Source organism: Alphaproteobacteria bacterium (assembly GCA_033344895.1).
Lineage (GTDB): Bacteria > Pseudomonadota > Alphaproteobacteria > UBA8366 > Aestuariispiraceae > Pacificispira.
Genome location: JAWPMN010000001.1, coordinates 4,012,552 through 4,243,237, shown reverse-complemented (window position 1 = coordinate 4,243,237; position 230,686 = coordinate 4,012,552). Strand labels below are relative to the sequence as shown.

193 protein-coding genes, 4 tRNA genes and 1 pseudogene (2 of these 198 running past the window's edge) are annotated in these 230,686 nt (G+C 61.3%); 113 read left to right on the top strand and 85 right to left on the bottom strand.

Annotated elements, in window-relative coordinates:
• Window positions 1-1,048, top strand: the 3' portion of a protein-coding gene (locus R8L07_20070; protein ID MDW3207838.1) for a metal-dependent hydrolase. Its footprint begins 47 nt before the window's first position; the window shows 1,048 of its 1,095 coding nt (coding positions 48-1,095); its start codon lies beyond the left edge, outside the window; the stop codon is at window positions 1,046-1,048.
• Between the two features lie 73 nt (window positions 1,049-1,121).
• Here R8L07_20070 and glnA read toward each other — a convergent pair whose 3' ends face one another.
• Both glnA and R8L07_20060 read right to left on the bottom strand, forming a co-directional pair.
• Window positions 1,122-2,534 (bottom strand): type I glutamate--ammonia ligase, encoded by a 1,413-nt coding sequence (glnA, locus tag R8L07_20065; GenBank protein ID MDW3207837.1) that lies wholly within the window; start codon window positions 2,532-2,534, stop codon window positions 1,122-1,124.
• Between the two features lie 77 nt (window positions 2,535-2,611).
• Complete coding sequence (locus R8L07_20060) at window positions 2,612-2,950, bottom strand: P-II family nitrogen regulator (GenBank protein ID MDW3207836.1); 339 nt, start codon at window positions 2,948-2,950, stop codon at window positions 2,612-2,614.
• 395 nt (window positions 2,951-3,345) lie between these two features.
• On the opposite strand from R8L07_20060, the gene ilvD reads away from it, so the two are divergent.
• From ilvD to R8L07_20045, 3 genes are read left to right on the top strand one after another with little or no spacing between them, the layout of a single operon-like run.
• Window positions 3,346-5,061, top strand: a complete 1,716-nt coding sequence (ilvD, locus tag R8L07_20055) for a dihydroxy-acid dehydratase (protein MDW3207835.1) — start codon at window positions 3,346-3,348, stop codon at window positions 5,059-5,061.
• Between the two features lie 12 nt (window positions 5,062-5,073).
• A complete protein-coding gene (locus R8L07_20050; protein MDW3207834.1) occupies window positions 5,074-6,036 on the top strand; it encodes an agmatinase in 963 nt (320 codons plus the stop codon).
• Complete coding sequence (locus R8L07_20045; GenBank protein MDW3207833.1) at window positions 6,033-6,536, top strand: N-acetyltransferase; 504 nt, start codon at window positions 6,033-6,035, stop codon at window positions 6,534-6,536. Before R8L07_20050 ends, R8L07_20045 begins: the two co-directional genes overlap by 4 nt.
• On the opposite strand, the gene R8L07_20040 is transcribed toward R8L07_20045, so the two are convergent.
• The 3 genes from R8L07_20040 to R8L07_20030 are packed head-to-tail and all read right to left on the bottom strand — an operon-like array spanning window position 6,533 to window position 9,653.
• A complete protein-coding gene (locus R8L07_20040; protein MDW3207832.1) occupies window positions 6,533-7,336 on the bottom strand; it encodes a class I SAM-dependent methyltransferase in 804 nt (267 codons plus the stop codon). The genes R8L07_20045 and R8L07_20040 overlap by 4 nt on opposite strands.
• A 2-nt stretch (window positions 7,337-7,338) precedes the next feature.
• A complete protein-coding gene (locus R8L07_20035; GenBank protein ID MDW3207831.1) occupies window positions 7,339-8,847 on the bottom strand; it encodes an aromatic amino acid ammonia-lyase in 1,509 nt (502 codons plus the stop codon).
• Window positions 8,826-9,653, bottom strand: a complete 828-nt coding sequence (locus R8L07_20030; GenBank protein MDW3207830.1) for a hypothetical protein — start codon at window positions 9,651-9,653, stop codon at window positions 8,826-8,828. The genes R8L07_20035 and R8L07_20030 overlap by 22 nt, the downstream gene beginning before the upstream one ends.
• Before the next feature lie 88 nt (window positions 9,654-9,741).
• On the opposite strand from R8L07_20030, the gene R8L07_20025 reads away from it, so the two are divergent.
• Window positions 9,742-11,259, top strand: a complete 1,518-nt coding sequence (locus R8L07_20025) for a M81 family metallopeptidase (protein ID MDW3207829.1) — start codon at window positions 9,742-9,744, stop codon at window positions 11,257-11,259.
• A 1-nt stretch (window position 11,260) separates the two neighbouring features.
• On the opposite strand, the gene R8L07_20020 is transcribed toward R8L07_20025, so the two are convergent.
• From R8L07_20020 to erpA, 4 genes are all read right to left on the bottom strand, one after another.
• Window positions 11,261-12,238 (bottom strand): hypothetical protein, encoded by a 978-nt coding sequence (locus tag R8L07_20020; protein ID MDW3207828.1) that lies wholly within the window; start codon window positions 12,236-12,238, stop codon window positions 11,261-11,263.
• Window positions 12,239-12,259: 21 nt separating this feature from the next.
• Window positions 12,260-13,030 (bottom strand): hypothetical protein, encoded by a 771-nt coding sequence (locus R8L07_20015; GenBank protein ID MDW3207827.1) that lies wholly within the window; start codon window positions 13,028-13,030, stop codon window positions 12,260-12,262.
• Window positions 13,031-13,032: 2 nt separating this feature from the next.
• Window positions 13,033-13,812: an exodeoxyribonuclease III gene (xth, locus tag R8L07_20010; GenBank protein MDW3207826.1), complete on the bottom strand. Its 780-nt coding sequence runs from the start codon at window positions 13,810-13,812 to the stop codon at window positions 13,033-13,035.
• Window positions 13,813-13,883: 71 nt separating this feature from the next.
• Window positions 13,884-14,249 (bottom strand): iron-sulfur cluster insertion protein ErpA, encoded by a 366-nt coding sequence (gene erpA, locus R8L07_20005; protein MDW3207825.1) that lies wholly within the window; start codon window positions 14,247-14,249, stop codon window positions 13,884-13,886.
• 163 nt (window positions 14,250-14,412) lie between these two features.
• On the opposite strand from erpA, the gene R8L07_20000 reads away from it, so the two are divergent.
• The 14 genes from R8L07_20000 to R8L07_19935 all read left to right on the top strand — a co-directional run bounded on the left by R8L07_20000 (window position 14,413) and on the right by R8L07_19935 (window position 28,248).
• A complete protein-coding gene (locus R8L07_20000) occupies window positions 14,413-15,567 on the top strand; it encodes a deoxyguanosinetriphosphate triphosphohydrolase (protein MDW3207824.1) in 1,155 nt (384 codons plus the stop codon).
• A 32-nt stretch (window positions 15,568-15,599) separates the two neighbouring features.
• Window positions 15,600-17,426 carry an arginine--tRNA ligase gene (gene argS / locus R8L07_19995; protein ID MDW3207823.1) on the top strand — a complete coding sequence of 609 codons (1,827 nt, stop codon included), beginning with the start codon at window positions 15,600-15,602 and terminating at the stop codon, window positions 17,424-17,426.
• Window positions 17,427-17,522: 96 nt separating this feature from the next.
• Complete coding sequence (locus R8L07_19990; GenBank protein MDW3207822.1) at window positions 17,523-18,461, top strand: SPOR domain-containing protein; 939 nt, start codon at window positions 17,523-17,525, stop codon at window positions 18,459-18,461.
• Window positions 18,462-18,464: 3 nt separating this feature from the next.
• Complete coding sequence (nagZ, locus tag R8L07_19985) at window positions 18,465-19,478, top strand: beta-N-acetylhexosaminidase (protein ID MDW3207821.1); 1,014 nt, start codon at window positions 18,465-18,467, stop codon at window positions 19,476-19,478.
• Window positions 19,479-19,550: 72 nt separating this feature from the next.
• Window positions 19,551-20,456: a ScpA family protein gene (locus R8L07_19980; protein MDW3207820.1), complete on the top strand. Its 906-nt coding sequence runs from the start codon at window positions 19,551-19,553 to the stop codon at window positions 20,454-20,456.
• Window positions 20,457-20,483: 27 nt separating this feature from the next.
• Window positions 20,484-21,158 carry an SMC-Scp complex subunit ScpB gene (gene scpB, locus R8L07_19975; GenBank protein MDW3207819.1) on the top strand — a complete coding sequence of 225 codons (675 nt, stop codon included), beginning with the start codon at window positions 20,484-20,486 and terminating at the stop codon, window positions 21,156-21,158.
• A 77-nt stretch (window positions 21,159-21,235) separates the two neighbouring features.
• Window positions 21,236-22,312 carry an ABC transporter ATP-binding protein gene (locus R8L07_19970; GenBank protein ID MDW3207818.1) on the top strand — a complete coding sequence of 359 codons (1,077 nt, stop codon included), beginning with the start codon at window positions 21,236-21,238 and terminating at the stop codon, window positions 22,310-22,312.
• A 73-nt stretch (window positions 22,313-22,385) separates the two neighbouring features.
• The gene (locus R8L07_19965; protein ID MDW3207817.1) at window positions 22,386-22,628 is read left to right on the top strand and encodes a twin-arginine translocase TatA/TatE family subunit; all 243 of its coding nucleotides are present in this window, start codon (window positions 22,386-22,388) and stop codon (window positions 22,626-22,628) included.
• A gap of 86 nt (window positions 22,629-22,714) precedes the next feature.
• The gene (gene tatB, locus R8L07_19960) at window positions 22,715-23,326 is read left to right on the top strand and encodes a Sec-independent protein translocase protein TatB (GenBank protein ID MDW3207816.1); all 612 of its coding nucleotides are present in this window, start codon (window positions 22,715-22,717) and stop codon (window positions 23,324-23,326) included.
• 11 nt (window positions 23,327-23,337) lie between these two features.
• Entirely contained in the window at window positions 23,338-24,177 is an 840-nt protein-coding gene (gene tatC, locus R8L07_19955; GenBank protein MDW3207815.1) for a twin-arginine translocase subunit TatC, read from the top strand.
• Between the two features lie 157 nt (window positions 24,178-24,334).
• The gene (gene serS, locus R8L07_19950) at window positions 24,335-25,612 is read left to right on the top strand and encodes a serine--tRNA ligase (protein MDW3207814.1); all 1,278 of its coding nucleotides are present in this window, start codon (window positions 24,335-24,337) and stop codon (window positions 25,610-25,612) included.
• The gene (locus tag R8L07_19945) at window positions 25,612-26,400 is read left to right on the top strand and encodes a 5'/3'-nucleotidase SurE (protein MDW3207813.1); all 789 of its coding nucleotides are present in this window, start codon (window positions 25,612-25,614) and stop codon (window positions 26,398-26,400) included. The genes serS and R8L07_19945 overlap by 1 nt, the downstream gene beginning before the upstream one ends.
• Window positions 26,401-26,447: 47 nt before the next feature.
• Complete coding sequence (locus R8L07_19940; protein ID MDW3207812.1) at window positions 26,448-27,092, top strand: protein-L-isoaspartate(D-aspartate) O-methyltransferase; 645 nt, start codon at window positions 26,448-26,450, stop codon at window positions 27,090-27,092.
• Window positions 27,085-28,248 carry a LysM peptidoglycan-binding domain-containing M23 family metallopeptidase gene (locus tag R8L07_19935; GenBank protein ID MDW3207811.1) on the top strand — a complete coding sequence of 388 codons (1,164 nt, stop codon included), beginning with the start codon at window positions 27,085-27,087 and terminating at the stop codon, window positions 28,246-28,248. Before R8L07_19940 ends, R8L07_19935 begins: the two co-directional genes overlap by 8 nt.
• 6 nt (window positions 28,249-28,254) lie before the next feature.
• On the opposite strand, the gene R8L07_19930 is transcribed toward R8L07_19935, so the two are convergent.
• Complete coding sequence (locus tag R8L07_19930) at window positions 28,255-29,139, bottom strand: MurR/RpiR family transcriptional regulator (GenBank protein MDW3207810.1); 885 nt, start codon at window positions 29,137-29,139, stop codon at window positions 28,255-28,257.
• A 194-nt stretch (window positions 29,140-29,333) separates the two neighbouring features.
• On the opposite strand from R8L07_19930, the gene R8L07_19925 reads away from it, so the two are divergent.
• From R8L07_19925 to R8L07_19895, 7 genes are all read left to right on the top strand, one after another.
• A complete protein-coding gene (locus tag R8L07_19925; GenBank protein MDW3207809.1) occupies window positions 29,334-30,143 on the top strand; it encodes an N-formylglutamate amidohydrolase in 810 nt (269 codons plus the stop codon).
• A gap of 8 nt (window positions 30,144-30,151) precedes the next feature.
• On the top strand, window positions 30,152-30,754 hold the full coding sequence (locus R8L07_19920; GenBank protein MDW3207808.1) for a TRAP transporter small permease subunit: 603 nt from the start codon (window positions 30,152-30,154) through the stop codon (window positions 30,752-30,754).
• A complete protein-coding gene (locus R8L07_19915) occupies window positions 30,754-32,076 on the top strand; it encodes a TRAP transporter large permease subunit (protein ID MDW3207807.1) in 1,323 nt (440 codons plus the stop codon). The genes R8L07_19920 and R8L07_19915 overlap by 1 nt, the downstream gene beginning before the upstream one ends.
• 79 nt (window positions 32,077-32,155) lie before the next feature.
• Entirely contained in the window at window positions 32,156-33,190 is a 1,035-nt protein-coding gene (locus R8L07_19910; GenBank protein ID MDW3207806.1) for a TRAP transporter substrate-binding protein, read from the top strand.
• An 83-nt stretch (window positions 33,191-33,273) separates the two neighbouring features.
• A complete protein-coding gene (locus tag R8L07_19905; protein MDW3207805.1) occupies window positions 33,274-34,635 on the top strand; it encodes a glutamine synthetase family protein in 1,362 nt (453 codons plus the stop codon).
• 37 nt (window positions 34,636-34,672) lie between these two features.
• Window positions 34,673-36,055, top strand: coding sequence for an aldehyde dehydrogenase family protein (locus R8L07_19900; GenBank protein ID MDW3207804.1), 1,383 nt, complete (start codon window positions 34,673-34,675; stop codon window positions 36,053-36,055).
• Window positions 36,056-36,095: 40 nt separating this feature from the next.
• Window positions 36,096-37,253 (top strand): iron-containing alcohol dehydrogenase, encoded by a 1,158-nt coding sequence (locus tag R8L07_19895; protein MDW3207803.1) that lies wholly within the window; start codon window positions 36,096-36,098, stop codon window positions 37,251-37,253.
• 57 nt (window positions 37,254-37,310) lie between these two features.
• Here the strand turns inward: R8L07_19895 and R8L07_19890 are convergent, their stop codons facing one another.
• Window positions 37,311-38,264, bottom strand: a complete 954-nt coding sequence (locus R8L07_19890) for a dihydrodipicolinate synthase family protein (protein MDW3207802.1) — start codon at window positions 38,262-38,264, stop codon at window positions 37,311-37,313.
• A 3-nt stretch (window positions 38,265-38,267) separates the two neighbouring features.
• Complete coding sequence (locus R8L07_19885) at window positions 38,268-40,418, bottom strand: xanthine dehydrogenase family protein molybdopterin-binding subunit (GenBank protein ID MDW3207801.1); 2,151 nt, start codon at window positions 40,416-40,418, stop codon at window positions 38,268-38,270.
• Window positions 40,419-40,581: 163 nt separating this feature from the next.
• On the opposite strand from R8L07_19885, the gene R8L07_19880 reads away from it, so the two are divergent.
• A complete protein-coding gene (locus R8L07_19880; GenBank protein MDW3207800.1) occupies window positions 40,582-41,379 on the top strand; it encodes an aspartate dehydrogenase in 798 nt (265 codons plus the stop codon).
• Here R8L07_19880 and R8L07_19875 read toward each other — a convergent pair.
• Entirely contained in the window at window positions 41,360-42,334 is a 975-nt protein-coding gene (locus R8L07_19875) for a LysR family transcriptional regulator (GenBank protein ID MDW3207799.1), read from the bottom strand. The genes R8L07_19880 and R8L07_19875 overlap by 20 nt on opposite strands.
• A gap of 120 nt (window positions 42,335-42,454) precedes the next feature.
• Between R8L07_19875 and R8L07_19870 the strand changes: the two genes are divergently transcribed.
• From R8L07_19870 to R8L07_19855, 4 genes are all read left to right on the top strand, one after another.
• Window positions 42,455-43,009, top strand: coding sequence for a 3-hydroxyanthranilate 3,4-dioxygenase (locus tag R8L07_19870; protein ID MDW3207798.1), 555 nt, complete (start codon window positions 42,455-42,457; stop codon window positions 43,007-43,009).
• 25 nt (window positions 43,010-43,034) lie between these two features.
• The gene (locus R8L07_19865) at window positions 43,035-44,009 is read left to right on the top strand and encodes a TRAP transporter substrate-binding protein (GenBank protein ID MDW3207797.1); all 975 of its coding nucleotides are present in this window, start codon (window positions 43,035-43,037) and stop codon (window positions 44,007-44,009) included.
• An 85-nt stretch (window positions 44,010-44,094) separates the two neighbouring features.
• Window positions 44,095-44,655: a TRAP transporter small permease subunit gene (locus tag R8L07_19860; protein MDW3207796.1), complete on the top strand. Its 561-nt coding sequence runs from the start codon at window positions 44,095-44,097 to the stop codon at window positions 44,653-44,655.
• Window positions 44,656-44,658: 3 nt separating this feature from the next.
• Window positions 44,659-45,921 carry a TRAP transporter large permease gene (locus R8L07_19855; GenBank protein MDW3207795.1) on the top strand — a complete coding sequence of 421 codons (1,263 nt, stop codon included), beginning with the start codon at window positions 44,659-44,661 and terminating at the stop codon, window positions 45,919-45,921.
• On the opposite strand, the gene R8L07_19850 is transcribed toward R8L07_19855, so the two are convergent.
• Together R8L07_19850 and R8L07_19845 are read right to left on the bottom strand one after the other, a co-directional pair.
• A complete protein-coding gene (locus R8L07_19850; GenBank protein MDW3207794.1) occupies window positions 45,918-47,795 on the bottom strand; it encodes a PAS domain S-box protein in 1,878 nt (625 codons plus the stop codon). The genes R8L07_19855 and R8L07_19850 overlap by 4 nt on opposite strands.
• Window positions 47,796-48,030: 235 nt before the next feature.
• Window positions 48,031-49,470, bottom strand: coding sequence for a catalase (locus R8L07_19845; protein MDW3207793.1), 1,440 nt, complete (start codon window positions 49,468-49,470; stop codon window positions 48,031-48,033).
• Between the two features lie 168 nt (window positions 49,471-49,638).
• On the opposite strand from R8L07_19845, the gene R8L07_19840 reads away from it, so the two are divergent.
• Both R8L07_19840 and R8L07_19835 read left to right on the top strand, forming a co-directional pair.
• The gene (locus R8L07_19840; GenBank protein MDW3207792.1) at window positions 49,639-50,571 is read left to right on the top strand and encodes a LysR substrate-binding domain-containing protein; all 933 of its coding nucleotides are present in this window, start codon (window positions 49,639-49,641) and stop codon (window positions 50,569-50,571) included.
• A gap of 75 nt (window positions 50,572-50,646) precedes the next feature.
• Window positions 50,647-52,017 carry a hypothetical protein gene (locus tag R8L07_19835; GenBank protein MDW3207791.1) on the top strand — a complete coding sequence of 457 codons (1,371 nt, stop codon included), beginning with the start codon at window positions 50,647-50,649 and terminating at the stop codon, window positions 52,015-52,017.
• On the opposite strand, the gene R8L07_19830 is transcribed toward R8L07_19835, so the two are convergent.
• Both R8L07_19830 and R8L07_19825 read right to left on the bottom strand, forming a co-directional pair.
• Window positions 52,002-53,225, bottom strand: a complete 1,224-nt coding sequence (locus tag R8L07_19830; protein MDW3207790.1) for a diaminopropionate ammonia-lyase — start codon at window positions 53,223-53,225, stop codon at window positions 52,002-52,004. The genes R8L07_19835 and R8L07_19830 overlap by 16 nt on opposite strands.
• A gap of 101 nt (window positions 53,226-53,326) precedes the next feature.
• Window positions 53,327-53,400, bottom strand: a tRNA-Cys gene (locus R8L07_19825).
• A gap of 186 nt (window positions 53,401-53,586) precedes the next feature.
• Here R8L07_19825 and R8L07_19820 point away from each other — a divergent pair.
• The 4 genes from R8L07_19820 (at window position 53,587) to R8L07_19805 (ending at window position 59,409) form a co-directional block, all read left to right on the top strand.
• Entirely contained in the window at window positions 53,587-54,240 is a 654-nt protein-coding gene (locus R8L07_19820; protein ID MDW3207789.1) for a protein-L-isoaspartate O-methyltransferase, read from the top strand.
• A 114-nt stretch (window positions 54,241-54,354) separates the two neighbouring features.
• Window positions 54,355-55,779, top strand: coding sequence for a TolC family outer membrane protein (locus R8L07_19815; protein ID MDW3207788.1), 1,425 nt, complete (start codon window positions 54,355-54,357; stop codon window positions 55,777-55,779).
• Between the two features lie 169 nt (window positions 55,780-55,948).
• Complete coding sequence (locus R8L07_19810; protein MDW3207787.1) at window positions 55,949-56,605, top strand: DUF2497 domain-containing protein; 657 nt, start codon at window positions 55,949-55,951, stop codon at window positions 56,603-56,605.
• A 146-nt stretch (window positions 56,606-56,751) separates the two neighbouring features.
• Window positions 56,752-59,409, top strand: coding sequence for a valine--tRNA ligase (locus R8L07_19805; GenBank protein MDW3207786.1), 2,658 nt, complete (start codon window positions 56,752-56,754; stop codon window positions 59,407-59,409).
• A 38-nt stretch (window positions 59,410-59,447) separates the two neighbouring features.
• Here the strand turns inward: R8L07_19805 and R8L07_19800 are convergent, their stop codons facing one another.
• A complete protein-coding gene (locus R8L07_19800) occupies window positions 59,448-60,938 on the bottom strand; it encodes an ABC transporter substrate-binding protein (protein ID MDW3207785.1) in 1,491 nt (496 codons plus the stop codon).
• Between the two features lie 321 nt (window positions 60,939-61,259).
• Here R8L07_19800 and R8L07_19795 point away from each other — a divergent pair, with 321 nt between their 5' ends.
• Window positions 61,260-62,039 (top strand): SDR family oxidoreductase, encoded by a 780-nt coding sequence (locus R8L07_19795; GenBank protein MDW3207784.1) that lies wholly within the window; start codon window positions 61,260-61,262, stop codon window positions 62,037-62,039.
• 3 nt (window positions 62,040-62,042) lie between these two features.
• Here the strand turns inward: R8L07_19795 and R8L07_19790 are convergent, their stop codons facing one another.
• The gene (locus R8L07_19790) at window positions 62,043-62,813 is read right to left on the bottom strand and encodes an SDR family NAD(P)-dependent oxidoreductase (GenBank protein ID MDW3207783.1); all 771 of its coding nucleotides are present in this window, start codon (window positions 62,811-62,813) and stop codon (window positions 62,043-62,045) included.
• Between the two features lie 51 nt (window positions 62,814-62,864).
• Here R8L07_19790 and R8L07_19785 point away from each other — a divergent pair, with 51 nt between their 5' ends.
• Complete coding sequence (locus tag R8L07_19785) at window positions 62,865-63,017, top strand: DUF2256 domain-containing protein (GenBank protein MDW3207782.1); 153 nt, start codon at window positions 62,865-62,867, stop codon at window positions 63,015-63,017.
• Here R8L07_19785 and R8L07_19780 read toward each other — a convergent pair.
• Window positions 63,005-64,432 (bottom strand): mannose-1-phosphate guanylyltransferase/mannose-6-phosphate isomerase, encoded by a 1,428-nt coding sequence (locus tag R8L07_19780; protein MDW3207781.1) that lies wholly within the window; start codon window positions 64,430-64,432, stop codon window positions 63,005-63,007. The genes R8L07_19785 and R8L07_19780 overlap by 13 nt on opposite strands.
• 75 nt (window positions 64,433-64,507) lie before the next feature.
• Window positions 64,508-65,476 (bottom strand): GlxA family transcriptional regulator, encoded by a 969-nt coding sequence (locus tag R8L07_19775; protein ID MDW3207780.1) that lies wholly within the window; start codon window positions 65,474-65,476, stop codon window positions 64,508-64,510.
• A 110-nt stretch (window positions 65,477-65,586) separates the two neighbouring features.
• On the opposite strand from R8L07_19775, the gene R8L07_19770 reads away from it, so the two are divergent.
• From R8L07_19770 to R8L07_19740, 7 genes are all read left to right on the top strand, one after another.
• Window positions 65,587-66,477 (top strand): 3-keto-5-aminohexanoate cleavage protein, encoded by an 891-nt coding sequence (locus R8L07_19770; protein MDW3207779.1) that lies wholly within the window; start codon window positions 65,587-65,589, stop codon window positions 66,475-66,477.
• Window positions 66,478-66,490: 13 nt separating this feature from the next.
• Window positions 66,491-67,465: an L-carnitine dehydrogenase gene (locus tag R8L07_19765; GenBank protein MDW3207778.1), complete on the top strand. Its 975-nt coding sequence runs from the start codon at window positions 66,491-66,493 to the stop codon at window positions 67,463-67,465.
• 10 nt (window positions 67,466-67,475) lie between these two features.
• Window positions 67,476-68,636, top strand: coding sequence for an acyl-CoA dehydrogenase family protein (locus R8L07_19760; GenBank protein ID MDW3207777.1), 1,161 nt, complete (start codon window positions 67,476-67,478; stop codon window positions 68,634-68,636).
• Window positions 68,637-68,640: 4 nt separating this feature from the next.
• Window positions 68,641-70,701 carry an acetate--CoA ligase family protein gene (locus tag R8L07_19755; protein ID MDW3207776.1) on the top strand — a complete coding sequence of 687 codons (2,061 nt, stop codon included), beginning with the start codon at window positions 68,641-68,643 and terminating at the stop codon, window positions 70,699-70,701.
• Window positions 70,702-70,725: 24 nt separating this feature from the next.
• Window positions 70,726-71,511: a carnitinyl-CoA dehydratase gene (locus tag R8L07_19750; protein MDW3207775.1), complete on the top strand. Its 786-nt coding sequence runs from the start codon at window positions 70,726-70,728 to the stop codon at window positions 71,509-71,511.
• Window positions 71,512-71,541: 30 nt separating this feature from the next.
• Complete coding sequence (locus R8L07_19745; protein ID MDW3207774.1) at window positions 71,542-72,987, top strand: D-aminoacylase; 1,446 nt, start codon at window positions 71,542-71,544, stop codon at window positions 72,985-72,987.
• Window positions 72,988-73,141: 154 nt separating this feature from the next.
• Complete coding sequence (locus R8L07_19740; GenBank protein MDW3207773.1) at window positions 73,142-73,885, top strand: 1-(5-phosphoribosyl)-5-[(5-phosphoribosylamino)methylideneamino] imidazole-4-carboxamide isomerase; 744 nt, start codon at window positions 73,142-73,144, stop codon at window positions 73,883-73,885.
• A gap of 32 nt (window positions 73,886-73,917) precedes the next feature.
• Here R8L07_19740 and R8L07_19735 read toward each other — a convergent pair whose 3' ends face one another.
• Window positions 73,918-74,679, bottom strand: coding sequence for an SDR family oxidoreductase (locus R8L07_19735; GenBank protein ID MDW3207772.1), 762 nt, complete (start codon window positions 74,677-74,679; stop codon window positions 73,918-73,920).
• Between the two features lie 38 nt (window positions 74,680-74,717).
• On the opposite strand from R8L07_19735, the gene R8L07_19730 reads away from it, so the two are divergent.
• The gene (locus R8L07_19730) at window positions 74,718-75,092 is read left to right on the top strand and encodes a cereblon family protein (GenBank protein ID MDW3207771.1); all 375 of its coding nucleotides are present in this window, start codon (window positions 74,718-74,720) and stop codon (window positions 75,090-75,092) included.
• 10 nt (window positions 75,093-75,102) lie between these two features.
• Here the strand turns inward: R8L07_19730 and R8L07_19725 are convergent.
• From R8L07_19725 to R8L07_19700, 6 genes and pseudogenes are all read right to left on the bottom strand, one after another.
• A pseudogene (locus R8L07_19725) lies at window positions 75,103-76,117 on the bottom strand (ATP-binding cassette domain-containing protein).
• Entirely contained in the window at window positions 76,114-77,121 is a 1,008-nt protein-coding gene (locus tag R8L07_19720) for an ABC transporter ATP-binding protein (protein MDW3207770.1), read from the bottom strand. The pseudogene R8L07_19725 and the gene R8L07_19720 overlap by 4 nt, the downstream one beginning before the upstream one ends.
• 5 nt (window positions 77,122-77,126) lie before the next feature.
• Window positions 77,127-78,032 carry an ABC transporter permease gene (locus R8L07_19715; protein ID MDW3207769.1) on the bottom strand — a complete coding sequence of 302 codons (906 nt, stop codon included), beginning with the start codon at window positions 78,030-78,032 and terminating at the stop codon, window positions 77,127-77,129.
• 71 nt (window positions 78,033-78,103) lie between these two features.
• Entirely contained in the window at window positions 78,104-79,090 is a 987-nt protein-coding gene (locus tag R8L07_19710) for an ABC transporter permease (GenBank protein ID MDW3207768.1), read from the bottom strand.
• A 73-nt stretch (window positions 79,091-79,163) separates the two neighbouring features.
• Entirely contained in the window at window positions 79,164-80,750 is a 1,587-nt protein-coding gene (locus tag R8L07_19705) for an ABC transporter substrate-binding protein (GenBank protein ID MDW3207767.1), read from the bottom strand.
• A 265-nt stretch (window positions 80,751-81,015) separates the two neighbouring features.
• Window positions 81,016-81,762, bottom strand: coding sequence for a DUF1194 domain-containing protein (locus tag R8L07_19700; protein ID MDW3207766.1), 747 nt, complete (start codon window positions 81,760-81,762; stop codon window positions 81,016-81,018).
• Between the two features lie 61 nt (window positions 81,763-81,823).
• Here R8L07_19700 and R8L07_19695 point away from each other — a divergent pair, with 61 nt between their 5' ends.
• Window positions 81,824-82,666 (top strand): fumarylacetoacetate hydrolase family protein, encoded by an 843-nt coding sequence (locus R8L07_19695; GenBank protein ID MDW3207765.1) that lies wholly within the window; start codon window positions 81,824-81,826, stop codon window positions 82,664-82,666.
• Window positions 82,667-82,686: 20 nt separating this feature from the next.
• Here the strand turns inward: R8L07_19695 and R8L07_19690 are convergent, their stop codons facing one another.
• The gene (locus tag R8L07_19690) at window positions 82,687-83,850 is read right to left on the bottom strand and encodes a hypothetical protein (protein MDW3207764.1); all 1,164 of its coding nucleotides are present in this window, start codon (window positions 83,848-83,850) and stop codon (window positions 82,687-82,689) included.
• Window positions 83,851-83,942: 92 nt separating this feature from the next.
• Window positions 83,943-84,755: an enoyl-CoA hydratase-related protein gene (locus R8L07_19685; protein MDW3207763.1), complete on the bottom strand. Its 813-nt coding sequence runs from the start codon at window positions 84,753-84,755 to the stop codon at window positions 83,943-83,945.
• A gap of 318 nt (window positions 84,756-85,073) precedes the next feature.
• Here R8L07_19685 and R8L07_19680 point away from each other — a divergent pair, with 318 nt between their 5' ends.
• The 6 genes from R8L07_19680 to R8L07_19655 all read left to right on the top strand — a co-directional run bounded on the left by R8L07_19680 (window position 85,074) and on the right by R8L07_19655 (window position 92,403).
• Window positions 85,074-86,312 carry an amino acid ABC transporter substrate-binding protein gene (locus R8L07_19680; GenBank protein ID MDW3207762.1) on the top strand — a complete coding sequence of 413 codons (1,239 nt, stop codon included), beginning with the start codon at window positions 85,074-85,076 and terminating at the stop codon, window positions 86,310-86,312.
• Window positions 86,313-86,444: 132 nt separating this feature from the next.
• Window positions 86,445-87,350: a branched-chain amino acid ABC transporter permease gene (locus R8L07_19675; protein ID MDW3207761.1), complete on the top strand. Its 906-nt coding sequence runs from the start codon at window positions 86,445-86,447 to the stop codon at window positions 87,348-87,350.
• 25 nt (window positions 87,351-87,375) lie between these two features.
• Window positions 87,376-88,455 (top strand): branched-chain amino acid ABC transporter permease, encoded by a 1,080-nt coding sequence (locus R8L07_19670; protein MDW3207760.1) that lies wholly within the window; start codon window positions 87,376-87,378, stop codon window positions 88,453-88,455.
• Window positions 88,455-89,198: an ABC transporter ATP-binding protein gene (locus R8L07_19665; GenBank protein ID MDW3207759.1), complete on the top strand. Its 744-nt coding sequence runs from the start codon at window positions 88,455-88,457 to the stop codon at window positions 89,196-89,198. The genes R8L07_19670 and R8L07_19665 overlap by 1 nt, the downstream gene beginning before the upstream one ends.
• 13 nt (window positions 89,199-89,211) lie before the next feature.
• Entirely contained in the window at window positions 89,212-90,096 is an 885-nt protein-coding gene (locus R8L07_19660; GenBank protein MDW3207758.1) for an ABC transporter ATP-binding protein, read from the top strand.
• Window positions 90,097-90,189: 93 nt separating this feature from the next.
• Window positions 90,190-92,403: a tetratricopeptide repeat protein gene (locus tag R8L07_19655; GenBank protein ID MDW3207757.1), complete on the top strand. Its 2,214-nt coding sequence runs from the start codon at window positions 90,190-90,192 to the stop codon at window positions 92,401-92,403.
• 42 nt (window positions 92,404-92,445) lie between these two features.
• Here the strand turns inward: R8L07_19655 and R8L07_19650 are convergent, their stop codons facing one another.
• Both R8L07_19650 and R8L07_19645 read right to left on the bottom strand, forming a co-directional pair.
• Window positions 92,446-94,836, bottom strand: coding sequence for an adenylate/guanylate cyclase domain-containing protein (locus R8L07_19650; GenBank protein ID MDW3207756.1), 2,391 nt, complete (start codon window positions 94,834-94,836; stop codon window positions 92,446-92,448).
• 87 nt (window positions 94,837-94,923) lie between these two features.
• Window positions 94,924-111,921, bottom strand: a complete 16,998-nt coding sequence (locus R8L07_19645) for a FecR domain-containing protein (protein MDW3207755.1) — start codon at window positions 111,919-111,921, stop codon at window positions 94,924-94,926.
• 421 nt (window positions 111,922-112,342) lie between these two features.
• Between R8L07_19645 and R8L07_19640 the strand changes: the two genes are divergently transcribed.
• The 4 genes from R8L07_19640 (at window position 112,343) to R8L07_19625 (ending at window position 119,128) form a co-directional block, all read left to right on the top strand.
• Window positions 112,343-114,109 (top strand): peptidase domain-containing ABC transporter, encoded by a 1,767-nt coding sequence (locus R8L07_19640; protein ID MDW3207754.1) that lies wholly within the window; start codon window positions 112,343-112,345, stop codon window positions 114,107-114,109.
• A gap of 21 nt (window positions 114,110-114,130) precedes the next feature.
• Entirely contained in the window at window positions 114,131-115,447 is a 1,317-nt protein-coding gene (locus tag R8L07_19635) for an HlyD family type I secretion periplasmic adaptor subunit (protein MDW3207753.1), read from the top strand.
• Between the two features lie 117 nt (window positions 115,448-115,564).
• Complete coding sequence (locus R8L07_19630) at window positions 115,565-117,901, top strand: TolC family outer membrane protein (GenBank protein MDW3207752.1); 2,337 nt, start codon at window positions 115,565-115,567, stop codon at window positions 117,899-117,901.
• Between the two features lie 15 nt (window positions 117,902-117,916).
• Window positions 117,917-119,128, top strand: coding sequence for an SPOR domain-containing protein (locus R8L07_19625; protein ID MDW3207751.1), 1,212 nt, complete (start codon window positions 117,917-117,919; stop codon window positions 119,126-119,128).
• A gap of 96 nt (window positions 119,129-119,224) precedes the next feature.
• On the opposite strand, the gene rpmG is transcribed toward R8L07_19625, so the two are convergent.
• From rpmG to dprA, 7 genes are all read right to left on the bottom strand, one after another.
• A complete protein-coding gene (rpmG, locus tag R8L07_19620; GenBank protein ID MDW3207750.1) occupies window positions 119,225-119,392 on the bottom strand; it encodes a 50S ribosomal protein L33 in 168 nt (55 codons plus the stop codon).
• Between the two features lie 103 nt (window positions 119,393-119,495).
• Window positions 119,496-120,161 carry an NUDIX domain-containing protein gene (locus tag R8L07_19615; GenBank protein ID MDW3207749.1) on the bottom strand — a complete coding sequence of 222 codons (666 nt, stop codon included), beginning with the start codon at window positions 120,159-120,161 and terminating at the stop codon, window positions 119,496-119,498.
• Window positions 120,154-121,599 carry a S41 family peptidase gene (locus tag R8L07_19610; protein ID MDW3207748.1) on the bottom strand — a complete coding sequence of 482 codons (1,446 nt, stop codon included), beginning with the start codon at window positions 121,597-121,599 and terminating at the stop codon, window positions 120,154-120,156. Before R8L07_19610 ends, R8L07_19615 begins: the two co-directional genes overlap by 8 nt.
• A gap of 192 nt (window positions 121,600-121,791) precedes the next feature.
• The gene (gene rnr, locus R8L07_19605; protein ID MDW3207747.1) at window positions 121,792-124,110 is read right to left on the bottom strand and encodes a ribonuclease R; all 2,319 of its coding nucleotides are present in this window, start codon (window positions 124,108-124,110) and stop codon (window positions 121,792-121,794) included.
• A gap of 1 nt (window position 124,111) precedes the next feature.
• On the bottom strand, window positions 124,112-126,802 hold the full coding sequence (topA, locus tag R8L07_19600) for a type I DNA topoisomerase (GenBank protein MDW3207746.1): 2,691 nt from the start codon (window positions 126,800-126,802) through the stop codon (window positions 124,112-124,114).
• A 132-nt stretch (window positions 126,803-126,934) separates the two neighbouring features.
• Window positions 126,935-128,008 (bottom strand): DUF2336 domain-containing protein, encoded by a 1,074-nt coding sequence (locus R8L07_19595; GenBank protein ID MDW3207745.1) that lies wholly within the window; start codon window positions 128,006-128,008, stop codon window positions 126,935-126,937.
• 273 nt (window positions 128,009-128,281) lie between these two features.
• Window positions 128,282-129,319: a DNA-processing protein DprA gene (dprA, locus tag R8L07_19590; GenBank protein MDW3207744.1), complete on the bottom strand. Its 1,038-nt coding sequence runs from the start codon at window positions 129,317-129,319 to the stop codon at window positions 128,282-128,284.
• Between the two features lie 247 nt (window positions 129,320-129,566).
• On the opposite strand from dprA, the gene R8L07_19585 reads away from it, so the two are divergent.
• Window positions 129,567-129,950 (top strand): TerB family tellurite resistance protein, encoded by a 384-nt coding sequence (locus tag R8L07_19585; protein ID MDW3207743.1) that lies wholly within the window; start codon window positions 129,567-129,569, stop codon window positions 129,948-129,950.
• Window positions 129,951-129,971: 21 nt separating this feature from the next.
• On the opposite strand, the gene plsY is transcribed toward R8L07_19585, so the two are convergent.
• From plsY to R8L07_19570, 3 genes are read right to left on the bottom strand one after another with little or no spacing between them, the layout of a single operon-like run.
• Window positions 129,972-130,595, bottom strand: a complete 624-nt coding sequence (plsY, locus tag R8L07_19580; GenBank protein ID MDW3207742.1) for a glycerol-3-phosphate 1-O-acyltransferase PlsY — start codon at window positions 130,593-130,595, stop codon at window positions 129,972-129,974.
• A gap of 12 nt (window positions 130,596-130,607) precedes the next feature.
• Window positions 130,608-131,912 carry a dihydroorotase gene (gene pyrC, locus R8L07_19575; GenBank protein MDW3207741.1) on the bottom strand — a complete coding sequence of 435 codons (1,305 nt, stop codon included), beginning with the start codon at window positions 131,910-131,912 and terminating at the stop codon, window positions 130,608-130,610.
• Entirely contained in the window at window positions 131,909-132,868 is a 960-nt protein-coding gene (locus R8L07_19570) for an aspartate carbamoyltransferase catalytic subunit (protein MDW3207740.1), read from the bottom strand. The genes pyrC and R8L07_19570 overlap by 4 nt, the downstream gene beginning before the upstream one ends.
• A 151-nt stretch (window positions 132,869-133,019) precedes the next feature.
• Here R8L07_19570 and R8L07_19565 point away from each other — a divergent pair, with 151 nt between their 5' ends.
• The 10 genes from R8L07_19565 to R8L07_19520 all read left to right on the top strand — a co-directional run bounded on the left by R8L07_19565 (window position 133,020) and on the right by R8L07_19520 (window position 141,026).
• Complete coding sequence (locus R8L07_19565; GenBank protein MDW3207739.1) at window positions 133,020-134,696, top strand: PAS domain-containing sensor histidine kinase; 1,677 nt, start codon at window positions 133,020-133,022, stop codon at window positions 134,694-134,696.
• 37 nt (window positions 134,697-134,733) lie between these two features.
• A complete protein-coding gene (locus R8L07_19560) occupies window positions 134,734-134,979 on the top strand; it encodes a hypothetical protein (GenBank protein ID MDW3207738.1) in 246 nt (81 codons plus the stop codon).
• 7 nt (window positions 134,980-134,986) lie between these two features.
• Window positions 134,987-135,490, top strand: a complete 504-nt coding sequence (locus tag R8L07_19555; GenBank protein ID MDW3207737.1) for a GNAT family N-acetyltransferase — start codon at window positions 134,987-134,989, stop codon at window positions 135,488-135,490.
• Window positions 135,487-135,999 (top strand): DinB family protein, encoded by a 513-nt coding sequence (locus tag R8L07_19550; GenBank protein ID MDW3207736.1) that lies wholly within the window; start codon window positions 135,487-135,489, stop codon window positions 135,997-135,999. Before R8L07_19555 ends, R8L07_19550 begins: the two co-directional genes overlap by 4 nt.
• Before the next feature lie 76 nt (window positions 136,000-136,075).
• Complete coding sequence (locus R8L07_19545; protein MDW3207735.1) at window positions 136,076-136,282, top strand: DUF2061 domain-containing protein; 207 nt, start codon at window positions 136,076-136,078, stop codon at window positions 136,280-136,282.
• Between the two features lie 124 nt (window positions 136,283-136,406).
• The gene (locus R8L07_19540) at window positions 136,407-137,513 is read left to right on the top strand and encodes a YjgN family protein (protein MDW3207734.1); all 1,107 of its coding nucleotides are present in this window, start codon (window positions 136,407-136,409) and stop codon (window positions 137,511-137,513) included.
• Window positions 137,491-138,555, top strand: a complete 1,065-nt coding sequence (locus R8L07_19535) for a M48 family metallopeptidase (GenBank protein MDW3207733.1) — start codon at window positions 137,491-137,493, stop codon at window positions 138,553-138,555. The genes R8L07_19540 and R8L07_19535 overlap by 23 nt, the downstream gene beginning before the upstream one ends.
• A gap of 85 nt (window positions 138,556-138,640) precedes the next feature.
• On the top strand, window positions 138,641-139,609 hold the full coding sequence (argC, locus tag R8L07_19530) for an N-acetyl-gamma-glutamyl-phosphate reductase (GenBank protein MDW3207732.1): 969 nt from the start codon (window positions 138,641-138,643) through the stop codon (window positions 139,607-139,609).
• Window positions 139,606-140,502, top strand: a complete 897-nt coding sequence (locus R8L07_19525) for an aspartate/glutamate racemase family protein (protein MDW3207731.1) — start codon at window positions 139,606-139,608, stop codon at window positions 140,500-140,502. Before argC ends, R8L07_19525 begins: the two co-directional genes overlap by 4 nt.
• Entirely contained in the window at window positions 140,499-141,026 is a 528-nt protein-coding gene (locus tag R8L07_19520; protein ID MDW3207730.1) for a gamma carbonic anhydrase family protein, read from the top strand. The genes R8L07_19525 and R8L07_19520 overlap by 4 nt, the downstream gene beginning before the upstream one ends.
• Here R8L07_19520 and gcvA read toward each other — a convergent pair.
• On the bottom strand, window positions 141,016-141,924 hold the full coding sequence (gene gcvA, locus R8L07_19515; GenBank protein ID MDW3207729.1) for a transcriptional regulator GcvA: 909 nt from the start codon (window positions 141,922-141,924) through the stop codon (window positions 141,016-141,018). The genes R8L07_19520 and gcvA overlap by 11 nt on opposite strands.
• Window positions 141,925-142,057: 133 nt before the next feature.
• Here gcvA and R8L07_19510 point away from each other — a divergent pair, with 133 nt between their 5' ends.
• Window positions 142,058-142,867 carry a CmcJ/NvfI family oxidoreductase gene (locus R8L07_19510; GenBank protein MDW3207728.1) on the top strand — a complete coding sequence of 270 codons (810 nt, stop codon included), beginning with the start codon at window positions 142,058-142,060 and terminating at the stop codon, window positions 142,865-142,867.
• A 24-nt stretch (window positions 142,868-142,891) separates the two neighbouring features.
• Window positions 142,892-143,263, top strand: a complete 372-nt coding sequence (locus R8L07_19505; GenBank protein ID MDW3207727.1) for a GFA family protein — start codon at window positions 142,892-142,894, stop codon at window positions 143,261-143,263.
• A gap of 168 nt (window positions 143,264-143,431) precedes the next feature.
• Here the strand turns inward: R8L07_19505 and R8L07_19500 are convergent, their stop codons facing one another.
• The 4 genes from R8L07_19500 to R8L07_19485 all read right to left on the bottom strand — a co-directional run bounded on the left by R8L07_19500 (window position 143,432) and on the right by R8L07_19485 (window position 145,910).
• Entirely contained in the window at window positions 143,432-143,992 is a 561-nt protein-coding gene (locus tag R8L07_19500; protein ID MDW3207726.1) for a cold-shock protein, read from the bottom strand.
• Window positions 143,993-144,277: 285 nt separating this feature from the next.
• Window positions 144,278-144,505, bottom strand: a complete 228-nt coding sequence (locus tag R8L07_19495; protein MDW3207725.1) for a DUF1127 domain-containing protein — start codon at window positions 144,503-144,505, stop codon at window positions 144,278-144,280.
• A gap of 295 nt (window positions 144,506-144,800) precedes the next feature.
• Window positions 144,801-145,016: a DUF1127 domain-containing protein gene (locus tag R8L07_19490; GenBank protein MDW3207724.1), complete on the bottom strand. Its 216-nt coding sequence runs from the start codon at window positions 145,014-145,016 to the stop codon at window positions 144,801-144,803.
• 195 nt (window positions 145,017-145,211) lie between these two features.
• Window positions 145,212-145,910: a glutathione S-transferase family protein gene (locus R8L07_19485; protein MDW3207723.1), complete on the bottom strand. Its 699-nt coding sequence runs from the start codon at window positions 145,908-145,910 to the stop codon at window positions 145,212-145,214.
• A 197-nt stretch (window positions 145,911-146,107) separates the two neighbouring features.
• Here R8L07_19485 and R8L07_19480 point away from each other — a divergent pair.
• The 8 genes from R8L07_19480 (at window position 146,108) to guaA (ending at window position 154,127) form a co-directional block, all read left to right on the top strand.
• Window positions 146,108-146,181: transfer RNA gene (locus R8L07_19480), tRNA-Gln, on the top strand.
• Window positions 146,182-146,230: 49 nt separating this feature from the next.
• Window positions 146,231-146,953: an RlmE family RNA methyltransferase gene (locus R8L07_19475; GenBank protein MDW3207722.1), complete on the top strand. Its 723-nt coding sequence runs from the start codon at window positions 146,231-146,233 to the stop codon at window positions 146,951-146,953.
• A gap of 55 nt (window positions 146,954-147,008) precedes the next feature.
• Window positions 147,009-148,751 (top strand): patatin-like phospholipase family protein, encoded by a 1,743-nt coding sequence (locus R8L07_19470; GenBank protein MDW3207721.1) that lies wholly within the window; start codon window positions 147,009-147,011, stop codon window positions 148,749-148,751.
• Between the two features lie 196 nt (window positions 148,752-148,947).
• Complete coding sequence (gene guaB, locus R8L07_19465; protein MDW3207720.1) at window positions 148,948-150,411, top strand: IMP dehydrogenase; 1,464 nt, start codon at window positions 148,948-148,950, stop codon at window positions 150,409-150,411.
• Window positions 150,412-150,421: 10 nt separating this feature from the next.
• The gene (locus R8L07_19460) at window positions 150,422-150,670 is read left to right on the top strand and encodes a SemiSWEET transporter (GenBank protein ID MDW3207719.1); all 249 of its coding nucleotides are present in this window, start codon (window positions 150,422-150,424) and stop codon (window positions 150,668-150,670) included.
• Window positions 150,667-152,004, top strand: coding sequence for an RsmB/NOP family class I SAM-dependent RNA methyltransferase (locus R8L07_19455; protein ID MDW3207718.1), 1,338 nt, complete (start codon window positions 150,667-150,669; stop codon window positions 152,002-152,004). Before R8L07_19460 ends, R8L07_19455 begins: the two co-directional genes overlap by 4 nt.
• An 87-nt stretch (window positions 152,005-152,091) precedes the next feature.
• Window positions 152,092-152,487, top strand: a complete 396-nt coding sequence (locus tag R8L07_19450) for a RidA family protein (protein ID MDW3207717.1) — start codon at window positions 152,092-152,094, stop codon at window positions 152,485-152,487.
• A 71-nt stretch (window positions 152,488-152,558) separates the two neighbouring features.
• Window positions 152,559-154,127, top strand: a complete 1,569-nt coding sequence (guaA, locus tag R8L07_19445; GenBank protein ID MDW3207716.1) for a glutamine-hydrolyzing GMP synthase — start codon at window positions 152,559-152,561, stop codon at window positions 154,125-154,127.
• A gap of 49 nt (window positions 154,128-154,176) precedes the next feature.
• Here the strand turns inward: guaA and R8L07_19440 are convergent, their stop codons facing one another.
• Together R8L07_19440 and R8L07_19435 are read right to left on the bottom strand one after the other, a co-directional pair.
• Window positions 154,177-154,809 carry a glutamine cyclotransferase gene (locus tag R8L07_19440; GenBank protein MDW3207715.1) on the bottom strand — a complete coding sequence of 211 codons (633 nt, stop codon included), beginning with the start codon at window positions 154,807-154,809 and terminating at the stop codon, window positions 154,177-154,179.
• 9 nt (window positions 154,810-154,818) lie between these two features.
• Window positions 154,819-156,039, bottom strand: a complete 1,221-nt coding sequence (locus R8L07_19435; protein MDW3207714.1) for a helix-turn-helix domain-containing protein — start codon at window positions 156,037-156,039, stop codon at window positions 154,819-154,821.
• Window positions 156,040-156,147: 108 nt separating this feature from the next.
• On the opposite strand from R8L07_19435, the gene R8L07_19430 reads away from it, so the two are divergent.
• The 3 genes from R8L07_19430 (at window position 156,148) to R8L07_19420 (ending at window position 158,595) form a co-directional block, all read left to right on the top strand.
• Entirely contained in the window at window positions 156,148-156,414 is a 267-nt protein-coding gene (locus tag R8L07_19430; protein ID MDW3207713.1) for a hypothetical protein, read from the top strand.
• 2 nt (window positions 156,415-156,416) lie between these two features.
• A complete protein-coding gene (locus R8L07_19425) occupies window positions 156,417-157,121 on the top strand; it encodes a thioredoxin family protein (protein ID MDW3207712.1) in 705 nt (234 codons plus the stop codon).
• Between the two features lie 124 nt (window positions 157,122-157,245).
• Window positions 157,246-158,595: a mechanosensitive ion channel gene (locus R8L07_19420; protein ID MDW3207711.1), complete on the top strand. Its 1,350-nt coding sequence runs from the start codon at window positions 157,246-157,248 to the stop codon at window positions 158,593-158,595.
• A 45-nt stretch (window positions 158,596-158,640) separates the two neighbouring features.
• On the opposite strand, the gene R8L07_19415 is transcribed toward R8L07_19420, so the two are convergent.
• Together R8L07_19415 and R8L07_19410 are read right to left on the bottom strand one after the other, a co-directional pair.
• Window positions 158,641-158,964, bottom strand: coding sequence for a metalloregulator ArsR/SmtB family transcription factor (locus R8L07_19415; protein MDW3207710.1), 324 nt, complete (start codon window positions 158,962-158,964; stop codon window positions 158,641-158,643).
• A gap of 348 nt (window positions 158,965-159,312) precedes the next feature.
• Window positions 159,313-159,389, bottom strand: a tRNA-Pro gene (locus R8L07_19410).
• 124 nt (window positions 159,390-159,513) lie between these two features.
• Between R8L07_19410 and R8L07_19405 the strand changes: the two genes are divergently transcribed.
• From R8L07_19405 to R8L07_19385, 5 genes are read left to right on the top strand one after another with little or no spacing between them, the layout of a single operon-like run.
• Window positions 159,514-160,104, top strand: coding sequence for a helix-turn-helix domain-containing protein (locus R8L07_19405; protein ID MDW3207709.1), 591 nt, complete (start codon window positions 159,514-159,516; stop codon window positions 160,102-160,104).
• Complete coding sequence (locus R8L07_19400; protein ID MDW3207708.1) at window positions 160,101-160,883, top strand: enoyl-CoA hydratase/isomerase family protein; 783 nt, start codon at window positions 160,101-160,103, stop codon at window positions 160,881-160,883. Before R8L07_19405 ends, R8L07_19400 begins: the two co-directional genes overlap by 4 nt.
• Window positions 160,876-162,366: an AMP-binding protein gene (locus R8L07_19395; GenBank protein ID MDW3207707.1), complete on the top strand. Its 1,491-nt coding sequence runs from the start codon at window positions 160,876-160,878 to the stop codon at window positions 162,364-162,366. Before R8L07_19400 ends, R8L07_19395 begins: the two co-directional genes overlap by 8 nt.
• Window positions 162,359-162,715: a MaoC/PaaZ C-terminal domain-containing protein gene (locus R8L07_19390; GenBank protein MDW3207706.1), complete on the top strand. Its 357-nt coding sequence runs from the start codon at window positions 162,359-162,361 to the stop codon at window positions 162,713-162,715. Before R8L07_19395 ends, R8L07_19390 begins: the two co-directional genes overlap by 8 nt.
• Window positions 162,709-163,074, top strand: coding sequence for a phosphate acetyltransferase (locus R8L07_19385; protein ID MDW3207705.1), 366 nt, complete (start codon window positions 162,709-162,711; stop codon window positions 163,072-163,074). The genes R8L07_19390 and R8L07_19385 overlap by 7 nt, the downstream gene beginning before the upstream one ends.
• A 33-nt stretch (window positions 163,075-163,107) precedes the next feature.
• On the opposite strand, the gene R8L07_19380 is transcribed toward R8L07_19385, so the two are convergent.
• The 7 genes from R8L07_19380 to R8L07_19350 form a co-directional block, all read right to left on the bottom strand.
• Window positions 163,108-163,863 carry an alpha/beta fold hydrolase gene (locus R8L07_19380; protein ID MDW3207704.1) on the bottom strand — a complete coding sequence of 252 codons (756 nt, stop codon included), beginning with the start codon at window positions 163,861-163,863 and terminating at the stop codon, window positions 163,108-163,110.
• A 2-nt stretch (window positions 163,864-163,865) separates the two neighbouring features.
• Window positions 163,866-164,918: a branched-chain amino acid ABC transporter permease gene (locus R8L07_19375; protein ID MDW3207703.1), complete on the bottom strand. Its 1,053-nt coding sequence runs from the start codon at window positions 164,916-164,918 to the stop codon at window positions 163,866-163,868.
• 1 nt (window position 164,919) lies between these two features.
• Window positions 164,920-165,951, bottom strand: coding sequence for a branched-chain amino acid ABC transporter permease (locus R8L07_19370; GenBank protein MDW3207702.1), 1,032 nt, complete (start codon window positions 165,949-165,951; stop codon window positions 164,920-164,922).
• 1 nt (window position 165,952) lies between these two features.
• A complete protein-coding gene (locus R8L07_19365; protein MDW3207701.1) occupies window positions 165,953-166,675 on the bottom strand; it encodes an ABC transporter ATP-binding protein in 723 nt (240 codons plus the stop codon).
• Window positions 166,668-167,432, bottom strand: coding sequence for an ABC transporter ATP-binding protein (locus R8L07_19360; protein ID MDW3207700.1), 765 nt, complete (start codon window positions 167,430-167,432; stop codon window positions 166,668-166,670). The genes R8L07_19365 and R8L07_19360 overlap by 8 nt, the downstream gene beginning before the upstream one ends.
• Before the next feature lie 85 nt (window positions 167,433-167,517).
• On the bottom strand, window positions 167,518-168,699 hold the full coding sequence (locus R8L07_19355; protein ID MDW3207699.1) for a substrate-binding domain-containing protein: 1,182 nt from the start codon (window positions 168,697-168,699) through the stop codon (window positions 167,518-167,520).
• Between the two features lie 300 nt (window positions 168,700-168,999).
• Window positions 169,000-169,461: a response regulator gene (locus tag R8L07_19350; protein ID MDW3207698.1), complete on the bottom strand. Its 462-nt coding sequence runs from the start codon at window positions 169,459-169,461 to the stop codon at window positions 169,000-169,002.
• A gap of 256 nt (window positions 169,462-169,717) precedes the next feature.
• Between R8L07_19350 and R8L07_19345 the strand changes: the two genes are divergently transcribed.
• From R8L07_19345 to R8L07_19335, 3 genes are all read left to right on the top strand, one after another.
• Complete coding sequence (locus R8L07_19345; GenBank protein ID MDW3207697.1) at window positions 169,718-170,023, top strand: ETC complex I subunit; 306 nt, start codon at window positions 169,718-169,720, stop codon at window positions 170,021-170,023.
• A gap of 49 nt (window positions 170,024-170,072) precedes the next feature.
• A tRNA-Arg gene (locus R8L07_19340) sits at window positions 170,073-170,149 on the top strand.
• Window positions 170,150-170,372: 223 nt separating this feature from the next.
• Window positions 170,373-170,744 carry a Nif11-like leader peptide family RiPP precursor gene (locus R8L07_19335; protein MDW3207696.1) on the top strand — a complete coding sequence of 124 codons (372 nt, stop codon included), beginning with the start codon at window positions 170,373-170,375 and terminating at the stop codon, window positions 170,742-170,744.
• A 126-nt stretch (window positions 170,745-170,870) separates the two neighbouring features.
• Here R8L07_19335 and R8L07_19330 read toward each other — a convergent pair whose 3' ends face one another.
• Window positions 170,871-171,446: a septation protein IspZ gene (locus tag R8L07_19330; protein MDW3207695.1), complete on the bottom strand. Its 576-nt coding sequence runs from the start codon at window positions 171,444-171,446 to the stop codon at window positions 170,871-170,873.
• A gap of 14 nt (window positions 171,447-171,460) precedes the next feature.
• Here R8L07_19330 and R8L07_19325 point away from each other — a divergent pair, with 14 nt between their 5' ends.
• From R8L07_19325 to R8L07_19315, 3 genes are read left to right on the top strand one after another with little or no spacing between them, the layout of a single operon-like run.
• On the top strand, window positions 171,461-175,909 hold the full coding sequence (locus R8L07_19325) for an ATP-binding cassette domain-containing protein (GenBank protein ID MDW3207694.1): 4,449 nt from the start codon (window positions 171,461-171,463) through the stop codon (window positions 175,907-175,909).
• Complete coding sequence (locus tag R8L07_19320) at window positions 175,897-176,136, top strand: hypothetical protein (protein ID MDW3207693.1); 240 nt, start codon at window positions 175,897-175,899, stop codon at window positions 176,134-176,136. The genes R8L07_19325 and R8L07_19320 overlap by 13 nt, the downstream gene beginning before the upstream one ends.
• Complete coding sequence (locus R8L07_19315) at window positions 176,120-177,049, top strand: GNAT family N-acetyltransferase (protein ID MDW3207692.1); 930 nt, start codon at window positions 176,120-176,122, stop codon at window positions 177,047-177,049. Before R8L07_19320 ends, R8L07_19315 begins: the two co-directional genes overlap by 17 nt.
• 68 nt (window positions 177,050-177,117) lie before the next feature.
• Here the strand turns inward: R8L07_19315 and R8L07_19310 are convergent, their stop codons facing one another.
• The 4 genes from R8L07_19310 to R8L07_19295 all read right to left on the bottom strand — a co-directional run bounded on the left by R8L07_19310 (window position 177,118) and on the right by R8L07_19295 (window position 179,555).
• Window positions 177,118-177,324, bottom strand: coding sequence for a hypothetical protein (locus R8L07_19310; GenBank protein MDW3207691.1), 207 nt, complete (start codon window positions 177,322-177,324; stop codon window positions 177,118-177,120).
• Between the two features lie 283 nt (window positions 177,325-177,607).
• A complete protein-coding gene (locus R8L07_19305; GenBank protein ID MDW3207690.1) occupies window positions 177,608-177,877 on the bottom strand; it encodes a hypothetical protein in 270 nt (89 codons plus the stop codon).
• A 222-nt stretch (window positions 177,878-178,099) separates the two neighbouring features.
• Window positions 178,100-178,372, bottom strand: coding sequence for a Nif11-like leader peptide family RiPP precursor (locus R8L07_19300; protein ID MDW3207689.1), 273 nt, complete (start codon window positions 178,370-178,372; stop codon window positions 178,100-178,102).
• A gap of 130 nt (window positions 178,373-178,502) precedes the next feature.
• Window positions 178,503-179,555, bottom strand: a complete 1,053-nt coding sequence (locus R8L07_19295) for a helix-turn-helix domain-containing protein (protein MDW3207688.1) — start codon at window positions 179,553-179,555, stop codon at window positions 178,503-178,505.
• 255 nt (window positions 179,556-179,810) lie between these two features.
• On the opposite strand from R8L07_19295, the gene R8L07_19290 reads away from it, so the two are divergent.
• From R8L07_19290 to R8L07_19250, 9 genes are all read left to right on the top strand, one after another.
• Window positions 179,811-181,088, top strand: coding sequence for an NHLP bacteriocin system secretion protein (locus R8L07_19290; protein MDW3207687.1), 1,278 nt, complete (start codon window positions 179,811-179,813; stop codon window positions 181,086-181,088).
• A gap of 3 nt (window positions 181,089-181,091) precedes the next feature.
• The gene (locus R8L07_19285; GenBank protein MDW3207686.1) at window positions 181,092-183,284 is read left to right on the top strand and encodes an NHLP family bacteriocin export ABC transporter peptidase/permease/ATPase subunit; all 2,193 of its coding nucleotides are present in this window, start codon (window positions 181,092-181,094) and stop codon (window positions 183,282-183,284) included.
• A 6-nt stretch (window positions 183,285-183,290) separates the two neighbouring features.
• A complete protein-coding gene (locus R8L07_19280) occupies window positions 183,291-186,284 on the top strand; it encodes an NHLP bacteriocin export ABC transporter permease/ATPase subunit (protein MDW3207685.1) in 2,994 nt (997 codons plus the stop codon).
• A 21-nt stretch (window positions 186,285-186,305) separates the two neighbouring features.
• On the top strand, window positions 186,306-186,854 hold the full coding sequence (locus R8L07_19275) for a cyclic nucleotide-binding domain-containing protein (GenBank protein ID MDW3207684.1): 549 nt from the start codon (window positions 186,306-186,308) through the stop codon (window positions 186,852-186,854).
• Between the two features lie 323 nt (window positions 186,855-187,177).
• Window positions 187,178-190,465: a Vps62-related protein gene (locus R8L07_19270; GenBank protein MDW3207683.1), complete on the top strand. Its 3,288-nt coding sequence runs from the start codon at window positions 187,178-187,180 to the stop codon at window positions 190,463-190,465.
• On the top strand, window positions 190,449-191,552 hold the full coding sequence (locus R8L07_19265) for a TAXI family TRAP transporter solute-binding subunit (protein ID MDW3207682.1): 1,104 nt from the start codon (window positions 190,449-190,451) through the stop codon (window positions 191,550-191,552). Before R8L07_19270 ends, R8L07_19265 begins: the two co-directional genes overlap by 17 nt.
• Window positions 191,553-191,644: 92 nt before the next feature.
• Window positions 191,645-193,444 carry a hypothetical protein gene (locus tag R8L07_19260; protein ID MDW3207681.1) on the top strand — a complete coding sequence of 600 codons (1,800 nt, stop codon included), beginning with the start codon at window positions 191,645-191,647 and terminating at the stop codon, window positions 193,442-193,444.
• A gap of 8 nt (window positions 193,445-193,452) precedes the next feature.
• Window positions 193,453-195,369, top strand: coding sequence for a hypothetical protein (locus tag R8L07_19255; GenBank protein ID MDW3207680.1), 1,917 nt, complete (start codon window positions 193,453-193,455; stop codon window positions 195,367-195,369).
• A 40-nt stretch (window positions 195,370-195,409) separates the two neighbouring features.
• Window positions 195,410-196,312 (top strand): pentapeptide repeat-containing protein, encoded by a 903-nt coding sequence (locus R8L07_19250; protein ID MDW3207679.1) that lies wholly within the window; start codon window positions 195,410-195,412, stop codon window positions 196,310-196,312.
• Between the two features lie 28 nt (window positions 196,313-196,340).
• Here the strand turns inward: R8L07_19250 and R8L07_19245 are convergent, their stop codons facing one another.
• Window positions 196,341-196,880 carry an N-acetyltransferase family protein gene (locus tag R8L07_19245; protein MDW3207678.1) on the bottom strand — a complete coding sequence of 180 codons (540 nt, stop codon included), beginning with the start codon at window positions 196,878-196,880 and terminating at the stop codon, window positions 196,341-196,343.
• Window positions 196,881-196,966: 86 nt separating this feature from the next.
• Window positions 196,967-197,893 carry a LysR family transcriptional regulator gene (locus tag R8L07_19240; GenBank protein MDW3207677.1) on the bottom strand — a complete coding sequence of 309 codons (927 nt, stop codon included), beginning with the start codon at window positions 197,891-197,893 and terminating at the stop codon, window positions 196,967-196,969.
• A 240-nt stretch (window positions 197,894-198,133) separates the two neighbouring features.
• Here R8L07_19240 and R8L07_19235 point away from each other — a divergent pair, with 240 nt between their 5' ends.
• Window positions 198,134-199,567 (top strand): sulfotransferase, encoded by a 1,434-nt coding sequence (locus tag R8L07_19235; GenBank protein MDW3207676.1) that lies wholly within the window; start codon window positions 198,134-198,136, stop codon window positions 199,565-199,567.
• A gap of 21 nt (window positions 199,568-199,588) precedes the next feature.
• On the opposite strand, the gene R8L07_19230 is transcribed toward R8L07_19235, so the two are convergent.
• From R8L07_19230 to metC, 5 genes are read right to left on the bottom strand one after another with little or no spacing between them, the layout of a single operon-like run.
• Window positions 199,589-200,830 carry an adenylate/guanylate cyclase domain-containing protein gene (locus R8L07_19230; protein ID MDW3207675.1) on the bottom strand — a complete coding sequence of 414 codons (1,242 nt, stop codon included), beginning with the start codon at window positions 200,828-200,830 and terminating at the stop codon, window positions 199,589-199,591.
• Window positions 200,831-200,882: 52 nt separating this feature from the next.
• Window positions 200,883-201,980, bottom strand: a complete 1,098-nt coding sequence (gene modC, locus R8L07_19225) for a molybdenum ABC transporter ATP-binding protein (protein MDW3207674.1) — start codon at window positions 201,978-201,980, stop codon at window positions 200,883-200,885.
• Entirely contained in the window at window positions 201,977-202,681 is a 705-nt protein-coding gene (gene modB, locus R8L07_19220) for a molybdate ABC transporter permease subunit (GenBank protein MDW3207673.1), read from the bottom strand. Before modB ends, modC begins: the two co-directional genes overlap by 4 nt.
• Before the next feature lie 3 nt (window positions 202,682-202,684).
• The gene (modA, locus tag R8L07_19215) at window positions 202,685-203,443 is read right to left on the bottom strand and encodes a molybdate ABC transporter substrate-binding protein (GenBank protein ID MDW3207672.1); all 759 of its coding nucleotides are present in this window, start codon (window positions 203,441-203,443) and stop codon (window positions 202,685-202,687) included.
• The gene (gene metC, locus R8L07_19210; protein ID MDW3207671.1) at window positions 203,440-204,639 is read right to left on the bottom strand and encodes a cystathionine beta-lyase; all 1,200 of its coding nucleotides are present in this window, start codon (window positions 204,637-204,639) and stop codon (window positions 203,440-203,442) included. The genes modA and metC overlap by 4 nt, the downstream gene beginning before the upstream one ends.
• A gap of 100 nt (window positions 204,640-204,739) precedes the next feature.
• Between metC and R8L07_19205 the strand changes: the two genes are divergently transcribed.
• Window positions 204,740-205,864 (top strand): NAD(P)/FAD-dependent oxidoreductase, encoded by a 1,125-nt coding sequence (locus R8L07_19205; protein ID MDW3207670.1) that lies wholly within the window; start codon window positions 204,740-204,742, stop codon window positions 205,862-205,864.
• On the opposite strand, the gene R8L07_19200 is transcribed toward R8L07_19205, so the two are convergent.
• Window positions 205,861-206,025 carry a hypothetical protein gene (locus R8L07_19200; GenBank protein ID MDW3207669.1) on the bottom strand — a complete coding sequence of 55 codons (165 nt, stop codon included), beginning with the start codon at window positions 206,023-206,025 and terminating at the stop codon, window positions 205,861-205,863. The two genes, R8L07_19205 and R8L07_19200, sit on opposite strands and share 4 nt — an antisense overlap.
• Before the next feature lie 169 nt (window positions 206,026-206,194).
• Here R8L07_19200 and ccoN point away from each other — a divergent pair, with 169 nt between their 5' ends.
• From ccoN to ccoP, 4 genes are read left to right on the top strand one after another with little or no spacing between them, the layout of a single operon-like run.
• Window positions 206,195-207,661 carry a cytochrome-c oxidase, cbb3-type subunit I gene (gene ccoN, locus R8L07_19195; protein ID MDW3207668.1) on the top strand — a complete coding sequence of 489 codons (1,467 nt, stop codon included), beginning with the start codon at window positions 206,195-206,197 and terminating at the stop codon, window positions 207,659-207,661.
• 18 nt (window positions 207,662-207,679) lie between these two features.
• Complete coding sequence (gene ccoO / locus R8L07_19190) at window positions 207,680-208,408, top strand: cytochrome-c oxidase, cbb3-type subunit II (protein ID MDW3207667.1); 729 nt, start codon at window positions 207,680-207,682, stop codon at window positions 208,406-208,408.
• A gap of 14 nt (window positions 208,409-208,422) precedes the next feature.
• Window positions 208,423-208,629, top strand: a complete 207-nt coding sequence (locus R8L07_19185; protein MDW3207666.1) for a cbb3-type cytochrome c oxidase subunit 3 — start codon at window positions 208,423-208,425, stop codon at window positions 208,627-208,629.
• An 11-nt stretch (window positions 208,630-208,640) separates the two neighbouring features.
• Window positions 208,641-209,510, top strand: a complete 870-nt coding sequence (ccoP, locus tag R8L07_19180) for a cytochrome-c oxidase, cbb3-type subunit III (protein ID MDW3207665.1) — start codon at window positions 208,641-208,643, stop codon at window positions 209,508-209,510.
• A 65-nt stretch (window positions 209,511-209,575) separates the two neighbouring features.
• Here ccoP and R8L07_19175 read toward each other — a convergent pair whose 3' ends face one another.
• From R8L07_19175 to R8L07_19155, 5 genes are all read right to left on the bottom strand, one after another.
• A complete protein-coding gene (locus R8L07_19175; GenBank protein ID MDW3207664.1) occupies window positions 209,576-210,595 on the bottom strand; it encodes a GNAT family acetyltransferase in 1,020 nt (339 codons plus the stop codon).
• Between the two features lie 43 nt (window positions 210,596-210,638).
• The gene (sseA, locus tag R8L07_19170; GenBank protein ID MDW3207663.1) at window positions 210,639-211,496 is read right to left on the bottom strand and encodes a 3-mercaptopyruvate sulfurtransferase; all 858 of its coding nucleotides are present in this window, start codon (window positions 211,494-211,496) and stop codon (window positions 210,639-210,641) included.
• 24 nt (window positions 211,497-211,520) lie between these two features.
• Window positions 211,521-212,237 carry an alanyl-tRNA editing protein gene (locus R8L07_19165; GenBank protein MDW3207662.1) on the bottom strand — a complete coding sequence of 239 codons (717 nt, stop codon included), beginning with the start codon at window positions 212,235-212,237 and terminating at the stop codon, window positions 211,521-211,523.
• An 87-nt stretch (window positions 212,238-212,324) separates the two neighbouring features.
• A complete protein-coding gene (locus tag R8L07_19160) occupies window positions 212,325-213,326 on the bottom strand; it encodes a cysteine synthase A (GenBank protein ID MDW3207661.1) in 1,002 nt (333 codons plus the stop codon).
• 55 nt (window positions 213,327-213,381) lie between these two features.
• A complete protein-coding gene (locus R8L07_19155) occupies window positions 213,382-213,987 on the bottom strand; it encodes an NUDIX domain-containing protein (protein MDW3207660.1) in 606 nt (201 codons plus the stop codon).
• 87 nt (window positions 213,988-214,074) lie between these two features.
• Between R8L07_19155 and R8L07_19150 the strand changes: the two genes are divergently transcribed.
• Window positions 214,075-215,076, top strand: coding sequence for an ornithine cyclodeaminase family protein (locus R8L07_19150; GenBank protein ID MDW3207659.1), 1,002 nt, complete (start codon window positions 214,075-214,077; stop codon window positions 215,074-215,076).
• 28 nt (window positions 215,077-215,104) lie between these two features.
• Here R8L07_19150 and R8L07_19145 read toward each other — a convergent pair whose 3' ends face one another.
• Window positions 215,105-216,043 carry a fatty acid desaturase gene (locus R8L07_19145; protein MDW3207658.1) on the bottom strand — a complete coding sequence of 313 codons (939 nt, stop codon included), beginning with the start codon at window positions 216,041-216,043 and terminating at the stop codon, window positions 215,105-215,107.
• Between the two features lie 135 nt (window positions 216,044-216,178).
• On the opposite strand from R8L07_19145, the gene R8L07_19140 reads away from it, so the two are divergent.
• Together R8L07_19140 and dnaE are read left to right on the top strand one after the other, a co-directional pair.
• Window positions 216,179-217,072, top strand: a complete 894-nt coding sequence (locus R8L07_19140; protein ID MDW3207657.1) for a helix-turn-helix transcriptional regulator — start codon at window positions 216,179-216,181, stop codon at window positions 217,070-217,072.
• A gap of 98 nt (window positions 217,073-217,170) precedes the next feature.
• The gene (gene dnaE / locus R8L07_19135; GenBank protein MDW3207656.1) at window positions 217,171-220,671 is read left to right on the top strand and encodes a DNA polymerase III subunit alpha; all 3,501 of its coding nucleotides are present in this window, start codon (window positions 217,171-217,173) and stop codon (window positions 220,669-220,671) included.
• Between the two features lie 5 nt (window positions 220,672-220,676).
• Here dnaE and R8L07_19130 read toward each other — a convergent pair whose 3' ends face one another.
• The gene (locus R8L07_19130) at window positions 220,677-220,961 is read right to left on the bottom strand and encodes a coiled coil domain-containing protein (protein MDW3207655.1); all 285 of its coding nucleotides are present in this window, start codon (window positions 220,959-220,961) and stop codon (window positions 220,677-220,679) included.
• Window positions 220,962-221,339: 378 nt separating this feature from the next.
• Between R8L07_19130 and R8L07_19125 the strand changes: the two genes are divergently transcribed.
• Window positions 221,340-221,657 carry a hypothetical protein gene (locus tag R8L07_19125; GenBank protein MDW3207654.1) on the top strand — a complete coding sequence of 106 codons (318 nt, stop codon included), beginning with the start codon at window positions 221,340-221,342 and terminating at the stop codon, window positions 221,655-221,657.
• Window positions 221,658-221,762: 105 nt separating this feature from the next.
• Window positions 221,763-222,371, top strand: a complete 609-nt coding sequence (locus tag R8L07_19120) for an exopolysaccharide biosynthesis protein (GenBank protein ID MDW3207653.1) — start codon at window positions 221,763-221,765, stop codon at window positions 222,369-222,371.
• A gap of 457 nt (window positions 222,372-222,828) precedes the next feature.
• Here the strand turns inward: R8L07_19120 and R8L07_19115 are convergent, their stop codons facing one another.
• From R8L07_19115 to R8L07_19085, 7 genes are all read right to left on the bottom strand, one after another.
• A complete protein-coding gene (locus R8L07_19115; protein ID MDW3207652.1) occupies window positions 222,829-224,133 on the bottom strand; it encodes an FAD-dependent oxidoreductase in 1,305 nt (434 codons plus the stop codon).
• Window positions 224,134-224,204: 71 nt separating this feature from the next.
• Entirely contained in the window at window positions 224,205-225,830 is a 1,626-nt protein-coding gene (locus R8L07_19110) for a molybdopterin-binding/glycosyltransferase family 2 protein (protein ID MDW3207651.1), read from the bottom strand.
• The gene (locus tag R8L07_19105) at window positions 225,831-226,526 is read right to left on the bottom strand and encodes an XdhC family protein (GenBank protein MDW3207650.1); all 696 of its coding nucleotides are present in this window, start codon (window positions 226,524-226,526) and stop codon (window positions 225,831-225,833) included.
• A 1-nt stretch (window position 226,527) separates the two neighbouring features.
• On the bottom strand, window positions 226,528-226,854 hold the full coding sequence (locus R8L07_19100; GenBank protein MDW3207649.1) for an XdhC family protein: 327 nt from the start codon (window positions 226,852-226,854) through the stop codon (window positions 226,528-226,530).
• On the bottom strand, window positions 226,851-228,104 hold the full coding sequence (locus R8L07_19095) for a VWA domain-containing protein (GenBank protein MDW3207648.1): 1,254 nt from the start codon (window positions 228,102-228,104) through the stop codon (window positions 226,851-226,853). The genes R8L07_19100 and R8L07_19095 overlap by 4 nt, the downstream gene beginning before the upstream one ends.
• A complete protein-coding gene (locus tag R8L07_19090) occupies window positions 228,101-229,027 on the bottom strand; it encodes a MoxR family ATPase (GenBank protein ID MDW3207647.1) in 927 nt (308 codons plus the stop codon). The genes R8L07_19095 and R8L07_19090 overlap by 4 nt, the downstream gene beginning before the upstream one ends.
• Before the next feature lie 81 nt (window positions 229,028-229,108).
• On the bottom strand, window positions 229,109-230,686 hold the 3' portion of the coding sequence (locus tag R8L07_19085) for a cyclic nucleotide-binding domain-containing protein (GenBank protein ID MDW3207646.1). Its footprint extends 378 nt past the window's final position; the window shows 1,578 of its 1,956 coding nt (coding positions 379-1,956); its start codon lies beyond the right edge, outside the window — the gene reads right to left on this strand; the stop codon is at window positions 229,109-229,111.

Genomic DNA, 230,686 nt, shown 5'->3' with positions numbered 1-230,686 from the left:
GGCGCTGGGGCCTGGCATCGGGCCCAGGAAAGCGGTCATTGTCGGTGGATTGCTGGGCACGGTCCCGGATCTGGATGTCTTTTTCCCATATGACGGCCCCGTCGACAGCTTTGTCCTGCATCGCGGAGCGACCCATTCCCTGGTAGTTCATCTCCTAGCGACGCCTCTTTTCGGAGAGGCGATCCTGAGGTTGTTCAGAGCGTTCGGAAAGGCGGAGCAACCCCTGAGCCGATGGCGGGTCTATGCCGCCGTCTATCTTTGTTTCGCGACGCATGCCCTGCTGGATGCCATGACGGTATACGGCACGCAGCTGTTCTGGCCGATATCGGCGGAGCCGTTCGGGCTCGGCTCAATCTTCATTATCGACCCGCTATATACGCTGCCGCTCCTTGTGCTCACGATCTGGGCCCTGTTCCTGTCCCGCTGGCAGGACCGGTTTCGACGTGGCCTCATGGCAGCCTTCATGTTGTCGACCGGGTATCTGGCGTGGTCCGCAGGGGCACAGCAGGTCGCGCTTGCCAGGGCGGCGGACGCGGTCGGTGAGCGGCTGCCGGCGGATCGGTTCCTGGCAACACCGGTGCCCTTCAACACCCTGTTCTGGAAGGTCGTCCTGCTGCGTGACGACGATTACGTGAACCTCTACGTGCCTTTGCTGGGGGGAACGGAGGAGGTGCTGGCCTATGCCCATCACCGCAATGTAGAGGCGCTGTCCTGTGCCTCATCTCTGACGGAACTGAATAGGATTGCGGAGTTCAGCGAAGGATTCGTCCGCCTGGAGCGGGAGGGCGAAATTGTCCGTGTTGCCGACCTTCGAATGGGCCTGACCCCCGATTACGTCTTCCGTTTTGAGATTGGGCAACTGACCCCGAACGGGATACTGCCCATCGTGGCCGAACGTTTGCGGCCGGTACGGGAACTGTCACGGGATCTGGACTGGCTGATCAACGGTGTCATGGGGAAGGGAACGGTAAGAGAGGCCGAGCGGGTCAATCGCGTTGACCTGCCGCTCGACGCGGATGTGCTGCCGCCCCTCGATCTGGGTTGCTGAGCGTACGTGGGAAAGCGAAAGCCCCGCCTCGGGAGAGAGGCGGGGCTTCCAAAGTCGATACGCGTCGTCGTGATTACGACGAGTAGTACATCGAGAACTCCATCGGGTGGGTGGTGTGCTCGACGTTGTAGACTTCTTCCCACTTCAGTTCGAGATAGGCATCGATCTGGTCGTCGGTGAAGACGTCGCCCTTCTTCAGGAAGTCGCGGTCGGCATCCAGGCTTTCCAGTGCTTCACGCAGCGAACCGCAGACCGTCGGAATGTCTTTCAGTTCTTCCGGCGGCAGGTCGTACAGATCCTTGTCCATCGGGTCGCCCGGGTGGATCTTGTTCTGGATACCGTCCAGACCGGCCATCAGCATGGCGGTGTAGGCCAGATATGGGTTGGCCATGGCATCCGGGAAGCGGGCTTCCAGACGCTTGCCCTTCGGGTTGGCGTCATACGGAATGCGGATCGACGCGGACCGGTTGCGGGCAGAATAAGCCAGCAGGACCGGCGCTTCGAAGCCCGGGATCAGTCGCTTGTAGCTGTTCGTCGACGGGTTTGTGAAGGCGTTCAGGGCCTTGGCGTGTTTGATGATGCCGCCGATGTAGAACAGGCAGGATTCCGACAGATCCGCATAGCCGTTGCCGGCAAACATGTTCTTGCCGTCTTTCCAGATCGACTGGTGCGTGTGCATGCCCGAGCCGTTGTCGCCGACGATCGGCTTCGGCATGAAGGTCGCCGTCTTGCCGTACTGATGGGCAACCATGTGCACGACGTATTTGTAGATCTGCATGGTGTCGGCGGTACGCACCAGGGTGTCGAAGCGCATGCCTAGCTCATGCTGAGACGGGGCGACTTCGTGGTGGTGCTTTTCCATCTGCAGGCCCATGCCCATCATGGTCGAAACCATTTCAGCGCGCAGGTCCTGTTCGCTGTCGACCGGCGGTACCGGGAAGTAGCCGCCCTTGACGCCCGGGCGGTGACCCGGGTTGCCGCCTTCGAATTCGGCGAAGGTGTTGTAGGGGCCTTCCGCCGAGTCGATCTGGTAGGACATGTTGTTCATCGACGTCGACCAGCGGACATCGTCGAAGACGAAGAATTCGGCTTCTGGACCGAAATACGCCGTGTCGCCGATGCCCAGGCTCGCCATGTAGGCCAGGCCTTTCTTGGCCGTGGAGCGCGGGTCGCGGTCATAGGGCTGCCCGGTCGACGGTTCCAGGATGTCGCAGAACAGGATCATCAGCGGCTGTACCGCGAACGGGTCCATGCAGGCGGATTCCGGATCCGGCATCAGGATCATGTCGGATTCGTTGATTGCCTTCCAACCGGCGATCGACGAACCGTCGAACATGATGCCGTCCTTGAAGATGTCTTCGTTGATCGTGCAGACGTGCTGGGCCGTGTGCTGCCATTTTCCGCGCGGATCGGTGAATCGGAAATCGACGTACTGAACGTCGTTTTCCTTGATCATCTCCATTACCTTTTTCACTGCATCGGCCATGATCGTTCCTCTCGATATCTGACTTTGTGTTACCGATTGCTGCCCCCGGGGCGGTCTTCGCTCCGGTCAGGCTGTTCCTAGATCGCGTCCGCGCCGGTTTCGCCGGTGCGGATGCGGATGACCTCTTCGATCGTGGAGACAAAGATCTTGCCGTCCCCGATACGGCCGGTCTTGGCCGCGTTCTGGATCGCTTCGACGGCCCGCTCACACAGCGAGTCCTCGACGACGATTTCAAGTTTCACCTTGGGCAGGAAGTCCACGACGTATTCCGCGCCGCGATAGAGTTCCGTATGACCCTTCTGACGGCCGAAGCCCTTCGCTTCCGTGACGGTGATTCCCTGGATGCCCACTTCATGCAGGGCCTCCTTCACTTCGTCGAGTTTGAAAGGTTTGATGACCGCTTCGATCTTTTTCATTTGGCGTATCCTTAAACTCTGGTCGGCGGTTTCGATCAGCCCAATTGCCCGCCCCGCGCAGGGCCGTCGGTCGGGTTTCGAACCGCCTAAGAGCACGTGTCATGCCATTTCGATCGCTGTTTTTAAGTTATTGATTGTAAAAGGAGTTGGGTGGCTGATTCCCATCAATTGATCAGCGGATGTGGTCATGAATTGTGCAAATGGTGAAATTATGTGCAGTGAGGCGCGCGTGGCCGGGAGATCGCCAATTCATCCGGTTCCGCAATGTGTTAGGCGTAACGGGCTGGGTGCCCTGAAACCCAAGTCCTGTGCCGCCGTTTCCGTTTTCCAAGACGGTCACCGATGATAGAAACTCCCGAAACACCATTCGTCAGTACATCTAGGGGGATCCGTCCATGACGATCGACAAGTCCAAACTGCCCAGTCGGCATGTCTCCGTCGGTCCGGCCAGTGCGCCGCACCGTTCCTACTATTATGCCATGGGCATGACCGAGGAGGAGATCGCACAGCCTTTCGTCGGTGTCGCCACCTGCTGGAACGAAGCCGCGCCCTGCAACATCTCCCTGTCACGCCAGGCGCAGGCGGTGAAGAAGGGCGTCAAGGCGGCCAACGGCACGCCCCGGGAATTTTGTACGATTACCGTTACGGACGGCATCGCGATGGGACATGCGGGCATGTATTCGTCGCTGCCAAGCCGTGATTTGATCGCAGATTCGGTGGAACTGACGATGCGCGGTCACTGCTATGACGCTCTGGTCGGTCTGGCCGGCTGCGACAAGTCGCTGCCGGGCATGATGATGTCCATGGTCCGCCTGAACGTGCCGTCGATCTTCATCTACGGCGGCTCGATCCTGCCGGGTCGTTTCAAGGGGCGAGACCTGACGGTTCAGGATGTTTTCGAAGCGGTCGGGAAGTTCTCCGGTGGTCAGATCGACGCCGAGGAACTGCACGGCATCGAATGTGCCGCCTGTCCGTCGGCAGGGTCCTGTGGGGGTCAGTTCACGGCGAACACCATGGCCTGTGTTTCCGAAGCCATCGGCCTGGCGCTGCCCGGCTCCGCCGGTGCACCCGCACCTTACGAGAGCCGTGATGCGTTCTGCGAAGCCTCCGGCCGTGCGATCATGGAATGCCTGAAGAAGGGCATTCGTCCGCGCGACATCGTCACCCGCAAGTCGCTGGAAAATGCGGCGCGCGTGGTCGCGGCCTCCGGCGGATCGACCAATGCCGGTCTGCACCTGCCTGCCATTGCCCATGAATGCGGGATCGATTTCGACCTGAACGACGTGACCGAGATCTTCAAGTCGACGCCGTATATCGCCGACCTGAAGCCAGGCGGGCGCTATGTTGCGAAGGACCTCTACGAAATCGGCGGCGTCGAAGTCATCATGAAGGCGCTGCTGGACGGTGGTTACCTGCATGCGGACTGCCTCACCGTCACCGGCAAGACCATCGGTGAAAATCTGGCCGATGTTGTCTTCCCGACCGATCAGGATGTCGTTCGTCCGACCTCCAACCCGATCACGCCGACCGGAGGTGTCGTGGGCCTGCGCGGCAATCTGGCGCCGGAAGGAGCCATTGTGAAGGTTGCGGGCATGCAGAACCTGAAGTTCACCGGCAAGGCGCGCTGCTTTGATTGTGAGGAAGACGCATACAAGGCGGTTGAGGCCCGGAACTATAAGGAAGGCGAAGTGCTGGTCATCCGCTACGAAGGGCCGAAAGGCGGTCCGGGCATGCGCGAGATGCTGGCCACCACGGCGGCGATCTACGGTCAGGGCATGGGCGACAAGGTTGCCCTGATTACCGACGGCCGCTTCTCCGGCGCGACGCGCGGATTCTGCGTCGGGCATGTCGGACCGGAAGCCGCGGTCGGCGGGCCGATCGGCCTTCTGAAGGACGGCGACGTGATCACGTTGGATGCCGTCGAGGGCACGATCGATGTCGATCTGTCCGAAGAGGAATTGGAGGAGCGCCGCAAGGAATGGGCCCCGCGCGCGCATCACCATCAGTCCGGCGCATTGTGGCGTTATGCCCAGACCGTCGGGTCGGCCGTATCCGGTGCCGTGACCCATCCTGGCGCGAAGGCGGAAACCCACACCTACGCCGATATCTGAGGAGAACCCGGGATGAGCGATATCCTGACCAAGGAACCGTCGGGTCCTTGCCGGACCTTCCTGGATTTTCCCTTCGCGGGAGATCTGGACGATCTGCAGGCGGATATCGCCATTCTGGGCATCCCCTACGGCATGCCCTACCGCCCGGGGGAAATGGCCAACGATCAGAGCCGTGCCCCCGACGCCCTGCGCCAATCGAGTGAAATCGCGGCATATACCAAGTCTCACTATGACTGGGACCTGGGCGGTACGCTGCTGGACGATCAGAATGTGCGCGTCGTCGATTGCGGCAATGTTACCGCCGATATGACGGACCACAGTGTGCATTATCGGCGCGCCGAGGAGGCGGCACGGAAAATCTTCAGGGCTGGTGCCCTGCCGATCGTTCTGGGGGGCGATCACGGTATTCCCATTCCGGTGCTTCGAGCCCTTGAGGAGACCGGACAGTCGGGGATCACCCTGGTGCATGTCGACGCGCATATCGATTGGCGCGACGAGGTGAACGGCGAAAGGAACGGATATTCCAGTCCGATCCGTCGGGCATCCGAATTGCCCTGGATTGATCATATCGTGCAGATCGGAATCCGGGGTATCGGAAGTGCCCGCAGTCAGGAAGTGGCGGATGCCCGTGCCTATGGCGCAGATATCGTCACCGCCTATGAGCTGCATGAAGTCGGGATGCAGGCCATTCTGGATCGGATACCGAATGGCGGGCCGTATTACCTGACAATCGATGCCGACGGGATCGATCCCACGATCATGCCTGCGGTCATGGCCCAGACACCCGGCGGGCTGACTTGGCTCCAGACGCGGCAACTGGTGCAGGGGCTTGTCAGCAAGGGTCGGGTGCTCGGCATGGATCTGGTCGAAATCGCGCCCTCTCGGGATGTGGGACGGATTACCATGATCCACGCGGAACGGCTGATCTGCAATTTCATCGGCGCCGCGGTTCGCGCGGGCTACTTCAGCAGATGACGTCCCCTCGGGCCGGATATGAAATCCGACCCGAAATCCCTTCGGATATCGATGCCATACGTGCATTGCACCTTTCCGCCTTTCCGACCCCGGCGGAAGCCGATCTGGTGGATCGGTTGCGGCGGGAAGGGGACCTGACGATCTCTCTGGTGGCGGAAACCGAAGACGGCACCTTGGGGCATATCGGATTTTCGGCAATGAAGGCGCCATTTCGGGCGCTCGGGCTCGCGCCATTGGCGGTCGCGACTGATGCGGCCGGACAGGGAATCGGATCCGCCCTTGTGCGCCTGGGTCTGGAAAGCGCGACCGACCGAGCGTTTCGGGCAGTCTTTGTCCTGGGTGATCCCGGATTCTACGGACGCTTCGGCTTTTCGGTGGAACGGGCTCATGGATACCTTAGCCCCTATGCCGGCCCTTACCTGATGATGCGGGTGCTGGGGCCGGACAATCTGCCCAAGGACGGACATATCGAGTATGCCCGTGCCTTCTCGGACCTTTAGAGCTTGCTGGCTGACAGGGTGAAGGCCAGGGGCGGTGAGGCCTTGCCCTCTGGCATGCGGAACATCCTGTCGTCCCCTTGTGTCATGGATGACACGGCGGGCCAGGGCAGGCTGTCATGTTCACGGTAGGACGTCAGTTGCATGCCGTTGTCCAACAGTGCCGTGATCAGACTGGACGTCGAATGGATCCACTCGAAGGTGTCCCTGTTGTGCATGGGTTGCCCATCGCCCGCGTAAGTCTTCTCCTCCCGGAACCGAAGCGTCGTATCCAGGGGATAGGTCACGACCAGTTGCCCGTCGATTTCCTCCAGTTGAAGCAACGCGGGATGGCCCTCGGCCACGAATAGCCGGCCGCCTGGTTTCAGAATGGTCGATACCGTCGCCGCCCAGGCGCCGATATCCTGCAGCCAGTTAATGGCGCCCCAACTCACGTAAACCAGATCGAAGTCACCCGGTGTCAGATGCTTTGCGGCGTCATAGACATTGGCTTCCACGAATTCCGCCTGAATCCCTGCCTGCTGCGCCAGCTCTCGTGCGGCGGCGATGGCGGATGTCGAGAAATCCAGACCGGTTGCCTGAGCTCCCATGCGTGCCAGGGACAAGGTGTCGATGCCGAAATGGCATTGCAGATGGGCGACCGTCAGGCCTGCCACATCGCCGATCTCCGCAAGTTCAAGCGGCAGAAGCCCGGTCTCGCCGCGCAGAAAGGCCTCCACATTGTAGATTCCGCTGCGGTCGCCGATATGGATGCCGACACGCTCGTCCCAGTTCCGTCGGTTGGTTTCGCTTTGTTCATCCATCGTCAGATTGCCTCTGCCACTCGTTCGATATCGTCCGCGAGAGGGCGGCTCTCGCGGATGCGCGGACTGACCGCACGGATTGCCTCATGCAGGTCCGACAATCTGTGCGGTAATTTAGCACCGCGCAAGTCGCAGGCCTGCGCGGCTACCAGAGCTTCGAGCGCCGTGATGCGTCGGCTTAGGGATGCGGCTTCCATGAAGTTGCTGGCCGACAGAAGGGCGAGGGTCAGGCCGTCTTCCACCCCATCGGCGTTGATGCTGGGCCAGACCGCTGTCGGCTGGGTCAGATGCTGTATGCCGCCCAGGAGCGATTCCGCCAGCTTCAAGAGTGGCGCGAATCCGTTTGTGCCGACTTCCGGGTCAGCCAGATACTGTGGCAGGCCGGTCAGCCGTTCCGTACACAGACGGGCAAACCGGGCGGTGGAAAGCGTTGCCGTCGCGGCGAGCCCGCGTCCGGCATAGTCGCAGGCCAAGGTCAGATGCGGGGTGTGATAGTTGCCGGTCGACACGACGCGTCCTTCGTCGACCAGGACGGCCGGATTGTCGCTGGCGGCATTCAGTTCCGTTGTCGTGACGTCCGCGGCTTCCGCAAGGCTGCGTTCGGCGGAACCCAGAACCTGTACCGCATTCCGGATCGAGATCGGGTCCTGCAGGCGACGCGCGTTTGCGGGGTCTGCAAGTGGCGACCCTTCCAGCAATGTCAGGAAGCGCGCGGCGACCCGCGCATCATGGGAATGGGGCTTAAGCTTGAGGACCGACGGATCGAGCGGGGTGACATTGCCGCCAAAGGCGAAGAAGGACAAGGCGGCGACGGATGTCTGATTTTGCAGGGCGCGGCGAGCCTCTGCCACGGCCAGCCCTGCCAGTGCCGCGCTGAAACAGGCGTGATTGGCGAGTGCGAGCCCGTCCCTGGGGCCGAGTGCCGGTGGCGTCAGGCCGCCTTCCGCCAAAGCGTCGGCGGCCGGCCGCTCCGCTCCGTCCTGATCCGCCAGGTGGCCGCCAAGTCCCATCACCGCCCGTCCCATCGTTGCGCCGAGCAGCAGGTCCGCGGCACCGATGGTCCCCCAACGCCCCACAACCGGTGTCAGGCCCGCATTGAACACTAAACGAAGATGTTCGGCGACAGCCGGGGACACGCCCGCAGCGCCGATCAGGAAGGTGTTCAGTCGCACCGCCATGGCGGCGCGTACGACCGATCGCGGCAGGGCGGGGGGCAGGGCGTGGGCGCGACCGTTGAGGGTTTCCACGGAAAACCCGGATAGTGCATCGGCATTCAGGGCTTCCGTCGCACGGGAGCCGAGACCGGTCGTGACACCGTAAATCGGCACGGCATCCGCTATCGCCTTGTCGATGATCGCACGTGACCGATCCAACATGTTCCGGCCGTTGGGCGAAAAGGACAGCGTCGTCCCGTCTTTCGATACGGAGGCCAGTATTTCCGGAGAGAGTGATCTGCCGTTCAGTTCCATGTTCTGCGGTTTCCCGGCCTTCAGTCGGACGCCGAAAGCCATGCCTCCAAATTGTTCATGGGCGGTCTGAAATAGACGATGATCCTGCCGCCAGAGTCCGATGCGGCGCCGTCCGCCCAGGGTGCCATGCCGTGCAGTGCATGTCGGTGCACCAGATAGGCCTCCCCCGGTTGGGCCGGAATCGGAACCCGACGGCAGGATCGGAATGCCTCACGCCGGATGGCGGTGTATTCCTCGGTCAGATCGCATTTGCCCCAGTCGCAGGTCGGGATATCGCGCAATCGATCGCGCAGCCAGCCGCCGATCAGACGATGGGATCCTTCCCAGACCGTGAAAGGCGCTGCACCGTCATCGTGTGTCGAAACGGGAATGCCCAAAATGAAGGCATGGTGTTCGCGCAGATAGCGCCGCCGGTCCGGCCCGTCCTTCAGCAAGCCGTCGATATGGGCAGCATCCCTGTCACGCCGGAAGGCGAAGACAGCATCGGATTCTTCGTTCACCGGTCGCGGGTAGCCCGGATAGCAGACCGATACCTGTGCCCGGTCCCAGGGCAGGGTGCGATGGCCCAGCCGCTCGTGAATGAAGGAGATGGCCCGGCCTGAAAGGGGCGGTCCGTTCGGCACCGCGCCCCGGTCGTCATTGGGCAGGACATTAACCCCCGCGAACCAGGTGTCGTCATAGCGCAGCCAATGGGCATTTTCCGGATCGCGGATGCTTTGATCTATGGTCGCGCGACTGTCGTGTATCCAGCGGATGAGATCGGCATCGGCTGCAAACCGGCACCATCCAACCTCCCGCAAGCGGGTCAGTTCCGAAGTGTCTTGCTTGGCCTTTGCTGCGTCTCGCATTCGGCGAGAATAACCGCGCACGACACTTTTCCAATAGGCGTTCATCGACTAGCGTCCGAATGCGAATTTTCAGGGAGGATGATGACAGATGGCGCGGGTCGCGGTCGGTGGATTTCAGCATGAAACCAATACATTCGCGCCGGTAAAGGCGGATTTTGCAGCATTCGAACGTTCGGGGGGCTGGCCAGGACTGTCGCGCGGCGAAGCCATGTTGAAAGCTGTCGACGGGGTTCATATCCCGGTATCGGGTGCGCTGAAGACCCTGCGCGACGCGGGGGCGGAAGTCCTGCCCCTGTGCTGGTCCGCGGCGACCCCTTCGGCCCATGTGACGGAAGACGCCTTTGAGCGCATTTCCGCCATGCTGCTGGAAGATATAGAAGCTGCGGCGGTGGCCGCGCCGTTGGACGGGATTTATCTCGATCTGCATGGGGCGATGGTCTGCGACCATTTCGAAGACGGCGAAGGGGAACTGTTGCGCCGCATTCGGGACCTTGTTGGCGCGGACCTGCCGATCGCCGTCAGTCTGGATCTCCACGCCAACCTGACTGAGGCAATGGTTCGTCATGCCGATGTGCTCGACATCTATCGAACCTATCCGCATGTCGATATGGGGGAAACCGGCGCCCGGACCGCGCGCCATTTGCTGCAACTGATTGCCGGGGGTGGCAAATGGGCCAAGGCGTTCCGGCGCACTGAATTTCTGGTCCCTCTCAACTTCGGCTGTACCGACATCGACCCGCCGAAAACCCTCTATGGAGAGACCCTGCCGGGCCTGCTGAGTGGAGATCGGAACCTGAATGCACTTGCGCTCGCAATGGGATTCCCGTTGTCCGACATTGCTGAGGTTGGTCCGGGGCTTGTCGCATACGGGGACGATGCCGCGGCCGCGAACCGGGCGGCCGATGCGCTGATCGACGCGGTCAACGCCCGCGAGGCCCAGTTCGGATCGCGGATCTGGACCCCGGATGAAGCGATTCATAAGTCCAGGGACCTGCTTCGACGTGACGGGGACGGTCCTGTGGTGCTCGCCGATACCCAGGACAATCCCGGTGGCGGCGGTCCCGGCGATACGACGGGCCTGCTGCGGGCATTGCTGCAAGGAGGGGCGGGGTCGGTTCCGGGCGGTGCCGCAATCGGTGTGTTGAACGACCCGGAAAGCGCTGAAAAGGCGCATCGCTATCCTGTCGGCGCGACGGTGGAACTGGATCTCGGCGGCAAGCTGTTCCCCGGCGATTCACCCATTTCCGGGCCATTCGAAGTGATCGCGCTGGGGAATGGCAAATTCACCGGGACAGGTCCCATGTGGGGCGGCACACGCTATGAAATGGGGCCCTCGGCCCGACTGCGCCGCGATGGAGTGGACGTCGTCGTGGCATCCAAACCGCAGCAAGCGGGCGATCAGTCCATGTTCCGACATGTCGGAATCGACCCCTCGCAGGTCGGCATACTCGGCCTGAAAAGTTCCGTGCACTTTCGCGCCGATTTCGCACCGCTGGCCCGTGACGTTCTGACGGTCGCCGCCCCCGGCCCGGTCTATGCCGATCCCGCAAGCTTGGCCTTCAGGAAGGTTCGCCCTGGATGCCGGCTGCGCCCGAAGACGGGGTGATCTACATCTGGACAGGTCGTGTTCGGGCGGCGGCGTCGGTCCAGCGGCTGTAGATGTCGGATGGCACCGCCTGCTTGAGAACGCTCAGAATACGCCGGGCTTCGCGGCGAACTGCACGGTCCAGGTCGTGGCGCTCCGCCATTGTGGCCCAAAAATACAGGCGCCATCCGAAATCGCCGCGAATTTCGTTGGTGCCGATGCCGCCGCCGGTCAATTGGTTCATGCGATAGCGGGCCGATAGAATGAAGGCCGGTACATGACTGCGCTTCGCGGCGAAGTCCGAGAGTTGCAGTGCCTGCTCTTGCGACTGCAACTTCCTCAGCCCATCGAAATGCAGGATCGACAGCAGATAGGCGGCCTCCGCATTGCCGTCCCGAGTGGCGGTTTCCAGATAGCGCCCGGCCGTGACGTAATCGGGAGCCCCGGTCCATCCGGCGATATGGGCCCTGGCGACCGTGACGGCCGCGCTGGCAGAACCGTTCCCGGCTGCTTCCTCGCACAGGGCGAAGCCGCGCGGCGTATCGCGTGGTAACAGGTCGCCATCCATCAGGAGCCGCCCCAGCGCACATTGGGCCGACCATGCGCCTTGCGCCGCCGCCGCGCCGTACCAGCGTTCCAGGGCGGCGGCCCGGTCGGCGGTCAATGTGCCGTCCGCATAGCAATTGCCTGAGAGAAACTGCGCAGCCGCAAAGCCCAGTTCGGCTGCCTTCTCGAAGTATCCGCAGGCCTCCCGACGCCCCTCCGCGTCGCGGCGGGTCATGGTGGTCATGAGACCCAGTTCGGTGAGTGCCCTGGGATCGTCCTGGGACAGGGCGCGGCTGTACAGGTTCGCAACATAGGCGCTGGCCGCGTCGCCCTGAAGTTCCTTTCGGATCTCGGCCCGCGTCGTCGCAAGATAGCGATCGACCGGGTCCGCAGCCAACACCGGACCGCTGCACAACATCCATGTCGCGACGATCGCCGTAATCGTCTTTCTCATCCCGTCCTCCCGTTCCCCATCTTAGGGGAGGGCCCGGTCTTTCAGCAACCGGCGGACTACCCGCTCCAGCAACTCGTCGCTGGTCCTGTCCCCGGATAGCGAGGCGCACAGATTGGCGGCGGCAGGCATGGGCATTTTTTCCCTGCCGATCGCGGACTTCAGGGACGCCAGCGCGTCCCCGCCGCCGGCATCGATGTCCCGCAGAACCAGGGGGCTGAAGGCGGCGACGGTTTCGATTCGCCCGAACCCGGCAATGTTGTCCAGCGCGGTTAGGAGCTTCGGGCCGACCATCTGCGGAGCAATGCGATCCGCATCGGCGCGGTCGATGATCCGTTCCACGGTGTGGATCAGAAACGGCAGTACCGGATCACCTGCCTGGAAAAGACAAACCGCGTTGTGAATACTGCGCCATGTCTTCAGACGCCCGGCCGGATCAGTCCCGACCCAGAGCTCCCGACCGAAGGCGCAGGTATCCTGTACCTGATCCAGATCGAGCCTGTCCGGGGCAAAAACCAACAGGTCCGCATCGAACCATACGGCCCTGTCAAAGCCGGAGGCGAGGGCATCCCGGATCAGAATGAGCCGCGCCAGATCGGCCTGGATCGGCATGCGTCCCGAAACCTTGTCGCGGTACCAGTTCGGAATCAGGTCGAAGATTTCATCGCCCAGGAAGCGGTATTCATAACCGCTGGATTCCGACCATTCCCGAACGCTGTCGACGCAGCGCCCGATCCAGCCGCGCAGCACCTGGAAGTTATGGCTTTGGATGATGAGGGTACGGGACTCGCGCAACGCTATTCGCTCAGGCGGCACCAGACCGGTGTATGGTCGGACGGCTTTTCCTTGCCGCGTGGTGACTTGTCGATGTCGCAGGCCTCCAGCCGGTCCGCCGCGCGAGGGGACAGCAGCAAGTGATCGATGCGCAGTCCCTCGTCCTTCTGCCAGCGTCCTTTGACGTAATCCCAGTAGGAATAGCGATGTGCCTCGTTCGGGTGGAGGGATCGGTAGGCCTCGGTCAGCCCCAGATTCAGCAGGCGGCGAAATCGGTTGCGCGTTTCGGGCTTGCACAGCGCATCATCCGCCCATCCGTCGGGGTCGTAGACATCGTCATCCGTGGGGCAGACATTGTAGTCGCCGCCCAGAACGACCGGTGATTCCGCCGGCAGCAGTGTCTCTGCGACATGGGCCGCGAGGCGCTCCATCCAGCGCAGCTTGTAGCCGTATTTCGCATCGTCGGAGACCGGGTTGCCGTTCGGCAAGTAGATGGACGCGACGCGAACGCCGGAGATGGTGGCCTCAATGTAACGAGCCTGCTCGTCGGTATCGTCGCCGGGAAGTCCGCGACGGACATTCTCGATCGGCCGCTTCGACAGGATCGCGACGCCGTTATACGACTTCTGGCCGTGAACTTCGGCCTTGTAGCCCAGCCCCTCGATCTCCAGGCGCGGAAAATCGTCGTCGACGCATTTAAGTTCCTGCAGCAACGCCACGTCGGGCTGTGCCGCTTCGAGCCATTCCAGAACCCGTGGGAGGCGGGCTTTTACGGAGTTTACGTTGAATGTCGCAATCTGCATGCCGCGCAGACTAGACCGCGTCGTCGGATTTGGACAGGCCCGAAAAAGGGTGATTTCAGGGCTGATCTAGATCAGACCGCGAAGGACGTCCCGCAGCCACAGGAAGACGACGCGTTGGGATTATTGACCCGGAAATAGGCGCCGACCAGATCATCGACGAAGTCGAGTTCGGACCCGGCCAGGAGATCCATCGAAACCGTGTCCGTCACGACCCGCACGCCATTGCGTTCGAAGATCAGATCGTCCTCTCCGATCTCGGTGTCGAAATCGAATCCATACTGGAAGCCGGAACAGCCGCCGCCGGATACGGTGACCCGCAGCATCAGCCGCTCGTCGCCTTCTGCCTGGATCAGTTTCGACAACCGGGCAACCGCCGCGTCCGACAGGGTCAGTTCCCGGGCGTTATCGGTGGTTTCAAGGGCGAACGGATCGGACATGTCGACACTTTCCAAACGGGTTGCCAATTCGCAATCTGTAGCACATTGCTAAGGATAGCATAATGTTACCACGGCTCATACGTAGGCGGTCCGGCGCGATTGTCAATCGGCGACCAAGCGGGGCAATCCCGAAGTCTGGACGGGTCGAGAGGGAAGGCGGGGCATGACACCGTTTCGGGCACCTTACGCGACAGATCATACCATTTCACGCGGCCGCATGACCGAAGAGGAACCGTCCCGGACGCGTACCCCGTTTCAGCGCGACCGGGACCGCATCATTCACTGCACCGCGTTCCGTCGGCTGCAGCACAAGACACAGGTTTTCATCTCGCCGGAGGGGGATCATCTCCGGACCCGGCTGACCCATTCTCTCGAAGTCGCGCAGATCGCCCGGTCGATGGCGCGGGTGCTGCGGGCGGATGAGGATCTGACGGAAGCCATCGCCCTGGCCCATGATTTGGGGCATACGCCCTTCGGTCATGCAGGGGAGGATGCGCTGGATGCCGCCATGGCGCATGCCGGCGGGTTTGACCACAATGACCAGGCGCTGCGAGTACTTGTCCTGCTGGAGCAGCGCTATCCCAAGTTCGATGGGCTGAATCTCAGTTGGGAGACATTGGAGGGGGTCGTGAAGCACAACGGCCCGATCGACCCGAATGACGTTCAGTCCACCCTGGCCTGGTTCAACGGTCAGTACGATCTGGAGATCGAGACACACGCCGGTCTGGAAGCGCAGATTGCCGCAATTGCGGACGATATCGCCTACAATCATCACGATATGGACGACGGTCTGCGCGCGGGCCTGTTTTCCGTAGAGCAGATCTGCGATTCCGTGCCGCATGTCGCCAAGGCGATTTCCGAGGTTCGTGCGGACGAACCGGAGGCACCGGAGCCGATCATCGTGCAGGAGGCGGTACGCCGGCTGATCGGTGACATGGTCGGGGATGCCTTGGGATGCACGCGTCGTCGGCTCGACAGAATCCGCCCGGTCGATGCCACGGAACTGCGTCAATGCGGGGAGCCCGTGGTTCGGTTCACCGAGCCGATGAAGGAAAACGAACGCGCCCTGAAGACCTTCCTGTTCGAGAACATGTACCGCGCCCCCACCGTCAATCGCGAGCGGGAGGCGGGGGCGCAGATCGTCCGTGATCTGTTCACCTACTACATGGAAGTGCGCGGCGCGCTGGACATGACGTGGCTGACGGCGTATCCCCGCGCCGTCAACGAATCCTGGGAGCGGATCGTCGCCGACTATATCGCCGGCATGACCGACCGCTTCGCCAAGCGCCTGCACCGGAAGATCTTCTACGAGGAATGATCCGGCGTGGGGAACTGTGAAGAGCTGCGCCGATGAACCTGTTCCGTGACGTAAAGGCCGATCTGGATCGGACTGTCGAAACGTTGATCGCCGAGGGTGTCCTGCCCGAAGGGCTGGATCTCAGCCGGGTGACGGTGGAACCGCCGCGCGATCCTTCGCATGGCGATATGGCCACCAACGCCGCCATGCTGCTGTCGAAGCCGGCAGGCATGAAGCCGCGCGATCTGGCGGAGAAGCTGGCAAATGCGTTGACCGGCCACGACCGGATCGCGACGGCGGAAGTCGCCGGCCCCGGATTCATCAACATGAGGCTGACCGATGCGGCTTGGCATGGCGTCCTGCGATCCGTGTTGGCACTCGGTACCGCCTATGGCGACAGCGACATGGGCGCCCGGCGCAAGGTCAATGTGGAATATGTGTCGGCCAATCCGACCGGGCCGCTGCATATCGGACATGCGCGCGGTGCAGTTGTTGGCGACGCGCTGTCGGGGCTGCTGCTAAAGGCCGGTTTCGACGTCTGCAAGGAATATTGGGTCAACGACGCCGGATCGCAGATCGATTCCCTGGGCTGGGCGGTTTACTGGCGCTATCTGGAAATTCTCGATCCGAAGAGGTTCGATCTTTCCGACGAAGACGCAATCAAGTCGTTCATGGCTGCGATGGGGGCGCCGGACCGGGAACTGGAGTATCGCGGGGAGTATCTGATCCCCGTCGCCGAAGCGCTTCACGCCGAGAAGGGGGATGCCCTGGCGCTGAAGGACGGCGCCGGCTATTCCGGCCGGCCGGTAGAGGAATGGCTGCCGCCGATCCGTCTGTTTGCCGTCGACCGCATGCTGGACCTGATCAAGTCCGATCTGAAGGTATTGGGCATCGACCAGGATGTCTTCACATCCGAGCGCTGGATCATCGACAATCACGTCGATCGCATCGTCGCCTGGCTGAAGGATCGGGATCTGATCTATCGCGGCATCCTGGAACCGCCGAAGGGCCAGAAGCCGGACGATTGGGAACCGCGGGAGCAGACGCTGTTCCGGGCAACCCAGTTTGGCGACGATGTCGACCGTCCTCTGCAGAAATCGGACGGCAGCTGGACCTATTTCGCGTCGGACATTGCCTATCACTGGAACAAGCATGAGCGGGGCTTCAACCGCCAGATCAACATCTGGGGGGCGGACCACGGCGGATATGTGAAGCGGATGCAGGCGGCGGTTGCCGCGGTATCCGAAGGCAAGTCCGCCTTGACGGTGAAGCTTTGTCAGATGGTGCGCCTGATGGACAAGGGCGAACCGATGAAGATGTCCAAGAGGGCCGGCAATTTCGTCACCCTGCGCGACCTGGTCGATGCGGTCGGCAAGGATGTTGTGCGCTTCTACCTGCTGACCCGGAAGCCGGATGCGCCGCTGGATTTCGATCTGACGGCCGTCAAGGAACAGTCCCGGGACAACATGGTCTTCTATGTGCACTACGCCCATGCACGCGGCTGCTCCGTGCATCGCATGGCCACGGAACAGATGCCGGATCTGGACATCTCCGATACAGCGCTGGGCGGCGCGGATCTGTCCCGCCTGACCGAGGAATCCGAACAGGCGGTTCTTCGGCTGCTTGCGGAATGGCCGCGCCTGGTCGAAGCTGCGGCGGATGCGGAGGAGCCACATCGGATTGCCTATTACCTCTATGACCTCGCCTCGGCCTTCCACGGCTGGTGGACGAAGGGCAAGGAGGATACGGCCTTGCGCTTCATTCAGTCCGATGACCGTGACGTCACCCTGGCGCGATTGGCGCTGGTCAAGGCGGTGCGAATCGTGATCGCTTCCGGGCTGGCCGTATTCGGTGTCGAGCCAGTTGAGGAATTGACCTGAACCGGATCGACCCCACATCAGGCAAACGCTTCAAACTGAAGCTCCCTGAATGGGTCGAATGCGAACCTTCTTGCTTCCTTCGAGGAGCCGCGGCGGATGATCGCCTCTGAATACGACGAACTGGACCGGGAACTCGGCGACCTGGCGGATGAGCGCGCCGCACGCAAGCGCGCCGGCGGCGTACGCGTCCTGCCGATCATGGTGGGGGTCGTTTCGCTTTTCGCGCTCGGCGGCATCGTCTGGTACGCATACACACAGGGTGTTCGGGAGGGCAGCGAGGTCGCAGCGCCGCTTCTGCGCCCGGACAGCCCGGCAAAGGAAACGCCGGACGATCCTGGCGGCCGTCAGATCGCCGGGGCGGAACTCGGTGTCTATGATGTTGTGAACGGCGCGGACGGCACCAGCCGCCCGAATGTCGAACGCATCCTGCCGGAACCCGAGGAGCCGAAGGCGCTGCCGACGCAGCCGCCGCAGCCGCCGCAGCCCGTACCGGAGACACAGGCACCGGCTGCGCCATCCTCTGCCCAGGGAACAGGCGGGTCAACGCAGACATCTTCGGACAGCTCTGCGCAGCGTCAGCCGATCCCGCAGCCTGAACAGACCGCACCGCTGCCGGACGAGTCCCTTGCAGCGCCCACGGCGCCGCCGCCGACTGCAGGCTCGGAAACACAGGGTGTCTCCGCAACGGCGGCGCCGCCGCCCGAGCCGCCGGCTCCGCCACCTGCGCCCGAGCCCCAACCCGCGCCACAGCAATCGGCTGCCGCGCCGGCCAATGATGCCGGGACCGGATGGCGCATTCAGATCGCCGCGCTGAAGAGCGATGCGGCCGCCCGGTCGCAGTGGAACAAGATTCAGGGGGCCAATCAGGACCTGCTGGGGGCACTGGCCCTTCAGGTTCAGAAGGCAACCGTGAACGGAACCGACTACTTCCGCGTCCGGGGCGGCCCTCTGGCGAATGCCGATGCCGCCAAGGCACTGTGTGCGAAACTCAAGGCCAAGGGGGTTGCCTGTATCCCCGTCGCCCCCGGGAAGTAATCCGTGGCGATCGAGGCCGTATCCGCGGCGATCTTCGGCTGTGCCGGTCATGAGCTCAGCCGCGATGAGCAACGCTTCTTTGCCGAAGTGCGGCCCTACGGGTTCATACTCTTTGCCCGAAACATCGATACGCCGGAACAGGTTCGGGCATTGACGGCCGCTCTGCGCGACGCGTCCGGGCGCCCGGACGCCCCGATCCTGATCGACCAGGAGGGCGGCCGGGTACAGCGTCTGCGCCCGCCGCACTGGCGTCAGGCCCGCTCAGCCCGCGATTTCGGTGATCTGTACAGGCGAAATGCGGAAGCCGGGCTGGAGGCTCTGCGCCTGAATTATCGTCTGATCGCGGCGGAACTGACGGATCTGGGAATTGATGTCGACTGTGTTCCCTGCCTCGACGTGCCGGTGCCAGGGGCACACGATGTCATTGGCGACAGGGCCTTTGCCGTCGACGCCGAAACCGTTTCGGCCTGCGGCCGGGCCGCCTGCGAAGGGCTGATGCAGGGCGGCGTTTACCCCGTCATCAAACATCTGCCGGGACATGGCCGCGCGACGGCGGACAGTCACCATGACCTGCCGCGCGTCGCGACACCCAGGGCGGAACTGGCCGACAGTGACTTCATCCCCTTTCAGCAGCTTTGCGACATGCCCTTTGGCATGACGGCGCACATTGTTTTTGACGCCATTGATCCGGATCGTCCCGTGACCCAGTCCGAGGACGGCATCGCCTTCATTCGCGATGAGCTGAAATTCGACGGCCTTCTGATGACCGACGATCTGTCGATGAAGGCGCTTGGCGGCGCGTTTCATGATCGGGCGGCGCTCAGTCTGGCTGCCGGGTGTGATCTGGTCCTGCACTGCAATGGCGATATGACTGAAATGCGAGCAGTCGCGGAAGGGACGGGCCCTTTGTCGGCGGAGGCCTGGCGGCGCATCGATGCCTTGCCTCCGATTGAGGCGAACACCGGTTCAATGGATTCCGAGACCGTTTTGGCGCAACTGGAAGACCTGTTCCGGTAACCGTGCCTTGCCAAGTCCGGGACCATCCGGCAAACCGTTGCGATTGCGTAGCGCCGACAGGCAGGGGACGACGTGTCCGATACCGGATCGACTGAAAATGGCGGCTTTCAGGAGGACGCGGCCCCGCTGCGACCGATCGAGGGGCTGGACGATCTCGTCCTGGCGCTCGATGGTTTTGAAGGGCCGATCGATCTCCTGCTGACGCTTGCGCGGGATCAGAAAGTCGACCTCGCAAAAATCTCGATCTTGGCGCTCGCCGAGCAGTATCTCGCATTCGTCAATCGTGCCAGGGAGTTGCGCCTGGAACTTGCAGCCGACTATCTGGTGATGGCGGCATGGCTCGCCTATCTGAAATCGAAGCTGCTTCTGCCGCCGCCCGCCGATGAATCCGACGAGGAAAACCCCGCGGAAATGGCCGCGCGGCTGGCGTTCCAACTGCAGCGCCTGGAAGCGATGCAAAAGGCGTCGAAGGAACTTTTCGGTCGTCCGCGCCTGGGTCAGGAATTCTTCGCGCGGGGCATGCCGGAGCGACTGCGCGTCGCCAATCGTGCTGTCTATGAGGCCAATCTGCTGGACCTGATGCGGGTCTATGGCGAATTGCGGCGCAAGCAGGATGTCGGCGGACAGTTGCGAATCATGCCGACCCGACTGGTCTCCATGGAGCAGGCGGCCCGCCGCCTGCGGGCCATTCTGGGCGATATTCCCGACTGGCAGACGCTGGAACGCTTCGTTCCTTATGAAAGCGATGATCCGCTTCTGCGCCGGTCGGCGATGGCATCGACCTTTGCGGCCAGCCTGGAGTTGAGCAAGGAAGGGCTTGTCGAGATCCGTCAGACCGATGTGTTCGGAACGATCTACATGCGGGCGAAGCCGGGGGCCGATCTGCGGCGACACGATCCCAACGCCCTGGCTGCCGATGAGGACCCGCTGGACCCCGACGATCTGGACCTCTTCGAAGACAAGAATGAAGATGTATAAGAAATTGGAATCACGAGATTAATCGCGATGGATAGATTTCAGCAAATCCGACTTCTAGAGGCGATGCTGTTTGCCGCGGCGGAACCGGTGGCGGAGCCGACCCTCCTGGAGCGACTGCCGGAAGGCGTTGAACTGGCCGGCCTGATGGAGGAATTGGAAGGCATGTATGCCTCCCGTGGGGTCAATCTGGTCAAGGTCGGCAAGGGCTGGTGTTTCCGTACGGCGACCGATCTGGCGGGGTATATGGTTCTGGAACGCGAAGTCCCACGGAAACTGTCCCGTGCTGCCATCGAAACGCTGGCGATCATTGCCTATCATCAGCCGGTAACCCGTGCCGAGATCGAGGAAATCCGCGGTGTTGCGCTGTCGAAAGGGTCGATGGACGCTCTCATGGAAGCGATGTGGATCCGGCCGCGTGGCCGGCGTCGGGCGCCTGGGAAGCCGGTTACCTGGGGCACGACGGAACGGTTCCTGGCCGATTTCGGTCTGGAAGACCTGACCGATCTGCCGGGCGTTGAGGAGCTGAAGGCCGCCGGACTTCTGGACAGCCGGCCCAATCTGGGCGCGATCGCGATGCAGTCGACAGATTCGGATGACGAGGCCGAAGACGGCGAGGAAGCGGACGAGCGGGAGGCCTTCCTGGAGAACGACGAGGCATTCGAAGCGGTCGAAGGGGACGAACATATCGCCCTGGATGATTGATCCGCGCGGCGTTCCGGCGCATTCGCCGCACCGCATGGTCTGTTGATTATGAAAATCATGCTCAATAGATTGACCATATGAGCCAGTTGAGCCCCGACCATCCTGTATTGAGCCTGGAAGACGTTCACCATGCCTATGGTGACACGCCGGCCGTGCGCGGCCTGAACCTTGTAGTCGGCGCCGGAGAGGTTGTCTGTCTGCTGGGGCCGTCCGGCTGTGGCAAGACCACGGCACTTCGCATTGCGGCCGGTCTGGAGCCCATACGGTCCGGGTCGGTGGCGCTCGATGGAAAGGTCGTTTCCCGTCCCGGGCACATCGTCCCCCCGGAACGGCGAAATCTGGGGCTGGTATTTCAGGATTATGCCCTGTTTCCGCACATGACCATCGCCGGCAATGTTGCATTCGGCCTGTCAAAAGGGGCGGATACACGCAGCCGCGTCGCGGCCGTTCTCGACCAGGTTGGTTTGGGCAGCTATGCAGACTCCTATCCGCACGAATTGTCCGGTGGACAGCAGCAGCGCGTGGCGCTCGCCCGTGCCCTGGCGCCCGAGCCGCGTATCATTCTGATGGATGAGCCATTTTCCGGCCTGGATGCCCGGCTCAGGGAATCGGTTCGCGACCGGACGCTGCATATTCTGAAACAGTCTGGATCCGCGGTCCTGATGGTGACCCACGATGCCGAGGAGGCCATGCACATGGCCGACCGGATCATTGTGATGCGAGACGGCCGGGTTGAGCAGGAAGGCGCCCCGGATACGCTGTATCTGAGACCGGCGAACGGGTTTGTGGCCGAGTTCTTCGGCGATGTGAACAAGATGAAGGGCACGGTTCGGAACGGGGGCATCGACACGCCGCTCGGTCGCTTCGAGACCCGGGACGTGGATGAGGGGCGGGAGGCACAGATTGTCATTCGTCCGGAGGCCTTGAGTCTCGGTGCCCCGCATGCGGAGGACCGGGTACAGGTGAAGGTCCTTGCGTCGCGCATGCTCGGCCGGTCCAGCCTGATCCATCTGTGCACCTGCCAGACGACCGGGAAGGAACAGCATCTGCACTCGAGAATGCCCGGCTGCTATCTTCCCCGGGAAGGCGACCTTCTATCCGTCACGGTCGATCGCAGTCAGGTCTTTGTTTTTCCGGTGGAAGGCGCTACATAGCGAGGGAACGATAGTTGGCCGGCCATCCGGAATAGCGGGGTCGGGACCAAACGGGCTTAACGAGGGGTAAATTATGGGCAGTTTTTCCATCTGGCATTGGCTGATTGTTCTGGCGGTCGTGCTTGTCCTGTTCGGTGGTCGCGGCAAGATCTCCGCGCTCATGGGCGACTTCGGCAAAGGCCTGAAATCCTTTAAGAAGAATATGAAGGAAGAAGCTTCGAATTCCGCCGAAACCGACGCCGAGACCAAACGGATCGCGACGGACACGGAAGCCGGTGCTTCCGAGAAGTCGAAGGACAAGGCCGCCAACGGCTGACCTGATCGGTACACGGGCCGAATTCCGCCGCTGAACGCGGCGGGAAGCGCGGTCCGTTCCCTGTAACCCGGTTTGAACGGTGGGCCATGCTCGACTTCGGCTGGCAGGAATTCCTCGTCGTGGCTGTCGTGACCGTCCTTGTGGTCGGTCCGAAGGAACTTCCGCGCGTTTTCCGGACGATTACCGGCTTCATGCGCAAGGCACGATCCCTCGCGGGTGAGTTTCACAGCGCGATGGACGAGATGGCCAAAGAGGCCGACCTCCAGGACATAAAGAAGCAGGTCGAGGGCGTCAAAAACGGCTCTTCCAGCTGGGTGAAGGAAATCGACCCGACCGGTGAGGTTGAGAAATCCGTCCGGGACATGAAAACGGAAGTGAACGCCGCACGCGGTGAGGTCAACAAGGCGGGTCGCAGCGACCCGGCCCCTTCGCCCAGCACGACCACACCGAAACCGGATGTGAAGACCTCGGACGAAAAGGCAACGGAAGCGGCTCCGGCAAAGACCGCCGCGACCGATGCAAAGAAGCCGGAAGCGAAATCCCCCTCTGCCAAGCCCGCTGCGGCCAAGAAGGCGGCTCCGAAAAAGTCGGCGGCCAGGAAAGCCGGGGCGAAGAAAGCAGCTTCCAAAAAGGCCGCCGCCAAGAAGTCGACCGCTGTAAAGTCGGCCGCCAAGCCGGCGTCGTCTGCCTCTAGTTAAGGAATTCGAGTATGAGCGAGGTGGATGAGAGCGAACTGGAAGCCTCGAAGGCGCCGTTGCTCGAACATCTGAAGGAACTCCGGTCCCGGCTGCTGTATTCGGTAGGCGCCCTGATCGTCGGATTTTTCATCGCCTTCGCCTTCGCTGAGCCGGTCTATACCTTCCTGGCGGACCCGCTGGTCAGCGCATGGGGTGAAGACCTTGCCGGACGGCGCATGATCTTCACGGCGCCGCATGAATGGTTCTTTACGCAGATCAAGGTCGCGTTTTTTACCTCCTTCTGCTTCACCTTTCCGTTCATCGCCTGGCATATCTGGATGTTTGTGGCGCCTGGCCTGTATCGTCACGAAAAAGGAGCGTTCCTGCCGTTCCTGGTGGCGACGCCCTTCCTTTTCACGATCGGCGCTGCGTTTGTCTATTACCTGGTGATGCCGGTCGCGCTCAGCTTCTTCCTCGGGTTTGAACAGGGGGCGGCGGATGGTGTCCGGGTCGAAATGGAAGCGAAGGTCAGCGAATATCTGTCCTTCGTGATGACCCTGATCTTTGCGTTCGGTCTCTGTTTTGAACTGCCGGTGCTGCTGACCCTCCTGGTGCGGGTCGGAATGACCTCGGCGCAGGGACTGCGGGAAAAACGGCGCTATGCGATCCTGATTGCCTTTGTTGCGGCGGCGATCCTGACCCCGCCGGACCCGCTGAGTCAGATCGGACTCGCGGTGCCGATCATCCTTCTCTACGAAATCTCGATCTGGTGTGCTGTCTTCATTGAGAAGCAGCGTCGGGAGCGCGACCGTCTGCTCGGCCTCGATGACGAGGATGAGGACGACGACGACACCAAGGAAGAGAAGTCCTGACGAGGTCCCCTCGCAGGACACCGAAAAGCGACATAAGACGCGGCAAATTCGGCGTCCGGACCGTTAGGTGCTGGACGGGATGTTGCGGTGCGTCCTATAACCCGCGCGTCCGACTTCCCGGACATTTCCTATCAACCAATGCCATGAGAGGTGTGACATGCACGATCTGAGGTATATCCGCGAGAATCCGGAAACCTTTGACGCGGCTCTGCAGAGCCGTGGAGCTGCGCCGTCCTCCTCCGAAATCCTGGCATTGGATGAGGCGCGACGTGCAGCCCAGACGCGCATGCAGGAAATCCAGAGCCGTCGCAACGCGGCCTCGAAGGAAGTCGGTCAGCGAAAGGCGAAGGGCGAAGATGCCGACGATCTGATTGCCGAGGTTCAGGCCCTGAAGGACGGCCTTGCCAAGGCAGAACAGGAAGAGCGCGATCTGGCCGAAAAGCTGGATGGTCTGCTGGCCAGCCTACCGAACATTCCCTTGGCGGATGTTCCCGTCGGTGCGGATGAAGACGACAATGTCGAGGTTCGTCGTGTCGGCGAGCCGCGAAGCTTCGACTTCGAGGCGCGCGAGCATTTCGACATCGGCGAGGGGCTCGGCCTGATGGATTTCGAAACCGCCGCGACCATGTCCGGTGCCCGTTTCGTGATCCTGAAGGGGGCGTTGGCCCGGCTTGAGCGGGCCTTGGCCAGCTTCATGCTGGACACCCACACGACCCAGAACGGCTATACCGAGACCATCCCGCCCTTCCTGGTGCGTGACAATGCGATGTTCGGAACCGGACAGTTGCCGAAGTTTTCGGAAGATCTGTTCCGGACCGAAGAAGGGTTCTGGCTGATTCCGACCGCTGAGGTGCCGCTGACCAATACGGCCGCCGAGACGATCTGGGACGAGGCAAAGCTGCCGATGCGGCTGACGGCCTGGACGCCCTGTTTCCGGTCCGAGGCCGGGGCCGCCGGCAAGGACACCCGGGGCATGATCCGCCAGCACCAGTTCACGAAGGTGGAGATGGTGTCGGTGACGCATCCGGACGAGTCCGAGGCGGAGCTGGAGCGCATGACCGGCTGTGCGGAAGGCATTCTGAAGGCACTCGACCTGCCATTCCGAACGGTTGTCCTGTGCACCGGCGACATGGGCTTCGGTGCGCGCAAGACTTACGACATCGAGGTCTGGTTGCCGGGCCAGGGTCGCTATCGTGAAATCTCGAGCTGTTCGAACTGCGGAGAGTTTCAGGCCCGCCGCATGAAGGCACGGTTCCGCACGGCCGGAGAGAAGGGAACGCGCTTTGTCCATACGCTGAACGGCTCTGGCCTGGCGGTTGGCCGCACCCTGATCGCGGTTCTGGAAAACTATCAGAATGCGGACGGTTCCGTGACGGTACCGGAAGCCCTGCGTGGCTATATGGGCGGTCTGGAACGGATCGAAGCCGCTTCCTGATGTCCGGAAGCTCGGAACCGAAACCCCTCGATCTCGCCACGGCACGAGTCCTGATCAGCAACGATGACGGGATCGAGGCACGGGGCCTTCAGGTGCTGGAGGAAGCCGTTCGGCCGCTTGTCGGCGAGCTTTGGGTCAGTGCCCCGGCGGAAGGTCACAGCGGCGCCTCGGCCATGGTCTCTCTGCGCCGTGAGATCGAAATCCAACCCCGGGGCAATCGGCGTTTCGCCGTCACCGGACGGCCGGCGGACAGCCTGCTGGCGGCCTTGCGCATCACCATGGCGGAATCGCCGCCGGACCTTGTCTTGTCCGGGATCAACCACGGCCTCAATATCGGTGGCGACCTCGTCTATTCCGGGACGGTCGGCGTGGCGATCACGGCGGCGTTGAACGGCGTCCCGGCGATCGCGCTCAGCGCCGATCATCCGCCGGGCCAGCCGGTGACGGACGATACGTGGCGGAACGTCGCGGCTCATCTTCCGGGAGTCCTGGAGAAACTGTGTCGGCATGGCGTTCGCCAGGGCGGGGCTTTCGGCGTAAATTTCCCGGTTTCGATCGCCGATCCGGAACCGGTCTTCGTGCGGCAGGGGACGTCGGGGGACACGATGGTCTATCGTTCCGTTCCTGGTCGTGAAAACCGCTATATCCTGCATCATGAGGGCGGGGCGCCCGGCGACCTGGATGGTACGGATCTGGGGGCGATCACCGCCGGCCGGATCGGCGTGACCCCTCTGACGCTCGACAGAACCGACCACGCCCTCTTGCGCCGGGCAGCCGAAGCGCACTAAACCGGGGGCGTTGTAGGACCCAAACACGGGGCGTGACCGTGATCGCGATGGATCTACAGTCCGAGCGGGCTCGGCTGATTCTGACCCTGCGTCGGAACGGAGTCATGGACCAGGCGGTGCTGTCCGCACTGGAACAGACCCCCCGTGAGCTATTCATACCCGAGACCTTCCGCCGCCATGCCTATGACGATTCCGCATTGCCGATCGGCCGCGGCCAGACCATCAGTCAGCCCCTGATCGTTGCCATGATGACGGAGGCGCTGAGCCTTAATCGGCGCTGCAAGGTGCTGGAGGTCGGCACGGGGTCCGGGTATCAGGCAGCGATCCTCAGCCGGCTCTGTCGCCGCGTCTACACGGTCGAACGTCACAAACCGCTGCTGCGCGAGGCCGAATTGCTGTTCCGGCATCTCGATTTGCACAATATCGTCACCAAGTATGGAGACGGCGCGGCCGGTTGGGCGGAACAGGCACCGTTCGACCGAATCATCGTGACCGCCGCCGCCATGGACATCCCGCCGGTTCTGGTCGACCAACTGGCGATCGGCGGACGCATTGTCGTGCCGGTCGGCGATCAGGAGATGACGCAGACCCTGTTATGCGGCACGAAGACGGAAGACGGACTGGACCTGGAGGAAATGGGCGGCGTGCGTTTCGTTCCGCTATTGCCGGGGGTGGAGGCCGATCGTGACTAGGCTCACGATTTTCGTACTGGCATTGGCGCTGCTGAGTGCCTGCGCGGGTGGCGGATCGGGACCACAGGTCCGCGTCTTCGACAGTTCCAGCGTGAAAAGCGGCGGCCAGGGCAGTGCGCGTACGATCGGTGGCTCCAGCAGCGGCCCGGTCGCACCGACCCAGGGGGAGTTGCATACCGTGCGGCGGGGCGAAACGCTTTATGCCATTTCACGCGGCTACGGTGTTCCACTTCGGGCCCTGATCGTCGAAAACTCACTGGCGCCACCCTACGAGCTTTTTGTTGGGCAGAAGCTTCGCATTCCGGCCGCGCGCGCCCACACCGTGCGGGCGGGGGAAACCGTCTACGGCATCTCCCGACAGTATGGCGTGGCGATGAACGAGCTGGTTCGGGTCAATCAGATTTCGCGACCCTATACGATAACGGTCGGTCAGCGGCTCAGCATTCCGTCCTCGACGGTGCCCCGCGCGACCTACGTGTCGACCGATCCTGCAACACCGCCGGTCCGTCCCGACCCGATCCCGGGTACGGCAGGTGGATCCGAACCCTCGATCGTCATGCCACGGTCGGAGGCTGAGCCGCCGGCAGCCACATCGTCTTCCACGCCCGTAGAACGCCCAAATCCTGAACAGGAAGTGACCCCGAAGCCGAATCCTCCGCCCGATGCCAGGCCGCCGGAAGCAACGTTCGGGCCGCGTGACGTGATCTATCCGCCGGCGAAGCCCTATGAGCCGCCGCGTCTTGTTGGCCCGATACCGCGGCCGCCCCCCATGACCGGCGACGGGTTCCTGTGGCCGGTCCGTGGCAATGTCGTTTCCGGCTACGGGCCCAAGGGCCGTGGGCTGCATAATGATGGCATCAACATCGCCGCGCCCCGGGGCAGTCCCATTCGTGCCGCCGAAACGGGGGTTGTCGCCTATGCGGGGGATGGACTGCAGGGCTTTGGCAACATCGTATTGATCAAGCATTCCGACGGGTATGTGACCGCCTATGCCCACGCCGATACGCTGCTGGTCAGCCGTGGACAGGTCATTCAGCGCGGGCAGGCCATTGCCCGGGTCGGGTCCAGTGGTACGGTGGAAACCCCGCAGGTTCATTTCCAGATCCGCCGCGGCCGGGATGCGATCGATCCGCGCAGATTGCTGCTGACCAGCTGAATCCTGTCAGAATTTCTTGAACAGTTTCGTCTGGTCGAACAGGTCTTCCAGAGCCTTCATCCGGTCCCGGGTTTCATCCCAGCGGACATCCTGTACCGCCGCGATGATCGCCTCGACCACGAACATGATCGCCACGTTGGAATCCCAGGCGGAGGGTGCCTCGATCCGGCAATGGAAACTGTGGGCGGCATGCTTGGCGACGGGGGACCGCCATTGATCGGTAAAGACGATCACGCTCGCGCCCTGGGAGCGCGCCATTTCCGCCAGACGCAGAAGGTCGTATTCATAACGGCGGATGTCGAAGATCACCAGGATATCGCCCGGCTTCATGTTCAGGACATAGTGCGGCCAAGTGTTTGAGTTCGACTTGATAAGGGTCAGGCCGCCGCGGATGACCTGCATATGGGTGAAGAAGTAGTCCGCCAGGGCGCGGGTCAGGCGCCCGCCGACGACGTAAAGCTCCCGGTCCGTGCTCGACAGCAGTTCGACGGTCTGGTTGAAGCTTTCCAGTGAGATCTGCCGCAGGGTCTGATGCATGTTCTCCTGAACGGCTTCGGCGAAGCGGTTCAGGATGTGTGTGTCCGGGGCGCTGTCCGCCCAGCGATCATGCTTGGCGATCGGATTGGTGATCGTTTCTTCCAACTCCGAACGCAGCTTCTCCTTTAGCTCCGGAAACCCCTCAAAACCGAGCTTTTTTGCCATGCGGGCGACAGTCGGCATGGACACGCCGGAGGCCTCCGCCACGGCGGCGATGGAACTGAGGCCCAGAACCGGATAGTTCTCCAGCAGCGCATTCGCCAGTTGTCGTTCGGCGCGGGTAAGGTCGTGGAAGCGCGCGTGAATGCGCTCCGCTACCGTCCCGTTCTGTGCCCCGCGCGCAGATGTCGACATGGTTTTCTACCCGGTTTACCCGTACTTCGTCGGGCTGTGTCCCGCTCCCTTTTGGAAACTATCCATCAAACTTCGCAACTCTGTAAAGAAATTTTCAGAAAAGGAATTGACTGCGGCTCAAACTCTGAAAAAATGGTTTCAAGAAACGGTCATGACAGGCCGTGAAGCGGGTGTTCAGGGGGAGCATGCGGACAATGTCCGGTCCGGTCTCGACATTGAAATTGAGTCCTGCCGAAGTTGCGGAAACGCTGAATCCCGAGGGTGAGGGGGCATTCGTGCTCGTGTGCGAACATGCCTCCAACCATATTCCGGAATCCCTGTCGCGCCTTGGCCTTCGGGAAGAGGATCTGTCGAGCCATATTGCCTGGGATCCGGGCGCGCGCGCGGTTGCGAAAACCCTGTCGCGGGACCTGGATTCGCCCCTCGTGGCAGCCTGCGTTTCGCGTCTGATCTATGACTGCAACCGGCCGCCGAGTGAGCCATCCGCCATGCCGGCGCGCAGCGAATCGACCGATGTGCCCGGGAATGCCGGATTGGATCGATCGGCTCGTCTCGAGCGCACACGTTCGGTCTATGGGCCGTTCCGGGATCGGGTGGCCGATGTGCTGGATGGAGCCCTGGCGCTTGGTCGGTTGCCGATTTTGATGACGATCCATTCCTTTACGCCGGTCTATCTCGGGCAGCGCCGTGAGATGGATATCGGCATCCTGCATGACAGCGATTCGCGTTTTGCCGATGCCCTGCTTCAGGCCGCGTCGGAGGATGAAGGCGCACAGTCTCTGCGCTTTCGCCGGAACGAACCGTATGGACCGGCCGATGGAGTAACGCATACTCTGGCGCTGCACGCGGTCCCGCGCGGGCTGCCGAATGTGATGATCGAGATTCGTAACGAGTTGCTGGCTGACGCGGCGGGGCGTGATCGTATCGCTGCCGTGCTGGGCCGACTGGCAAAACGGGCGTCCGGGCTGCTTGCCGAGGGTGGCGTCATGGAAAAAGCGGGGTAGGGGGCGCAATGCCGCGTGCGCTGATGAGCTTCGTTCGAATGGTCGACCTGATGAACAAGGGGATCGGCCGCATGACCATGTACGGCATCTTCGCCATGATGGGCGTGCTGCTGTATTCGTCGATCTCGAAGAGCTTCTTCCAGCCGTCGCTCTGGACGCTGGAGGTCGCCCAGTTTCTGATGGTCGCCTATTTCATTCTGGGTGGGCCGTACTCGATTCAGCTTGGCTCCAATGTCCGGATGGACCTGTTCTATGGAAGCTGGTCGGTGCGAACGAAGGCGATGGTCGATTCCGTCTCCGTCCTGTGCCTCCTGTTCTATCTCGGCATTCTGTTTCAGGGCGCGATGGTCTCCATGGCCTATTCCCTGGGTTACTTCGGAACGGAGCCCTATGCCTTCTACTGGGATTTATTGACGGCGTTCCTGACGGGCGGTCCGGACGCGGCCGGCGAATTGCTGGGCTATCTGGAGCGCAGTTCCACCGCCTGGCGGCCTTTCCTGTGGCCGGTGAAGCTGGTTCTGATCGCCGGCGTCTTTCTGATGCTGCTGCAGGTCCTGGCGGAATTGATCCGCGATATCGATCACCTCATCAGCGGTAAGGAAGACACCTGATGTCCTACGAGTGGATCGCGATCCTGATGTTCTCGTCCATGATGCTGATGCTCATGACGGGGCAGCGCGTGTTCGGCGCAATCGGTTTCGTGGCGTCGCTGTCCGGCGTGTTGCTTTGGGGAGTCGGCGGCGTCGACATTCCCTTCGCGGCGGCGATGAAACTGATGAAATGGTATCCGCTGCTGACCTTGCCGATGTTCATTTTCATGGGCTACGTGCTGTCGGAAAGCCGCATCGCGGACGACCTCTACAAGATGTTTCACGTCTGGATGGGGCCGGTTCGCGGCGGACTTGCCATCGGGACCATTGGGTTGATGGTGCTGATTTCCGCCATGAACGGCTTGTCGGTCGCCGGCATGGCCATCGGCGCGACCATCGCCCTGCCGGAACTGCTGCGCCGCGGCTATGACAAGATCATGGTTACGGGCGTGATTCAGGCGGGATCGTCTCTGGGCATTCTCGTGCCGCCCTCGGTGGTGCTCGTGCTCTATGCGATGATCGCGCGGCAGCCGGTCGGACAGCTCTGGCTCGCGGGGGTCATCCCCGGCCTGATGATGGCGTCGATGTTCATCCTGTACATCTATGTCCGGTGCCGGATGCAGCCGGAACTGGGGCCGCCTCTCGACAAGGAGGAACGCGACATCCCCATGGCGGAGAAGCTTCGTCTGCTGCGCGCCGGGCTGCTGCCCATCGCGATCTTTGCCGCGATGATGGTGCCCTTCGTCAACGGTTGGACGTCTCTGGTTGAAAGCTCCGCCATCGGGGCGCTGACGGCGCTGCTGGCCGCGATCCTGAAACGTCGGATGACCCGCGAGGTGTTCGAAAAGAGCGTTCGCAACACGCTGGGCATATCCTGCATGTTCATGTGGATCATCCTGGCTGCCTTGGGTTTCGGGGCGATCTTCGACGGTCTGGGCGCAGTGAAGGCGATCGAAAGCCTGTTCACGGAGCAACTGGGGCTGAACCCGTGGATGATCCTGATCCTGATGCAGCTCAGCTTCATCCTGATGGGGACCTTTCTGGACGACACGGCGATGCTGGTCATCGTGGCGCCCCTGTATGTTCCGCTGGTCGGAGCCCTGGGGTTCGATCTGATCTGGTATGGCGTGCTCTATACGATCACCACACAGATCGCCTACATGACGCCGCCCTTCGGCTACAACCTGTTCCTGATGCGGGCGATGGCGCCGCCGGAGATCGGTCTGCGCGACATCTATCGTTCCATCGGTCCCTTCGTTCTGGTCATGGTCGCGGCCCTGGCCATTGTGATGACGTTCCCGCAGATCGCATTGTGGCTGCCGGAAACCGTCTACGCGAATTGAGGGTGGTCAAACCAATAACAGTGCCTCGTTCAAGAGGCCGTGAGAGTTCCAACAACTGTCTGAGCAAGGAGGCTAGGATATGACAACAAGACGTAATTTTCTGAAAGGTGCGGCGGTTGCGGCCCCGGCGGCGGCTTTGGCCACCCCGGCGATCGCGCAGTCGACGATCAAGTGGCGCATGCAGACCTATGCCGGCCCGGCGCTTGCCGAGCACGTGGTGAAGCCCGCCATCGACATGTTCAACAAGATCGCTGGCGACAAGATGCAGATCGAGCTGTTCTTCGCTGACCAGCTGGTCCCGACGGGAGAGCTGTTCCGGGCGATGCAGCGCGGCACGATCGACGCGGTTCAGTCCGACGACGACAGCATGGCCTCTCCGACGGAAGTCACGGTTTTCGGCGGCTATTTCCCGTTCGCGTCGCGCTATTCCCTGGATGTGCCGGTGCTGTTCAACCAGTATGGCCTGAACGAAATCTGGGACGCTGAGTATTCCAAGGTCGGGGTCAAGCACATCTCCGCCGGGTCCTGGGATCCGTGCCATTTCGCGACGAAGGATCCGATCCGTTCGCTGGAAGACCTGAAGGGCAAGCGCGTCTTCACCTTCCCGACGGCCGGTCGTTTCCTGGCGCAGTTCGGTGTTGTGCCGGTGACCCTGCCGTGGGAAGACATCGAAGTCGCCGTTCAGACCGGTGAGTTGGACGGGATTGCCTGGTCGGGCATCACCGAAGACTACACCGTCGGCTGGGCGGATGTGACGAACTACTTCCTGACGAACAACATTTCCGGTGCCTGGGCGGGATCTTTCTTCGCCAACATGGACCGGTGGAACGAACTGCCGGAAGACATGCAGACCCTGTTCCGCGTGTGCTGCGACCAGTCGCACTACTATCGTCAGTGGTGGTACTGGGGTGGCGAAGCCAGCCTGCGCGTCCACGGCACGAAGATGCAGCTGACGTCCATCCCCGACGCGGAATGGGATCAGGTCGAGCAGGCCGCCCAGAAATTCTGGGACGAAATCGCCGCGGAGTCGGAAACCAAGGCGAAGGTCGTCGAGATCTTCAAAAAGTACAATGCCGACATGCAGAAGGCGGGTCGGCCGTACCGTTACAGTTAAGGGCAACGGCTTCGGCGCGTTTCGGCGTGCCGAAGCCCCTCCCTCAAAATCAACCTGTCTAAACCCGGATCGGAGTTTACCAAATGCCGGAGGTTTTGAGTTTCGAGGCGCTGAAGGCGCAGGTAGCGGATGGCAAGATCGACACCGTCCTGACCTGCATCATCGACATGCAGGGCCGCCTCATGGGCAAACGTTTCCACGCGGCGCATTTCGTAAACAGTGCCTGGGAAGAAACGCATTGCTGCAACTATCTCCTGGCGACCGATCTCGAAATGGCCACCCCGGACGGCTATGCCTCGACGAGCTGGGAACGGGGCTACGGCGACTACATCATGAAGCCGGACTTGGCCACGTTGCGCCCCGTGCCGTGGCTGGAAGGCACGGTAATGGTACTGTGCGACGTGCTGGATCACCACACGCATGAGCCGGTGCCGCACGCGCCACGACAGATCCTGAAGAAGCAGATCGCCCGGCTTGAGGCGATGGGATTCACGCCGATGATGGCGACTGAACTGGAATTCTTCCTGTTCAAGAAGACCTATGCGGAGCTCCGTCAGGACGGCTATCGCACGCTCGAGCCGATCAGCGACTACAACGAGGATTACCATATTTTCCAGACCAGCAAGGAAGAGCATGTGATGCGCCCGCTGCGTAATCACCTCTATGCCGCCGGCCTGCCCATCGAGAACACGAAGGGGGAGGCGGAAGCAGGTCAGGAGGAACTGAACATCAAGTACGGCCCGGCGCTCGACGCCGCCGACTTCCACACCATTGCGAAACATGCGACCAAGGAAATCGCCTGGCAGAATGGACATTCGGCCAGCTTCCTTTCCAAATGGCATCACCAGCGGGTCGGGTCGTCCTCACATATCCACCAGTCCCTGTGGCAGGACGGGAAGCCGGTTTTCTTTGATGCCGACGACAAGCACGGCATGTCCGCGCTGATGAAGAATTATCTGGCGGGCCTTATTGCGTATGCGCCCGATATGACCTATTTCCTCGCGCCCTATATCAACAGCTACAAACGGTTCCAGAAGGGATCTTTCGCGCCGACGCGCGTGATCTGGTCGGTCGACAACCGCACCGCCGGTTTCCGGCTCTGTGGTGAGGGGACGAAAGGCGTTCGTGTCGAATGCCGCATCGGCGGATCCGATATGAATCCCTACCTTGCCATGGCGGCGCAGATCGCGGCCGGCATCAAGGGGATCGAGGACAAGCTGCCGCTGGACCCGCCGCTGAGCGGCGATGCCTATGCGGGGAAGGGCGCACAGATTCCGACCAGCCTGATCAAGGCACGCGACGCATTGCTGGGTTCGAAGATGCTGCGTGAGGCATTCGGAGATGATGTGATCGACCATTACGGCCGCGCGGCGGAGTGGGAGATCGAGGAATTCGAAAGCGTGGTGACGGATTACGAAATCGCCCGCGGATTTGAACGGGCCTAGGACCAAGCCGACAGCCCACACCGGAAAGACGGATAAGATGAGTAAGATGCTTCGTTGTATCTCCCCGATCGACGGATCGGTTTTTGCTGAACGCCCGGCGCTCACCGCCGAGGCGGCCAAAGCACGCACCGCGCAGATGCGCGCCGCCCAGAAGGATTGGGCCGCCCGCCCGATGCAGGAACGCATCGATCTGGTGATGGCCGGTGTCGCGGCGCTCGGCGAAATGAACGACCGGATCGTCCCTGATCTGGCGAAGATGATGGGCCGCCCGATCCGCTACGGCGGCGAGTTTGGTGGCGTCAACGAACGCGCCTCCCACATGGCTAAGATCGCGCAAGAGGCTCTGGCGGATATCAAGGTCGGCGAAGACGAGACTTTTACGCGCTATATCAAGCGTGTGCCGCATGGGCTCGTCCTGGTCATCGCCCCCTGGAACTACCCCTATATGACGGCGATCAACACGGTCGCCCCGGCCCTGATCGCCGGCAACACCGTGTTGTTGAAGCATGCGACCCAGACCCTGCTGGTCGGTGAGCATATGGCGGAAGCGTTCCACAGTGCGGGTGTGCCGAAGGATGTCTTCGACAACATCTTCCTGGACCACGATACGACGTCGGAACTGCTGTCTTCGCGCTCCGTGGACTTTGTCAATTTCACCGGTTCGGTCGGCGGTGGCCGCAATATCGAACGCGCCGCGGCCGGCACCTTCATCGGCGTTGCGACGGAGCTGGGCGGCAAGGACCCGGGCTATGTCATGGAGGATGCCGACATCGACGCGGCGGTGGCGACGCTGATCGATGGGGCCATGTTCAATTCAGGCCAGTGCTGCTGCGGGATTGAGCGCATCTATGTGCACGAGGCCCTGTTCGATACCTTCGTCGAAAAGGCGGTCGAGATCGTCAACGGATACGTCCTCGGCAATCCGCTGGACAAGGAGACGACCCTTGGTCCGATGGCGCATGTCCGCTTCGCCACGGAAGTCCGTGCCCAGATTGACGAGGCCATTGCCGCCGGTGCGACGGCACATATCGCCAAGTCTCCTGCCGATGATGGCGGTGCCTATCTGTCGCCGCAGATCCTGACCGATGTCACCCATGACATGCGCGTCATGCGCGACGAAAGCTTCGGCCCGGTGGTCGGTATCATGAAGGTGTCTTCCGATGAGGAAGCCATCGACCTGATGAATGACAGCGAGTTCGGCCTGACTGCCAGCCTTTGGACGCAGGATGTCGAGCGTGCTCAGAACGTTGGCGACCGGATCGAAACCGGGACGGTTTTCCTGAACCGTGCCGACTATCTCGACCCTGGCCTGTGCTGGACGGGTTGCAAGAATACCGGACGCGGCGGCGGACTGTCGGTGATCGGTTTCCATAACCTGACCCGCCCGAAATCCTATCACCTGAAACGGCGTACCGCCTGAACAAGGCCGGACGCGTGACCTACGTAAGTGGATCGCAGAAATGACGAAGACGATTACCGGTAACTGGGGCTTCCCGACCAAAGTCTGGTCCGGACCCGGTCGCATCAAGGAACTTGGCAAGGCCTGTGCCGAACTGGGCGTGAAACGCCCCCTTCTGGTGACCGACGAAGGGCTGAAGGACCTTCCCATCGTTCAGAACGCGATGGCGGTACTGGCTGAAAGCGGCTGTGCGGCGGCGCTCTATGCCGATGTGCGCGGCAACCCAGTTCAGTCCAATGTCGACAACGGCGTGGCGGCGTACAAGGCGCATGGCGCGGACGGCGTCGTTGCCTTTGGCGGCGGCAGCGGTCTGGATGTCGGCAAGGCCATTGCCTTCATGGTCGGTCAAACCCGCCCGATCTGGGATTTCGAAGATATCGGCGACTGGTGGACCCGTGCCGACGCGGATGCGATCGCCCCGATCATTGCCGTGCCGACCACGTCGGGCACCGGTTCCGAGGTGGGACGCGCCAGTGTCGTGACCCATCCGGACACGCACGAAAAGAAGATCATCTTCCACCCGCGTATGCTGCCGGGCGTCGTGGTTTCCGATCCGGAACTCACCGTCGGTCTGCCGGCGAAGGTGACGGCCGCCACCGGTATCGATGCCTATGTCCATTGCTTCGAAGCCTTCTGTGCCCCCGGCTTCCACCCGATGGCGGACGGAATCGCCCTGGAAGGCATGCGCCTGATCCAGTCGGCGTTGCCGCGGGCCTTCGATGATGGAAAGGACATTGAGGCACGGGCCGACATGCTGGCCGCCGCATCGATGGGCGCTACGGCGTTCCAGAAAGGCCTTGGCGGTGTCCATGCCATCAGCCACGCCGTGGGGGCGACATACGATACTCATCACGGCCTGACCAACGGCATCGTCCTGCCGCATGTCATGCGCAAGAACGAGGCGGTGATCGCCGATCGCATGCCGATCCTGGCCCGTACCCTGGGTCTGGCGAAGCAGGATTTCTCCGGCGTTCTGGACTGGACCCTGGAATTCCGCGAGCGCCTGGGCATTCCGGATACGCTGGGCGAAATCGGCGTTCCCGCTGACCGGGCCGACTATATCGGCGAACTGGCCGAACGCGATCCGTCCGCCGGAACGAACCCGCAAAAGCTCAGTGCCGCCGAATATGCCGAGGTGTTCCGCGCGTCAGTCGGCTGATCGGTATTGTGAAACTTGGGAAACGGGCCGGCCGCTTCGTGTGCCGGCCCGTTTTCGTTACAGTTGCAAACCGCAGCCTTCGAAGGCCGCCCTTGTTCGGTCGCGTTCATCCTGCGTCAGGCCGATCATCGGCGGACGTACGGGGCCGCCGACCTGGCCCAGCAGTTCCTGCCAGTATTTCTGGTGCGATTGCGGCTTTCCGCCCGGCCGTGTGCCTTTCAATGCCTTGCGGACAGGATCGAGGCTGGCGCTGACCTTGCGGGCTTCGTCATGTTTCCCGGCAAAGGCCAGTTCCGTGTATTCGTTCATCCGCCGGTCGTTTGCAGTCTGGATCAGATAGGGCGGGGAGGAACAGAGGTATAGCTGCCAGCCCAGATCGATTATGTTGTCCAGCCATTCGTCTTCCGATGCCGTGCTGACCAGGATCTTGTCGCCCGCCAGCTCCGTCAGTTTGGCATACATTGCGCGTTCGACGCTGTACTTGATCGCCACGATGTTCGGCAGTTCCGCGATCCGGGCACAGAGTTCCGGCGACATCAGATAGCCGGAATCCGGATGGCTCCACATCGCGATTCCGATATCCACCCGGTCGCTGATCGTCTTGTAATAGCGATACAGGATTTCGTCGCGGTCATGGACGAAATGCAGGACCGGGGCATGCACGACAATGCTGTCCGCACCGACCGCCTGCGCGTGTTCTGCCAGTTCGATCACGGTATCCATGTTCTGATCGGAGGCAGACATGATGGTACCCGCCTTGTCGCCGGTTTCCTCGACAGCGATCTCGAAGGCGCGTTTGCGTTCCGCCAGCGACATGGAAAAGAACTCGCCCTGCTTTCCGGCGATGAACAGGCCGCGAATGCCCAGATCGTCGACCCAGTGGCGGATGTTCCGGCGGAACCCGTCCTCGTCAACGCTCAGATCCGCATTGAACGGCTGCAATGCTGCAGCCCAGATGCCGCGCATGGTCTCACGGGCATAGTCCTTTGCCTGATTGCGTGTGTATTTCATGTCTCAGTCGTCCTGCTGTTCGAGGAGGCCGTTCATGGCCCGCCAGAGTTTTTCGGATGTCAGCGGCATGGACAGATGCGGAACGCTGCCGCATGCCCTTAATGCGTCATAGGCGGCATTCAGGATGGCGGCCGGGGCGCCGATTGTGCCGGCTTCCCCAACACCCTTGGCTCCCAGACGGTTGACCGGGGAGGGGGTTTCCGTCTTCTCGATCCGTACCGGCGGCATGTTGTCTGCACGGGGCATTGCGTAATCACTGAAGGATCCCGTCATCAACTGGCCGTCGGGCGAATAGACGATGCTTTCCAGCAGGGCCTCCCCGATCCCCTGTGCGATGCCGCCGCGGATCTGACCCTCGACCATCATCGGATTGATGATCGTGCCGGCATCGTCGACACAGACCAGCCGTTCCAAAGTCGGGACGCCGGTATCTGAGTCGATGGCCATTACGGCCAGATAGACGCCATACCCCCAGGCCTCGCCTTCCGCTTCGTATCTGACCTCCGCTTCGACGACCTCATCGTCCGGCACGTTGTGAAGCCGTCGGGCCACTTCCTCCGCCGCCAGCAAAAGGGCGCTTCCGCCGATCGGGGTGCTGCGGCTGGCCAATGCCCCGATGCCCTTGGGTGTCGTTTCCGTGTCGCCGAAATGTACAGTTATGGCCTTCATTGGCGCGTTCAGCCGATCCGCGAGGATCTGCGCGAAGGCGGTTTCCCGCCCGTGCCCCTGGCTCGAAGCCCCGACCTCGGCGACGATCCGTCCGTCGGGTTCGCGCCGTACCCGGGCGCTCTCCCAGCCTTGTCCGCAGGGCTCGACATAGAAGGCGATGCCCAGCCCAACCGTCTCGCCGCCGGAGCGCCGGTCGTGAATGGACCGGCACAGATCGTCATACGCCGAAGCTTCCCTCAGCCGCTCCAGTGCAGCGGGATAGTCCCCGGAATCGAGGTGTCGACCGGTGATGCCCTTATGGGGAAGCGCATCCGGACGCAGCAGATTGCGCCGCCGTATCTCGATTGGATCGATGCCACTCGCCTCCGCTGCGGCAGATGCGAGGCGTTCCATGAGCGCGGTGGCTTCAGGCCGTCCCGCGCCGCGATAGATCCCCACCGGTGCCGTCGGGCTTAGAATGGCGCGTGTTTCAATGTTGAGAACTGGGATGTCATAGGGGCCGGGCAGCATGCGTCCCGCATTCCAGGCCGGTACGGCCGCACTGGTCGGTAGCCAATGGCCCAACGGGCAGTCGATGCGTGCCTGCAGGCCCAGGAAACGGCCGTCGGCATCAACCGCCAACCGGCCCTGCGTTTGCGCACCGCGGCCATGGGTTGCCGACAGGAAGTCTTCCGAGCGGCTTGCCGTCCAACGCACAGACCGCTTCAGATGAAGCGCGGCCCATACGACAAGAACCTCTTCCGGATAGAGCGACGCCTTCATCCCGAACGCACCGCCGACATCCAGAGCGATGACCCGAATCCGGTCTTCCGAAACACCCAGAATGCGGCTGAACTCGCTGCGCGCGCGATGCGGCGTTTGCGTCGACAGCCACACGGTCACGCCGTCCGTTCCTGCATCGTAGTGGGCCGCGACTGCCCGTGGTTCCAGGGAAGCCGGTGCCAGGCGCGGATGAATTACCGTCGCTGAAACGACATGTGCCGCCTTGGCAACGGCGCCGTCGAAGTCCCCTGCTTTCCACTGCTCTCCCGTCGCCCGATTGTCGGGGCAGTGCGCAAACAAAGGACCGCCTTCGGCGTTGCCAATGTCGACGAAGACGGACTCGGCGGCGTCCTGTGCAGCAGCCCGATTTTCGCCGAGGACAGCCACCAGCGGCTGCCCCACGGCAAAACTGCGATCGCCTGCAAGAATCGGAAAATGCGTGGGGGCCGCATCCGCCAGGACGGCATTCACCGTCAGCAGGCCTGTTTTGCCCAGATCCCTGGCGGTGAAGATTGCAGTTGCCCCGATATCCCCGGGGTCATCGGGATGGTCGAGCGAGAGGATGGGGCCGATGGAATCGGCGCGAACGAAGGCAACGTGAAGGGCATCCGGCAGTCGGATATCGTCGGTATACCGTCCCTGGCCGGTCAGAAGGCGTTTGTCCTCCCGGCGAGGAACGGCCGTGCCGATCATTCTTCCGAAATTGTTGCCTGGCAGATCCACGCGGGTCGCTCTTTTGACGGTTGGGATGTTGCGATTTGGGCGAGTGTGTGGGACGCCAGATATAATGACAAATACGAAGAATGAATTGTGATATTTCATATCGGAATAGCAGGGACGAATTCTGGACGGTATTGTCCGGCCGAACCAATCAGGAGCGATTTCAATGGGACATGTCGCAATCATCGGCTTCGGCGCAGTCGGGCAATATGTTGCCCGGACCCTGCGGCAAATGAATGAAGTCGGGGCAATATCCGTCCTGTGCCGGCCGGGGCGAGAGGCGGCGGCGCGAACGGCAATGGGGCAGGGGATCGACATCGCGAACGGGATCGATCAACTGCGCCAAGCCCCGGTCTGTGTGGTCGATTGCGGCGGACATGCGGCCTTGAAAGCGCATGGCGAAACCGTTCTGCGCAGTGGCATCGATCTGATCACGGTTTCCATCGGTGCCCTGGCCGATGATGGACTGGCGGCGACATTGGAGTCGTCAGCGCGCGCGGGAAACGCACGCCTGGAACTGGTGTCAGGCGCGGTCGGAGCGATCGATGCGCTGTCTGCCGCCCGGATCGGCGGTCTGGACAGTGTTCGATATACAGGGCGCAAGCCTCCGGCAGGCTGGCTCGGGTCGGCGGCGGAAGACGTTCTGGATCTGGCGGCGCTCAAGGACGCCGCAGTTCATTTCGAGGGATCGGCCCGGGAGGCGGCCCAGCGCTATCCGAAGAACGCCAATGTGGCGGCGACGGTCGCCCTGGCGGGTCTGGGTCTGGACGCGACCCGGGCGACGCTGATCGCCGATCCAGATGCCGGGGGCAATATCCACGAAGTCGAGGCGCAGGGGGCCTTCGGCAAATTCTGCTTCCGGATTCAGGGCAATCCGCTTCCGGACAATCCGAAATCGTCGGCCCTGACGGCAATGAGCGTGATCCGGGCCGTGCGAAACCGGCTCAGTCCTCTCGCAGTGTAGGCGGCGCGGCTCCGGCCGCGGTGTCGCGCAGCACGGCCAGGAAGGCCTGCGCCGCCGGGGACAGGCCGCCTGCACGGCGATAGGTCACGCCGACCGCCCGGCCGGACAGGTCGACACGGCAGGGCAGAATTGCCAGATCGCCGCGCGCCACTTCCGGTGCCACCACATGGTAGGGGAAGACGCCCAGCATGTCCGTGCGCATCAGCAATTCGCGGTTTGTCAGAAAGGATACGGATTCGACGGCGGCGACGGGCGGGACGAGATCGCGATCGAAGAAGGCCTTCTCGAACTGACGCCGCAGGGAGGTCTCCGGCGGTTGCAGGATCCAGGAATGGTCGGTCAGATCCGCGAAATCGACGCGATCTCTCCGGGCCAGGGCATGACCGGCACGGGCGACGATGCAGGTTTCCTCCTCCAGCAATCGGATCTGTGCCAGGTCCTTGCGGTGTCGGAATTCCGGCAATCGCCCGACCACAAGATCGACGTCCCCGGCACTCAGCGCCGGCATCAGCACGTCATTTGTGCCGTCGCGCACGGCGATGGTGACATTCGGCCGGTCCTCGCACATCGTCTTGATCGCGGCGGGAAGCAGCCATGCCGACGCAGCCAGGAGGGTCCCGACGACGACGCGGCCGCCGCTGCCTTCGTTCAGATCGTCCAGTTCCTGGGCGGCGTGATAGACCTGGGCCAGGATCAGTTTGCCATGCCGGACCAGCGCTTCCCCGAAGGCGGTCGGAATGGCCCCGCGATTGGTGCGGTCGAACAGACGCACGCCGAAATCCAGTTCCAGATCCTTGATGAGCTTCGTCGCCGCGGGCTGCGAGATATTCAGGTCCTGTGCCGCGTGCAGGATGCTGGAACGTTCGGCCACGGCAACAAGCAGCCGCAGTTGCTTCAGCTTCAGGCGGGTTGAGACACGCTCTGCGATCTTGATGTGTCGGTTGGCGGCGACCATTCCGAACCTCCGGCTTTGGTATTGTAAAAACGAATAACCACTTCAAACCAATTTCATTGAAGGCAGGTTCAACGCCTCGTAGCGTTTTTCCTCGAGAAAAGAAACAGGGGATGCGTCCGCATGGGTCACCCGCGCTTCAAGCCATTCGATTTCCAGCGATGGATCGCGGAGAACGAAGATCAGCTGAAACCGCCGGTCAGCAACAAGAAGCTGTTCGATCAGGACAGCGGCCTGATCGTCATGATCATCGGCGGCCCCAACCAGCGCGTGGACTTTCATGACGACCCTGCGGAGGAGTTCTTCTATCAGCTGCGCGGCGACATGCTTCTGAAGATCCATGACGGCGGGAAGCTTTACGACGTCCCGATCCGGGAAGGGGAGGTGTTTCTGCTGCCGCCCAATGTCCGACATTCGCCGCAGCGCCCGGTACCCGGTTCGATTGGGCTGGTGGTTGAAGGGGCGCGCCTGCCCGAGGCCCATGATGGGTTCGAATGGTACTGCTTCGAATGCGGCAATCTTGTCGATCGGGTCGAAGTCAAGGTGACCGATATCGTGAAGGACCTGCCCCCGCTGTTCGATGCGTTCTATGCCGATACCAGTCGACGGACCTGCGCCAGTTGCGGCGCTGTCCATCCGGGGCGGGAACCGCCGCCTGGCTGGGCTGACCTGATTTGACGATGAGAGAAACAGGGAGAGTGAGATGAAACTACACAAGTCGATCGTCGCGGGGGCCGTGGGTCTGTCCCTTGCACTGTCTGCCGGAACCGCGATGGCAAAGGAGTTCCGCCTCGGCCTGATCACGCCGCCGCCGCATGTCTGGACGAAGGCTGCCGACGCGTTCGGTGCGGAACTGGCGGAAAAGAGCAACGGCGCCCACAGCGTCCAGGTGTTCCCGTCCCGTCAGTTGGGGAACGAGGCGGAGATGCTGCAGCAACTCCAGACCGGGGCGCTGGACATGGCCTTCCTGACGGTCGCGGAGGTCTCCAATCGCGTGACCGATCTGGGCGCCTTCTATGCCCCCTATCTGGTCAGCGACATGGACGGCGTCGCGAAGATCCTGCGCAGCGACACCGCCCGGGGTCTGCTGGATCAACTGCCGCAAAAAATCGGCGTTCTGGGGGTCGGCTATGGTACGGCGGGCCTGCGCCAGATCGCGTCGCGCGATGCGGTAAGCGGCGCTGCCGATCTGGAAGGCAAGAAGATCCGGATCACCCCCTTCGCGCCGATTCAGGATTTCTACAATCTGCTGGGCACGGCGCCGACGCCGATGCCGCTCCCGGCGGTCTATGACGCAATGGCGAACGGTCAGGTTGACGCCATCGACATGGATCTGGAGCTGATCTGGAAGCTGAAATATTGGGAGCATTCCGAAACCGTTGTCCTGTCCAATCATATGATGTTCCCGATGGTCGGACTGATTTCCGGGCGTGTCTGGGCGGAGATGTCGGAAGAGGACCGCGCAATGGTCAAGGAACTGATGGCGAAGCATGTCGATTCGACCATCGATACTTTCGTCGCCCAGGAGCCGAAATTCCTGGAGGAAACCAGGAAGACCGGCGTGCAGATCCTTGAAGTCGGCCCCGACTTCTTCGGCGACGCCATTGACCGCTGGAATGCCGATTGGGAAAAGAAAACCGATGCCGTTGCCGCCCTACGCAAGGAAGCCGGCATGTAAGCTTTCCACCTGACCCTTCGGGCCGGGTTTCGGGGCCGCTCCTCCCGTTCCAAGGAGGGGCGGCCCGTTTCATATGGTGCGTCACATGCTGTCTGTATTCAGATCGATTTCCGGGGCTGTTCTGCTGGCGGAGCGATGGGGCCTGATCCTGTTGTCCGCCGCGGTTACGGGGCTGATCCTCCTCAATGTCGTGACCCGCGCGGCCGACAACGCGATCTACTGGGTCGACGAGGCGGCGATCTACGCCATGGTCTGGCTGGTCATGATCGGTGCATCCGCGATAGTCCGCCTGCGGCGCGGCATATCGGTCACCATCCTGGAGGACGTCCTTCCCGACAGGGCAAGGCGGTTGACCGGGATCTTGGTGGACGCGGTCGTTCTGGTGCTGGCCGCGACCCTGATCTGGACCAGCATCCTCTGGTACGACCCGGCAGCGCTGATTGCCAGCGGCTTCGATTTGGCGGCATTCTCCGGCGCAACGTTCAATTTCATCTATCAGGAACCGACCAACACGCTTGGGTTTCCGAAATATCTGATCTGGCTGGTCATGCCGATCACGGCAATCACCATGACGATCCATGCATCGACCAACCTGTATGAGAGAATTGCCGGATCCATCACCGATTTCGCCGGTTGGGAGGACTGACCCATGGTTGGGGCTATCTTCCTTTTCCTGCTGTTGATCGGTCTGCCGATTGCCTTCGTGCTGGCGGCGTCGGCCCTGTTCTACATATGGTACGCCGACCAGACGGTGCTGCTGCAATCGGTCTCGCAGCAGATGTTCTCCGGCATTCAGAGCTACGGGCTTCTTGCCATTCCTCTCTTCATGCTGGCGGGGGAACTGATGAATGAAGGGGGCATCACCGCACGGCTAATCGGATTTGCCGGGGTATTCGTCGGACGCGTTCGCGGCGGTCTTGCCTACATCAACCTGCTGGTCAACATGATGATGGCTTCCATCATCGGTTCCGCCGCTGCGCAGATAGCGATCATGTCGCGCGCAATGGTGCCGGAGATGACCCGTCAGGGCTATGCGCCTTCCTTCGCCGCGGCGACAACAGCGGCAGGGGGACTGCTGTCACCGATCATTCCGCCGTCCATGCTGTTCGTGATCTATGGTGTTCTGGCCCAGATCGCGATCGGTGACATGTTCATTGCCGGGATCATTCCCGGCCTGATGATGGCCGGCGGGTTCCTGATCGTCCTGGCGCTGATCGGATGGATGACGGAACTGCCCGTCGCCGAGGTTCCTGACGGCATCGAGCGGCGAAAGGCGTTGCTGCTGGGGCTGCCGACCTTGCTGATTCCGGCGGTCATTGTCGGCGGGATACTGGCCGGGATCGCCACCCCGACGGAATCGGCGGCCATGGCCTCCGTCGTCGCTCTTCTTCTGGGACGGTTCCTGTACGGCGCCCTGAACCTGCGGAAGATGCCGACGATCCTGCTGCGCACAGGCCTGAACACGGCCATCGTCGTCTTCATCATCGCAGCGGCAAACCTGTTCGGCTGGATCGTGATCTATGAGCAGATTCCACAGCAACTGGCGGCATGGCTGTCGGCCCTGACCGACGATCCCTTCGTCTTCCTGCTGCTGGTCAATATCGCGCTGCTGTTCGTCGGCATGATTCTGGATGGAATCGCGGCGCTTATTCTGGTCGTGCCGATTCTGTTACCGATCGCCCAGAGCAATTACGGTATCGACCCGTTTCATTTCGGCGTCGTGGTCTGCATCAACCTTGTGCTGGGGCTTCTGACACCGCCTGTCGGGGCCGGGCTGTTTGTCACGACGGCGATGACCGGTGTCAGGCCGGGCGCGCTGTTCCGGGCCCTGTTGCCGTTCCTGGCTACCACGTTGGTAGTTCTCGTGATCCTGAGCTGGCAGCCTTGGCTGGTGACGATGCTGATCGACTAGGGTCGCCGGGTGGCAGGTTCCCTGGCTCGTCCGACGGCAAGTGTGGCCCGGGCGTTTAATGCCGCGCTCACCGCTTCATGACGCAAGGGTTCCGACTTCGGGATGTCGATCCGGAACTCGCTGCCCTTGCCCTTTTCACTGATGAAGGTAAGGCGCCCGCCCATCAACCGGACCAATTGGTCCGTAACCGCCAGCCCAATGCCGGCACCCTCCCGCGCCAGTTCGGGCTCTTCCGCGAAGCGCTGGAACATTCGAAAGACATAGGGATGATCTTCGGCCGCGATTCCGATCCCCGTATCGGTGACCGAAATCCGATAGAATCCGTCCTGTGTGTCTTTCCCGGAAACCACGACGGATCCATGCTCGCGATTGTACTTCACGGCGTTCGAGAGAATGTTGAAGACGCACTGCCGCAACCGGGTCGGGTCGGCGTAGACGCAAACTTTCCGCCTATCGGGAAGTGAGCTTGTAAGCTCGACCTTCTGCTTGTCGGCGGCCGGCTGCATCTGTGCCAGACAATCCATCATGATTTCAACGACATCGACCGGTCTTGGCCGGATGTCGAGACGACCGCGCTCAATCTGTGCCAGATCCAGAATTTGTCCCACCAGTTCATGCAGATGCGTGCCGGCGGTATGGATATGGGCTGTCCATTCCAGCTGGCGTTCCGAGAGGTCGCCCATTCGAAGCATTTCTGAAAAGCCGATGACCGCGTTCAGCGGCGTACGCAGTTCATGGCTCATGCTGGCCAGGAATGACGACTTTGCGTCACTGGCCGCTTCGGCTGCTTCCTTGAGGTCCCGGAGTTCGATCTCCGCCCGAAGTCTTGTCGTGATGTCGCGAAACGAGGCGACATAATTCTTTGTGCCCTCAACCTGATAGGCAGCGATGTTGATCTCGATTGGAACCGAACTCCCGTCCTTGCGGCGGCCATGGACCAATCGCGGGTAATGAATTGTTTCCGTGTTGCTGGAGGCGATTTCCCGGATCGTCTCACGATGTCCATCCTGAAGGTCATCCGGGACAAGGGCGCTGACCTCCATACCAACCGCCTCCTGGCTGGAGTACCCGAAAATCTGTTCTGCTGCGGTGTTGAAGGATTCAATGCGGCCATCCAGGGTAACGGTCAGCATCCCGTCGCTGCTGTTGTTGACGATGCTTTCAAACCGGTCGGCGTGGGCTTCCAATCGACGGACAGCGTCGCCCAGAAGCCGTTCGCGGTGTAGAATCCAAACAGCCATGGCGATCGCGAGGCCCAGAAAGAGGGCAGCAGCGATTTGAGCGCCGAGGGACCACATGCGGCCCTCGTCGACCGAACTCGATAGGATGGCCCGCCCGGAATCGTAACTGTTCCGCCAGGCGGTCCGCAGCGTTGTGAGACCGTGTATCATCTCCGTATCGCGAACACGTATCCGGCGATCGATTTCCGCCGTCGAATTGCCCGCTGCGTGCATGTTTTCCACGATGGCGATGTTGTCGCGGTACTCGTCTATTACCCGGCGAATTGCCTGGATGGCCGCATGCTCTTCGCCGGAAACGCCCAGGAGCGCGTATTGATCGAGAATGTCGGTTGCGTCCGCATGATCGCTAAGCGCCATGTTTCGGAACCCGACATCGCCGCGAATGACATAATTCTTGAAGTTATGAATCAGGCCGCTGAACCCGATCTTGTTGTTCAGTCGGCTTAGCAGGAGGCCCTTTTCAGTAGGGATGCTGCTGAATTTCAGCCAGTCCCGTTCGATCTTGTTGAAGTGATCCCCGATCAGAAAAGCAAACCCGCCGGCCACCACAGTAAGCAACAACAAGGCAGCAATAACCAGGCGGGCACCACGCGCCAGTCGGTTGGTGGAGAACGATGCCTGGTCGAGCGCCATAAGTCGAAACTCCATCGCTGCGGCCCGTCAGGTTCGGTGACCGCATCTTTCGACAGTTCCGTGACCGGTTAACGTGTATCTTTGAATCCAACATATACTAGAATGGCGAATTATTCTTCTCGCATCAATGATAAAGCCATTGATTTGGACCACTGTTGCGATTGGTCCCTTGTTGGGCCTCAGGCAAAAGTTTGCCCCGCCCGGCGCAGACGGGCGGGGCTGTTAAGGTTGAAGGTCAGGTCACGGTCGGGACGGGCAGCCCGACCCGTTTCGCGATTCCACCGGCATAGTCCGGGTGAATGCGCGCGAAATGAGCCAGTGCACGGATCAGGATTTCTTCTGGTACCCCGGCCATCGACCCGGCAATGGCATCGAATAGGCGTTCCTTTTGCCCATCGTCGAACATCAGGAACAGTGCACGCGGCTGACTATAGTCGTCATTGCCTTCCCGGTGGTCGAAACGATCCGCGTCGCCGGAGATCTTCAACGGTGGCTCCCGGAATTCCGGGGCCTGCTTCGGACCGCCCATGCTGTTCGGCTCGTAATAGGCGTCCGGTGTGGCGGAGGGCGGCATGAAGTTCATCTGGCCATCCTTGTGGTAATGATGCACCGGGCAGCGCGGCCGGTTGACCGGCAGGGCTTCGTAATGCGTCCCGAGTCTGTAGCGATGGGCATCCGCATAGGAGAAGATGCGCGCCTGCAGCACCTTGTCCGGCGAGAAGCCGATCCCTGGCACGATGTTGGACGGCGAATATGCGGCGTTTTCAACCTCCTGGAAGTAGTTCTCCGGGTTTCGGTTCAGCTCGATCTCTCCGACCTCGATAAGCGGATAGTCGCCATGGGGCCAAACCTTGGTAAGGTCGAACGGGTTGTAGGGCGTCTTGTCCGCCTCGTCTTCCGGCATGACCTGAACATGAACCGTCCACTTCGGGAACGCGCCTTTCTCGATCGCACCGAAGAGGGCTTCCTGATAGGTTTCGCGGCTGCGGCCGATCTCTTCCGCGGATTCGGCGTCGGTGAAGTGGCGGTGCCCCTGCTGGGTCTTGAAGTGGAACTTGACCCAGAACCGCTCATTCTCGGCATTGATGAAGGAATACGTGTGGCTGCCGTAGCCGTTCATGTACATCGGTGCGCGGGGAATGCCGCGGTCTGACATCAGGATCGTCACCTGATGCAGGGCTTCCGGGCTCTGTGACCAGTAATCCCACATTGCCGTGGCGGACCGCAGGTTGGTTTTCGGATGACGCTTTTGGGTGTGGATGAAATCCGGGAATTTCTGCGGGTCGCGCAGGAAGAAGACCGGCGTATTGTTGCCGACCATGTCCCAATTTCCCTCCTCGGTGTAGAACTTCAGGGCAAAGCCGCGTACATCGCGTTCCGCATCGGCCGCGCCCAGTTCGCCGGCGACCGTGGAGAAACGCGAGATAAGGTCAGTCTGCTTGCCGACCTGCGAGAAGATCTTTGCCTTGGTGTAGCGCGTGATGTCCCGGGTTACGGTGAAAGTCCCGTACGCACCCCAGCCCTTCGCGTGAACCACACGCTCCGGAATCCGCTCCCGGTTCTGATGCGCCAGTTTTTCGATCAACTGGTAGTCCTGAAGAAGCAGCGGCCCACGTGGACCGGCCGTCGCACTGTTCTGGTTGTCGGCCACAGGCGCGCCGGCCGTCGTGGTCATCACCGGGCACTTGGAGGAGGCAGGTTCCTTGGACATGGAAGCATTCCTTTCAGTCGTTTCGAAGGGACCGATGGGTCACTTTCTGAAGTCAGGCTACAAGTTGCCAATTGATATGTGAAATTGATTGATTGTATAGAATCGATAGGAATTAACGATTATGAGGGTGTCATGAATCTTCGGGACATGATCTACTTCTGTGCGGTTGCCGATATGTCTCATTTCGGCCGGGCCGCCGAGGCATGCCACGTGAGCCAGCCGACGTTATCCGCGCAAATCAAGAAGCTGGAGGAAGAGCTTGGCGTCGTGCTGTTCGAGCGCAGCAATCGGTCCGTTCGGCTGACGCCGGCCGGTGGCGACATTCTGCCCATCGCGCGCCGCATCAAGCAGGCGGCGACGGATATCAAACGAACGGCGGAATCCCATCGCGACCCGTTCTCCGGGCATGTCGCGATTGGCGTCATACCGACCGCCGCACCTGCATTGATCCCGGACATTGTCCGCGGGTTACGGGACAGTCTGCCGCAAATGAAGCACGGTTTCGTGGAGGACCTGACGGATGGTCTGATCGCACGTCTGGAAAGGGGCGCCATCGACGCGGCTATCCTGGCAACGGAGGTGCCCGGACAGGCATTCGACGAAATTCAGCTGTATGACGAGCCATTCCTGTTGGCCTGTCCCGAGCGGCATAGGCTTGCCACCGCAAGACACCTGACGCCGACTTCGATTGATCCGGACGAACTGCTGCTGCTGAGTGAAGGGCACTGTTTCCGGGTTCAGGCGTTGAGTTTCTGTCGCGTTCCTACAGGTGTGGCGGCCGGCGCCGAACTGCAGGCCACCAGCCTTGAAACGATTTTGAACATCGTATCCGCCGGTGTCGGGATCACGCTGGTTCCAGCGCGGACAGCCCATGCGACGCCCTTGATGCAGAGCGGGATTGCGGTGCGGGCCTTCGACGATGCCGGCAAGGGGGAAGCCAGCGCCCGGCGGATGCGCCTGGTGTTCCGGGCGACATCGCCGCGCCGGCGCTTGATGAAGGCGATCGCGGACACCATTCGCGGCGGTGCCCCCGATTGTGTCCGGTTGGTCAAAGAAGGGGGATAGTTCACCTGCCGGACAAGCTGATGTGTCCAAAAAGGGGCTACCCAGACCGGCCTTCCGCGGCAAGACTGCGGCTGCATGTTACGCGAGACCGTATCAACCATTCTCTTCCTGCTCATCGCGATCCTGACAGTGGCGACCTCGCTGCTGTCACTGTCATGGCTTGGTGCGATCGCGGCGGGATTGGTGGTGCTCTTCCTGCTTCTCGAGTTTTCGAGAATTCCTGGCCTTCAGCGCGGGGTTGGAACGGCCCTGCTATGCGGCGGGATTGGGGCGGCGGCACTCACACCCGATCCGATCGCAACTCTACGGCTGGGCCTCGAGAAGACCTTGCCGTTCCTCCTCCTGTTCGCCTCCGTCGCATGGCTGCAGGTACCCTCCGGACAAAGCCCGTCCCTGCTGGCGGTTCGGGAGACCGTGCTGCGTCAGCCGCCCGGTCGGCGCTTCGCCTGGGTGGCCGCGGTCGGCCATTTTCTCGGCGTGGCATTCAACCTTGCCGGTCTCTCATTGCTCACCCCGATGGTGGAGAGCGGCAAGGAGGAGCGGCTTCAAAAGCGGCTTGGCCGGGCCATGATACAGGGCTTTGGGGCCGGCACATGCTGGTCGCCGCTTTATGTCGGTACCGCGGTCATCATTGCCTCGGTACCAGGGGTCAGTTGGGTCGATGTCGGCCCGATCGGGTTTCTGATCGCCCTGCTGCTATTGGCCTGGAGTTGGTCGTTCGACCGCTTGTTCGCACGCCGCGCGACGCCGTCCGTGGCAAACCCGCCCGGCGGTGCGGGGCAGAAGGTCACGGGCATGCCGGCGGTCGTATGGGGGCGCCTTTTCCTGATTCTTTGCAGCCTGTTCGGCTGCATCATCGGATTTGTGGAAGGGCTCGGCTGGTCGATTCCGGTCGCCCTGGCGGTCACGGCACCGGTCTATGCCCTGATCTGGTCGCAACAAATCCACCGGGCCGGCGCGGGGCCGGGACCCTCCGCCGTTGTGCGAAGGGTGGTGTCCGGTCTGCCGGGACTGCGGGGAGAGGCATTGCTGTTTACCGGTGCGAATGTTCTGGGGGTAGGAGTCGCGGCCCTGATTCCGGATGCGGACGCTGCGGGGACGACCCTGCCCATCGCTCCGACGATGATGCTGGTCATGATTATGATCGGCTATGCGGTTCTGAGTGCTGCAGGCCTGCATCCGGTCGTCACGGTCGTCCTGGTAACCTCCATTCTGACTCCGGACGTCATCGGTGTTTCTCCCGCGATTCTGGCGCTCGCGCTGATGGTCATGTGGGGGCAGGGAACCAATGTTTCGCCGTTTTCGGCCACCGTTCTCTACATGGCCCGCGTAACCGGGCGCAGCGGCTGGACGGTCGCTTGGCGGTGGAACGGCCCGTTCGGAATCACGGCTACGGCATTGTTGGCGGTCATCATCGCCGGCCTGAATCTCTACGGATTTGGATAGTGCAGATCGGAGAGCCGCGCATCGTCCCGTGGATCTGATGTGTTGAGCATCGCTGAGGCCTCTTCTTCGTCATGGGGCCGCTCGCTGCCGATCGTCAGAACACGACTGTCCGTCCCCAGATCCAGCATCTCCCGCAGAGACGGATCCGATGCCGCTCCGATAATCGCGAGGAGACCCAATCCTGCGGTTTCGCCCGCGGACACCGGCACTTCCGCAGCGCCGTCAGCCAGCAATCTTGTCACCGGTCCCTCCGCGCGGCGGTCGACGGTCAGAAAGGCGTGTCCGGCGCGGGACAGGACTTCCCAGGCCAGCTGAGACATGTCCGAAGGTTCCGACCCGGTGAGGGGAGGGCCCCAGGGGGCTCGGTCGTTCGATGACCGAAAACGGTCGATCATTCGCGCGGAATCCGCTGCTTCAACGATGATAAGCTTGGGGCGCCGGCTACCCAGCACCTGCCATAACCGGGCGGCGACGGATGCGGCCAGGCCCCCGATGCCGGCCTGAACGAAAACATGGGTCGCGGGGGCCGAGCTTTGGGCAAGCGTTTCGGAGGCGACGACACTGTAGCCGGCCAGAACCTCTCCAGGGACGGTGCTTCGCCCACCATACGAACTGTCCGATACGACGGCCCAGCCCTCCGCCCTGGCCGCGTCGACGCAAACCCGGTCGGCGGCCTCAAGTCCACCATCCACAACCGTGACCGTCGCCCCCTGCGCGGCGATCCTGTCGCGTAGTGCCGGTGATGCGCTCTTCGGCAGATAGATCCGGCATTTGTAGCCGGCCAGCCGGGCACCCCATGCGACCGAAGGACCGTGATTGCCGTCCGTTGCGGCCGCAACCGTCATGGAGCCGAGGGCGTCTACATAGGCGCCGCCATGGATGGAAGACAGGGAAGGGCGGGTGCCGGTCATCCCTTCCAAATGGCCGACCGCGAGACGCAGAACTGCATACGCACCGCCAAGCGCTCGGAAACTGCCGAGGTCGAAACGCTGTCCCTCGTCCTTGTAGGTCAGTGCGCTGAGCTGAAGGGCGTGGGCCAATGAAGGCAGTTGGCGCAACGGCGTTGGGGCGTATTCGTCCCAGGACGACATTTCAGAGAAAGCCGCCTCGGCCATCGGTGCAGACAGGATGTCATTCAGAGACGGTGGATAGGGCCCCCGCTCCGGTGTACCGATCTGCCGGTCGATGACGATTTCGGACATCTTCATCAACGAATACTACCATGGCGATGGTGTCGGGCGCCATGAAGCGATCGGCGGTCTCCTGACAGGTACCGTCAGGAGTGTGCATTTCGGAACGGGGAGGGATTTGGAGGCGCGAGCCGGAATCGAACCGGCGTACACGGCTTTGCAGGCCGCTGCGTAACCACTCCGCCATCGCGCCTCACCGGATTTCGTGCCGATCCGGTGGATCGAAACTGTCCGGAGGCGCGTCTATAGCCTTACCCGGAACCTCGGTCAAGAAAGGTGTCTGCCGGCCGTAACGCCGCGCCATCGCGCGTTGCCAAGGAACGTGCGGGAACTTATAAAGCAGGGGCGTAACAACACAGTATCAGGATGGGTCAGGAACATGGATTTCGCCCTAGCGCGCCGAAACATGGTCGAATCTCAGTTGCGGACGAACAAGGTTACCGCACCCGGGGTACTCGACGCCCTGCGCAGTATTCCGCGGGAGCGTTTCCTGCCGACGTCCCGCCGGGCTCAAGCCTATGTGGACGAGCATGTCGAGATCGCCAAGGACCGGTGGATGATGCCGCCGATGCCGATGGCGCGCCTGATCCACGAAGCGTGGCCGCAGGAAAAGGACAATGCTCTCGTTGTCGGTGCCGGGATGGGCTATTCGGCCGCGGTGCTCGGTCGGCTTTGCCGCTCCGTCTTCGCCCTGGAGAGCGATGCCGATCTGGTGAAGGAAATGGGCGAGGCCCTTACGGAACTGGCTTTGGACAATGTGGTCGCGGTTGAAGGTCCGTTGAAGCAGGGATATCCGAAGGAAGGTCCCTACGATGTCATCATCCTGGCCGGCGCTGTGGATGAGGTGCCGGACACGCTGATTGACCAGTTGGCGGAGGGCGGTCGCTTGATGGCGATCGTCAATGGTGACAATGGGATCGGTCGGGCGATGCTGTATGGTAAGCGCAATGGCGTGACCACGCCGCGGACATTGTTCGATGCCACCGTCAAATCGCTGCCCGGGTTTCAGAAAGCACCAGCTTTCGTTTTTTGAGAGACTCCGGTACGCCTGATTGCGATTTCGGGTAGTAATGTCGGGCGCCGGACCATATATGAGCCGCAGTTTTGACACGATGCGGCAGAAGGGTGCCGAGAGGGGCCAGGGGCTATGAAAAAAGTTGGTTTGCGTTTCGGGCTTCTGTCGGCATCGGCTGCGGTGGCTTTTCTGGCAGTAGGCGCCGTGTCCAATGCTGTTTCCGCCCAGACCCTGGAAGAGGCCCTCGCCGAGGCCTATCTGAGCAACCCGACGCTTCAGGCCCAGCGCGCCCAGGTTCGCGCAACCGATGAAGGCGTGCCGCAGGCGAAGTCCGGCTGGCGCCCGAATGTTGAACTGGTCGCTGACGCCGGCCTATTGCGTTCTCGGGCGCGAACGCGTCTTTCGCGGACCGATTCGACCCGCACGACGCAGGGGATCGAACTGCAGATTACCCAGAACGTCTATAATGGCGGCGGCACCGAAGCGGCGGTCGAAGGGGCCAAGGCGGACGTCCTGACGAGCCGGGCGGAACTGACATCGACCGAGCAAAGCGTGCTTCTGCAGGCGGTTACGGCCTATATGGATGTGCTGCGGGACACGGCGGTGGTCGACCTGAATGAGCAGAACGTCCTGCGCCTCCAGCGGCAGCTTGAAGCGACCAGTGATCGGTATGACGCCGGCGTTGCGACCCTGACCGACGTCGCGCAGGCGGAGTCGCGCATTGCGCGGGCGCGCTCGGATCAATTGTCGGCGGAAGGCAATCTGGAGGTCAGCCGTGCGGTCTTTGAGGAAATCATCGGCCTTGCGCCTGCCAATTTGAGCCGTCCGACCCTGAATCCGGAGCTTCCAAGCGGCCGGGACGAGGCAAAGTCGCTGGCGGTTCAACGCAACCCATCGGTTCTGAGTGCGATCTACTCACGGCGGTCGGCCCTGCATGACATCGATTCGCAGTATGCGGATTTGTTGCCCAAAGTGGATATCATCGGTACCGCCTCCCGAGACTGGGAGAAGACGTCCGAAGGGTCACGCAATCGCAACTACCAGATCGCCGCGCAGTTGACGGTACCGATCTATCAGCAGGGTTTTGAGACCAGCCAGGTGCGTGGCGCCAAGATGACCGCTGCGCAGGCAAAGATGCAGATCGAAGCCGCCCGTCGCGATGCCAGTGAACAGGCGCTGAGCGCCTGGGAGACCTATCGATCGGTCGTGGCCACGATTACCGCAATTCGGGAAGAGGTCCGCGCCGCGGAAATCGCGCTGGAAGGGGTGCAGCAGGAGGAACTGGTCGGTCAGCGAACGGTTCTCGACGTTCTGGATGCCGAGCAGGAACTGCTGGATGCCCGGGTGAGTCTCGTTCAGGCGGAACGGGACGAGACGGTCGCGCGTTTCGAACTGATCGCCGCCGTCGGATCGCTGACGGCGCAGGATCTGGCGCTCGATGTGGATATCTACGATCCCAGCCGCCATTACGATGACGTGAAGGATCAATGGTGGGGTGTCGGCGGAGAGGTCGAACCTCACGACAGCGACGCTTCGGCCCGTTCGGTCCAGCCCTGACGGGCAGGGGACACGCCCCCGACTCATCAAAGTCTGCTTGCGGAGACTGACCGGAATCGGGCAGGCTCCCCATTGATCCGCTTGTGCTTTTTCGGATGACGAGCGGGGAATCGGCGTATGCTTACCGTCGGGGGTGTGCTCCGGTCTTTTCAGGAACGGTGACGAAACGATGAGCGACAACCAAGAACCTTCGATGGAGGAAATCCTCGCGTCGATCCGAAAGATCATTTCGGAAGACGGTGAGGAAGAACCCCAGAAGCAGGCCGCGCCGGAGCCGGAACCTGAACCGGAGCCCGAACCCGAGCCGGAGCCTGAGCCGGAACCAGAGCCCGAGCCTGAGCCTGAGCCGGAACCAGAGCCAGAGCCAGAGCCAGAGCCAGAGGAAGAACCGCTCGAGCTTGATGACGAGTTGGAGGACGAGGAGCCTCTGGAACTCGACGACGAGGTTGAGCCGGAGCCGCCGGATATCGAACTTGTCGACATGGAAGACGAGTTCGAGGAAGAGGAACCGCCGCCTCCGCCGCCGCCACCACCCGAGCCGGAGCCGGCCCCGGCACCGATGCCCGCGGCGCTCTCGGACGATGACGACCGGATCATTTCCGACCGGACCGAAGACTATGGCGTGCACCAGTTCGCGGCCCTCGAGCGTTCGATTCGCATGGGGCAGGCCGGCGAAACGCTGGAGGACATCGTCAAGGGGCTGCTGCGGCCGATGCTGCGGTCCTGGCTGGACGAGAATCTTCCCGGGCTCGTCGAGCGGCTGGTTCAGGAGGAAATCCAGAAGATGTCGCATCGTGCCCGCAAACGTTGGGACGACGAGGATTAGGAAAGTGGGATTCTGCCGATTGGCAGGGAGAAGGCCCCCGATTTCGGGGGCTTTTTCATGTCCGCGTCTCGGCAGGATTTGACCTGCCCGGCGCAAGCCTTATAACCGTCGCGTTCGACGGAATCTCTATCGTTTGAAGGTGTTCGATGCTGGACAAGACCTACCGGCCCGACGCGGTCGAGGGCGCGCATTATCAGCGCTGGGAAGAAGGCGGTCATTTCGAATGTGGACGGCGTCCGGACGCCGATCCTTTCACCATTGTTATCCCGCCGCCCAATGTAACCGGCAGCCTTCACATGGGGCACGCCCTGAACAACACGATTCAGGACGTCCTGATCCGTTACAACCGCATGATCGGCAAGGACGCCCTTTGGCAGCCCGGCATGGATCACGCCGGCATCGCGACCCAGATGGTTGTCGAGCGGAAACTGGCCAAGGAAGGCAATCAGTCACGCCGCGAAATGGGCCGGGACGCCTTCATCGATAAGGTCTGGGAATGGAAGGCCGAAAGTGGCGGTACGATTTCCCGCCAGTTGCGCCGCCTGGGCGCATCCTGCGACTGGCGCCGCGAGCGGTTTACAATGGACGAGGGGCTTAGCGCCGCCGTCCTGAAAGTCTTCGTCGACCTATACAAGGACGGGCTGATCTATAAGGATCAGCGCCTGGTGAACTGGGACCCGGCCCTGGAGACGGCGATTTCCGATCTGGAAGTCCAGCAGGTCGAAACCAAGGGGAATATGTGGTTCTTCCGCTATCCGGTGGAAGGCGAGGATGGAGTTTTCCTGACCGTCGGTACGACCCGCCCAGAGACCATGCTGGGCGATACCGGCGTGGCGGTCCACCCCGAGGACGAGCGTTACAAGCACCTGATCGGCAAGCATTGTGTTCTGCCCTTGGTCGGTCGTCGCATTCCGATCGTCGCCGACGAATACGCCGATCCAGAACAGGGATCCGGGGCGGTGAAGATGACGCCGGCGCATGACTTCAACGACTTCGAAGTCGGCAAGCGTCAGGGGTTGGAGATGATCAACATCCTGACCCCGCAGGCGACGCTGAACGACAATGTGCCCGAGAAATATCGGGGCATGGACCGTTTTGTGGCGCGCAAGCAGATCGTCGAAGACCTCGACGCGTTGGGGCTGCTGGAGAAGATCGAAGACCTGCAGCACACCATTCCCTACGGTGATCGCGGCGGTGTGCCGATCGAGCCGTATCTGACCGATCAATGGTATGTCGACGCCAAGACCCTGGCGAAACCGGCCATCGAGTCCGTCGAACAGGGCCGTACCAAGTTCGTCCCGGAAAACTGGACGAAGACCTATTACGAATGGATGCGCAACATCCAACCGTGGTGCATCTCGCGGCAGTTGTGGTGGGGGCATCGCATTCCGGCCTGGTACGGGCCGGATGGCAAGGTCTTCGTCGCCATGTCGGAGGAAGAGGCTCAGGCCGAGGCAAATGCCCATTATGGGGAGAGTGTCGAACTGACCCGCGACCCCGACGTTCTGGACACCTGGTTCTCGTCAGCGCTGTGGACCTTCTCGACCCTCGGCTGGCCGGAACAGACGCCGGAACTGCAGCGCTTCCACCCGACAGATGTGCTGGTCACGGGCTTTGATATCATCTTCTTCTGGGTTGCCCGAATGATGATGATGACGCTGCATTTCATGAAGACGGAGCCGTTCCACACGGTCTATGTTCATGCTCTGGTCCGGGACGAGAAGGGCCAGAAGATGTCGAAGTCCAAGGGCAATATCATCGATCCCCTGGAACTGATCGACGAATACGGTGCGGACAGTCTGCGCTTCACCCTGATCGCCCTGGCGGCGGCCGGTCGCGACATCAAACTGTCGTCTCAGCGGGTCGAGGGGTATCGCAACTTCATGACCAAGCTGTGGAATGCGGCCCGGTTCTGTGAGGCGAACGATTGCGCACTGGATCCGGCATATGACCCGAAGGCCGCGTCACATACGCTGAATCGCTGGATCCTGGGCGAATTGGGCAAGACACGCGATGCCGTGACGGCAGCCATTGAAGGATATCGCTTCAATGAAGCGGCCGGTGCGGTCTATTCCTTCGTCTGGGGAACGTTCTGCGACTGGTACATTGAGTTCGCGAAGCCGCTCTTCGCCGGCGACGATGCCGCCGTGGCCGAAGAAACGCGAAAGACGGCGGCCTACGTGCAGGAACAGATACTGCGTCTGATGCACCCGGTCGCGCCGTTCATTACCTCGGAGCTCTGGGACAATCTGAAGGGCGAAGGCGCCGATCCCTTGTGCGATTCCGCCTGGCCGTTGCTCGGCGCATCCGACCTGGTCGATCCAGCCGCGGAGAAGGAAATGGGGTGGGTTGTCCGCCTGATCTCCGAAATCCGCTCCGCCCGGTCGGAGATGAACGTGCCGCCGGGAACCAAGGTCGCTCTGGCGATCCAGGGGATGCGTGAGGAAGCGAGGGGCTGGCTTGCCAGCCACGGCGCCCTGATCGAACGCCTGGCCCGTGTCGATTCCGTGTCGCATGTCGATTCCATGCCGGAAGGGGCCATTCAGTTGATCGTGGATGAAGCCACGATCGGGATTCCGCTGGCCGGTGTCATCGACCTCGCGGCTGAACGTCAGCGCCTCGAAAAGGCCATCGCAAAGGCCGATTCCGAGATCGCCAAGACCGAGAAGAAGCTGGGCAACGAGAAGTTCGTCGCCAATGCGCCGGAGGAAGTGGTCCAGGAGAACCGCGACCGTTTGGCGGAGGAAAAGGCGCAGCGTGAGAAACTGGCGGACGCCCTGGCGCGCATTCGCGCGGCGGAGTAACGCCACGCGCTGACCCGGTTCGGCTCAAACGGACCGGGTCAGGCGAACCACCAGCGCTCAATGCAGCGACTGCCGTCCAGCGTCCAGTTGGACCCGATCGCGTCGGGAACGCCGATCTCGGAACGGCGGGCATAGACGTAATTGGCATAAAGCGGGATGACCGACCCTCCGTCGCGGCGGACGATGTCCTGCATCTCGAAATACAGCGTCCGGCGGGTCGAAACGTCGGTCTCGGCGCGGGCCTGAAGCAACAGGGCGTCGAAGCGTTCGTTGGACCAGTTCGACTCGTTCCAGGGCGCGCCAGTCTGATAAACTTCCGAGAACATGGAATCCTCGGTCGTACGGCCGCCCCAGTAACTTGCGCACCAGGCGCGCTTGCGCCAGACATTGGTCCAGTAGCCGTCGGACGGAACATGGTCGACGGAGATCTCGATACCGGCCGGCGCGGCATTCTCGCGATACAATTGCGCCGCATCGACGGCCCCGGCGAAGGCCGCATCGGCGACCGACAGTGTCAGGGAAAGCCGGTCGTAACCGGCCTTTCGCAGAAGATGTCGGGCACGGTCAGGATCATACTCCGTCATCGGCATTTCATGGTTGAAGTACCGGTTTGCCGGGGTAATCGGGGAATCGTTTCCAACCGCGCCATGGCCGCGCAGAACGCGTGCCAGCAAGTCCCGCCGATCCAGTGCGCATTTGACGGCCATCCGCACATCGGGATTGTCGAAGGGGGCAACGTTGCACTGCATCGGCAGGGTGAAATGCTGGGTGCCGGTGACTTCCATGACGTCGATCCCGGGCGTTTTCCGCACCAGTTCAACGGTATCCAGCGGTACCCGGTCAATGGCATGGACTTCGCCGGTGAAGAGGGCCGCCTGCCGTGTCGCCGGATCAAGGGCGGCACGAATCTCGGCGCTGTCGAAATGGGCGCGTGTGGAATCCCAGTAGCCCTCATGCCGGGACAGTCTGGCAACCACGCCCGGGTCGAATGCGTCCAGTCGGTAGGATCCGCATCCGATCCCGGTCGTCCAGTCGATCCGGCCCTCGCTGGCGGGCAGGATGACCAGATGCCCGTCCGCAAGCAGGTAGGGGAAATCCGCGTTTCCGTTCTGCAGGCGGATCGTGATCCCGTCGGCGTCGAACTCCAGATCGGTGATATCGGCAAGCAGGGGCTGCGCGGCCGACGCGACAGCGGGATCTCGGTGATAGTTGAGGGAGGCGGCCACGTCTTCCGCCTGGACCGGTCGTCCGTTGTGAAAAAGGATGCCTTTGCGCAGATCGAAACGCCATGTCCGGGCGCCGTCCGATGGAGCCCAGCCCGACGCGACCTCACCGATCAGATCGCCGTTTGCCGCGATTTCCGTAAGGCGGCCATGCAAAGCATTCGAGAGGCAATTGGTGAACTGGTTTTCCCAGGTAGCAGGGTTCAGGGTATCGGCCGTGTTGCCGTGACCCAGGGCCACAACGAAGTGTCCGCCGCGCTTGGGGGCAGGTGTAGCCTGCATCTCTGCCGGAAGCAGGGGCAGCATTCCCGCCGCCAGTCCGAACTTCAGGAGCCCGCGCCGTGACGGTTGCGTTCGACCCGGATTTGAAAATCCGTCAGTTCCGTTGACCATGACTTCTCACCACCTCGACTTGTACTCCCCGACGCATTCCTGTCATGAGTTCGCGTCTTCAAACAACTTGTATTCGATCCGGGAGTACAAACGTTGAGGGAAACTCAGAGAACTCCCGCGATTCCGACACGGATACCTGCTTCATTCCGAGAAGTCCCCGGAACTCAAGGATGAGACTTGTCGGCAAATGGCAATTCGGTTTCCATGCCGCCACGGCAAGCGATGGAGATGGGCATGGATATGAATCTCACGGGCAAACGGGTCCTGGTCACCGGTACCAACGGGGGGATCGGCAAGTCGATTGCTGCGGCATTCCTGCGGGAGGGCGGGCGCGTTGCCGTTCACGCCCGGAAAAGCCAGACGGCGGCGGAGGTCGCCTCTGAACTGGGACAGCGCGCCATACCGGTTTACGCAGATCTGTCCGATACCGCCGCCATTCGTGCCATGGCCGCCTCTGCCATCGATGCATTGGGGGGACTGGATGTTCTGATCAACAATGCCGGCATCTTCGAGACCGCGCCGATCGGAGAGACCACGGAGGACATGTGGGATCGCTCTTTTGCGATCAATACAAAATCCACCTTTGTCCTCAGCCAGGCCTGCATCCCGGCCATGACGGCGCAGGGAACCGGTGGGGCGATCCTGTTCATCAGTTCGACCAGCGACAAGGACGCGGCGGCGACCTATTCCGCCTATAACGCCTCAAAGCACGCGGTGCGCGGTCTGATGCGCTGCCTTGCGGTGGAAATGGCGCCACACAAAATCCGTGTGAACTGCATCGCGCCAGGCTGGGTCGAAACGCCGATGGCCGGTCGCGCGCGGCAGCAATACGAGCGGGAGGGACAGGGCGACGTCGATCAGGCGACCGCCGAGATGAAGGCGCACTCGCTACTGGGTGAGATTGTGCCGCCGGACGCGATTGCCGATATGGCCGTTTACCTGGCCTCCGATCGCGGGGCGATGATCACGGCCCAGTCGGTCAGTGTTTGTGGTGGGACAACTCACTGGGGCTGAAGGTCAGAAGGGGATTGCCTGACCGTCCCAGGCAAATACGTGTCCAGTGTCGTCCGCATCCGCCCCATCGATGACCGACAGCAAGCACCCGGCGCTGAAATCCGCTGTGAACAGTTTGTGCGCCGGCACGCCACGCTGAAAGGGGTGGGACAGTGCGGTATCGACCGTGCCGGGATGCAGACCGAGGATGCAGGCTTCGGGATGGGTTCTGGCAAGCTCGATCGAGCACGATCGGATGAACATGTTGAGCGCCGCCTTGGACGCGCGATAGCCATACCAGCCGCCCAAGCGGTTATCCTCTATGCTACCGACCCGGGCGGAAATTGCGGCAAAGACCGACTTTCCCTGCCGAGGCAACTTTGGCAGCAAATGCTTGGCAACAAGCGCGGGTCCAAACGCATTGATCCGCATCGTCTTTTCGAGCCAGTCGAGATCCATTTCCCGCCAGGACTTTTCCGGACGATGGGTGGCGTCATGCAGTATGCCGCTGGCAATCAGGACAATGCGCGGTGCGTTGATTGCCGCGGCGACCCGTTGGATTGACGCCTCGTCGGTGATGTCGACCGCCGCTGGGCGGACCTTGCCATCGTTGACTTTGCAGCGCCCGCTTCGCGAGAGTGCATGAACCGTCGAGATCGCCGGATGGCTTACCAGTCGGGTCGTAAGGGCAGCCCCGATCCCGCCGGTGGCCCCGACCACGACGGCTTCGGAGGTTTCCGGCAACCATGTGCCCAGGTCGTTGGTCCGGTCTTCATTTGCCGTCGTATCTTGCATTGAATTGCAAATAGAAGCCATGCCGTCCGCTTCAAGCGGGCCGGAGAACGGATGAAACAGACAAGTAAATCCGATCTGCCGAAAAAGGTTTGTGCGACCTGTGGCCGACCCTTCGCATGGCGGAAGAAGTGGCGCGCGGTTTGGGACGAGGTCCGATATTGTTCAAACCGATGCCGCTCGGCGCGGCCGCGTCAGCGGCCGTAGACATCCTCCAGACGCTCGATGTCGTCTTCCTCGACATAGTCGCCGACCTGTACCTCGATCATGTGCAGGGGGTCCGGCCCCCTGTTTTCCAGACGATGTGTGGTGCCGACCGAAACATAGGTGCTCATGTTGCGGGTCAGGACCTGCTCTTCGCCGTCGATGGTGACATGGGCCGTACCGCGGACCACGACCCAGTGCTCCGAGCGATGACGGTGCCGCTGCAGAGACAGGCAACCTCCAGGGCGCACGATGATGCGCTTGACCCGGAAACCGTCCTCCTTGTCGATATCCTCATAGGTGCCCCACGGACGCGCGACACGACGGTGATGGTCGGCTTCGGCAACACGGTCCTTCGACAGGGCGGCGACAACGTCCTTCACTTCTGCCGCGCGATCTTTCGGCGCGACAAGAACCGCATCGGACGTCGATACCACGACCATGTTCTCGAGCCCGATTGCCGCAAGCAGGCGGCCGTCCTCGGAGCGCAGATAGCTGCCGCTGGTATCCCGTATGGCGACCCGTCCGGTGCTGGCATTTCCATCGGGGTCGTGGCCCGCGGAGTCATAAAGCGCGCCCCAGGAACCAAGATCACTCCAACCCATATCGGCGGTGACGGTGGCTGCCCGGTCCGTCCGCTCCATCACGGCGACATCGATGGACACCGATGGTGCCGTCCCAAACAAGTCGGCGTCCAGCCGTGTGAAACCGATATCCTGCTGGGCGGAGTCAAGGGCGCGGCAAGCCGCAGCCTCCGCCTTTGGCGCGAATTTGCGCAGTTCCGCCAGCATCACCGATGCGCGGAACACGAACATGCCGCTGTTCCAGCCGTACCCGCCCTCGTCCAGATAAGCCTGCGCGGTCGCGACATCCGGCTTTTCGACGAAGGCCCCGACGGTCGCCACACCGTCCAGCTCCGCAATCGGGGTGCCTTGCCGGATGTAACCATAACCGGTTTCCGGATGTGTCGGCTCGATGGAAAAGGTGACGATCCAGCCGGCTTCCGCCGCGGCAACCGCCTTTCGCAAGGATTCTGTAAAGGCGGCCTCATCTTCAATTCGATGGTCCGATGCAAATATGCCGACCACAGGATCGTGCCCGTTCCGCATTGCCGCATGACAGGCGAGTGCGACCGCAGGCGCGGTGTTCCGACCGACTGGTTCCAGAATCAGCGCCGTTGGCGACACGCCGATCTCTTCCAGTTGCTGACGCACCAGAAACCGGTGGTCGTCATTGGCAATGATGATCGGTGCGGCAGCGTCCTGCGTCCCGGAAAGGCGTTGTACCGCCTGTTGCAGCAGCGACCCCTCACCAATCAGCGAAAGGAGCTGCTTTGGATAGGTCTTGCGGGAGAGGGGCCAAAGCCTTGTACCGGAGCCACCGGACAGAATGACGGGTTGAAACGGGATATCGCGCATGGATCGGTTCACTTCATTGCTGGGCGGGCGCGGCGCAGCTTATAGAGTGCCGCGGGCTGGGAAAAGGACTGACGGCTACGGTTTGGGCCTGCGTTCGGCGCTCGGCGGCTGGCCGAACCGACTGGAGTAGCTGCGCGTGAAATGGGCGGCCGAGCCAAAGCCGCAGCGGAAGGCGATATCAATGATCGTCAGGTCGGTCTGGCGCAGCAATTGCCGGGCGCGATCCAGGCGCAGGCCCCGATAGTAGGCGCCCGGCGTCGTCTTCAACCACTTCTTGAATTGCCGTTCCAGCTCTCGCGGCGAAACGCCGGCTGCTTCTGCAAAGGTTTCGATCCGGACGCTGTCCTCCAGATTGCCTTCCATCGCCTCGACGGCCCGGATCAGCCTGGGATTGATGCCGCGCAGGCGCTCCCGCAGTTTCAGGCGCTGTGAATCACCGCCTTCCCTGATACGGGAATAGACGAATTCGTCCGCGGCCTTGTTTGCCAGTTCTTCGCCCTGGCGCATGCGCAGCAGGCTCAGCATCATATCCAGGCCCGCTGTCCCGCCGGCCGCAGTGAACCGGTCCCTGTCTACGACGAACAGATCCTGGGTGAAGGCAACGCGTGGGAAGCTTTCGATATAGCCTTCCAGCATCTCCCAATGGGCGGTCGCGCGGTATCCGTCCAGAAGGCCTGCACTGGCCAGCACGAAGGTCCCGTTGTCCAGCGCGCCAAGGGCCGATCCGAAGCTGGACCAGCGGCGCAGGACCGCCAGAACATCCGGTGTAGCCAGTTCCTCGTGATCGTAGCTTGCCGCAACGACAAGCGTCGGCAACCGCTGTGCCGATCCAAGGGAATGATCCACGGAGACACTGATCCCGTTGGCGGCGCGAACGGAGGCGCCATCGCGCGACAACAGGACCCATTCATAGAGTGGCTTGCCGGACAGCCAGTTCGCCATGCGCAATGGATCGATCATGGCCGAAAAGGCCAGCATGGAGAACCCGGGGAGCAGCAGAAAGCCGATGCGCTCCGTGTTCGAGGTGGCGGGGCGGTGGAACATGCTCCAGCAATAAAGACGGATTCCATCATGCTCAAGTCGGAAAATGGAAAGCGTGAGGGGTGGCGGCAATTACCATCCGGCAAAACGCAAGAGCGGGAGGATTTCCAGCAATGAATTCAGACGTCGTCATCACCTGTGCGGTAACCGGATCGGGCGCGACCCAGGACAAACATCCGGACCTGCCCAAGACGCCGGCTCAGATCGCCGACAGCGCCGTTGAAGCGGCCAAGGCCGGTGCGGCGATCGTCCATATCCATGTCCGCGAAGACGATGGCACGCCCTGCCGGGATCCCAGGAAGTTCAAGGAAGTCTGCGACCGTGTCCGCGACAGCGGCGTCGACGTGGTGCTGAACCTGACCGCGGGTATGGGCGGCGACCTGACGCTGGGCCCGCCAGAGGACCCGATGGCGATCAACCAGGCGGAGACCGACATGGCGCCCTGGTCGGAGCGCCTCGATCACGTCCGGGAATGCCTGCCGGAAATCTGCACGCTGGATTGCGGGTCGATGAACTTCGGCAACGGCAACTACGTCATGACCAATACGCCGCCGATGCTGCGCGCATTGGCCCAGGGCATGAAGGACATCGGCATAAAGCCGGAGGTTGAGGTCTTTGACACCGGCCATCTGTGGCTCGCCAAGCAGCTCCATGCCGAAGGTTTGCTCGACGATCCGCCGTTGTTCCAGCTTTGTCTGGGCATCCCCTATGGCGCAGAGGCCAACACGACCGCAATGAAGGCCATGGTGGACATGATGCCGGCCAACGCAAACTGGTCGGGTTTCGGGATCAGCCGGATGCAGATGCCGATGGTCGCGCAGGCCGTCCTGTTGGGCGGCAATGTCCGCGTCGGGCTGGAAGATAACCTGTATCTCGATCGTGGTGTTTTCGCGACGAACGCCCAGCTTGTGGAACGGGCCCGCACCATCATTGAACTGATGGGGGCGAAGGTCTGCACGCCTGAGGAAGCACGTCAGAAATTCTCGCTGAAGAAGCTGGTCTGAGGAGCACCGCAGAATGTCGGAAGTGAAGACTGTCGGCCTTGTCGGCGGCGGGGTGATCGGTGGTGGCTGGGCGGCGCGCTGTTTGGCGAACGGCCTGGACGTCGTCGCCTATGACCCGGCGCCCAATGGCGAGGCGATCCTGCGTGGCAAGGTTGCCAACGCCTGGCCGGCGCTGACCCGTGTCGGGCTGCACCCGGAAGCATCCCAGGACCGACTGCGCATGGCTTCGTCCATCGAGGAGGTTGCGGCCGCATCGGACCTTGTTCAGGAATCCGTCCCGGAGCGTCTGGATCTGAAGATCCGAATTCATGCCCAGATCGACGCGGCGGCCGCCCCGGAGGTACTGATCTGCTCCTCCACCTCGGGTCTGCTGCCCAGCGATTTCCAGGCGGAATGCCGGCATCCGGAGCGGGTGCTGGTCGGCCATCCGTTCAATCCCGTCTATCTGTTGCCGCTCGTCGAGATCGTCGGCGGCAAAAAGACATCGCAGGATGCGCGGGAGCGCGCCGGGGCCTTCTACGAGAAGATCGGGATGTATGCGGTCCAGTGCAGAACCGAGGTCGAGGGATTCCTGTCGGACCGACTGCAGGAAGCGCTTTGGCGCGAAAACCTGCATATGCTGGCCGAGGGGCATGCGACCACCAAGGAAATGGACGATGTCATCGTATACGGGCCGGGGCTTCGCTGGGCCTTCATGGGGGTCAACCGAACCTTTGCGCTGGCCGGGGGCGATCAGGGCATGCGCCATTTCATGGAGCAGTTCGGCCCGGCCCTGAAACTGCCCTGGACCAAGCTGGAAGCGCCGGAGCTGACGGACGAGCTGATCGACACGGTCGTCCAGGGAACCGAGGAGCAACTGGCGGGTACGACGATCCAGGAAATGGAACAACTGCGCGACGACTGCCTGATCGAGATCATGGAAGCATTGTCGAAATACCGTGAAGGCGCCGGCGAAGTGCTGCTGCGCCTGCGGGAAAAGAACGCATAAGGCGGCAGAGATGGATTTCAGCATTACCGAAGAGCAGAAACTGATCGTCGAAACGGCGCTCCGCTTCGTTGAGGAAGAGCTCTATCCGTACGAGGAGGAGGTCGAGAAGGCCGACAAGGTCAGCCCGGAACTGGGCGAGGCGATCAAGCGCAAGTCGATCGAACTGGGTCTATACGCCGCGAACATGCCCGAAGAAGTCGGCGGCGGCGGTCTGGATACCCTTTCCATGTGCATGCTGGACCGTGCGCTGGGCCGGGCCAGCATGGCACTGAACTATATCGTCTATCGGCCGTCGAATGTGCTTCAGGCCTGTGTCGGCGATCAGCGAGAACAGTATCTGTATCCGGCCTGCAGGGGAGAGCGCGTCGATTGCTTCGCGATGACCGAGCCGGGCGCCGGATCGGATGTGCGCGGCATGAAGACCTTCGCGAAACGGGACGGCAGCGACTTTGTCATCAATGGGGTGAAGCACTTCATCAGTCACGTCGATTGGGCGGATTTCATCATCCTGATGGCGGCGACCGGCGAGGAAGACAGCCCGCGCGGCAAGCGCAAGAAGATCACCACCTTCCTGGTCGACAAGGATACGCCCGGCCTGACCGTTCGCCCGGGATACAGCAACGTTTCCCACCGTGGATATCACAATTTCATACTGGAATTCGACGATTGCCGCGTGCCGGAAACCGCGGTGCTTGGCGAGGTCGACAAGGGTTTCGATGTGGCCAATGACTGGCTGGGGGCGACCCGACTGCAGGTTGCCTCCCTGTGCCTGGGACGCTGCGACCGGGCGATGGAGCTTTCCCTCGATTGGGCCGCGAACCGGGAGCAGTTCGGTCAGAAGATCTCCAAGTTCCAGGGGGTCTCGTTCAAGCTGGCCGACATGCAGACCAAGCTAAAGGCCGCGGAGCTTCTGACCTATGAAGCGGCCTGGAAGTACGACAACGGATCCATGACCGATATGGATGCCGCCATGTCGAAGCTCTCGGCGACCGAAGCGCTGGCCTACATCGCCGATGAGGCGATTCAGATCCATGGCGGCATGGGCGTGATGTCCGAACTTCCGCTGGAGCGGATCTGGCGGGATGCGCGTATCGAGCGGATCTGGGAAGGCACCAGCGAAATTCAGCGCCACATCATTTCGCGTTCCCTGCTGCGTCCCTTGGGCGGGTGACAAAATGGCCGCGGTGGGGTTGGATCGCCTCCTTCGGCCGCGCAGCATTGCTGCGATCGGGGGCCGAGAGGCGGAAAAAGTGGTGCTGGAATGTCAGAAGGTCGGCTTCGATGGCCCGATCTATCCGATCAGCCGCTCCCGTCCGACGATGGCAGGAATTGCCAGCCTTGAATCGATAGCCGATCTTCCCGAACCGCCCGATGCTGTTTTCCTGGCCATTCCGGCGGAACCCACAATCGACGCGGTCGGCCAATTGTCTGCGATCGGGGCCGGCGGCGTGGTGATCTATGCCAGCGGTTTTGCGGAAACCGGGGAACTTGGGTTGGATCGTCAGAAGCGGCTTTTAACCGCTGCTGGCGACATGGGTATGCTGGGCCCGAACTGTTATGGGGCGGTCAACTATCTGGACGGTGTAGCGCTTTGGCCTGACGACCATGGCGGAAAGCGCGTGGACCGGGGTGTAGCCCTGATCAGTCAGAGCGGAAACGTCGCTATCAGCCTGTCGATGCAGGAGCGCGGTTTGCCGGTGGCGCAATTGGCGGCACTCGGCAATCAGGCGAAGGATGGCGTGCCATCGGTCATGCGCTCCCTGCTGCGGGATGAGCGTGTCACCGCGATCGGTCTGTTTATCGAAAGCGTCGGCGACATACCGGGTTTCTGTGAAGCGGCGCTGCAGGCCGCGCGTCAGGGCATCCCCGTGGTTGTACTGAAGACCGGGGAGTCCGATGCGGCCGCCCGGGTGGCGCTGTCGCATACCAGTTCCATGACGGGGTCTTCCGCGGGTTTTAACGCTCTCTGCGATCGTCTCGCGGTAATTCGGGCGGAAACCCTGCCGCAGTTCCTGGAGATACTGAAATTCGTACACGTCCATCCCGGGCTGAGCGGGCGGCGCATACTGACCATGAGCTGCTCAGGCGGCGAGGCGGGCATTCTTGCGGATCTGGCGGAGAAGATCGGCCTGACAATGCCCCCCTTTGCCAGGGATCGCGCCGAAGCCCTTCTGGAAGTCCTGGGGGAGAAGGTTACCATCGACAATCCCCTCGACTACCACACCTATATCTGGGGCAACGGACCGGCGATGACGGCCTGCTTCACGGAAGCTCTCAAGCAGGATGTCGATGCCGGGATTCTGGCGCTCGATACGCCGGATCGGCATGGGCTGGACCTCTTCGGCTGGCCGGAAGCGATGGATGCGATCATCGAAGCGGCGGCCGTGAGCGGCCGTCCCACGGCAGTTGCGTCCAGCCTGCCGGAGAACATGCCCGTGGCGTTGAGCGAACGCTTTCTGGCCGCCGGTGTCGTGCCGCTTCAGGGGTTTGATGACGCACTCAAGGCGGTGGATCGCGCGGCATGGTATGCCGAGGCGCGTTCCAGGGCGCTCGACAAACCGCTACCGGTCGCACCGGGACCGCGCACCGTGGGACAGTCGACCGTGCTCGACGAATGGCGGTCGAAGAAGGCGCTGCAGGCATTTGGGCTGGCGCTGCCCGAAGGGGCGCTTGTTTCTGATGCCAGCGAAGCGGTCGCGGCGGCGGAGGCCATCGGTTACCCCGTTGTCGTGAAGGCATGCTCCGCCGCGCTGGCACACAAGACCGAAGCAGGGGGCGTCGCCCTGAATCTGGCCGACTCCGATGCGGTCGCGGCCGCGGTGGAACGCATGTCGGCGCTTTCCGACCGCTTCATCGTCGAAAGGATGGCGCGCGATGCGGTCTGTGAAATCATTGTCGGTGTGAGCCGAGACGACCAGGTCGGGCCGATGCTGATGATCGGTGCTGGCGGCATCCTGGCGGAACTGCTCAGGGATACGGCCGTTCTGCTGTTTCCGGTTTCTGCCGAGGATGTCGGTCATGTATTGGACCGGTTGCTGGTCGGCCGGCAACTTGCGGGATACCGTGGCAAACCTGCAGGCGACCGGAACGCGGTGATTGACGCTGTCCTGGCCGTTGCCCGTTTCGTCGAGGCGCATGTCGACCGCCTGGAGGAATTGGATATCAATCCACTGATTGTTCTTCCCGACGGGCAGGGCGTGGTGGCGGCGGATGCGCTGATCCGCTGGTCAGACTAATCGTGCGATAGGAAAGGGAGCATCATGACCGACAATCCAGTGAAAACCGTTCGGGACGGTCACGTTCTGGAAGTGACTCTGGACCGGCCGAAGGCCAACGCGATCGATGCCGCCACCAGTCGCGAACTGGGCCGCGTATTCGCGGAGTTCCGGGACGATCCCGATCTGCGCTGTGCCATTCTGACCGGGGGCGGGGACAAGTTTTTCTGCCCGGGATGGGATTTGAAGGCGGCGGCCGACGGAGAGGCGGCCAATTCGGATTATGGCGTTGGCGGATTCGGCGGGTTGCAGGAACTCCCCAATATGAACAAGCCGGTTATTGCGGCGGTCAACGGCATTGCCTTCGGCGGCGGTTTTGAACTGATGCTGTCCTGTGACATCATCGTCGCCGCGGACCATGCGACTTTTGCGCTGCCGGAGATCAATTCGGGCGTCATCGCGGATGCCGCGACGATCAAGCTGCCGCGCCGTATTCCTTATCATATCGCCATGGAAATGCTGTTCACCGGGCGGCGTCTCGATGCCGAGGAAGCGGCCCGCTGGGGCTTCGTGAACGAGGTCGTGCCGGCCGACCGTCTGATGGAGCGGGCGCGGGAGAAGGCACGCCTTCTGGCCGAAGGCCCGCCACTGGTCTTCGCAGCCATCAAGGAGGTTCTCCGCGAGACGGAAGGCATGCGTTTTCAGGATGCGATCAGTCGGATGAACCGCGAAGAGTTTGCCACCATCCGAACTCTCTATCATTCTGAAGATCAGAAAGAGGGCGCGCGTGCCTTCGCGGAGAAGCGCAAACCGCAATGGAAGGGCCGTTAGGCACGAAACGGTCCCGGGCAGGAAGGGCCTGTGACGGAACGCTGTCACCTGATCTTCGAAGGGGCAACGGTCGTGGACGGCACGGGCGCGTCTGCCTTTGTGGCGGACGTTGCGGTGGAAGGCGACCGGATCGCGGCCGTCGGCGACCTTGCCGAATGGACAGCAGATGAGCGCATCGACGCGCGCGGGCGGGTCCTGAGCCCCGGTTTCATCGACGTTCATACCCATGACGATCTGGCGGTCTTCAAATCGCCGGATATGTGCTGCAAGGTCTCCCAGGGGGTGACCAGCGTGATTGCCGGCAATTGCGGCATCAGCGTTGCGCCCTTCGCGAGCGGGGGACCGTTTCCGGCGCCATTGACCTTGCTGGGCGGATTGCATGACTTCACCTATCCGACGGTGGCGGCCTATCGCGCGGATTGGGATCGGACCCCGTCTTCGATAAATCTGGCTCTGCTGGTTGGCCATTCCTCACTTCGGGTCACGGCAATGGGGGATGATCTGGATCGGCCGGCCTCCGATGACGAGGCCGCAGCAATGGCCGATGCACTGCGCCAGGCCTTGCTGGAGGGCGCAATCGGCTTCTCGACGGGCCTGGACTACCCGCCCGCCAGCAAGGCCCCGGAAGAGGAAATCATCGCGCTGGCACGTGTCCTGGCGGAGGTTGGCGGGCGCATCTATACCAGTCATATCCGGGACGAGGGCGACCAGGTCATCGAGGCCCTGGAGGAGGCGATCCATACCGGAGGCACGGCGCGGGTACGGACTGTCGTCTCGCACCACAAATGTTCCGGGCCGAAGAACTATGGACGCAGCGTCGAGACCTTGTCCCTCCTGAACAAGGCAATGGCGTCCGGCACCGACATCGCCCTGGATGTCTATCCCTACACCGCCAGTTCGACGTCGCTACTGCCGAAATATGTCGCCGATGCGGACCAGGTCCTGATCACCCATAGCGAGCCCCATCCGGAAGCCGCCGGGCGCCAGTTGAGCGATCTTTGCGCGGAATGGAACCTGAGCCCGGAGGCAGTCGCCGAAAAGCTTCATCCGGCCGCTGCGATCTATTTCCAGATGGACGAGGGGGATCTGGTTCGGATCATGGCCCATCCTGCGGCGATGATCGGGTCGGACGGCCTGCCCGGCATGCCCAATCCGCATCCGCGGTTGTGGGGAACCTTTCCGCGCGTGCTCGGGCGTTATGTGCGCGAAAAGAAGACGCTGGGCCTGGAGCAGGCCATTCACAAGATGACCGGGTTGTCGGCCCGCACCTTCGGGTTGGAGGAACGTGGGCAGATCGCAGCGGGAATGGCGGCCGATCTGGTTCTGTTCAATCCGGAGACGGTACTGGATGTCGCCGACTATGACGATCCGGAACGTCCTTCCCGGGGAATTGAGGCCGTTTTCGTCAACGGCAGTGCCGTATGGCGGGACGGCGCGGCATGCGGCAACCGGCCGGGCCGGTTCCTCGCGCCCTGATACCTTTCATGCCGGAAATCTGATGTGATCTGATAGACTGTCGCTCATAAGAAACGGCATGTCGCACTGGTTCGATCATGTGGACGGTCCGTGACGGATTGTCTCGTGACGCGACGCGCGATGCAGGCGTCGAGCATCCATGGAGGAAATCGCCATGATCATCTATCCGACGATTCAGGTGAAAAACGGTAAATGCGTGAACCTGGTACGCGGCGACGTCGCAGAAGTTGAAGAGTTCAGCGTATCCCCCCTGGCCGCGGCGAAGTCCTGCGTCAGCAAGGGGGCCGAATGGCTGCACCTGGTTGATATCGACGGCATCCTGCAAGGCGGCGAGCATAATGGCGAAGTTCTCTCCGAGATCATGAACTCGGTGGATGTGCCCTGCCAGGTCGGCGGGGGGATCCGGACGATGGCGTCCGCCGAATGGTGGTTCAATGCCGGGGCGGAACGGATCGTGCTGGGCACTGCCGCCGTGAAAGACCGCACCTTCGTGCGGGAGGCATGCTCGCATTGGCCGGACAAGGTTCTGGTCAGCATTGATGCCTTCGAGGGCAGGGTGGTCATCGAGGGGTGGCGCGAGAAAACCATGTTCACGCCGATCGAACTGGCGCGGGAGTTTCAGAATATCGGCGCTGCGGCGATCATCTACACCGATATCGATATGGACATCGACCTTCCGGAGGCGAGTTTCGCCCATACCACGCAATTGGCGAAGGATCTGGAAATCGACGTAATTTCCGCCGGAACGGTGCGCAGCCTGGACGATGTGGCGGTGCTGAAACACCTGCCGCGCATTTCCGGCGCGATCATTGGCCGGGCCCTGTTCAGCAACACCATATCGCTGGAGGACGCGATAGCGGTCGCCCGGCAGAAGGTTGCGGAAACACCGTTCCTCTGATCACGCAAGAGCCGTGCGGATATGGGCGACGGTCACAGCATGCTTGTGTGACCGTCCACGGGGAGTGCCTGGCCGGAAATCCGCCGCCCGGCGTCGGAACACAGGAAGAGAGCGGCTTCCGCCACATCATCGGCCGTCACGAAGCAGCGCATGCTGGTATCTTTGACATAGTCCGTGCGGATCTCGGCTTCGCTTCGGCCCGTACTCTCGGCTTCGGCAGCGATGACCCTGTCCATCCGGTCACCCTCGACCGCACCGGGGCACAGCGCGTTGACCCTCACACCGTTGGGACCGGCCTCCACCGCGGCGGTCTTGGTCAGGCCGATAATTCCCCATTTTGCCGCACAATAAGGGGAGCGTTCGGGATACCCGTATAGCCCGCCCGTGGACGAAAAGTTGACGATTGACCCGCTGCCTTGCTGCTTCATCGGTCCCAGGGCGCGGCGCATGCAGTGATAGGCGCCGGTCAGGTTGACCGTGATGCAGGCCTGCCAGGCCACCGGGTCGGTAACTTCGATCGGGCCGGTCGGGCCCTTCGTTCCGGCGGCATTGATCAGAATGTCGATCCCGCCAAGCGCATCGAGTGCCGCGTCGAAGAACTGATCAACGGAGACCGGATCGCCGACATCGACAGATGAACGGCCGATGGTTTCCGGGAGGGTGTCCAAGGCCCCGACGTCGATGTCGCCGGCATAGACCGAGGCCCCTTCGTCCAGCAGCCTCTCGGCAATGCGCCGTGCGATGCCGGCACCGGCCGCGGTGACAACTGCTCTTTTGCCAGTGAAACGCTGCAACGCTACCCTCCCTGAAGCGGCTGAACGAGGATGTCACGATGCTGGACGAACTGACGGCGGGCAAGCCGGATTCCGACGTCGAAACTGCGGAAGACGACCAGTTGTTCTGCGCGGAATGCGGGGCGTCCGTGACCCGGGAGTCGCTGGCGACCGTGCGGCGCGATTCCCATCAGCACACGGTCTTCAATCCCATGGGGCAGGTCTTCACGATCCGCTGCTTCGACGATGCCTGGGGACTATTGTCGCCCCACGAAGGACGGTCCGAGTTCACCTGGTTTCCCGGGTTCGACTGGCGCGTTGCGATATGCGGTGCCTGTGGAACGCATATCGGTTGGCGCTACGACGTCAGGGCGGGAGCGGACCGGTTTTATGGCCTGATCCGCTCCCGCCTTGTCGATAGTCGGAAATCCTGAAACGGGACCGTCAGGCCGCTTCCGGGTGACCGCGACCTTCTTCGGCTGCGTGACAGGCGACGGTTGTCCCGCCCTTGGTAAAGGGTTGGGGAATTTCCGTCTTGCAGCGTGAATTCACCAGCGGACACCGTGGGTGGAACGGACAGCCGGGCGGCGGTGTGATCGGATCGGGGATTTCCCCTTTCACCGCGTCCGCGGTCCGTCCGAAGGCGTCAACGCGGGGCGCGGCATCCATCAGCATCCGGGTATAGGGGTGCTGCGGGTGATCGAACAGGTCGTCCCGGTCCGCCGTTTCGACCAACTGTCCCAGATAAAGCACGCCGATCTGATCCGCCATGTAACGGACGACAGACAGATCGTGGCTGATGAACAGATAGGTCAGGCCGAGATCACGCTGGAGATCCTTCATCAGGTTCAGAACCTGGCTCTGGACCGAGACGTCCAGGGCGGATGTCGGTTCGTCACACACGATGAATTCGGGGTTGGAGGCTAGCGCGCGCGATGGCGATGCGCTGCCTTTGCCCGCCGGAAAATTCATGCGGGTACTTCTGGCCGTCCGTCTCCGCAAGGCCGACCTGCTCCAGTAGCTCGGTCACCCTGTTGCCGATTGCTGTATCGCCCTCCAGCAGTCGGAAGGCGCGGATCGGTTCGGCGATGATGTCGCCGACGCGCCAGCGCGGGTTAAGGCTGGCATAAGGGCTCTGGAAGATCATCTGGATCCGTCGCCGCAGGGCGCCTGTGGACTTGCTGTCCAGGGCGCCGAACAGATCCGTTCCGTCGACCGTCACCTTCCCGGAAGTCGGACGCAGCAGGCCGACCGCCATCTTGCCGATGGTGGACTTGCCGGAGCCGCTCTCACCGACCAGGGCAAAGGTCTTGCCTTTCGGTATCTCGAAATTGACGTTACGGGCTGCGGTCAGGAACTGCTTGTGCCGACGTTCCAGCACGCGGTTCAGCCAGGGCTTGGAGACATCGAAAACACAGGTCAGGTTTTCGGCGCGGATCAGCGGGGTCTGATCGCTCATGCGTTTTCCTCCGCCTTGTTCGGGTTGCCCGTCAGCGCATCGTCGAACAGCCAGCATGCCACCTCGTTCTTGCCGACCGGCTTTAGGACGGGCAGTTCAGAGGTGCAGGGGCCGAAGGCCTTCGTGCAACGGGGGTTGAAGGCGCATCCCGGCGGGATGGCGCGCAGGTTCGGCATGGCGCCCGGAATCTGGCTCAGGCGGTCCGCTTTACCGGTGGGCGAGGGGGTCGAGGCCATAAGGCCAATTGTATAGGGGTGCCTCGGGCTGCTCAGCACATCTCGAGTCGGGCCGATTTCCGCCAGGCGACCGGCATAGAGTACGGCAACCCGGTCGGTGGATTCCGCGATCACCCCCATGTCGTGGGTGATCAGCATCACCGCCGTGCCGCGATCCCGGCAAAGCCGCTTCAGCAGGGCCATGATCTGCGCCTGGACCGAAACATCGAGCGCGGTCGTCGGCTCGTCGGCGATGATCAGTTCCGGCTCGGCCGCCAGGGCGAGTGCGATGACCACACGCTGTCGCATGCCGCCTGAGAACTGGTGCGGATAGTTGTCGATACGCGAGGAAGCGGCAGGAATACCGACTTCCTCAAGGGCAGCAACGGCACGCCGGCGGGCTTCCTGTTCCGATACGGGCAGATGGGTACGGATCGTTTCCACGATCTGATCCCCGACGCGGACCAGCGGATTGAGACTGGTGAGCGGGTCCTGAAAAACCATGCCGATACGCTTGCCGCGAATTCGGCGCATCTTCTCCTGCGACAGGTTGTCGATGCGTTCGCCGGACAGACGGATTTCGCCGCCGGTGATGCGGCCGGGCCGGTCAATCAGACCGACGATCGCCGAACCGCACATGGATTTTCCGGCACCGGATTCGCCGACAACGCCGAGGATTTCACCGCGTGCGATGTCGAATCCGACACGGTCCACGGGGCGTAGAACGCCCTTTCGTGTCGGAAACTCGACGATCAGGTCGGAAATCGAAAGGACGGGTGGTTCGCTCATTTCGATCACCGTAGCTTCGGATTAAGGACGTCGCGCAGCCAGTCACCCAGCAGGTTCACCGACAGGGCAAGCGCGAGCAGCGTCAGGGAGGGGAACAGCAGGATCCACCACTCACCGCTCAGAATGAACTGACGTCCGACATTGATCAGGGTGCCCAGCGATGGTTCCGTCTTCGGGGCGCCAACGCCAAGGAAACTGAGGGTTGCTTCGGCGATGATCGCGAGCGCCAGGCTGATGGTCGCGATGACCAGGATCGGACCGGCGACATTCGGCAGGATGTGACGCAGCATGATGCTCCATTTGGACAGGCCGATCAGATGGGCTGCCTGAACATATTCCTTTTCCCGCTCCACCAGCGTTGCGCCACGCACCGTTCGCGCGAACTGCACCCATTCGGACAGGCCGATCGACACGATCAGCACCCAGATCGCCATTTCATCGCGCAGGGCGGGCGGGATCAGCCCCTTGCCGATGCCGTAGAGCAGCATTGCGACCATGATGGACGGGAAGGTCAGCTGGATATCGGCGATGCGCATGATCAGGCCGTCCAGCCAGCCGCCAATATAGCCGGCAATGAGGCCGAGGGTCACGCCCAGGGTCATGGCGAAAAGGACCGCCGTGATCCCGACGAACAGCGATATCCTGAGGCCGAACAGGATCGTCGACAGGACGTCCCGGCCCTGATCGTCCGTGCCCAGGGTGAAGAAATCGCCGGTGAACTCGTTCGCCGTCATGGGCTCGGTGAACCCGTTCATCAGGTTGAGTGTGCCCGGCTCGAACGGTGTGTAGGGTGACAGCACGGGCGCCAGAAGCGCGCCGGTCACCAGCAGCAGGAACACGGTTGTTGCAACAATGGTCACCGGCGACCGTTTGAACGAATACCAGATGTCGGAATCCAAGATCCGTTCCATGCGCGTTTTCGGTCCGGTCGAACCGGCGAAGGTCGGGCGCGGTGCCGCGCCCTTTGGCTGTGCGTCGGTCATCAGTGACCTCCTCCGCCGGTGCGGTCGGCACGCAGACGCGGATCGATGACGAAATAAAGCAGATCGACCACCAGGTTGATCGTGACGAAAATCGCCCCGACCAGCAGCAGGTAGGCCGACATGATCGGGATGTCGACGAAGTTCACCGCGTTGATGAACAACAGTCCTACCCCAGGCCATTGGAACACGGTTTCCGTGATGATCGCGAAGGCGATGATCAGCCCCAGTTGGAGCCCGGTGATGGTGATCACGGGCACCAGCGTGTTCTTCAACGCGTGACCGAAATGAACGGCGCGGTCGCTGAGGCCACGGGCGCGGGCGAACCGGATGTAATCGGTTCGAAGCACTTCGAGCATTTCCGACCGGACAAGACGCATGATCAGGGTCATCTGGTAAAGGCCGAGCGTGATGGCCGGCAGGATCATGGATTTGAACCCGTTCCAGGTCAGGATCGCCAGCTCCACGCCGAATATCGAAGCCGTCTCTCCGCGCCCGAAGGAGGGGAGCCAGCCGAGATTCACGGCGAAAGCCCAGATCAGGAAGACACCGATCAGGAAGGTCGGCAGCGAAACCCCGATGAGGGATGTCGTCATGACCGTCTGGGCGAGGAAGCCGTCACGCCGGATGGCAGTATAGATGCCGAGCACGATCCCGAGGAAGATCGCGAGGAAACCCGAGAGTGCCGCCAGTTCCAGCGTGGCCGGCAACCGGTTCAGGATCACTTCGCCGACCGGCAGTCCGACGCGGTAGGAGACACCGAAATTACCCTCAAGCGCGCGTCCGAGATACTGGACGTATTGGACGGGGATGGGGTCGTTGAGGCCAAGGCGCTCTTCCAGTTCCGCGCGATCCGCGAGGGTAGCTTCCTGACCCAGAAGGTTTTCCAGCGGGTCGCCCATGAATTTGAACATGGCGAAGGAAACGAACCCGACCGCGAGTAGTACCAGGAGCGCCTGCCCGATACGGCGGATGATGAAGGCGAGCATATCGTCTTCGCTTTCCAGAATGTGTAACGAGAAGGGGCGGCTTTTGCCAAGCCGCCCCTAACCCGTCAAGCCATTACATCTTGTACTTCAGATATTTGAAGTGCGGCTGATCTTCCGGCTGAACCGCGAAGTCGATCTTGTCCGTCATGCCCCAGTTCAGGACCTGATGGTGGATCGGCAGATAGAGGATTTCAGACTGAACCGTGTTCCAGATCTGCGCAATGGTTTCGTTGCGACGATCCAGATCGGTTTCCGACGCCAGGCTGACGATCAGCTGATCCAGGTTCGGATTGGAATAGCGCGTGCCGTTCCAGGAACCCAGTTCGTCGGTCGTGGTGTGGACCAGGAAGTTGAAGATGTATTCCGAATCGAAGGTCGGGACACCCCAGCCGAGCATGTAGAAGTCGGTTTCCTTGTTCTTGATCAGCGGGAAGTGCTGCGCCTTCGGTTTGGCGTCCAGCGCGACCTTGATGCCGATCTGGCCCAGCATGCCCACGGCCGCCTGGCAGATCGCTTCATCGTTGATGTAGCGGTCGTTCGGGCAGTTCAGCGAGACTTCGAAACCATCGGCATAGCCCGCGTCGGCCATCAGACCCTTCGCCTTGTCGATATCGGTTGCCGGATACTTATCCAGCTCTTCCGTCCAGCCATTGACGAACGGAGGCATGATGACGCCGGTCGGCTTCGACTGGCCGCGCATCACCACCTTTTGGATGGCTTCGCGGTTGATGGCGATGTTCATCGCTTCACGCACGCGGACATCGGCGAAGGGGTTCTTGCCTTCGACATTGTCGGAGGTCAGATCGGCGTCGCCGACATTAAGACCGAAGAAAATCGTCCGGTTCTGCGGGGCGGTGCTGACCACGAGGCCGGCGGTTTCCGAAACACGGCCCAGATCCTGAACCGGAACGTCCTGGATCAGGTCGACTTCACCCGACAGGAAGGCGGAAACGCGGGTCGCGCTCTCCTGAATCGGCGTGTAGATGATTTCGGTGACTTCCAGCGGGAACTGGCCGATGCCCCAGTAGTTCGGGTTCGCCTTCAGGACCGTCTTCTGGTCCTGAGCGCGGCTTTCCAGCATGTAGGCGCCGGTACCGTTGACCGAACGGACACAGGGGTTGTCGCCGCCATTGGCGATGTCCTGCGGGTCGGCGCAGCCGTTGGCCATCGTCCAGCCTTCATCCATGATGAACAGGTTGGTCAGGTTGTTCGGCATCAGCGGGTTCGGACCCTTGGTGACGATGTGAACCGTCAGGTCGTCGACCTTACGGACTTCTTCGACGGAGGACAGCAGTTCCTTCATCGCGGAGGTCGGGCGCAGCGCACGGTTCAGCGAGAAAACGACGTCGTCCGCCGTAAAGTCTTCGCCGTTGTGGAACTTCACACCTTCACGCAGCTTGAATTCCCAGATGTTCGGGTCGGCGGTCGCCTCCCAGGAGGTGGCCAGGGCCGGCACGATCTGACCCGCCATGTCGCGATGCAGCAGCGGCTCGTACATCTGGTGGGCCAGCGTATGAGTCGGCCCCTCGTTCTGTGCGTGGGGGTCGAGCGTCAGCGAATCGCCGGCTCGCGCCCATCGCAGGGTTTCGGCCTGCGCGGTTGACAGGGCCGTCGTGGCCGCCAGCCCCGCGGCGAATAGAAACGCCAGTGACTTATTCATGTGATAGTCCCTTTCCCTGTTGTCATGCCGGCATCCATGGGAGGACTAGTTCCCGCTGCGGGATGCCGAACCGGTTGGCGGTCAGGATGCAGGTTATTGTTGTGAAGACCGAAAGACCGATGCGGGCCGAATGTGGCCCTTCACACGTCTGAACGTGGTCTCCCCAGTCCCATCGCATCGTTTACCGTTGAGTGAACTTAATAGATAAGGCGCCGTTTAGGTCAATACCTCTGATCCATCAGGGCAAAGGTGCCGATCCGATTCGTCAATCAAAACTGCCTAATTTCATAGCAATTTCAAGAACTAGCTTTCGGCGAACCGCATCACTGAATCGGATCGATTCATCCACCGTCATAACGAAGGCACCGAAGCCGCCGATCACGTCTTTTCGATAATGCTGCTCCAGAGGCTCACCATTCGGCCCCGGATATCCGCCGCCGCGTGACTTCACGACAAGGGCGTTGATGGTGATTCCCTGGGAGACGGCATCGTCCCGCGCGGCCCGGACCGGACGACCTCCATTCTGCGGACCATCGCCTGAAACATCGATTATCTTTCTCAGGCCCTTGAATTCGTTGCTGTTGATCTTCTGGACGGCATAGTCGATGGCCCCACTGATGGAGTTGTAACCTTGCGCCGCGCGGGGGGCACGGATCAGGCGCTGCGCGAAGTTTTCAGCGCTTTCCGGCCCGTCGATCAGACTCCAGTCGACAATCGTGTGTTGGGAGTAGGGGCCGCCCCATTCGATATAGGCAATGGCAATCCGGCCATGCAGGCCGCCAGCAATGGTCCCTACAACATCGGGATGGGTGATCGCGGCGGCATAACCGCGACGCTGAAGCGCCAGTTCCTCATCGTCGATGGAACCCGAACCGTCGGCCGCGAGGACAATTTCGACATCGACCGTCTGCGATGCTCCGGTGGATTGCGCCGACCCCGTCGGAACCGTTGCCGGTAAAAGACCGGAACAGAATGCAATCAGGGCGAGGCCCAATACTTGTCGACGTTGCATTTCGCACCCCCTCCATGCACGATCCTAACCCATAAAGTTAGAACGAGAGGGAAGCCCGACCATGAAACTGGTACGATATGGTCAGAAAGGCGACGAGAAACCGGGCCTGATCGATGAGGATGGGGCCGTCCGGGATTTGTCGGGAATCGTATCCGATATCGATGGCGCCGCCCTCACGTCGGATGGGTTGAAGGCCATTGCCGCGCATCCCGTCAAGAAACTGCCGATTGTCGAAGGTAAGCCGCGGCTCGGTGTGCCGGTATCGGGAACAGGCAAGATAATCTGTATCGGCCTGAACTACCGCGATCATGCCAAGGAAGTCGGCGCCCAGCCGCCCAGCGAACCGGTCATTTTCATGAAGGCGACCAGCGCGCTAACAGGGCCGTCGGATGATATCAAGCTCCCCAAGGGCTCCAGCCACACCGATTGGGAAGTCGAACTGGCGGTCGTCATCGGGGAAAAGACGTCCTACGTTTCCGAAGAGGATGCCCTGAAGCATGTCGCCGGCTATGCCACCTTCATAGATCTGTCCGAGCGCGACTATCAGAACAAGCGAGGCGGACAATGGACGAAGGGTAAGAGCTGCGACACCTTCGCGCCGCTCGGGCCCTGGCTGGTCACTCGGGATGATGTGGTGGATCCTCAGCGCCTCGGCCTGTGGCTGGAAGTCGATGGCCGCCGCAAACAATTCGGTAACACCGAACTGATGATCTTCGGCGTCGCCCATATCGTCAGCTATCTCAGCCATTTCATGACCCTGCATCCCGGCGATGTCATCGCCACAGGCACGCCGCCCGGCGTCGGGCACGGCATGGATCCGCCAGAATATCTGCGCGCCGGAAACCGTCTGGAATGCGGGGTCGACGGACTGGGCAGGCAGAATCACTTCGTCGTAGCGGCCTGACGGCGGCGCCTTGCGGAGGGTCAGAAGCCGTTGGGATTGCCGTCGCGATACAGGGCTTCGCCGAGATACGTGCCATGGGCGTCGAACAGGCGGAAGGTGCCGCCATCGGTCTCACTGAGGAAGGCACATTCGCTGCTGCCGTCCATTTCAGTCAGACAGCGGCGGCCATCACTCATCACCGACCAACGCCCCTGAACCGGGCTGCCCTTTCGAAGGCCGGCAAAATCCCCGCCGGGCCGCAGATACAGCTTGTCGGCCCCGCCGTCGGGATAACGGCGCTCTTCGGTTTGACCATCGACAATCATGGCTGTTACGGCCGCAACGGTCGCATCATTACGACGCGGCGCGGTGAATCCCCCCGGATTGCCGAACTCCACACTGAAGTGGCGTAGGCCCCGACTGTCAGCCGCGCCGTTCACGATCGGAACGGCGACATGGCGCGCTTCGGTTTCGTAAACCACGAGGCATCGATATTCCGGGACCGGCGCAGTTTCGATGCAGTAGTGGCCGTCCCGATTGGTCTTCCAACTTCCCGTTTCCAGGGTCGTACCATCTTCGCGGCCACCGCCCAGTCGGCCGTTGGGAGCGTGGTAGCGTCGGTGACCATTTGTTGGGCCACCCTCGAAGGTCAGCGTTGAATCCGAAACAAGCTGGCGAACAGCGGCTTCGTCAAGTCGGCGCGCCTCGGAAGCGCCAACCGGCAGATCAATTACCGCCAGCCCCTCCGCCGCCACGAAATCCAACACGACGGTGCGGCCGGCATCGGCCGCAATGGCTGTACGAGTTGCCTCGCCCCCCGCCGAATAGGTTTCCAGGGCTGGGGCGGCCTTTTCCTTCAGAAGCGTATCGCCATCGCTCCATCCTGGCAGGACAACCGGTAGAATCGTCGTGGCAGCGGATAACAGAGCCTCGGCGTCAGCGGAGGATCCGACTTTCCGGACCAGGCGCGTCAGAACAGGGCGGTTGCGCGCGTCGAATGCGACCTGAACGGAGTGAGCGCCGGAATTCTCACCATTCGGCGCGAGTGCGTAAACGGCGCCGGAAAGACCGGCCTTCCGACCGGTTACCGACAGATCGAGGGCCGATTCCAATTGCAGAACCAGAAGCGGCTTGTCCTGAGCCTGTGCGCCGGGGGCAAGGAGGACGAGGAAGCAGAAAAGGGCGATACAGGCTGTCAGTCGCATGGCGTTCCACGGAAGATTCTGAACTGTCTCCGGCAGTCTGTCCGAAGGATGCGGCCGGAGGAGGGCCATAAAATGGCGCAATGGCGACGGCGTCAACGGCCGATGAAGCGGGGAGGGCGCTTCTCGTTGAAAGCGCGAATGCCCTCCTGGCGGTCTTCGGTGTCGACCAGCGTATTGTAGCACTCCAGTTCATAGGCGAGGCCGGTGGACAGATCCATATCCGTAGCGTTGCGCGCTGCCTTCAGCACCTGCTGCACGGAAAGCGGAGCGTTGGCGGCGATCCGTTTGGCACTTTCCAAGGCCTCGGCCTTCGTGGTTCCGGGGCGGCAAAGACGGTTCACGATGCCCCAGTCATGCGCCTGCTGAGCGTCGAACGGGGTTCCGGACAGCAGAATTTCCAGGGCCCGCGCCCGTCCGGCGACCCTCGGCAGCAACTGCGTCCCGCCGATCCCGGGTATCAGACCGAGGGTTACTTCGGTCAGGGCGAAACGTGCATTTTCGGATGCATAGACGAAGCTGCAGCCCAGCATGAGTTCGAACCCGCCTGCGAAGGCCGCTCCCTCGACCGCCGCGATGACCGGGATGGGGCACTGCATCAGGCCGTAAGACATTCTCTCGAACAGGGCGTGCTGGTGCTGCCAGGCTGCCTTGTCCATGCCGTTTCGTTCCTTCAGATCGGCGCCCGAGCAGAAAGCCTTTTCGCCGGCACCGCTGAGGACGATGCAGCGGAAATCATGGCGGTCCGTACTGGCGATTTCGTCCCAAAGCGCGACCAGTTCTTCCGCCATTCTGGTGTTGAACGCATTGCGACGGTCCGGACGGTTCAATTCGATCCGCAGGACATGATCTGCGGGCGCATCCACGGCCAGGGTGTCATGGTTCGATGCCGTCAGTCCGTCGGTCACAGGGGCCTCCATTCAGGATTCTGCTGTTTGCGCCGAAGCGGGATCGAGAGCACGACCTGCCTTGCTTCGGTATTTTTATTGCGTCGCAGCATGGTGGTGAGGTTATAGGATTTCAAAACGCGCCTTCCCAACGGGCTCACTAGCCGCTAGTCTTTGCGCCACCGGACCTTCGCACGAAAAGACGAAGGCGAAAACATGCCCTTGGGAAAACAACGCCGACAAACAGATTGGCGAGAGGGCAGAAACAGAGGGGGATGGAGCACGGACGGGACAATCCCGATCGGGCACGGATCCTCCTGAACAATGGGAGGTACATCTATGCTCTTGAGGAAGCTGGGATTAGGTGTGGCCGCTGCCGCACTTTCCATGTCCGTTACCGCGGCCCAGGCGAAAGTCGAAGGCGATACGATCATACTCGGATCGGCGATTTCCCTGACCGGCAAGTACTCCACGAACGGCATTCACACGCAGAACGGCTATGAACTGGCCGCGAAGATGATCAACGACAATGGTGGGGTCACCGTCGACGGCAAGCAGTACAAGATCAAGATCGAGTACTATGACGATGAATCGACGCCGGCGCGCGGCGCACAATTGGCCGAACGCCTGATTCAGCAGGACGGCGTGGAATTCATGCTGGGCCCGTATTCGTCCGGTCTGACCAAGGCAATTGCGCCCGTGACCGAGAAATACGGCGTGCCGATGGTTGAGGCTGAAGGGGCGTCGCGGTCACTGTTCACTCAGGGCTACCGTTACCTCTTTGCAGTTCTCTCCACGTCTGAGCAGTATCTGGCTTCGGCCATCGATCTGGCTGCGGATCAGGCCAAATCGGCCGGCAAGGATCCGGCGGAGTTGAAGCTCGCGCTGGCCTTCGAGAACGATCCGTTCTCGCAGGATGTCCGCGCCGGGGTGATGGAAGATGCGGCAAAGCATGGCATGCAAATCGTCATCGACGAGAACCTGCCGCGCGACCTCTCGGACATGACGCCGACCTTGATCAAGGTGAAGGCCCTAAAGCCGGATCTTCTGATCATTTCGGGGCATTCTAAGGGGGCTGCCACGGCTGCTCGTCAGATCGGCGAAATGGCGATCGACGTGCCGATGATCGCCATGACCCATTGCGATGCCGCCAAGGTTACCGAGAAGTTCCCGGAAGCCTCCGAAGGTTTCCTGTGCGCCACGCAATGGTCGCCGACGCTTTCCTACAGCGACGACCTGTTCGGTTCCGCGGCGGATTTCGAGAAACTGTTCAAGGAAACCTATGAAGGCTACGACGCCGGTGTGCCGTATCAGTCGGCACAGGCCGCCGCCGCCGTGATGGTATTCGCGGATGCCTTTGAACGCGCCAACAGCTTCGACAAGGACAAGGTCCGGGACGCGCTGTCGGCGACGGATATGATGACGTTCTACGGCGGGATCAAATTCTCCGAGGCCGGCAACAACATCGCGAAGCCGATGGTGCTGTGGCAGATTCAGGAGAACAAGTATCAGGTGGTCGCGCCGCCGAAATGGGCCTCTCACAAACTGGTTTGGCCGCGTCAGGCTGCGGGTAACTAACGAACCCGCTCGTTGCGAAGGTCGGGTGGGTGCGCCCCCTTTCGCCGTTCCTCATGGACGGCGTCAGGGGGCGTGTACCCGGCGCCTCGCACAAGCCGCGTCATCGGAGCTTTGCAATAGGGACAATCGACAATGTGGGGAAGTATCGAGGTTCTCCTCTCCCTGCCGGCCTATAATGTCGGCCTGATCTTGAACGGCCTCTGTGTCGGCGCCGTATTTGCGCTGGCGGCCTATGGGCTGGCCCTGGTCTGGGGGGTGATGAACGTGAAGAACCTGGCCCAGGGCGAGTTTGTCATCATGGGCGGGTATCTGGCCTGGTACATGGCCAAGACGACAGGCATGAACCCGCTGCTGACCCTGCCGATTGTCGCCGTGGTGATGTTCGGTTTCGGATGGGCCATCTACGTGCTGATGATACGGCGGGTGGTCGACAAGGATCTGTTCACCTCCCTGCTGGCGACATTTGGACTGGCAATCGTCATGCAGCAGGCCCTGAACCTAGCCTTCGGACCGGAAGTCCAGGTGGCGCAGTTCGGTCGCGGATCGGTGTCCATGCTGGGCGGTGTCGTGTCCATTCTGGAGATCAAGTTCTGGGCGTTCGGCATGTGCATCCTGCTGGCCGGCGCCGTCGTTGCTTTCATGAAGTTCAGCCGCATGGGGCAGGCGATCCGGGCCACATCCCAGGATGCGCGTGCCGCGCGGGTCATGGGCATCAATACCGATCGGGTCTATGCCTTCACCTATGCTCTCAACTCCGCCATCTGCGGTGCGGCAGGTGTGCTGGTCGCCATGATCATGGTGATCCAGCCCTATTACGGCGTCACCCATTCGGTGCGGTCCTTTGTCATCGTCACCGCTGCCGGCATCGGCAATCTGCCCGGGGTGATCATGTCCGCCCTGGGTCTCGGTGTGATCGAGCAGTATTCAGGCTTCATTCTCGGCGCGGAATTCCAGGTCGCGACCGTGGTGGTGATGCTGTTGCTGGTGCTGATCTGGCGTCAGTACCAGGCGAACCGCATCCGACAGGTCGTTCAGTGATCACCGGGATTGGGGGAGACTACAGATGATCGCCACCAACACGAATGAACGGCTGCTGCAGATTGCCGTCCTGGTTTTCGGACTGATCGCGCCGTTCCTGTTTCCTGCTTACATTCACCAGATCGCGCTTCTCTGGATCATGATCCTGTTTGCCCTGACCTGGGACACGATGGGCGGGCAGATGGGGTACAATTCCCTGGGCAACATCTTCTTCTTCGGCGCAGGCATGTATATCTGCGCCGTCGTCCAGATCATGGTCGGCGGCTACGATGTCGGCGAATACACCGCCGCTTTCGGTGCCATCAAGGTGGATATCAGCGACAGCCAGTATTTCGCCGGTCTGTTCCTCGGGCTTGGGGTCGCCGCGGTGGGCTGTGTATTGCTGTCGTTCGTCCTCGGCTTCTTCTTTTTCGGATTGCGCGGACCCTATTTTGCCATTGGCACACTTGGGATCGCGCTTGCGGCCGGCGAACTGGTCGGGGCCTGGCGTTGGATCGGCGGCGGGTCGGGGATATCCCTGCCGCTCTATCCCGGGTCGGATTTCTTTCCCGGTAGCGGGGACGAGGAAGGCCTGTTCTTCTATTTCCTGTGCATGATCTCCGCCGTCGCGACTTTCCTGTTCTTCCGCTGGCTCTACAAGACGCGCTTCGGACTGGCCCTCAATGCAATCCGCGACGATGAGGAAAAGGCGGAGGGAATGGGTATCAGGACGTTCCGATACAAATCGGTAGCCTGGGCCTGTTCGGCCTTCTTTCTGGGGATCAGCGGCGGGCTGCACGGCAATATCGTGCATTTCATCGAACCGCTGGAAGTCGCCTTTCCGACCATCACCTTCGGCATCTTCATGGTGGCGATGTCGTTGCTGGGCGGGAAGGGGACCCTATGGGGCCCGATTCTGGGGGCGGTCCTGTTCCACGTGATCAAGGAAGTCACCTGGACCCATCTGCTCGGCTGGCAGTGGGTCGCGCTGGGCCTGATCATCATCGTCAACGTTGTCTATTTCCAGCAGGGCATTGTCGGCTGGCTGATGGAGCGGTTCCCGGAGCGGTTCGGGATACGCGTCGAAACGCCTGGAACTGCGGACGGTAAGGGAGTGGCCGACTGATGGGCAGTGTCATCGAAGTACGCGGCGTCTCCAAATCCTATGGCGGTGTTGTCGCAAACAAGGATATCAATCTCGACGTTCAGGACGGGAAGATCACGGGGCTGATCGGTCCGAATGGATCGGGGAAGACGACCCTGTTCAATTCCATCGTCGGTTACCATCCGATCGACCGTGGTTCCATCCGGTTCGAGAACCAGGAAATCTCGACGATGCGGGTGCAGCAGATTGCGCGCCTGGGCCTTTTGCGAACATTCCAGCAGACGCGGATCTACAGCAAGATGAACTGCGTCCAGAACATGCTGATTTCGGTGCCGCACCGGAAGCACGGTTTCATGGACATGTTCGGGCGGAACACGGCGGAAGACCAGGACAAGGCGGAAGCCCTGCTGGAATTCGTCGGGCTCTACGGCAAGCGGATGCTGCCGGCCGGCGATCTGTCCTTCGGACAACAGAAGCTGCTGGAATTCGCGATGGCGCTGATGAACGAACCGAAGGTGCTGTTGCTGGATGAGCCGACGGCCGGGATCAATCCGACATTGATCAACGGTCTGATCGACCGACTGAAGCGGGCCAATACGGACTTCGGTATCACGCTGCTGGTGATCGAGCACAACATGCGGGTGATCATGAACATGGCGGACACCGTCTACTGTCTGGCCCATGGCGAGATCCTGGCGTCCGGCGCGCCGGAGCAGGTCCAGAACGACCAGCGCGTCATCGACGCCTATCTGGGTGCGCATTGAGGGGGGCGACGGGATGAGCGAGAACAACACCGGCAACGATCCCAAGACGTCCACCGGCTATCACCTTGGCAGTGTGGACACGGTCATTTCCGTCGAGGAGGTGAACCGGCAGGCCAAACAACTGGGGCAGAGTGTCTCCAAGCAGCGTATTGCGGACCTGGCAGGCGGCGATCCCTACGTGAAGATCGAAGGACTGACCGCCGGTTATGGCAAGATGCAGATCCTTCACGACCTTGATCTGCAGATCGCCAAGGGCCGATCCCTGTGTCTGATCGGGCCGAACGGTGCCGGAAAGTCGACCATCCTTCATTCGATTTTCGGGTTCACGAACATTTTCGGGGGCCGCATTCTGGTCGGGGAGGGCGACAGCAAAAAGGATGTCACCGCCCTGTCGTCGAACCGGAAACTCCGCGAGGCGGGAATTGCCTATATTCTGCAGGACAAGTCCGTGTTTCCCGGGATGACGGTTGAGGAAAACCTCTGGATGGGCGGCTATCTGATGGACAAGCCCGCCGAGGCAAAGGAAGCGGCGGAACGGGTCTTTGCAAAATACGAACGCCTCGCCAATCGCCGCAAGCACCAAGCCAAGGTCCTGTCGGGCGGGGAAAGGCGATTGCTGGAAATTTCGCGCGCGCTGGTGATGAATCCGGAGGTCCTGCTGGTGGACGAACCGTCAATCGGCCTGGAACCGCGCTTCATCGACATGGTGTTCGAAATTCTGGATGACCTTCAACACAATGAAGGCAAGACGATCATCATGGTCGAACAGAATGCCAAGAAGGGGCTGGAATTCGCCGATGTCGGCTACGTTCTGGTGTCCGGCGAGCTTGCCATGGCCGGTCCGGGGGATGAGTTGCTGAAGGATCCCGAAGTCGGCCGCCTCTTCCTGGGCGGATGACACGCAGCACGGGAGCCCCATTACCCGCTTTTCCCGCACTACCCCCTGAGGTAAACCGGAGGGGGGCGATAAAGCGGGGGCAAAAGACCGACAATGTCTGACGATGACGGCAATACCCGGACTGCGGACGGCGGCGATGCGGGGATCGACGAGGATTCCGGCCGCCACACAGATCCGCGCTTTCAGGAGGCCGTGGCCGCCCTGCAGCGCGGCCATCTGCAGGACGCGGAACGTCACACCCGCGCGGTCCTGAAGGACAACGACGGCGATGCGTTGGCGGTCCATCTTCTGGGGGTCATCGCGCACCAGGCCGGCAAGAATGATGCCGCGATCGAACTGGTGCGGAAGGCTATAGAACTGGATCCTGCCGCGCCGGCATTTCGGAACACGCTGGGCTTCCTGCTGCGGCTTGCCAGAAAGTTCGACGAAGCCATAGCCGCCCTGGAAGAGGCAATCGCCCTGAAACCGGACTATTCGGAGGCGCGCAACAATCTGGGCATCGCCCTGTCCGAGGCGGGGCGGGTCGACGAGGCGATCCGATCCTATGAAGAAGCCCTGGAAGCGAAGCCGGACTTTCCCGAGGTTCTGAACAACCTGGGCAACATTCTTGCCCGAAACGGGCGGCTGGAAGATGCGCTGACGCGCTACGAAGCTGCATTGGAACTCCGACCTGACTATGCGGAAGCGTGGTCCAATAGAGGCGATGCAACACTCGCGCTTGACCGGACGAAGCGGGAAGAGGCCGCCGGATACTACCGCAAGGCCGTCGAATCGAACCCACGATGGGCTGACGCCTGGGTGAAGCTCGGCACCACGAATCATGCGCTGGAACGCCTTGAGGAGGCTGAATCCGCGCTGAGAAAGGCGCTTCGCATCAATCCCAACAATGTACGGTGCCTCAACGCGATTGCCGCGACGTTGGAAAAGCGCGGAAAGCTGTCCGCCGCGGCCTCTCATCTGCGCCATGCGCTGACCGTGGCGCCCGACGATGTTGCGGCGCTCAAGGCCCTTGGGCATATCACCTTGAAACTCGGGAATGCCGTCGAGGCCAAGCATGTTCTGGCCCGGGCCCGGGAACTGGTTCCTGCCGATCCGGACACGCTCTATTCCTACGCCAATTGCCTGTTGCGCATGGAACAGCTTCAGCCGGCCATGGACCTTTATCTGAGGGTAAGGGAATTGCAGCCGAAGCAGGCCCGGGGGACCTTTGCCCCGGCCGCCGTCCTGCTGATGGACGGACAGTATGAGAAAGGCTGGGCGGCCTACGAGTCACGCTACGACATGACCGCCTTCAAGCCGAATGTGCCGAACATCCGGGAGCGTCTTTGGGACGGGTCCCCGCTGAACGGTCGGCGGCTTCTGGTGCATGTCGAGCAGGGATTCGGGGACACGATTCAATTCTGCCGCTACCTGCCGCTGTTGCAGGAACGGCTGGGCAGCGGCGGGACGGTCATCTTCCTGTGCGAGCCGGAACTCTATCGCTTGATGAAGACGCTGCCGGGCGTGGACGAGCTGTATCACATTCGCCAAAAGGACGTGCAGATCGTCTATGACGTTCAGGTGCCGCTGCTCTCTCTGCCGCACCGCTTCGGGACGACGCTCGAAAGCGTGCCCAGGAACATTCCCTATCTCGGCGTGCCGGAAGGGGCAGGGTCATCGGATCCGCTGCCGGCCTCGGGGCGGGCCCTGGTACAGGCTGGGTTCGTCTGGACCGGGCGGCCGACGCATTCCGACAATCTCTACCGTTCAATCCCGCTGGATCAGTTCGCTGACCTCTTTGACATCGACGGGGTGGATTTCCATTCATTGCAGATCGGGAACGGTGTCGCGGATCTCAGGGCGTCCTATTCGGACCGGGACAATGTCTTCGACCTTTCCGGGCGCGTGAAGGATTTCGCGGATACCGCCGCAATCCTGTCCCGGCTGGATGTGCTGATCACCGTCGATACAGCGGTCTGCCATCTAGCCGGCAGTCTGGGCAAGGATGTCTGGACGATGCTGCCCTTTGGCGGGGAATGGCGCTGGTTGCGCAATCGCGAGGACACGCCGTGGTATCCAAGCATGCGCCTCGTGCGGCAGCGTGTTCTCGGCGACTGGGGCATGGTTGTCGACCGGGTCCGGGAAGGGCTGGAAGGCGCGGTGGCCACCCGCCGTGCAGAGGGACGGGAACCCGCCCCGAAAACACTGGATCAGGCCGGCAAGTCCGGCACCGGAAAAACCGGCGCAAAGGGGACCGGAACGAACCGGAAATCCGCGAAAAAGGCTGCCGCGAAAAAGGGGCGGTCGCGCCGGAAGTCCTCCAAATAAACCGGACGGGGGCCGGGGCCGCGAATTTCGGGGGGAGGGAGCCTATTTCGTCGTTGCGACGTAGACACCGTCCCATTCGGCCGGTGGCGGGCTGTCCCGATATTCCTGAATGCGGGTCTGGTATATGCCATAGAAGCCGTCCAGGACCCCGTTCAGGCGACCAAGACAGGTTTCGATGATCCGGTTCGCCTCATCCCATTGCTGGTTGCGATAGGCGGCCAGCATGGCGGCGTGTTGCGACTGAAGGGTGGCATAGTCCGGATCGGACATCAGGTCCGGCTTGCCCAGAACCGTGAAGATCCGAACGGCTTCGCTTTTACCCTTGACCGCGATCAGATCCAGTTCGGCCATCGGGAAAACCCCGTGCAGGGCGGCCGCGGTTTCCTCACCAATGACGATGCCGACGCCATAGCTCTTGGACTGGCCTTCCAGACGCGCGGCGAGGTTCACGGCATCGCCGAGGACGGAATAGTCGAAGCGCTGTTTCGACCCCATATTGCCGACCACGCAATCGCCGGTATTCAGGCCGATACCGATGTTAAGCGGCAGGAAGGGCTTGTCTTCCTCCAGGGCCTCGCGCTTGCGTTCCTCGTTCAGTTCCTCGAGGGACTCGAACATGGCCAAAGCGGAGGCAACGCCCATCTCCTCTTGATTGGGGACATCCAGCGGGGCGTTCCAGAACGCCATGATGCAGTCGCCCATATATTTGTCGATTGTCCCCTGGCGATTGAGAATTTCCTCGGTCAGCGGCGTCAGCAATCTGTTGATCAGGACGGTCAGCCCTTGCGGGTCTTCCTTGTACTGTTCCGAAATCGTCGTGAAACCGCGCACGTCGCAGAACAGCAGCGTCATCCGTTTGGTCTCACCGCCCAGCTGCAGCTTGTCCGGGTCCTCCGCCAGCTGCTCGACCAGATCCGGCGACAGATACTGACTGAATGCCCCGCGCACCTGCCGCTTCTCCGCCGCATCACGTGCGTAGTTCGCAAATGTCAGCACCGCATAGACCGAGAAGACGAGGGCGCTTGGATAGGTGAAGTCCAACAGCATTCGCTCTGAGGTGAACAAATACCAGCTGGCCCCGACAAAGCCACCGACGCCAATCACCAACCCTACCAACGTCACAACCGGGCCGACCCTGGGAATGAAGAAAATCAACAGCAGCCCGACAACGCTCATGGCGATGAACTCGGTCAACTGCATCATTTCCGGGTATCGAATGAATTGCTGACCCAGAATGTTCTCGATGACATTTGCGTGGACTTCAACGCCCGGCAGGCGCGGGTTGATCGGGGTCGCTCGAATATCCAGCAACCCCACGGCGGAGGTCCCGATAACCGCCAGTTTTCCGGCGATCCTTTCAGGCGGCACGCGCCCTTCCATGATGTCGGAAGCCGAGATGTACATGCGCCCTTCATTGTTGGGCATGTTGAACTTGTCAGAATCCGCAAAATAAACCCAGATTCGGCCCTTGCTGTCGGTCGGGATCGGGAAGTTCCCTCGCGGAGTCTGAAGTCGCACCTCGTTGATGCCCCTCAGGTCCATAGCGGCAAATATGCTGTTGCCTTGAAGACCGACCCGGATCATTTCGATGGACAGGGCGGGTTTGACTAGATCTTCGATCTGCATCACGAGAGGTACGCGGCGAACGACGCCGTCCACCTCTTCGCCGATGGAGAAGACGCCGAGGCCTTGGGCATAGCCCTCGATTTCCGGACGATTGTAGACCAGCGTCGGAAATCGAACGGCATACTCTTTCAAGGTGGCATTGGGGTCCTGCAGGTCCTTCGATCCAATGGCGCCCTTGAAAGAACTCCATTCGGCGATATCGCTTTCCGCGAGTACCTGTGTCGATCGCGTTGCCGATTGGCCAAGGACGACCCGTACGGTCTGCATGGCCTTGGCCATGACTTCTTCATTGGTGGCGGTCTTGCTGAGTTCGCTTCGGACAGTTTCGGGCAGGTCCGGGCGAGAATTGGCCAATTGCGCGGGCGAGGTTCTATCGAGTTCCGGAAAGACCATATCGAAACCGACGACCGCGACACCATAATCGCGCAACGCGGTCAGAAGGCGCGCAATCTGGGTTCTGGGCCAGGGCCACTGCCCGACCTCGGCAAGGCTCTTTTCGTCCAGATCAACGATAATGACGGGGGATTGTGGGATCGGTTCACGGGGGGCCAGGACGTTGTAATAGTCAAAGGTCCGGAGGCGCACCACCTGAACCGGGTCCGGGTCGGCGATCCGCACCGACACGCCTGTAACAAGAACCGCAAGTGCGATGAGCGTGGGGAGCGTAGGTTTCCACCACGGCCCGCGCCGCTTGGACGCCTTCCTCCGGTCGAGTAGCCGACGAATCAAATTCGGCTTGCGCTCGGCGGTTTCGGATTTCGTTTCGGCCCGTGTTGCGGGTTCTACCTTGGCGACCGTATCAGACATGTTCCCCCGATGCGTGCCGACCCCCGGCACGCGGTACTGAACTCTCAACTTACCTTACTCCCAACCGGACACGAAGTCCGGGAAATTTTAGGACGGCGCCGCGGAGAGGTTCACCTGCATGTCTGTGTCGACATAGGCGTGCGCGCCGTTGCTGGCGGAGTAGATGGCATAGCTGCTGGACGACCCGCTGTCGTCGTGGTCGACCGAGACGGTTGTTCCCGTGGCGGTCCAGTCGTCCTGATCCAGCGCCAGGGTCTGGCCGGTATTGCCCTCGATGATCAGGGCATCATCCTTCAGCGCGTCATCGACGGCCAGGCCGGTGAGGATCGCGTTGATGTCCTCGGAAACGCCATAGATGAACTCCTGGCTCATGGAGATCGTACCGGCACCGCCGTTTCGGAAATCCAGCGCTTCGATGTTGTTGATGCGCCATGCGTCGTTACTGCCGAAACTCAAACCGTCGGTGTGGATGATGTCGCGACCGCCGATGCCGCCATCGACATAAGTGGTCTCGGCGGTGGCCGACAAGGTGAAGGTATCGTTGCCGCCGCGACCGTAGAAGCGCGACGTCCCGCTGCTGCCGGTGGTCATGACATCGTCGCCTGTCGAGCCGAGGACGGTTTCGTTTCCGGTGCCGCCGATCACGCTTCCAGCGGTTTGCAGAATGTCACTCGGGGTGAGGAACTGGAACTCCAGGTTCCCGTCGTTATTGAAATTGGGCAGGACGAGTTTGCCGGCACTGTTGAGGCCGAAATCGGTTGCGCCGGTGTCGTCCAGGATACGGATTCGGTCCGGCTCCCCGACGGCGGTGCCGGTCCGGACCGCCTCAAAGTAGTTCTGGAAGTTGAGGCCATCGTCGATGCGCAATTCAAAGGCGCCGCCATAGGTGAGCGTTCCCTGAACATTCAGGACGCCGCCGATGGAGCCCGAACCGCTTTCAATGATCGTGGTCGAGTTTTCATTGAGGGTCAGATTTCCGGTGATTGCCAGACTGCCATCGGTGCCTTGTGAACTGGTGACGTAGTCGACGACATGGATCGTGCCGCCATTTGTTCCGGAGACGACATTCCCCAGAATGCTGAAGGCATCGCTGGGGATAGTGATGTCGCGGGCCCCGATATTGGTGATCAGGCCCTCGTTGGTCAGCGTGCCGGTACCCGATGCGCCCATCTTCAGGAACGCCGCATCCGTAAAATTCGAGGATTCAAAGGAAATGGTTCCGGTGTTCACGAAGTCGCCGACGGTCATGGTTGCGGAATCGCCGGTTCCGGCGCTGCGTAACACAAGCGTTCCGGAATTGCTGAAGCTTCCCAGCCCGGTGAAGTCGGCGTTCACATCCGCAGTGCTGGCGACGACATCCAGAGTTCCGGCATTTGTGAAGGTACCGCTGCCGGTGACGGCGCCGCTGCCGATCTGGAACAGCCCGTTGTTGGTCAAGGAGCCGTCGATGGTCAGCGTTTCGCTGGAAACCTCAAGCGTGCCGTCCGTGTCGTTGACGAAATCGCTTGTGGAGATCGTCGAGGTGCCCGCATCCACGGTGGTCTTGTTGACGAAACCGGCAACATTGATGTTCATGAAGCCGAAATTGTCGATACCGCCGGTATTGGTCAGCGTTCCCGTTCCCGTGACCTGGGGCAGGGTGCCGCCTTCACTGACACTGTCCAGCGAGAATGTGCTGGCCGCCAGGGTGAAGTCCGTATCGAACGCGATGGCGCCGCCATTGGCCAGGGCGATGATGCCGGCGGATCCGGCGAAGGTCGTTCCCGCCCTAACCGAGAACGTGGTCTTGTCTTCGATCCGGATTTCCGTGGAGCTCGTTCCGAAACTTATCGTTCCGGTATTCGCGAATGTCCCGGTACCGGAGCCTGAGTTCTGGATTTCGAGAGCGGTTCCGGAACTGTCGCTGAGCGATATCAGCCCCTGGTTTTCGAACGTCGCACCATCATTCAACTGAATGGTCATCGCGTCGACGCCGATCTCGGTAAGGGTCCCGCTGGTACCATTGATCATCGACGCATCGGAGCCGGTCAGAATGATCGTGCCGCCGTCGGTGTCGTATCCCCCGTTGTTCGTGAAGGAGATCGTACCGCCGATGCTCAGCGCATCGGAGGTCATGTCCGTATTGTTGATAACGGATCCGGTGCCGGTGATCGTTCCGAAATTGAGGACGCCATCGTCCTGGTTCGTCAGAGTGGTGCCGCTCAGTTGAAGAGTGTTGCTGTTGAGGACACTGAGTGTCTCGCCATCATTGATGAGATGAGAGACCGAGACCGTGGTATCTGTGCCCAATGTCAGGTCGGATTCGACAGTGAAGGTGCCCGCACCAGTTATTGCAACGCTACTGGACGAGACCTCGCCCTCTCCGAAGGAGAGCACGATGTTGTCTCCGTCATACGTGAAGTTTTCGTTTTCCTTGATGCTCAGGACGGCGTTGTCGTCCAGGAACAGGGTGCCGTCGCCCTCAAAATCCGTATCTGATCCGACAAACAGCGTGCCATCCAGATCGATCATCTGGGACGTCGCGATTGAGATATCGCCGTCGGTCGAATCCAGAACGTCGTTGATGTTCAGTTCGGCATCGACCTTCACCAGGCCTGTGCTGACCACCGTCCCGAACACTTCATGGCTTAAGCCCGATCCGGCGCTGTCCTGCGATACCAGCGTTCCGGTGATGGTGAGACTCTGACCGGAAGCGACAGACAGTGTCGCGTCGTCATTGCCGCTGCCGACACTGTCCAGCACGACCGTGCCGCCCAGATTGCCACTTGTCACGACGCTGACGGCCCCAGCCGACGCGTTGGCATTGATCGAGAGAGTCCCGCCGTCATTGTCGAAACCGGCCGGCCGCAGTTCCAGCGTGTTGTCTTCGACAATGACCCGTCCGTCATTGTCGATGAGGGCCGCGCTGTCGATGGACGCATTGCCGACGTTCAACGTCCCGGCAATCGACATCGTACCGGACCCCGTTATGGATCCGCCGCTGGAGAAGTCCAGAATGGGCGCCGATGCGGCATAGGTGAAATCCTCGCCGTTCGTCAGGTTCAGAACGCCGGCTGTTCCGAAATTGATGGTGCCGGCACTGGACTGTCCGGATATCCCCAAATCCGTGTCGCCGCCGACGACGAGGGTCGCGTTATCAAGCGTCAGTTCGGTCGCGGCTTCGCCATCGGTGACCAGCAGCGTACCGTCCCTTGTGTTCAATACCCTGTTCGAACTCAGGACGGTGTCGCCCTGGATGTCGAACAGGCCGGTATTGGTGATGTCGATATCGACATTGAACTGTCCGGGGGTTCCGAACCCACCGACCTGAACCGATATCGTACCGCTGTTCGTCAGATGCCCGTTGGACGTGGTCCGAAGAGTGGCATCCATGCCGGAGAGCTGCCCGCCGGCATCGAGCTGCACGGAAATCAGCCCGGCATTGGTCAGGGCGGAATCCACGGTCAACGTGCTGGCATTGATTTCCGATGCGTTGAGCGCGATCGTGCCGCCGGCATTGTCGAAATTGGTGGTTTCGATGACCCCTTCGCCATTTCCGATGGAGACGCGTGCGTCATTGTCGAAATGGGACGAACCGGCGATTTCGCCCCCTGTCAGGTCGAAGGATGTATCCGTGTTGTTGAAGGTGCCGGTACCGGCAATGGTCCCGCCGGATGCGAAGCTGACCCCCTGATTGTCATTTCCGTCGTAGACGAAGGTTTCTCCGTCGGCGACGCTCAACGTCCCTGCGCTGGCAAGGTTCAGCTGGCCGTCGAGTTCCGTATCGGCGCCGACAATCACATTGCCACTGACGCTGAGGGCCTCGCCGGATCGGACGGTCAGCGTGCCGTCCGTGGTGTCCAGCACCACGTCGGAAGACAGGGCTGCGCTGTCCGACAGGATGATCGCGCCGGTATTGGCGATGTTGGCGGCGAGGGCATAGCTGCCGGCCGATGCCGATGCGGTGATCACACCCTGGTTCACCAGCGTCGACCCGTTTGCCGTCGAGATGGACCCCGCCAGTGAAAGCGTGGTGTCTGCGTTGGACAGGGCGATCGTGTGGCCTGCCGCATTGGTCGAATCGTCTGTCAGGACGATGTTGCCGGCCCCGGATTGATCGGACGCGACGTCCAGAACGCCGCTGCCCGAAAGGTTAGAGCCGTTCAGGGTCACGCTTTCACCGGCACTCACCGCCAGCGTTCCGCTGTTCAACACACCGCTGAGGCTCAATGTCACGCCGTCGATGGATTGGCTGTATCCGCTCGCAATGGCGAGGGTTCCTGCGCCGGTGATGTTGTTGTTTCCGGACAGATTGGCGGTCGTAGAGAGCCCTTGGGCCGTATGGACTTCGATATCGCCTGTGCTGTAGGCGAGGGCGTAACTGCCATTCGACAGGCCGACGATGTCACCGCTGCCCGTAAGGGTACCACTGCCGGGGACGACCGTCTCGACGTCCAGAACGGCTCCGGTACTGTCCAGATTGTAGACGATATGGGAGGTGCCGGTATTGACCAGAACGTGGGCTCCCCCGTCCGGACCGGCGGTCACATCGATATCAAACACCGAACCGGACGCTATTGTCCCCAATGCGGTTGTCGTGCCGCCATTGACGTCGAAGCCCTGCACATAGGTGTTCGTGCCGTCGTTCCACGCGGCGGCGAAATTGCCGTTCGTCAGGGCGGCGATATCAACTTCCTTGGTCTCGGTCGTCGTTCCCAGGGTGACTGTGGAAAGGGTCGAGCCGTCGGTATCAATGACCTGGGCCAGAATGGTATCACTTGCGCCTGTCTCATCCGCATACAGGATGACACCCTTGCCATCGTTCAGCCCGGCGGATTGCGGCGCGATGGAACTGTTTATCCCGGACTCCAGGGTCTGAACCGCGCCCAGTGTGTTGCCGTCGGAATCGAAGCGCCGATACTTCAGGTCCCCGTCCTCGACAAAGGTCATGAGGAAACCTTCGCTCGCCCCGGAACCGAATGCGGTCAGATCCAGACTCGTGATGGTTTTACCCGGCAGGGCCTCATAGCTGTCCGGCGTCAGCGTTGTGCTGGTACCGTTGGAGTTGAAGATCTCCAGTTCCAGAACGGATTCTTCGCCGGCGACGATATAACCGGCGACAACCTTGCCATTGCCCAGCGTTGCGATGCGGATTCCGGTCGCGTCGAAATCGCCGCCGTCATTGACCGTCAGCACCGTGCCCGTCGCTGCGCCATTGGAATCGAACATCCGGATATGATCCTGGTTGCTCAACGACCCGTCGGTGTCGTAGGCGACCCAGAAACTGCCGTCGGAAAGGGCAGCCATGTCGGGGCTTGTTTCGGTCGACCCGTTGGTCACGCTTGCGACGACGGCAGTTCCGAGATTGTACGCCTCCGGTGTGCCGATCGTAATCGTCCCGCCGCTGGCGATGTCCAGCACCGCACCGCTATTCAGGTTCAAAGTGCCTGTACCGGACAGTTCGCCCTGGCCCACCGCCAACGTTCCACCGATGGACAGGTTTTTGCCGTCCGCGACAACAATATCGCCAGAGGCACTGTCGAGACGGTCCGTGAAACTGATGTCGGCTGAGACCTGAATCTTGCCGGTGTTGACGACATGACCGGTTGCCTGGTGTTCGACGTCGGCACTGGCGTCGTCGGACGAAATCAAGGTACCGGCAATGGTCAGGGACTCGCCGGTTTGGACCGCCAGTGTTGAACGGTTGCTGCCACCGGACACCGTGTCCAGGACCACCGTACCATCCAACGTGCGCGTGGAATTGATATCCAGCACGGCGGCAGAGCTGCCGGCGGCGACTTCTACAGTGCCGTTGGTATTGTCGAAACTGGCCGTTTCGAACGTCAATGTGCCGTTTGTGACTACGATTTCGCCGTTGCTGTTGTCCACATTTGTGGTGGTCCCGAGATTCAGGGTCCCGCCCGAGCCGGTCAGGGTGCCGGTATTGTTGATGGAACTGACGTGCAGCGCCACGCCGGTCAGCTCCACATCGCCGTCGTTGTTCCAGGTGCCGGAACCGTCAATCCTACCGCCGGACTCAACCGCCAGATTGCCTGAGGAAGACAGTGCGAAGGTTTCGCCGGATGCGACTTCCAATTCGGCGCCGGACTTGATCGTCAACGTGCCGCTGCCGGAAAGATCGGTATCGTCGCCGACGGTCAGTGTGTAGCCGCTCGTGATGTTCAGGCCGCCGGAGGAGGCGATGTCGAAATCACCGTTCGTGCTGTTGATGTTGCCGGACACATCCGTGGTGTGGTCGATGTCGAAGGTTCCGGCGTTGACGATCGATCCCACAATGCTGTGGGTCGGCGCAATATTGTCCAGGCCGAGCGTGACGTTCTCGACGGATTGAAGCGTGCCGGAAATGGTCAGGCTCTCGCTGCCGGTCACGGACAGGGTGGAGCCATCAAACCCCGATTCCACGTCCAGAAGCAGCTTACCGCCGAGGGCCGCGGACTGACTGATCTGGATGACGCCCCGCTCTCCGTCCGAGACCGCACTGATCGTACCGCCGGCATTGTCGATGGCCGTCGTCGTGCCGAGATCGAATGTGCCGCTGTCGGCGACCAGCGTTCCGTCATTGTCGAGGTTCGCGATGCTGAGCGTGACGCCGCTGATTTCCAGGCTGCCGGCGTTTCGGAATGTTCCCAGGCCTGCCAGCGTCGAACCATTGGCCAGCGCGATGGCATCGACCGCGCCTTCGTTTGTCGCGGTATCGTTCTCCGCGACGCTCAGGGTGCCTTGTATGTCGATCAGACCGCTCGAGGTGCTGTTGATCGTCGACGACTGACCGAGGGCCAGTTCGCCTAGGATTGATAGCGTCCCTGCCGTGTCCAGCGAGATGGCACCGCTGCTGCTGTCCAGCGTATGGCCGGCGGTCAGGGTGGTGTTCACGTCGATGTCGAGCATGCCCTGGTTGTCGATTTCGACATCCAGGATGCGGTTCCCGGCCGTTCCCGAGGATGAGACGAGAATTGTTCCCGTACTGTTGTTGACCAGGGTTTCCGCGGCGGAATGGGTCAGAAGGGCATGGGCCAGGCTGCCGGTGCCGGTGAGTTCCAACACGCCTGCGTTCTGGAAATCTTCGTCCATAAGGACCGTGGCGGTACCCTGTGTCCCCGCGTTCAGGGACAAGGTACCGGTATTGTCCTGTGTCCCTTCGGTGGCATTGCTGAAACCGGTCGTCGCCAGGGTCAGCGTCCCGCCGCCGGCGGTCATCTGCCCATAGTTGGTGAACGTGTTCACCGCAAGCGTACCGGTGGAGGTCAGAGCCTCCCCATCGAAGACGACGGTACCGTAGTTGCTGAAGGCGCCCGAGCCTTCCAGCACACCATCGACCATTTCGATCTTCGTTGCCCCGTCATGGGTGAAGGTTTCCCCGGCGGCGATGATGAGGTGGCTTTCATCCATCACCAGGGTGCCGTTGCCGGTCAGGCTGGTATCCGCCCCCAGGGTCAGCGACCCGTCGATCTCAAGGGTCTTGCCGGTGGCGATGGCGATGTCCCCGTCACGGCTGTCCAGCGTGTCGGTGGTGCCTTCCAGTTCCGTATCGTGATCGATATCGAACATGCCATTGTTGATGAAATGGCCATAGATATCGTTGTCGTCCGCGGACAGGGAACCGCTGGATGTCGACAGCAACGTTCCGGTCACCGTCAGCGTGTTGTCGTCGGTATCGATGTCGGCATCGGAGAAGATGCCGTCGCCGGCATCCAGGCGAATATCTCCGCCCAGGGTCATGTCATTCTGAATCAGCAGATCCGCATCGGCGGAATCGCCCAGAATGGTCAGTGTGCCGTCGGTGTTGTCGAAGCTGCTGGTCGCGAGGGTTAGTGTTCCGCTCTCCGTCAACAGAAGGCCGTCATTATCGAAATGGGTCGTCGCAATCGAGACGATGTCGTTGCTTCCGATAGAAATCGTACTGCCTGAGGCGTTTACGAAATCGCTGCCATCGACAGTTACCGTGCCGTTAAACCCGAGGAATGGGCTGTTGGCAGAATCGTAAGTGAAACTTTCGCCACTTGCGACGGTGAGAGTGCTGTTGCTGTTCAGGTTCAGCGTTCCGGTGCCCGACAGGGATGTGTCAGAACCGACGATTATTCCATTATCGTACCGGACGTTGAGTTGTTGCCCGCTAGCAATCTCAATCGTGCCGTCACGCGTGTCCAGCGTGAACCCGTTTGTCCCCTCTACATATCCAAAGTCGAGTGATTGGTTGATATCGATCGTGCCAGTATTGACCACAAAGCCCCGGATCGAGAAATCAGCACTTTCGGACTCACCCGTATTGTTGACCGCAATCGTACCCTGGTTGGTCAGCGTGTTGTGGCCGCTGCCCTGGATATTGTCCGAAAGGTCAATCAGCGCGCCAAAACCCGTGCCATCATCGTCCAGCTGAATTAGGCCGCCGATGGTCGCATCCACTGCGGTGAACGAGGCGACATTGCCGCCACTTCCAGTCAGGTTGATTTCGCCGGAATTGCTGATTGTGCCTCCAGCATGGTCGAGCCTCGTGCCCGTAACGTTCAGCGTGCCTGAATTGGTGAGTTGGCCTTGATTGGTCAGTGTTCCGGACAAGACATTCAGTGTGTCGGAATTCTGCAGTGTCGCACCGTCTGTGATCCTGAAATCGTCGGAATTCAGATCGGTGTTTGTTTCATTCTCCAGAATTCCGCCGCCGGTCAATTCAACCGTGCCGGAGAAAGCCACATCGGCTTGAGCAACGCCGGCTGTTGTCTCTCCAAAGCTGCCTTTACTGTATTTTACAACACCGCTTCCGCTCTCATAAATGACGACGAAATCTCTGTCGCCCATCATGTCAATGCGGACATTGGTCTGGTCGCCGGTCGCGCCGACGGACTGACTGCCATCGCCTGCCACCGTAGCATTGATCTTGTTGCCAACGGCCTCACCGGAGGCATTGTATCGCTGTACGAAGACATCGACATCAGTGCCGGTGTTCACCGACCAGGCGACAGCGAACCCACCGTCGTTCATCGCGGTGACGTCAATGCTTTCTGCAAAAGTTCCGGAATCGAAGTCAGGCAAAGGAACGATTCCGCCGGTTTGGCCCGGTGCCTTACGAATGAAAACCTGGGCGCCACCGCTGTCACTGCTGATTGATGCCTCGACATAGGTCGAAGCATCGAGAACAGCGACCGCCTTGGGAATGTCCGGGGCTGAAGCGCCGCCACTGAGATTGTGCAGGGTTGTGGTCTGGTCGTCCGCGTCGACGAAGAGCGCCTTGCGGTTGATGGCACTGCCGTTATCTTCCGCAAAATACACAACGACATCGCCATTCGGGAAAATGGCGGCGTCGATGCCGGAATCCATGATCGATGATGTGTGGGTGACTGTTTCAGTAATACTGCCGCCACTGTCAACGTAGAGCAGTTGAATCTCATCTTCAGATCGGTTCTGGGAAACGATAACGAGGCCACCGTCACTCTTTGCCAGAACTTCAAGGTCATCAAATGCGGCCGTACTGGAGGTGTAGTCGCCGATTGAAGAACTGTCCACGAAGGTCAACTCAGAATCGAACTCATACAGACGCAATCTGTTGCGTGTCGCCTGTACGTTTTCGGTTACAAGGCGGAAGGTTCCATCCGTCAACTGTGTCAGGGCAAACTGGCTTTGTTGGCCGACGCCGACGGAATGACCATCAACAAAGGCGCCGCTGTTGGGATCTAATATAGAAATGTCCAGAAATGCGTCGCCGGAACGCACTGTGCTTGTCATCAACCGGCCATCGCTCAGTACCTCGATGGTGGGTTTGAACTTCGTTACACTGTAGGGAGTCGTCTGAGGTGATCCGACGGTGGCGGTTCCCGTCGTTCCGCCGGTGGCTTCGACCAGAGAAAACGTCTCACCATCCGCGATATTGAGTTCGGATCCATTTTGGAAGGCGAGGGTGCCCGCCCCAACAAGCTCTGAATCGTCGCCCAATGTCAGAGTCGATCGAATTTCCAACGTGCCATTGCTGTCGACGTCGATTGTGCCGTCGCGCGAATCCAGGACGTGATCGTCATCGCTTTCCGGATCGCCGAACCGGGCACGGGTATCTCCATCGACGGCAATTGTCCCGGTGTTCGAAACATCCGTTTCCAGCTTGTGAAGTACGGTGGCACTGCCCTCATTGGAGAACCGAATTGTTCCGCTATTGTTTAGGTTGGCATCGTTCAGCCCCGTGAGGGTGGCGCTGTTGTTGCTGCCGCTGGTGCTGTCGAAGGCGATTGTACCGCTGTTCGCGAAGGTTCCGCCGCCGAGGACCATTGATCCCTGGTTGTCGCCTGCATCCAGCGTAATCGTCCCGGAATTGCTCGCTGACAACGTTTCCGCAAAATACACATCGCCGTTCAGGACATTGAAGCCGCCGGTATTGGAGAATTGAGTGCCCGTGAAGGACATTCCGGTATCGTCAATATTGAATGTCGCTTCGTTTACAAATCGATTGATTGAGGCGGTCAACGTACCGTCATCAACGGCGAGCGTGCCGCCCGATACGGTAAATGTGCCGTCGCCAAACAATTCGGCGGCGCCACCCGCCGAAAGCTGGAGGTGTGCCATCGACGTGCTGTCGTAATGAAAGTCTGCATTCTCTGCGACGCCGGCCCGTGCCCCGCCGTTGATGGTCAGGGTACCGTTCGTATCGCCGAAACCGGCATCATCGCCAAATACCCAGTCGCTGCCGACGACGGAAATCCGGCCGGTGCTTTCGGTGAAGCTCAGGGTGCCGTCCTGCAGGACGTCGACGCTGGTCGAAAGGCGCAGCCCGGCGCCATCGATCGTGCCGCCGGTGATCTCCAGTGTGCCGTCGCCGTCGATGGCGGTCGCGGTGGCGGCATCGACCAGGATGTCGCCGCGGGCCGTTCCGTCGACCGTGAGTGCGGTGCCGGACCCGCTGATCTGCATGGTGCCTTCGAAGGTCAGTTCGTCGTCGATCTTCGCGCCGTTTGTCGCGAAGGTGCCCTGGTGTTCGACCGTGCCGGACCCGCTCAGGGTTCCGCCGTCGACGTTCAGAACCGCCGCCTCCCGGTTCAACAGGCGACCATTGATGATCAGCGTGTCCCCGGACCCCACCGAGATATTTCCGATACTGGAAAGGCCGGTGGCGTTATCCAGAACGGCGTTGATGGTCACGCCATCGAGACTCATTGCGTCATGATTCACCAGTGTTCCGGTGCCGCCGACAGAGGCGCCCGACTGAAGTTCGATGGTGCCGGACGACGTGCTGGTAATCCCGTGGTCGGATCCGATATCCAGCACGCTGCCGGTGCCGACTGCCAGCGTGCCCTCACTGGAATAGGTCGTGCCGCTGCCCACGGCGAGCGTGCTGCCGGTCAGTGTCAGGACGGCCCCGAGCCCGATCGACAGCGCACCGGAAGTGCTGCCGATATGGGTGCTCACGAAATTCATTCGGGCGGCACCGTTCTGACCGTCGACGGGCAGTTCAATCGCGCCGGTATTGCTGATCGAACCGAGGCGAAGGACGGCGGTTTCGGTCGTGCCGGAATAGAAACCAGACAGCGTGCCGCTGTTGATCATCGTTCCGCCGCCGTCGATCGTGCCGTCGTCATTGCTGTCGCCGGTGACAAGGGTGGCGGCGTTGTCGACCTGCAGTTTACCGGCATTGGTGAAGTCATTGTCGATCAGCAGGACGCCATTGACATTCTGATTGGGATCGACCTGAACGAAACCGTTGTTCTGGAAATCGCCGGTGATGAGCAGCGTGCCGTCTTCGCCGTTGGAACCGCCGACAACGATGGACCCGGATTCCGCAACAACCAGATTGGCGCTGATCGTGTCCTGATTGGTCGTATCGCCATTGCTGGTCAGTCGGCCGGTCAGCTCCAGCACGTCCAGCGTCGTCTGTCCCTGAATCTCGACGCCACCGCTGAGCTCGATCGAACCGGCAAGGGTCGTCGTACCGCCGGCATCCAGGGTAATGGCGGCATCGCTTGCAACGTCCAGCGTCCCACCGTCATTGTCCAACTCGCCCCGGATGGTCAGGCCGTTGGTGCCGATCGTCACGCTGCCCTCGTTCTCCAGCGTCGACAGGGAAGAGAGTGTGACACCGTCGAAGTCCAAAGTGCTTTGGTTCACCAGGGTCCCGGCGCCGGTGATCTCGGTGCCGGAATCCATGTCGATTTCAGTGCTTTGAATCTGGGTGGGGCCGCTGATCCCGCCGAAAACGAAACGTTCTCCATCTGCGAGATTCAGCTTCGACTGTGTCGTGAACTGAAGCGATCCGGCGCCGCTGATTTCGGTATCCGCTCCGACCGTGAAGGTCGATCCCTCGGACACCAGAAGTTTCGCATTGAGGCCGCTGAACGTGATGTCGCCTTCCGTGCTGTCCAGATCGAAATCGTCCAGCACGGCGTTGCTGCCGGCAACCCGAAGCACGCCATCATTCCGGAAATCGCCGCTTCCCGTCAGCTCGCCGTTATTGATGGTGAAGTTGCTGCTATTGGTAAACGTACCGTCCAGTGTCAGGGTCGCATCGTTCTCTAGTGTCGTGTCACTGTCGTTCACGATGCTGCCGGTTACCGTTACATCGTCTTCGAAAACAAGCTGGCCCTGGTTATCCAGGTTTGCCTCGAGACGGTCGCCGTCAAGCCCCAGGGCCCCGGTGTTCGTCAGTGTTCCGCTGCCGGTGATCGTGACCGAACTGGAGTCGGAGAAGGCGGTTGCGTTGCCCGATGCCGTCGCATCGCCGACGAGGTTCAGGGTCGAGCCGCCCTCGAACTGGATGCTGCTGTCGGAGCCTTCGCTGGAGTCTTCGGGCAGGGCGAAGGTTTCGCCAGACGCCACGAGAACCTGGGCGCCATTCTTGATTTGAACGGACCCGTAGCTGCCCTCGACACTGGTATCGTCGCCGACTGTCAGGGTACTGCCGCTCTCGAAGCGATAGGACGTCTCGGACAGGGAGAATGTGCCGTCCGTGGAATCGAAAGACCCGGTGATCGTGCCGGACCCTTCCGCACGTCCCAGGTTTCTGACGAATCCTGCGATTTCCCCACCGTCGCCGTCGATCGTCCCGGTGGCAGTGTTCGTCAGTGTCCCGACACCGGTGAGGTCACCCGACAGGTTTAGTCTACCGCTGTTGGTGAACCCGGCGGAATTCGACAGGGTGGCACCGGCGGCGATTTCAAGGGCTCCGGCATTGGTCAGCCCGCCGGAAAAGGCGGTTGTCATGGCGGTCCCGGTGACGGACATGACACCGGCCGTGGTGTTCTCCACATCGGTAAGAACATTGTCCCGGCTGAAAGTCAGTTCGCCGTCATTGATCAGCGTCCCCGTCCCGGAAATCGTCGTCGTGGCGGAATCGGCCAGGGCGGAGAAGGTGCCCTCGTTGGACCAGACCCCGTCCAGGTCGATGGTCGACTGGTCGTTGAAACTGAAGACCGGTGAACTGCCGTCATTCAGGGTGACGGTTCCGTCCTCGCCGATTTCCAGAACGCCCAGCGATCCAATTGTCACGGCAATGCCGTTGGGATTCTCACCGGTATAGGTGGTGTCGCCGTCGATGATCAGGCGTCCGCTGTCCGACACGGAGACATTGTTCGTGCCGAGGTTGTTTACCAGTTCCGCATCGCGCAGGTCGACGGTCGCGCTGATATCGATATCGTGCCCGTCCGCGAAGGTCACCGTTCCGGTCGAAACCAGCGTCCCCGTCCCGGTGACGGAAGAGGCAGTCTGGGCGTTTCCATTAATCAGCAGGCCGCCGGATGTGACGGTCGCACCGGTGATCTCCAGCTCTCCGCCGTTCAGGTCCAGCGTCCCGACCGAACTGTCGCCCTGCAGTATCAGTTTGCCGTCGGAAGCGCCCTGAACGGCATTGTTGATCGAAATTCCGTTGGTGACGGTCAGTTCGCCGTCGCTGATTGTCAGGGCATCCGTACCGTCGTCGGTCGATCCGACGATGGAGCCGACGGTTACCGTGGCGCCGCTGAAGGAAACCGCCAGCGTGCTGGCATTCTGCAGGACAACGAGGTCGGTCGCGGTCGGCGTGAGGTCGTCCGTGAACTCGTTGCTCCAGTTCGCGGAGTTCTGCCATGAACTGTCGCTGGTGCCGGTGAAGGTCACTGTCCCGTTCGAGGCAGCGGAAATGGCATTGGAATCCAGGATCAGTGTGGCGCTGCCGCTGGTCAGGACGACACTGCCTTCGTTGCTCAAGGACGTATCCCGCTCCCATCCGCTTCCGGGCCGGATGATGTTGCTGGTGGCTTCCGGGGCGCCGAGGATGTGGAGCGTTCCGTCGCTGGTCGCCTGCGCCACATCCTGCGCCGTCAGTTCGACGGTCAGCACCGATGTGGTCAGGGAACTCAGGTCCAGCGTTTCGACGTTCCGAATGTCGCCGTTCAGGCCGATGGAAACGGTCATCGTGCCAGCACTGTCGGCCACGACCAGCCGATCGTCACCGCCGCCGCCGTCGATGGACAGAATACCGTTCTGCGCATGGATGGTGTCGTCGAAATCGGTACCGATCAGGCTCTCGAACCCGTCATAATCTGCACCACGCGCGTTGATTCCGATGTCGCCTTCCGACTGACCCTGCGGGGTGGAGTCGAAGATATCGATCCCGGACGTGCTGATCGTGAAGGTCTGGCCGTCATCAAAATCGGCGAAGGACAGAGTGTCCGTTCCGCTGCCTCCCGACGCGGATTGAAGCAGGGTCGATACCGTGAAGGAATCGTCACCATCGCCGCCGATCACCGCCTCGACATTCGTGAAGGTCGAGGAGTTTGAATCCCGCGTCGCAATGCCGGTCTCGAACGAGAAAGTGGCATCGGACGTTATCGTACCCGACGAAAAACTGATCGTGTCGGTCCCGGCATCGCCGTCGACATTCACGCCGGCGGTGTTGACATAGATTATGTCGTTGCCGTCTCCCAGACGAACTTCCTCAATTCCGGTGATCGTATCATTGTCGATGACGGAGGCGGTGCCGTCTTCGATCGTGCTGTCTCCCAACAGCCCGTTCATTTCCATCGTCAGATCGGCGGTGAATTCCCCGGTGACGGAATCGTAGGTCAGGGTGTCGGTGCCGGTCCCGCCATCATAGTCGTCATTGCCCTGGCCATGCCCTCCAACGATTGTGTCGTTTCCGGCCCCGGCATTGACCACATCGTTGCCGGCCCCGGTCTCGATCTTATCGTTCCCTGCGCCGGAGTTAACCGTATCCGCACCACTGCCTGTCGTTACAGTATCCGCACCCGTTCCTGTAGCGATGTTGAAGTTCGAATCGGAGGACGAAAACGAGACAATCAGGTTTCGTGACGTCGTGGTGTTTGAGAAGCTTTTGACCTCTACACCGTCTACGGTGCTGGTGGTAAAGGACGAATCGGAAATGTTGATGGGGCTGGTCGTGTCGATCGGCTTGTTCAACACTGGCACGATAACCGTGTCGGGTTCAGTTGACGCGGTATTGGTGCCTGTTGGTTGCGTTATTGTGGTTTCGCCGGTATCGGATGCCTGCTCCACATTAATGTCTGTAAAACTCTGGCCGCCGGTTGTTACGTCCCCTAGGCCGGTATCGCTGCCACCGCCGGTATCGCCGCCGCCGGTATCCCCGCCGTCGCCGCCGTCGCCTTCATCACCTTTGTCCCCGCCTTTTCCGTCACCGGCAGAACCAGTGCCTGCGTCATCATCTCCTGTTTTGACATCACCTGTTCCATCGCCATCGCCATCGCCGTCTTCGTCCGCGTCGTCGTCGCTTTCGCCACCGCCTTCTTCAGTTTCATCGGAGCCGTCCTCGAGTTCGGCTAGGTCCTCTTCGGTGATGTCTCCGTCCTCGGTGCTTTCACCACCTTCTGCAGATTCCCCATCGTCACTTTCGTCGCCGGAATCACTATCGTCATTCCCACTGTTATCCGGGTCGTTGCTGTCCGGTGCATCGGGGCCTTCCTCTTCAACATCCGCCCCGGATTCCTCGGATTCCTGCTCCCGCGTCACATTGTCGACGATGCCGCGCAGATCGATGTCGACCGAGGCGCCGGTTTTGGTCTGGATCGAGGTCTCGATGGCGCGTTCGATGTTGGACAGGTCGTTGGAGGTCAGCGCACGGAACTGGTTGGAGTTCCGGGCGATGACATTCTCTGCCGTGTCGACGAAGTCGAAGACGCGCAACTGTCCGGTCGATGGGTCCGCAGTCGCGGTAACGGTCGAGAAGTTGTCGGACAGGACGATGGTCTGGTTTCCGGCGGAGACCGCGATTTCACCGTCCACCACGGTGAAGCGGAAGGTCTCGCCATCGGCGGTCTGCAGGCCTGCGACTTCCCCCGTAACGATCGTGCCGCGAATCCCGATGGTGGCGACAGGGGTCGACACCTGCATGTCGTTCGGATTGTTTTCGGCGATCTGTCCGGACACGAACAGGAACCCGCCTTTCAGGATGGAAAAGGCGGATTCACCGGACTGCGTGCCCGGGTCGTAGACCATCTCGTCCAGCGCCAGCCGGGCATCGCTGCCCAGGGTGAAGATCGTGCCGTCGATAAAGGAGATCTTCAGCGAACCGCCGTCGGCGGTCTCCACCTGGTCGCCCTGAAAGACCGGATCGCCGGCCTGCAGCAGCACACGCGTGCCGTCCGGGCGGATGGCGTAGACTTCCCCGGTCAGGGTATCGACCGTGCCGATGGAGTTGCCCTGGGCCTGGGCGACCTGTTCGTCGGTCAGCGCGGCGGTCTGGCCCGGTGCCATCGGCATGAGGAAGGAATCGACCAGTTCCGGCGACAGGCGGCGCCCGAAATCGCCGACAATGTCGGGCGGCGGGTCGGCCGCAAAATAGTTCTCGATCAGGACGGCCGATCCGTCCGGCTTGACCAGAAGCAGATCCGATCCCTGACGTACGAAAGAGCCCTCATACACGAAGGACAGGTCGGAAAGGTGAAGGTCGTCGCCGGCCAGGGCGTCGAGAGAGGAAACGATTGTCGCATCGCTGCCCGGGGCCGGGGAAGGGGCCTCCGCACCGCGCACGGCATCGTTCAGGAAATCACTGTCCAGGAATTCGAGCGTGTCCGACGCCCCATTACCGATCAGGGCATCGCCGCCCGCGATCGAGGCACCGCCTTCCTGTGCCGCCGGATCACCGGGCGCGGCCGCTTTCATGGAGGAGTCGGATTCCTTGAGGGGCGTTGTACTGGACGCCGCTTCGCCACCCGAAGGCGGCGTTGAGTCTACCCTGGCCATGTCATTCCCCGGGCGATCTCCAAGGGCGCAGGCTCAGCGGACTTCTGTCCTGTGGAACCGACGGCAGGCGGAGACAACCCCAAAAGTACTCACCCCTCTGAGGATATTGTTAGCATTTTAGTGACCTTGTGGAAAGTTTTACGTGGTAGTTATCATGGTTAAAATTGCATGCGGGAGGCGCAGTGGACCGACGCACCCAACGCCGCGCGGTGCTGGATGCGTGACGCAAGTAACTGATGTCGGTACACTCCTCCCGCTTCGGGTCGGTGGCCGGAAGCCGCAAGACCGATCCAATCCGGCTTGGTCTGCCGGGACGTATTTTTCAGGGCCGAGGGGTGGCATGGCAACGAAAGGGCGGGTTGGACGGCTGGTCGGTCACGCGCTGTCCCGCAGCAAGGGGCGGCTCTTCGAAGCGCTGTTCTCGTCGCTTTTCGTCAATGTTCTGGCGCTCGCCGTTCCCATCTTCATGCTGCAGGTCTATGACCGCGTCGTGTTCCATGCCGGCCTGACGACATTGCAGGGATTGGTTATCGGAATGGCGGCGGCGATCGTGTTCGACGGACTGCTGCGCCTTGGTCGCGCGCGTCTGTTCCAGCGGATCGGGCTTGATATTGACATCGATGTCGGGCGGTCGCTTTTCGACAAGATTGTCCGGTTGCCCATGCGGGTGCTCGAATCGCGGACATCGACATCGTGGCAGATCCTGTTCCGAGACATCGATGCGGTGCGTGCGGCGCTTTCCGGCCCGGCCATGGGACTGCTGATGGACCTGCCCTTCGCGGTTCTGTTCCTGTGCGCGATCCTCTGGCTGGCGCCGCCTCTGGCCGCCGTGATCCTGGTCGCGTTGCCGCTTTTCATCCTGCTGGCATGGCGGTCGGGGGCCACGGCCGCCAACCTCTCAGAGGACGAAAGGGCGGAAAGCTCAAAGCGTGAGGCGCTGATCAACGAGGTCGTGGCGGCCCGCGCGACGGTAAAGTCGCTCGCGCTTGCGGATCGTCTCCGTCCGGTCTGGGAAGCGCGGCATGCTGACAGTATTCGGGCGTCCCTGCGTCGGGGAACGGCGGGCGACGCGCATATGACCCTCAGCCATGTGATGAGCCTGGCGACGACCGTTTCCATGACCTGTGTCGGCGCGCTGCTGATCCTGGAGCAGAGCATGACGATCGGCGCACTGATCGCGTCGAACATGCTTGGTGCTCGCATGATCGCGCCGATTGCCGGTCTGGTCGGACAATGGAAGACGCTGCAGAACGCCCGCGATGCCGCCCGCCGCCTGGATGAGGTCCTGCATCTTGAGGAGGAAGGCCAGATCCCCGCCTTGCCGTTTGGACGGCCGAAAGGACAGTTCAAGCTGGAAGAGGTTGTCTTCCGATACGGCCAGGAGGGCGATGCGGCGATCGATAAGATCGACGGCACCATCGGACCGAACGGCCTGCACTGCATCGTCGGCAAGAATGGCAGCGGCAAGACCACCCTGTTCAAGATCCTGGCGGGGCTCTACCCCCCGGAATCGGGGCGCGTTCTCCTCGATGGCGCGGATGTCGCACAGTTTCCGCGGCGGCAACTGGCCCGCTGGATCGGCTACATGCCCCAGGATGTGGTGATGTTCACGGGATCGATCCGCGAGAACATCCTGATGGGATCGGAGGACGGCAAGGACGAGGACGCGGTGGAAGCCGCAAAGCGTGCCGGTGCGCATGAGGCGATCGCCTTGTTGCCGGAAGGTTATGAGACGGAATGCGGCGAAGCGGGAGGGCGCCTGTCCGGTGGGCAGAAGCGCCGAATTTCCGCGGCACGAACCTTGATCGGCGATCCGCCGGTGCTGCTTCTGGACGAGCCGTCCGGCGATATGGATGGCGAGGCCGAACTGGCGCTGGCGCGCAATCTGAGGGAAATGTCGAAGGATCACACCATCCTGATATCGACGCACTCGCCGACCCTGCTTTCCGTGGCGGATTCCATACTGGTCCTCGAAAAGGGACGGGTGGCCCTGGCAGGGTCGGCCAAGGACGTCATGACGAAACTCTCCGGCGGCGGGCAAGGTCAGGGGCAGGGCGCTCCGGTGCCGGCTACGGGTTCGGGAGGGGGCGCTCATGCTGCCGAGTAACGCAAGCTGGAGGGGCCGGGCATGAGTACCCTGTCCAACAGTCCCAGCCCGCTGGAAGGGTTGCGCGCCAGTGTGAAGGTTGGCGGGTCGCGATTCTGTACCTGGGGCCCGGGGCTGATGATCGTCGGATTTCTCGGCTGGTCCAGCATGGCGGAGCTCGATGAGGTCGCCGTGGCGGTCGGAGAGGTCATTCCGCAGCAGCAGCTCCAGGTGGTTCAGCATCTGGAAGGCGGCGTGATCGAGGCGATTCTGGTTGGTGAAGGCGATACGGTCGCGAAGGGGCAGCCGCTGATGCAGCTGAACCTCGGTGGCGCCGGCATCAATCAGGAGGAGGTTAGGGTGCGCCTGGACGGCATGCTGCTGGCGAAGGCACGGCTGGAAGCCGAGGCGGAAGGGGGCGACGCGGAACCCGTTTTTCCGGAAGACCTGGTCGAGCGGCGTCCCGAAATGGTCGAGGCGGAACTGCGCAGTTATATGGGGCGGAAGAGGGACTTGCTGTCCTCTCTTGCCGTGCTGGATGAGAAGGCGAGGCAGCGGAATCTGGAGATTTCGGAGTTGGAGGCACATATCGCCTCGGTTCGGCGTGACCTGAAACTGGCCGAACAGCGGCTGAGCATGTCCGCCGACCTGCTGGCAGAGGGCCTGACGCCGCGCATGGAACATGTGGCCATCGAGGGCGAGGTCGAACAGCTACGCGGCCAGATCGATGTCATGAACCAATCGATTCCCCGCGCCAGGGCCGCCCTGCAGGAGATCAATGCCGAGCGTAAACGGGAGACGGAGCGCTACAGCCGGCGCGCATTGGAAGAGCTCGTGCCCGTCGAGACGCGAATCGCTGAGTTAAAAGAGACCATGGGCACCGCCACGGACCAGGCATTGAGGTCCGAAATCAAGAGCCCGATCGACGGGATCGTGAAGAACCTGAAGACGAACACCGTCGGGGGCGTGATCCGGCCTGGTGAACCCATTGTCGAGATCGTCCCGGCATCCGAAGACCTCGAGATTCGAGCCCGGTTGAATCCGAAGGACAGGGGATTCGTGGCCGCCGGTCAGCGCGCCGTGGTAAAGATCACGACCTATGACTATGCCCGATATGGGGGGCTGGAAGGCGCGGTGGAGCGGGTTTCCGCCAGTACCAACACCGGTCAGAAGGGGGAGACCTACTACGAAGTGGTCGTGCGCACCGATCGAACCTACCTCGGCGAACGGGAAGGTGACTTTCCGATCACACCCGGCATGGAAGCCAGCGTCGATATTCATACCGGGACGCGAACGGTGCTTGATTACCTGGTGAAGCCCGTGCTCAAACTACAGCACGAAGCGTTCAGAGAGCGGTAAAGATCCATCCGCCGGAAACGCTCGCTGGCGGAGCACCGGTTGTTGTGATATTCGACGATTGAACTATCAGGATGTTGTGCGTCGCAGCATCCCGGACGGGGGTTTTTAGGGGCGCCGGTGGACAATAGCAGAACATGGACGAACGTATTCGCCCGTGGCGGGATTTTCGCCGCGGCGGTCGGGTTCGCCATGTCCATGGCCCTGCCGCAGGAAAGTCTCGCCCAGACCCTGCAGGATGAGCTTTATCACCTGGTCAAGACACACCCCCGGATCGAGGAACAGCGCGCCATTCTGCGCCGCGCGAACGAGGCGATCACCACCTCCCGCTCCGGCTATCTTCCGACGGTCTCCCTGACCGGCAGCGCCGGTGGCAACATCGTGTCGAACCCGACGACACGCGGCACGAACGATGACAACGAGCTGGTTCGTTTCAATGCCTTGGGCATCGAAGTTCGTCAGAATCTTTATGATGGGGGACTGACCCCGAACTCTGTCGATTCGGCCCGCATGGCACGGGACAGCGTAACCTACGCCCTGGAAAGCACGGTACAGACCGTCATGTTGCAGGGAATTACGTCCTATCTCAATGTCTTGCGGCTGAACGAACTGATCCGGGTTGCCCGGGCGCGGGAACGGACGATTCGCGAACAGCTGCAGCTTGAAACCGAGCGCGTCGAGCGCGGGGCGGGCATTGAAGTGGATGTGCTGCAGGCCAAGTCGCGCCTGCAGTTGGCGATTGAACAGCGCGTCGATCTGGAAGGCCAGTTGCGCCAGGCAATGTCGGAATATGTTCTGCATTTCAATCGCGAGCCGGACATCACGCAGATGCGGTTGGAGCCGTCGCCCAGCGAAGTCGTCCCCCCGACGCTGGAGGACGCGATCTTCACGGCCCGTGAGGAAAATCCACTGCTGGCGGGCCGCGAGTTTCTTGCCCGAAGCGCCCGGTTCACCGTCGAAGCACAGCGTTCCGGCTATCTGCCGGTCTTCGATCTGGTCGGCCGGGTCGATCATGAAAGCAATGTCGGCGGCACCCGCGGATTGTCCAAGGATTCCGCCGTCCTGATCGAAATGTCCTGGGAGGTCTTTTCGGGATTCCGGACCGATGCCGCCGTCACCAGCGCGCAGGAATCCCTGATTGAACAATTGTCAGCCGCGGATCGGACGAAGCGTGAGGTGGAACGCCAGGTCCGTCAGGCCTGGACCAAGTTGAAGAACACGCGCGACCGAAAGGAGCTGTTGCTCAACGCGGTGTCCATTGCGCAGGAAGTGTTCACGGCGCGCCAGAAGCTGCGCGATGCCGGCAAGGAAACCACGTTGAACGTTCTCGATGCCGAGAACGAGGTTTTTCAGGCGGAACAGAACCTGATCCGTGCCGACTACGATACCCGGGTGGCGGTGTATGAACTGGCGGTCGCCATGGGAATCATGACGCCGGCCATGCTGGGCATCGATGTCCAGATCATCGAGAATCCGGAAGAATATCTGACCGGCGCGAGCGAGATCGATGATCCGGAACCGGATCCGCGCGTTCAGCAGTATCGCGCGAATATCGAGGCCCAGACCCCAACGCCGCTCAATCGGGCTCAGCCGCCGGCGCCGGAAACGCCTCCCGCCGATGCAACGCCGACGGTGCAGGAAACGGAACAGCCGGCCGAGTCCAATGTCGAGAGTGAAGCGGATCAGGATACCGAATCGGTCATCGAACCGCCGCCGACCGACGGGACAACCGGGGCATTGGACGTGCCCCCGCCGACCGCTGAATCCGGAACCTTGACGCCAGCAGCCGGCGATGGCCTTTCGACGGATTCCATTGCTGTCGCGCAGGACGGAGCAGGGACTTCCCTTTTCTCCGGGGAGTTCGCCGTTCCGCCGCAGAACGTGGAGCCCAATCTTGTCGATGTTTCGCCGGCGTCGCAGCCGGTCGTGCCGGGGGCAGGAAGCGCTCCCACTGAACCGGTCATTTCAGAGGCGGCCGCAGCGCAACCCGTCGCGGTCCAGTCAACGGCGGTTGAGACAAGCGCGCCCAACCTGGAAACACGTGCGGGGGCTGGGGCTGATTTGCCGCTGGCCGGCGATGAACAGGCATCATCGGGCCCGAGCCTTCTGGAGCGCGTTCAGAACCTGTTCGTGACCAGGGATGAAGGCCCTGTGGAGGCGGAATCGCCTTTGGCCGCGCCGACCGTATCGGCCCCTCCGATCGCATCGGCCCCTCGAGCGGACGTCCCGACCGCCGTTGAGACGGTTCTACCGACACCGGCTGTGGCGGAGGCTGCGCCCGCAACGGGACAAGCGGTCCGGCCGGCGGTCGCAAAGCTGGAGCCTGTGACAGTGCCGGAGACGGTACGCGTCGACACGGATGCCATTGCCGTCCTGCCGCAGGGCGGGGACACGGGAACCGGCGGTTTCGAAATACCTGGAAGCTTGCTGTTCGGTGACATGCCGCCACCGCGCTAGCGGAAGCGTGAGACAATGATCAAGACGAGACTGAGTTACCCCGGATGTGCGCTCGCCGGACTGGCGGCCCTGATGCTTGCCGGTTGCGACATACTCGACCCGATGGCGGAAGAGGTACCTGGCGTTGCCACGGACCGCATGGCGGCCGTCCGTGCCGCCTCCCAGACGCCCCCGGATCTGCGACCGGGTGATACTTTCGTATTCGACAATCCGACAGTCACCTGGCAGGTCGTTTCGGTCACCGAGGATGGCAACATCGCCTGGCAGGCGGATAACGGCGAAACTCAGATCACGGCGCCGAACCCTTTGCTGCCCGCCCTGGAATGGAGCAGCGAATCCCGTGGCAGCGGCAGACGGCTGATTTCCGACATGTCCGGCTCGATGTTTCCGCTGAAGCCCGGCAATGACATTACCTTCCGCTCCACGGTTGATACCGACCGACCGCCCTATGCGTGGGAGTTCGACTGGACGTGCGAGACCGGGGATCTTCAATCCGTCGCAGTGCCGGCCGGGACTTTTCCTGCCTACAGAATATCCTGTGGCCGTCAGCAGCCGGACGAGGTCGTTTTCTATTACGCACCGGAAGTCGGCAACTATGTGCATCTGATTGCAGTCGATTCGAATGGCGGTCCGCCTCAGGAACGTCGATTGACTGGCTATTCCCGCGCCGCGATGCCGATGCAGCGGGCCGGCATGCCCGTGCCGGCGCCGGGCGCGGTGGTTCTGGAATCCGAACAACCGGACCAGATGTCGCTGTCTCAGTCAGACTCCCCTGCCGATGCGCCGCCGACGCCGCGCGCCGGTCCGACGGCGCTTGGCATGATTGCCCAGGACGGAACACCCCAGACCATGGAGCCGGCCCCATCTCAGGCGCCTCAGTCGGGTCTGGTCGGCTCCCAGACGGAATCTCAGGCGCCACAGCAGGGGCAGGAGGCGGCCATGGCGGCCACCGCTGCGGAAGAGGCTGGGGTGCCGCCCAGAACCGTCGCGGTGCACCTGGCATCATACAAGGAGCCGGGTAACGCTGAACGCGGCTGGCAGCAGATGATGGCAGCGCATCGCGATCAGCTGCAGGGCATGCGCCCGCTGATCCGGAAAGTGGACATTGCCGGAAAGGGCGTGTTTTACCGCCTGCATGCCGGACCATTGGAAAGCGATGCTCAGGGCAAGGCCATCTGCCGCGTGCTGGTCCAGCGCGGGGCCTATTGCAAGGTCGGGACGCTATAAGCGCTCGGACCGCATTTCATGATTGGAAACGCAAAAAGGCCGCCGAATTCCGGCGGCCGATTTGTGTCCGCGCCCCGATGAGGGGGCAGCAGCAGCTTACTTGATCTTGGATTCCTTGTACGCGACGTGCTTGCGCACAACCGGGTCGTACTTGCGGAATTCCAGCTTTTCCGTCTGGTTGCGCGGGTTCTTCTTGGTCACATAGAAATGACCGGTGCCAGCCGTGCTTACCAATTTGATTTGAACGGTCGCGGGCTTCGCCATCGCCTTGATCCTTCTACTTGAAGCGCGTCGCACCCAAACCGTGCGGGAGCGCCGCGTTGAAACGGTGCCGGAAAATAGCTGTCCGCCCGGCCATGTCAAGATGTTAAAGCAGGCCCGCGTCCTGCGGCTCTTTCCGGATCAATCGGGTGCCGTCAGCCCAGGTGAAGACCCGAACCGGACGACTCGGCGATTGCAGGCGGTCCGGATCCTGCCAAAGCTCCAGTGCCTGTCCCAGGACGAATTTTGTAACGCCCCGAAGCCGGTCGCTTTGCAGGGCGTGTGACGCCGGCAGCCAAAGTACTTCGGGCAGTTCCCCGACCGCATGCGCGATGCCGCTTGTGGCGCTTTCCTTCGCAAGGAAGAATCGGGTGTCGAAGCGGATTGGCGAGGGTTCCGGCGTGATGGCGCGCGCGATGTAGTGCAGCGCACCGGCCGAGGGCACACAGGCTGATTCCGACAAGGCAGCGTAGAACGGGTCGTCTGTTGGGGCGCAACTGGGCAGAGGGCCAGGCTCTGCGATCATGACACCGGTTTCTTCCCAGGTTTCCCGGATGGCGGCGGCATGAAACCGCGTTCCCGGCCAGTCCGCAGACCGTTCCATGCCCACATCGGGCGGGTCGACCGCACCGCCTGGGAATACATAGACACCCGGCATGAAACGGGCATTGTCCCGGCGTCGGCCCAGCAGGACCTCCGGCGCATCGGGGGCGCCCCTCAGAATCACAAGGCTGGCGGCGTCGGCCGGATGAACCATCGGACGGTCAGGCATCGCTCGGCGCCCTTCCCAAAGCCAACGCCCGACGAAACAGGGCAGGCGAGTCCAGAAGGAGTTCCGCGATCGACAGGTCGATATCGCCGGATGCATGGGGCAACCACGGGCAAAGTGCCAGGACGTCGCGTATGGCGTCCTCGTCATCGGTGGGGACCGAACGTCGACGCTCCAGCAGAGTCATTCCACTACCGGGGCCTGCGCCCAAGGCATCTTCCAGGGTCGTGACCGCGTCGGCGGCCCCGCTGGTGCATACGGTCGGCATTACGCCCATTGTGTGCAGGGCATAGCCGCTTGGCGCGACATACCGGGCCCAGGTGACATACAGTTCTCCGCTGTTGGGCAGGTCGACGATGGTCTGGATCGTGCCCTTTCCGAAACTGCTCATTCCGACGACCACGGCACGGCCGTGATCCTGCAGGGCCGAGGCGAGTATCTCGGCCGCGCTGGCCGACGCGCCGTTGATCAGGACAACCGTCGGCAGACCATCGGCAATATCGCCAGGTTCGGCCTTGAAGACCTGATGACTTTCCGGGTGACGGCCGTCCGCCCGGGTGATCAGGCCGGATTCCAGGAAGAGGTCCGCCGAATCGATCGCCTGGTCCAGACGTCCGCCGAGATTGCCGCGCAGGTCTATGATCAGGCCTGTGAGATTCTGCCCCAGTTCCGCACGGGCCTGGCTGATCGCCTCCGAGATTCGTTTGGACGTGCGCTGATTGAAGCCGGAAATGCGAATGATCGCATGACTACCGCTCAGCGAATAAAAGACCGTGTTGGGGACTATCCGGGTGCGCCCCACCGTAACGGTCAGGGGCTCAGGCAATCCATCCCGGACGACTGTCAGCGCGATCGGCGAATCGACGGGTCCGCGCATCAGTCTTTCGATGGCGCGAAGCGGCATTCCGTCGATCTTCTGCGCGCCGATGGCGATGATTCTGTCCCCGACCAGCAACCCCGCGGCCGCGGCCGGCTTGTCGCGTTCCACCCGATCGATCCGCGCACCGTCCGGGTGCTCCTCAAGGTCGATGCCGATGCCGCCGAACCCATCCCGCTCGGCGCGCAGATCCGCCGCGTCCTTTGGATTGGCATAACGCGAATACCGGTCGAGCGTCCGCATGGCCGAATCGAAGAAGCGATCATACAGAACTTCTTCGTCGACCTTCTCCGGCAGCATCCCCGACATGTGAACAGTCATGACCATCTGACGGGCAAACTCACTCCAGGCCTCGATCTCCGCTTCGTCGTCCGGCGCGACGCCGGCCGCGGCCAGATCGCCACTGACCTCAATTCGGAAGTCCGAATCATCGACGTCCAGGCGGTAGCCCGATCCCGTCCCGCGCAGTCCGTCCAGCCCCCCGATCGTGAACTTCCGAAGGTCGAGAGGCTCGATATGGACGGATGAGACCTCCGCATAGACCGTGTCGAACATTGACGTCATCCGGCCCTCGAGGGCCGGGTCGGGCGATACGGTTCCCGAGCAGGCGCTCAGGACAACCGGAATCGCAAATACGACTTTCCAACTGTCCGACAAATTTCTTGGGATGGCAGAACCACGCATGATGGCACCAAGGATACCCGCGTCGCGGGGGCTGTGCCATGTTAGATTTGTGATCCTTTGGGGCGAATCCGATCAGCGGCGCCCCTTGCGGCGCACCGTGCCACGGCCGCCGCCGGAACCGCCCTTGGGACCACCTTTCGGGCCACTGAACTTTCTCGGCCGTCCCTTGCCGCGCCCCGGCATGCGGGCCTTGCGATCCTTGACGATGTGGCCGCCCTCGACGATTTCAAAGATCAGGCCGCCGGTGACGGTGTTCGCTTCCGCGAGGCGGACCTGAACGGATTCGGCCAGCTGGTATGCCTGCCCGGTTTGCTCACCGACGAGGCGTTGATGAACCTCGTCGTGCCAGTAGCGGTCCCAGGGCAGGGTGCCGACCGGAACAAGGCCGTCCGCGCCGGTTTCGTCCAGGCGCACGAACAAGCCAAACCGCTTCACGCCGGTCACCCGGCCCTGGAAGGTTGCTCCGATCCGGTCCGCCATATAGGCGGTCAGATAACGGTCCGTTGCGTCTCGTTCGGCCGCGATGGCTCGTCGTTCCGTGTTTGAAATCAGTTCGCCGTACTTTTCGAACTGCTCCGCCTGAGCGTCCGGCAAACCGCCTTTCCCCAGGCCATAGGCGGAAATCAGGGCGCGATGGACGAGCAGATCGGCATATCGACGGATCGGCGACGTGAAATGGCTATAACGCTGCAGGGCGAGGCCGAAATGGCCCTCGTTCTCCGGCGCGTAGACAGCCTGACTCTGGGCCCGCAGGACCATGTCCGAGACCAGTTGTGCCTTCTCCGTGCCGGCGACCCGGTCCAGTATCTTGGTGAAGTGATGCGGCCGCAGGGCGCCGTCGGCGGCCAGCTTGATGTCGAGCACCTGCAGCGATTCACGCAGGCCTTCCAGCCGGTCGAGCTTCGGCGGCGCATGGACCCTGTACATGATGGCCCGCGCATTCTTGGCCTCGAGGAGTTCTGCCGCCGCGACATTGGCGGTAATCATGAACTCTTCGATCAGCTTGTGACTGTCGAAGCGCTTGCGCGGGGCGATGCGTTCGACCTTGCCATCCTCACCGAGCACGACCTGAAGCTCCGGCAGGTCGAGTTCCAGCGTCCCGCGAGCGGCGCGTCCCCGCTGCAGGGCCTCATAGGCGGCATAGAGCGGTTTGATGACCGGTTCCAGAAGGGTGCCCACGGTTCCGTCGACCGGCCGGCCCTCCATCGCATCCTGCACCTGGGTATAGGTCAGCCGGGCGGCGGATCGCATGATACCGCGCATGATTTTCCGTTCCAGCAGCCGGCCATCGGCTGAAATCCGCATCCGGATGGCCATGCAGGCCCGATCGACGTCGGGACGTAGCGAGCACAGATCGTTGGAGAGTGCTTCCGGCAGCATCGGCACCACCCGGTCCGGGAAGTACACGCTGTTTCCGCGTTCGCGCGCGGCCCGGTCCAGCGGGCCTTCCGGGCGGACATAATGGGCCACATCCGCAATCGCGACATGCAGGATGTGCCCACCGCCATTGCCGGGGTCCGTGTCCGGCACCGCATGGACTGCGTCGTCGAAATCCCGCGCATCCTCCCCATCGATCGTGACCAGGGGGAGGTCGCGCAAATCGGTCCGGCCCTCCGGCGTCACCGGTTGAGCCGCTTCAGCCTCCTCGATGGCCTCATCCGGAAACTCAACGGGGATGCCCTGGGCGTGAATGGCGATAAGACTGAACGCCTTGGGTTGATCGAGGCGGCCGATGAGTTCGGACACCCTGGCGGAATGGGCGCCGCGGGGCCCGCCGCGCAGCGGTTCTGCCAGAACAAGGTCTCCGGGCTCCGCGCCCTTCAATCGATCCCGCTCGATAAACCACGTCTTGTCCTGCTGCTTCTTGTCTGTCGGAACCAGCACCGCGCCGCCCTTGGCGGGTTCGAGAACGCCCAGCAGCTTTCGCAGGCCCGGCTGCAGGACGCGGATGATCGAGGCCTCATACTGATGGTCGCCCCGCCGGCGCAGCCGTGCCAGCACGCGGTCGCCGACCTTGGGGGCCGGGCCATTGCGGGTCCCGCCGCCGATAACAATGTCAGGCGCCTCACCATCCTGATCGACATCCCATGTTGCCGGTCGGGCCCATAGCTCGCCGTCGGCATCGATGGTATCGATGGAAAGGACAAGAACCTCGGGCAGGGCTCCGCGTGCGGCGACCTTCTTCTTGTGCCCCCGGTCGATCAGCCCTTCCTCAGCCATTTCCTTCAGGACATCGCGCAGCATGGCGCGTTGTGCGCCTTTCAAACCGAAGGCGCGCGCAATATCCCTCTTGTCCAGCGGTCGCTCGCTCTTCTCGATATAGGACTTGATCTCGGCCTTGTCGGGAAGCGAAGCGCGGATGCTGTCGGAAATGTCGTCGGGATCGTCCAAGTCAGGAGGCCTTGCGTGCCGGGGCTTTCTTGGCTTTCGATTTCTTTGATTTCGACTTCTTGGCGCCCGCCTTCTTCGCGGTGGACTTCTTCGCCGCGGCCTTCTTGGCCGTCGCCTTCTTGGCGCCGGACGATTTCCCCGCAGATTTCTTCGCCGCCTTGGCCGCGATCAGTTCCACAGCCTGCTCCAACGTGACGGAATCAGGCTCTGTCCCGCGCGGGATGGAGGCATAGATTTTGCCGTGCTTCACATAGGGCCCGAAGCGTCCGGACCCAAGGCTGACCGGTTTGCCGTCCGCGGGGTGCGCGCCAAGTTCCTTGGAGACACTGGCACGCCCCTTGCCCTTGGGCCCGGCCTCCGCCAGGACGGTAACGGCCCGGTTCAGGCCGATGGTCAGGACGTCGTCATCCTTGGGCAGCGAGACAAATGCGTCGCCATGCTTGAGATAAGGACCATAGCGTCCTATCCCCGCGGCAACCGGCAGCTTGCTTTCCGGATGATCGCCGAGCAATCGCGGCAGGGACAACAGCCGCAGGGCCGTCTCCAGGTCGATCGTCGCAGGCTCCATCGACTTGAGCAGGGAGGCGCGCTTCGGCTTCGTCTTCGTCTTGCCCTTGGCGTCCTTTTCCGCTTCGCCCAATTGCACGTAGTAGCCATAGGGGCCCTGTCGTACCGAGACGTCCATCCCGTTTTCCGGGTCGACGCCCAGCAAACGGGGATACTCCGTCGCGTCCGGGCTCTCGCCGTTCAGGTTGCCGACTTCGTCCAGATTTCGCGTCAGCTTGCAGTCCGGATAGTTCGAACAGGTTATGAAGGCGCCATAGCGACCGAAATTCAGGCTCAGCCGGCCATTGCCGCAGGACGGGCATTTGCGGGCCGCTTCGGTATCGCCGTTTTCGTCTGGTGGGAAGAAATGCGGTCCCAGAACGGCATCGATCTTGTCGCGAACCTCCTGACCGGTCAGTTCCATGGCCTGATCGGTAATGTCGCGAAACGCTTTCCAGAAATCCCGAAGTACGGTTTTCCAGTCGATGCGCCCACCGGAAATGTCGTCCAATTGCTCTTCAAGTCCGGCCGTAAAGGCGTAGTCGAAGTACTTGTCATAAAAGGAAGAAAGGAATGCAGTGACCAAGCGTCCACGGTCTTCGGGCTGGAACCGGCGCTTGTCCAGACGGACATATTCCCGGTCCTGCAGCACTTTCAGAATGGAGGCATAGGTCGAGGGTCTGCCGATCCCCAGCTCTTCCATGCGCTTGACCAGGCTTGCCTCGGTGAAGCGTGGCGGCGGCTGGGTGAAATGCTGATTGGCGTCTGCCTTGACCAGGGCCGGCGTATCGCCCTCCTTGAGGTCGGGCAGGCGTCCGCCTTCCTTGTCGTCCTCGTCCTTGTCGTCCTCGCTCTCGATATAGAGCGTCAGGAAGCCATCGAAACGGACCACGGAGCCGCTTGCGCGCAGCCGCGCAGTCCGGTCGGCGGTTTCGATATCGACCGCAACCTGGTCCAGGGTGGCGCTCTCCATCTGGCAGGCCACGGCGCGCTTCCAGATCAACTCGTAGAGCTTGAGCTGGTCCGGCTCCAGATAACGGGCCACGTCCTCCGGCCGCCGGCGCATGCTGGTCGGGCGGATACATTCGTGGGCTTCCTGCGCGTTCTTCGCCTTGGTGCGATACTGGCGCGGACCGGACGGCAGATAGTCGGAACCGTAGACGTCCTCGATCATGCCACGGGCGGCGGCAATCGCCTCACCGGACATGGTCGTGCTGTCCGTTCGCATATAGGTGATCAGGCCGACGGCCTCGCCGCCCAATTGAATGCCTTCATAGAGCTTCTGCGCCAGCGTCATGGTCTTCGTGGCGCCGAAATACAGCTTGCGGCTGGCTTCCTGCTGCAGGGTCGAGGTCGTGAAGGGCGGGGCAGGGTGGCGTTTGACCTGTTTGCGCTCAACCGACTGGACCTTGTGTCCGCCGCTGCGGACGGCGGTCAGGGCGGCATCGGCAGCGGTCTTGTCACCCAGATCGAACTTGTCGAGCTTCTTGCCGTTCAGATGGGTCAACCGCGCGGCGAAGGCAGTGCCGTCGGCCGTCGCCATCTGCGCGTCGATGCTCCAGTATTCGCGAGGCTTGAAGGCTTCGATTTCCGCTTCCCGCTCACAGATCAGACGTAGCGCGACCGACTGGACGCGACCGGCGGACTTTGCCCCCGGCAGCTTGCGCCACAGGACAGGCGACAGCGTGAAGCCGACCAGGTAATCCAAGGCGCGCCGTGCCAGATAGGCGTCGATCAGTTCCTTGTTCAGGTCACGCGGATTGGCCATGGCATTGGTCACGGCCGACTTGGTGATCTCGTTAAAGACGACCCGCTGCACGGAAATCGGCTTCAGGACCTTGCGCTTGGTCAGTTCCTCCTGGATGTGCCACGAAATGGCCTCTCCCTCGCGGTCGGGGTCGGTGGCGAGAAACAGGGCCTTGGCGCCCTTGCAGGCTTTAGCGATTTCGTCGATGCGCTTCTTCGCGCGCCCGTCGACTTCCCATTGCATGGCGAAATCGGCGTCAGGCTGCACCGAGCCATCCTTCGGCGGAAGGTCCCTGATATGCCCGTAGGACGCGAGAACGTAATAATCGCTGCCCAGATATTTGTTGATGGTCTTGGCCTTCGCCGGACTTTCGACGACAACGACATTCTGGCCGGTCATGAGTGGGAAAGGCCTCTAAATGAAACGGTTTGCATGGCCGACAGAATTGGCACCCGCAGTCGAAGGCGTCAACCGCTCGTTTCTAAGACGTTGAAGGACCTGTGAAAATCCGGACGGTTCAGTGCCTGGAGCCTATTCCGCGCGCGGGGGCCGCGTCTTCCAGTGACTCACGACCATGGCTGCGGTCTTCATGTCGATCCGCTCAAAATAGGCCGATAGCCGTTCGATATCCTCATCTTCCGAGATGCGCTTCATCCGGTCCAGCAGTGTCGTGTAACCGTCAACATCCATTCCGACGGACTTCACCGCCACTGCGAGGGTCTGTCCGTCGCCCCGCTCGAATACCCAGCGCGCGGTCTCCAGGGGAAGGTGCGTATGCTCGGAAAATTCGATGGCCGCGCCTTCGATTCCGTCCGACAGGAGACGACGCAACAGCCGCGCCGCCGGCCGGTGACCGCCGCGCTGTATCTGTTGCGTCCATCCGCTGCCAACGGCCGCGTCGAGCGGGTTCGGGGCGTCCAGACTGTCGAGTACCGCGTTGTCGACGGCTTCCGCGACGACGGCGCCGTCTATGTCGTAATTGTCCATGATGTGGCGCCTCAGGGCATCGCCAACCAGGGTATAGAGGCGCCGCGCGAGATCCGCACCCAGGTCCCCACGGGACGCAAGGGGAGTATGAAGGGCGGTGCGATCCACGGCGCGCTCGACAAGAGCTTCCATATCCGTGGGATCGATTGTTGCAGTCAGGTTCTTCGCCAGCGTCAGGTCGACCGCATCATCCTGCATGGCAATCAGACGGTGGCTGACGGCGCCGGTCAGGTCGTCGCGCGCGGCGACCGCCATCGCATGACCATGGCCATGATCGTCGATCAGGCGGATCAGGTCATAGTCTGTCAGCAGCGGGGAAGATCGCAGGATCGGATAGGCGACATGCACGGTATCGTTCGCCAGAAAGGCAATGAGATCCTTCGGCACGTCCGTCCGATCGCAAAGATAGTCGGAAATGTTCCGCCGCACCGCGACCTCAACCTTATCGATCAACATGCGCAGGATTTCGAAAGTCAGGGACAGTTCGCGCTCGCTGAGATCGGATCTCGAGTCGAGACAGAGCTTGGCGACCGATGCGGCCAAGCCCCCTTTTCCGTCAAGGGCACGCTGATGCGCCAGGCGCAACAGATGTTCAAAGGATACGGCGCGGTCAGTCATCGCTCACGGTCTTCTTCCATGCCCCTCCCAGGGGGCGCGACGCCAGGCGAGCCATTCTGGCTGCCCTTCGGATCGCACAATATGAATACGTCCGATCCGGCGCTATATGGAAGAACTATCGCCCGGGAATTCAATAAAAAAAGGTCAAAGGACTGAATATTATTTGAGGGCAAATTGGATCAAATTGTAACGATCCAGTCTGACCTGCACGTGGAGCGGATTCAAATTTTCGCGGTAATCCAGGATGTAGCCGGCACAAGTTGAATCAATCTGCTAAGCGATCCGCGCGATCTTTCCGCCCGAGCGTCTTTCGACCGTACCGGCAAGTTCAAGTTCCAGCAGCAGGGACGATACCGACGCGGCGTCTGTTTCTAGATCGGCGATCAGGTCGTCCACCGCGACGGCGGTCGGTCCCAACGCTGTCAGCAGCCGCTGACGCAAGGCGTTCCCGTCATCGATGGGGACTAGCTGGCGCGGGGTCGGGAAGGTCACGGCGTAATCGGAACGTGGAGCGGAAAGCTGCTGATCCAACGCGGCAATGATTTCTTCCGGAGTTTCGATCAGAGCGGCCCCTTTCCGGATAAGGTCATTGCCACCGCGGGCACGGGGATCCAGTGGGGATCCGGGAATGGCATAGACGTCCCGGCCCTGATCGGCGGCAAGCCGCGCCGTGATCAGCGAGCCGGACCGCAACGTGGCCTCCACGATCAGCACCGCACTTGCGAGGCCGGAGATAATGCGGTTTCGGCGCGGAAAGTGCCGGGCCTGACCGACAGTCCCGAAGGGCATTTCCGCAACGATTGTTCCCCGTTCCGCGAGCGCCCGATAAAGATCCTTGTTTTCGCGTGGATAAACCACGTCGATCCCGCCGGCCAGAACGGCAACAGTGCCAGTTTCGATCGACCCGTGATGGGCTGCGGTGTCTATCCCCATCGCCATGCCCGAAGCGATACAATAGCCGGTACGGCCGATTTCAGACGCGAACTGTGCCGCCATCCTTTTGCCGTTGGTCGATGCATTTCGGGAACCGACAATGGCCATCGTCGGCCGATTCAGCAGGTCGCCGCGTCCCATTATGGTGAGAACCGGCGGCGCATCTTCGGTCGCCGCCAGAAGAGAAGGGTAGTCGCGATCCCCCAGGTGAAGCATTCGCCCGCCATAGGCGTCCAATGCCTCGACTTCACCGGCGGCGTCGGAAGCGCTGGGGATGGCAAGCCGCCGTCTACGCCCGGCCCGGCCGGCCAGGGATGGAAGGGCATCGAGCGCTTCCTGCGCGGTACCAAACCGGGCCATCAATTGCCGAAAGGTCATCGGACCGACATTTTCGGTACGGATCAGACGCAGCCGCGCAAGTCGGTCCTCGTCGTCAACTGTAGGCTGAATTTGCATGCCCGTAGAGTGGGAACAAATCAGGCCCGGGTCAATTGATGTTTGCACCTATTGGCGTTGCGATGCGGGGTGAACAATCTTCGCGCGATCGTCTGACTGCGGGGTTGACGTGCAACACAGGCTGGGAATGATGGATTGAATAACGACGGTAACGGGGCAGGGTGGTTCGATGGTAAATCCGGGGAAGAACTCGACGGCGGCGTGTCTGTGGCTTCTGATGCTGACCTTGGACGCCGACGGCAAACGCAAAGATGTCGAGTTTTCTGAAATCCAGACCTGTCTGAATGAGTTGACGCCGACTTTGGCCGATGACCCGGGGCGTCAGCCGGAAGCGCTGATGGCCTCGTTGAACCGTTACTATCAAGAGCTTGAAAACGTTGGTGCAGACGCCGTCCTGGAATCGGTCCTGCACCAGATCGACGACCCGGAACTGCGGCAGCAGGTCTATGTGATGCTGATGCGCGTGGCGATTTCGGACCGGCAGTTGCACCGGCAGGAAAACTCGTTGCTGCGCCGGATCGGCACAGCCTGGGGACTGCGTTTCGACGACTGATGGACCGGCGGGGCGTCGGGCCTATTTCTGGCCGATGCGCGGCTCCGTTCCGTTCAGGATACGGCGGATATTCGTGTGGTGACGGGCCCATCCCAGAACGGCCAGGACTGCGCCGGCCCAGGAAAGCGCATGATTAGGGCCCCCGAGAAAGGGGAGGAGCGCCAATCCAGGGACCGCGGCCAACGAAATCAGGGCCGACAGTGACGATATCCGGAACAGAACCGCCACGAGAAGCCACGTCGCGCAGGCGGCGAGGCCGACCGGCCAATGGATTGCGATCAGTGTTCCAAGGGTTGTGGCCATTCCCTTGCCGCCCTTGAATCCCAGCCAGAGCGGGAAATTGTGCCCGAAGACCGCTGCAACCCCCGCTACGATCGGACCGAGATCCGATGCTATGCCGAGTTCCGGAAACAGGAAGCGCGCCACCAATACCGCGGCCGCGCCCTTGCCGCTGTCCAGGATCAGAACGGCGAGGGCAAGTGGCTTGTTGCCGGTTCTCAGGACATTGGTCGCCCCGATATTGCCCGACCCGATCTTGCGGATGTCGCCATAGCCGAACAGTCGCGCCATGACGAGGCCGAACGGAATGCTGCCCAGGATATAGCCAAGACCGGCCGCGATCAGTAACGGAAGGATTTCGGTCATGGCGGGCTCCGATCAATAGCCGTCGGCGGCAAAGAGCGGCCTGCCGTCGACCACCGTGCGAAGCACCTGCCCCTGAACAGGCCGGCCGCCGAAAGCCGAGTTCTTTGACTTGCTGTGCAGCGCATCTTCCTCGATCCGCCAGGCCTTGTCCGGGTCGAAGAGGACGAGATCCGCCGGCGCGCCTCGTTTCAGCCGTCCGCCAGGCAAACGGAACCGTTCGGCCGGTCGTATCGTGACCAGCGCCATAGCGTCGATCAGGGACATGTGATCGTTATGATACAGGCTCAGCACCATCGGCAGCAAGGTTTCCAGCCCGACCACGCCGAAAGCCGCCTCATCGAAGGGCAGGCGTTTGGAATCCTGATCATGGGGCGCGTGGTCGGAGGCCACGATATCGATCGTGCCATCGGCCAGGGCCGCGACCACGGCCTGTCGGTCTTCCTCGGATCGCAGCGGCGGAGAGACCTTGGCGAAACTCCGGTAGTCTCCGATCGCCAACTCGTTAAGGGCAAAATAGTGCGGGGCGGTGTCGCAACTTACATCCAGTCCCGCCTGCTTGGCCTTCCGAATTGCTTCGATCCCGTCGGCGGTCGTCACATGCGCGAAATGATAGCGGCCGCCGGCCCCCGCCAGCAGGCGCAGGTCGCGCTCGATGGCGATGACTTCAGCCACCGCCGGAATGCCGGACAGACCCAGCTTTGTAGCCAGCTCGCCGCTGTTCATCACGCCGCCTGCCGACAGGGATGCATCTTCCGGGTGCTGCACCAGAAGTGCATCGAAGGCGCGGGCATAACTCATGGCACGACGCAGAACCTTGGCATCCGTCAGCATGCGTTCGCCGTCGGTGAAGGCGACCGCTCCGGCCTCGGACAACAGCCCGATCTCGCTGATTTCCTTGCCTTCCAGCCCCTTTGTCAGCGCACCGTAGCAATAGACCTTTGTCTGCTTCAGTTCCCGCGACCGGCGGGCGATAAACTCCAGAACCGAGACATCGTCGATCACCGGCGTTGTATTGGGCAGTTGCACCATGGTGGTGACGCCGCCATGGGACGCGGCCTGGCTGGCGCTCGCGATTGTTTCCTTGTGCTCTTCGCCCGGTTCGCGCAGCTGCACACGCACGTCAATCAGACCCGGTGCCAGGCATTTACCGCGGCAATCCACGACCTCGTTGACCGACGGCGCGCCGGTCCGGAACAGGTGCGCCCCGAAATCGGCAATCCGCCCGTCCTCGACCAGCAGCGCGCCGCTAACATCCAAGCCGGTGGCCGGGTCCAGCAGGCGCGCATTCAGATAGGCGATGCGTCCTTCCTCGGTCACGGGGCACCCCCCTCACGCAGCGGTCGTGTCAGGATATCCAGGCAGGCCATGCGGACGGCGACACCCATTTCCACCTGATCACGGATCAGGGACCGGTCGATGTCATCCGCCAGTTCGGAATCGATTTCCACGCCCCGGTTCATCGGACCCGGGTGCATGACCAGGGCGTCGGGTCGGGCATAGGACAGCTTTTCCCTGTCGAGCCCGAAATACCGGAAATACTCACGCACCGAAGGCACGAAGGAGCCCTGCATCCGCTCGAGTTGCAGACGCAGCATCATGACGATGTCGACATCGTTCAGGCCTTCGCGCATATCGGTAAAGACCTGAACGCCGAACCGTTCGGCCTTGGGCGGAAGAAGTGTCGGGGGCGCGATCAGCCGGACCCGCGCTCCCATAATCTGCAACAACTGAATGTTGGAGCGCGCGACACGGCTGTGGGCAACATCACCGCATATGGCGACCGTCAGGCCGCTGATCTTGCCGACACGGCGGCGGATCGCCAGTGCGTCCAGTAAGGCCTGCGTCGGATGCTCGTGACGACCGTCCCCGGCATTGATCACCGCGCCGTCGACCTTGTCGGACAGAAGCTGCACCGCGCCCGAGTTGCCATGACGCACGACCAGAACGTCGGGATGCATGGCGTTCAGCGTCATGGCCGTGTCGATCAGGGTCTCGCCCTTCTTGATCGAACTGGAGGCGACAGTCATGTTGATGACGTCCGCCCCAAGACGCTTCGCCGCCGCCTCGAAAGAAGTGCGCGTTCGGGTGGAGTTCTCGAAAAACAGGTTGATGACGGTCAGCCCCTTCATCAGGTCCGACGTTTTGTCGACCCGGCGCGACTGCTCGACATAGCCGTCGGCCGCGTCCAGAACCATCGTGATGTCGAGGGGAGAAAGACCTTCGATGCCAAGAAGATGGCGGTGCGGGAAGGAGGTTTCCGGTGAGGTCTTCATCGGGCGCGCACTATAGGCAAACCGCGGTGCTTGGCAAGCCTGTCATAAAACTTCGAAACGTGTCTATTCCCACAGGCATGGAGCGGTTATTCTGCGCTGAAGCCACTGGTTCACCGGCAAGGTTGGTAAAGTGCTCAAGTCTCGTTGGTTTATGCTCAGTTCCATTGTCGTTGCCGTCCTGTCCGGTTCGTTGACGTTTTATCTTCTCGGCACCGGCGGGGCGGGTGGAGCGGTCGGCCTGTCAGGGCTCGTGGCCCTTGTTTCGTTCGTCTGTGCCGTTCGCGGTGTGATGAAGATGCCCCGCGATCAGGCGCTTTCAGAGGGCGATGCGGAACGCCTGGCGCTGCTGGAGGCCATGTTCGACCAGGCGCCCGTCGAAATGTATCTGAAGGACGATCAGGGACGCTATCTGCGCATCAACCGTAGTTTCGAACGGCTGATCGGCGTGAATCAGGCCGATCTGGTCGGGACACTGCCGAGCCAGTATGTGCCGGAAGGCAGCGTCGATCTGATCCGAGAACACGATCTGGCGGTCCTGAGCGGGCGCACGGCGATCGTGCGCGATGCAAGGGTTGAGACCGCATTGGGCGCGCGGGACCTGCGCCTCAGCAAGTTCCCGATTCTCGGAAAGGACGACGAGTTGCTTGGACTTGGTGCCGTAGTCTCGGACCAGACCGAAGTCCTGAAGATTTCAAGACGCCTGTCCAAGTCTGATCGCTGGATACGCGCCATTCTGCACCACGCGCCCGTCGGCATCTATCTGAAGGATCTCGACGGGGTCTACATTCTTGCCAATCCGGCCTTCTGCCGATCCGTCGGCGTCGAACAGGATCGGCTGCTGGGGTCTACGATACTTCAGACAACCGGATATCCGGCCCGACCCGAACAGCAGGCCGCGGACAAGCGCATCATCGAGACGAAGGAAGCGGTCGTCTTCGATTCCCAGGAAACGGTCGATGGTAAGACCAACTTTCTGGAGGTTCTGAAGTTTCCGGTTCTGGATGAAGACGGCAACGTCACCGCCATCGGCGGCATTGAAGTCGACATCACCGAGCGCAAACTAATCGAGGAAGAGCTGCTACTGGCGAAAGAGGACGCAGAACTCGCAAACCGGGCGAAGACGGATTTTCTGGCCAATATGAGCCATGAAATCCGAACGCCGTTGAATGCCATCCTCGGATTTTCGCAGGTACTGGAGGGTGAGGTGTTCGGACCGATCGGCAGTGACCGATATCGGGACTATGCCGCCGACATACGGCGCAGCGGTACGCATCTGATGGAACTGATCGGCGACATCCTCGACCTGTCGAAGATCGAGTCCGGGCGGCTGGATATCCAGGAAGAGAAGGTCGAACTGGCGGAAGTCGTGGCCGCTAGTGTCAGCGTGGTGAAGGACCAGGCAGCGGAACGATCGATTGCAGTGGCTGTGGAGACCCCGACAGATTGCCTCGTGCTGGGCGACAGTCGCGCCTTGCGGCAGGTTCTGATCAACCTGATGTCGAATGCGGTCAAGTTTACCCGCAGTGGCGGCAAGGTGACGGTATCTCTTTCAGGCACGGAGGAAGGAGGCTGTCTGATCGTCGTCTCCGACAGCGGGATCGGCATAAAAGGGGAAGACCTGAAACGAGTTCTGGAGCCGTTTACCCAGTTGCGCGCGCCCCATGTTCAGGGCGAATCCGGGTCCGGAATCGGGCTGTCGATCGTCGATCGCCTCTGCGACGCCATGAACTACGACCTGAAGATTGAAAGCGAATACGGAGTCGGTACGCAGGTTCACGTGCTGATCCCGCCGGAAAAGGTCATTCGTTCCTGCTCGACGCAGGCATAACTCGACGTGCTGCCGCAATTCCGACTAGCATCCGTTCATGAAGCAATCCCCCTTCATCTGTGCCTGTCGCCTGGACGGAAACGTTGGCGGGCAGAGCCTCTCTGTTGACGAGGCGAAGCGCGCCTGGGCCGACCGCGGGACCGGCTTCTTTCTCCCTCTGGGTTTCGTAACGGGGCTTCCGGGCATCAATGAGGATTTGGCGGCGTTCTGGATCGTCTGCGTCCTGTTGGTTGGTCTTGGAATCGGGGCATGGCTGCTCTTCCGCATCAAAAAATGGCTCTGAGGAAAAAATGGATATTCGCGACATCCGAGACGGCGATGCCGATTGGCTCCACGCCCTGAACGAAGCCTGCCTTCCGGCAGTCAATCAGCTATCGAAGGAACGCCTTTGGGCATTGGTCGGAAAGACGGCAAGAACCCGCGTCGCGGAGATCGACGGGCAGCCTGTTGGTGTGGCGATGACACTGGCCCCCGGTGTCGACCATGACAGCATGAACTACCTTTGGTTCGATTCCCGAATGGACGATTTCCTGTATCTGGACCGGATCATGGTGTCCGATGCCGCGCGCGGACGCGGCGTTGGGAAGGCATTGTACGAAGATATCTTCCGGATCGCTGCGTCACGGGAGGGAACGCGCGCCGTTACCTGTGAGGTCAACCTGAAGCCGTTCAACGGCGGGTCGTTGCGCTTTCACGCGGCCCTCGGGTTCATTACCGTGGGGGAGCAGGATACCGAGGGCGGCAAGAAGGCTGTATGCCTGCTGCGGCGCGGTGTGTCGGGGGCAGCGGAATGATCTCCAGGGCCTACCTTCGTGAGCTGAGTGCCCATAACGAGTGGCAGAACGGTGTCACTTTCGATCTGTGCGAGGAGATCGGGGAAGAGGTACGTCGCGAGGACCGCGGCATGTTCTTCGGCTCGATCCATCACACGCTGGATCATGTCCTGATGGTCGATCGCGCCATCCTGACCTACCTGAACAGCGACACGCCGCCGCCCAGTTCCTACAGCGACATGATCTGGCCGGACTGGCAGGAGTTGATGTCTGTCCGAAAGCAAACAGACGCCGATCTGAAAGGGTTCGCTGAAAATTGGGAACTGGAATGGCTGGCCGGGGAGGCGGATGTTCGCAGTCCGCGCATGCCGGGTGCGAAGTCGATTCCTCGATGGCTGCTTGTCGTACAGATGTTCAACCATCAGACCCACCATCGCAGTCAGGTGACCGCGGAACTACATCGGCTCGGACTTGATTATGGTTCTACGGATATTCCGTTTCGTCCCGGGTGCGGCTACTTTGTGGATTGATGTATATTGAAACTAATAATCGTTCGCATATATAGAATGGTTATCGGTTCCGGTAACGAACCTATGGAGCGAGCAGATGTACAGAAACGTCGTCAAAACAGCCAGTTACAGTGTGATGCACCTCCTCGTCGCCGTCTCCGTGGCTTACGCCCTGTCCGGCGACTGGAGGATTGCGTTGAGCATCGGCCTCGTCGAGCCGCTGGTCCAAACGGTGGCCTATGCGGTGCATGAGAGGGTTTGGACACGCATCGGATTTTGGCGCCGGACCGCCGAGCCTGCGTGATCGGACTGATTTGTCCCCGCCGGGCACGTCATTAATCGTTGCCTGCGTCGGCTGACCGGCTATTGTTTCCCGCACTGCGCGTACCGCGCGCCAGTAAAAGCTACACCGGCGGGAAGGGGGCCCCATGTCATTCGCAGTCTCAGCAGACGAAGCGCAGGCTTCGCTTACCCGCCATCCATTTGTTTTCAAGGGTGAAGCAGGGGCGTATTTCGCAATCTGTCTGCGAACAGTGCTGCTGGCCGTGGTGACACTCGGCATCTATGACGCCTGGGGCACGGTCGAACGCCGACGCTACAGGATGGGCAATACGGTCGTGGCCGGACATGGGTTCGATTATCATGCCAGCCCGGTTGTCATTCTGATCGGCCGGTTTATTGCGGTCGGCGTGATTGTGGCGCTTCAGATCGTCTTGAATTTCGCGCCGCCCAACGCGCTCGTCTTCATCGGACCGCTTGCCTTTGCACTGTTCTTTTTCGGTATTCCGTACATCGTGCTGCGCAGTTTTCGGTTCCATTTGCGCAACACGAGCTATCGCAATGTGCGCTTCGACTTTACCGGCACCTATGGCAGCGCGTTCTTTGTGTTGTCGATCGCGCCCTTCGTTGTCGGTCTGACCCTGGGTATTGCCTATCCCTGGTATCAGGCGAAATTTCAGGAATTTGCCCTTAAGAATGTCCGGCTCGGCCGCGCCCGGTTCGATGTGGATGTGCCGCTGGCTCCGTTGTACAAGGCGTTTGCGATCATGCTGTTGATTGCGGTCCCGGCAACGGCCGCGCTCGGCGCCGGGGTGGGATTCTGGTTCGTGAATCTCATGGAAAGCGCGCAGGCTGGTGCGCAGCCGCCTCCTGCGTTAGCGATGGTGATCTTCGGGGCCATGATCGTGTTCATGCTGTTGATGTATTTTCTGTCGTTCATCCTGAAGGCAGCGCTGCGGAATGCAGTGCTTCAGAACTTGTGGCTTCAGGGTGGGCATCGTTTCGACAGCAACGTGACGGCATTCCGGTTTGGCTGGATGGTCCTGTCGCGCGGTTTGCTGGCAACGGTCAGTCTGGGGTTGCTCATTCCCTGGGCAACGGTTCAGATTCACCGCTATCTGATGGATCACACGGCTCTTCTGGCCAACGGCGATCTGGACACATTTGTTTCCAGAGATGTTGATCCGGGAGGCGCCGCCGTCAGCGAATTCGGGGCCATGGAGGGCATTTCGGATGGAGTCTTCAGCGGCATCTGATCGCCGGGGAAGAACACATCGCATCGAAGGGCGCCTGTTTCAGGCCGGCAGCAGCAGCTACACGGAGGCTGCGTTGCTGTTCGGTGCCGGATCCGTCTGTCAGGATTACCCGGATGGAAGCACGGGTCCGATCCATTCGATGACTGAACTGCGCATCGACCGTCCGGTTACCGGGTTGCCCCGGCGCCTGACGTTTCGGAGCGGCGAAGTTTTCGAATGCGACGATCATGACGCTGTTGAGGCGGCCTTGGCGCTTGCCGAACGACGCGACCGGCGTCGTCCCGCATCCCTGGGCCTCAGTCCGGCAAAATGGGCGTTTCTGATCGTCGCGGCCGTCCTGATGCCGATTGCGCTCTGGTACCTGTATCCCCTTGCGGCGGACGGTGTGGCACAGGCGTTGCCCCGGTCGGTCGATCGGGCGATCGGACAATCCACCTTCGAACAGATGGATGGGACGCTATTCCTCGAAAGCCGGATTTCGCCCCGGCGAAAGAGCGAACTGAACGAGATATTTCATGCCATCGTCCGAGTCTCCGATCTGTCGCCGGAGGATGTCCGCCTTCGGTATCGGAAGGGCCGTTTCAAGGGACTGGACCAGAACGCCATTGCCTTGCCGGACGGCACGATCGTTCTCTTTGACGGACTGGTCGCCCTTGCCAAGCATGATGACGAACTGGCCGGGGTGCTGGCGCATGAAGTCGGGCATGTTCAACATCGCCACAGTGTCCGGAAAATCGCACGTGCGGCTGGGCTGGGGATTCTCGTCACGATTTTCCTGGGGGATTCCTCTTCGCTTCTGGAGGAACTGGCCGCAACCGGCGCTGCCGTTGCTGAACTGTCCTATTCCCGGGAGTTTGAGACCGAGGCGGATCGCGTATCGGCGGATATCATGCGCAAACTGGGGCGCGATCCCGAGGCCATGATCACGCTGCTGCGACGCGTTCTGGAAAACTGCGGCGAGGATTGTGAGGAAACCGGTCTGCTGTCGTCGCATCCCGGATTGCGCGATCGGCTGGAAAGCGTCGGCGGCGGGCGGGAATAGCCGCCGGCTGACTTGAAGCCTTCGGCAAACCATGTATCCATGGCGCCGAGTAGCTTGTTAACTCTTTACGGTATGGCGGCATCACATGGGCGCAACGATCTTCATCGACGGCGAAGCCGGAACGACGGGGCTGCAAATCAAGAGTCGGCTGATAGGCCGTCCGGGACTGGATTTCATTCGTCTGGACGATGCCCGCCGAAAGGATGCCGCGGCGCGTCGGGAAGCCCTGAACGATGCCGATCTCGTCATTCTCTGTCTTCCGGACGAGGCCGCGAAGGAAGCGGTTTCCCTGATCGACAACGACAAAACACGTGTGATCGACGCCTCTTCCGCGCACAGGACGGCATCGGGCTGGGTCTATGGCTTTCCGGAATACTCCGCGGACAGCCGGTCGGAAGTCGCTGCCGGCCGGTTGGTCAGCAATCCCGGCTGCTATGCCATCACCTCCGTCGCGATCCTGAATCCGCTGGTGGCGGCGGGACTCGTGCCATCCGACTGGCCGGTCACCATCAATGCCGTTTCCGGCTACAGCGGCGGCGGAAAGCAACTGATCGCCGCATTCGAGGATAGTGCGTCCGAGGCGTATACCGAAGAATCCTTCCGGGTCTATGGGCTGGGGCTCTCCCACAAACATGTGCCGGAGATCCAGAAATGGGGCCGCCTGGACAAGCGGCCGCTCTTCGTGCCCAGCGTCGGCCGATTTGCCCAGGGCATGCTGGTTCAGATCCCGCTGCAACTGTGGGCGATGCCGGGCCAACCGACCGTCGAACAGGTGCACAGGGCGTTGTCGGACCATTATGCGGGGCAGCGCTATGTCACCGTGACCGATCTGAAGGACAGTGTTGCAGCTACGAAGATCGATCCGGAGTCCCTGAACGGAACCAACGAATTGCGCCTGCATGTCTTCGCCAATGAGGCGGAGGGGCAGGCCGTCGTGGTCGGTCAGTTGGACAATCTGGGCAAGGGGGCGTCCGGTCAGGCTGTCCAAAATCTGAACATCATGCTCGGTCTGCCCGAGGACGAGGGTCTGGATCGGCCGGCCCATATCGAATGATCGGCGTTTTCGATTCCGGGCATGGCGGCCTGACCGTTCTTCGGGCACTTACCGCGACCCTGCCGGATGAACGCTTCCTGTATCTTGGCGACCATGCCTATGCGCCCTATGGCATGCGTTCGAACGAGGAAATCTATCAGCTGACCCGACGCCGGATCGCGGATCTCTTCGATCGGGGCTGCAATCTCGTGGTCCTGGCCTGCAATACGGCTTCGGCCGTGGCCCTTCGACGTCTGCAGACGGAATGGTTGCCTTCCGTCGCGCCGGAAAAGCGCATTCTGGGGGTATTCGTTCCGGTGGTGGAGGCGTTGACCGCGCAGGACTGGTATGTCCGCGGGCCGTCACCCTATGCCCCGCCGCGTGCCGCCCGAACCGTCGGCGTGTTTGCCACGCGCAGGACGGTCGAAAGCCGTTCCTTTCCGAATGAAATCAAGGCGCGGGCACCATCCATGTCCGTTATTCAACAGCCCTGTCCGCGCCTGGCGGAGGCGATAGAGGAAGGGCTGAACGAGGACGCCCTGAAACGCGGCGTTGAGCGTTATGCCGGTCAATTGCTGGCAAAGGCCGGGCGAACGCAGATTGACCTCGTGGTGCTGGGCTGCACCCATTTTCCTTTGGTCGGCGACTACTTTCGCGGCGCCTTGCCGAAGGAAATCCGGGTCATGGACCAACCCGATGTCGTTGCCCAGAGCCTGGTATCCTACCTGTCGCGTCACCCGGAGTTCAGGCGCGACCCCAGTGAAGCGCCGGGGCTGACGCTCTTGACGAGCGGCGATCCGGAGACCGTCTCCACAATTGCCGCGCGGTTCTATGGCGCGGAGGTCAGCTTCCACCATCTCAGTGGCGCCACCGCCGCCAAACCGGCAGCGGTCGGCGAAAGCGAGGTATCATGAACAGCGACATTCTGCCGTTCGACGGCACAATGCCCAAACTGCACGACAGTGTGTTCGTTGCGCCCGGCGCCAAGGTCATCGGGGATGTCGAAGTCGGTGCCGATACCGGTATCTGGTATGGCTGTGTGGTTCGTGGTGATGTGAACGAGATCCGCATCGGCGCCCGCGTCAATATACAGGACGGAACCGTGATCCATGTCGCGTCGAAGGGGCAGGGCACCTATATCGGCGACGACGTATCGATCGGGCATATGGCGCTGATCCATGCCTGTACGCTGGAAAGCGGGTCCTTCGTGGGCATGAAGGCGGTGGTCATGGATGGCGCCATCGTTGAAGGCGGGGCCATGGTCGCGGCCGGAGCCCTTGTGACCCCGGGAAAGATCGTGCGCCGGGGGGAGCTGTGGACCGGATCGCCGGCTTCCTGCAAACGGCCGCTTTCGGATCGGGAGGTCGAAATGATGACCTGGACGCGGACGCATTATGCCGATCTCGCAAAGCGTCACGCCGCCAGCCTCAAGGGTTGATGCGGCCGCCCTCGTCAAGGGCCCAGTCCCGAAAGGCTGTGACCTTGGGGATGCTTTCTGAAGCCTTCGGGTAGACGATGTAATGCGCGAATTCCGGGGCGATCTCATGTGACTCGCCGAACGGACGAACCAGCCTGCCGGATTCCAGATCGCCACCGACAAGGGTTGAGGGGGCCAATGCGACCCCCAGCCCGTCGATTGCCGCCTGAACCAGCATCGCCTCCATATTGAAGCGCATGCCGCGTACCGGATCGATATCGTCCAAATGTGCCGCCTTAAGCCAGAGCCGCCAGTTGGCGCCGGCTTCCCGCTCCATACGCCACTCCGCGTGCAGCAATGTCTGGCCGCGCAGGTCCTCGGGACGTTTCAACTGGGTCGCGAGGGCAGGACTGCAGACGGGGAACACTTTCTCTTCCAGGAAGGGAATGACCGTCAGTTCGGGATAGTTGCCGGTCCCGTATCGAATGGCGATATCGATGCCGCCGCGCGCAAAATCGGCAAAGTCGTCCGAAGCGTGAATGCGCAGGTCGATATCGGGATGGGCCTTTCGAAACCGTTCCAGGCGTGGAATCAACCATTTCTCGGCCAGGGTGGGATAAACGCTGACCGTCAGCATGCCGGCCTCTCGACTGGCGGAAAGCCGCGTGTGGACATCCCTGAATGACGAAAATCCGCTTCGTACGGCGGGCAGGATGGCCGCGGCGTCCGGGGTCAGTTCCAGGCGTCGCGTCGACCGGATGAATAGCTGAACGCCATAGTGATCTTCCAGCAATCGGATTTGCTGGCTGACGGCCGCCGGGGTCACGTTCAGTTCCTGCGCGGCACGGGAAAAGCTGAGATTCCGTGCAACGGATTCAAACATCCGGATCGCGGTGAGGGGCGGCAGTCGGTCAGCCATTCACATTCATTAGCACAACTTAAAAATAATACAACGAAACATCGTTTGTCCTTACCAGTTTCAGCGACAAGATAGGGGATGTGCTTGAGGGGGCGCAAAGGAACGTTTAACGCAAACTGAAAGAAGGTCTGCCATGACGCAATACCCCTTCACCCAAGCGGAAATGAACTTTGTCCCTGCCGGGATCCGTGTGCCTGAGGCGCGCTATCACGGGGCAAGCGGCGAGGCGAAACGCAACTACGAGGCGGAACGCCGCGAGGTTCAGGTTGCCGATGGCCGCCTGCTTCAGAACGATTATGGCCTGGACACTTCCGGATTTGAACTGGTTCGCGCCCCTACCCAACTGGGCCCGGTGGAAAACCCGGATCACCCCGATATCTCAAAGGTGTACTATCCGGAAGTCGAGGCGATTTTCCGGCGCGCGACAGGCGCCACCGAGGTCCTGATCTTCGATCATACGATCCGAATCACGGGCAGTGACACGGTCCGGCGGCCGGTCCAGAACGTTCACAACGACTACACCCATGAATCGGCGCCTGTCCGCCTGGCCCAGCTGGTCGGGGACGAGGCCGCCCGAGACTGGCTGAAAGGCCGGGTTGCCCAGGTCAACCTGTGGCGCCCGCTGCGGGGCCCGGTCCGGGCATTGCCGCTGGCACTGGTCGACGCCCGTTCGCTTGGCCCCCATGATTTGCGTGACACCGCCCTGATCTATGACGACCGGGTCGGCCACATCTACCATCTGAGCTACAATCCGGATCAGAAGTGGGTCTATTTCCCGGGGATGACGACCGATGAGGCGTTGCTGATCAAAGGCTACGACAGTGCGCGGGACGGCCGTGCCCGTTTCACGCCGCATTCGGCGTTCGAGCTTCGGGGCACACCGGCGGATGCGCCGCCGCGCCACAGTATCGAGGTCCGGGCCTTCCTGCGCTTCGGGTCCTGAATTGCCTTATCATAGGGGGAGAGAATGGCTGAATTTCTGACGGGCGGGTGTTACTGCGGCGGTGTGCGCTTTCGTCTGGAGCCGCCGTTGCGGGACGTGATCGGTTGCCATTGCAGCCAGTGCCGCAAGACATCAGGGCATTTCGTAGCCATGACGTCTGTGCCGGAGTCCCAGTTCGCGCTCGTTGCGGACGAGACGCTGACCTGGTTCAGGTCTTCTGAGACGGCTCGGCGGGGATTCTGCAACCGATGTGGCGGCAATCTGTTCTTCAAGCCGGAATCTGAGGCGCGGATATCCGTGGCCGCGGGCACGATCGACGGAAAGACAGGCGTGAAGATGACGCAGCATATTCATCTGGATGGGCAGGGCGACTACTACGACCTGCCCGGGGATTAGCGAAGACGCCTCTTGAAACGCAAGAGAGGGAGGGTGCCCGGTGGCAGCCTCCCTCTCTTCATGCACGCGATGTGCATTCAAATTCTGGTGCGGCAAAGCGCACATAACAATCCGATGCGGCTGGATAGGGCCGCGCCGATTCTCCGAAAACGGATCGATTGATCGGCCTTAAAGCGGCTCGATCTTCTCCGCCATCGGTCCCTTGTCCCCTTGGCGCGCCACGTAACGGACCCGTTGAGCGGTTTCCAACGTCTGCATTCCAGCACGTCCCAGGATCCGGGCGGAGACGAAAACGTCCTGGCCGCCGTTATCCGGGGTCACGAAACCGAAACCCTTGGCGTCGTTGAAGAACTTCACGGTGCCTTCGCCCGGCTCGCCGGGCGGGCCTGGCTGGTGGCGGGGGCCACGGTCCATACCGCCGCCGAAACCGCCCGGGCGCGGGCCCGGCCCCGGTCCACGGCTGGCCTGCGGCGCAGCCGTCGAGGCATCGACGGAATACACGGTGGAGACCATAAGGCCTTTCTGGCCCTGCGCGAGATCGCAGACCAGGGTCACACCTTCGGTAATGGATGCTGCGTCTTCCAACGGAAGAACCGACGCGTGCAGAAATGCATCGCTGTTGTCGTCATCTTCCGGAACGACGAAACCGAAGCCTTTGGTCGGGTTGAACCACTTCACTTGAACGGTCACCCGCTCCTGAACGACGGCGGGCGGTAAACGGCGATTCATGGGAAACTGGCGCTCCTTCGCTACTCCCTGGCCAGGGTACGGATGTCTTGCGTATCTTCCCCGAATCCCCAACCGTTACTATAGGGCGTGGTTTCTCCTGAAGCCTGCCCCGGTTTACCCTGATAGTCTTAAGCCATATCCGTTCGCGCGTCTACGGCATAAACGCGGGTCCAAATGCGTGTAATGCGGTGTTCCGGCCAGAAAGAACCCCGCCGCGGCCGGGCCGGGCGGGGTCGAACTTCAACTGGCGGTGTAGCCCGGTCTAAATCCGGGACCGCAATCTGCTCAGCGCAGGGACAGCGACGTGTCGATGCTGTCGCGCGTCAGGCCGATGTCAGACAGCATCTGGTCGGACAGGGCATGCAACTGTGCCGCGGTGGCACGGCGGGCGCGATAGTCCGCAACGGCCTGGGCCGCCGCTTCCAACTGGGCAATGACAGAGAATACGCCGCGCGCGATCAGGTCCTTAACCGTGATTTCGCGAGCGCCGGTGTCGAGCGTGGTAACAGCCATGGTTCGATCTCCAGAAACTAGCGGTTTCGATTTCGGGCTTTGGGCGCGGGCGTCCGGGGCACCGTTTCTGGCGCCTAAATGATCGCTTTTGCGACATGCGGCAATTGCAGAAAAAGCAGGGGGTCTCTGCGGTTTTGGCATGGCACGACCACGGCCAAAACTTTTCAATGTGCGTCATTTCGCGGCAGCTGGATACCAAAATGCAAAACCCCCACCGCGGTCACCCGGGGCGGGGGTTCTTACAGGTCCGGCCGGCCCTTGGGGGACGACCTGCCGGACGATGTACTCTCCGGGCTTACCGACCGGCGACAGCGCTCTCGATTTCGGTGCGCGTCAGGCCGATATCAGCCAGTTCCCGGTCCGTCAGCGACTGCAACTGCGAAACGGCCTTGCGACGTTCCAGATAGTTCGCGATGCGGTTCACGAAGCCGGACAGGGCGGCGGGAACGGTGAAGGACCCGACTTTCGTCGGCTGGGCGCTGCGGGCGGCGTCGAGTGTGGTTACGGCCATTTGGCTTACTCCAACTTCGAGTTATTGGATCCGGGCCGTGGTGTTGGGGGTAACAGCGCGTCCCGGCGACTGCGCTGGAAATGGATGTCGCCGGGACATTTAACAATTGCATAAAGGGCAGGGTCGCCGTGCAAAAACCGAATACCGCAGTGCAGCATAGGGCGGCCGGCGATCCCTGTAAGACTCTCCGCGGTATCAAGCTGCCGTTCGGCAGGTCTTTGCCGCGCGGGCATGCCCGTCATAGGCATCCAGCATGCGTTCGACCCAGTCGGCGACGGGGTCATCCTTTTCGAACAGGTCAACATCCGCGACACAGCGGAGCCATTGGATCACACCGAAAAGCATGTGGTCTGAATAAAGCGGGGCGTCGCCACCGGCAAAGGGCTGGTCGCCCAGCATGGCGCGCATCGGCCCCAGGGCCGTCCTGAAAGTGTCGAGCCTTTGGGCGATATCTCCGCAGACATCTTCAAGTTTCCTGCCCAGGCGGGCCTCGCGGGTGTCCCGAAAATAGGCTTGATCCTCTTCATCGAGGCAGTTCCAGACGGGCAGGACCGCGATCGGGGCGGCCGCACCATAGATTGTCGTGACGTAGCGACGGAAGAAGACGATGCCGGCCTTGCCCGCAGGACCGCCGAAAAGGCTGGGGCGATCCGGATAAGTGTCTTCGAGATAATTCGCGATGGCCCAGGAATCGTGGACCGATTTTCCGGCGTCGCGGATCACCGGCACCATTTTCTGGCCCGAGAAGGCGATTGCGTCCTTTTCGGTGAAGCGCCAGGGCACGGAAGTGAAAGGCAGTTGCTTGTGCACAAGCGCCATGCGCGTCGGCCAGACATTGGGGCTGAACCGGAGGTCCGGGTCCTTGCCGCGCAGTTCGAACAGTTCGATGGTCATGAGAAATGCTCCGGCTGTCGATTGTGGAATGGTCGTTCCAGTATAGACTGTCGCTTGGTCGTTGAAAACAGGAACCGGGCGCAAGACGACAGGGCGTCGGTTTTATGATACGATCTGCAAATCTTATCCGCCGGAGCGGTTGACCTCGTCGTCGGAAATCGTTATGTACCCGCCCGTCCGGCGCACCGGACCTCTGATGGGGAATAGGTTAACGGTAGACCCACGGACTCTGACTCCGTTAGTCCTGGTTCGAATCCAGGTTCCCCAGCCACTCGGAAACCGCGCTTCGGCGCGGTTTCTTCGTTTCGGGAGGCCGATGCATGGCCAGGAAAACTGGAAAGAAAGGCGGCGGCAGTCGCAATGTCACGGACTCCCGTGGCGCAAGGGTACGGGTGAAGACCGCACGCGGCCGAAAGCTGTCTTCCACGCTTTGGCTCGAACGTCAGCTCAACGACCCCTATGTGGCGGAAGCCCGTCGGCTCGGATATCGTGGTCGCGCGGCCTTCAAGCTGGCGGAGATCGACGACAAGCATAATCTGCTGAAACCCGGAAACCGTATCGTCGATCTGGGATGTGCGCCCGGCGGCTGGACCCAGGTGGCGCTTCAGCGCTGCGGTTCCAACGCGCGCGTCGTCGGAATCGATCTGCTGGAATGCGACCCGATACCCGGCGCGGTTCTGCTGGTCGGCGATTTCATGGATGACGATGCACCGGACCGCCTGAAGGCCGAACTCGGCGGTCAGGCGGACATTGTTCTGTCGGATATGGCGGCAAACACGACGGGCCATCCTCAGACCGACCATCTGCGCATCGTTGCCCTGGTTGAAACCGCCTATGCCTTCGCGCAGGAGGTGCTTGCCCCCGGTGGCGCATTTGTTGCCAAAGTCTTTTCTGGCGGCACCGAAGGATCGCTCCTGAACGTGCTGAAGAAGGACTTTGAGCGGGTTTTCCACATGAAGCCGCCCGCCAGCCGCAAGGAATCGCCCGAGATGTATGTCGTCGCCCTCGGCTTCCGTCGTGAGGATGACAACCAGAACGGTTAAACAAGTTCGCTTGACATGATATGATTGCCTTCTTTCGGGGGAAGGGGGCGTCAGGATGTATCTTCAAGACATGAGTCTGCCGGGCCGTCAGGAAGACGATACCGGATTTCATCTTTCTTTGGTCATGGCCGGGGCTGTTTCAGCGGGGGCCTATACCGCCGGCGTTCTGGACTTCCTGATCGAGGCACTGGACGCGATGGAGGCCGCCCGGACCGAAGGCGACCCGATGCTGCCCCAGGACCACAGAGTGACCGTTGACGCCGTGCTGGGCGCATCGGCCGGCGGCATCAGCGGCGCATTGCTGGCCTCCGTCGTTCGCGGTGAGGTGAAAGGCGTCTCCGGGCCGCGATACGATCCGGATGCCGACCATTCGGTGCTCTACCGTTCCTGGGTTGAGGAGGTCGACATCGCCGGCATGCTGGAGGATGACGACCTGTCGGAGGATAAGCCGTTGCTCTCGCTTCTGAATACGGAAGGGGCCGGCAGTATCGATGGCATCCGGGACCGTGCGGTTGATATTCCGAAGACACGATCAGCCTATCCGGCCTGGCTGCGCGATCCGGTGCCGATCTACCTGTCGACGACGAATTTGCGGGGTGTTCCCTACAATCTGTCATTTATAGGGGAGGCCGGGACCGAACATTCCGTCACCGCCCACAAGGACTATGCGCGGTTCGCCTATGGAACGTCGAACCCCGGCTGGGTCGGCCATTGTTTCGTCGATTTCGATACCGACGGTACCTCTGAGCCATTTAGAAAGCTGGCGGACGCCGCGATGGGAACCGCGGCCTTTCCCTTTGCCTTGCGTCCTCGGCGGATATCCACTGACCGTGACCTTTATAATGAAATGCATTGGCCGGTACCGCTCGACAGCCCGATTGACGGGAAATGCATGGCCTCCGCAAAAATTCCCCCCGACTTTCCCGGAGGGCGATCCGATGGTGAGTTTGCGTACTGGACGGTCGACGGCGGCACGATGAACAACGAGCCGATCGAGATCGGAAGGCGTCTCATTGCCGATGAAAGCGGACGCAACGAACGCGATCCCGTGAAATCCACCCGCAAACTGATCATGGTGGACCCGTTCCCGAATGTTCATCAGGAAGGGGAGCCGAAGGATGGTCACCCGACATTGGGATTTGTGCTCGGCGCGTTAATGTCGGCGCTGAAGCAGCAGGCACGCTTCAAGCCGGAAGATCTGGCGGTTCTGCGGAACGGAACCCCCAGTCGATATGTCATTGCCCCGGCACGGTACGAGTTGGATGGCGCAGGCAATGAGGTACCGGCCAGATATGCTGTCGCGGGGGGCGCCCTGCGCGCTTTCGGTGGGTTCCTGGATGTGTCCTTTCGGCATCACGACTACATTCTTGGCCGGATCAACGCCCAGCGTTTCCTGGCGAACTGGTTCACCGTGCCGGTCGAACACCGCTTGATTCAGGGCAGGTGGTCGCCGCAACAGATCGACCATTGGAAGATCACGCGACCGGACGGTTCGCAGGTTCTGCCGATCATTCCCTTGGTTCGAGGCATGAACCGACGGGACATGTTCGGGCTGGATCTCGGTTTGAAGCCCTTCACGCCGCCCTGGCCGTCCGGATTTGCCGAAAAGATGCCTGAGTTGCACGGTCGGATGAAAAGACGGATCGGTAAGGTCCTTTGCCGGCTGATTGACGAAAATCTGGACAATTTCCTGCACAGGGCAGCTGCGAAAGCGGCAGTCGGATTGCTGAATGGGGCCATAACCGGAAAGGCAATGGCGAAAATCGAAGCTGAATTGCAGGATGCGAACCTGCTGTAGTGCGTTTCAGGACATAAACTGCGCATTTTGCATTTTGTGATGGGGTGAAAGCGCGTTTTTAGGGTTCAGTTGCATCGTGTCTTTGTGGGAATAGGATTTTTGGGGCAAATTTTGCAATTTCGAAGCGCTTAAGGCTTGGAAGGCAGTGGATTCTGCGTATATTGCGGCACCGCAGACAAAACAGGAGTGCCGTCCGATGACTTTCGCCGAAGCCCTTACTTTCGATGACGTCCTCCTCCAGCCCGGACATTCCAACGTCCTGCCTGCGAAGACCAATACCGGAACCAGACTGACCAGCACCATCGAACTGGGCATGCCGCTGATTTCCGCGGCGATGGACACGGTGACGGAAGGGCGGCTGGCAATCGCCATGGCCCAGCAGGGCGGCATCGGCGTCGTGCACAAGAATCTGACGGTTGAAGAACAGGCCAACGAAGTGCGCATGGTGAAGCGCTTCGAAAGCGGCATGGTGGTCAACCCGATCACCGTCACCCCGGACCGCACCCTGGCCGACGCACTGCAAATCATGCGCAGAAACGGCATCAGCGGTATCCCGGTGGTCTCCAAGCGGTCCAAGAAGCTGGTCGGCATCCTGACCAACCGCGACGTCCGGTTCGCGGAAGAGATGGCGACGCCGATCAAGGAGCTGATGACCAAGCGCGGCCTGGTAACCGTGCCGGAAGGCGTTACGCGCGACGAGGCCATGCGGCTGCTGCACAAATATCGCATCGAAAAGCTTCTGGTCGTCGACGAGGAACGGCATTGCGTCGGCCTGATTACCGTCAAGGACATCGAAAAGGCCCAGAACTTCCCGAATGCATGCAAGGACGAGCACGGTCGCCTGCGTGTGGCCGCCGCGACCGGGACCGGCAAGGATGGCCTTGCCCGCGCCGAAGCGCTGCTCGACGCCGGGGTGGATGTCATCGTCGTAGACACCGCCCATGGTCATTCCCAGGGCGTGCTGGATCAGGTCGGCAACGTCAAGAAACTGTCGAATTATGCCCAGGTTATTGCGGGCAACGTCGCGACGGCCGACGGCGCCAAGGCCTTGATCGATAGCGGTGCGGATGCGGTCAAGATCGGGATCGGGCCCGGATCCATCTGCACCACACGGATTGTCGCCGGCGTCGGTGTGCCGCAGCTTACCGCGATCATGGAGGCATCCGAGGTCTGTCATGCGCGCGGAATCCCCGCGATCGCCGACGGCGGCATCAAGTTTTCCGGCGACCTTGCCAAGGCCATTGCCGCCGGGGCGGATGCCGTCATGGTCGGGTCGCTCCTCGCGGGAACCGAAGAGGCGCCGGGTGAAGTCTTTCTGTATCAGGGGCGTTCCTACAAATCCTATCGCGGCATGGGGTCGGCCGGCGCGATGTCGCGCGGTTCTGCTGACCGCTATTTCCAGGAGGAAGTGGCGGAAAGCCACAAATTCGTTCCCGAAGGCGTCGAAGGGCGCGTGCCCTACAAGGGCTCTGTTTCTGGTGTCGTCCACCAATTGGTCGGCGGTCTGCGAGCCGCAATGGGCTATACTGGAAGCGAGACGATCCGGGACCTTCAGACCCGTGCCACGTTCCGGCGCATCACGAATGCCGGCCTGCGTGAAAGCCATGTCCACGATATCACGGTGACCAAGGAATCCCCCAACTATCAGATCGATCGGTGAGGCCACGCCGATGATCGAGGCCGTCGGACTGATCGCCGGATTGTGCACGACAATCGCGTTTCTGCCGCAGGCGATAAAATGCTGGCGCAGTCGGTCGACCGGGGACATTTCGCTGACGATGTTCCTGATCTTTGCAACCGGTGTCTGTCTCTGGCTTGCATACGGTCTCGCCATCGGCGATTTGCCGCTCGTTCTGGCAAACGGGGTTACCCTGTTGCTGGTCCTTTCCATACTGTGGATGAAAGTGCGTTACGGATGACACCAGGTGCCCGAATTTCCGCCGCGATCGGCCTGTTGGAACGCCTGGACGGGGCGGACGCACCGCCAGCCGACAAGCTGCTGGCCGACTGGGCCCGCTCCAACCGCTATGCCGGCGCGAAGGACAAGTCGGCAATTGCTGGAATGGTCTACGGCACCCTGCGTCGGCGCGGTCAGATCGATTGGTGGCTGTCGCGTTGTCAGGGTGGCGACCCGACACCGCGGGCGCGATTGCTCATCTGGCTGCAGCTGGGACAGGGGCAGCAACTGACAGATATGGACGGCAGTTTTACCGGGGAGCGTTTCGATCCGTCGCCGCTAACCGGCGTCGAAAAGAGGGTCGCGGTCGAACTGGCGGCTCAGAAAGGGTTCGATCTGGGATGCCAGCCTTTGGCGGCTGCGGCGAACGTCCCGGATTTCCTGTCCGAGGAATTGGGCGCGCTGTATGGCGACGATGCCGAGGCGCAACTGGCGGCCCATGGCGATGAAGCGCCGGTCGACCTGCGGGTCAATCTGCTGAAGGGCACGCGTGAGGAGGCGGGAAGCCGGCTTGCCTCCGAGGGCATTGAAACTGTTCCGACGCCGTATTCTCCGACCGGGCTACGGCTGCGGGAACGGCGCCCGCTGACCGGTACGACGGTCTTCAAGGACGGTCTCATCGAGCCTCAGGACGAAGGCTCGCAGCTGGCGGCCCTGCTGGTCGAGGCCAAACCGGGCATGAAGGTTGTCGATTTCTGTGCCGGGGCAGGGGGCAAGACGCTGGCGCTTGGCGCTGCCATGCAGAATACCGGTCGGATCGTTGCCTGTGACGTTTCCGAGGCCCGGTTGAACCGCGCCGCGCAACGCCTGAAGCGGGCCGGCGTCTTCATGGTGGAACGTCGTGCCCTGTCGTCGGAACGGGACAAATGGGTGAAGCGTCGGGCGGCTCGTTTCGACGGCGGCTTCGATCGGGTGCTGGTCGACGCGCCCTGCAGCGGTTCCGGCACCTGGCGGCGCAATCCGGACCAGAAATGGAAACTGACCCGCGAAGGCCTGGACGAGGTCATCGCCAAGCAGGCCTCCGTTCTGGAGAGCGCGGCGCGGCTGGTCGCACCGGGCGGGCGCCTGATCTATGTGACCTGTTCCATCCTGCCCAGTGAAAACGAGGCTCAGATTGCGTCGTTCCTGGCTGCGAACCCGACCTTCTTCGAGCACCCGGTGGCGGATGTCTGGCGTGAAACGGTGCCGGGAACGTCCTATCCAGGCGATGCTGGGCGTCCCCATCTGCGGCTGACGCCGAAGGACCACAATACAGACGGCTTCTTTGTTGCGGTTCTCGGCAGGAAGCTGGGGTGAGGGGGGCTCACGGCAGGCCTGCCGGCGTCCTCGTCAGGGCGATCGGGGCTTGGTCCGGACCCGGATAATCAAGGGGGAAGACACACCATGTCCGACATTCTGCACCACATGATCGCCGCGGGCCCGACGCCCGTCGCACCGTTTTCGCATGCGACGGAGGTCAACGGCTTTGTCTTCCTGACCGGCCAGATGCCGACTGACCCGAATGATGACGCTGCGCCCTTGCCCGACGGGATCGTGGCCCAGACTCGCCGGGTGATGGACAATCTGACACTGATCCTGGACGGGCTCGGCCTGGGCTTGTCGGACGTCGTGCAGTGCCGGATCTATCTGACCCATTTCGACCGGGACTATGCGGCGATGAACCAGACTTATCTCGAGTATTTCGAGGCCGGAAAGCTGCCGGCCCGAACCACCATCGGCGTCACCGGGCTGGCCGTCGGCGCCCTGGTTGAAATCGATATGGTGGCGCGCCGGCCCTGACCTTGTTCGAGTAACGGATTTGCTATAGCTAGAAGCGCATTCCGCGCCTGCCAGAGGAAGATTCCAGAACCATGACAGATATTGTCGGCGACGACCGCATTCTCATTCTCGATTTCGGCAGTCAGGTTACCCAGTTGATTGCGCGTCGTGTGCGCGAGGCGGGCGTCTATTCGGAAATTCATCCGTTCAATGCCGTTTCCGACGACAAGATCCGAGCTTTCGCCCCGAAGGGTATTATTCTGAGCGGCGGCCCTGCCAGTGTGACCCATTCGGACACGCCCCGCGCGCCACAGATCGTGTACGACCTGGGAGTTCCGGTTTTCGGTATCTGCTACGGGCAGCAGACGATGTGCGCGCAGCTCGGCGGCTCGGTCGAAGGGTCGGATCATCAGGAGTTCGGCCGTGCAGAAATCGACGTCGTCGATGATTGCGGTCTGTTTGACGGGGTCTGGCAGAAAGGTGGAAAACCTCAGGTTTGGATGAGCCATGGCGACCGCGTGGACCGCCTGCCGGATGGGTTCCGGGTGGTCGGCAAAAGCGCCAACGCACCCTTCGCCGCCATCGCTGATGACGATCGTAAGTTCTATGCAGTTCAGTTCCATCCGGAAGTGGTTCATACTCCGGACGGCGCGCGCCTGATCTCGAATTTTGTGCATCTGGTCTGCGGCTGCACCGGCGACTGGACCATGGCGGCGTTCAAGCAGCAGGCGATCGAAAGCGTCCGCCGTCAGGTTGGTGAGGACGGCCGCGTGATCTGCGGTCTGTCCGGCGGCGTCGACAGTTCTGTGGTCGCGGTGCTGATCCACGAAGCCATCGGCGAACGCCTGACCTGCATCTATGTCGATCACGGGCTGATGCGCCAGGGCGAAAGCGAGCAGGTCGTGCGCCTGTTCCGCGATCATTACAACATACCGCTGGTTCATTGCGACGCGTCGGATCTGTTCCTCGGCAAGCTGGCCGGTGTCGACGATCCTGAAAAGAAGCGCAAGATCATCGGCGGCCTGTTCATCGATGTCTTCGAGGAGGAAGCGACGAAGATCGGCGGCGCAGATTTCCTGGCGCAGGGCACGCTGTATCCCGACGTGATCGAGAGTGTCAGCTTCGCAGGAGGCCCATCGGTCACCATCAAGTCGCACCACAATGTCGGTGGCCTGCCCGAGCGGATGGACATGAAGCTGGTCGAACCGCTGCGGGAACTGTTCAAGGACGAGGTCCGGGAACTGGGACGCGAGCTGGGGCTGCCGGAGAGCATGATCGGGCGTCATCCGTTCCCGGGTCCGGGACTGGCGATCCGAATTCCCGGCCCGGTCGATCGCGAGAAGGCGGATATCCTGCGCAAGGCGGATGCGATCTATCTGGAAGAAATTCGCAATGCCGGCCTGTATGACGAGATCTGGCAGGCCTTCGCGGTGCTGCTGCCGGTCAAGACGGTCGGCGTGATGGGGGATGCGCGAACCTATGATCATGTCTGCGGTCTTCGCGCGGTCACATCGACCGATGGCATGACGGCCGACAGCTATCCGTTCGATCACGCGTTTCTCAGCCGGGTCGCGACCCGCATCATCAACGAGGTGCGCGGTATCAACCGGGTTGTCTACGATGTGACGTCGAAGCCGCCCGGGACGATCGAGTGGGAGTAGGGGAGTGACCCGGGGCCGCCGCTGAAGGAGCAGCCGGGCGCGCTGTCGGCTAATCCGGCTTCCGTATGACGCGGACGGTTCCACTGTTGCCGCCGCCGCAGAAAAATCGGTTCCCGCCGTCCGCTTCCAGACCCGAGACTCCGCTGCCTGGTGGCATTTCAAGGGATTCCAGCACCGCGCCCGTCTCCGGATCGACGCGACGGATGTCGCTCATGTCGTCGTCCCATGTCCCGTGCCAGAACTCCCCCTGTGACCAGGTCACGCCGGTTACAAAACGATCAGACTGGATCGTTCGCAGAATATCGCCAGTTTCTGGATCGATCTGATGGATCTTCCGGTCCCGGTGCTGACCAACCCAGAGTGAGCCCTCCGCCCAGGCGAGACCAGAATCGCTTCCTGCGCCTGGGGATGGAATCTCCGCGACGATGGTGCCCGTCAGTGGGTCGATCTTGCGTATGACCGTCTCCGAGATCTGAAACAGGTACGTGCCGTCGAAGGCGGTTCCGGCATTGGCCGGCGTATCGACCGCACGGATGATCCTGCCGCTGTTCGGGTCGATTGCATTCAACCGATCGCCTGAGGCAAACCAGACATACTTTCCATCGAAACTGACCCCGGCGACATGATCGATGCCGGGGAAGGGACCGTACTCGCACAGGATTTCAGCGCCGGATTTCTTCATGCCCGGAGACTAGCGGGGAATGCCGGCGACGGGGAGTAACAAACTTGTCGGGAAACCCGGCACAGGCGTGGCCATCCAACGGCGGGAGCGCCCTTGGCCAATCGGCTCGACCGCGCCTTCGCCCGCGAGCAGTTTCATGGCCCGTTGCACCGTGCGTGCACTCATCCCTGTCGCTTCCGCCAGGGCGGAGCTCGACCAGGCTTCCCCGTCCGCCAGCAAGGCCAGAAACGCGCCATGCTCGCTTTCGGTCGGGGGCAGCAGCAGGACGATGTCGACATTCGTCCTGGGTCTCAGGACGAACCCTGCTTTCGTCGCCCTGATATCCGCCAGTGGTACAATGAGTTTTCTCAGACGCGCGACTTCTACCCGAAGCCTGACCCGGTGCGACTCGTCCGCCTGACGTGCCCCGAAGATCTGTTTGAGCAGTACTTCCCGGGCGGCATCCGTGGGCCAGGCCTCGGCAAGCGTGCGCAGGGCTGAGAATAGGACCGGGCGGTTCGTCATTGAAATGACGGTTGGTCCGGCCCGCAGAACGTTGCGGCAGACGTCGACAATCAGCGCGCCGGAGGAGAAGAGGGCTTCGACATCCGCGAGGGACGCCAACCGGTCATCACACTGCGTCAGGATACGCGCTTTTGGCGCCTGGAGTGACTTCGCCGTGGCTTCCACTTCCGCGGCAAGGGCAGGGATTGCGGCTTTTCGAGCCCCTCGTCTTGCCTGTTCCAACGCCGAATGTGCGGGCCGGGCTCGAACACGCCGGATCGCGATGCCCGCTTCGACGAGATTGCAGCCGACCCGAGTGGTCAGGGGGAGCCCCGATCTGTCAAAGGAAGAAAGCAGCGCCTCCGCATGGTCCAGGTGGCCGGTAAGAAGGTGACGCCGGGCGTCGAGATAGGCGGCATGGGCCCCATTCGCGAGATCGCCTGCCGCCTCAAGAACGGCGCGCGCACCTGGGAGTTCGTCCAAAGTCTTTCCGAGGTCCCGGGACACAAGGGCGACCTCGGCCTCGGCAACCACGCATCGCGCCCGGTATACGCTTTCAGTCGGGCCAAAGGCTCGAACGGCGGCCCGAAGCAATGTCCTCGCCCGTTCCAGATCGCCGAGTTGCGCCATCGCAATGCCACGCAAAGCCAGGGCCGGAGGATCGTTTCGCAGCGCGACCCGGTTCAGGGCTGCGAGCGGGTCGCCGCCGGAAAGGGCCCTGGCAGCGCTGTTGATCAGCGAGTCCATGAAAATCCCGTCACCTTTGTAACTCTCACCCGCGCGCCGGGCTGTCCTAGCGTGCCGCCATCGCAACCGCCGAGACAGGCACAATTGAACGGAGACGTGAAATTGGCAATGGCACCAGTACCGGGTACCGGCAGTGTACCGAAGGTGACGCGATGGGACCCGGCCGGATGGCTGAGCCTTGTCGTGTCTCCGATTTGTGCGGGGATGGCCTGGCTGTCGGCGGAGGCACCGGTCGACGGTTTATGCAACAGCCTGACAGGGATGCCCCTGATCAGCGACATGGCGCTCATGTATTTCCTCATGGGACTTTTTCACCTGCCGCCCTGGCTGAGGCTGACCGCCGCGACCTTCAATTCTCACTCGGAAGGAAACTGACCATGGATCGCAAGATCGCAAACCGCGATGACTGGCGCGACGCCCGCCTGGAATTGCTGAAGGCTGAAAAGGAACTGACCCGGCTGCGGGACGAAGTGACCCGAAAACGCCAGGCATTGCCCTGGCAACGCGTTGATGTGGCGTACCGGTTCGATACGACGGATGGCCAACGCACGCTGGCTGACCTGTTCGATGGCCGTTCACAGCTGTTGGTGCAGCACTTCATGTTCGTGGAGGGCTGGAAGCATGGCTGCCCAAGCTGCTCCTTCATGGCCGATCATATCGATGGCATGAACCGGCATCTGGCCCATCATGATGTCACCCTGGTGGCGGTGTCTCGCGCGACACTCGACGAGATTGAAGGGTTTCGGAAGCGTATGGGGTGGAAGTTCAATTGGGTCTCTTCGCACGGGTCGTCCTTCAACTTCGACTTCCGGGTCAGCTTCACGCCGGCGGATACGGCTGGCGGAACAATCGACTACAATTACGGCCAGTGGCGTCATCTCGGTGAGGAATGGCCAGGCATCAGTGCCTTCTTCAAGGACGATGATGGCAGTGTCTACCACACCTATTCGACCTATGGCCGGGGTGTGGAGGCGATGATGGGAACTTATGCGCTGCTCGATCTTGCGCCGCGAGGGCGCAACGAGGAAGGGCCGATGAGCTGGGTACGCCATCACGACCGCTACAATTTGCAATCCACATAAGCTGGGGGGCGTCACAGAGTAGGCAATCGGCGCCGCGCGGAACGACGGTTGGCTTGGCCCTTCCGGATTCCGCGCGGCCATTCATGCCGTAGCCAAACGAGCAGTACCGTCCTAGACTGCGCATATGCAAGAAGAAGTCGGGTTACTCGAACGCCTTTTGGACCCGGGAGAGATTCAACGACTTTCCGCGTCCGTCTGGACCTGGATCGATACGACGATCCTGGTTCCTTCCACTCTGATACAGCTTCTTACAATCCTTGCCGCATGGGCTCTGGCGCGACTGTTGTCCGGGACGACCCGCCGGGTTCTGGAGCGACAATTGGGGAAGGGCCGTTTCGCGCGGTTCACGGATCCAGCGCTCCGAACCATGGTTCCGCTCGTCCTGCCGGTCATCTGGCTGATCCTGCAATGGTTCAGCGTATTCGCCGCAAAACAGGCGGACTGGCCGCATCATCTGGTCGAAAGCGCGGTTAGCCTGCTGACGGCGTGGGTTGTCATCCGGGTCCTGTCCCAGGCAATCCGCGACCCGGGTTGGTCCAAATCTCTCGCATTTCTCGCCTGGACCCTGGCGGCGCTGAATCTGCTGGGGCTGTTGGCGCCGACCATGGCCACGCTGGACAGTATGGGGGTGACGCTGGGCGATGTCCGGGTCAGCGTATTGAGTGCGCTGAAGGCCGGGATCGTGCTCGTCGCACTGCTCTGGGCAGCCGGATTTCTCTCGCGGCTGGTCGAAGCCCGGTTCGAACATGCAAAGGGGCTTTCCCCGTCCGCAAAGGTACTGCTTGGCAAGACGGTTCGCATCTTCCTCATGGGCGTTGCCGTCGTCGCGGCTCTGGACAGTATCGGCATCGACCTGACGGCGCTTGCCGTGTTCTCCGGCGCGGTGGGGCTGGGCATCGGATTCGGCCTGCAGAAGGTCGTTTCCAACCTGATCAGCGGCCTGATCCTGTTGATGGACAAATCGGTCAAGCCGGGGGATGTGATCGCAATCGGGGATACGTTCGGTTGGATCAATTCGCTGCGGGCGCGCTACGTTTCCGTCATCACCCGTGATGGAACGGAACATCTGATTCCGAATGAGGAACTGATCTCACAGCGCGTCGAGAACTGGTCCTTCTCCAACACGCTGGTCCGACTGAAAATTCCGGTCGGAATCTCCTATGAGTCGGATGTTAAGAAGGCGATGGAACTGGCGGAGGAGTCGTCGCGGTCGGTCGCACGGGTTCGAAGCGACCCGGCGCCGGTCTGCCGCTTCATGGCATTTGGGGCGGATGCCCTGGAACTGGAACTGAGAATTTGGATCGACGATCCCCAGGCCGGGGTCGCGAATGTGCGAAGCGAGGTACTGCTGAATGTCTGGCAGATTTTCCGCGAGAACGGCATCGAATTTCCATTCTCGCAGCGGGATCTGCACATCCGTTCGTCGGTGGAAATTCCGGTACGCCTGAATCGCGACCCGCCGGATGGGGAGTGAAGGGCCCCACGAAGTTGGGCCCCAGCAATCGAGCCTCGCCGTTGTTCAGGCCGCTTCGTGGATGCAAATCAGCGCGTCTACCAGGCGTTGAGCGCGGGGGCTGGCAATGCTGTAAATCATGGATTTGCCATCGCGCCGGCAGGAAACAATGCCATCTTCGCGAAGTCTCGCGAGCTGCTGTGACATGCTCGGCTGACGAATGCCGATTGCCATTTCCAGCTCGCCCACGGTCAATTCGCCCTGCCGTAGAAGACAGAGAATCTTAAACCGATGCGGGTTGGCAAATGCACGCAACAGTGTCGTTGCCGCGTCGAAATCGACAAGTCGGTCAAACGACCGCTCGTCCGCGATGCTTGCATGCGCGGTCATAATCTATCCCACCAACTCATTGTTTAAGCGAATGCAAAGCAGTCGCCTCATGTGACCCAGCGGGATGTAATAGTCTTACCCGTATCTTTTCAAGGAGATTTTGGAAGCATTTTAGGCGAAGTGTACGATACGCGGTTTACGGGAAACTTGTGAAAGGGAACGGTTCATCTGTGGCATTCGAAAAGCGATGGGAAACCATGCAATTATGTCGGCAATCTTACATTTGTGCAGTCTAATTGAGGGTGAAGCCTCTGGAGGGGCGATTGAAGAATTTCGCGCAATCTGAAAATCAGACCCGTTCGAATATCGAACCAAACGAAGCAATTTGAACGGAGTCGAAACGGTGAGTGGTCGGGGCGGCTGGATTTGAACCAACGACCCTCTGCTCCCAAAGCAGATGCGCTACCAGGCTGCGCTACGCCCCGACATATGAAACGTTGCGTCTTCTATGGATAGTTCGGTGTCTTTGCAAGCGTCGAGCATGCAGCAAGCCATTCCGGCGATGAAATAGAGCTTGAATTTGAAACATGAATCAGTATTCATGATTTCATGGGTGTTCAAGCTGTGCCGAAAACGAAACGCGGACTGGCGCGCCGCGCAAAGATCCTGGAAGCCGCTGAGGCCGTCATCGGTGCTCAGGGCTTCGCTGCGGCATCGATCGCGGAAATCACGCAACAGGCCGAAACCGCACTTGGTACATTCTACATCTATTTTTCCAGCAAGGAGGAAATCTTCCGGGAACTCGTTCTGGAAATGGGGCGCCTGACCCGTTCGGAGGTGTCCGACGCCGTCGCGGGGGCCCCGGACAGGCTGACGGCCGAACGGCTGGGTCTGGAGGCCTTCTTGCGGTTTCTGCTGGCCAGGCCATCGCTGTACCGCATTGTCGAGGAAGCCAGGTTTACCGATCCGGAAGCCTATCGCAGCTATTTCACCGCCTTTGGCGATGCGTATGCAGCCGGTCTTCGGGAAGCGCAGCAGAAGGGCGAAATCTCCGCCGGCGATCCGGAAATCAGAGCCTGGGCGCTGATGGGCATGGCGCGGGCCTTGGGGGATCGATACATCCTCTGGGATGATGCTCCCGATATCGACCGTGTGGTTGAAGAGGCGCACCGCCTGATCCGTCGGGGACTTGAGCCGTGAACGAACTGGTAAGGCTGGATCTGCGTGATCTGCCGACCGGGGAGCGTTGTCATTTCATTCGGCTCGACGCGCCCCGTGCCAATGCTCTTGAACCTGGACTTCTCGACGCCCTCCAATCTGCGCTGGATGCGGTGATCGACAGCGGTGTCGAGCGGGTCGTTCTCTCGGGCGGCAGGAACTTCTCGACCGGCGGCGATGTCGGACGTTTTCACGATGCTGCGGAATCCGGAACGGTTCTGGAATACGCAAATGCCGTTGTGCCCCGCCTTCAGAAATGCGTCTATCGCATGATGGCGGCACCGGTGATCTTCGCCGTGGCGGCACGGGGTGCCATCACAGGCGGGTCCGCCGGCTTTCTATTCGCCGCCGACTTGTCGGTACTGTCTTCTGAGGCCTTTGTTCAACCGTACTATGGGACCGTGGGATTCGCACCCGACGGCGGCTGGACGGCGGTACTGCCTGACCTTATCGGAATTTCCGCAGCGCAGAATTGGCTCCTGACCGATCGCCGCGTTTCCGCCGGTGACGCCGTTGGGCTCGGCATTGCTACGGCAGTTGATGACGATCCGGAATCCCGATGCGTGGAGTTACTTGCGCGGATCGATGTCGACAGTGCGTTGGCTGCAAAGCGATTGCTCTGGAACGCGGAGCGCCTGCCCCGTGTCCGGGACGGTCTATCACGGGAAACAGCGGCCTTTTGCAGCTTGATTGGCTCGGACCTCGTGAAGGCCCGCATGGCGCGTTTCCTTGGCCGGGAAGAGGCCGCCGGCAATGTCTGATCTGCTCCCGGACATGGCGATGAAACGCGCGGAACTTTCGTGCGATGATCTGGCGTTTCACGATGCCATTTCCGGTCAGGACTGGAGCTTCTCCGCCATAAACGCGGCTGCCGACGCCATTGCATGTGGCTTCCGATCGATGGGGCTGGAGGAGGGGGAGCGCGTTGCCATCCTCTGCCACAATTGCGCGGAGTTCTTTCTGGCGTTGTTCGCCTGCCAGAAAACGGGCGTCATCCTGTGTCCGTTGAACTGGCGACAGCCTGCCGCCGAGCTTGTTGAGACGCTGGCCACCGTCACCCCCAGGGCCCTCATCCATGATCGGGCGATGGCTGAAACGGCCGCAGACGTCGCGCGGAGGTCGGGAGTTCCGTTGGTTGGGACGGATGGCGATCTCAAGTCTTGGATCGCCGCGGGCGGGCCGCCGCTGCGCGCCGCCATTCCCGCTGATCGTCCCTGGTACCTGCTTTTCACTTCGGGCACGACAGGGCGGCCCAAGTCGGTCATACAGACCGCAAAGATGGCCTGGGCGAATGCCGTGAATATCGGTCAGGCCATCGGCCTGACCGGGGCTGACAGGTCGATCAATTTCCTGCCCCTGTTTCATACCGCCGGTATTAATCTTTATACGCTTCCGGTTTTTCTGAATGGCGGTTTCTCCACCATCCTTCCGAAGTTTGACGCGGATCGGGTCATGGCCCTTCTCGAGGGCGGTGGCGTGACGCAGTTCTTTGGCGTCCCTGCCATCTATCAGGCCTTCTCGCTGTTGCATGACATCGATGCGGTGGACTGGGCCGGCATTCGCTGTGGCTGCGGCGGTGCACCGCTGTCGGAACCCTTGATCCGGTTCTTTTCGCAGCGCGGCGCCTATGTCCTGAACGGTTTCGGAATGACCGAAACCGGCCCGACGGTCTTTCTGATGGATGCCCGCCATGCCGCGGAGAAGATCGGCTCTGTCGGGCGGGCGCAGATGCTGACGGAGGTTCGGCTGGCCGGCGTACCGGACGGAGTGTCCGGTGAAGGCGAAATCCAACTGCGTGGGCCCAACATCACACCGGGCTATTTCCAGAATCCCGAGGCAACGGAGAAGACCTTTACCGAAGATGGCTGGCTGCAAAGCGGCGATGTCGGAAGGCGTGATGCGGATGGCTATTACTTCATCGTCGATCGTATCAAGGACATGTACATTTCCGGCGGCGAGAACGTCTATCCGGCCGAGGTCGAGCGTGTCCTGATCGCTCACCCGGCCATTCTGGAATGCGCCGTGATCGGCATTGCAGACGATAAATGGGGCGAGGTCGGTGCGGCCTTCATTACATTGCGACCCGGTGAAACCTTGTCGGCGGAGACATTGCGGCCCTGGTGCCGGGAAAGACTGGCCGCGTACAAGGTGCCCGCAATTGTCCGGATCGTAGAAGACTTCCCGCGCACCGCCGCCGGCAAGGTACGGAAACCGGAACTGAGAAAGCTGCTGGACCATGATTGACCTGTCCGCGCGTTGGGTGCCGACCCAGGCGGAATTCGATGCCTTTGCGGCGGTATCTGGCGACGACAATGCAATCCATGTGGACCCGGCATTCTCCGCCAGGACCGCATTCGGTCGTACGGTAAGTCACGGCATGCTGATCTATTCGAAACTGTGGGGGCTGTTGCAACAGGCGCGTCCGGGCGTCCGGCAGCGCATTCAGACCATGATGTTTCCCAATCCGGCCTTTGCCGAGGAGGAGATTGCCTTGTCGGTAATCGAAACAGCGCCTGGAAAGCTTGCCTTCAGGGCCATGCGTGTTGCCGACGGGGCGGAGGTTCTGGTTGGCGAGGCAGAAATCGAATGTTGAATGTCGGTCAGTCAGCGTCCGTTGCCCGCCGCTACTCCCGCACCGACCTGGAGCGTTTCTCAGCGTTGGCGGGCGCGGACCCGGGCGATCATGTCCCGGAACCGCTGATCGCCGCGTTGTTCTCCTACCTTCTGGGCGTCAAGCTGCCTGGGGCGGGCACGAACTATCTCAAGCAAGAACTGCATTTCAACCTGCCCGCACCGCTGGATACAAACTTGACCGCGAGCGTGGAAGTCACCCGCCTGCGCCCGGACAAGCACCTGGTCGACCTTTGGGCGCGTTGTGTGACGCCGGACGGGACGGTGATCTGTGAGGGGCGCTCCCTGGTCAAGGCGAAGGATGTCGCCGGAGGATTCTAGCGGTGCCTACGCCTTCGCATCCGACAGGGAGCGTCAGAGTTGGTCGGCAAAATCCAGTAGAGTATGTGCAAAGGCCGCCGGTTCTTCGAGATGAGGTGAGTGGCCGGACATTTCGAAGACCGCATGACGGCTTTGCGGTGCCTGGTCGGCGATCCAGCGTGAGGCGGCCTCCGGATAAACGCGACTGCGCTGACCGGAACATACCAGATAGGGCACGTCGATCTGCGGAATAAGCGCCCGTTCATCAAGGGCCACCAGGTCATGCCATAGCGCGCGCATTGCAGCAGGGGAGTGTCCGCGAATAATACGCAGTGCATCGGACCGGCTGAACCGGGGCGCGCCCTCCGGTGATCCGAACATGGTCGCCGCGATACTCTCGGTCGCAGAATGCCAATCCGTCTCGAACCGTGCGGTCGATGCGGCGACGGATTCCTCGGTCTGACCTATCAGGCCATGCGGCCAGTCTTTGGCCGGACTGACCCTGGGGCTCATGTCCACAGTGACCAGGCCGGTGACTTTCCCAGTTCCATGCCGGCGGATGTACCGCCACACCGCGGCCGCGCCCATCGACCAGCCAACGGGAATGACCGGATCCGGACCAAGCGCGTCGAGGGCGGACGCGAGGACATCTGCACAATCGTCCAGTGTCGGCGGTCGTGCCTTGGCGCTCCCATGTCCGGGAAGGTCGGGGGCGGCACAGATGCAGTTATCCCCCAGCCTTGAGATCAGGTCATCGAAAATACCGCCATGCATTGTCCAGCCATGCAGAAACAGGAACTGGTGCGCCACCGTCAGCGCCCCGCCCGCAATCGGCCGACGATGCCGGAGGGAAAGAAATAGACGCTCAGGATGAACAGAACACCCAGCCAAAGCAGCCAGCGATCCGGGTCCAGCAGTTGCGGCAGAAGCGGGATCATCGCCGTTGCGTCCGATGCGGCGCCCATCAGATTCTGCAGATAATTCTGCGCCAGAACAAAGATCGTCGCCCCGATGACCGCGCCGTACATCGTGCCCATGCCGCCGATCACGACCATCAAGAGGATGTCCAGCATGATCGTGAAGCTCAGCGTCGTATCCGGCCCGACATAGCGCAGCCAGATGGCAAACAGACTGCCGGCAAGTGCGGCGATTGCCGCGGAAAGACAGGTCGCGACGGTGCGATACCAGACGACCTTGTATCCGATTGCCTCGGCCCGGAAATCATTTTCCCGGATTGCCTGCAGGACGCGTCCGAAGGGTGAGTTGACGAGACGGAGAAGGATCAGGAAAAGCGCAAGCGAAGCGAAGAAGATCAGATAGTAGTTCAGAAGCTTTCCGTTGATCTTGACCCCAAAGACCTCACCCAGCCGGAAGGCAGGTGTCAGTTCGCGCGGAATGGAGTAGTTCAACCCGTCCTCTCCGCCGGTAATCCCGGAAAACTGCGAAACCAGCACCGCGACGGCCGAAGCGACGGCCAGGGTGATCATGGCAAAGAAGATCGCCCGGACGCGCAGCGAGAACAGCCCGATCAGCAAGGCCAGCAACGCCGCGCCGAGGGCGCCGAGCAGGGCGCCGATGAGCAGGGCGTCATAGCCCCGACCAAGATGCGTCGAGGCGAGGGCCACGCCATAGGCGCCCAACCCGAAAAACATGGTATGGGCGAAGCTGACAATGCCGCCGTATCCGAGCAACAGGTCGTAGCTGGCGACCAGGACGATGAAGATGCAGATCCGGGCGGCCGTCTCCAGCGAGCGGACCCCCGGGAACAGGAAGGGGGCAGCCGCCAGGCAGACCAGGATCGTGACAAGCAGTACGGTCAGGATCGTCGAGTGGGGCAGGTCGCGGGACAGGAGTGTCGAGATCATGCTACTTCGCCTTCACGATGGGCAGCATGCCTTGCGGCCGCCACATGAGGATTGCTGTCATCAGTCCGATATTGGATACCAGCGCCAGTTTTGGTTCGAGGAAGGCGACGTAGTTCTGCAAGAGCCCGACCAGCAGCGCACCAAGGAAGGCCCCTTCGACCGAACCGAGGCCGCCGATGATGACCACGATGAAGACAAGGATCATCATCTCCTCGCCCATTCCGGCGGTGATGACTTCCTGATAGAGCCCCCACATGACACCGCCCAGTCCTGCCAGGGCGGATCCGGCCACGAAGACACCGATGAAAACCATGCGCAGCCGGTAGCCCAGCGCCTGCACCATTTCGCCGTTTTCGACACCGGCCCGGACAATCAGCCCGATCTTCGTGCGCTTCAGAACAAGGCGCATGACCAGGAACAGGGCGATACCGAGTACGACGGCGAGCAACCGGTACTTTTCGACCGCGGCACCGGCAAAGGTAAAAGCCCCCTTCAGGGTCTCCGGGCGGGTCAGGTAGATTTCATCCGGTCCCCAGACGACATGGATCAACTGCTCGATCACCACCAGTCCGCCGACGGTAACCAGGATCTGCTTCAGATGGGCCCCATAGACCGGCCGTACGATGATCCGCTCGAAACCCCAGCCCATCAACCCGGTGACCGCCATGGCGGCCATGACGGCCAAGAACACGGCTGAAACATTGAGCAGTAGGGACGAGGCCCCGGTCCAGTCCCCCATCGCCAGCAGGACGGAAACTCCGACAAAGGCGCCGACCGAGATGAATGCGCCGTGACCGAAGTTGATGACATCCATCAACCCGAACACGAGGGTCAGCCCGGAGGCCATGATGAAGATCATCATCCCCATGGCGAGACCCGATACCGTCAGGGTCAACCATGAAGACGGTGCCCCGATTGCGATGAAGCCGATCAGCACGAGGGCAGGGATCAGGAGATACGGAGCCAATCGGGCAAGGCGCTCCGCAAGTGTCTCGGCAGCGAAAGTCGGTGTGTGGTCCGGTGCTGTGGTCATCTCAATGCGCTTCCATGCTGAGGCCCATCAGGCGTTCCTGCAACGCGGCGTCTTCCGCCAGTTGCGCCATGGGGCCGGCCCAAACGATGCGACCGTCATCCATTACCGCGGCTGTATCGCCCAGGGCTCTGGCTACAGCGAAGTTCTGCTCGACCAGCAGGATGGTCGCCCCCTGCGCCTTCAGTTTGCGCAGGGCGCCGGCCATGGTGGAGACAATGGCCGGGGCAAGTCCCTTAGTGGGTTCGTCGATCAGATAAAGGACCCGTTCTTCCGCCATCGCTCTGGCGATCGAGAGCATCTGCTTCTGACCGCCGGACAATGTCCCTGCCGGCGATTCCCAGAACGTTCGAAGCGGGGGAAAGACGGAGAACAGCCAGTCGCGGCGGGCAGGGTCCAGTGGGCCCGAAACCGCCGCAAGGATCATGTTCTCCTCTACCGTCAAATCGGAGAAGATTCCCATATCCTCCGGCACGAAGCCGATTCCGGCGCGGGCCCTGGCCGGTACGGTCTGACCGGTAATGTCCGTGCCGTCGAAGGTGATGCTGCCGGCCTTCGTCTGCCAGTGGCCGATAATCGTTCGAAGTGTCGTTGTCTTTCCGACCCCGTTCCGGCCGAGCAGCATGGTGACGCCGCCCCTTGGCACGGCCAGATCGACACCGTTGAGAATATGATACTGGGCGATGTCGGTATGAACGCCTGTCAGGGTGAGCACCGGTTCAGACATCTTCCAGATCCCGTCCCATATAGGCCTCCTGAACGATGTCGGACGCCATGACCTCGCCGGGCGGCCCGTCCGCCGCCAGGGCACCGTTATGCAGCACAATGATCCGGTCCGCGAGCGACCGGATGACATCCATCTTGTGTTCGACCAGCAGAATTGTGCGGTCGCTGTCCTTCTTGAGCTCAGCGATCAGATCGAGCACAACCGGCGCTTCGTCGACGCTCATGCCGGCGGTCGGTTCGTCGAACATATAGACCATTGGATCCAAGGCGATCAGCAGCGCCACTTCCAGCTTTCGCTGATTGCCGTGGCTCAGTTCGCGGACGGTCTGTCCCTTCAGGCGGTCCAGGCGGACACGCTCCAGGATTGCCATCGCGTCGGCAGTCAGTTTCGAATGGCTGTCGGCCATCGACAGTAGGCTGAATCCCTTGTTTGCCCGTGCCTGGATCACGAGGCGGACGTTTTCCAGCACGGTCAGGTTGGGGAACAGGTTGGTCAGTTGAAAGGCGCGGCCAAGTCCCTTGCGGCATCTCTCCGATACACCGTCCCGGGTGATGTCGGATCCCATGAGTTTTACCGTCCCGGCCGACGCCGGGATCTGTCCGGAAATCAGATTGAAATATGTCGTCTTGCCGGCCCCGTTCGGCCCCACGATCGCGGTCAGTTCGCCGGCGTGAAAGGAACAGGTCACCGCATCGACAGCGACGTGACCACCAAAGCGCACGGTCAGGCCGTCGGTTTCCAGGAGTGTCCGGGTCATGAAGTCACACTTTCGACGGGAAGGGCTGTGACAGCGGCAAGGGCGGAGCAGGGGCAGGCGCCGATACGGTGCCCGCCCGTGCAGATCAGTTGCGGATCGGAATGTCCATTTCGTCCATACCGATTTCACGCACCAGAACCGGAACACCATAGTCCTTTCCGTCCTGAATTTCGGTCCGGAAGTGGTACATGGTCTGCATGGCCTGGTGATCTTCCTTACGGAACCGCATGGTGCCCTTCGGGGTATCCCATTCCATGCCTTCCATGGCCGCAATCAGCGCTTCGGTATCTTCTGCGCCACCTGCCTTGCGGATCGCTTCCACGACGGCAATTCCAGCCGCCATTCCGCCCGCGGTGAAGAAGTCCGGGGGCGTGCCGAACCGATCGAGATGCTGCTCCACAAGCCAGTCATTCACCGGGTTCTTGGGGATTTCGTAATAGTAGTAGGTGGCGCCTTCCATGCCGGGCAGTTCCTTGTAGGCCGTCAGGGCCGCCAGAATGTTGCCGCCGGACGCGATTTCGATGCCGAAACGGGACGGATCCATGGCGTTGAGCTTGCCCATCGGATTGCCGCCACCGGCCCAGATGATGAAGAGCTTCTTTTCCCCCTCGATGTCGGCCATGGCCTGAAAGATGCGTTCGGCCGCGGCGGTGAAATCAGTCGTGTCTGTCGGTACATATTCTTCATGCGCCAGGGTCGCCCCCGTTGCTTCGAGGGCTTCCTTGAAGGCGGCGACACCGTCCCGGCCGAACGCGTAATCCTGCGCCAGTGTGGCAACGGTCACCCCTTCGCCGCCCAGTGCCACGGCATTCGCGATGGCATCCTGTGACGAGTTGCGCCCGGTCCGGAAGATGAAACGGTTCCAGTTTTCGCCGGTGATCGAGTCGGCCACGGCCGGTTCCACGATCAGGATGCGCTCGTATTCTTCAGCGACCGGCAGCATCGCCAGTGCGACGCCGGAGGACACAGGCCCGACGGCTATATGAGCGTCATCGTCACCGAATGCCTCCGCCAGCATTGCCTTGCCGAGGTCCGGTTTCACCTGGGTGTCCTTTTCGATGACGACGATCGGCTCGCCGTTGATTTCCATCGTGCCGCCCGTTGCGTATTCAAGCCCAAGCATCAAACCCTGGTGTGACTGTGCGGCATAGGCCTCCAGGGCCCCGGTCTTGCCATAGACATGCGCAATTCGGATTTCGGCGAGTGCCGTCGTCGCCAGCATGGCGCTTATCGAAGCGGCCAGCCCCACCATGAACGTTCTCTTCATCTGGATAGTCCTCCCTGTTTGTATGTTCTGGGCAAATTATGAAACATGAATCAATATTCATGTCAATGTGGAAGACGATTGATTTCGCCGTAAGCGGGCAGGGGATCGAACGGACCTGTGCTGAATGCACGCACCAGGGCAAATGCCGACGCGGTAACGCCCCCTGTTCATGGAGGCTGCTGGGGAGAATTACGGGGGGCGATACAATCCCACCCGGTGGACCGCCGCCGTTCCGGGGCTCTGCACCCTTACGAAAGAATGGAAACTGGGGTGACCCGGAATCGGTCACCGTCGGCCGAACTATTTCAGATCCCAGGTATCGGCGGCCTTCGACGGCCGGGCATCCTGATCCATAAGCTTCTGCGCAATGCGCAGGGCCTGGTCCAGTTTGGCACGGAGTTGTCCCGACGAGATCGGCTTCACCAGATACCCGGCGACGCCCAGGCTACGTGCCATGGCGACAAGGTCCGGATTGGCATGCGCCGTGACGAAGACGAAAGGTATCTGGCTGTTATAGATAATCTTTTCTTCCCGGACGGTTCGCATGAGCTCCATGCCGCCCATCGTCGGCATTTCCAGATCGGCGAACACGATGTCGAAAGGCCGTGCCTCCAGATGGGCGAGGGCTTCAACGCCATTCTCCGCCTCCGAAATGGACGCAACGCCTTCGTTCCGCAGCAGCTCGCGAAGCAGCATTCTCACCGGCGCGTTGTCATCGACGACCAGGACGCGGCATTTCGATTTCTGAAGCATATCAACCATTCGGACAGACCGTGCTTGTGCCATTGGGGGCGAAAAGACGCTTTCTGAATTTTTAATCATCCGTACCCCTTCGGTCCAGTTGCGTTGTCGAGAACCACAAAATGATCCGAGACGGGGGCGGCCAGGGGGATGACCCTCGATAACGTCACGCCGGTTATTAAGGTGAATTTGAACTGTGCTGCGGGCTGGAATGTTCCAGTCGAAGCGTGGTATGACCCCATCCGACACGGAAAACGGCCTCGCTAGGGAGGGGACAATGGAAGTCAGGATCTTCAAACCGGCGAAAACCGCTATGCAATCCGGGCGCGGCAAGACCCGGGATTGGATTCTGGAATTCGAACCTGCCGATCCAGGGCGTCCGGACGCATTGATGGGATGGGTTGGCTCCGCGGATACGCGCAAGCAGGTGCGTCTGAGCTTCGATACCGCCGAAGAGGCAATCGCCTATGCCGAAAAGCACGGCTACGCCTATACCGTCGAGAAGCCGAAGGACCGCCGCATCAAGCCGAAGGCCTATGCGGACAACTTCTCGAATGGCCGCAAGCGTCCCTGGACCCATTGACCGTTGACCAACCGCGGGGCCGAGACTAAGAGCTCCTGCCGCGGTATCCGGCCCCGTAGCTCAACTGGATAGAGCACCCGCCTTCTAAGCGGATGGTTGCAGGTTCGAGTCCTGCCGGGGCCGCCAAGCTTTTTTGTGCGGCTGGCGGTCAGCCAACGCTTTCAAGCCCTTCCAAGTTTGGTCATTGGATTTTGTTCCGTCATTGCCGGCAATGGCCGGAGCGAGACAAAATTGGTTTCGGCTGCAGATGCTCCGCACCAGATAAGGGAAGCAGTGAAATGATTGCCCTTTATGGGGCGGAGTTTGCGGATTTTTGGACGGTCAGACAACCGGTTGGGGGCGTCTGGACATGGCATCAATTTCCGACCGAGTGGGAACATGGTCTTTAAAGCGCGGTGGCGTCCAAGGATTGGCGCTTTCGAGCAAGAGCCTGGTGGAGGAGACTGATATGACCCGTTCGCATGGTGCACAAAAGAATGTGCTGAAATTCCGTCAACTCGTCGATTCCGATCCTAAACTTCAGCACGAAGTCGCCCGTCATGTCGGCAATGGCACCTGGGATTCTTCCGCGATTGTTGCAATCGGTAGGAGCATGGGATTCGATTTTGATGTTGAGGATATTGTAAGCGGAATGGATGAGGACGACGAACTGTCCGATTTTGAACTCGAACTCGTTGCCGCCGCCGCGCCTACTCAATGCAACGATGCTGGTTTGAATTAACCAGCGGGCGTGCCGCAACTTAATCCGGCCGCTGAATACCGTCCGGCGGGGTGCTGTCGAGGTACCGCAATCGGCCGCTGACCTGACCGCGTAAGAACCTTTCAAGCTTTGTCAGGCGTGCCTGGGTCAACCGCCAGCACGATTGTCTGTTGCCTCCTGCCAGTAGCGCGGTGCGATCACACGTGTGATTGCGATGTAGCCAACGATGGAAACCGGCGTCATGCCGGCCTTGAATGTTGCCCATATATCGACATCCAGCGTGCGCCAGATCAGTTCGTTCAATCCTGCCAGAGACAGTGCAAGCGCAATCCAGCAGATGGTCAGGATTCGCCACCCCCGGTCGCTCAGCGCCACCTGGCCGTCAAGGGCCCGGGCGAGAAAGCTGGGCCGAAAGAAGAGACCGATCCCGAGGGCGGCGGCGAACAGGCACTTTCCGACGGTTGGCTTGATCTTGATGAAGACCGCATCATCAAGGGCCAGGCTCGCACCCCCCAGCACCAGGACCAGAACAAGCGTTACGAGCGCAAGGATCGGGACACGGCGCTCCATCGCGAGCCCAACAACGACTGCGAGGGCCGTTGCCGCCATCACCGCCGCAGTCGCGGGCATCAAACCCCATGCGAAGTTCACGACCAGGAAGACAGCCGCCGGAAACAACTCCAGCAGTATGCGTCGATTGAGATAACGCTGCGCAAAGGTCACGGCAGTTCCAGTTCATGATGGCAACGCCGAGGATGTCCCTGATGGTTGCCGTCGAAAGGTCTTACCGGACCCGGGCGTCGAGGTCTATGTCCTCCAATGACTGTGGGACCGTACTTCGGTGGATCCAGGGGCCAGCCCCGTTTTGCCGGTTTTGCGGTCGACCCGAATGGGCAGACAACCGGTTTGGTACGGACGGTCATGGTTGTTCGCCGGACGTTTGCGAGAATCCACTGTCTCTTTCCAAGGTGGGATCAGGCGTCCGGGGGAGTTGGGTGAGACCGTTTCCGATCCATTTGCAAACCCAATCCACGGAATGTGGACTGGCATCCATGGGCATGATCCTCGCCCATTACGGCCGTCATGTGGATCTGGAGACGTTGCGGAGGGTTTCCGGCGTTTCACGCGACTGCGTCGACGCCAAGGATCTGCTGCGCATCGCCGACCATTTCGGCCTCGACGCGCGGGTCGTCCGGACGGAGCCGGACCGGCTTCAACGCTTCGGTTTTCCCCTGGTCGTGTTCACCAATTTCATCCATTTCACAGTGGTCGAGGGGATTGACGAACGAGACGTTCAGCTTGCCGATCCTGGATTTGGGCGCTTCGTAATGTCGCGAGAAGAGTTCGATGAGAGCTTCACGGGCGTCGCACTGTTCTTTTCTCCCTCGGAAAGATTTCGTCCCGGCGGTGTCCCGATCACGCTGTGGCGCAGGATCCGGCGGCAACTGAATCATTGCCCGCCCGGTCTGATCCTGACAGCCCTCGTGTCGCAGGCGATCTGGGCCATTCCGTTGTTGCCGGCACTGCTGGACCTGGCCCGCCAGACCGGCGCGGAAGACGCGAGTTTCATCGGTCTTGGCATTGCGGGTTTCTTGGGCTCGGGGATGGCACTGGCCGTTTCGGCCTGGGCATCGGCGCGGGTCGAAGATGAATATTGCCGGGATCGGCTTTCAGGAATGGCCCGGCATGTCCTGGCGCAGGCTCATGCCTTCTTCGTCTACCGGGTACATTCGGTTCTCGCGCAGCGCATCGGGGGCCATGATGCGCTCGCCGAGACGCTGTTTCGAGTTCTGTTGCCGGCGGCAGCGGCCGTGGTCGCAGTTCCCTTGTTGCTTTCCGCCCTCGCCGTGGTGCATTTGCCTTCCGCGGTGTTGGCTGCGTTTCTGGTCGGGCTGTTTCTCCGGCTCAATCTTGCGGCGGACAAGGCGGCCGGTCGTGAAGGGCGCGTACGACAGGACGATCGTGACGCGCACTGGATGAAACTGTCGCACAGCCTGGAGAACTTCGAATCCTTCAAGACCAGCGGCGGCGACCGGGAGTTCTTCAAGGACGCGATGGGCCTTTGTGCCCGCCGGCTCGATATCCGACAGCGCACCGGCCTGATGAAGGGGGGCGCAGAACTATCGGCCGACCTGACATACTTCCTGATGTGGCCGGGGGTGCTGATCTGCTTCTGGGTATTTCCCCCGGCATCTGATGGTGCTGTGCGAACTCTGATAGCCACATTTGCTCTGATCACCCTGTTGCTGCCGCCGTTGCGCGCCTTCGCCCGGTTGCATGGCCGCCTTGATGCTTTGCATTTCATGCTGCCACCGCTCGACGATCTGAGCGACTGCAGTAACGAGTTTGAAGCACCGCACCCGCCGATGATCTGGCCGGCGCGTGGTGCGGCACTCTGCCTCCGGGAGGTGCGTTTTGGCTTCTCGTCGGTGAAGCCGCCCTTGTTCGATGCTGTTACCGTCACCGTGCGACCCGGGGAATGGGTCGCTCTGACCGGGCCATCTGGCGGTGGAAAGTCGGCCCTGGCGGCGTTGATGATCGGATTGCACCGGCCCTGGGCCGGTATGGTGCAATTGGACGATAGACCGATCAGCGCCATCGGCACGGCTGATCTGGCCCGCCGGATCGGTTGGCTCGACAAGCATCCGTTCTTCGCGCCGGGCACCATCCGCGACAATCTGTGTCTTTGGGACAATGCCGTGTCGGAGTCGGATTTGGAGGCTGCCGTAGCGGATGCCTGCCTGGAGGACGTCATCGCTGGATTTCCGGCTGGCCTCGACACGCCGTTAGCTCCGCGTGCCGCCAATCTGAGCGGCGGGCAGAGGCAGAGGCTGGAACTGGCGCGGATCCTGACCCGTAATCCCGGCCTCGTCGTGATCGATGAGGCGACGGACGGGCTCGATCCGGAAACAGAACGGCGCGTCTTTGAGAACCTTCGCAGACGCGGCGTGACAGTATTGGTCATCAGTCATCGTGCGTCGACCCTCTCTGCCTGCGATCGAACGCTGCTGTTGTCCGAAGGGCGGGTTGCTTCTGACGCATCCATGACTGCTGTCCCCTTGTCTGAATCCAGGCCGGATCCTTACACGGGGTCAGAACAAGGGGTGACGAGCCATGCGTCGTCCATGACCCTGCGAACTGGCGATCTGACCCGGGTCTTCGAACTGGCCGCCAAGGCATCTCGTATTCCCGCCATCACCATCCCCGCTTGCTCCCAGAAGGGGACGGCGCGAAGCGTCCTGATGGACTTGGCGCGACACAATCAGTTGATTTTGCGCCCGGTGAGATTCGTCGTGGCGGAATGGTGGCGGCGTGATTGCGGTCCGCTGATCGGATTCCGCAAGCAGGACGGTCGACCGGTCGCGATCCTGCCGAATCCGTCTGGGGCCGGGTATTTTCAAGATCCCGACGGCGGCACGTTTCTGCTGTCCGATGGGGCCTCCGAACTGATGCCGACCGCCTATCGGATCTATCCGCGTTTCGCACAGAAAGTTGCGCGAGCGCGCGATTTCTTCCGGTTTCCTTTGCGACCGGTCGGGAAGGCGATGTTCGAAGGCGTTGTGTCAGATCTGTTGCTTGCCGGGTTGCTGGCTTGTGGGCCTGTCGCTGCGCTATTCCTGCTTTCAGATGGGGGCACACCGCCGGGTCATTGGGGCATCGGAATTGCCTTCTGGGCGGTCGCGATCGTTGTCCTGGGGGCGACACGCCTATCAGCGCAGCACCGGGTTGAAGGCATTCTGGAACTGTCGGCCCATTCAGCCCTCTATCAGCATCTGATGCGGATTCAGCCGCTCTTCATTCGGAACCGCGCGCCGCAGGAAGTGAACCGCAGCCTGCAGGCTATTCCGGAATTGTTGAACGTTCTGCGCAATGGCGCTTCGCGCCGCCTCGTTATGGGGGCCACTGCTATCCCGTGCCTTATTGTCGTGGCCGTCCTCACGCCTCAATCCGTCGGCCTTGCGTCGTTTCTATTGACCCCGTTTGTCGTCGTTCCAGCCTTGCTGGCCTGGTGTCGCTCGGACGCGGCTGCAGCCGTCCTGCGGTTGCGTCCTGCCGGTAGAGTGTTCCTGGCCGCAATGACCAAGAGTGCTGCCAAGCTCCGCCAGTCCGGGCGGACAGAAGCCGCACTTGGCGTCTGGGATAGATTGGTCGACACGGAGTGCGGACCCGCCCATCAGGTAAGACGATGCGAGACGGTGGCTGAAGCCGCGCTGCAATGGTTTGCGTTTGCCGTTGTCGGATGCTTCGCCCTGACACTACTGCGCAACAGCCCCGTAACGACCCAGGGGGGCGCATCGATACTGGCCTTTCTGCTCGCCGCAATCGCGGCCTGGCAGGTGTCGGGGGCACTGTGCGAGATTATACGGATCGGTCCGGCTCTGCGGCGCCTGCAAAGGCTCGCTGATGCCCCCGTTGATCCTCCATCCCCGACGGGGGTGGTGGCCGCGGTTGGAACCGACGTCGGCAGCCTTGATCTGCGACAGGTTGGTTACCGGTATCCGGGCGTCGCGCAGCGGGCGGTCGACGGCGTCTCGCTCCACATCGGGCCGGGAGAAATCGTCGCGCTTACCGGTCCATCCGGTTGCGGCAAATCCACACTGTTGCGCCTGATACTTGGTTTCCTGTCCCCGGATGAGGGGCAGATCCTGCGCGAAGGCAAGCCTCTCGTTGCGACCGATATTTCCGCCTGGAGGGAGGAGGTCGGCGCGGTGTTGCAGGACGACGAACTGGAACAAGCCATGACGATCCGGGGGCATATCGGCGGTGATGAAGATTTCACGCTTCCGGAAATTTGGGAAGCCGCCAGGCAGGCGCAGTTGGAGCCCGATCTGGATGCGATGCCGATGGGGATACAGACCATTGTCGATTCCGAACGCATCTCGACCGGTCAGAAGCAACGCATCCTGATCGCCCGTCGACTTATCCGGCGGCCAAAACTGCTGATCCTGGATGAAGCGACTAATGCCCTGCCGGATGCTCAGCAACTGGAGATCTTCGCTGCAATCCGGGCGCTTGGTATTGGCTGTCTTGTGGTCTCTCACCGTGCCAGCGCCCTTGGGCTGGCCGATCGCGTGTATCGCATGGAGGGAGGTAGCCTCGTTGCCGAAAATGGCGCGCCAACCAGCCCCGGTGCCAGTCTCGTTCCCGAAGAGACCCGCGAAAGGACGCCCGAATGGATGCCCTGAAATTTCGAAAGCGCCCGCTGTTTCGTCAGCAGGCGGTGGATCGCTTTATCGGTGTGCACGGCGATGGCCGGATGCCGGAACTCCTTCATCCCGGCCGGTGGCGCGTCCTGCGGGTTGCGCAGGCGGCCCTGATCCTTGGAGTGCTGCTATGGATCACGGGTGGAGTCCTGATGGCAGAGGACAGCGGAATAAGGTCGGGAGGCGCGATCGATGTCGGCCATGATTAGGATCGAGCCAGTTGCCGGCGCGACGGCAAGGGACTTCATCACGATGACATACCCGCGCTTCCGAGAGTTGCTCACCTCGGATCCGTCGCCTGACAATTCCGATAGCAGGGTTGAAGCATTCGGCGCCTATTTGGGGGACCGACCGGCAGGGCTCGTGCTGATGCGGCCGGAGCGGGCGTCGAAGGAATCCGAACCGGAAATGCGGATCCTGTCGATCATGGTGCAACGGGCCCAGCGGCGACAGGGCATTGGGCATGCTCTGATGGACCGGGCCCAGGAAGCGGCGGGCGCTGCGGGACTGTCATGCCTCGTTGCCTACCACTCTGACCGTATGCGAAACCCGGATGTCTTTGAGGCCTTTCTGGCGGCACACGGATGGTCGGCACCGAAACTGGTCGAATTCCGACTGGCCGGTCATGCGGACTGGACTGAGCGGGCGTGGCCGTCCTGGGCACCGATGTTGCACAGGTTCGCGAGACAGGGCTACGCCGCAACGCCGTGGGAAAGCCTGACCGACGCGGATCGCGAAAGGGCCGACAGCATCGTGTCAGACGACTGGCGTTTCGATTACCGCCGGTTCGAACCGCATTGTGACCCACGAATTTCGATCGTGCTGCGACGCCACGGAGAGATCGTCGGCTGGGTGCTCGGCGAAAACCATGCGGAGGACGGCTACTATCACTACACCAATGGCTATGTCGCGCCAGAGCTTCAACGGAAGGGGTGGCTGGTCGCCGGCGTCTACGATGTGTGCCGTTTTCAGGCCGAGGCTTACGGACCGAGGTCAGTCGCGGTTTATGAGACCTATGGGGAGAATCCGGGCATGATTGGGATCATGCAGCGTCGGCTTAAGCCATTCACCATATGGACGGATTCACGCTTTGTGGGGCGGCGGGTGCTGGACGGGCTGTAAGGGCCATAGAGGATGTTTCCCGCTGCAAACTGCCATGCCGGAGACGCCGCTCCACAGGACTCGGATTGCTAGGCCCGAATATTCTGGTCGTTGCAGTTGATTGGCACCGCTGCGGCGACAAGTTCCAGCCCGAAGTCGGAGAGTTCGTCATCCTGTTCCATCACTGCCTGGATGTCGGCCGCCGTGAAGTCCAGTCCCCGCGCATGGCCGATGCGAACGATGGCGGCGGAATCCCAACCGCCGTTTCCGACATGGCGCGCGACCTCGGATTGCAATTTTTGGCAATCGTCAATTAAGGGCCGAAATTCCAGAACGTTTGAATGCCCAACCGGGATATCAGTCATAGACTTCTCCTGTTCACACTATTCGGCTGCGGCTTCCAAACGGTCACATTCGACTGATGCCCTCCCGTGACAGAGGGATCATCGTCGTCCCGACACGTGAAAAGAATATGCCCGGTTGTCCCGATCCGTTTACATGGCGTGTCGTAGCCCGGATGGAGTTCTGAAAAAACTCCTGCCGAGATGGCGCTGAGGCTCGAGGGCCAGCTATGTGGCGTTATGCGCCGTCATTGTTGCACGAAACAGGGTTGGCGGCAGCCACGAGTTCCAGTTCGAAGTCGGAAAGCTCGTCGTCCTCGTCCAGAACATCGACAATGTCGTCGGCACTGAAATCCAGACCCTTGGTGTGCGCCAGATCGACGATGGACGCGGCGTTCCAAGTCCCGTTCCCGACATGTTGCGAAACCTCGGCCTGAAGCGCGGGATCGGAGTCCACCAGGGACCGGAATTTCAGAACATTCGCATGCCCAGCGGCGTGATCGGTCATCATTCTCTCCACAATGTAATGGCCGAAGGTTCGTCCAAGCCGGACGCGATCGGCGCACGCCCTCCCAATGGCAGGGCAATTATCGCTGTTCGGAGATGTAGCGACCATGTCCAAGCATCCAGAAGACGTTGCTTAGTCGCGCCCGGCCCGGGGCCGATTCGAACAGTCGGGGAATAGGGGCCGGCGGATCGGTTTCCGGGCCCGAACAACCACTATCCTGACTTACAAGCCGTCGTTGCCGCACTGCGTAGGGCCGCCGGCAGCAGCCACAAGCTCCAATTCGAAATCCGACAGTTCATCGTCTTGATCCATGACGGTTTCGATGTCGTTTGCTGTGAACTCCAGTCCGTGATCGCGCCCGATCTGCACGATGGCCGTGGCGTTCCAGCTTCCGTTACCGACATGCTGCTCGACATCGGCCTGAAGCGCCGGATTGGCTTCCAGCAGGGATCGGAATTTTAGGACATTCTCTTGCCCGGCAGAGTTATCGGTCATCAATTTCTCCAGTTGTTTGGCCGGGGACAGTCCATGTCGCGCGTCTCCGGGTTTTTGCCCTCCCTAGACGCCGCCACCATTGCCTCTGATCGGCGCTATGCCCATGCCCGAACATCCAGAACCGGTTATGTCAGAGTTCCCGGATCCAGGATGCGAAGCGGTGGCGATAATGCTGGCCATGGTCGCTTCCGTTTCCGCCATTGAGACAGGCTTCCAACGCGTCACGGCGGAAGGCACTTGGGTTGATCCCGAAGCGTTCCTTGAAGGAGCGGCTGAAATGCGGTTCGGTCGAGAACCCGCACTTGAACGCGATGGTTCCGATAGCGAGTTCGCTGAAAATCGGGTTCGACAGCATGCGCATGGCCTTCACCATGCGTCGTTCCCAAACATAGCGGGATACGCCCTCATAGGGCTTGAAGATACGATAGAGCTGCGATCGGGAAATCCGGAACAGACCGCATAGATGTTCAGGGGAAAGGGGTTCTTCAATGTGCGCGTCAATGTGACGGAAGATGGATTTGGCGAGACCGGACGATACCTCGGGCGACAGATCCTCGCTGAACTGTCTCTGCGACAGCCAGCATTCCATCAGCCCGATCGTACCTTTAAGCGTCGCGCCTGAATCCTGCACCGTCATATCGCCGACATTATGCCAGATTGATTGGAGGTGGCTGGCGAGAAGCCGGATGACCGGGCTGGTGCTGGGCAGACGCCTGGCATGCAGACGGGTCAGGATATCCGATAGTGCGGGATGCAATTCGCGCGGCAGAACAAGTGTCAGGTTGGAAAAATCCGACGTTACCATGCTGTGCGGCTGATCCAGGTCGATGATCAGCATGTCGCCGGCCTGAATCGTCTCACCGTCCCGCGTCCGGCCGCCGCCATGAAGAAAGACCTGGATCAGGAAGTGCTCCATCTCGTCCCGTGCGACACGCTGTTCGGAACGCTGGAACAATTGTGCGTCGGCCGTGGTTACACCGAAAACCGTACCGGCCATGCTGCAGGCGTCGATCCGCGCCCGCGCGATGCTTTCCTGACGCCCGCCATCGACTGCCGACAGATCGAAGAAGACGCCCATATTCTCACGCCAGGCATCCAGCCGATCGTTCGCACCGAAACTCTGGGTGTCGAAGCTCAGCCGTGGGATGGGAATGGGGTTGTTGTCATCAACGATCTGATTCATGCGCCCAATTCCGGGTGATGGATTCCACGGCTCATCGATAGCCTAACAGGTTCCTGGCCATGAATATTCAAGAAATGGCCGATATCGTCGGTTGGGCTGCCCGTCGAAACCTTCACGCAATGCTTTCGAGACATTCAGACAAGTGCAGCCAACCGTCTGAACCCCCTGCGATGCTAGAATCCAACCAGTTTGCAATTGGTTATCCCGGCTTTCATCACCATGGCGCGGGATGTGGCGCGAAAGGTGGCGGACCACATGGCACGGCAGATATTCCGTCAGGCAGCGTTGGACAGGCTTTCATCGCCTGAGCAGTTGGATCGGGTCGTGCCGGTATCCGATCCGTTCGGCTGGGTCACGCTGTTGACTTTGCTGATGCTGCTGACGGGGATCGTCGGATGGGGAATTTTCGGACAGATTCCGGACCAGGTCTCGGGGAAGGGCATTTTTGTGACCTCGGGCGGGCGCATTCTCGATGCCATGGCGCCATCCGGCGGAACCGTCGTCGCGCTGCTGGTCGATCAGAACGATGTGGTTGTGAAAGGCCAGGAGATAGCCGTCCTGGAACAGGATGCACTCCGTCAGGAGGCCGAGAGCGCGCGTGAGGTTCTGGCCGGGAGGCTACGCGAACGCGCGGTCCTGGAGAGGAACTACGATCAGGAAGTTGAACTGAAGTCCGGCAACTTTGAAAAGCAGAAGGCCGCGCAGGAAGGGATCATTCGGGCCGCGCAGGCGCGCGCGGAATCGCTGTCGGCCGGTTTGGACAATCTGGCGGCACTGGCGGCGAAAGGATATGCGACACGGGACCAGTTGGACACAAAGACCGCCGAATACAATGCGTCCCTGCAGGATATCAGCACCGCCCGGAATCGCATTCTGGAACTTGAATCCGAATTGCTGAGCCTTCATACGGCGCACGCCAAGAGCCTGACGGAAGTCGATTTGCGGGTCGACGAGGCCCGACACCGTGTCCGTGAACTTGACGCCCGGCTGACCCAGGAAGCGCGCATCCTGGCACCGACATCGGGGCGGGTGACCGAACTCAAGATTTTTGAAGGCGCCGTGGTCCAACGCGGCACCGCAATCGCCAGCATTGCTACGGACGGTCAAGTTCTCCAGGCGATGATGTTCGTTCCAACGAAGGACGGGAAGCGCGTCGTGCCGGGCATGACGGTGCATCTTTCACCGTCAACCGTGAAGAAGGAGGAATTTGGTGCCCTGCTGGGTCGGGTAATCGAGGTTTCGGACTATCCGGCGACGCGGGACGGCATGTTGAGCATCCTGCAGAACGAACAACTGGTCGGGGCCTATTCCGAAGAAGGTGCGCCCTATGCGGCACGGGTGGACCTGATATCCGATGTCCAGACGACCAGCGGCTACCGCTGGACATCGGGGACGGGACCGCCGGTGCCGATCACAGCCGGGACGACGCTGGAGGCGGAAATCACGGTTTCCGAGGACCCGCCGGCCAATCTGATCGTGCCATTCATCCGCAGGCATACCGGCATCGGATTCTGGTCCGGTTGGACCTTCTGATCGATGACGACAGCACTGAAAAGCATCAAAGGCCATGCACGGCGGCGGCTGTTTGGCAACCGGGCGCGGACTCCGACCGTCCTGCAGATGACCGGCGTTGAATGTGGCGTTGCGTGCCTTGCCATGGTGCTCGGCTATTACGGCCGTTGGGAATCCATTGATGCGCTGCGGGTGGCGGCGGGAGTCACCCGGGACGGGAGCAAGGCCAGCAACCTTTTGAAGGCCGCACGGCGCTTCGGTTTATCCGCCAAGGGCTTCAAGAAGGAACCGAAAGCGCTGCCGGACTTGCCGGTCCCCTCCATTATCCACTGGAACTTCAATCACTACGTGGTGTTTGAGGGGATACGGCGGGGATACGCCTATATCAATGACCCCGCGTCCGGCCCTCGCAGGCTTCCTCTGGACGAGTTCGGTGAGTATTACACGGGTGTGGTACTGGCATTCGAGCGCGGTCCGGACTTCCGGAAGCAAGGAGCGCAGTCCAGCTTGATCGGTATTCTGGCGCAGCGGCTCCGATCGTCCGGTTCGGCGCTCGCCTTCGTCGTTCTGGCCAGTCTGGCTCTCGTCATTCCCGGCATTGCGATTGCCGGTTTCTCAAAGATATTCGTCGATGAGATTCTGGTCGACGAGAAGGAAAGCTGGCTGGTTCCGCTGGTGATCGGGATCGTCGTAGCGGGAATGCTGCGTGGCGCCTTCACCTGGTTGCAGCAACGCTACCTTCTGCGGCTGGAGACCAAGCTGGCTCTGACCATGGCGTCCCGCTTCCTATGGCGGTTGATCCATTTGCCTGCTGCATTCTTCGCTCAACGGCATGCCGGCGACCTGGCCGACCGCATGGCGGCGAATGACAGGATTGCCATGCTGTTATCGGGGCAACTGGCGACAAATGTGATGAATCTGGGGATGGTCGTCTTTTACGGACTGGCCATCGCCGTCTATGACTGGATGATGTCGGCGGTCGGTTTCACCCTGGCAGCGGCAAACCTGATCCTGCTGAAAGTCCTTTCCCGCCGCCGGGTGGATATTAATCGCGCGCTGATGGCGGATAGCGGCAAGCTCGCCGCGGCAACGGTCGGCAGTATCCGTTCTTCGGAAAACCTGAAAACCAGCGGCATGGAGAACGACGCCTTCCGGACTTGGGCCGGATATCAGGCGAAGATGCTGGATTCGCAGCGGGTGATCGGTCTGACAAATGTCTTGCTGACCGCGTCACCGGTTCTGACCGGTGCGTTGACCACCGCGGCGATCCTGGGCATCGGCGGCATGCGCGTGATGGAAGGGGCTCTGTCCATCGGCTCGATCGTTGCGATCCAGTCTCTGATGCTCAGTTTTGTCACACCGATCGGCGCGCTGGTCGATCTCGGCGGGCAGTTGCAGCGTGTGCGTGGTGACATTGCGCGGCTCGACGATATCGAAGCGCATCCCATGCCGGCGCCGTCTCCGCCGGAATCCGAATGGCAGGGGCCGCCGGTTCTGAATGGGGAACTGGTCCTGACGGATGTCACTTTCGGGTATAGCCCGCTCGACCCGCCATTGCTGGACGGAATTTCCCTTTCCGTGGCGCCCGGGTCCCGTGTCGCGCTGGTCGGCGGGTCGGGCAGTGGCAAGTCGACGATCGGACGGATCGCCGCCGGGCTTCTTGAGCCGTGGAGCGGGACTGTCGCGGTGGATGGACATCCGTTGGAACGGATTCCGAGGCACGTCCATGCCGGCTCGGTCGCCTATGTCGACCAGGACATATTTCTGTTCGATGGGACTGTCCGTGAAAATCTAACGCTCTGGGACGATGACGTTTCCGCGCAGGAACTGACGCGGGCGTTGGCAGATGCCGAGATTCGCGACGAGGTCATGAGCCGGTCCGGCCAGCTCGAATGCCATGTGGAGGAAGGGGGGACGAATTTCTCCGGCGGGCAGCGCCAGCGTCTGGAAATCGCCCGTGCCCTGACACAGGACCCGCGTATCCTGATCCTGGATGAAGCGACCGCGGCACTGGATACGGTGACGGAGAAGGCGATCGACGACAATCTGCGGCGGCGTGGTTGCACCTGCCTGATCATCGCCCATCGCCTTTCGACGATCCGGGACTGCGACGAGATCATCGTGCTGTCTCGCGGCCGGATCGTCGAACGCGGCACTCATGACGCCCTGATCGGGGCCGGCGGGACCTATGCAACCCTCATCGCGGATGAGGAGTGACGCGTAATGGACCGGACCCTGTCCAAAGACCAGCGAGCGCCTTACCCCTTCGCCGCATCGGAAACGGACATTCGGGAGGTCGGTTCGAACAATCCGATCTTGTTGATCGGTACCGGGGACAGCCTTCGTGTCGTCGACGGTCATGTTGACGTCTTTGCCGTGGAGGTCGAAGGCGTGGTTGCGACCGGTATGCGGTATCCGATTTATCGTGCCAGGGCAGGGGATGTCGTTTTTGGTCTCTGCGACAATGAAATTCCGAAAGAAGGACCGGACGGGCAGACCCGACTCGCCTTGCTGGCCGTCGGCACTGTCGGGACGCGTGTCCAGGTCGGGTTCGATCTCGACGGCATGGACCCTTCGTCTCTGGGGGAGCGTCTCGATCGGTTCGTCGCCGGGCTGTTGCGTGGCATTGAACAAAACCGTCCGGCGCAGCGGGAGGTAGTTGTCGAGCCCGGCATGTCCGGCAGTTTGAAGCCGGGCGAGGCCGCCTTTGCCACCGGTCGCCGCCCGGTATGGCTTGCGGGTGGGGCCACAGCGGAATCCGGTGACCGATTGCTGCTACAGGATCGTCTCGCCGGACGGGCCGACTGCCTACCGGTTACGGCGTCTTCCTGGGTCGGGGCTTCGGAGTTCACGGATTTCAATGCCCTGGACATGGCGACGCTGATCGAACGGGGTCAATGGCGGCCGGTCCTGACCAGGTTCCTCGAAATCTATCAACGGGCCCTGTCCGACGTATTTTCTGAGCGGGACGATCTCGCCCAGCGGCGCCTTGAACGCATTGTGTCCGCGGAAGGGGCGGCGCTAGATCGTTCCATCCGGGATCTGGCAGCGATGCTCGGAAGACCGGCCTTTGATCTGTCGGACATTGATTTCGGTGGGAACGGCCTGCACGCGGCCTTTCGCGTTGTGCTGAAAGCATTGGGCGTAGGACTGGGTGATGCACCTCGCGCCGCGCCGCCGCGTCCCGGCATCGACCCGCTGGAAAATCTGTCGCTGAGCTATCGCGTCCGTACCCGCAAGGTGCTGCTGCGGGACGCGTGGTGGCGCCATGACAACGGGCCGCTACTGGGGTTCATGACCGAAGGCGGAGAGGCGGTCGCGCTGATTCCGGGTCGGGCGGGAGGGTATGTTCTGATTGCCGGTGCGACCGGTCACCCAATGCAGGTCGACCGCGCGGTGGCAGACGGTCTCTCCGCAGACGCCATGATGGTCTATCGCCCTCTGCCGGCTACTATCGCGTCGCTGAGGGACATTCTTGACTTCATACTCCCTTCGCTTAGGGCCGACTTCCGCCGCATTGCCCTGATGGGTCTATGCGGCGGCGTGATCGCGGCAATGACACCCGTCCTGACCGGGCATCTGATCGAGACCGTGTTGCCGCGTGCGGATTTCCCCGGGCATCTCCAGATCGTACTCGCCCTGGTTTTCGCCGGCTTCGGTGCTGCGTCGTTCGAAGCGGTCAAGATCGTTGCGCTGTTGCGGGTCGAGGGCAGGGCGGATCTCGTCCTGCAATCCTCACTGTTCGATCGGCTGCTGCGATTGCCGACCCATTTTCTGAAGCGCTTTACCACCGGTGATCTGACCGACCGGGTCCTCGGCATCCAGACAATTCGACAGACATTGAGCGGCACCACGGTTCAAAGCCTTTTGGGAGCAGTCTTCTCGATCTTCAGTCTCGCTTTGCTGTTCTACTACAATTGGCGCCTTGCCATTCTGGCCAGTTGCATGATCGCCCTATCCGTGGCGGTCGTCGGGTTTCTGGGGCACCGGCAATTGGTTCACGAGCGGGCTCGGATCACGCAGCAGGGCCGGGCGGAAGGCTTCGTTCTCCAGGTGCTGTCCGCGATCGGCAAGCTGCGGGTGGCCGGTGCTGAAAAGCGCGCCTACGCCAGATGGGCCGGCCTCTACGCTGCGCAGAAGCGCTGCTTCGTTCAGGCACGGGCGTTGGCCAACATGCAGACCGTCTTCCAGTCGGTCTTTCCGGTCCTGGCAACCGGGGCGATCTTCGCCGTAACCGCCGTCGTCATGGAAGATGCCGCGCAGCAGCAGCAACTCGACATCATGACCGCCGCGACAGGTGAGGAAGCCGACGAATTGATGTCGACCGGCGATTTCGTCGCCTTCAATGCGGCATTCGGTCAACTCATGCTTTCGATGACCGCACTTGTGTCAGCTCTGACCCGAGCCTTGGTCGCGGTACCGATGTTCGAACGACTTCGCCCTGTTGTCGAGGAACCGCTGGAAGAATCGGACGGCGCCCGCGCGGCGGTTCGACTGCGGGGCGCGGTCAATATCAGCAATGTCAGCTACCGGTATTCGCCGGACAGCAAGCTTGTCCTGGACGATGTCAGTCTTTCGATCGATGCGAACGAGTTCATTGCCATCGTCGGTCCTTCCGGCAGCGGAAAGTCGACCCTGGTGCGGCTGATGCTGGGGTTTGCAGAGGCCGAATCCGGGGAGGTCCTGTTCGACGGCATTCCCTTGCACAGCCTCGAGCTTTCCTCATTGCGCCGCCAGACGCAGGTGGTGTTGCAGCATGGCCGACTGTCGGGTGGCAGCATCTTCGCCAATATCGCCGGCAACGGTACGCTGACCGAAGAGGACGCCTGGCGCGCCGCTCGCATGGTCGGCCTGGCGCCGGATATCGAGGCAATGCCGATGGGCATGCACAGCGTCGTGACCGAAGGCGTAAACACACTGTCCGGTGGTCAGCGCCAGCGCCTGTTGCTTGCCCGCGCCCTGGCACAACATCCAACGATCCTGGTGCTGGATGAGCCGACAAGCGCACTCGACAACACAACTCAGGATCTGGTGATGAACAGTCTGCGGCATCTGACCGGCACCCGGATCGTGATCGCACACAGACTGTCGACCGTTCGGCATGTCGACCGGATCCTGGTGATGGATCGGGGGCGGGTGGTCCAGCAGGGGCGCTTTGAGGCTTTGCTGGCGGAGGATGGGCTGTTCGCCGAAATCGCGAAAAGACAGATGATCTAGATTGGGTGCAGGGAGACAGTCATGCGCAAGGTTCTCGTAATCCTTGGTCAATTGAAGGACACCGATGCCGAATGGATGGCGCGCGCCGGGCAACGGGTGAAATTCGAAGACGGAACCGCGCTGATCCGACAGGGCGTGCGCGGCACCAGCATTTTCTTCCTGTTGGACGGCAGACTGCGCGTCGAGGACGAGAAGATTGGATTAATTGCGCGGTTGGGGACCGGCGAGATCGTCGGGGAGATGTCGTTTGTGGACGAATCCCCGCCATCGGCGACGGTTGTGGCCGACGGCCCGGTCACCGTCCTGGAACTGACACATTCCGAAATCGAACGCCGTACCCAGGATGACCCCGCCTTCGGTATGCGGCTCTACAAGGCGCTCTGTTTCTTTCTGGCGGATCGTCTGCGCGGAACGGTGCGGCGTCTGGGGTATGGTGAAGCGGTAACTCTGGACAGCGAGGAAGTCCTGGAAGACGAGTTGGACGAAAAGCTGCTGGATCAGGTCTCCCTCGCCGGTGATCGGTTTGACCGCATGCTGAAGCTTCTGTCCGGCAGTGCCGCCCACCACTAGAGATCCGATGGACATCCGGCAGGGTTTCATTCGCCACCTTGCATCGGCGCGGTGTCGGCCGACGAAAGTTCACGCCAACCTGCGCACCGGGATGAGAGGACATCGCGCCGGGAGGCGCTGCCTCCACATGGACTGAGCATGACTATCATTTTTTGAAATGATTATATTACAAGAATAAATTTATTTGTTCGTTAGCGATCCGATAGGATTCCCAAAGGCTTGTGACCGTCACTGTCCAAGGAGCTTCAGGTCATTCTCCCGGCTCCTCACAAGGCGGGTCAAGGCGACGGGGCGCGAAGGGAATTCGGAGAGGAATGCTAACGATGTCATATTCCATACTTGGTCGCTGGACCGCAGCCGGCGCGCTTCTGGGGTTCGTGTTCAGCGCCGCCGTTCCGGCATCTGCCGCGAATATCCGCTGGGAGGGATGGGGTAAGGGCAGGGAAGTGGCCGCCGGCAAGATGGTCAAATGGAGCATCAACAAATCCGGCCAACTCTACATGAATTTCGCGCGCTCCGGCAGCGGCTGGACCGAATGTCCACGCCCCAACAACTTCTACGCCACAAAGGTAGCCGCACACGGGTCGCAGGGGTTGGCGGCGTCGGACAACCGCCGGGTCATCGTCTACGACAGAAATCTGTCGAACGGGCGCTGCGAAGCCACCAGCGAACTGGCGGAGGCGCCGGTACTGGTCCGGGATCTGGCCTATGACGGACAGACCCCATACATGCTCGGCGAAGACGGTGAGGTCTATTTCTTCGACAACAGGAACTGGCGTCTGCTTAGCGGCGGCAAGAGTTCCATGTCAGCCGTGAAGATGATGAGTTCCATGACATCCAGCGGCAAGAACAAGCGCGCCCCGGGCAAGGTGCTTTGCACGCTTCCGACGAAATCGAAATTCTACATTTTGACGGATGCCAAGCACGGGCGCGGCCTGATCGCAGGAAATCGCAGTCAGCCGGAGCACAATGCGATCAACCGGAACACCCAGCCCTATGACGATGAGGCTGTCTGGAACTTCGAGAAGGTCGAAGATGCGTGCCTGTTCCGGCTGCGCGACAGCACCAATCCGGAGAGATATCTCGTCGCCGGGGATTCCCACGACAATCAGATTTATCTGCAGCCGCATCAGGACCGCACAAATGCGATGTGGCGCCTTGTCAGCGGAGAAGATGGTCGGGTGATGCTGGTCGATTACAAGCACGGCCGGGCGCTCGTCTCCGGACAGAACTTCGACGGCAGTGTCTATCATCAGGATGTCGAGCAATCACTTGTATTGCGGAATCGGCCGGAGCAGTGGTGGACCCTGCATGTGGCGCAGCCGCTGTACTATGAGAAAATCACCAAGGGCCCGGCCTGCAAGTTCCCGCAAGACGGCATCTTCCGGCTCGACGATGCAAAGCATCGGAAATCGCTGCGCTGGAAGGATGGCAACCACGGTGATGGTTATCTTTATGAAGCGGCGGAATGGCGTATCGAACTGGCAGACCGCAAGGAATGCAGCGTCTGGCTCGTCTCGCGAGACGGCAGCCAGCTGTTCGCCGCCGGCGACGGCTATGATGGCCGCATATACGCCAAGCCCAACAATCCGGAATGGCGCGCCAAGGCAAACGCCCGATGGCGCTTTGATCTGCAGCGGGGCGGCGGGTTCACGATCACCGACGTCAAACACGGCCGGCAACTGGTCGCCGGTGACAGATATGACGGCAAGATCCATCATCAGGAATGGAACCGACGCAAGAACGGCCTCTGGACGGTCTTTCAGATCAAGGGACGTAATCCGCAGCAGGCGGTTGTCGTCATGGGTGACGGCAAGCCGGATTCGATCGCCGAACAGCCGATGCGGATTTCCGCGGATCCGGATAACAGGCGGCTTTGGTTCGCCGGGTCCGGGCATGGGGCGCTGTATGTCGATCTGAACAAGAACAGCTGGTCGGTCTTCAAGCAGGACGCCGTGGACATCCATGTATCGATGAACGGGATGCCCTGGTATCTGAGTGCCGATGGGAAGATCATGCGGCCCCGGGCTTCCGGCAGTGGCAACGGCAGTTGGAAGGATTTCGAAAGCCTGACATCCGGCATTATGCGCTTCGATGTCGACATGCTGGGGTATCCCGTCGCCATCCAGTCAGGCAACAATGACCAGATCCTGCACACCTTCCCGGGGCGGGACGACACGGTTCCGGGGGCCAGCAGCTGCAAGCCCAAGGAACCGTTTTCCTGGGTTGCGCTGCACGCAAAGGCGCAATACGGCAAGCTGGAAGAAAACATCTCGGCGACGCTGACCGCGATCAGGAACAATGATCTGAAAGGGGCAGCCGGTGCCTTGGGCAAGATTGCCTCTCAAGGCAGCCCCTATGGGCAGGTCTTTACCCTCGCCGGGGCCCTGACCCAGGAAATTCCCCAATCTCACATGAAGACGATCGGAAAGCTCGTGGAGGATTTCGGTTCCAAGGGAACAGAATCCTGGGCGCGTGCCGTTGCCGGCGACATTGAGGAAATCCACAACCTCAAGAAGGACGTTCTCACCAACCTTCTGAAGGGCGACGTAAACGCGGCTGCCAGGCGGATCTACGAAACGCCCGTGATCAAGGATTATCTCGTAGGACCGATCTTTGAGGTGGACTGGAGTCAGGATCCCTTCCGCATCTATCTGGAACTGCGTGTGAAATACATCTTGCGCGCATGGAAGCTTAAGGGCGAGTTGAGCAAGTATACCCCCGCCGGTGCTGCCAAGTATGGCGCTGGCAAGGCGGCGGAGATGGCACTGAAGGAATTTCTGGCCCAGCACGGTCCCGAATTCGCGAAAAAGGAACTCGGCCTCACCGGCAAGGAACTGGAAGCCTTCAACAAGGTCATTTTCCTCACCGTTCAGGGCTATGACGAATACATGGCGGAGCTGGACCAGGGGATCGGCAGCGAGCCGTCGGGTCTGTATACCGAGGCGCGCGTCAAACCGGCCAAGGCTGAATGGGTGTGGAGCGATCGTGGCTCGGGCGGCGACAATGACGGCTCGTTCTGGCGCCCGCGCCTGGACAACCCCAAGGATTGCATCAGCCTGGGCGACTATATTCAGAGCGGCTATGACGAACCCCGTGAACTGCGCCAGATCTGCAATGCCCGGAAGGGTAAGGGAGTCTGGTGGGAGTATCCGGAGGATTTCGACTTTGTCTGGAGTGATCGCTGTTCCGGGGCGAAGACCGACGGGTCCATCTGGATGCCGCGCTGTCCGGTTGGCTTCACCGCCGTCGGCTTCGTGACCAACAATACGTCCGATCTAAAGCCCTGGCCGGACTCCATTGCCTGCATCAAGGCAAGCCCGTCCACCGTGTCGTATGTCGATATGGAAGACATGAAATGGGTCTGGAACGATCGTGGGTCCGGCGCGACCTTCAATGTCGAAATCTTCAATCGCGACTTCGGCGGTGTGCCGCTGATGTATGCCTATCCGGATTACATGGATGCCGCCCAGGCGAAGGAACAGGCGTACTGGCGCTCCATCGCACCGGTCGGCGATGCCAAAGCCGCGCAGGCTGCAATCGATGAGCGATTGAAGGCTCATCGTCCGCCCGCCGTGGAACGCGCCGTTGTGAATGCCCTCGGCCAGTAGTGACCTCGAGACGGGGGAGGCGGCGATGAGCATCAGCGCAATGGGCCGGCCAGCGGAAGGGACAGATCTCCGGAATCTTTTTTTGGCTGGAATCTTCGCAATGACTGTTGCCGCCTCCCTGATGGGCGTCATCCCTCCCGCGGTGGCGATGGACAAGTACATCGCGCTTGGGGCGGGAATGCAGGCCGGCGTCTCGCATGAAGCGGGCCTGAACCTGTGTGACGGAATCAATTCCGGACGTCACGGACATGGTGTGAGATGCCGGACCTATGCGACGGGGGGCTCGATCTTCAACATCAATGCGCTGCGATCCGGCGAAATGGATGTGGTGATCACGCGCGCCGATCTGGCCTATGAGGCATATCGTGGGGAGGGTGCCTTTGGAGAAGACGGCCCGTTTCCGCAGATCCGGGCCATCGCAACGGTCTATGACAGCCCGATGGTGATACTGGTCCCGGCATTCTCCGACATCGAAACCCTGGAGGATTTGCGGGGTCGGCGCGTCAATGTCGGCAATCCCGGGTCGGGAGAGCGCGCATTTGCGCGTTTGGTCTTCGATCTTGCCGACTGGAACGACAGTGATTTTGAAATGGTGCACGAACTGCCCCGCGATGCAGCAGGGGATGCCTTCTGCAACGGTGCTGTTGATGCTGTATTCCAAGCGCTGCCGGTTCCATCGGAATTCTATGATCGTCTGACGCAGGAATGCGATGCACGTTTTCTGACCCTGACAGCCCAGGAACTGGTCGATGTCCTGAATTCGGGTCCGTTCTTTGAAGTCGCGACGATACCGGGCGATGTTTTTCCCTGGAATTCTGACGACATCGTGACCGTCAGTACGGAGGTCGTCCTCGTTTCCAGCACCCAGCTGCATGACGCGACCGTGTCCGTGCTCGCCCAATCCCTGCACGCATTGGAGATGGAGGAGGCCAGGACCCGTTATTCCCGGGCACGGCGCTCGGAAACAAAGGACCTTGTAGAAGCCGGGGACGTTCTGCCGCTTCATGCCGGTGCGGTGGAATATTTTCGTGCGGCCGGAATTGAGTTCGGTACCGGGCGCACTAGTGTTTCCGGCTGGTGGGAGTAGGGGGCATGATGACCACAGTCTGCCAGCTATTGCGCAATGCCCTCCTTGCGTTGGCTTGTTTCGTCCTCATGCCGTTGACGGGCGGGTGCCAGATGTTCGAGACATCGCCGGTGGGCGACCAGCCCGTGTCGCGTGCCGCAGGCGAAAACGAACCGGTTCGGTTCGCCGAAATGGGGATCGACATGGTGGAGCAGGGCCATTTCGAACATGCCTCTGCCCTCTTCAACAATGCCCTGCAGATGGATCCGACCAATTCCTATCTGCATTACCTTGCCGCACTGGCCTACCACCTGCAGGCCGATCAGGGCAATTCAGCCCACTATCCATTGGCGGTCGAGGGATATCGGTTGGCTGTGAAGTTCGATCACAGCAACTGGATGGCGCATTATCAGCTTGGCCTGATCGAGATGCGGAACAGGAATTTTCCGGCCGCCAGGGAGGCATTTTCCGAGGCAGCCCTGTATCGGGAGGACGACACTGACATCCTCTATAGTCTTGCCGTGGCATCCTATTATGCCCATGACCCTGTGGCCGCAGCCGGCTTCCTGAATCGCCTGACCTCGGTTGCGGAACCGTCACCACGGGCCCTTCGCGCGTCCGCACTCGTCATGGCCGCTGTCGGAAAGGCCGGAGAGGCGGGCAGTTACCTGACGCAGTATCGGACATTCGAAACGAATGAGGCGGTCCTGACCCGACTGACACGCCGGTTGCAGGACTGGGAGGCGTTCCATGCGCAGGGCGGCAGGGCGCCCCATCTGCATCTGACCCAGGGCTACGATCCCGCCTATGACCCGGCCTATCAGGAGGACGGCGATCAGCCGATCGACCCGGAGGAAGCAATTCGTGAAGCGACCGAATATGACCTGGACAACGACGATCGAGATTTCGACGATCCGTCCCTTGATGGCGATGAGGAGCCGATCGATTCCGTCATCGTCGATGTCGTCATCGTCCGAACGGAGGAAAACCTGACGACCTCGAAAGGGGTCAATTTGCTGAGTGGTCTGACACTTCAGTTTGGGGATGGCGACTTCAACAATGCGGGGCTTGGCTTCAAGACGGAGCGGTCTGAAACCATCGCCAGCAAGTCCGTGTCCGTGGTCAAGGCAATCAGCCTGAAGGCACTGGAATACTCGTTGAACATCGCCAATTCCAACACGCGGAGAAACGAAATTCTGGCGCGGCCAAGCCTGCTTGCGGTGGATGGTCTTGAATCCGAGTTCTTTTCCGGGAACTACATCAACGCGGCCGCCGTCGCGGCGCCTGACGCGACGTCCGGCACCGGTGCCGAAGTGGAAATGGATATCGGGGTCCGGCTGGCCGTGACACCGACCTTCCTGCCGGACGGACGGGTTAAACTGAATGTCGAGGCGGAACGGACATTCCTGACCACACCGAATACGACCTCCATTCAGTTCCAGTACCGGATCGACACGTCCAAGACCAATGTGAAGGCCAATGTCGTGATGCGATTGGGGGACACGTTGATCCTGAGCGGTTTGAGCGAGAAGGAAGTGGAGCGAGGACGGGACGGCGTGCCCTTGCTGCAGGATATTCCCGGGATTCAGTATCTCTTTTCCAAGGAAACGACGCAGGATTTTCAGAAATCGGTTCTCATCCTGCTGACGCCGCGGCGCCCGCAATACCTGTTTCGCCCGGAGGAGGGCGGGGTGCGGGAAGGAGAGGTGCAGGGATCCTCCCTTGCCGAGCTTCGCGCCCGCTACAATGACTGGTTCAAGCCCTATCCCAACTGGGCTTCCATCTTCAATCACCTGCAGGAGAACAAGCTCTACCGGGAGTTTAGAACCGGTGATGTCAGTATGGAAAAGTGGGGCGGCAGCGGAAACCTGGCGGAGCGTCTCTCCCTCGCCAGGAAGTTTCTGCATTACTGAGGTCGGTGATGGGCATCAAGCAATCGATCCTGGGATTGACCATCGCCTTGGCGCTGACCGGATGCGCCACGGCTGGTGACTTCCTTTCCGTTACGAAAACCGACGAACCCACCGAATCCGAATGGCCAAGGTCTGCGCCGCTATCTCTGGCAAAGAACGGAATGCGACTGCTGGAAGCCGGGGACTATGAAATGGCATCCCTGCGCTTCAACCAGGCGCTGAAGCTCGATGTCACCAATTCATACATCCAGTTCCTGAACGGGCTGGCCTATCACCTGCAGGCAGCGAACGGGCAGGTCTCGCTGTATCCGCTGGCAGAGGAAGGCTACAAGCTGGCGATCAAATTCGATCCCAGCAACTGGGTCGCGCGGCATCAGATGGGCTTGCTGTTGATGGAACGCCGTCGTTTCAGAGAGGCAAGGGCGCAATTCGCGGAAGCCGCACTGTTCAACAAGGATGATCCTGGAGTCCTCTACGGTCTGGCGGCGGCCTCCTACTATGTCGGCGATCCTGCGACCGCCGCCGCCGCCCTGAACCAGTTGTCACGGCGGAAAGCCTTCTCTCCCAATGAACTGCGTGCGGCCGCGGTGGTCAATGCGGCCCTCGGCAATGTGCAGGATTCCGTTCGACTTCTCGGGCGGTACCGGGATGCCGGCGTCGATTCCCTGGATTACAGGGTTGTCGAGTCACGCATATCGGGCTGGCGCCGATTTCACGAACGGCAAAATCGGCCCCACTTGATGTCTCAATTCCAGGAATCCCCCTTGCCGAACCGCGCGCCAACCGGTGCGGTCGAGGACACGCCGCTGCCGCCTGTCGGGGACTGGCAGGACGAGGAGACCGATCATGACACTGATATCTTCCACGGTCCCGGGCATGATAGCGGCGGCTTCGATCTGGAGGTGGCGCGGGCGGAGGATACGAAACGCCGTCAGCTGATCGAGGCGGAGCACGATGACGAAAACATGGTAATCGTCGACGTGGTCATCCTGCGCACGGAAGAGAACATCAGCACGGCGAAGGGCGTCAATCTGTTGAGCGGCCTGACCCTGCAGTTCGGCGCCGATACTTTTGGCTCTTCCGGGCTGTCCTATCAGATGACCCGCCGGAAGGAATACGGAAACAACACGGAGACGATCACCAAGGCGATCGGTCTGAAGCAGATCGAGTATGCCCTGAACATCGCCAACGCGAACTCTGCCCGCAGTGAGATCCTTGCCCGGCCCAGCCTGATTGCCCTGGACAATGAGGAGTCTGAGTTTTTCTCGGGGATCAACATCGATGCCAAGGTCGTGGTCGGTGGGGACGACATCACGCCGATCTCCGCAAACGAGGATATCGGCATCATGTTGAGGGTTCTGCCCGAATTTCTCGACGACGGCCGCATCAAGCTGAGCGTCTTTGCGGAACGGCAGTTCCTTTCGACGCCGAATACGACATCGGTGATTTATACCTTCCGGATCGACACCTCGAAGACCGAGGTGAAGACCAATGCCATCATGCGTTTCGGAGAGACGATGATCCTCTCCGGGTTGAGCGAGAAGGAAGGCGAGAGAAATCGCGATGGAGTCCCAATCCTCCAGGACATTCCGGGGGTTCAGTACCTGTTCTCGCGGAAAACGACGCAGGATTTCGAGAAGTCCGTTCTCATTCTGCTGACCCCGAGACGGCCGAATTACATCTACCGTTCTGAAGCATCTGCGGCGGCGGGCAAAGGGTCGGGGAGCGGACCCGTGGACGAATTGCGCGCGCGCTACAGCGACTGGTTCAAGCCGTATCCGAATTGGGCCTCGGTCTTTCATCACATGCAGGACAGTTCGCTCTATCGGGAGTTTCGCACGGGCGATGTTGAACTGGAGCAATGGTCGAACCAGTCGACCCTCCGCCAGCGCCTGAACAAGGTGGCGGAGTTTCTCTATTACTGACGGCAGGCCACAAGGAGGCTCGCCGGGCGAGGAGATGAAGATGACGCCATTAACCGTCGCTTGGCGCAACTGGAAGCGGATGGTCATGCTGGGCGTGCGGGCATGCGTGAGCGCCTTCTTGCCGGGCTTGGCAATGTTGCCGGTCGCATGCGGCCCCGTGGCCGAAATGCACGGTGCTTATGATGGCGGTCGTTTCGAACCGGAAAAGGGCCAGACCGAATGCCCCCTGTGCGACCTGCGATATCGCGATTTCGCAGGGGTAGACCTGAAGAACGGAAACTTCAGGGGGGCGTACATGTTCGATGTCGATTTCAAGCGCGCCAAGCTGGAAGGCACCAGCTTCGAAAGCGCGAACCTTGCCCTGGCCAAGTTCAATCGGGCCGATCTCACCGGCGCCGATTTGCGCAAAGCGGATTTGACGGGGGCAGCCCTCTATGGCGCGACCCTTCGCGGTGCGAAACTGGAGTTCGCGCGCCTTGTTTCGGCCAATCTGGAATCCACGGAACTGACCTTCGCTGACTTCACGACCGCAAATCTGCGCCATTCGATCCTGACCCGAACCTATGCGGACAAGGCCGTGCTTCGGGGGGCTGATCTGACCGGTGCGGTTTTGGATGAGGCCAATCTGCGCGGCGCCAATCTGGAGGGGGCGATTTTGAAAGGGGCCGATCTGAGCGGGGCGGATCTGTCGCAGGCCAATCTGAACGGTGCGGATCTGAGCGGCGCCAATCTGGAAGGTGCCAGACTGAGCTATGCCTTGCTGGCCGGGGCCGATCTGACCCGGGCAAGCCTTGTGGATGCCGACCTCGTCGGGGCCAATCTGAAGCAGGCCAGTTTTGAACTGGCCGACCTCAAAGGGGCGGAGCTGGATAGTGTCGTTGAACACCGGACGAATTACTGCAGGGCCCGTATGCCGGGTGGTGGGGAAGGGGACTGCAATTGAACTTCGCAACCAGCCCGTTGCTTCGGCCTCAGTCGATGCCGACTAGGATACTGCGTCGCTCCATCAGGACGACGTCCCGCCACATCCCTCGACGCGGACCGATTTCCATTTTTCCGGCGCGTTCGCAGGTTCCAATGGTTCGAAACCCGGTCGAGTGATGCAATCGGATGCTGATGTCGTTCTCGGGGAACATATGGGCCCGGATCGTCCAGACGCCTTGGGCTTCCGACGTTCTGATGAGGGCTTCAAGCAAGCGTCGCCCGATTCCGCGACTCCGAACCGAGGCGTCGACATAGATGCTCAGGTCGGTAACGCCGCGATAGACCGGTCGGGGAGAGGCCGGCTTCAACGCGGCCCAGCCGATGACGTCGCCATGCTGTTCCGCGACCATGCGGCAGTCTGGAAGGTAGGTTCCGTCCCATTCTTCCCAGGTCGGAATCTCTGCGGTGAACGTTGCGTCGCCGGACTGGATGCCTTCCGCATAGATTTCGAGGATGCGGGTTTGGTCCTCAAAAATGGCGTCGCGAATACTGTAGGCGCCCTGCGGGTTGATTGATTGGATCGACACGTCCTCTCCCTCTTGCTCGATCCGAAAGTCGGATAATTTCGTTAGCAAAAGGTCAACGGGGGGATCAACCGCAAGTGCATTTCCGACTATTCCGTCATGATCCTTTCCGACTCCAACTGGCGTTCAGAAAACTGCTGAAAGACATGTCGGACCGCCTTGATCGCCGGAATGTCCTCACGATCCCGTCGCCAGACCGCCACGAGCGGTCTGACAAGCGGCGGGGAAAGCGGCACAATGTTCAGCAATCCGCGCCGATGATCCTCCAGGACCGCCATCTCGGAAATCAGCGACCATCCGAATTTCGCCCTGACGAAAGTTTTTTGTGCTTCTGCACTGCCGATTTCGTGAATGTTCAGGGGATCGATCGGGGCGGATTCCAGCCATTCATCCTGCAGATCGCGACTAGCGCCGGATTTCTCGTACAGGATCAAACGTTTATCGGTCAGGTCCTGCGGGCGGATTCTCTTCGGAAGGTTTGTTTCGCCGGGGGGCGTGATACAGACGTAGTGATCGTTCATGAATTGCTGCTGCGCGAGTGCCCGATGGGCAATCGGCCCGGTCGCGATCAGGATGTCGAGTTCCAGATCCAGCACCATGTCGATCAGCGGCGCGGTATTGCCGGTCAGAATACGGATGCTGAGGTTGGGGTATTCCTCACTGATCTGCGTCAGAAGCGGGGGAAGTTGATAGGTGTTCACGGTCCCGCCGGCGCCGATACTGATCTCGCCCGTCACGATGTTTCGACGGGCGTCGATCTCGGCGTAGACATCCTCCAGCTCCCGGAAAATTCGACGTCCTGCCGCGATGAGCAGTTCCCCCTCTCGTGTGGGGCGGACCGATTTGCCAATTCTCTCGATCAGAAGCGTTCCGACCTCTTCCTCCAGTGTCCTGATCTGATTGCTCACGGCGGATTGGGTCAGCAGCAGTTCTTCCGCCGCGGCGGTGAATCCACCTGCTGAACAGACCGTCATCAATGCGCGGAGTCTCGATAGCGATGGAAACTGCCTGGTCATAGTGAATCTTTGAATGATCGGTTGTAGAAGGAACAGAATACGAAATGATGTGCGGGTGCCAAGCAGAACGGGAACATTCGCGCCTGCGCTCGGTGGGGAAAGGGCTTCGATGTTCGTCGCATTAGAGCGGTCGGCTTTTGTCAGGCGCGAGACTTCTGGCGGCACCAGCCTGTTTGATTTGGTCTGGCGAAGAAGGTACAGCCTTAGGGCTTAGTAGAGATGCAGTGGACGGGTGCCGGGATGAACAACGCAGTGAACGAACAGACGGTGGAAGCCGTGAACAAGATGTTCCGGTCGGGCCTGGTGGCTTTGCAGGCGGGCCAGGTTGAAGCTGCGGAATCGGCATTCAACAAACTGCTGAAGCAGGCTCCCGGGCATGCCGGCGCGATCAATGGACTCGGCATGATCGCGATTCAGCGCGGAGACCGGGAAATGGCCCGTGGGCATTGGCTGAAGGCAATCCAGGCCGCGCCGGACTTCTCTGCCCCCTACGTCAATCTCGGGAATCTTGATCGCCGGTCCGCCCCGCAGAAGGCCATTGAGTACTACCAGAAGGGCATCGAACTGGCCCCGAACGATGCGCAGGCGGTCTTTGCCCTGGCGTCCTTGCTGGAGTCGGTCGGCATGTCTGATCAGGGCGCAGCCCTGGCAAGCGATGCCCTGGTGCGGTTCCCGAAGCATCCTGGATTGGCGGCCGTGTCCGCGAAGGGGCTTGTTCGGCAGGGGCGCGCGGAGGAAGCAATTTCCGTTATGGAAGGGCTGGCCCTTGAAAGAGCCGGGCGCCGGATTGCACAGATGGTGCATTACACGAGGGCAGAGGCCTATGACAAACTTGGCCGCGCCGAAGATGCGCTCAAGGAAGCGGACGCCGGAAGGCAGGCTTTGGAAAGCCTGTTTCCGGATGCCCTGAACCGGGCCTCCGTCGAGCGTGCCGATCTCGCATCCGTCGGCGCGTTCTATGCCGGACGGGCACTCCCTTATGCCAAGGAAGGTCCGGGGGAGGATCTCGTCTTTCTGATCGGCTTCCCCAACAGCGGCACGGAACAACTGGCAGCAGTCCTGCGTCGGCATCCTTCGGTACAGCTTCGCGACGACGGTTTCAGCGTCGAGAAGGCAATTCAAACCGCATTTGGATCACCTGTCATCCCGCAGCCACTATCGCCCGGATTGGTGGAAGATTGCCGCAAGGCCTATGACCGCCATTTCGGGAAACCGGGCCAGGGCCGGAAGTTGCGGGTCGATCACATGCCCATTGCCGCCGCCTATGCCGGTTTTCTTGCCGAAATCTTTCCGGCTGCTCGCTTCGTCCGATTCCGCCGCGACCCGGTTGCGGCCTGCCTGGCGTCCAGCATGCGCGGATACGAATTGACGCCGATTTCCTCCTACCTTCTACGGTTTGAGAGTGCCGCCGACCTTTACGTTTCCGTCGAGACGAACTGGACTGGCTGCGCGGAAACGATGGCGGAAAGAACGCTCACGATCGAAGACAAGGATCGCGTGTCGGACCCGCAGAGCACCCTGTCGAAAGTCATGGAGTTCCTCGGGCTGCCCGGAACCATCCCGGGGGAGGCGGTCCAGGCCTTTGGTGAGGAATCCGGCATTCCAGCCGGCGGCGAGTGGAAGCGTTACGAGCCATTCCTCTCCAAGACCGCACTGGCCCGTCTCAGCCGCTAGAAACCCGGTCCGGTTATCCGGTCATTCGATGGCATAGGCGTCGATCGGTTGCGCGATGCCCTTGACCTCGTAGGCACCGACATGGCGGCAGTTCCGGTCGAGATGGCCTGCGAACTGATCGGAAACAAGCAACGGCGTCTTCGCCACCTTGGTCAGACTTTCCAGCCGCGCTGTCCGGTTGACGGCCGGCCCCATGACCGTGAAATCCAACCTGCTTGGTGCACCGACATTGCCGTAGACCACCGTGCCGACATGCAATCCGACACCGAACTGGATTTCCGGCTGACCGCGTCGGCGCCGCATATGGTTCATCGTGGCAAGTCCGCTGAAGGCGTCTTCGGCGGCGGCCAGGGCGTTCTGGCAGGCGCGTCGTGCACCGCCCACCCGGTCCGTGGGAAAGACGATTAGCATCGCATCGCCGATGAAGCGGAGAACCTCGCCGTCATAGGTCCGCACGGCATTGTAGACGAATTCGAAATACGTGTTCAGGACATCCAGCATCGCGACTGGCTCGAGGGTCTCGGTCAGATGGGTGAAATTGCGCAAGTCGCTGAACCAGAGCGCCGCATCGATTTCCTCCCCGTCGCCACGCTTGATCTTGCCCTCCAGCACGCGGCGGCCGGTCCGTTCACCGACATAGGTATCCAGAAGCGCGACGGACAGGCGATGCTGTGAAATGGACTCGATGACCGGTAACAGATAGCGGCACAAGGCATCGAATTTTTGAATGTCCGCGTCGCTGAAGCCATCCGGATGATCGGTCGCTACGAAAAAGGAATCGATCTGACCGCTGAATGCCTTCATGGGAATGGCATAGTAGTCGGTGCCGCCTTTTTTCCGGAGGTCGACCAGAACCGAGTGATGGCGCTCCGGGTCCAGGTCGTCTTTCAGACGATATCGGACGGGGCGCCCGGTTTCGCGGATCTCCTGCGCCGGGCTTCCGATGTAATCGGGGCTGTCGAAAATGCCATGGGCAACCTGATAGGTTTCCGTACCCTGACCTCGAAGCCATTGATGGGCCACTGCGACCAAGGTCGGATGAATCGTCCAGAAGGCGAGACGGATGCGCCAGACCGGGGCGCCGACGTCCAGAAGGGTCTGGCTCAATCCTGAAATCAGTACCGACGCATCATTGGTCTTGCAGCCGTCGTCCATGAGCCAGCGTACAACCGGGGCCAGGGGCCAGCCGTCGGTACTGCCCAGCAGGAGCTCGGCCTGTCGGTCGGGAGACATCGGATGGTCGATTTCTGTCTTGTCTGTCATGCGTGCCTAAATGGGGACCCGACGGGCCAATTCCACCGTCGCATCGCATCCGTCAGGTTTTCTGTCGCCCCGGGGATGTCCGATCGATCGCAACCGTCTTTATCAGGACCCAGATCTCACTGCCCGGTGCAAGTTTCAGGGACTGCGCGGACAGTTTGGTTATGCGCGCCCAGACCGGCGCCCCGACATCCACCAGAACCTCTGCCATGGGACCTTCGTCATCCGGTCGCACCTCGACCACACGACCGGGTAAGCGGTTCAGTATACTGATATCCTGGGGTTCCGTCAGGGAAAGGCTGACGTCGCGGGCCCGAATGCGCAGTTTCATCTGGTTGCCCAGTGCGAAGGGCGCGGCCGGAACGGTCAGGAAGGCGTTGTCCGCGATTGCAAGACGCATCAGCCCCGTCGCCGCGTTCTTCTCCGCGATCCGTGCGGTCAGGAATGCGCCGGCCTCGTATCGCCCGGTCAGGGGATGCAGGTCCAGACGCGCGGTCAGCCGCTCCACCGTATCCATCGCAACGATGCGGCCGGCATCCATCAGGGCCACGACATCGGCCAGTTGGGCGATCTCTTCCATCGCGTGGCTGACGTAGAGGATCGGAATCCCGACTTCATCCTTCAGGCGGGCGATGAAGGGCAGAATTTCGTTCTTGCGATGGGAATCCAGGGACGCCAGCGGCTCATCCATCAGCAGCAATCGGGGATTGGACAGCAGGGCGCGGCCGATGGCGACACGTTGTCGTTCGCCGCCTGAAAGCGCAAAGGGCTTCCGCGTCAGCAGATGGTCCAGGCCCAACAGCTGAACGGCCTGATCAAAGGAAACACTGCCATCGCCGTTGCGTCTTCGGCCGTAGTCCAGATTGGCGCGCACGTTGAGATGCGGAAACAGCCGCCCCTCCTGGAACACGTAGCCGATCCGGCGCCTGTTGGGGGGAAGGTCGATGCCGCGTTCCGTATCCAGGACGGTCTCGCCAGCAATTTCGATGCGACCGGTATCGGGCTTCAGCAGGCCGGCGACGGCATTGACCAGCGATGTCTTTCCACAGCCGGAACGGCCGAACAATGCGACCGTCGGCTGATCCTCCTCTGCGGCGAGGCTGGCATTGAGAGAAAAGTCTCCCATGCGACTGGCGACCCGCACGAAAATCATCGCGAAGCCGTTTCCTGCATTCCGATCGCGCGGCGCGTCCGACGGGCGACGGCTTCGGATGCAACCAGTGCCGCCACGGCAACGAGAACGGAAATCAGGGCAAGTCGCCCTGCTTCCAACTCGGCGCCCGGCGTCTGAGCCAGCGAATAGAGGGCAATCGGTAACGTGCGGGTCTCCCCCGGAATGTTTGCGACAAATGTGATTGTCGCGCCGAATTCGCCCAGAGCCCGCGCAAAGCCCAGGACCAGGGCGACGACGACGCCGGGGGCGATCAGGGGCAATGTCACGGACGTCAGCAAGTCCAGCCGCGTGGCGCCGAGCGTGGTTGCCGCGTCCTCCAATCGGAAGTCGATCTGTTCGAGTGACAGCCGGACCGCGCGCACCATCAGGGGTAATGCCATGACCGCGGCCGCAACGGCCGCGCCCTGCCAGGTAAAGGCAAGTGTCCAGCCGAACCAGTCCTGCAACGGCCCGCCGATCCATCCGCTGGGACTGAATGTGATCAGCAGCAGGTAACCGACAACGACGGGCGGAACGACAAGTGGCGCATGTACGATGCCGTCCAACAGCCACTTCAATGGAAACCGGCCCCGCGCCAGGACGAAGGCAAGCAGCATGGCCAGCGGCAAGGCGCCAAGTGTCGCGACCGCGCTGACTTTCAGACTCAGCAGCAGCGCTTCGGTCTCGAAGGCGCTCAACATCTTCTAATCCGCAGGGGCTAGAGTGAATCCGAACCGGCTCAACGTAGCCTGCGAGTCGGTTCCTTTCAAAGTGTCCAGTACCGCCCGGGCCGCCGGCGTGTCCCGAAGCAGGGTGATGGTGTAGACGATCGGATCGTGCAGATGGGTAGGGATCGCCAGTTGCAGCGACGCGCGGGACGCGGCTGCATCCGAGGCATAGACGATGCCATACCCGACGGCACCGCGCTCCACATAGGCCAGAGCAGCGCGAACGGAAGAGGCGCGAACGGCCGATCGCTCCAGAGAGTCCCATAGCCCCCCGGCCATCAGGGCCTGACGGGCATAGAAACCGGCTGGGACATGATCCGGATCGCCAATCGCCAGGCGACGCTCCATGAGAAGCGGCACAATGGATTCATCGAAACCCTCGATCTTCGGTTCGTCAGCCCCGCCGATCAGTACCAGCGCATTGCGCAGAAAAATCGATACGTCCTTCTGTTCAACGGCACTTTCCGAGGTCAGGTAGTCGGTCCATTGGCTATGGGCGCTGATGAAGATGTCCGCGGGGGCGCCGGCGACGATCTGGCGCGCCAGGGTGCCGCTGGAGGCGAAGACACCGTCCGCGCCGTCGATTTCCGACAGGATCGCGGCCAGCGGCTCCGCCAGGCTTGCCGCTGCAAAGACCCGCACACGGTCCTGGGTCTGGCCTTCGGTCGGGAAAGTCGATGCCCCCGCGACCAGGGCGACGATCCCCAGAAAGATGCGCAGGCCGAATAGCTTCACTTTCCGGCAAGCCGATCGAAACCGCGCTCCAGATCACGGATCAGGTCTTCCGGATCCTCCAGCCCGATATGATAGCGCAGCACCTGACCGTCCTGCGGCCAGTCGGTCGCCGTGCGGATTTTCTCCGGATAGGAGGTGATGCACAGGCTTTCGAAACCTCCCCAGGAAGCGCCTATCCCGAACAGCTCGTAGCCTTCGACCATCGCCACAAGTCGGTCGCGGTCCGGTGCCTTGATCACCGCACCGAACAGACCACAGGCGCCGGTAAAATCACGCTTCCAGATTTCGTGGCCGGGATCGCCGGGCAGGGCCGGATGCAGGACCCGAACGACCTCCGGCCGCTCGGCAAGCCACTGGGCGATACGAATGCCATTCTCATGGTGACGCATCAGCCGCGTCGGCATGGTGCGCAGACCGCGCTGAACCAGATAGCAATCGTCGGGCGAAACGCCGATGCCCTGGAACATGACCGTCTGATGGATCAACTCGTAGAGTTCCTGCGTGGCGCAGGACACGCTGCCCAGCATGGCGTCGGAATGGCCGCAGGGATACTTGGTCAAGGCATGTGCCGAGAAATCGATCCCCAACGCAATCGGTTTCAGGAAGTATCCGGCGCCCCAGGTGTTGTCGATTCCCGTCAGAACGCCTTTCTCCTTGGCTGCTGCAATGATCGCACGCAGATCCGGCATTTCGAATGTCAGGGAGCCCGGCGCCTCGGTCCAGACCATCTTGGTTTCCGGACGGATCAGATCCGAAATTCCCGATCCGATGGCGGGGTCGTAGAATGTGATCTCGCAGCCCAGTTGGGTCAGGTATCCGCTGCCCAGGGATCGGACCGGCAGATAGACGTTGTCCGGGATCAGGAAATGAGCGCCCGGGGCCGCCAGCGCCATGAAGGGCTGGGCACAGGCGGACATGCCACTTGGCAGCAGCTCCGTGTCCGCTGCGCCTTCCAACTCGGTCAGCGCATCGCGCAGTGCGAACTGCGTCGGTGTTCCCATCCGGCCGTACATGACCGAGTGCCGGCCGACCTTGTGGGCCGTGCCTTCCTTGCGTCCTTCCCAGGATTTGACGGTCGGGTGCAGGATTGTTGAGGCGTGGTATACGGGCGGATTGACGACGCCGAAATTTTCCATTGGTCGCCGTCCGGCATGCACCGCGATCGTATCGTCGTTATGTTTCTTGTTTTCGTCCACGCGCCGATCCACCCTTTGATTTCTGCTTGTTGTCGCACCCGTCGGCGAGCAGCCTATGCGCCTTCGTCGGAATTGCAAATCCTGGTCGGGGAACAGCGGAATGGATGAGGTTGAAACCGTCGTGATCGGCGCCGGCGTGGTCGGTCTGGCCTGTGCAAAGATTCTCGCCGAGTCGGGACGGGACGTGGTCGTGATCGAACGCGCCGATGCGATCGGCACGGAAACCAGTTCCCGCAACAGCGAAGTGATTCACGCCGGCATCTACTATCCGCAGGGCAGTTTGAAGGCGAAGCTGTGCGTCCAGGGCCGCAGAAGGCTCTACGAATACTGCGAGGCGCGCGGTGTGCCGCACCGTCGCTGCGGCAAGCTGATTGTCGCCACCTCCGCAGAGGAAGAGCCGGTTCTGAATGAAATCCTGGAAAAGGCCCGTGCCAATGGTGTGGTCGGCGCGGATGACCTGGTCTGGGTATCGGGTCAGGAGGCGAGGGCGATGGAGCCGGCCCTGCGTTGCACGAAGGCGCTTTTGTCGCCTTCGACAGGGATCATCGACAGTCATGCGCTGATGTTGGCCTATCAGGGCGATGCGGAAGCGGCGGGGGCGATGCTGGCCTTCGAAACGCCGGTGACGGCCGGGGCCCTGGGCGACGGGCGCATTCTGATCAAGACGGGGGGCGCATCGCCGATGTCGCTTTCGGCGCGCGAGGTGGTCGTCGCCGCCGGTTTGCACAGTCAGACGTTTCTCAGGAACCTTTCGGGCTATCCGGCGGCCCTGGTACCCGGTCAATACTTCTGCAAGGGGAACTATTTCATCACCGCTGGCAAGGCGCCATTCCGGCATCTTATTTACCCGGTGCCGGTGAAGTCCGGGCTGGGCGTCCATGTCACCTTGGACATGGGCGGCGGCATGCGGTTCGGTCCGGACACCCAATGGATCGACGGGCTGAACGGAGAAGCGACATTGAAGGTCGATCCGGCCCGGGGGGAGGCCTTTTACGCTGCCATCCGTCGATACTATCCGGACCTGGCGGACGGCGCGCTCAGCCCCGGCTATGCCGGCATCCGCCCAAAGCTGAGCCCGCAAGGTGCCGTCGGCGACGACTTCCAGATAGACGGGCCGGAACGACACGGCATTCCGGGGCTGGTTGCGCTTTGCGGTATCGAGAGCCCGGGCCTGACCTCGTCGCTGGCGATCGCAACCGAAGTGCTGGGCCGGCTCCAGGCTTAACGACCGGTATTCTGGACGATCAGCCCGTAGGTATAGCCAACTCCGAAAAGCATCAGCAGCAACCCGACCCATTCCATGGTCTGGTCCGCTGCGCCCGCGGCGAGGATAAGCCCCATCAGGGCCAGTCCGGTCATTACAATTCCCAAACCCCAACTCGTCATTGTCTTACTCCCGATGCAGGTATGACCGGATCGTTTCCGGTGCGCCTTTATGACCGCCGATTTCCGACCCCGCCTTGACCTGCATCAATGAAGCTTGATGCGGCGCAGGTCATAAAGCGCACAGTTGAGTCGCCCCCGGGCGATCCGCACGCGGTTGGAGATATGAGAGATGAAAGCTACGCATGCCGAATTGGGGGCTGCGCCGCAATACGATGAAACCGTAGTCCGGTACTTCACGGTTGCGACCGTCCTATGGGGTGTCGTCGCCTTTCTGGTGGGCGTGACGATCGCCTTCCAGTTGGCGTTCCCCATCCTGAACTTCGATCTGCCATGGCTGTCTTTTGGACGGCTGCGGCCGCTGCATACATCCGCAGCGATCTTTGCATTCGGAGGGTGCGCGTTGTTCGCAACCTCTCTGCATGTGGTTCAACGAACCTGTCGGGTGCCGCTTTACGGCGGGCGCGACGTCGCCATGTTCCTGTTCTGGGGTTATCAGCTGTTCATCGTCATGGCGGCCGTAGGCTACGTCACCGGCGTTACCCAGGGTCGGGAATATGCTGAACCGGAATGGTATGTGGACCTGTGGCTGACCTTGGTCTGGGTGGTTTACCTGATCGTGTTCCTGGGCACGATCATACGCCGCCGGGAGCCGCATATCTATGTCGCCAACTGGTTCTATCTGGCTTTCATCGTCACCGTTGCGCTGCTGCATGTCGTGAACAACCTGGCCATGCCCGTTTCACTGTTTGGGGCGAAATCCTATTCGGCCTTTTCCGGCGTTCAGGACGCGCTGACCCAATGGTGGTACGGGCATAATGCCGTCGGCTTTTTCCTGACCGCGGGTTTTCTGGGGATGATGTATTACATCATTCCAAAACAGGCGAACCGGCCGGTCTATTCCTACCGACTGTCCATCGTGCATTTCTGGTCGCTGATCTTCCTCTACATCTGGGCCGGTCCGCACCACCTGCATTACACCGCATTGCCGGAATGGGCGCAGACATTGGGCATGGTCTTCTCGGTCATGCTGTGGATGCCCAGCTGGGGCGGCATGATCAACGGCATCATGACCCTGTCCGGTGCCTGGGAGAAACTGCGGACAGATCCGGTCCTGCGCTTCATGGTGACCGCCGTCGCCTTTTACGGGATGTCGACCTTCGAAGGGCCCCTGATGTCGGTCCGCGCGGTCAATTCACTGAGCCACTACACCGACTGGACTATCGGCCATGTGCATTCCGGTGCCCTTGGCTGGGTCGCTCTGATCAGTTTCGGGGCGGTCTATTACCTTGTGCCGGTACTCTGGAATCGTGAGCGCCTGTACAGCCTTCGTCTCGTTGCCTGGCACTACTGGATCTCGACCATCGGCATCATCCTCTACATCACATCAATGTGGGTGTCGGGAATTCTGCAGGGGCTGATGTGGCGGTCCTACGACGAGTTGGGTTTCCTTCAGTACAGCTTTGTCGAAACCGTGGAAGCCATGCATCCGTTCTATGTGATCCGGGCGATCGGCGGGGTCTTCTTCCTGCTGGGCTCGCTGATCATGGTCTACAACCTGTATCGCACCATGCGCGGGGACCTGCGCAGCGAAACGCCGGTCGAGCGGTTTCAGCCGGCGCCGGCCGCGGCCGAGTGACCGGGGAGGGAACCAGAAATGTCGCTAATCAAGCACAAGTTCATCGAAACGAACGTTTCCCTGATGACCGTCCTGGTCCTGATCACGGTGTCCATCGGCGGGATCGTGGAACTGGTGCCGCTGTTCACGATCGAAAGCACGATCGAAGAGGTGGATGGCGTGCGGCCGTATACGCCGCTGGAACTGGCCGGCCGGAACATCTACATCCGCGAAGGTTGCTACAACTGTCACTCGCAGATGGTTCGGCCGTTCCGGGACGAGGTGGAACGCTACGGCCATTACTCCATTGCGGCGGAGAGCATGTACGACCATCCGTTCCAGTGGGGGTCGAAGCGCACGGGGCCGGATCTGGCACGTGTCGGCGGGAAATATTCCAACGATTGGCAGGTACTGCACCTGGTCGATCCGCGCGCGGTCGTGCCGGAATCAATCATGCCGGCCTATCCCTGGCTCGCAGACCGCACACTGGATACCCAGGAAATCGCCGATCATCTGACGGCACTGACCCATGTCGGTGTGCCCTACACCCAGCAAATGATCGTCGAGGCCGCCGCAGATATGAAGGGGCAGGCCGACCCTGACGGAGATTGGGACGCAATTCAGTCCCGATATCCGGGGGCCGTTGTCGGCGACTTTGACGGTGACCCGGCGCGCCTGACGGAAATGGATGCCCTTGTCGCCTATCTGCAGATGCTCGGTACGCTGGTTGATTTCAGCCAGTACGACGCCGACGCACTGCGCCAGTAAGGGGGAACAAACCCATGTGGGACATGATTGTCGAATTCGCGAATGCCGGATGGAACGCGTGGCTGCTGCTGATGTTCCTGATCGCCATTGCCTATGCCCTGTGGCCAACCCGGATGCGTCAGGCACAGATGGACCACGCCGCGCGCATTCCCCTTGAAGAGGGGGCGGCTGACGAGGTTGCAGCACGCCGGGCGGACAGCCGTCGCGACCGCCGGAATTGAGGAGGCATGTGATGCCAACCAAAGTTGAGAAGGATCAGGTGACGGGGGTCGATACGACCGGTCACGAATGGGATGGGGTGCGGGAACTGAACAACCCGCTGCCGCGCTGGTGGCTATACGTCTTCTACGCCTCAATCGTCTACTCGATCGCCTATATGGTCATATTTCCATCGGTTCCCCTCGGAACGACCTATTTTGCCGGTACCTCGGATTATTCCGCGCGGGTCGAAGTTGCCGAAACATTGGCAGCCGCAAGGGACGCCCAGGGCGACCTGCTGGCACGGGTCGCGGATTCCGATCTTGCCGCGATCCGCGGTGATCAGTCCTTGCTGGCCTTCTCCGTCGCGGGGGGGAGCGCGGCATACGCGGAAAACTGTGCCGCCTGTCATGGTACGGGAGCGACCGGCGGACCGGGATATCCCAATCTACAGGACGACGACTGGCTTTGGGGGGGGGATCTGAACGCCATCAGCGCAACGATCCGCCACGGCATCCGCTGGGAACAGGATGAAGATACCCGCTATTCAGAAATGCCCGCCTTCGGTGACGGCATATTGAGCCGGGCTGAAATCGAGGCGACCACCCAATATGTCCTTCGTCTGGCAGGGCTGGCGCATGATGCCGAGGCCGCCCGGTCGGGCCAGGCGGTTTATGCGGAGCAATGCGCGGCATGCCACAAGGAATCCGGTGACGGCGATCCGGAACTCGGCGCCCCGGCCCTGAATGATGCGGTCTGGCTCTATGCCGCTACGGAAGAGGAGATCACGACGCAGATCGCGAAGCCTCGCCATGGCGTCATGCCCGCCTGGGAAAACCGGCTCAGCCCGGTCACCATCAAGATGCTGACGGTTTATGTTCATGAACTGGGGGGCGGGCAGTAGCCGAGGTCTGCAATCTGGACAGACGGGAAGGGCGGTCGCAGTGCGGCCGCCCTTTTCGTTCAAGATCAATAGCCTGGGCTCAGGACCTTCACCGACTTCGGGATGAATCCGGAAGCCACCGGATCCGGTACCTGTTTCGTGACCCTGTCGACGACCTGGAATCCGGCCTTCTGATATCCCTTCAGCGCGGCGGGATGATCCAGGGTGCAGGTATTCACCGTCAAACGTGTCGGGGCGGGGGTGCGGTTCCAGGCACAATCGATCCCCCAGTTCAGGAGATAGGGACCTAGTCCCCGACCAATGAAGTCCGGCAGCAGCCCGAAATAGGCGACTTCGGCCCGATCCGGCATGTCACGGAAATCCAGTTCGACAAATCCCGCGGGCACGCCGCCGAGGCTGAGGACATAGATCTCCACCGCATCGTCCTGAATGATCCGCGCAAGGTCTTCGTCGGAAAAGGCCCGGCGTTCCCACCACAGCCAGGGGTCTCCGACCGTGTGCTGCAGATAGCGGTAATATGAAACGGTCGGGGCCTGAATCCGCTGCAGAGCCATCGGTCGCTGCGTATGGGGCGGGCTGGCCGCGGGGCGCGACGGTGGCTCCGTCATTTCCAGATAGGTGATCGTCACGTCCAGGTCGCGCGGCGGGGCCATGTCGGGTGACTGGGCCGGCGGTTCCTTCAGCCACTTCGCCAGCAGCGCACGCGGTTCCTGACGGTAATCCAGCGCCTTGTATAGGTCGATGATCGGGGTGTTATCCGCCCGGACGATCAATTCCACCTTCGGACAGTCGAGCGCGCGCAGCCAGTCCTCGGCCGCGGCGATGATCTGCCGACCATAACCGTTACCCTGCAGGTCCGGACGGACGGCGACGTAGTAGATCCAGCCGCGGTGCCCATCGAATCCGGGCATGGCGGAGGCCACGATTGCCCCTTGCACCTGTCCTACCAGGATCGTGCCGCCGGCCGACGCCCGGACGGTGCGGATATCGCTGTCGGGATCGTTCCAGGGACGGGTCAGCCCGCAGGCTTTCCACAAACGGACGAGATGCGCTTCATCGCCGTCGGCGATCTCCCGGATTTCCATACTGATTTCCTTGTCTCAACAGCGCCGAATTCGACGCAAGCGCCTATGCGGAGGGATTGTCGATCGGGGTGTCCGTGCGGGTTCCCCATTCCGACCAGGACCCGTCATAGACCGCAGCGGACTCGTCGCCAAGCAAATGCAGGCCCAGAACCAGAGCACAGGCGGTAACGCCCGATCCACAACTGGTTACAACCTTGTCCCGGCCAACCCTGATTCCCGCCTCACGGTACAATTTCTCAAGGGCGTGTATGTCCCGGACTTTCTTGGTTTCCGGATCGGTCAGCAGATTGAAGGGCAGGTTCTTCGAGCCGGGAATATGGCCGCCACGTACCTCAGGCCGAGGTTCCGGCGTGCTGCCGTCGAACCGATCGGCCGGGCGCGCATCCAGCACCACCTCCTTCGGATCGTTGAGATTCTGCATTACCTCTTCGACCCGTCGTACCAGACCGGGCCTGAAACTGGGGGTGAAACGCGCGGCATGGACTTCGGCCGGCGGCTCCGTCTGCAAGGGTAAGCCAGCGGCCTTCCAGGCCGGCAGTCCGCCATCCAGAACCGAGACCTTGTCATGACCGAACAGTCGGAACATCCACCAGGGGCGTGCCGCCGAGAACAGGCCATACGTGTCGTAGCAGACAACATGAGTGTCATTGCTGATCCCCAGCGCGCTGACATGCGCCGCGAATTGCTCGGGAGAAGGGATCATATGCGGCAGCGGGCTGTCCGGATCCTTGATGCCATCGACATCAAAGAACCGGGCGCCCGGAATCCGCTCCGCGCAGAATTCGGCATAGGCATCGCGCTTGGCGGTCGGCAAGTGAAAGGTGGCATCCAGGATCACGATTCCTGGGTCGTCCCGTTTTCCCTTCAGCCATTGGGCGGATACCAGGGGGAATGTACTCATGATGCGGTCTCCGTTCGTTCGGCTTCATGCTTCCAGGTGGATGTTCACGCGCCGGTTCCGCGCCCCCTTGTTCTCGATCTTTCCGACCCGTAGCCGGCCAATCTCCCCGGTATGGGCGATATGGGTCCCGCCGCATGGCTGGAGGTCGACAGCCTCGCCCACCTTGACCAGCCGCACACGGCCGGCATTGCGTGGGGGCTGAACCGACATGGTGCGCACCAGATCCGGATTGGCGTCCAGATCGGCGTCCGAAATCCACATGGTCTCCAGCGGATGATCCTCGTCGATCAGGCGGTTCAGCGCCTCGGTCAGGGCCTCCTTGTCCAACGTGTAATCGCCGACGTCGAAATCCAGGCGACTCTTGTCGGCGCCGACCTGGCCGCCCGTCACACCGCAGGGCACAAGGGAGCAGAGAAGATGCATGGAGGTGTGCATCTTCATCAGGCTGTAGCGGCGGTCCCAATCGATTTCGGCCGTTACCGGTGTGCCGGGTGAAGGCAGGTCCTGACCGTCCTCCGGCACATGGATGATGTCCCCGTCGACATTGATGGTCGTGCCGATCCGGATCTCTCCACCCTCGAAGCGCAACGTGCCGGTGTCGCCCGGCTGGCCACCGCCCGTGTAATAGAAGACGGTGCGGTCCAGGACGATACCGCCGCGATCGTTCACTTCGATCACGGTGGCATCACAGGTCTTCAGATAGGAATCGTCTCGAAAGAGCTCTTCGGTTCTTTCGGTCATGGTGGCCTCCAGATCAAGGTGCGCGCGGAATGCGTCACAGCCTAATCAAGGCGGCCGATTTTGCCAGAGCCGATTTGGCCGACAGGACTACAGCCAGTCGGGGGCGGGAAGACCCTTCTCCTTCAGGAAGGTAGGGTTCCAGACCTTGCCCATATATCGATGGCCCCAATCGCAAAGGATCGTGACGATGGTGTGCCCGGGTCCCATCTCCTTCGCCAGTCGAATGGCGCCTGCGACGTTCACACCGGACGACAAGCCCAGGCACAGGCCCTCTTCCTTGAGTAGCCGATGCGTGATGGGAAGGGCTTCCTCATCCTTAATCTTGTAAGCATCGTCGAAGACAGCGCCGTCGATATTCCCGGTGACACGACCCTGGCCGATGCCTTCCGCGATCGATCCGCCTTCTTCGGCCTTCAATTCACCCGACTTGATCCAGTTGTACATGGCGGCGCCCCAAGGGTCTGCCGCCGCGATCTGGATGTCCTTGTTCTTGCCCTTCAGATAAAGGCTCAGTCCGGCCAGCGTGCCGCCGGTTCCCATGGCGCAGGTAAACCCGTCGATCTTGCCTTGGGTCTGGTCCCAGATTTCGGGGCCCGTCGACCGGATATGCGCTTCGCGGTTGGACAGGTTGTCCCACTGGTTTGCATAGAGCGCACCATGAGGCTCGGTAACCTTGCGTTCTTCGGCAATGCGCTTCGCCGTGTGCACATAATTGCGCGGATCCTTGAAAGGCACCGCTACATTTTCGACCAGTTCAGCGCCCAGAAGACGCAGAGCATCCTTCTTTTCCTGGCTCTGCGTTTCCGGAATGACGATCAGCGTGCGATAGCCGCGCGAGTTGCCGACGCTGGCCAAGCCAATGCCCGTATTGCCGGCCGTACCTTCGACGATCAGACCGCCGGGTTCCAACTCACCCCGCTCCTCGGCATCCAGTATGATGTACTTTGCCGCCCGGTCCTTGACCGATCCGCCGGGATTCAGGAACTCCGCCTTGCCCAGAATCGTGCAGCCGGTTTCTTCGGACGCGCGCTTGAGCTTGATCAGGGGGGTGTTTCCGACGGCGTCGGTGAAATCGGATCGGATGGTCATTTGACTACGCCTTTGTGTGAATATTTCGGTTTGCGCGCGGCTAACCGTAAATAAGTCACACCCAACGCCGCCGCAAGTCCTCCAGCCGTGCATGAACCATCAGGATGCCAAGGGCAGCCGTCGCATTTCGGATGCGGTTGTTCAGGACCAGATCGACGGCTTCCTGAAGGGGCAGGGTGAAGGCACGGATGTCTTCTCCTTCCGACAGCAGACCGTGTACGCCGCCGACCGAACTTGCATCACACCGCCCGGCAAAAAAGGCGATGCTCTCGCTGCTTCCGCCCGGTGTCATGTAATGCGTGCCAAGGGACACAAGGTCGGTGACCGCCACGCCGGCCTCTTCCTCCGTCTCGCGCAGGACCACGTTTTCCGCGGTTTCTCCCTCTTCAATGATGCCGGCGACGATCTCGATCAGCCAGGGGTCGGGGTCGTTCGCGGCCAACGCCCCGGCACGGAATTGCTCGATGAGGACGATTTCTCCGGTGTTCGGGTCGTAGGGAACAACCGCGCCGGCATGACCGCGTTCGAATACCTCGCGGGAGATTTCCGGGCCCATGCCGCCGCGAAACTGGCTGTGACGCAGGTGATATCTGTCGACCCGAAAATAACCCTGAAACGGCGTCTCTTTCCTGATCAAATCGACCTTTCGATCATCCGGCATAAGTGTTTTTCCCACGGTTGTGACTGGACGTGTGCACGCGGAATATATCCACTCGCATAAAGGAAACCATCAACAAAGGGCGGGCGTGTGACTGGGATCGACTTCACCTATCTGAACGGGCCGGATATCGAGCGGCTGGAGATGACCGATGCGGAGATACTGGCGGCGGTCGAAGCGGGCCTGATCGCACAGGGAAAAGGCGAATGCGTGATCGAGCCACGCATGCATCTGACGCCGGACCCGACTTTCAATGGGCATTTCAATGTCTTGCGTGGCTATGTTGCGCCGTTGAAATATGCAGGCGTGAAAATCGTCGGAGACTATGTAGATAACTACAAACGTGGTCTTCCGTCCGAAATGGCGATGCTGAATCTTTTCGATCCCGAAACGGGTATGCCGAAGGCCATTTTGGACGCGACGGCCATTACCGAGATGCGGACCGGCGCGCTGACGGCCCTGGGGGCAAAGTATCTGGGCCCGAAGAAGGCCAAACGACTGGGGCATATCGGGGCGCGTGGCACGGCCTATTGGAACGTCAGACTACTGGATTCAATCTACGACTTCGAAGAAATCCGAGTTCACTCTCGGCGCAAGGAAAGCAGGGATCCCTTCGCGGCGCGCCTCAGCGAAGATCTGGGAAAACCCGTCGTGGCGACCGAGGATTGGGAAGCCTGCCTTGATCAGGCGGATATTCTGGTCGAAGCATCCCGACTGCCGGAGCCGAAACCACTGTTTCAAACCGACTGGGTGAAGAAGGGCGCTTTCGTCGTACCTTACGGCACGATGAGCACGCTTCCGATCGACTTCACCGACATCATGGACAAGATCGTTGTCGACGATCGCGGCCAGATGCGGGCAGGGCATCTGGGGGCGCTGCGTCCGCATATCGACGCCGGAAAGGTGTCCGAAACCAGCATTCACGGCGAGTTGGGCGAGGTTGCGGTCGGGAAGATTTCCGGCCGTGAGCGGGACGACGAAACCATCCTTTTCTGGCATCGCGGCCTGTCGCTGAGCGATATCGCATTGGGCGCGGCTATGCTGGCCAAGGCGGCGGAAATGGGGCTGGGCCAGACGTTGAAATACGCCTGACCCGATAGTCTGCCTTGCCGCGGAGCCGTCAGCCGGGGAAGCGGGGACTGTCCTTGGGGGTCAATGCCGTGCGCCGGAACACGTCCCAGTAGCCCCGAAACCAATGGCCACCCGTGCGTGCCCGCCAGGTCTCGCGGTCGGCGGCATAGACGCGCGGAATTTCATACCAGGCGAGTGAGGGCCGGTCGTGGTGGACCAGGTGGAAGCAGTTGTTGAGAAACAGCAGCTGCATGATCGGGCCGGCCTCAACGATCGCGCAGCGGGCGTCCTGGCTGTCCGACGGGCGATGTTCGATGAAGGAGCGCACCGTCATCAGCGAAGCACCGCCATAAGCGGCGAGCCCGAACGCCAGCACCGACATGCCACAAATCGCGAAGAGCCAGTAGCCGAGCACGATATTGCTGACCGCGAGTATCGCCCATGCACCGACATAGCGGAAGTCGCCCGCCAGGATGCGTTTCACCTCGAACAGGAAAAACTGCGAGATGATCAGGGGCGGTCCCAGGACCATGCGTCCGATCATCGTGTTGTTCGCGGTCAGCAGCCAGCGGGCAAGCGTGGGAAGGCGATCCCAGATGGCTTGCGGTACATAGTAGCTTTCCGGGTCCTCCAGGGGATGTGTCAGATGGCCAGTTTCGTGATGCGCGATATGGCTGTCCCGATAAATCTCGTAGGGAACCCATCCCGTCAAATTGGGCAGCATCAATAGCCGGTTGACCAGACGGTTTCGGGTCGGGTGCCCGTGGATCAACTCGTGGGTCAGATGCGTGTGAAAGCAGATCAGATAGGCGAGGGCGGGAATCGAAACCCAGACGGGGAGGCTGGTCCAGAAATAGGTCAGTCCTGCAAATCCCGCATAATGGGTTGCCCAGAGAATCCAGGTCGGCCATTCCGCAAGGGCGGTCCGGCCCCGAGGGACCGTCGGATCCGGTAGGGTGTTGCTTCGAATGCCTGCCAGTGTCGCCATATGTCCTCCTCACGCCCTTGTGATACTGGCTATTTGCATTGGAACACTTGTTTTGAAAACGATATACTTGTCACCAAAACACCGCATATGGTGATATAAATAAACATAGACGCCTTTGCGAAACATGGTGGTGGAATGGCAAAACAACCCGGTGTTCCCATCGGCCGCAGCACGGATCGTCGTGAAACTGTCTCGGCCTTCCGCACGCGCCTGGAAGCGGCAATGGACAAGGTCGGGATCAATCAATCCGGCCTGGCTCGCGCGATCGGCGTCGACCGTTCGACCCTGTCGCAACTGCTGTCGCGCTCCGCCGAACGCCTGCCGCGCGCGGATACCGTCGCATCCATGGCAACCGCGCTGCAGGTCAGTACCGATTGGTTGCTGGGGCTGGCGGAAGAGCCCGGACAGGGGGCGGCGATCCTGAGGGAATCCGTCGAGATCGCGCGACCCGATGCGATTGGCGGGTCGGACAAGCTGCTGGAGCAGTGGCACGCCGAGGCCGTCGGCTACAAGGTTCGCTATGTTCCCTCATCGCTGCCCGATCTTCTGAAGTCAGATCGGCTACTTGCGTTCGAATATGCGGATTATCAGGCGAAGTCCGCGGACGACATGAAGGTGACGACCGAGAACCGCCTTGCCTTGTCCCGTAACCCGGAAATGGAGATGGAAATCTGCTGTTCGTGGCAGGCATTGCGTTCCTTCGCCATCGGGGAGGGCGTGTGGAGCGACTTTCCCCGCGACGATAGATTGGAACAGCTTGAATATATGGCGGCTTTGCTGCGTGAGCTCTATCCCCGGGTTCGATTGTTCCTTTTCGACGGCCGGCGCGTCTATTCGATCCCCTACACGGTCTTCGGGCCGAAGCGGGCGGCGGTTTTCCTGGGACAGATGTATTTCGTCTTCAATACCCGGGAGCACATCCGCACCCTGACGGATCATTTTGACGAACTGGTTCGGGCGGCCAAGGTACAGGCCCATGAAATGCCGGGTTACATTCTCAGCCTCAAGGCGGCGTGCAAGGACAATTAGGGACGGCGGAGGTTCTCCCCAGACTTGTCCCCAGAAATCCGTTTTGTTCGCGACTGTTCCCGCTGACAGTCGGCAAGACTCGCATAGACTGACCGGCCATGAGCAACCATGCCGCATTCGTCCATCTGCGTGTGCATTCCGCTTATTCTCTGGCGGAAGGGGCCATCCGCGTTAAGGATCTGGTGAAGACCTGCGCCGAGCTGCGCATGCCGGCGGTCGCCGTCACGGATACCAACAACATGTTCGGCGGACTGGAATTCGCGCAGTCGGCCTCCGGCGCCGGGGTTCAACCGATCACCGGCGTGCAACTCAGTCTGCGCCGGGAGGAACGGGAAGGCCCTGCCCAGCACGGCATCAAGCCGCCGCCGGACAAGGTGGTCCTGCTGGCCCAGAACGAGGCAGGGTATCAAAACCTGATGACCCTGGTCAGCTGGGCCTTCCTGAAGACGGAAGCCGGGGAAACGCCACAGGTCGGTGTCGACGATCTGGCGACACGGCATGAAGGGCTCATCATGCTGACCGGTGGAACGGACGGCCCTGTCGGCCGACTGCTCATCGATGGTCAGAACCAGGCCGCGGAAGCCGTGCTGCTGCGTCTGAAGGAAATCTTCGGCGACCGGCTCTATGTCGAGATCATGCGCCATCACCTGGTGGACGAGGAGCGGATCGAAGACGCCTTGGTTCAACTGGCCTACGATCACGACATTCCTCTGGTCGCGACGAATGATTGTTACTTCCCGACAGAGGACATGTATGAGGCCCATGATGCGCTGCTTTGCATCGCGCAGGGCACGGTGCTGACCGACGGGAACCGTCGCAAGCTGACACCGCATCACCGGTTCAAGACGGCGGAGGAAATGCGGGCGCTTTTCTCCGATCTGCCGGAGGCCGTGGACAATACCCTCGTGATCGCCCGGCGCTGCGCCTACATGCCGGAAAAGATCAAACCGCTGCTGCCGGACTATACCAAGCGCGGCGATCGCACGTCGGAAGAAGCACTCCGTGACCTGTCGGTCGAAGGGCTCAAGGTCCGGCTTCGGGAAGAGGTCTTCACCGATGACATGGACGAGGCCAAGCGCGAGGACGTCGCGAAGCCGTACTGGGAGCGGCTGGATTTCGAACTGGGCATCATCAACCAGATGGGATTCCCGGGCTACTTCCTGATCGTTGCGGACTTCATCCAATGGACCAAGGCACATGACATTCCGGTCGGGCCGGGCCGCGGGTCCGGTGCAGGGTCTCTGGTCGCCTGGGCGCTGACGATTACGGACCTGGATCCGCTGAAGTACCAGCTGCTGTTCGAACGCTTCCTCAACCCGGAACGCGTGTCGATGCCTGACTTCGACATCGACTTCTGCCAGGACCGCCGGGACGAGGTCATCCGGTACGTTCAGAACGAGTACGGTGCCGACAAGGTTGCCCAGATCATCACCTTCGGAAAGTTGCAGGCCCGCGCGGTGCTGCGCGATGTCGGCCGTGTCCTGCAGATGCCTTACGGACAGGTCGACCGGATCTGCAAACTGGTCCCGAACAACCCGGCAAACCCCGTGACCCTGCAGCAGGCCATCGATGGCGAACCGTTGCTGCAGGCGCAGATCTACGAGGATGAGGCGGTTGCGCGGTTGGTGAAGATGGCCAAGGCCCTCGAAGGCCTTTACCGCCATGCCTCCACCCATGCCGCCGGCGTCGTGATCGGCGACCGGCCGCTGGACGATCTGGTCGCGCTGTATCGCGACCCGCGGTCCGACATGCCGGTGACACAGTTCAACATGAAGTTCGTTGAGCAGGCGGGCCTTGTGAAGTTCGACTTCCTGGGCCTCAAGACATTGACGGTCATCGACAAGGCGCGACGACTGATCGACCTGCGCGACGACCGGGACGAGCCGCTGGATATCGCAAAGATCCCGCTCGACGACCCGAAAAGCTTCGAGATGCTCTGTCGCGGGATTTCGACCGGCGTATTCCAGTTGGAAAGCTCGGGCATGCGGGACGTGCTCAAGACCATGAAGCCTGACAGGCTTGAGGATCTGATCGCCGTCGTGGCCCTGTATCGTCCGGGGCCGATGGAAAACATCCCGACCTACATTAAGCGCAAGCATGGTGAGGAGGAGCCCACCTATCCGCATCCAAAGCTGAAACCGGTCCTGGAGGAGACGTTCGGCATCCCGATCTATCAGGAGCAGGTGATGCAGATGGCCCAGGTGCTGGCCGGCTATACGCTGGGGGGCGCTGACCTGTTGCGCCGGGCCATGGGTAAGAAGATCCAGGCGGAAATGGATCAGCAGCGCCAGATCTTCGTCGAAGGCGCAAAGGAACATTCCGACGTCGACGCCAAGAAGGCGAATGAGATCTTCGATATGATCAACGCCTTCGCAGGGTACGGCTTCAACAAGTCGCACGCTGCCGCCTATGCGCTGGTCGCCTATCAGACGGCCTGGCTGAAGGCCAATTATCCGGTCGAGTTCATGGCTGCGTCCATGACTCTCGACATGCATAACACCGACAAGCTGAACGTGTTCCGCGAGGAAATTCAGCGGCTTGGCATCGGTCTCCTGCCGCCGGACGTGAACAAGTCCGAGGTCGCATTCAGTGTCGAGAAGGACGAAAAGGGGGAGCGCTGCGTACGCTATGCCCTCGCCGCACTGAAGAATGTCGGGTCCGGTGCCATGGAATCCGTTGTCGAGGCAAGGCGCGATGGCGGGCCGTTCAAGGACATCTTCGATTTCGCGGAGCGTGTCGATGCCAAGGCTCTGAACAAGCGGCTGGTCGAGAACCTGGTCAAGGCGGGCGCCTTCGATTCCATGGAGCCCAACCGGCGGCGTTTGTTCGAGGCTCTCGAGGCCATTCTGGGCCATGGCGCGGCGACACAGGCCGATAAGGTCAGCGCCCAGGCCGGCTTGTTCGGCGGCGATCTGTCGACCGCGAACCGCCCCAAACTGCCGGACCTTCCGGAGTGGGCGCCCAATGACAAACTGTCCAATGAGTTTGACGCCATCGGCTTCTATATGTCGGCGCACCCTTTGGAAGCCTATGAGGCATCCTGCCGAAAGCTGGGCGTGTCACAATGGGCCGATGTGCTTTCCGGCCGGGTTCCGCTCTCCAAGGGGGTGAAACTGGCCGGGATCGTCGGCGGCCGGCGCATCATGACCACATCGCGCGGGTCGAAAATGGCCTTCGTTGCCATGTCTGACGCAAGCGGCAATTTTGAAGTGACGCTGTTCTCGGAAACACTTTCTACCGCCCGTGAACTCCTCGACAGCGGGCAGCCGCTCCTGGTCACGGTCAATGTCGACAAGAAGGGAGAGGGACCGGATGCCGAATTGCGGCTGACCGCAAACGCGGTCAAGAGCCTCGACGAAGAGGCGGCTCAGGCCGCGAAGGGCATGCGGATCGTCATCAACGAGGACAGCGATATCGCCAAGCTGAAATCCATATTTGATGGCCATGCCAAGCCGGGCAGGGGACGGATCGAACTGCGCGCCCTGAACACGGCCCAGGGCGATGTCGATCTGGCCCTCGACCGGGGTTTTCAGGTCACGGCGGCTTTTCGGCAGGCGGTGAAGTCCATTCCCGGGATTGTCGACGTTCAGGACCTTTAGACCGGTCAGAAGCGCTGTGAGGCGGATCGAACGGCCGTGCGAAGATCTGTCCAGGCGGTCTCCGCGCCGGTCACAAGATCCTGCCACGCTTCTTCGCCGGCTTTTCGCAGCGATACAATTTCTTCCTTCAGCTTTTCCTGCCGGGCTTTCAGGTTGGCGATCTGCTTTTCATACTCGACCCGATTATCGGCACGCGCGGTATTCGCCTTGGCGTTGAGTCGCTCGACTTCCGCCTCCGCTTCCCGAAGTTGCGCGTCCAGCTTGTCCATATAGGCGTCACGAAGTGCCATGCGAATCCTCCTTTAGAAGGTCTGAAATCTAAAGTTTCGTCGTTCCGAGCCTTCAGATGCGGATCGGATTTTCGGATCACAATGCGCCGCGGACTGAATGCCCGGAAATTGCCATATTCCGGACAGATTTTCTGCTTTGATACGGCATGGCGCCGGCAGGAATATGAAAAATCTCCTGAATTCAGATATTTGGGTTTGTGATCGGCATTTCTGCAACCAAGTGACCGTCTGAGCGTTGATCGGTAAAGGCCGGTCTTTTTCGGTCCGGCCGATCACGGGCGATGCGCTCTGGATGGACGCATCGTTGGTAACAGTTCCTTCGCCCCAGTGCGGTGACTTTTCAAGCCGGACGGCGAAGTCGAAGTAAAGGAGACTGACATGAAACCGCTTCTGACTGCCGCGACTATTGCTCTTACCATGGGGCTGACGGCGCCAATGGCTTATGCAGAAAACACTACCTCCAGCCGTGACGTCTATGAGGCCAAGATGCATGAAATGATGGAAGACCGTCAGGATTCCATGAAGGACATGGATCTGAACGAGGAAACGCAAAGCGCCTGGGACGCCGTTGAGGAGAGCTGGGACGACCTGACTCAGGCGGCCGACGAGAACTGGGAAGCCGCCAAGGAGACCTTCCAGGAGAACTGGAATGAGTTTCAGGAAGAATGGGACGAAATGACGGCAGATAACTCGTAAATCCGACTGTCGAACCGGCATGTCACATCAAGTGGCGGCCGGGGCACGTTCCGGGCGCCCCGCCATGGTGTGGGGCGCCCTTTCTCTGCTTCGGGGACCCAAGGCATGACGAGAGATCCTGCAAATCTGACGGACCTTCTTGATAGTCTTTCGGAAAAATCACAGCGCGGCAGCGTAACGGTCAGCGAAATCCTGGAGGGGTTCGGTCGGCGCAGTCACGGTGCATTGCTGTTTTTTCCAGGCTTTCTGGTTGCTGCGCCGACCAGTGCCATTCCCGGCGTATCCATCGGGGGCGGCCTGCTGATCTTTCTGATTGCCATACAGATCGTTCTGTCGCCCAAGACGCCGTGGCTGCCGCAGCGGCTGACAAAGATGCGGATCGGATCCGAAAGAATGAACTCCGCCATCCGCTGGTGTCGGCCGGTTGCCCGTTTCGTGGACAGGATGCTCAGTCCCCGGCTGACCTTTCTGTTCGTCCCGCCGTTCCTCAATTTCGGCATCGCTCTTTGCGCAGCGATGGCCCTCCTGATGATACCCTACGCCTTCATTCCATTTGCGGCATCGGTGCTGGGCATTGCCGTCGCATTCTTCGGCTTGTCGATCATCAGCAGGGATGGGGCATTGGCCGTGTTCGCCGGAGCGATCTCTGCGCTTTCGACAGCGTTCGGCCTGTTCCTGCTGACCGGGGTCATGTCGATCCCCGGGATCGAGTAAGCGGAAATGAAGAAGGGCCGCATCTCACACAGATGCGGCCCTTCGAAATTTCCGGTCGGCTGAAGCTGCCGATGGGTCCGCTACAGGACCGCCGATGCCGAGGCGATCAGCCCGCCGACCAGAATGGAATAGAGACCGACCACCGCAGGCCAAGAGGCAGCATTGTTGCGGTACATGCGGATCAGATCATCTTTATCCATCGATCGTCTCCTTCTCTACAGTCTGGCGCGGTGCGCTTCGGTTTCGGGGCGGGCCGTGACCCGTTGTTCGTATCGCCTATCTAACCGATCGGTGTTCAGGTTCAATGATAAATCGCCCGGATGCTTTCCTGCTTTTTGCAAGGGGGGGCAGCGTTTTTTGCATAGCCGGGACGGGCGGCCCGCCATTCAATCCGGGACGTTGGCATAACGCACTGTTTCAAAAGAAAACCGGGGCCGAAGCCCCGGTGAACCGCATGTCATCCAAGGACGGAGAAAGAACTGTCCTTGTTGATTGTCCTGCGCCGCGAGAAGAAGCCGAGATTCAATGTGCGGCCGGTATAATCCATCTTGAACTGGACCGGATCCTTGTCGTGATCTTGACCCTTCTGATCCGCATCGATCAGTTCGGCCATCATTTTGCCCGCGACGGGCGCATTCTTGTACTGGTTCCCGGAGGAACCGACGGCCATGTAAAATCCCGGTACCTGCGACTTGTCGTAGATCGGAATCCAGTCATCGGCAGTGTCGTAAAGCTCGGTTACGCCCTTCATCTGGCTGGGAATACCAAGGGAGGGAATGCGCTGAGCCACGCGGAGGGCCTGAACACGCCATTGTTCGCTGAAATTCCGGTCCCAGTCGTCCGGATCGACCTCGGCCTGCTCGTCACAGGGGGGATCCTCCGAACCGATCAGCAGGAAGTTGCCCTTCTCCGGCCGTGTATAGCAGGCGATATCGCTGTCCGACGTGACCCAGCCATTCTCGTACCACCCTTCCACGGGCATCGGCACATGGACCACTTCCTGCTTCAGCGCGCGGGTCTTGACGTTCATGTCGTCCAGGGCGCCGGCCATGGCGTTGACCTTGGCGGAATGCGGGCCCGCGACATTGACCACGATGGGGGCGTCGATCTGGCTGCCGTCTTTCAGGGTAATGCCGGCAACCGATCCGTCCCCATTTTTTCGGATTTCCGTGATTTCAGCATTGAACCGGAAGGCGCCGCCCGCCCGTTCGGCCGCGCTGCGCAGATTCTGGGCGGATAGCTGCGGATCGTTGATGTAGCCTCCCTTGGGGAAATAGACCGCGCCGCCGACTTCGCCGCCGGTGGGTTCCCCGAAACCGTCATCCTCCGGCCTCTTCGCGGGATAGAAGCAGCGGAGGTCGTAATGCGGCATCTTCTTGCGGATGTCGTCGTTGCTCCATTCCTCATAGGGCACGCCGATTTCGTCCGCGATTTCCTTGGCGCGGCTCATGAAGTCATTGGCCTCGCATTTCGTGACCATCGTGCCGGTTTCATGGAACTGGGCCAGGGGCTCGTCATCCGGCGCGTCGAGATAGTCCTTCCAGTTCTTCCAGTAGAAGTACCCTTCATAGGCCAGCGCGGAACCGTCGACGGTGGAGTAGTAGGTCCGGATGATTGCGCAGGATCCCGATGTCGAGCCATAGCCGGCGGCTGGCAGCTTATCGACATTCAGTGTCTTGTAGCCCTTTCGGGCCAGTTCCAGACCAACCGCGGAGCCGATAACGCCCGCCCCGATGATGATCGCGTCAAACCGTTCCGTCATTGTGAAGCCTTCTCGGAATTAATGTTCAGACAAATACTCCGCGCGACTATGACACCGGTTTTCGCTGCGGCTCAACCCTTCAATGCGCTGTCGGAGCGGGCCTGCTCGAGTGCCTCCGGTGTGTCCAGGTCCAGGAAAATGAACGGATCGTCCACCGCGACCTCCGCGACCTGATCCTCATAGGCGGATATCAGTGCCTTGGCCCCGGAATCGCCGGAAAGCTCCATGATTTCCGCAAAGAACCGCCTGGATAAAAGAACCGGGTTGCCCCGTTTGCCATTGTGCACCGGGACGCAAATGGACCGCCCTTCGACCGGATCGAAGGCGGCAATCAGTTTCCGGATGGTCGATGCCTGGACCCGCGGCATGTCGCCGAGGCAGATCAGGGCGCCATCGGCCTCGTCGGGAACCGAAGCAACCCCCCTCTTGACGGTCTCGGATAGTCCGCGCGCATAGTCCGGATTCAGGGTGTAGGCCATGTCCAGGCCATCCAGTGCCTTGCGGACACGGTCGGATTCATGACCGGTCACAGCCGTAGCACTATCGACGCCTGCCGCCAGCATCGTCTCTGCGGCGTGGCGGACAAGGCTTTTCCCATCAAGGGTTTCCAGCAGTTTGTTGACAGGTCCCATGCGCCGCGACTGCCCCGCCGCAAGCAGAATTCCGGCAATCCTCGGGGCGGCCATGGCGGGCGGTGCGGGGTCGGCTTCGGCGCGGGGTAGCGGGCGGGACGGAATTTCCTTCAGAAAGCCGCCGGACCCCATTTCCATGATCGCCGGACCGTCGACCGGCAGGCCAGCAACCAGGCGCTCCAGCACCCAATCGTATCCGTTCGGCTTCGGCGACCGTACGCAACCCGGCGCGCCGATCACCGGGATATCGCCAATTCGCCCCAGAAGGAGAAGGTTTCCCGGATCGACCGGCATGCCGAAATGCAGGATTTCGCCTCCGGCGGCCTCGATCGCTGCCGGGATGACATCGCGACGGTCGACAATGGCGGAAGCGCCGACAACCGTGATCGCCGTAGGGGCGGCGGAAGCCGCCTCCTTCAAAGCGCCGGTGAGGGCGTCCTCGTCATGGCGACAACGAACCGGCACCGACATCCGGGCGCCGAGCGACCTTGCCCTGTCTTCCATGACGGTTTCGGTCTTGTCGAGAACCGACGGTTTTGTCCCCGGCAATTCGGTCTGGATCAGGGATAGCGGGACCGGCCGGAATGGATGCAGGTTCAGGAGCGGTGCGGTCGGCAGGGCCCGGTTCAGAGCATCCTGCGGTACACCGAACGGGATGATCTTCGCCGTTGCCACCATCTGTCGGGCAGCGACGCGGCTAAAAGGTGGAAGGGCTGCAAGCGTAATGCCTTCATCAACCCTGTTCAGCGCACGCAGCGCCGCATCGTCGTAGACCAGAATGCCAGGCGCATCGGCGATCATGTTGACACGACCGGTGAAGGCCGCACTGCAGGACAGTCCATGGCCGGTCGCGGCGGCTGCCAGCATGTCGGCGGCCAGGTCCTCGTGGCGGTCATCGGGGCCGAGTCGACAGACTGTTACCGCCGCCAGACCAGCCTTTGCCAAGCTTACACAGTCATCCGCCGACAGAACGCGGCCCTTCTTCAGGCGACGGCCGCCGGCATCGAGTGAATGGGCAAGGATCGCCCCTTCGGCATCCTGGGGAGGGACCGGTCCGAAATGCATTCATCGCCCTTTCGGGCCGCGCAGGGTCACGGTCACCTTGCCCAAAATTGCGACGGCGATTTCAGCCGGGGAAACCGCGCCAATATCCAGACCGATCGGGCCGTCGATCCGTGCGATATCCGCATCGGCCACGCCTGATTCCTTCAACCGGATGGCTCGCGCCGCTGCAGTCTTCCGGCTGCCGAGGGCTCCGACATAGAAGGCGTCGGATCGGAGCGCCACCGCGAGGGCCGGGTCATCCAGCTTCGGGTCATGGGTCAGGGCGACAACGGCGGTTCGGCGGTCCGGCGCAAGGCGTTCCATTGCTTCTTCCGGCCAATCCTGGACGACGTCGATGTTCGGAAACCGGGCCTCACTGGCCCAGGCGCCTCTGGGATCAATGATCGTGACATCGTACCCCGTCATCGCCGCCATCGGTGCCAGATTCTGGGAGATATGAACTGCACCGACCAGGATCATCCGCAGCGGCGGATTGAAGACCTGGATAAACAGGCCGGGCTCTGCGGGGCCGGACTTGTCACGCCGCAATGCGGTTTCAATGGCTTCGAAAATCGGATCGCCAAGTTCCAGGTCTCCGGCTGCAACCTTTCCGTCGGCGACGAGCGCCTGTGCGCCATCGGCAATGCGGGTGACGAGCGCGGCGGGACGGCTTTCCGCCCGGAACGAGTCCAGACGGTCCAGAAGGGCGCGCTTCACCTCACTTCTCCAGTTTCTCGACGAAGACCCGGACGGTCCCGCCACAGGCGAGACCCACTTCCCATGCCATGGCGTCGGAGACGCCGAATTCCATCAGTTTCGGCACACCCGTTTCCATGACATCCAGGGCTTCAGTCACGACGGCTCCTTCGATGCACCCGCCCGACACGGAGCCTTCGAATTCCGACTTTTCGTTTACCGCGAGCTGGCTTCCCGCGGGGCGGGGGGAGGAACCCCATGTTTCGACGACCGTGGCCAAGGCCACTGAAAGTCCGGAATCCTGCCAGGACTTGGCTGCCTGAAGGGGGTCGTTGATATCCGTCGTCATGCCGCATGCTCCTTCCATCCGCCCGTTTCGCGTGGCCCCGGATCGCGGCACAGAGCATCTGCCAGTTGCGACAGGCTGTCCAGATTGTGGATCGGACGGAAACTGTCCACGTGATTGATCATGGCCCGTGCCCCGCTGGCTTTCGGCTGATACCCGTCCCAGCGCAGCAGGGGGTTGAGCCAGATGAGCTGCCGACAGGATTTGTGCAGGCGTTCCATTTCTTCCGGCAGCCCGGCCGCGCCATCCCGATCGAGACCATCCGATATCAGAAGGACGATCGGCCCCTGTGTCATGACCCGGCGGGACCAGTCGCGATTGAACTCGGCAAGTGTGACGCCGATGCGCGTACCGCCCGCCCAGTCCTGAACCAGAGCCGCGCACTGATCCACCGCGACGTCCGGATCCTTGCGCCGCATGGTCCGGGTCACATTCGTCAGGCGTGTGCCGAACAGAAAGCTCTGCACCCGATCCCGGTCATTGGTCAGTGTGTGAATGAAATGCAGCATCATTCGGGCGTAGCGGTCCATCGACCCCGAAATGTCGCACAGTATGACAAGCGGCGGCACACGACGGCGCCGCTTGCGCATGGCAAGTTTCCCGAGATCCCCGCCGGTCCGGGCCGCACGGCGCAATGTGGCGCGCAGATCGGTCCGCCGTCCCTTGGGATCGGGATAGAAACGGCGCGTCGGGACCGGTTTGAACGCAAGCCGCATCTGACGGATCGCCTTTCGGGCGGCGTCCAGCTCCGCGCCGGTCATCTTCTCGAAATCCTTTTCGCTCAGGACTTCGCGTTTCGAGAAGGTGAGGGTTGCATCAATGTCGAACTCGTCGTCCCCGTCGTCTTCGGATTCGTTTTCGCCGGGCGGGCTTTCCTTGGCCAGGGCTTCCGCCAGGCGCGTCGCCATCTCCTGCTTCGGCGCCTCCTGCTCACCCTTCATGGCCGGCAGCAGCATCGCCATCGCCTTTTCAAGCAGGTTCGGGTTTCGCCAGAAGAAATGAAATGCCTGATCGAACAGGTCGCGGTGGTCGCGGCGATTCACAAAAACGGCGTGCAAGGTCCAGTAGAAATCCTTCCGGTTGTCGACGCCGACCGCAGATACGGCCTCCAGGGCCTCCATAACCTTTCCGGGGCCGACGGGAAGGCCGGCCGCGCGAAGAACGCGCGCGAAATGCATGATGTTTTCGGCAAGGTGGCCACCGTCGGCCTGTCCGACAACGAGGTTGGCGGCGGGTTTGGACGCGTCCGTCACGCGGCGGCCCCCTCCTGCGCCAGTTCGGCCTTGGCTTCCTCCAGAATTCGTGCGGCCTCGGACCCGCGCAGCTTGGCGATGTCATCCTGGTATTTCAGCAGCGCCCCCAGAGTGTCATTGATCGTATCGGGGTCGAGGGCCAGTCGGTCCAGCTGGGTCAGTGCCTGAGCCCAGTCGATGGTCTCTGCAACACCCGGCAGCTTGAAAAGATCCAGGGTTCGGATCTTCTGGACGAAGGCGACGATCTGGCGGGACAGTTCGGCCGGGGCGTTCGGCGCCTTCACCGACAGGATTTCCAGTTCACGCGCGGCGTCCGGATAATCGACCCAGTAGTAGAAGCAGCGACGCTTGATCGCGTCGTGAATTTCGCGCGTCCGGTTGGACGTCAGCACCACCAGAGGCGGCTCGTCCGCCTTGATCGTGCCCAATTCCGGCACGGTTACCTGAAAGTCGGACAGGACCTCCAGCAAAAACGCTTCGAAAGGTTCATCCGTGCGGTCCAGTTCATCGATCAGCAGGACGGGCGGCTTGCCGGCGCGCGCGCTTTCCAGCGCCTGGAGGATCGGCCGCTTGATCAGAAACCGTTCCGAGAACAGCGTGTCTTCCATGGATTGCCTGTCGCCGCTGCCGGCGGCTTCGGACAGACGGATCTCCATCATCTGGCGGCCGTAGTTCCATTCATAGACCGCCGAGGAAACATCCAGGCCCTCGTAGCACTGCAGGCGGATCAGCGGCCGATCCAGTGTTTTCGACAAGACCTTGGCGATTTCGGTCTTGCCGGTGCCGGCCTCTCCTTCGAGAAACAGCGGCCGGTTCAGCTTGAGCGACAGATAAAGCGCGGTCGCCAGAGACCGGTCGGAAACGTAATCCCCGGCAGAGAGCAATGCGAGCGTATCGTCGACGGAGTCGGGAAGGGAGGTCATGCGGCCTCTTTCAAACGGTGTGGTAGAACCGCACGATATAGCGCGAGACCGGGTCGTCTCAACCGATTTACGGCCGGGCCGTCAGCCGGTCCACCATGCCTCATCCCTGCCGACCTTTCCGGATTCCAGCCGGTTGACGGCACCTTCGGCGTGTTTGCGGTTCCTTTTTGCCGTGTCGGCAAGTGACTTTGCCCGGTACGTCTGAAACACGACGGCCGCGGATGTGAAGGCCTCTATGGCTTCCTTGAGCAGGGCAATCTGTCCCTCGGCGCGGCCCAGGAGATATAGCGCTGTGGCTCGGTTGTTCTGGGTTCTGGCCCAACCGAGCGGGTTATGCTCGCGATTGCGGATTTCCATGGCATTCTTGCAGACTTGTGCGGCCCAGGTCAGGAACTCCGTGTTCTTGGCCAAGCGCCCCAGCAGCACAAGGATTTGCCCTAGCCCGTTCATCGTATCCGCCCACGGGTCCTGCATGACGCGCTTGTCGCAGACGGCAAGGGCACGATTGAACGCTTCGACACCTTGTTTGCAGGCGTCCAGATTGCTGGTCGCCAGCGCACATCGATAAAGAATTGCGCCGTATCGCGCATGCGCCGTCAGGAACTGATAGGTGTGCTTTCTGGGGTCGAAAAGCTTCGCGGCCTGGGCGGCGGCATCCCGGGCCAACATCCGATCGGGCAGGCTGTCCGCCCGTTCGGCCTTTGCGTTCAGGACAAGGGCAAGATGCAGGAAGGCCATGCCGCGCCCCAGGGAGTCTTCGACCGGCAGGGTTTTAATGGCTTCGCGATAGGCTTCGGCCGCATCATCCAGGGCCTTGCTTCCCTGTTCCAGAAGCGCCGCCCGGGAGATCGCATTGCCGAAAGTCACCAGTTGATGCCCTATGGCCTGCTTGGACAGCCGGTTTTCGTTCAGCACGCCCGACGCACGGGCACGCGGCAGATCCAGCGGCAGATCTCGTTCGAGGGCCTCCGCCAACCCCTGCACGCGGCCGGGAATGGCCGCCCGAATGAGAGCATGGACATAGTTCAGCGTCTCGTCCGTAGCGTCGATGGGGATGAAGAAGCGGTCATGGATGGAGAATCCGCCAACTCGCGCTTCCTCATCCGGCCAGGGCGTCACGACCGCCATCTCGAGAAGGCGTGGCGTCTCCGGGCTCTGGACCGCCCCGACCAGCGCGAGAGCAGCCCCGGCCTCCGCAATGGCCCGCCGTGCCTGGGATATGCGGTCATCCCAGGACAGGCCGGGCTCGGCAAACCTGTCGTCCGTCCAGTTGATGGTCACAAAACTGTCGGCACGGTCGAGCCATGTCTGCAGCGCCTCGAAGCAGATTCCCTGCGGATCGCCCAGAAGTGGGCCTATGAGGACACGCGGCAGATTGCCGGTGAGATTGGCGGCGCCGGACTCTTCCGATCCGATCGGACGATCAGCGCGTTGCGGGCCGCCCACGGCGGCGTCCGGAGAGACCTCCAGCTTCTTGAGCGCCGGCGCCGGCTTCCCCAAGACAAGTTTTGCCGTTTTCTTCTCCGGCGGGTTCGAGACGGGCGCCTGAACCCTGGAACTCGCGGAACCCGCATGGCCGCCAGGTTGGGGGGCTGGGGCAGGACTCACTTCGGTGGTTACGGACTGTTCCTGAATGCCGGAAACGGCGCCGGGTCGGCC

Coding starts and splice junctions, on each gene's coding strand:
- glnA (MDW3207837.1), bottom strand. CDS start 2,534: ATGGCCGATGCAGTGAAAAAGGTAATGGAGATGATCAAGGAAAACGAC.
- R8L07_20060 (MDW3207836.1), bottom strand. CDS start 2,950: ATGAAAAAGATCGAAGCGGTCATCAAACCTTTCAAACTCGACGAAGTG.
- ilvD (MDW3207835.1), top strand. CDS start 3,346: ATGACGATCGACAAGTCCAAACTGCCCAGTCGGCATGTCTCCGTCGGT.
- R8L07_20050 (MDW3207834.1), top strand. CDS start 5,074: ATGAGCGATATCCTGACCAAGGAACCGTCGGGTCCTTGCCGGACCTTC.
- R8L07_20045 (MDW3207833.1), top strand. CDS start 6,033: ATGACGTCCCCTCGGGCCGGATATGAAATCCGACCCGAAATCCCTTCG.
- R8L07_20040 (MDW3207832.1), bottom strand. CDS start 7,336: ATGGATGAACAAAGCGAAACCAACCGACGGAACTGGGACGAGCGTGTC.
- R8L07_20035 (MDW3207831.1), bottom strand. CDS start 8,847: ATGGCTTTCGGCGTCCGACTGAAGGCCGGGAAACCGCAGAACATGGAA.
- R8L07_20030 (MDW3207830.1), bottom strand. CDS start 9,653: ATGCGAGACGCAGCAAAGGCCAAGCAAGACACTTCGGAACTGACCCGC.
- R8L07_20025 (MDW3207829.1), top strand. CDS start 9,742: ATGGCGCGGGTCGCGGTCGGTGGATTTCAGCATGAAACCAATACATTC.
- R8L07_20020 (MDW3207828.1), bottom strand. CDS start 12,238: ATGAGAAAGACGATTACGGCGATCGTCGCGACATGGATGTTGTGCAGC.
- xth (MDW3207826.1), bottom strand. CDS start 13,812: ATGCAGATTGCGACATTCAACGTAAACTCCGTAAAAGCCCGCCTCCCA.
- erpA (MDW3207825.1), bottom strand. CDS start 14,249: ATGTCCGATCCGTTCGCCCTTGAAACCACCGATAACGCCCGGGAACTG.
- R8L07_20000 (MDW3207824.1), top strand. CDS start 14,413: ATGACACCGTTTCGGGCACCTTACGCGACAGATCATACCATTTCACGC.
- argS (MDW3207823.1), top strand. CDS start 15,600: ATGAACCTGTTCCGTGACGTAAAGGCCGATCTGGATCGGACTGTCGAA.
- R8L07_19990 (MDW3207822.1), top strand. CDS start 17,523: ATGATCGCCTCTGAATACGACGAACTGGACCGGGAACTCGGCGACCTG.
- scpB (MDW3207819.1), top strand. CDS start 20,484: ATGGATAGATTTCAGCAAATCCGACTTCTAGAGGCGATGCTGTTTGCC.
- R8L07_19970 (MDW3207818.1), top strand. CDS start 21,236: ATGAGCCAGTTGAGCCCCGACCATCCTGTATTGAGCCTGGAAGACGTT.
- R8L07_19965 (MDW3207817.1), top strand. CDS start 22,386: ATGGGCAGTTTTTCCATCTGGCATTGGCTGATTGTTCTGGCGGTCGTG.
- tatB (MDW3207816.1), top strand. CDS start 22,715: ATGCTCGACTTCGGCTGGCAGGAATTCCTCGTCGTGGCTGTCGTGACC.
- tatC (MDW3207815.1), top strand. CDS start 23,338: ATGAGCGAGGTGGATGAGAGCGAACTGGAAGCCTCGAAGGCGCCGTTG.
- serS (MDW3207814.1), top strand. CDS start 24,335: ATGCACGATCTGAGGTATATCCGCGAGAATCCGGAAACCTTTGACGCG.
- R8L07_19945 (MDW3207813.1), top strand. CDS start 25,612: ATGTCCGGAAGCTCGGAACCGAAACCCCTCGATCTCGCCACGGCACGA.
- R8L07_19940 (MDW3207812.1), top strand. CDS start 26,448: ATGGATCTACAGTCCGAGCGGGCTCGGCTGATTCTGACCCTGCGTCGG.
- R8L07_19930 (MDW3207810.1), bottom strand. CDS start 29,139: ATGTCGACATCTGCGCGCGGGGCACAGAACGGGACGGTAGCGGAGCGC.
- R8L07_19925 (MDW3207809.1), top strand. CDS start 29,334: ATGTCCGGTCCGGTCTCGACATTGAAATTGAGTCCTGCCGAAGTTGCG.
- R8L07_19920 (MDW3207808.1), top strand. CDS start 30,152: ATGCCGCGTGCGCTGATGAGCTTCGTTCGAATGGTCGACCTGATGAAC.
- R8L07_19915 (MDW3207807.1), top strand. CDS start 30,754: ATGTCCTACGAGTGGATCGCGATCCTGATGTTCTCGTCCATGATGCTG.
- R8L07_19910 (MDW3207806.1), top strand. CDS start 32,156: ATGACAACAAGACGTAATTTTCTGAAAGGTGCGGCGGTTGCGGCCCCG.
- R8L07_19905 (MDW3207805.1), top strand. CDS start 33,274: ATGCCGGAGGTTTTGAGTTTCGAGGCGCTGAAGGCGCAGGTAGCGGAT.
- R8L07_19900 (MDW3207804.1), top strand. CDS start 34,673: ATGAGTAAGATGCTTCGTTGTATCTCCCCGATCGACGGATCGGTTTTT.
- R8L07_19895 (MDW3207803.1), top strand. CDS start 36,096: ATGACGAAGACGATTACCGGTAACTGGGGCTTCCCGACCAAAGTCTGG.
- R8L07_19890 (MDW3207802.1), bottom strand. CDS start 38,264: ATGAAATACACACGCAATCAGGCAAAGGACTATGCCCGTGAGACCATG.
- R8L07_19880 (MDW3207800.1), top strand. CDS start 40,582: ATGGGACATGTCGCAATCATCGGCTTCGGCGCAGTCGGGCAATATGTT.
- R8L07_19875 (MDW3207799.1), bottom strand. CDS start 42,334: ATGGTCGCCGCCAACCGACACATCAAGATCGCAGAGCGTGTCTCAACC.
- R8L07_19870 (MDW3207798.1), top strand. CDS start 42,455: ATGGGTCACCCGCGCTTCAAGCCATTCGATTTCCAGCGATGGATCGCG.
- R8L07_19865 (MDW3207797.1), top strand. CDS start 43,035: ATGAAACTACACAAGTCGATCGTCGCGGGGGCCGTGGGTCTGTCCCTT.
- R8L07_19860 (MDW3207796.1), top strand. CDS start 44,095: ATGCTGTCTGTATTCAGATCGATTTCCGGGGCTGTTCTGCTGGCGGAG.
- R8L07_19855 (MDW3207795.1), top strand. CDS start 44,659: ATGGTTGGGGCTATCTTCCTTTTCCTGCTGTTGATCGGTCTGCCGATT.
- R8L07_19850 (MDW3207794.1), bottom strand. CDS start 47,795: ATGGCGCTCGACCAGGCATCGTTCTCCACCAACCGACTGGCGCGTGGT.
- R8L07_19845 (MDW3207793.1), bottom strand. CDS start 49,470: ATGACCACGACGGCCGGCGCGCCTGTGGCCGACAACCAGAACAGTGCG.
- R8L07_19840 (MDW3207792.1), top strand. CDS start 49,639: ATGAATCTTCGGGACATGATCTACTTCTGTGCGGTTGCCGATATGTCT.
- R8L07_19835 (MDW3207791.1), top strand. CDS start 50,647: ATGTTACGCGAGACCGTATCAACCATTCTCTTCCTGCTCATCGCGATC.
- R8L07_19830 (MDW3207790.1), bottom strand. CDS start 53,225: ATGAAGATGTCCGAAATCGTCATCGACCGGCAGATCGGTACACCGGAG.
- R8L07_19820 (MDW3207789.1), top strand. CDS start 53,587: ATGGATTTCGCCCTAGCGCGCCGAAACATGGTCGAATCTCAGTTGCGG.
- R8L07_19815 (MDW3207788.1), top strand. CDS start 54,355: ATGAAAAAAGTTGGTTTGCGTTTCGGGCTTCTGTCGGCATCGGCTGCG.
- R8L07_19810 (MDW3207787.1), top strand. CDS start 55,949: ATGAGCGACAACCAAGAACCTTCGATGGAGGAAATCCTCGCGTCGATC.
- R8L07_19805 (MDW3207786.1), top strand. CDS start 56,752: ATGCTGGACAAGACCTACCGGCCCGACGCGGTCGAGGGCGCGCATTAT.
- R8L07_19800 (MDW3207785.1), bottom strand. CDS start 60,938: ATGCTGCCCCTGCTTCCGGCAGAGATGCAGGCTACACCTGCCCCCAAG.
- R8L07_19795 (MDW3207784.1), top strand. CDS start 61,260: ATGGATATGAATCTCACGGGCAAACGGGTCCTGGTCACCGGTACCAAC.
- R8L07_19790 (MDW3207783.1), bottom strand. CDS start 62,813: ATGCAAGATACGACGGCAAATGAAGACCGGACCAACGACCTGGGCACA.
- R8L07_19785 (MDW3207782.1), top strand. CDS start 62,865: ATGAAACAGACAAGTAAATCCGATCTGCCGAAAAAGGTTTGTGCGACC.
- R8L07_19780 (MDW3207781.1), bottom strand. CDS start 64,432: ATGCGCGATATCCCGTTTCAACCCGTCATTCTGTCCGGTGGCTCCGGT.
- R8L07_19775 (MDW3207780.1), bottom strand. CDS start 65,476: ATGTTCCACCGCCCCGCCACCTCGAACACGGAGCGCATCGGCTTTCTG.
- R8L07_19770 (MDW3207779.1), top strand. CDS start 65,587: ATGAATTCAGACGTCGTCATCACCTGTGCGGTAACCGGATCGGGCGCG.
- R8L07_19765 (MDW3207778.1), top strand. CDS start 66,491: ATGTCGGAAGTGAAGACTGTCGGCCTTGTCGGCGGCGGGGTGATCGGT.
- R8L07_19760 (MDW3207777.1), top strand. CDS start 67,476: ATGGATTTCAGCATTACCGAAGAGCAGAAACTGATCGTCGAAACGGCG.
- R8L07_19755 (MDW3207776.1), top strand. CDS start 68,641: ATGGCCGCGGTGGGGTTGGATCGCCTCCTTCGGCCGCGCAGCATTGCT.
- R8L07_19750 (MDW3207775.1), top strand. CDS start 70,726: ATGACCGACAATCCAGTGAAAACCGTTCGGGACGGTCACGTTCTGGAA.
- R8L07_19740 (MDW3207773.1), top strand. CDS start 73,142: ATGATCATCTATCCGACGATTCAGGTGAAAAACGGTAAATGCGTGAAC.
- R8L07_19730 (MDW3207771.1), top strand. CDS start 74,718: ATGCTGGACGAACTGACGGCGGGCAAGCCGGATTCCGACGTCGAAACT.
- R8L07_19720 (MDW3207770.1), bottom strand. CDS start 77,121: ATGAGCGAACCACCCGTCCTTTCGATTTCCGACCTGATCGTCGAGTTT.
- R8L07_19715 (MDW3207769.1), bottom strand. CDS start 78,032: ATGGAACGGATCTTGGATTCCGACATCTGGTATTCGTTCAAACGGTCG.
- R8L07_19710 (MDW3207768.1), bottom strand. CDS start 79,090: ATGCTCGCCTTCATCATCCGCCGTATCGGGCAGGCGCTCCTGGTACTA.
- R8L07_19705 (MDW3207767.1), bottom strand. CDS start 80,750: ATGAATAAGTCACTGGCGTTTCTATTCGCCGCGGGGCTGGCGGCCACG.
- R8L07_19700 (MDW3207766.1), bottom strand. CDS start 81,762: ATGCAACGTCGACAAGTATTGGGCCTCGCCCTGATTGCATTCTGTTCC.
- R8L07_19695 (MDW3207765.1), top strand. CDS start 81,824: ATGAAACTGGTACGATATGGTCAGAAAGGCGACGAGAAACCGGGCCTG.
- R8L07_19690 (MDW3207764.1), bottom strand. CDS start 83,850: ATGCGACTGACAGCCTGTATCGCCCTTTTCTGCTTCCTCGTCCTCCTT.
- R8L07_19680 (MDW3207762.1), top strand. CDS start 85,074: ATGCTCTTGAGGAAGCTGGGATTAGGTGTGGCCGCTGCCGCACTTTCC.
- R8L07_19675 (MDW3207761.1), top strand. CDS start 86,445: ATGTGGGGAAGTATCGAGGTTCTCCTCTCCCTGCCGGCCTATAATGTC.
- R8L07_19670 (MDW3207760.1), top strand. CDS start 87,376: ATGATCGCCACCAACACGAATGAACGGCTGCTGCAGATTGCCGTCCTG.
- R8L07_19665 (MDW3207759.1), top strand. CDS start 88,455: ATGGGCAGTGTCATCGAAGTACGCGGCGTCTCCAAATCCTATGGCGGT.
- R8L07_19660 (MDW3207758.1), top strand. CDS start 89,212: ATGAGCGAGAACAACACCGGCAACGATCCCAAGACGTCCACCGGCTAT.
- R8L07_19655 (MDW3207757.1), top strand. CDS start 90,190: ATGTCTGACGATGACGGCAATACCCGGACTGCGGACGGCGGCGATGCG.
- R8L07_19650 (MDW3207756.1), bottom strand. CDS start 94,836: ATGTCTGATACGGTCGCCAAGGTAGAACCCGCAACACGGGCCGAAACG.
- R8L07_19645 (MDW3207755.1), bottom strand. CDS start 111,921: ATGAAAGCGGCCGCGCCCGGTGATCCGGCGGCACAGGAAGGCGGTGCC.
- R8L07_19640 (MDW3207754.1), top strand. CDS start 112,343: ATGGCAACGAAAGGGCGGGTTGGACGGCTGGTCGGTCACGCGCTGTCC.
- R8L07_19635 (MDW3207753.1), top strand. CDS start 114,131: ATGAGTACCCTGTCCAACAGTCCCAGCCCGCTGGAAGGGTTGCGCGCC.
- R8L07_19625 (MDW3207751.1), top strand. CDS start 117,917: ATGATCAAGACGAGACTGAGTTACCCCGGATGTGCGCTCGCCGGACTG.
- rpmG (MDW3207750.1), bottom strand. CDS start 119,392: ATGGCGAAGCCCGCGACCGTTCAAATCAAATTGGTAAGCACGGCTGGC.
- R8L07_19615 (MDW3207749.1), bottom strand. CDS start 120,161: ATGCCTGACCGTCCGATGGTTCATCCGGCCGACGCCGCCAGCCTTGTG.
- R8L07_19610 (MDW3207748.1), bottom strand. CDS start 121,599: ATGACGTCAATGTTCGACACGGTCTATGCGGAGGTCTCATCCGTCCAT.
- topA (MDW3207746.1), bottom strand. CDS start 126,802: ATGACCGGCCAGAATGTCGTTGTCGTCGAAAGTCCGGCGAAGGCCAAG.
- R8L07_19595 (MDW3207745.1), bottom strand. CDS start 128,008: ATGACTGACCGCGCCGTATCCTTTGAACATCTGTTGCGCCTGGCGCAT.
- dprA (MDW3207744.1), bottom strand. CDS start 129,319: ATGACCTTTCGGCAATTGATGGCCCGGTTTGGTACCGCGCAGGAAGCG.
- R8L07_19585 (MDW3207743.1), top strand. CDS start 129,567: ATGGTAAATCCGGGGAAGAACTCGACGGCGGCGTGTCTGTGGCTTCTG.
- plsY (MDW3207742.1), bottom strand. CDS start 130,595: ATGACCGAAATCCTTCCGTTACTGATCGCGGCCGGTCTTGGCTATATC.
- R8L07_19570 (MDW3207740.1), bottom strand. CDS start 132,868: ATGAAGACCTCACCGGAAACCTCCTTCCCGCACCGCCATCTTCTTGGC.
- R8L07_19565 (MDW3207739.1), top strand. CDS start 133,020: ATGCTCAGTTCCATTGTCGTTGCCGTCCTGTCCGGTTCGTTGACGTTT.
- R8L07_19560 (MDW3207738.1), top strand. CDS start 134,734: ATGAAGCAATCCCCCTTCATCTGTGCCTGTCGCCTGGACGGAAACGTT.
- R8L07_19555 (MDW3207737.1), top strand. CDS start 134,987: ATGGATATTCGCGACATCCGAGACGGCGATGCCGATTGGCTCCACGCC.
- R8L07_19550 (MDW3207736.1), top strand. CDS start 135,487: ATGATCTCCAGGGCCTACCTTCGTGAGCTGAGTGCCCATAACGAGTGG.
- R8L07_19545 (MDW3207735.1), top strand. CDS start 136,076: ATGTACAGAAACGTCGTCAAAACAGCCAGTTACAGTGTGATGCACCTC.
- R8L07_19540 (MDW3207734.1), top strand. CDS start 136,407: ATGTCATTCGCAGTCTCAGCAGACGAAGCGCAGGCTTCGCTTACCCGC.
- R8L07_19535 (MDW3207733.1), top strand. CDS start 137,491: ATGGAGTCTTCAGCGGCATCTGATCGCCGGGGAAGAACACATCGCATC.
- argC (MDW3207732.1), top strand. CDS start 138,641: ATGGGCGCAACGATCTTCATCGACGGCGAAGCCGGAACGACGGGGCTG.
- R8L07_19525 (MDW3207731.1), top strand. CDS start 139,606: ATGATCGGCGTTTTCGATTCCGGGCATGGCGGCCTGACCGTTCTTCGG.
- R8L07_19520 (MDW3207730.1), top strand. CDS start 140,499: ATGAACAGCGACATTCTGCCGTTCGACGGCACAATGCCCAAACTGCAC.
- gcvA (MDW3207729.1), bottom strand. CDS start 141,924: ATGGCTGACCGACTGCCGCCCCTCACCGCGATCCGGATGTTTGAATCC.
- R8L07_19510 (MDW3207728.1), top strand. CDS start 142,058: ATGACGCAATACCCCTTCACCCAAGCGGAAATGAACTTTGTCCCTGCC.
- R8L07_19505 (MDW3207727.1), top strand. CDS start 142,892: ATGGCTGAATTTCTGACGGGCGGGTGTTACTGCGGCGGTGTGCGCTTT.
- R8L07_19500 (MDW3207726.1), bottom strand. CDS start 143,992: ATGAATCGCCGTTTACCGCCCGCCGTCGTTCAGGAGCGGGTGACCGTT.
- R8L07_19495 (MDW3207725.1), bottom strand. CDS start 144,505: ATGGCTGTTACCACGCTCGACACCGGCGCTCGCGAAATCACGGTTAAG.
- R8L07_19490 (MDW3207724.1), bottom strand. CDS start 145,016: ATGGCCGTAACCACACTCGACGCCGCCCGCAGCGCCCAGCCGACGAAA.
- R8L07_19485 (MDW3207723.1), bottom strand. CDS start 145,910: ATGACCATCGAACTGTTCGAACTGCGCGGCAAGGACCCGGACCTCCGG.
- R8L07_19475 (MDW3207722.1), top strand. CDS start 146,231: ATGGCCAGGAAAACTGGAAAGAAAGGCGGCGGCAGTCGCAATGTCACG.
- R8L07_19470 (MDW3207721.1), top strand. CDS start 147,009: ATGTATCTTCAAGACATGAGTCTGCCGGGCCGTCAGGAAGACGATACC.
- guaB (MDW3207720.1), top strand. CDS start 148,948: ATGACTTTCGCCGAAGCCCTTACTTTCGATGACGTCCTCCTCCAGCCC.
- R8L07_19460 (MDW3207719.1), top strand. CDS start 150,422: ATGATCGAGGCCGTCGGACTGATCGCCGGATTGTGCACGACAATCGCG.
- R8L07_19455 (MDW3207718.1), top strand. CDS start 150,667: ATGACACCAGGTGCCCGAATTTCCGCCGCGATCGGCCTGTTGGAACGC.
- R8L07_19450 (MDW3207717.1), top strand. CDS start 152,092: ATGTCCGACATTCTGCACCACATGATCGCCGCGGGCCCGACGCCCGTC.
- guaA (MDW3207716.1), top strand. CDS start 152,559: ATGACAGATATTGTCGGCGACGACCGCATTCTCATTCTCGATTTCGGC.
- R8L07_19440 (MDW3207715.1), bottom strand. CDS start 154,809: ATGAAGAAATCCGGCGCTGAAATCCTGTGCGAGTACGGTCCCTTCCCC.
- R8L07_19435 (MDW3207714.1), bottom strand. CDS start 156,039: ATGGACTCGCTGATCAACAGCGCTGCCAGGGCCCTTTCCGGCGGCGAC.
- R8L07_19430 (MDW3207713.1), top strand. CDS start 156,148: ATGGCACCAGTACCGGGTACCGGCAGTGTACCGAAGGTGACGCGATGG.
- R8L07_19425 (MDW3207712.1), top strand. CDS start 156,417: ATGGATCGCAAGATCGCAAACCGCGATGACTGGCGCGACGCCCGCCTG.
- R8L07_19420 (MDW3207711.1), top strand. CDS start 157,246: ATGCAAGAAGAAGTCGGGTTACTCGAACGCCTTTTGGACCCGGGAGAG.
- R8L07_19415 (MDW3207710.1), bottom strand. CDS start 158,964: ATGACCGCGCATGCAAGCATCGCGGACGAGCGGTCGTTTGACCGACTT.
- R8L07_19405 (MDW3207709.1), top strand. CDS start 159,514: ATGGGTGTTCAAGCTGTGCCGAAAACGAAACGCGGACTGGCGCGCCGC.
- R8L07_19395 (MDW3207707.1), top strand. CDS start 160,876: ATGTCTGATCTGCTCCCGGACATGGCGATGAAACGCGCGGAACTTTCG.
- R8L07_19390 (MDW3207706.1), top strand. CDS start 162,359: ATGATTGACCTGTCCGCGCGTTGGGTGCCGACCCAGGCGGAATTCGAT.
- R8L07_19385 (MDW3207705.1), top strand. CDS start 162,709: ATGTTGAATGTCGGTCAGTCAGCGTCCGTTGCCCGCCGCTACTCCCGC.
- R8L07_19375 (MDW3207703.1), bottom strand. CDS start 164,918: ATGATCTCGACACTCCTGTCCCGCGACCTGCCCCACTCGACGATCCTG.
- R8L07_19370 (MDW3207702.1), bottom strand. CDS start 165,951: ATGACCACAGCACCGGACCACACACCGACTTTCGCTGCCGAGACACTT.
- R8L07_19365 (MDW3207701.1), bottom strand. CDS start 166,675: ATGTCTGAACCGGTGCTCACCCTGACAGGCGTTCATACCGACATCGCC.
- R8L07_19360 (MDW3207700.1), bottom strand. CDS start 167,432: ATGACCCGGACACTCCTGGAAACCGACGGCCTGACCGTGCGCTTTGGT.
- R8L07_19355 (MDW3207699.1), bottom strand. CDS start 168,699: ATGAAGAGAACGTTCATGGTGGGGCTGGCCGCTTCGATAAGCGCCATG.
- R8L07_19350 (MDW3207698.1), bottom strand. CDS start 169,461: ATGGTTGATATGCTTCAGAAATCGAAATGCCGCGTCCTGGTCGTCGAT.
- R8L07_19345 (MDW3207697.1), top strand. CDS start 169,718: ATGGAAGTCAGGATCTTCAAACCGGCGAAAACCGCTATGCAATCCGGG.
- R8L07_19335 (MDW3207696.1), top strand. CDS start 170,373: ATGGCATCAATTTCCGACCGAGTGGGAACATGGTCTTTAAAGCGCGGT.
- R8L07_19325 (MDW3207694.1), top strand. CDS start 171,461: ATGATGGCAACGCCGAGGATGTCCCTGATGGTTGCCGTCGAAAGGTCT.
- R8L07_19320 (MDW3207693.1), top strand. CDS start 175,897: ATGGATGCCCTGAAATTTCGAAAGCGCCCGCTGTTTCGTCAGCAGGCG.
- R8L07_19315 (MDW3207692.1), top strand. CDS start 176,120: ATGTCGGCCATGATTAGGATCGAGCCAGTTGCCGGCGCGACGGCAAGG.
- R8L07_19305 (MDW3207690.1), bottom strand. CDS start 177,877: ATGACCGATCACGCCGCTGGGCATGCGAATGTTCTGAAATTCCGGTCC.
- R8L07_19300 (MDW3207689.1), bottom strand. CDS start 178,372: ATGACCGATAACTCTGCCGGGCAAGAGAATGTCCTAAAATTCCGATCC.
- R8L07_19295 (MDW3207688.1), bottom strand. CDS start 179,555: ATGAATCAGATCGTTGATGACAACAACCCCATTCCCATCCCACGGCTG.
- R8L07_19290 (MDW3207687.1), top strand. CDS start 179,811: ATGGCACGGCAGATATTCCGTCAGGCAGCGTTGGACAGGCTTTCATCG.
- R8L07_19285 (MDW3207686.1), top strand. CDS start 181,092: ATGACGACAGCACTGAAAAGCATCAAAGGCCATGCACGGCGGCGGCTG.
- R8L07_19280 (MDW3207685.1), top strand. CDS start 183,291: ATGGACCGGACCCTGTCCAAAGACCAGCGAGCGCCTTACCCCTTCGCC.
- R8L07_19275 (MDW3207684.1), top strand. CDS start 186,306: ATGCGCAAGGTTCTCGTAATCCTTGGTCAATTGAAGGACACCGATGCC.
- R8L07_19270 (MDW3207683.1), top strand. CDS start 187,178: ATGTCATATTCCATACTTGGTCGCTGGACCGCAGCCGGCGCGCTTCTG.
- R8L07_19265 (MDW3207682.1), top strand. CDS start 190,449: ATGCCCTCGGCCAGTAGTGACCTCGAGACGGGGGAGGCGGCGATGAGC.
- R8L07_19260 (MDW3207681.1), top strand. CDS start 191,645: ATGTTCGAGACATCGCCGGTGGGCGACCAGCCCGTGTCGCGTGCCGCA.
- R8L07_19255 (MDW3207680.1), top strand. CDS start 193,453: ATGGGCATCAAGCAATCGATCCTGGGATTGACCATCGCCTTGGCGCTG.
- R8L07_19250 (MDW3207679.1), top strand. CDS start 195,410: ATGACGCCATTAACCGTCGCTTGGCGCAACTGGAAGCGGATGGTCATG.
- R8L07_19240 (MDW3207677.1), bottom strand. CDS start 197,893: ATGACCAGGCAGTTTCCATCGCTATCGAGACTCCGCGCATTGATGACG.
- R8L07_19235 (MDW3207676.1), top strand. CDS start 198,134: ATGAACAACGCAGTGAACGAACAGACGGTGGAAGCCGTGAACAAGATG.
- R8L07_19230 (MDW3207675.1), bottom strand. CDS start 200,830: ATGACAGACAAGACAGAAATCGACCATCCGATGTCTCCCGACCGACAG.
- modC (MDW3207674.1), bottom strand. CDS start 201,980: ATGATTTTCGTGCGGGTCGCCAGTCGCATGGGAGACTTTTCTCTCAAT.
- modB (MDW3207673.1), bottom strand. CDS start 202,681: ATGTTGAGCGCCTTCGAGACCGAAGCGCTGCTGCTGAGTCTGAAAGTC.
- R8L07_19205 (MDW3207670.1), top strand. CDS start 204,740: ATGGATGAGGTTGAAACCGTCGTGATCGGCGCCGGCGTGGTCGGTCTG.
- R8L07_19200 (MDW3207669.1), bottom strand. CDS start 206,025: ATGACGAGTTGGGGTTTGGGAATTGTAATGACCGGACTGGCCCTGATG.
- ccoN (MDW3207668.1), top strand. CDS start 206,195: ATGAAAGCTACGCATGCCGAATTGGGGGCTGCGCCGCAATACGATGAA.
- ccoO (MDW3207667.1), top strand. CDS start 207,680: ATGTCGCTAATCAAGCACAAGTTCATCGAAACGAACGTTTCCCTGATG.
- R8L07_19185 (MDW3207666.1), top strand. CDS start 208,423: ATGTGGGACATGATTGTCGAATTCGCGAATGCCGGATGGAACGCGTGG.
- ccoP (MDW3207665.1), top strand. CDS start 208,641: ATGCCAACCAAAGTTGAGAAGGATCAGGTGACGGGGGTCGATACGACC.
- R8L07_19175 (MDW3207664.1), bottom strand. CDS start 210,595: ATGGAAATCCGGGAGATCGCCGACGGCGATGAAGCGCATCTCGTCCGT.
- sseA (MDW3207663.1), bottom strand. CDS start 211,496: ATGAGTACATTCCCCCTGGTATCCGCCCAATGGCTGAAGGGAAAACGG.
- R8L07_19165 (MDW3207662.1), bottom strand. CDS start 212,237: ATGACCGAAAGAACCGAAGAGCTCTTTCGAGACGATTCCTATCTGAAG.
- R8L07_19160 (MDW3207661.1), bottom strand. CDS start 213,326: ATGACCATCCGATCCGATTTCACCGACGCCGTCGGAAACACCCCCCTG.
- R8L07_19155 (MDW3207660.1), bottom strand. CDS start 213,987: ATGCCGGATGATCGAAAGGTCGATTTGATCAGGAAAGAGACGCCGTTT.
- R8L07_19145 (MDW3207658.1), bottom strand. CDS start 216,043: ATGGCGACACTGGCAGGCATTCGAAGCAACACCCTACCGGATCCGACG.
- R8L07_19140 (MDW3207657.1), top strand. CDS start 216,179: ATGGCAAAACAACCCGGTGTTCCCATCGGCCGCAGCACGGATCGTCGT.
- dnaE (MDW3207656.1), top strand. CDS start 217,171: ATGAGCAACCATGCCGCATTCGTCCATCTGCGTGTGCATTCCGCTTAT.
- R8L07_19130 (MDW3207655.1), bottom strand. CDS start 220,961: ATGGCACTTCGTGACGCCTATATGGACAAGCTGGACGCGCAACTTCGG.
- R8L07_19125 (MDW3207654.1), top strand. CDS start 221,340: ATGAAACCGCTTCTGACTGCCGCGACTATTGCTCTTACCATGGGGCTG.
- R8L07_19120 (MDW3207653.1), top strand. CDS start 221,763: ATGACGAGAGATCCTGCAAATCTGACGGACCTTCTTGATAGTCTTTCG.
- R8L07_19115 (MDW3207652.1), bottom strand. CDS start 224,133: ATGACGGAACGGTTTGACGCGATCATCATCGGGGCGGGCGTTATCGGC.
- R8L07_19110 (MDW3207651.1), bottom strand. CDS start 225,830: ATGCATTTCGGACCGGTCCCTCCCCAGGATGCCGAAGGGGCGATCCTT.
- R8L07_19100 (MDW3207649.1), bottom strand. CDS start 226,854: ATGACGACGGATATCAACGACCCCCTTCAGGCAGCCAAGTCCTGGCAG.
- R8L07_19090 (MDW3207647.1), bottom strand. CDS start 229,027: ATGACCTCCCTTCCCGACTCCGTCGACGATACGCTCGCATTGCTCTCT.